Below are 227,620 nucleotides of genomic sequence, written 5' to 3' on the forward strand. Positions count from 1 at the left end.
CTCGGGCAGCGCGGGCGACCCGTCCCGCTTCTCGGCCGGACCCCTGGCGTCGGGCGACGCCATGACCGTCATCGCCTCCTACCCCGCCTCTGCCTTCGGTGACGTGCACGCCGACGTGCGCAACGGCGGTGCGGGCTCGTCGGTCGGCTCGGAGGCCGCACCGGCCGTCAACGCCGCCGCGTGGATCGGTGGGGTCGGCGCGCCCGTCCTCGCGCTCGCCGTCATGGGCACGCTGGTGTGGACGCGCGGTCGCGACGAGCGCTACGCCGACCTGACCCCCGGCCTCTCCCCGGTCTCCACCGGCGGCGCCCCGGCCGGCGCGGGTGGGACCGGCGGCGCCGGCGGCCCGGCCACCGTGCGCGGCGGCGCACCGACGGTCGCGGTGCAGTTCCAGCCGCCGAAGGGCGTCCAGCCCGGCATGGTCGGCACGATCGTCGACGAGACCGCCAACCCCATCGACGTCTCGGCCACCGTCATCGACCTCGCGGTGCGCGGGTTCCTGCGCATCGAGGAGAACGAGGCCGGCGGCATGTTCAGCCGCACGGACTGGACCCTGACCCTGCTCGACCCGCCGGCGGGCGAGCGGCTCCTGCCCTACGAGCAGAGCCTGCTCGACGGCATCTTCGCGACCCGCGGCGACGTCGTGCAGCTGTCCGAGCTCAAGAACACCTTCGCCTCCACGCTCAAGTCCATCCAGCGCCAGATGTACCAGGAGGTGGTGACGCGCGGCTGGTTCCGCTCGTCCCCGCAGGCGCAGCGCGGCGTGTGGCAGGCGCTCGGCATCGTGATCGCGGTGCTCGGCGGGCTGCTCCTCTTCTACGGGCGCCCGGCGATCAGCGCCATCCTGGGTGGCGGGTTCAGCGGGGGAGTGGCCCTGGGCGTGGGGCTGCTGCTCGCCGGCGGCATCGTGTGGGTCCTCGGCGGCCGGATGGCTGCGAAGACGGCCGAGGGCTCGGCGGTGCTGGCGCAGTCGCTGGGGTTCAAGGAGTACCTCACCACCGCGGAGGCCGGCCAGATCGCCTTCGAGGAGGCGTCCAACATCTTCAGCCGCTACCTGCCGTATGCCGTCGTCTTCGGTGTCGCGGACCGGTGGGCGCGCACGTTCGCGGAGGTCGCCCGGGCAGCCGAGGCGGCGAACCAGCCGCTGCTCATGCCGACGTGGTACGTGTGGAGCGGCAATGCCTTCCCGGACTTCACGAGCATCGCCTCCGGCGTCGAGTCCTTCTCGACGACGTCGACGGGAACCTTCACCTCCACCCCGGGCTCGTCGGGCTCGTCGGGCTTCGGGGGTGGCGGCTTCTCCGGCGGCGGTGGCGGCGGGTCGTCCTCGGGTTCCTGGTAGGCCCGGCCTGCACCGGAGCCAGTGGGTAAGCACTGGTCATGGCCAAGGCCTCTGCTGCCGACCTGCTCGAGCCGTACCGGCGCAAGCGCGACTTCACGCGCACGGCCGAGCCGGCCGGGGTCGTGGCCCCGGTCGCCCCCGACGGTCGCCGCCGGTTCGTCGTCCAGCGCCACCGAGCGCGTCGCCTGCACTACGACTTCCGGCTCGAGATCGACGGCGTGCTCGTCAGCTGGGCGGTGCCCCGGGGGCCGACCCTCGACCCGGGGGTGCGGCGCCTGGCCGTCCACGTCGAGGACCATCCACTCGAGTACGAGACCTTCGAAGGCGTCATCCCCGCAGGTGAGTACGGCGGCGGCGACGTCATCGTCTGGGACCGCGGGCTCTGGGAGCCGCACGGGACGGACGACCCCGGCCAAGCGGTCCGCGACGGCGAGCTGCACCTCGATCTCGCGGGTGAGCGGCTGCTCGGCCGCTTCGTCCTCGTCCGCAGCGACCGGGACGGCGACCGGGCCGGACCGGGCAAGGAGCAGTGGCTCATGCTGCACAAGCACGACCGGTGGGCCGAGGACGGCTGGGACGCGGAGGACCACCCGACCTCGGTGCTGAGTGGCCGGACCAACGACGAGGTCAAGGCCCAGCCGCAGCTCCTCTGGCGCTCGGACCTGCCGGCCGACCGCGCCGCCGTCCCCGTCGACGGCCAGGCGGTTGCCGGCCCGTCCGACCTGGAGCTGGCATCGCTGGAGGAGCTGACGCAGCTCGGCGGCGAGGGCCGGTGGACCGTCCACGGCCGCACCCTTCGCGTCACCAACCTCGACAAGGTGCTCTTCCCGGGTCGCGACGGCCAGCCGCCGATCACGAAGCGTGAGCTGCTGGCGTATGCCGCCCGCATCGCTCCCGTGCTCCTGCCCTACCTGCGTGGGCGGGCACTCAACCTGCACCGCTACCCCGACGGCGCGCAGGAGAAGGGCTTCTGGCACAAGGAGGTGCCGCCGCGAGCGCCGGCCTGGCTGCCCCGGTGGGACAACCCCGACGCCGACCCCGGCGAGACCAGGACCTACCTCGTCGTCGACGAGCCCGCCGCCCTGGTGTGGGCCGCGGGGTTCGGTGGGCTCGAGTGGCACCCGTGGACGTCGTCGACCGCCTCCCCGGACCGCCCGGACTACGCACTCTTCGACATCGATCCCGGCGAGTCGACCTCCTGGGAGCAGGTGGTGGAGCTCGCGCGGCTGCACCGCACGGCGTTCGAGCACCTGCAGGTCCGGGCCTACCCCAAGGTCACCGGGCGCCGCGGCATCCAGGTCTGGGTGCCGATCGCGGCAGGCCCCGGGTTCGACGAGACACGCGAGTGGGTCGAGCGCGTCTCGCGGACGGTGGGGGCGGTGCTCCCGGACCTCGTGAGCTGGAAGTGGCAGAAGCGGGAGCGCTCGGGCCTGGCGCGCCTGGACTACACGCAGAACGCCGTGAACAAGACCCTCGTCGCGCCCTACAGTCCCCGGCCGGCACCCGGCGCTCCGGTGTCGGCGCCGATCGCGTGGGACGAGCTCGAGGACCCCGAGCTGCGGCCCGACCGGTGGACGATCCGGACGGTGCTCGACCGGATCAGCGAGCGCGGCGACCTCTTCGCCGGCGTGCTGGACCACTCCCAGACCCTGCCGACGATCACGTGACCTCGCCGACCGCGGGCGCGTGCGCCGACGGGGCGCCGGCCGCCGCGGGCGCCGGCACCCGGCCGGCGGCGATGGCCAGCACGGCTCCCATCCCGGCCACGACGCCACAGAGCGGCCACAGCGAGCCGGGTGCTGCGGCATACACGATGCCGCCGAGCGGCGCGGACAGCATCGTGCCGCTCGTCGCGGCCCCGGTGTAGAGACCCTGGTACTGCCCGACGAGGTGCGGCGGCGCCGCGTCGAGCACGTGGGCGGTGGCCGTGGTCTTGTAGAGGATCTCGCCGGCGGTGAGCACGACCATGCCCGCCACCGCGGCCACGCCGACTCCCGCCCAGGTGATGCCGAAGACCGCGAACCCGACGGCCACGAGGGCGTAGCCGGTGGCGACGACCGGGAGGGCCGGGCGTCGCCGCAGCCAGAGGGCCACCGGGATCTCGAGCACGAGGATGAGCCCCGACCCCAGCGCGATCAGGAGCGTGTAGAGCGCGAGCGGTTGCCCGTGGTCGCGCAGGTAGAGCGGCAGGGTCGAGTAGAGCTGCCGGTAGACGAGGTCGACGAGCACGACGCCCGGCAGGAGCAGTAGGAGGGGGCGGTCGGCGCGCAGCGCCCGCCACAGCCCGGCCGGGGCGCCGTCCGGCCGTCGGACCGGGCCGCCCGGAGGGAGCAGGCGTGACGTGGCATGCCGTAGGACGAGCGCCAGCACGCCGTCGACGACGAAGAGCAGGTCGTAGCCGCGGGTGGCCAGCAGGGCGCCGACGGGAGGGCCGATGACGAAACCCGCGTTGGACGCCGCCCGGCTGACCGCCACGGACGAGCGCCTGGACCCCGGCGGGACCGCGAGGGCCGCGAGCGCGCCCTGGCACAGCGACGCGAGCGCCCCGAGGTAGCCGGTGACCGGCATCGTCACCGCCAGCAGCCACGTCGGCTGCCACGGGATGAGCGCGGTGAGGACGCCGACGACCGTGGCCGCCACGAGCAGGACCCGGCGATGCCCGTGCCGGTCGCCGAAGCGTCCGCCGGTGACGTTGCCGAGGAGGGCTCCGACGCCGTTGGACCCGGCGATGACGCCGGCCGGGACGACGCCGAGTCCGCGCGGTCCGGTCAGGTAGAGCACGAGGAAGAGCATGAGGAACGAGCTGGCCGAGCTGACGAGCCGGCCGGCGGCCAGGACCCAGACGACGCGGGGGAGGTCACGGAGGTCTCCCGCACATCAGACCACACTGAGTTTCCAAAGGAAACCCACTTAGGATGGAGCCGTGACCAGGCGCCGGCCCCCGACCGACGACCCGTGCGGCATCGCCCAGGCGGTCGGTGTCCTCGGCGACCCCTGGACCCTGCTCGTCCTGCGCGACGTGGCCGGCGGCCACACCCGCTTCGAGCAGCTCGTCGACGAGACCCGGATCTCGCGCAAGGTGCTGGCCCAGCGGCTGGAGGCCCTCGTCGCCGACGGCGTGCTCGAGCGCCGCGCCTACACGCAGCGGCCACCCCGGCACGAGTACGTCCTGACGGCCCTCGGGCGGGGGGTGCTGCCGGTCCTCGCAGCCCTGCAGGAGTTCGGTGACACCTGGCTGCTCGGTGACGGTCGGCCGGACGCCGGTGCAGCAGTCGACTCCACCGAGGCGACGCGGGTGGCCTCCCTCGTCGGGACCGCCATCCCGCGCCTGCACACGCTCGACCCGGTGACCGACCAGTCCCTGACCGTCGTCTACTGCTACCCGGGAAACGCCTTCCCGGGCGCCGAGGAGGTGCCGGGTGGTGTCGGCTGCACCCTCGAGTCCTGCACGTACCGCGACCGGCTCGGCGAGTTCACGCAGCTCGGCGCAGCCGTCGTCGGGGTCTCGACCCAGCGCCCGAGCGAGCAGGCCGCCTTCGCCGCGGCGAACGGCATACGCTTCCCGCTGCTCTCGGACGCCGACCTCGAGCTGACGACGGCGCTGCGCCTACCCACCTTCCGGGCGGGTGGGACGACGAGGCTGCGCCGGCAGACGCTGATCGTGGACCGGGAGCGGATCGTGCGCGCGACGTTGTTCCCCATCCCCGACGTCACCGGGTCGGTGGAGGAGGCGTTGCGGCTCGTGCGCGGGATCGCCGCCTGAGCGCCGAGGCTGCGGAGGCCGCCGAGGCTGCCGGGAGGCTCAGCAGATGACGACGAGGACGTCGCCGCCCTCGACCTGCCCCTGGTCGGGACCGACCCGCGAGACCGTCCCGGTGCGCGGTGCCGTGAGACCTGCCTCGAGCTTCATGGCCTCGATCGTGGCGACCACGGTCCCCGCGGCCACGGTGTCACCGGGCGCCACCGCGAGGGTGACGACACCGGCGAAGGGTGCGGTCACCTCGGACCACTCGACGGGCCCCTCGACGGGCCCCTCGACGGGCTCGGTGAGCGTCGCGTCGGGGCCGGGGGCCTTGCGGGACATCGGACCTCCAGGGTGCGCCGGTGGCCGCACCGGCCACGAGCGGCAGCCTAGTGCGGCGCGCGGGGCGTGTGGGCCGCACCGGCTCGCCGGCTGTCGCGGGAATGGCGTGGACCCCTCGCGCGTTCCTCCTGCATACTGTTCACTCCACCGCACGCCGGTGGGCAGCAGGGCAGCTTGACAAGTAAACAGCGTGACGTGGACACCCCCATGGGGGTGATCGGTTTCGACGGTGGTCGACGCATCAGGGGAAGCGGGTCGAGGATGCAGGGTTATCTCGTTAACGCTCCTTGCAAAACAATAGGTGCCAATTCCAAGCGCACCGACTTCGCCCTCGCCGCCTGAGCGAGTCTCGAAGTCTGTCAGCCTGAGCTAGTTTCCGACTCAGTGCCTGGCATCAGCTAGGAAACTTGCTGCGCAGTCATGTTGGGGGGCTGCGCGGGACTCTTACTCAACTGGGCCTGTCAGGGGACGTGTGCGTGCGAGCCCTGGGGCCGAGAAAAGCCATAGCGCACTGCACCCGGAGAAGCCCTGGTTTCTCGTCATCGGACGCGGGTTCAATTCCCGCCACCTCCACCACTCGTGGTGGTCACGTCACGCTGTTGCTCGTCGAGCACGACGAAGGGCGTCCCGTTCGCGGGGCGCCCTTCGTGCGTATGCCGCGTCGGACGCCCCGCCCCGCCCCAACCATCCGCAAGGACGACGCATCCGGGGAACGAGAAACGCGGTGGATCGCCGGCATGAGGTGCCGGGAATCCACCGCGTTCGCAGCGGGGCGTGGCCGGAGGGGCTCCGGCCGGTGCTCAGGCCTGCTCGGTCGGCGCCACGGCGGCCGAGCCGTCGGCCTCCGCTGCGATCTGCGCCTTGATCGGGGCCATGTCGAGGTTCTTGACCTGCTCGATGACGTCCTGCAGGGCGGTCTGGGGCAGGGCGCCAGGCTGGGCGAAGACGAGCACGCCCTCCTTGAACGCCATGAGCGTGGGGATCGAGGTGATGTTGGCCGCTGAGGCGAGGGCCTGCTCGGCCTCGGTGTCGACCTTGCCGAAGACGATGCCCTCGTTGTCGCCGCTCTGGGACGCGGCGTCGTAGACGGGGGCGAACTGGCGACACGGGCCGCACCAGGACGCCCAGAAGTCGACCAGGACGATGTCGTTGTCGAGGACGGTCTTCTCGAAGGACTGCGCGGTCAGGTCAGTGGTAGCCATACCTTCGCCAACGGATCGTGCCGGGCGGCTATTCCACCCTCAGCGCAGCTCCCACGTCACCGTGACGGACGCAGCGAGGTCGAGGTCGCCTCCCTCGACCGGCATCCCGGCGGAGTCCATGGCGGCCGCCATCAGCTTCCCCTGGCGCATCCCGAGCGGGACGGCCCCGGCCTCGGCCACCCCCAGAACCCTGCCGAGCTCTGCATCGCAGAGGGCCGCATACTGCTCCGCCTTGTCACGGGCGTCCGCGAAGGCGGCGTCCCGGGCGCGGCGCAGTCCGTCGCGGCGATCCGACACGTCGAGGCGCACCTGGTCGACGAGGAGGGCGTTGCCGATGGAGGCCGCGGCCGCCGCGAGGATCTCGCCCACGGACTCGAGCCGGCGGACGGTCACACTCAGCCGCTGCTGGGCGGTGAAGCCGACCGGCGTGCCGGTGCTGTCCCAGCGCTGGCCCACCGTCGCGTCGAGCGTGCGGATGTCGGCGTCCGTGACGCCGTGTTCGCGCACGATGGAGGCCAGCCTCGTCATCCCCTCGGAGGCCCCGACCAGGGCTGCGGCCACGTCCTCGGCGTCGTGGCCCACCCGCAGCTCGAGGCGTACGACGTCGGGGGAGACGGCCGCCTGCCCCGCGCCGCTGACGGTCACCGTTCGTCTGGCCATGACGCTCCTCGTGCTCTTTCCGGGTCGGGCTGGGGCTCGTTCCGAACCTACTTAGACTCCCGTGGCATGACGGCACTTTCGCGACGACATGGTCAGCTCGGGCCGGTGGGCACCGCCCTGGCCGTCGCGGCGGTCGTGGCGCAGCTGCTCGCCCTCTACTGGCCCGTCGTGACCGTGGAGGGCCCGGTGAGCTGGACCGACAAGGTCGTGCACCTCATGATCTTCGCCGTGCCGACGTATGCCGTGGGGCGGGCTCTCGGGTCGGTGCGCGCGGCCGTGCTCGTCTTCGCGCTCCACGCACCGGTGAGCGAGCTCGTGCAGCACTTCCTGCTGCCGGGGCGCACCGGCGACGTGTGGGACGCGGCGGTGGACCTGCTGGGCGTGGCGCTGGGAGCGGCGGCCCTCGTGGTCGGGCGGGCCGCGCGCCGCTGGTAGACTTGGGGCAATCCGACTCCGAGGTCCCCTCGGATCACGACGGAAGAGATGGCGCCGGTGATGCCCGGCGGGCAGGCTCATCCGACGAGGTGACACCCCACCGGAAGATCGCGCCAGACGGCGCGGCCCGACACCGACGCGGAGCGGATCCGAACACCGGACGGCACAGATGCCGGGCACCGGTACGCGTGGGCGCAGAACGTTGCTGCGCCTGAGGCTCGTCTGCATGGTCGTGGTGTGACTCACGGCTCGAGACGAAGTCTGCTCGAGTCAAAGAGAGTTGAATACGCAATGCCCAAGCACACCTCCTCCGGCGCGCCCAAGAAGGCCCGCTGGTCCACCGAGAAGAAGGCCGCCGCAGCCAAGAAGCCCCACCGCGGGCAGGGCCCGGCCGGCTCGTTCTCCGGTCCCAAGAGCTCACGCCCGGCCTCGGCCGGTTCCTCGCACGTCGGTGGCCGTTCGTACGACCGCCGGGACGACCGCGGTGACCGTGGCTTCCAGCGTCGCGACGACCGCCCGCCGTTCGAGCGTCGGGATGACCGTGGAGACCGTGGTTTCCAGCGTCGGGACGACCGCGGCGACCGGGGTTTCCAGCGTCGCGATGACCGTCCGTCGTTCGACCGCCGTGACGATCGTGGAGACCGGGGTTTCCAGCGTCGGGACGACCGCGGTGACCGGGGTTTCCAGCGTCGCGACGACCGTCCGTCGTTCGACCGCCGTGACGACCGCGGTGACCGGGGTTTCCAGCGTCGCGACGACCGTCCGTCGTTCGACCGCCGTGACGACCGCGGTGACCGCGGCTACCAGCGTCGCGACGACCGTCCCTCGTTCGAGCGTCGGGACGACCGCGGCGACCGGGGTTTCCAGCGTCGGGACGACCGCGGCGACCGGGGTTTCCAGCGTCGGGACGACCGCGGCGACCGTGGCTTCCAGCGTCGGGACGACCGTCCGTCCTTCGAACGTCGTGACGACCGCGGGGACCGTGGCTTCCAGCGCCGCGATGACCGTCCGTCGTTCGACCGCCGGGACCGCGGTGACCGCTTCGCCGAGCCGGCTCCCGTGAGCTTCGAGGACGCCGAGGCCGAGCGCATGGACGCCGACACGTGGACCAAGGCGACGCGCAAGCCCGTGTCCGACGGTCCCGTCGAGGTCGCCGCCGACAACGGCTTCGCCGCCCTTGGCCTGCCGGAGCGGCTAGTCGAGCGCTTGGCCCGCGACGGCATCACGACGCCGTTCCCGATCCAGGCTGCGACGATCCCCGACGCGCTCGCCGGCCGCGACGTCCTCGGCCGGGGCCAGACCGGCTCCGGCAAGACGCTCGCCTTCGGCCTGCCGCTCATCGCGCGCCTGCTCGAGGCAGACCTCAAGCGTCGCCCGCGCAAGCCGCACGCCCTGATCCTGACCCCGACGCGTGAGCTCGCGATGCAGATCTCCGACGCGCTCGAGCCGCTCGTGCACGTCGCCGGCCTGCGCCACAAGCTCGTAGCCGGTGGCCTCAGCTACACGACGCAGATCACCGCCCTCAACAAGGGCATCGACATCCTCATCGCGACCCCGGGTCGCCTCAACGACCTGCTCGAGCGGGGCGCGGTCGAGATGGACGACATCGCGATCACCGTGCTCGACGAGGCCGACCACATGGCCGAGATGGGCTTCATGGCCGAGATCACGACGAGCCTCGACACGATCCCCGCCGACGGCCAGCGACTGCTGTTCTCGGCGACGCTCGACCGCGGCATCGACGACCTCGTGGCGAAGTACCTGACAGACCCGGTCGTGCACTCCACCGACGACGCGACCGCGTCGGTCGAGACGATGGAGCACCACGTCCTGCTCATCGACCCGCAGCACAAGAAGGTCATCACGGCCGAGGTCGCCAACCGCGAGGGGCGCACCGTCGTCTTCTGCCGCACCAAGCTCGGCGCCGACCGCATCGCGCTGCAGCTGCGCGAGCAGGGCGTGATGGCAGCGGCGCTGCACGGTGGCCTGAACCAGGGCCAGCGCAACCGCGTGCTCGGCGCCTTCCGTGACGGCACCCTCCCCGTGCTCGTCGCGACCGACGTCGCCGCCCGCGGCATCCACGTCGACGACGTCTCGGTCGTCCTGCAGGTCGACCCGCCGGCCGACCACAAGGACTACCTGCACCGCTCCGGCCGCACCGCCCGCGCGGGTGACAAGGGCACGGTCGTGACCCTCGCCCTGCCGCACCAGCGCCGCACCATGGAGCGCCAGCTCAAGGACGCCGGCCTCGACATCTCGCCGGTCCGGGCCACGCCCGGCGACGCGATCATCGCGGCCACCGGCGCGACGACGCCCAGTGGCGTCGCCATCGCCGAGGAGGACTTCCAGCGCCTCATCGCCGGCCCGAAGCAGCACCGACGCGGTCCGGCCGGGCCCCGCGGTCCGCGCCAGGGCCAGCGTGGCGGCTTCCGCCCGCACCACGGCGGGCCGCGCGACGAGCGCCGCGGCCGCCGCGGCGAGCGTGGTGACGGCCTCGTCAGCCGCTGGGGCGACGACGAGCGTGGCGGTCGCCGCGGCGCACGCTTCTGAGACGTTCCGGTGTGGAAGGCTTGGGCCCGTGAGCCCGACCTTCCACACCGGCCGTCTGCTGGTCGCCACGCCCTCGGTCGGGGGTGACGTCTTCCACCGGTCGGTCATCCTCGTGCTGCACCACGACGACGGGGGAGCGCAGGGCGTCGTGCTCAACAAGCCGCTGTCGGCCGAGGTGGACTCGGTGCTCCCGGGCTGGCAGCGTGTCGTCACCGCGCCGCACGTCATCTTCCAGGGCGGGCCGGTCTCCACGTCCTCGGCGCTCGGCCTCGTGACCGTGCCGGGCGAGGAGCCCGAGCCGCTGGGGGTCAAGCGTCTCTTCGGCTCGATCGGCCTGGTCGACCTCGACGCACCGACGCCCGTCGTCGCTGCCGAGCTCGCCGGCCTGCGGATCTTCGCCGGCTACTCCGGGTGGGAGTCTGGGCAGCTCGAGGGCGAGATCCTCCGCGGGGACTGGTACGTCGTCGACGCCGAGGTGCGCGACGCCTTCACGCCCCACCCCGACGGCCTCTGGCGCGAGGTGCTGCGTCGCCAGCGCGACAGCCTCGCCTACGTCGCGAACTTTCCCGACGACCCGTCGATGAACTGAGCATGAGCACCTTGGACAGCGCCGGCCGCGTGGCCGAGGAGAACCCCGACGTCTTCCGTTCGACGAGGCGAGTTGCCTTCGTCGACAGCGGGCTCGGGCTCCTCGGGTATGCCGACGCCCTGCACACGATGCGTCCCGACCTCGGTCTCGTGCTGGCGTTCGACCCGGACAACATGCCGTACGGCCCCCGCACCCCGGTCGAGGTGCAGCGCCTCATCCTGGCCTCCGCCCGGGCGACCCTCCCGTTCGCCCCGGACGCCATCGTCGTGGCCTGCAACACGGCCTCGGTGCACGGCCTCGAGGCGCTGCGCGCAGAGCTCGAGCCGGCCGTTCCGGTCATCGGCACCGTGCCGGCCATCCGCCCGGCCGCCGTCGCCGGCGGGCCGGTCGCGGTGTGGGCGACGGCCGCGACGACCTCCAGCGACTACCTGCGGGGGCTCGTCGACGCCTTCGCCTCCGACGTCGAGACGCACGCGGTGGCGGCGCTCGGTCTCGCGGAGGCCATCGAGGCGGGCGACGAGGGCGCGATCGCGGCGTGCATCGAGTATGCCGCCGGGCAGACCCCCGCCGGCGTGCGCTCTCTCGTGCTCGGCTGCACCCACTACGGGCTCGTGGCCGAGCGCATCGTGGCTGCGCTCGGCGAGGACGTGACCGTCTTCGACTCGCCGGTCGCCGTCGCGCGGCAGACCCTGCGCCGCATCGGGCTGTCCGCCGATCCCACCGCTCCCGAGGCGGGAGTCGACGGGGTGCTGCTCAGTGGCCGACCGGGCGCCCTGCCGGCCTCCTGGGGCGCCTTCCCTGCGGGCCGGCGGCTCCTTCGGCGGGCGGCAGGGCGGCATACACTCTCGTCATGAGCACGATGCCTCCCGACCCCTTCGAGCCCGACCCGTTCGAGCCCCAGCCGCTGCGCGGCACGAGCACGGCGACGATCGAGCGCGAGGAGGTCCGCGAGGAGCTTCAGGAGCCGGGCGACCACGAGCGCTTCTCGCACTACGTCCGCAAGGAGAAGATCCTCGAGAGCGCCCTGTCGGGCGAGCCGGTCGTGGCCCTGTGCGGCAAGATCTGGGTCCCCGGGCGTGACCCGCAGAAGTTCCCGGTCTGCCCGGTGTGCAAGGAGATCTACGACGGACTGCGCGACCCGCAGGACGGCGGCGACGGGGACGGCGACGCCTGACCGGTTCGTCCACCGAAGGGTGGGATGTCCGGCGTTCCTGACAGTTTCTTTAACCGGCCAGGGCTGCGCCCCTGACTGAGGTATACCTACAGTCGCTGGGATCGACGTTCGTGCCGGGGCGTCGAGCCGCACCAGGAAGGCCCTTCATGAAGCTCCGCTCGCTGACGCTCGTCGCTCCGCTCGCGCTCGCCGCGGCCGCGCTCGGCGCTCCCGCCCATGCCTCGCCGGCAGTCGACGGACACGCCGCTCCCTCGTGCCTCGACCCGGCCTCGGTCGGCGCCGTGGGGGCGCGTGGCACCCACGCCGCCTCCAAGGACCCGCACCAGCTCTCCGACGCGCAGGTGCGCGCGAACGAGGCGGCCCTGACCCGCACCCTGGCAGCGAAGGGGCTGGGCCGCGACCGCTCCGGGCGGCTCGTCAAGGTCGCTCCGAGCACCCAGAGCTCGTGGCGGCTCGTGCAGCGCAGCCGTTCGGCCGCGTTCGTCCCCGCGACGGTCAAGGTCTACTTCCACACCATCACCGACGGGACGCGTGGCGCGGTGAGTGCCGGCGCCATCGACAGCCAGCTCACCGTGCTCAACAAGGCCTACTCCGGCACCGGCCTCAGTTTCACGCTGGCCGGCGTCGACTCGACCGACAACCCGTCGTGGTACACCGTCACGCCCGGGTCGGCGGCCGAGAAGAGCATGAAGAAGGCTCTGCGCAAGGGCACCATGGCCGACCTCAACCTCTACTCGGCCAACATCGGGCAGGGCCTGCTGGGCTGGGCGACCTTCCCGAAGAGCAGCTACGACGTGATGGACGGCGTGGTGGTCCTCACCGGCTCGCTGCCCGGTGGCAGCGCGACGCACTACAACGAGGGCGACACCGCCACCCACGAGGTGGGGCACTGGGTCGGGCTGTACCACACCTTCCAGGGCGGCTGCCGGGGCAACGGCGACTACGTCGACGACACCCCCGCTGAGGCGAGCGCCGCGTACCAGTGCCCGACCGGCCGCGACACGTGCGCGAGCCCCGGCCTCGACCCGATCCACAACTACATGGACTACACCTACGACTCCTGCATGAACAGCTTCACGAGCGGCCAGGTGGCGCGCATGCAGGCCCAGTGGGCGGCCTACCGGGCCGGGCGCTGAGCCACCGCCCACGATGCCGTGGTCGCACCCGCGACCGGGCGGCATACCACCTCCTCGAGGGCCCCGTCGAAAGGCGGGGCCCTCGGCATGTCGGTCGGGAGGAACCGTTACCGTGGTCGCTCTATGAGTGCCGGCGCCGCGTTCCACCTCCCACCCGCCTTCCCGGAGCGGGCGGCCTGGGGTACCGCCAGCAAGCTGCGTGCGTGGCAGCAGGAAGCCCTCGACCTCTACCTCGCCAAGGGGCCACGCGACTTCCTCGCCGTCGCCACCCCGGGGGCGGGCAAGACGACGTACGCGCTGCGCGTCGCCACCGAGCTGCTGAGCGCCGGCATCGTGCACCGCGTCACCGTCGTGGCGCCGACGGAGCACCTCAAGACCCAGTGGGCCGACGCCGCAGCCCGCGTCGGCATCAGCCTCGACCCGAAGTTCAGCAACAGCGTCGGCCGGCACAGCGACGACTACCACGGTGTCGCCGTGACCTACGCCCAGGTGGCCTCCCGTCCGTCGCTGCACAGGGAGCTGACGACGTCGCGGCCGACGCTCGTCATCCTCGACGAGATCCACCACGGCGGCGACAGCAAGAGCTGGGGTGACGGCATCCGCGAGGCGTTCGAGCCGGCCACCCGCCGCCTGTCGCTGACCGGTACGCCGTTCCGCTCCGACACCTCGCCGATCCCGTTCGTCACCTACGAGCTCGACGCCGAGGGCACCCTCGTCAGCTCGAGCGACTACACGTACGGCTACGCCGAGGCGCTGCGCGACGGCGTCGTGCGCCCGGTCCTCTTCATGGCCTACGGCGGCAGCATGCGCTGGCGCACCAAGGCCGGCGACGAGCTCGAGGCGCGCCTCGGTGAGCCGATGACCAAGGACTTCGTCGCCCACGCGTGGCGCACCGCCCTCGACCCCAAGGGGGAGTGGATCCCCGCCGTCCTGGCCGCCGCCGACCGGCGCCTCACCGAGGTGCGCCGGCACGTCGAGGACGCCGGGGGGCTCGTCATCGCGTCCAACCAGACGCAGGCGAGGGCGTATGCCGCCATCCTCCGACAGCTGACCGGCGAGGCCCCCACGGTCGTGCTCTCCGACGACCTCGGCGCAAGCAAGCGCATCGAGGACTTCGGGGCCAGCGACGAGCGCTGGATGGTCGCCGTGCGCATGGTGTCCGAGGGCGTCGACGTGCCGCGCCTGGCGGTGGGCGTCTACGCGACGTCCACCTCGACGCCGCTCTTCTTCGCCCAGGCCGTGGGGCGCTTCGTGCGCGCGCGTCGGCGCGGAGAGACGGCCTCGGTTTTCCTGCCCTCGGTGCCAGTCGTGCTCGACCACGCATCGCGCCTCGAGGAGCAGCGCGACCACGCCCTCGACCGCAAGCCCAACCCCGAGGACATCGGGCAGATGTGGGCCGAGGAGCAGGCGCTCATCGACGACGCCAACCGCGCCGACAAGGCGAGCGGCGCCCTCGACGAGGGCCGGTTCGAGGCCCTCGAGTCCGACGCGCACTTCGACCACGTGCTCTTCGACAAGCAGCAGTGGGGCATGCACGCCCAGGTCGGCTCCGAGGACGAGGAGGAGTACCTCGGCCTGCCCGGGCTGCTCGAGCCCGACCAGGTCTCCGCGCTGCTGCGCGAACGCCAGAGCCGACAGGTCAAGAAGGCCCCGAAGGGTGCCGAGGCACCGATGCCGGTCGCCGCGCACCGGGCCCTCGCGGCCCAGCGCAAGGAGCTCAACAAGCTCGTCTCGACCTACGCCCGGCAGAAGGGCCTCCCGCACGCCAACGTCCACATGGACCTGCGGCGCGTGTGTGGCGGGCCCGACCTCGCTGCCGCCTCGTCCGAGCAGGTCACCCAGCGCATCGACAAGATCCGGCTCTGGCTCGTCGGCCGCCGCTGAGCGTTCCCCGGGGTTTGCGAAAGCGACCCGTTCTGTCCCCATTCGTGTCGGTTCGGGCCGCTAGGGTCATGCGCCATGACGAACGACTCCACCCCTGAGTTCCTCTCCTCGGCGACCACCCGTCGCCAGCTGCTCGCCATGGCCGCCGTGGGCGGCGCCGGCATCGCGACCGTGGCGGCGGCCTCTCCCTCCGCAGCGGCCGGTTCGGGCGCCGGCGGCGGCACCAACGGCGAGGTCGTGACCCTCACCGTTCTGGGCACCACCGACCTGCACGGCAACGTCTTCAACTGGGACTACTTCAACAACGTCGAGTACGACGACAAGGCGCACAACGACATCGGTCTGGCCAAGGCGTCCTCGATCATCAAGATGCGCCGCGCCGAGCTCGGCGCCGCCTCGACGCTGACCCTCGACGCCGGCGACACCATCCAGGGCACGCCGCTCGCGTACTACTACGCCAAGATCGACCCGATCACCGGCGGGGCCACCCACCCGATGGCGGCCGCGATGAACCAGGTGGGCTACGACGCCGCGGCGTTGGGCAACCACGAGTTCAACTACGGCATCGACACACTGCGGGCCTTCGAGAAGCAGCTGAACTTCCCGCTGCTCTCGGCCAACACCGTCGACTGGAGCACCGGCGCCCCGGCCTTCAAGCCGTGGATCATCAAGACGGTCAAGCTCTCGGGCAGCAAGCCCGTCAAGGTCGGCATCCTCGGCCTCGTCACGCCCGGTGTGGCGATCTGGGACAAGGCCAACGTCGAGGGCAAGCTGAAGTTCCCGGGCATCGTCGAGCAGGCCAAGGTCTTCGTACCGCGCCTGAAGGCCGCCGGCGCCGACGTCGTCATCGTCTCGTGCCACTCCGGCACCAACGGCAAGTCCTCGTGGGGCGACGCGCTGCCCTACGTCGAGAACGCCAGCAAGCTCATGGCCGAGCAGGTCCCCGGCATCGACGCCGTCCTCGTCGGCCACTCGCACGTCGAGGTCATCGACAAGGCCACCAACGCCGAGACCGGCAAGCAGGTCCTGCTCGTCGAGCCCTACTACTGGGGCATGCGCGTCGCCGAGATGACCCTGGGCCTGCAGAAGGTCCGCGGGCAGTGGCAGGTCGTGGAGTCGGCCGGACGGCTCTGGAACGCCAACGCCGTGCCCGAGGACCCCGCCGTGGCCGGTGCGGTCCGGTCCGCGCACCAGAAGGTCCTCGCCTACGTCAACGGCGTCGTCGGCACCTGCACCCAGGCCATGTCGGCCGCCACCTCGCGCTACGAGGACACGCCGGCCATCGACTTCATCAACTACGTCCAGGCCGACGCGGTCAAGAAGGCGCTCGCCGGCACTCCGGAGGGCTCCCTCCCGGTGCTCTCCATCGCGGCGCCCTTCAACAAGCTGGCCGCGATCCCGAAGGGCGAGGTCACCATCCGCGACGTCGCCGGGCTCTACATCTACGACAACACGCTGCTCGGTATCGTCCTGACCGGCGCCGAGGTCAAGGCCTACCTCGAGAAGAGCGCGTCCTACTTCCAGAGCTACTCCGGCACCGGGCCGGTGGCAGCCGACTCGATCACCAACGCCGGCGGCACCCCCGACTACAACTACGACATCATGGGCGGCCTCGACGCCGCTCTGACCTACGACATCGACATCGCCAAGCCGGTGGGCTCACGCATCGTGGGCCTGGCCTACGGCGGTGCACCCGTCGCCGCCGACGCGAGGTTCGTCGTGGCGATCAACAACTACCGCCAGTCGGGCGGCGGTGGTTTCCCGGGCGTCACGACGGCCCCGGTCGTCTACAACCGGCAGATCGAGATCCGCCAGCTGCTCATCGACTGGGCGAGCGCCAACAAGGTCATCGACCCGCCGTCGTTCTCCAGCATCGACTGGCGCCTGGTCAGCAACGGCAGCGCCATCACCGTCACTGCCTGACCCTCAGTCGTCGCGAAGAGCCCACTCGACGTGAGGACGTCGGGTGGGCGCTTTCGCACGGCGGGTGGGCACGCGCGTACGTCGGGTGGGCGCTTTCGCACGGCGGGTGGGCACGCGCGTACGTCGGGTGGGCACGTGGCCGTGTGCGTGGAGGGCGTCCCGTCGTCTGGGACACGACGGGACGCCCGAGCTCTCGTGCCGACCAGGCGGTGGGACGTCGGCGCACGAAAGGCGTACCCGCCGGGACAGGGGAGCACCGACGGGTACGCACCTCCCATCCTGTCGGACCGAGCCACCGCGTGTGAACGCTTTGGGCCGGATCCCTGCGAGGAAATCCTGCTCCGGCACAAAGTGCGGGCCAGAGCGCTGATCGGGCCCTGGCTCAGGTCCCCACGAGCACCTGGTGGCCCCACGCGGGCAGGGTGTACTCCTGCCCCTGCTCGAGCTCGACGGTCTCACCGGTGAAGGCGTCCCGCCACGTGCCGGCCTGGGGCCCGTCGCCGAGCTCGACCGTCTGCTCCTCGGCGCTGAAGTTGAAGGCGCCGAACACCCGGTCGCCGTCGACGGCGCGCACGAAGCTCAGCACCGCCGACTCCGCCGAGTTCGGCACCCGCACCATCCGGCCGCCCGCGGCACCGTTCCACAGCGCCGGGTGCGCCTTCTTCAGGGCGAAGAGCCTTCGATAGAGCTCGCCCTGCTCGTCCTCGCGCCACTCGATCTGGTCCTTGTCGAAGAAGGTGAGCCGCCGGTCGCTGCCGGCCTCCTGGCCGTTGTAGACCAATGGCATTCCCTCGCTGATCACCGACAGCACGATGGACGGCACGAGCGCGTCACCGAACTGCTCGTACTCGGTGCCCTCCCACGCGTTCTTGTCGTGGTTGCTGACGAAGAGCATCCGGTAGGCGTCGCGCTGGTAGAAGCGGTCGTTCCACGCGTAGTAGACCTTCAGCGCCTCGACGTCGGCCTTGCCGTGCGCGATCTTGTGCAGCGTCTCGTTCCAGCTCCAGCCGTACGTCATGTCGAAGGCGCGCACGTGCAGGTCGCGCGACTCCCACTCGGCGAGCAGGAAGACCGGCTTGATCTCGTCGAGCTCCCGCCGGGCGTTGTCCCAGAAGTCCACCGGCACGAAGCCGGCGACGTCGCAGCGGTAGCCGTCGACGCCCACCTCCCGCACCCAGTACGCCATCGCCTCGGTCATCCAGCGGCGCAGGCCGGGGTTGTCGTAGTCGAGGTCGATGATGTCGTCCCAGTCCCACCACGGCGTCGGCCGGAAGTCGCCCTTCCAGTCGCGGGCGTACCACTCGGGGTGCTCGTCGACGAGCACGTTGTCCCAGGCGGTGTGGTTGGCCACCCAGTCGAGGATGACGTGCAGGCCCAGCCCGTGCGCCGTGTCGACGAAGTGGCGAAGGTCCTCGAGCGTGCCGAACTCCGGGTTGACGGCGAGGTAGTCCTTCACGGCATAGGGGCTGCCGAGCACCCCCTTGCGGTTGCGCTCGCCGATCGGGTGCACCGGCATGAGCCACACGATGTCGATGCCGAGGTCGCGGATGCGCGGCAGGTGCGCCTCCGCAGCGCGGAACGTCCCCTCGGGCGTGAAGTGGCGCTGGTTGATCTGGTAGATCGTCGCGCTGCGGCTCCACTCGGGGTGGGTCAGCTCGACGGCAGGCCTGGGCGTGTACGGGTCGGCGGTCACGGCAGGCTCTTACCCGGTGACGTCGACGCCTCGAGCAGGTGCTCGACGAGCGGGACGGTGCGGTGGTCCAGGCGGGTGGCGAGGGAGATGACCGTCGAGGCGCGCGTCACGTGCTCGTCGTCGACGACCTGGTCGATGACCCGCTGCAGGTCCGCGTTGTCGCGCCCGACGATGCGGATCAGCACGTCCCCCGAGCCGGTGATGGTGTGCGCCTCGAGGACTTCCGGGATGGCGGCCAGGTGCTCGACGACGGCGGAGTGGCCGCCGCGACCCTGGCGGATCTCCAGGGTGCAGAAGGCCGTCACCGGGTAGCCGAGGGCCGCCGGGTCGACATCCGGGGCCAGCGAGCGCAGGACCCCGTTGCGCTGGAGCCGGTCGAGCCGGGCCTGCACGGTGCCCCGGGCCACCCCCAGCCGTCGGGAGGCGCCGAGCACGCCGACGCCCGGCTCGGTCAGGAGCAGGAGCAGGATCCGGCAGTCGAGTGCGTCGACCGGTGTGCGGGAGGAGGCGGGCGCAGGGGAAGTCATGGACAGAGTGTCCGGCACAACCCGGCATACGACCAACAGTTTGTGCACTGTGCCCAGCGATGCATGGTGCTCTTGCACACCCGACGGGTGTCCGTCACCCTCGCTCCATGACCGACACCATGCCCTCTGCGGCCACCGACCTCACCGACCAGGAGCGCGAGGCGAACCTCGACCTCGAGCAGCTCAAGCAGCTCGTCGGTCTCGTCGAGTACGACGAGAACACCGACGTCTTCCCCGTCACCGGCTGGGACGCCATCGTCTTCGTCGCGGGCAACGCCACCCAGAGCGCGCACTACTACCAGAGCGCCTGGGGCATGGAGCTCGTCGCCTACTCGGGTCCCGAGAACGGCAACCGCGACCACAAGGCCTTCGTCCTCAAGAGCGGCTCGATCCGCTTCGTCATCAAGGGCGCCGTCGACCCCGACAGCCCCCTCGCCGACCACCACCGCCGGCACGGTGACGGCGTCGTCGACATCGCCCTCGAGGTGCCCGACGTCGACCGGTGCATCGCCCAGGCGAAGAAGGCCGGCGCCACGGTCCTCGAGGAGCCGACCAACCACACCGACGAGCACGGCACCGTCAGTACCGCCGCCATCGCCACCTACGGCGAGACGCGCCACACGCTCGTGCAGCGCCACGTCGACGGGACGACGTATGCCGGCCCGTACCTCCCCGGCTACGTGCCCACCTCCTCCACCTACCAGCGCCGCGAGGGCCAGCCGAAGCGCCTCTTCCAGGCCCTCGACCACATCGTCGGCAACGTCGAGCTCGGCCACATGGACGAGTGGGTCGCCTTCTACAACCGCGTCATGGGCTTCGTGAACATGGCCGAGTTCATCGGCGACGACATCGCCACCGACTACTCCGCCCTGATGAGCAAGGTCGTGGCCAACGGCAACCACCGCGTGAAGTTCCCGCTCAACGAGCCGGCCATCGCGAAGAAGAAGAGCCAGATCGACGAGTACCTCGAGTTCTACCGCGGTGCCGGCGCCCAGCACCTGGCCGTCGCGACGAACGACATCCTCGCGACCGTCGACGCCCTGCGCGCCAACGGCGTGGAGTTCCTCGACACCCCGGACAGCTACTACGAGGACGCCGAGCTGCGCGAGCGCATCGGCAACGTCCGGGTGCCGATCGAGGAGCTGCAGAAGCGCAAGATCCTCGTCGACCGCGACGAGGACGGCTACCTGCTGCAGATCTTCACCAAGCCTCTCGGTGACCGCCCGACGGTCTTCTTCGAGCTCATCGAGCGGCACGGCTCGCTCGGCTTCGGCAAGGGCAACTTCAAGGCGCTCTTCGAGGCCATCGAGCGCGAGCAGGACAAGCGCGGCAACCTGTGAGACGGGGGTGCCCCGCGGTGCGCGCCGACCCCTCGGCGCCACGCGGGGCACCGACGCCCCACACCGCATACGGCGTGGGAGAGTTGGGCCATGAGCCAGCATCCCTCCGGGTGGTACGACGACCCGAGCAACCCTGACCTGCTCCGCTACTGGGACGGCGTGTCCTGGACCAACCACACCGCGCCGAAGAAGTCCCCGACCGCGTCGCAGAGCACGATCGGCCTGCCGCAGCAGGGTCAGCAGGGGCAGGTTCCGACCGATCGCACCGGGGCCGGCGCGTCCGTGCCGCAGGGGAGCGGCTGGCAGACCCAGTCACAGGTGCCGCAGCAGGGGCAGCAGGGCTACTACCAGGCACCCACCCAGGCGCAGTGGATGCACAACATCCGCACGACCGCCGACGGGGTGCCGCTCGCGTCCTGGGGCAAGCGCTTCGGGGCCTGGCTCGTCGACGGCATCATCCTCGCCATCGGGTCCTACGTGCTCCTGCGGCTCTTCGTGCCCGACTACTTCACCATGTTCCAACGGCTGATCGACGCGGCCTCCACCAACAACCAGGCCGCCATCAACTCCATGGTGAGCGACCTCGCCGGCGAGGCGGTCAAGGCCGGCCTCGTTTCGTGGGTGTTCATCAGCCTCTACTGCATCGCCTTCTGGACCACGACGGCCCAGACCCCGGGCAAGATGGCGCTCGGCATCAGCGTCCGACGGGTCGACGCCCCGGGTCCGCTCGACCTGGTGACGGCGGTGCGCCGGCGCCTGCTCTCGGCCCTGCAGCTGGTGCCCTTCGTCAGTGGTGCCTACGCCATCGTGTTCCTGCTCGACGGGCTGTGGCCGTTGTGGGACGACAAGCGGCAGGCCCTGCACGACAAGGTCGCCCGCACCCAGGTCGTCGAGGGCAAGCAGCCGCGCCAGCACTCCTGACCGGGCGCGCCCGGGGCTCGGGCGCGTCGGGGGCAGCGGGCCCTGCGGCTCTGGCCACGGCATAACTCACTTGCCCGGGTGTCGGTGGTCCGCGCGACAATCGATGGTGCTCGGACCGTTCGCGGTCCGTCCACCGTCGCCGTCCGCACTCTGAAGCCAACCGGAGCCCCTCGTGTCAGCACCAGCCGTTCCCGCACCGCCCGACTATCCCGACAAGATCGACGCCGCAGTCCTCAAGATCGCCGGGGTGGTGGTGCTGGGCGCGATCATGTCGATCCTCGACATCACGGTCGTCAACATCGCCCTGACGAAGTTCCAGACGCAGTTCGCGCCCCCCGGTGGCCAGCCCCTTGCCTACTCCACCGTCGCGTGGACGGTGACGGCCTACACGTTGGCGCTCGCGACCGTCATCCCGCTCACGGGCTGGGCCGCGGACCGGTTCGGCACCAAGCGCCTCTACATCCTGGCGGTGGTGCTCTTCACGGCCGGCTCGGCGCTGTGCGCCACGGCGGGGTCGATCGAGGTGCTGATCGCCTACCGCGTCCTCCAGGGCCTCGGCGGCGGCATGCTGATGCCGCTCGGCATGACGATCATGACGCGGGCTGCCGGCCCGGCGCGGATGGGACGCCTGATGGCCGTCCTCGGCATCCCGATGCTGCTCGGCCCGATCTTCGGCCCGATCCTCGGGGGCTGGCTCATCGACAACTACTCGTGGCACTGGATCTTCCTGATCAACGTGCCGATCGGCGTCGTCGCCGTGCTGTATGCGTTGTGGGCCCTCCCGGGTGACCGTCCGCAGCCGTCCGAGTCCTTCGACTTCGTCGGCATGCTGCTCATGTCGCCCGGTCTCGCACTCTTCCTCTACGGCGTCAGCTCCATCCCGGGCCAGGGCACCGTGGCCTCGGCCAAGGTGCTCGTGCCGGGGCTGATCGGCCTGGCCATGATGGCCGCCTTCGTCGTCTACAGCTTCCGACCGAAGCACCCGCTGCTCGACCTGCGCCTCTTCCGCAACCGGCGCCTCACGGTCGCGACGATCACGATGTTCCTCTTCGGTGCGGCCTTCTTCGGCGGCCTGCTCCTGGTGCCTCAGTACCTCCAGCAGGTGCGCGGCCAGACGCCGCTCGAGGCGGCCTATCTCATGGTCCCGCAGGGTATCGGCGCGATGCTGACGATGCCGCTGGCCGGGGCGCTCGCCGACCGGGTGCCGGTCGGGCGCATCGTGCCCTTCGGACTCGTCGCCATCACGGCGGGGATGTTCCTGCTGACCCAGGTGGGTCCCGACACCCCCTACTGGGGCTTCCTCATCCCGGTCCTGTTCCTCATGGGGCTCGGCATGGGCGGCACGATGATGCCGATCATGACGTCGGCGCTCAAGACGCTGACCCATCACCAGGTGGCCCGCGGGTCGACGCTGCTCAACATCACCCAGCAGATCGCCAGCTCGATCGGCGTCGCCGTGATCTCGGTCGTCTTCACGACCTACCTCAACGCCTCGCCGGGGGCCGGGGCGGTGCTGCAGGCGCAGTTCGACCCGGCGCTCGCGGCCAAGCTCGGTCCGCGGGGCATGGAGGCTGCCGTCGCCGCCCTCGCCGACGTCTACGGCCAGACCTTCCTCGTGGCCGCGATCCTCTGTGTCGCGACCTTGGTGTCGGCGGCGTTCCTGCCTCGCCGGCACGAGGAGTCGCACCTGCTCGACGAGGATGCCGCGACTGCCACTCCGGTCGTCCTGCACTGAGACGTAGCTGTTCCTGTCGCGTGCGCATGGGCAGGGTGAAGCGGGGTCCCCTCCGGACGGAGGGGACCCCGCTTCGTCGTTCCACCCGCAGTCGTCAGGCGGCGAGTCAGCCCGCGACTCAGCCGGCGATCGAGCCGGAGAGTCAGGCGGAGGGCGGACGACTCACGCCGGTCACCGGGCCGGGCTGATGGTGCCGGTCGCCTCGCCGAGCCCGATGCGGGTGCCGCCGGGGCCCGGCGCCCAGGCCGTCATCGTCACGGTGTCGCCGTCCTCGAGGAACCCTCGGGTCGAGCCGTCCGCCAGCGTGAGGGGCTCGGTGCCGTTCCAGGTCAGCTCGAGGAGGCTGCCCCGCGTCTCGCGCTGCGGCCCGCTCACGGTGCCGGACCCGAAGAGGTCGCCGTCGCGCACGGACGCGCCGTTGACGGTGAGGTGGGCGAGCATCTGCGCGGGCGACCAGTACATCCCTGCGTGCTCCGGTCGTGAGACGACGGTGCCGTTGAGGGCGACCTCGAGGTGCACGTCCAGACCGAAGGCGTCTCCGCGCAGGTAGGGCAGCACCTCCGGGTCGGACTGCCCCGGCAGCGGCACGCGGGCCGCGTCGAGGGCTTCGAGCGGCGTCACCCACGCCGAGATCGTCGTCGCGAAGGACTTGCCGAGGAAGGGGCCGAGCGGGACGTACTCCCAGGCCTGGATGTCGCGGGCGCTCCAGTCGTTGAGGATGACGACGCCGAAGAGGTGGTCGGAGGCGTCGTCGACGGAGATCCGGGTGCCGAGCTGCGTCGACCCGCCGACGACGTAGCCGAGCTCCGCCTCGATGTCGAGACGGATGCTCGGCCCGTACACCGGCGCGGGGTCGGCCGGACCCTTGCGCTGGCCGGTGGGGCGCACGACGTCGGTGCCCGAGACGACGACGGTGCCCGAGCGGCCGTGGTAGCCGATGGGTAGGTGCTTCCAGTTCGGCGGGAGGGCCGCGTTGTCGGGACGGAAGATCTTGCCGACGTTGCTCGCATGGTCCTCACTGGCGTAGAAGTCGACGTAGTCGGCGACCTCGATCGGCAGGTGCATGCGCACGTCCTCGAGCGGGTGCAGGTGCGGTGAGACGCCGTCGCGGTGCACCTCGTCCGTGAGGACCTCGCGCAGCCAGGCCCGGGCGGCCGTCCAGGCCGGCCGGCCGAGGGCCAGGAACGCGTTGAGGCTGGGGGTCTGCCAGGCCGTCGCGAGGTCCGGGCCGTCCCCGACCTGGCCGGCGTCGCGACCGATGGCGGCGACGGCTCCGGCGTCGAGCACGAGGTCGCCGATGCGCACCCCCACGCGGGGCGTCGGGTCGGCTGTCGTGCTGACGACGCCGTAGGGCAGGTTGTCGATGCCGAAGAGGTGGTCGGCCGGGACGTCGAGCCAGGTCTTCGTCGGGCCCGGGGTGGTCGTCACGAGTGGGACTCCTTCGCGCTGATGAGGCCGAGGGCCTCGAGCTCGTGCAACGGGTCGAGGACGCCGCAGCAGCCGAAGGCCGTGAGGCTGCGGCGCACCCGTGCAGCGTTTACGGCCGAGATGCCGGAGACCGCGGTGACGAGCACCTCGGTGTCCTCCCGCGCCAGCTCGCCGGCGAGCTCGCGCGCCTCCGCGCCGTGCAGCGCCTCGTGCGTGGCGAGCAGGACGTTGAGCAGACCGTGCATCGGCTCGCCACCGTGGGTCCCGCGGACGGCGTGGTGCAGGCCACCGGTCAGCTTGAAGGGCAGGCCGTGGAGGACGACCGCATCGAGGAAGCCGCCGAGGACCTGCTCGTCCGGCCAGGGCCAGGTCGGGGTCTGCCCGGTGCGGAACTTCGCGGTCACGTCGTGGTCGTCGTCGACCGCCGCGGCGATGTCGTCCAGGGCGCGCTTCTGCTCCTCACCCAGACCGACCTCCACGACGACCGGGACGTCCGCACGGAGCAGCTCGCGCCACTGCGGCGACCATCCGAGCTCGGCCGCGGTCACCGCGACGCGCTCGTCGTCCCGCAGCGCGTCGAGGGCCTCGACGAGCGGCTGCAGAGCCGTGCCCGGGCGGACCACGAGGCCGACGGCCAGCGGCTCGTCGGACGTCCGGGGGTCGGCCGCAGCGAGGCTCGAGAGTGCCTCGGCGGACGTGGCGAGGACGAGCAGCGGCCCCAGCGAGGCGGCATACGGCCCGGTGCGGCGGTCGAGGTGCTCACGCACGGCGTCGGCGAGGGGAGCCAGCCCGGGCGGGAAGACCGCGGCGTCGTCGACGAGTCGGTCGAAGAGGGGCGCGAACGGCGTCCTTGACATGACCGGGAGCGTACTCCACTGTGGCGATAGTGATACACCAGCGTCCGTTCAGCGGACGCATTCGAGGAGAGGCTGGCACCCATGGCGCACTACCAGGCCGTCGGGAGCATCCCGCCCAAGCGGCACACCCAGCACCGTCGACCCGGCGAGGGTGACGCGCCGGGCGAGCTCTACTACGAGGAGCTGATGGGCGAGGAGGGGTTCAGCTCCGACAGCTCCCTGCTCTACCACCGCAACATCCCGTCGACGACCGTCGGCGCCGCCGTCTGGGACCTGCCTGACCAGTCGACGACCCCGAACCACCCGCTGACCCCGCGGCACCTCAAGCTCCACGACCTCTTCGACGCCGAGGCGATCGCGAGCGCCGACGTCGTGACGGGCCGTCGGCTCGTCCTCGGCAACGGCGACGTGCGGATCTCGTATGCCGTTGCCGCACAACCGAGCCCGTGGTACCGCAATGGCATCGGCGACGAGTGCGTCTACGTCGAGCGGGGGGCGGCGCGCGTCGAGACGGTGTTCGGCGCCTTCGAGGTGGGGGAGGGCGACTACGTCATCATCCCGCGCGCCACGACCCATCGGTGGCTGCCGGTCGCCGACGCCGAGCAGCCGCTGCGGGCCTACTGCATCGAGGCCAACAGCCACATCGCGCCGCCGAAGCGCTACCTCAGCAAGTACGGCCAGCTGCTCGAGCACGCCCCCTACTGTGAGCGCGACCTGCGCCAGCCGCAGGGCCCGCTGCTCGCCGAGGACATCGGCGAGAGCCCCGACGCGCAGACCGACGTCTACATCAAGCACCGCGGCAACGGCCCGGGCGGCGTCGTCGGCACGATCCACACGCTGCCGTTCCACCCGCTCGACGTCGTCGGCTGGGACGGCTGCCTCTACCCCTACGTCTTCAACGTGCGCGACTTCGAGCCGATCACCGGCCGCATCCACCAGCCGCCGCCCGTGCACCAGGTCTTCGAGGGCTGGAACTTCGTCATCTGCAACTTCGTGCCGCGCAAGGTCGACTACCACCCGCTCGCCATCCCGGTGCCCTACTACCACTCGAACGTCGACAGCGACGAGATCATGTTCTACGTCGACGGCGACTACGAGGCGCGCAAGGGCTCCGGCATCGGCAAGGGCTCCATCTCGGTGCACCCCGGTGGCCATGCCCACGGACCGCAGCTGGGGGCGACGGAGGGCTCCATCGGTGCGGAGCGCTTCGACGAGCTGGCCGTCATGGTCGACACCTTCCGCCCGCTCGAGCTGGGGGAGGGCGGCCTGGCCGTGGACGACGGTGCCTACGCCATGTCGTGGTCCAGGGGGATCTCAAGGTCCGCCGCGGGGCCTGCTGCCTCCGGCGGCGCGCACTCCGAGGGGTGAGGCGGGTGGCCGCGGCCGAGGCCGCGACGCGCGCCGAGTCCTCCCAGACGCTCGACCGCGGCATCCGGGTCCTCGAGGCGCTGGCCGACGGCGAGGCGACGGGCCTGACGATCACGGAGCTGGCCGGTCGACTCGGCGTCGGACGGCCCGTGGTCTATCGCCTGGTCGGGACGCTCGAGGAGCACCGGCTCGTCTCCCGCTCCACGGACGGGCGGGTGCGACTCGCGCTGGGGCTGAGCCGGCTGGCAGCGGCGGTGACGCCGATCGTGCGAAGCGAGGCACGGCCGGTGCTGCGGCAGCTGGCCGACGAGGTCGGTGCGACCGCCCACCTCACCATCGCGGAGGGTGACGAGGCGCTGGCGCTCGTCGTCGTCGAGCCGTCCTGGACCGACTTCCACGTCGCCTACCGGTCGGGCGCCCGCCACCGCCTCGACCAGGGCGCGGCGGGACGGGCGATCCTCGCCGGTCGCGCCGGTCAGGCCGGCGTCGTCGGCACCGACGGGGAGCTGCAGGCAGGGGCGCACGGCCTGGCGGTCCCGCTGTGGCTCGGTGCGGGCCCTGGGTCGGTGGCGGTCGAGGCGTCGGTCGGCGTCGTCTCGCTCGAACCCCTCGACGCGGCGGCCGTCGGCCCACACCTCGAGCACGCGGCCGAGGCGCTGCGCGCCGTCCTGCGCTGACCCGACCGCACTCGAGAGCGCGCTCAACCACAGTCGAGAGCGCGACTTTCCCCTGCTGTTACGCGTCTGCTGTGACGGAGTGCGCTTTCGAGTGGGACGGGGCGCGCTTTCGAGTGGGACGGAGTGCGCTCTCGAGTGGGACGGGGCGCGCTTTCGAGTGGGACGGGGCGCGCTCTCGAAAGGGGGATGGCGGCGTACGGAACGCCGTGCCGTATGCCGTCAGCCAGCCACCCGGGGCGCGCCGAGCAGGCGCACGCCCGACTCGCGCAGCTGCGTGAGCGCCGCCTCGGTGGTCACGGGGGCCACCCCCGCAGTGAGGTCGAGCAGGACGGTGGTGCGGAAGCCCTCGCGTTGCGCGTCCGTCGCGGTGGCGCGCACGCAGTGGTCGGTGGCGATCCCGACGACCTCGACCTCGGTCACGCCCCGCTCCGCGAGCCAGTCGGCGAGCGACGTGCGCCCGTCGACGTCCGCCCGGCCCTCGAACCCGCTGTAGGCAGCGGCGTGCTCGCCCTTGCGAAAGACGGCCTCCACGTGCCCGAGCGCCCCGGCCAGCCGCGGGTGGAACGCGGCGCCCTCGCTGCCCGCCACGCAGTGGACGGGCCACGAGTCGACGAAGTCGGGCGTCTGGGAGAAGTGGGCTCCCGGGTCGATGTGCCAGTCGGCCGTCGCGACGACGTGGTCGTAGTCCGCGGCGTTCCGGCTGACGTGCTCGCTGATGTCGCGGGCGACGTCGGCGCCGCCGGCCACTGCGAGCGAGCCGCCTTCGCAGAAGTCGTTCTGGACGTCGACGATCACGAGGGCACGGGCGCCTTCACGTGAAGCGGATTCGACCATGGCTCAGTCCTCCTCGTAGACGGTGGGGATCACCGGCTCGCCGCGCGAAAGCTGGCCCGCGGCGCGCGGCAGCTCGGCGCGCGAGGCCGCGTGACGGGCTCGCGCCTCGTGGATGTCCTGGTGGCCCACGATGTCACCGCCCCTGACCAGCTGGACCATGAGCCGCCGGTCGTTGCCGTCGTCGCGCGGCTGCTCGCCGATGCCGATGACCTCGGCCTGCGCGGTCCCCGAGTCCCCGAGCCGGCGCATCGCCCACTTGCGGCCGCCGACGGAGGCCTTGTCCTTGCTCTTCTTGGCCACCCGCTGCAGCTGCCCGGACGCGTCCTCGCGGGCGACGAGCTTGTAGACCATCGAGGCGGTCGGGTGGCCGGAGCCGGTGACCAGGGCGGTCCCGACGCCGTAGCCGCTGACCGGGCCCGCCGCGAGCGCGGCGATCGCGTACTCGTCGAGGTCGGAGGTGACGATGATCTTGGTGTCGGTGTTGCCGGCGGCGTCGAGCTGCGCGCGCACCTCGGTGGCCTGGATCAGCAGGTCGCCGGAGTCGAGCCGCACGGACCCGAGCTGCGGGCCGGCGATCTCCATGGCCAGCGCGACGGCGGTGCGCACGTCGTAGGTGTCGACGAGCAGCGTCGTGCCCTTGCCGAGCGACTCCACCTGCGCGGTGAAGGCCTCCTTCTCCGAGTCGTAGAGCAGGGTGAAGGCGTGGGCGGCCGTGCCGGTCGTGGGCACCCCGTAGCGACGCCCTGCCTCGAGGTTGCTCGTCGCTTCGAAACCGGCGATGTACGCGGCTCGCGCGGCCGCGACGGCCGCTTCCTCGTGCGTGCGCCGGGATCCCATCTCGATGCAGGGGCGCCCGCCCGCGGCCGTCGTCATGCGGGAGGCCGCCGACGCGATGGCGGTGTCGTGGTTGAGGATCGAGAGCAGGAGGGTCTCGAGGATGACGCCCTCGGCGAAGGTCGACTCCACGACGAGCACGGGCGACTGGGGGAAGTAGCACTCGCCCTCGGCGTAGCCGCTGATGTCTCCGGTAAAGCGGTAGCCGGCCAGCCAGTCGACCGTCTGGCGGTCGACGACGTTCTGGTCCCGCAGGAAGCGCAGCTCCTCGTCGCCGAAGCGGAACTGCTCCAGGGCCTCGAGGAGGCGGCCGGTGCCTCCCACGACGCCGTAACGGCGCCCGTCGGGCAACCGGCGGGCGAACGCCTCGAACACGCAGCGGCGGTGTGCCTCGCCGGACGCCAGGGCGGCCTGCAGCATGGTCAGCTCGTAGTGGTCGGTCAGCAGCGCCGTGCTCGCGGCGCGGGGGCTCGTCGGGCTCACCCGCCCACCCTAGGCGGAGCGGAGCCGGCAAGCCCGCGAGCGGCTCGTCAGAAGGTCACGAAGCGGTAGCCGTGGGCGGTGTACCAGTCGATGATGGCCGGCAGGGCAGCCACGGTGTTGCTGCGGTTGGGCGAGACGACACCGGTCGGCTCCGGTGACGACTTGCCGGCGTGCATCAGGACGATCGGGTGCTGTTGGCCGTGCACCGCCGTGGCACGCTCGATGATGGTCCTCGTCGAGGCGGGGCTCGTCTGCCGTGGCTGGCGCCAGTCGAGGGTGTCGACCGACCACAGCACGACCGACATTCCCAACCCGTATGCCGTCCGCCTGACGTTGGTCATGAAGCCGCCGGGTGGCCGGAAGTAGCAGGGGCGTTGGCCGGTGAGGCGCTGCTGGAGGTCCGCGGTCCGGGTGATCTGCTGACGCACGAACGGCAGCGTCCACCCACCGGGGACCATCGTGGGGTAGCGGTGGTCCCACGAGTGGTCCTCGACGTGGAAGCCCATCGCGGCGACCTGTTTCACGACTGACGGGCGCGCCTCGTCCTCGCGGCCGACGTCGAAGAACGTCGCGCCCACACCCTTGGCCTTGAGGACGGCGGCGATGGCCAGCGTGGTCGGGGAGGCGCCGTCGTCGAAAGTCAGCGCCACCGTCCGGCCCGGGCCGGGCGCGGAGCTGATCGTCGAGGGCCGAGCGGGGCACCTCGGCCCGGCAGGTGCGGCGCCCTGCGTCGGTCGCGAGGCGGCGGCGGAGAGGCTGCCGCCGGATGATGACGGTGGGGGTGAGGACGAGCAGGCTCCGCTGAGCGCACCGGTCAGCAGCGCGACCAGGACCACGGCGCCCGCCCGTCCGGACCGGGGAAAGATCACGACCGGAACGGTATGGACGGATCTGGAGAGCAGGCTGAGCCTGCCGGCAGAGCTTCCTCCGAGCCGCGGGCCGGCCCGGGGACGTGCCGGCCCGGAGCCGTTGCGTCGGGGCGCCCGGTTCGGTGCACCTAGGGTGGGCGTGTGACCACAGCCACGCTCTCTGTCGCCCCCGTCGAGCAGGAGGTGACCTCCGCCGACGAGCTCGTGGCGCCGGACGTGCCGTGGGTGACGATCGTGTGGAACGACCCGGTCAACCTCATGACCTACGTGACGTGGGTGTTCGAGACCTACTTCGGCTACCCGCGCCCCAAGGCCGAGAAGCTGATGATGGACGTCCACGTCAAGGGCCGGGCCGTCGTCTCCAACGGCCCGCGTGAGTCGATGGAACGGGACGCCGAGGCGTTGCAGGGCTACGGCCTCTGGGCCACGTTCGAGAAGGACGAGTGATGGCACGGGCCTTCCTGCGCGAGAAGGGCCGTTACGTCGGCCTGCTCGACCCGACCGAGCGCACCATCCTCCACGGCCTGATGGAGCAGACCCGGATCCTCCTCTCGCCCGAGGTGGAGGCGACCGGTGACGCCTTCGACGACCTCGTCGCGTCCATGGGTCTGTCGCTCGGCAGCCCCGAGGGCGAGGTGGATCCCGCTGCGGCACAGCGCCGCTCCTCCGCCGCGCCCAACCGCGACCCCGCCCTGGACCGGCTGCTGCCGACGGCGCACCGCGGGGACGACCAGGTGGCCGCCGAGTTCCGCAGGCTGACGGAGGAGGGGCTGCGCCAGCGCAAGAGCCGCAACCTCGACGTGGCCCTCGGGTGCCTCGAGGCCAGCTCGGATGACCGGGTGGAGCTCGACGGGGCCCAGGCGCCGGCGTTCCTCATGGCGCTGACCGACGTGCGCCTGCTGCTGGGTGAGCGGATGGGTATGCGGACCGAGGACGACGCGCAGGCGCTGTACGCCGCGCTGGAGGACCTCGACGACGACGACCCGCTCGGCTACGCGGTCGCGTGGTACGACTTCCTCACCTGGCTGCAGGAGACCCTGACCCACGCCGTGATGGGCACCGACCTCGGGGACGCCCTGTCCGCGTACGAGGACGACGATGACGGGCAGGACGACGGGGAAGGGCCCGGCGGCGGCAGCTCCGGCCCACTGTGACGCAGCCGACGCCCGCGTGCCGGGACCGCGTCGGTGGTCCCACCTAGGCTCGTGCCGTGAACGTCACGATCGTCGGGTGCTCGGGGTCCTTCGCAGGCCCGCGCTCGCCCGCGTCGTCCTACCTCGTGCAGGCGGAGCACGAGGGACGCACGTGGAGCATCGTGCTCGACCTCGGCAGCGGGGCCCTCGGGGCGCTCCAGCGCCACGTCGAGCCGTATGCCGTCGACGCGGTCCTGCTCAGCCACCTGCACGTCGACCACTGCATCGACATGTGCGGCCTCTACGTGATGATGCGCTACGTGCCCGGCGGTCCCGGGCGCCCGGCCATGCCGGTCTGGGGACCGCCCGGGGCAGGCGTGCACCTCGCGCGGGCCTACGGCGGGCGTGAGAGCGAGGACGTGCTGGGTGTCTTCGACTTCCACGACCTGCGCCACCGAGAGCCGGTGACCGTCGGGCCCTTCACGGTGACGCCGGTGCGCGTCAACCACCCGGTCGAGGCCTACGGCTTCCGGGTCGAGGCCGGCGGCCGGGTGCTCGCCTACACCGGCGACACCGACACCTGCGACGAGCTGAGCGAGCTGATGACCGGCGCCGACCTCGTGCTGGCCGACTCCGCCTTCGTCGACGGCCGCGACACGGTCACCGGCATCCACCTGTCCGGCAGCCGGGCGGCCGAGGCGGCCGTGCGCGCCGGCGGGGTCCGCCGTCTGGTCCTGACCCACATCCCCGCCTGGAACGATCCCGAGATCTGCCGCAAGCAGGCCGCCGAGGTGTGGCCGGGTGACGTCGAGCTCGCCGAGCCCGACGAGACCTACTGCCTCTGACGCCGGTCGACTCGGCGCGCGAGCCGGGTATGGACGGTGGCGGCGCGGTCGGCGCCGGCACCCGCCGGCGTGAACGTCGGCCCGCCGCAACAGCCATCCAAGGAGGCAGCGTGCAGCAGCGAATCATCGGGTCGAGGAAGGTCAGCGCGATCGGTCTCGGCGGCATGCCCATGTCGATCGAGGGCCGGCCCGACCAGGACCGCTCGGTCCGGACCATCCACGCAGCGCTCGACGCCGGGGTCACCCTCATCGACACGGCCGACGCCTACCACCGCGACGCCGGGGAGGTCGGCCACAACGAGAGCCTCATCGCGCAGGCGCTCTCGTCGTGGAGCGGGGACCGGTCCGAGGTCCTCGTCGCGACGAAGGGCGGCCACCTGCGTCCCGGCGACGGGTCGTGGACCGTCAACGGCCGCCCCGAGTACCTCAAGGAGGCGGCCAAGGCCTCGCTCCAGCGCCTCGGCGGCGACGCCATCGGCCTCTACCAGTTCCACCGGCCCGACCCCGACGTGCCGTACGCCGAGTCGGTGGGCGCCCTCGCCGACCTCCTCGACGAGGGCGTCATCGAAATGGCCGGCATCTCGAACGCGAACCCGGACCAGATCCGCGAGGCGCAGCAGGTGCTCGGCGGCCGGCTCGTGTCGGTGCAGAACCAGTTCTCGCCGGCGTTCCGCAACAGCCGGCCCGAGCTCGACCTGTGCGCCGAGCTCGGCATCGCCTTCCTGCCGTGGAGCCCCCTCGGCGGCATCAGCAAGGCGGGTGACCTCGGCAGCCGGCACGACGCCTTCGCCCAGGTCGCCCAGGCCCACGACCTCAGCCCCCAGCGCGTCGCGCTCGCCTGGGAGCTCGCCCTGGCCCCCATCGTGGTGCCGATCCCCGGTGCGTCACGCCCGGAGAGCATCCAGGACTCCGTCCGCGCGGAGGAGCTCGAGCTGACCGCGGACGAGCTCGAGCGGCTCTCCGCCGAGGCGCTCGACTGAGGCGTCACCCGCAACGGACTGCCGGGCGCCCGCCGACCGTCGGCGGGCGCCCCTGCGCTGCCCACGCTCCTGCCCGCGCATCAGCCCGCGCATCAGCCCGAGCATCAGCCCGCGCCCCTGGCCCCGTCCGGCCCCGTGCGGGCGCGGTTGGGGCCGGAGGCGCAGTCATGACTAGCCTCGTGGCATGACTGACCGACATGACGGCCGTGCCCCCGACCAGACGCGCGAGGTGCGGATCACGCGCAACTGGCTCGACCACGCTGAGGGGAGCGTGCTCGTCGAGTTCGGGCGCACCCGGGTGCTGTGCGCAGCATCCTTCACCGAGGGCGTCCCGCGCTGGCTCAAGGGCAAGGGGACCGGCTGGGTCACCGCCGAGTACGCCATGCTGCCTCGCGCCACCAACACTCGCTCCGACCGCGAGAGCGTCAAGGGCCGCATCGGCGGCCGCACCCACGAGATCAGCCGCCTCATCGGCCGCAGCCTGCGGGCCGTCATCGACACCAAGGCCCTCGGCGAGAACACGATCGTGCTCGACTGCGACGTGCTCCAGGCCGACGGTGGGACCCGCACCGCCGCCATCACCGGCGCCTACGTGGCGCTCGTCGACGCCATCGAGAACGCTCGCGGCAAGGGCCTCGTCGGCAAGAAGGCACAGCCCCTGACGGGCTCGGTCGCCGCGGTCTCGGTAGGCATCGTCGACGGCCGTGCCGTGCTGGACCTCGACTACCCGGAGGACTCGACCGCCGAGACCGACATGAACGTCGTCATGACCGGTGACGGGCGCTTCATCGAGGTCCAGGGCACCGCCGAGGGGGCGCCGTTCGACCGCGACCTGCTCGGCCAGCTGCTCGACCTGGCGACGAAGGGATGCGCAGATCTCACCGAGCGTCAGAACGCCGCGCTCGCCGGCACGTCCACGGACGCCGCCGCGACGGGTGGGGTGGTCGCGTGACGAAGGTGGTGCTCGCCACCCGCAACGCGCACAAGGTCGAGGAGCTGCGCGAGATCCTCGCCGACATCAGTGCCGAGCTCGGCCTCGAGATCGTCGGGCTCGAGGGCTTCCCCGAGGCGCCGGAGGTCGTCGAGGACGGCGTGACCTTCGAGCAGAACGCCATTCTCAAGGCAGCGTCGGCAGCTCACGTCACGGGCCTGCCCGCCCTCGCCGACGACTCGGGTCTCGCCGTGGACGTGCTCGGCGGTGCACCGGGGATCTTCAGCGCGCGCTGGTCGGGCGGCGGCGGGGACCACGCCAACGTGCGGCTGCTGCTCGTGCAGCTCGCCGAGGTGCGCGACGAGCACCGCGCGGCGGCCTTCGTGTGCGCGGCCGCCCTCGTCCTGCCCGACGGGCGTTCCGCCGCCGAGCTCGGCCGCTTCCCAGGGACCGTCGCCAGGGAGCCGAGGGGCACCGGAGGTTTCGGTTACGACCCGATCTTCGTCCCATCCGACCAGCCGGTCGGCAACGAACGCACACTGGCGGAGTACGAGGCCGACGAGAAGAACCAGGTGTCGCACCGCGCACTCGCCTTCCGTGCACTCGTGCCGCACCTGAAGGAGCACCTGAGGCCATGACCACGACCAGCCCGGTCACCCGTCCCGAGACCTCTCCCGAGCAGCCGGCGCGTCCGCTGTGGTGGGGAGCCCTCGACGGGGTGGTGGCCGGGCTGCTCACCGTCGGCCTCGCCACGCTCGTCGCCGCGGTGCTGACCGCACTAGGCCAGTCGTCCGGGCAGCCGGCGCCGATCGCGGCGGTCGGTGGGGCCTTCATCGACCGGACCCCGCCGTGGCTCAAGGACTTCGCCGTGGCCACCTTCGGCACCAACGACAAGCGGGCGCTCCTCGTCGGCACGGTCGTGGTCCTGACCCTCGTGTGCGCCGCGATCGGCATGCTCGCCGTCCGACGCCTCCGCGTGGCGCTCGTGGCGTTCGCCGTCGTCGGGGCCATCGGCGTCGCCGCGGTGCTCAGCCGCCCGGGCGCCGGGGCCACGGACGCCCTGCCCACGATCCTCGGCACCGTCGCCGGGCTGTGGTTCCTCAGCCGGGCGGCCCGCCCGGCGCGCCCGGCCACGGCGGGCGCAGTGAACCCGGGGCGACGATGGCTGCTCGGGGGAGCGGTGGGCGCCCTCGCGGCATACGCAGGCTCCCTACTCGGCAACGGGTCCGCGGCCGCCTCCGTGTCGCGCGAGGCGCTGACCCGCGCCCCGGTCAGGACCACCGGGGTCACCGTCCCGCCGGGCGCCGACCTGAAGATCCCGGGGCTGACGCCCTACATCGTCCCCAACGCCGACTTCTACCGCATCGACACGGCCATCGTCGTGCCGCGCCTCGACGCGAACGAGTGGAGCCTCAAGGTGACCGGGATGGTCGACCGCGAGGTCGAGATCGACTGGAAGACCCTGCAGTCCAAGCAGATGCAGGACGCCCTCATCACCTTGACCTGCGTCTCCAACGAGGTCGGGGGAGACCTCATCGGCAACGCCGTCTGGACCGGGTGGCCCGTGCGCGAGCTCCTCGCCATGGCCGGCCCGCAGGCGGGCGCCGACATGGTGCTGCAGACCAGCGCCGACGGCTTCACCGCCTCCACGCCGCTGTCCGCGCTCACCGACGACCGCAACGCGCTCCTCGCGATCCGGATGAACGGCGAGCCGCTGCCCTTCGAGCACGGCTTCCCCGTGCGGGTGGTCGTGCCCGGGCTGTACGGCTACGTCTCGGCCACGAAGTGGGTGACCGAGCTCAAGGTGACGACGTATGCCGCTGACGTGGCCTACTGGACGCCGCGCGGCTGGTCGCCGAAGGGCCCGATCAAGACGGCGTCGCGCATCGACGTGCCCAAGGCGGGCGACGTCGTCAAGGCGGGCAAGGTGGCGGTCGCGGGCGTCGCCTGGGACCAGCACACCGGCATCTCGAAGGTGGAGGTCCAGGTCGACCAGCAGCCGTGGCAGCCGGCGCGGCTCGCGGTCGACGCGAGCATAGACACCTGGCGCCAGTGGGTGTACGAGTGGGACGCGACGCCCGGCAGCCACGACGTGCGGGTGCGCGCCTATGACGCCAAGGGGCAGGTGCAGTCTCCCCTCGAGGCGCCCCCGGCGCCCGACGGCGCAACCGGCATCCACGTGGTCACCGTCCGGGTCCAGTGAGACCGGCCTGCACCGCGTCGTTAGAGTGGGCGCGCGCACCCCGCGAGCGGACGTGGTGGAACTGGTAGACACGCAGGATTTAGGTTCCTGTGCCCTAGGTGTGCGGGTTCGAGTCCCGCCGTCCGCACCCCCTGCACGAGCCCCGCGCCCCGCCATGCCGACCAGCGGCAAGGCGCCGCGCGCCTGCTGAGCGGCCGAGGTGGGTACGAGCCCTACCGATACGATGCGCGAGACGCATTCGTCCCGCGCGACACGGACGAGCCGAGGCACCCGCCACCCGCACGACCGGCCCGCGCCGACCACGAAGGAGCACCCGTGACCTCGAGACTCGAGCCCGGCGAGCAGGCCCCGGAGTTCAGTCTTCCCGACGACGCCGGATCGACGGTGAGCCTCTCGGACTTCGCCGGCCGCAAGGTCATCGTCTACTTCTACCCAGCCGCCATGACCCCCGGCTGCACGAAGCAGGCGTGCGACTTCAGCGAGTCGCTCGAGTCGCTGCGCAAGGACGGCTACGAGGTCGTCGGCATCTCCAAGGACAAGCCGGCCAAGCTCGCGAAGTTCCGCGAGCACGACCACCTCACCATCCCGCTGCTGAGCGACGAGGACCTCACGGTCCACACCGCATACGGCGCCTGGGGTGAGAAGAAGCTCTACGGCAAGACCGTCGAGGGCGTCATTCGCTCCACCTTCGTCGTCGACGAGGAGGGCAAGGTCTCGCACGCGTTCTACAACGTCAAGGCGACCGGCCACGTGGCCAAGCTCCGACGCGACCTCGGCATCGCCGACTGATCGCACCTCCCCGAAAGGAAGCAGATGAGCGACACCGCACGCATCGAGCGCGACATCGAGGCCGCGCGCGCCCGGCTCGAGGGCACAGTCAACGAGCTGGCCTACCGCGCCCAGCCCCAGGTCATCGCGCAGCGCCAGCTGCAGGGCCTGCGGCTGCGGTTCGACGCCGCCACGCACACCGAGGACGGTGAGCTGCGCGTCGAGCGCATCGGGGCCGTGGTCGCGGCGGCGGTCGTCGTCGTGGTGGCCGTCGGGCTGCTGCGCCGCCGGCGCCGCTGAGCGGCGCGCTGCGCACCCAGGACGCGCAGCGCAGCATCACCAGCAGCAGGACCAGCAGGACCAGCAGGACCCAGCAGGCAGGGACGCACACGGCGTCCCTGCCTGCTGGCGTCTCCGGCCGCGGCCGGTGGCCCGTGAGGTGGGCACGGCGAAGGCCCCCGCCCGGATCGCTCCGGACGGGGGCCTCAGAAGTGCGCCGTCAGGGACTCGAACCCCGAACCCAGTGATTAAGAGTCACTTGCTCTGCCAATTGAGCTAACGGCGCAACGAGGAGAAACGTTATCAGCCGTTCCCGGCTCGGACAAAATCGAGGCCCGGGCCACCGTGAGAGCCGGCGGGCGAGGGCTTCTGGAAACGCGGGCGTCCATGGGGGACGGGCCGATTCGCCCCCTCGGGACTGCGCCGCGAGGGCCGCCCTGGCGGGCTGGCCACCGCCCCCTAGGGCCAGCCGGCCGAGGAGACGAGCGACAGCGCGAGGCTGACGACCATGACGCCGAGGATGACGGCGACGGTGATCCGTTGGTTCCGCTTCTTGCCCATGAGCATGCGCCCATTGTGGGGCACCGGCCTGGGGCGCCGGGCGACGGTCCAGCAGGTCCCCAGCCGGCTGACCTACGGTCGTTGGCGTGCTGTCCACCAGGAAGACCGTTGTGCCCACCACGATTCTCGTGACAGCGGCGGCCGTCCTGACAGGGTGCGGCACCGCCCACTTGTCCTCGCCGACCGCGGCCCCACCGCCGTCGATGGAGCAGATCGGGACTCCGGTCGACCAGGCACTGCCGTCGGCGATCCTGGAGCTGCCACTGACCGACGCGTCCGGCAAGACGGTGCGCCTCGCCGACTTTGCCGGCCGCACCGTGATGCTGTCGGACAACATGACGTTGTGCCAGGAGACGTGCCCGATGGACACGGCGACCCTCGTGCAGACAGCCCGTGACGAGGACGCCACCGCCGACCGGGACAGGGTCGTCTACCTGTCGGTCACCGTGGACCCCGTCCGGGACACCCCGGTGCAGCTGGCCGCTTACAAGAAGCTGTTCACGCCCCCACCGGCGAACTGGAAGACGCTCACCGGCTCCCCGGCAGTGGTCGACCGGCTGTGGACCTTCCTCGGCGTCTGGAGACAGAGGAACCCCATAGGGCCCGGCGCCTCACCGAAGAACTGGCGCACGGGGCAGCCCCTGACCTACGACATCGCGCATTCCGACGAGGTCTTCTTCATCGACGCGCACGGCCACGAGCGGTTCCTGCTCGAAGGCCCCCCAGCCGCCCCGAAGGGGTCGATCCCACCTGCGATCTACCGGTTCATGAGCGACACCGGCCACAAGAACGCCACCTCGCCCCCGACGAGCGCCTGGACCGAGGCGCAGGCTCGGAAGGTCCTGGGCTCCCTGGTCGGGTGAGCTCGCCCCGGATAGCACTGTGGCCCGGGCCCCCTCGAAGGGGCCCGGGCCACAGGGCCGCCCCGCACAAGCGGGGAACCATGGGGTGAGTGACGGGACTTGAACCCGCGGCCACCTGGACCACAACCAGGTGCTCTACCAGCTGAGCTACACCCACCATGCACAACACGAGCCGGGCCCGAGGGCTCGGCGCCGTGTCACGGCGTCGACAATGCTACAGGCTCTCGTGCGGTGCTCGTGACCACCCCGGCCGGACGGCATACGCCCTCTTTGCCGTATGCCGTCGCGGACCGTTCGCGAGCTGCGCGGGGTCAGTGCTCGATGACGTGGGGCGTCGCGAGGGCCTTGGCCGTGGCGCTGTCGGGCCCGGGCTGGGGCACGAAGACCGCCTCGCGGTAGTAGCGCAGCTCGGCGATCGACTCGCGGATGTCGGCCAGCGCCCGGTGACCACCCGACTTCTTCGGGGCGTTGAAGTAGACCCGGGGGTACCAGCGGCGGGAGAGCTCCTTGATCGAGCTGACGTCGATGATCCGGTAGTGCAGGTACGACTCGAGCACCGGCATGTCGCGCGCGAGGAAGCCGCGGTCGGTGGCGACGGTGTTGCCGCCGAGGGGCGCCTTGCGCGGCTCGGGCACGAAGGTGCGCACGTAGTCGAGGACGATGTGCTCGGCCTCCTGCAGCGTCACGCCGGCGTCGAGCTGCTCGATCAGCCCGGAGGTGGTGTGCATGTCGCGGACGAAGTCGTCCATCTGCTCGAGCGCCTCGGCCGGCGGCTTGATGACGACGTCGATGCCCTCGCCGAGCTGGTTCAGCTCGAAGTCCGTGACGAGGGCCGCGACCTCGACGAGGGCGTCGGACTTCAGGGACAGACCCGTCATCTCGCAGTCGATCCAGATGATCCGGTCGGCGATGGCTCGGTGGTTGGTGTCGCTCACCGCTCCACCATAGAGGCTGGACGCGCTGCACTAGCCTGCCAGCATGACCTCAGGGGACGTGACGACGCAAGGCTCGGGCGGCAGCCCGGGCGCCCATGTGCACCAGTGGAGCACGCGGCCCAACCCGACGCGCCGGCCCATGCTGCGCCGGGCGCTCACCGTCGGCGTGGTCGCGTCCGGCTTCCTCATCTGCCTGCTCGTGCTCCTCGGCATCCTGGGGGAGCAGCTGACGACCCAGACCCTCGTCACGGCGGCCCTCGCCGCGGTGGTCCCGCTGCTCGTCATCGTCCCGACCTTCCTGTGGCTCGACCGCTACGAGGCCGAGCCGGCCGGCTACATCGTCTTCGCGTTCCTGTGGGGCGCCCTCGTGGCCGTGGTCGGGGCCTTCTTCCTCAACTCCTACGGGCTCAAGCTTCTCGTCGAGGCGCGGTGGACCGACCCGATGGAGACGGGGGCCGTCTACCTCGCGCCGGTCGTCGAGGAGACGCTCAAGGGCCTCGGCATCCTGCTCATCTACCTGCTGCGTCGCCGCGAGTTCGACGGCATCATCGACGGGATCGTCTACGCCGGACTCATCGGTGCCGGCTTCGCCTTCAGCGAGAACATCCTCTACCTCGGCCAAGCCCTCAACGAGTACGGCAGCGAGGGCCTCACCTCCACGTTCGTCGTGCGTGGCCTGATGGGCCCGTTCGGGCACCCGCTCTTCACGTCGATGACCGGCATCGGCATCGGGATCGCCGTGTCCGTCCGCAAGCCTGCCGCCCGCGTCGTGGCGATCGTCGTCGGCTGGGGCTGCGCGATGCTCCTGCACCACCTCTGGAACCTCTCCGCCATCGCCGGGCTCGAGGGCTTCTTCCAGGCCTACGTCACCTACCAGGTGCCGATCTTCCTGGCCTTCATCGGCTTCCTGCTCTGGCTGCGTCGCCGGGAAGGTCGCCTCATCGGCCGCTACCTCTCGCCCTACGCCGACGCGGGATGGCTGACGCACGCCGAGGTCGTGATGCTCTCGCACCTGCGGCTGCGACGCGTGGCGCGGGAATGGGCCCGGCGCAACGGTGGTCGCCCCGCGAAGCGTTCGATGCACGCCTTCCAGGACAGCGCGAGCGAGCTTGCCCTGCTGCGTTCCCGGCTCGTGCACGGCACGGCGGAGGAGGGGGCCGCCGACCGGGAGATGGTGCTGCTGCAGTCGATCACGGCCCACCGTCGCGGCTTCGTCGGCTCGCCCGTCACCTGAGCGGCCGGGGCCGTGCCGCGTGCCTATCATTGGACGGCGCCCGAGACGGGCGTTCTGCCCCTGTAGCTCAGCGGATAGAGCAAGAGCCTTCTAATCTCTTGGTCGCAGGTTCGAGTCCTGCCGGGGGCGCTCTGACCTGCATAAACGGCAACGGACCACCCTGTCAGGGGTGGCCCGTTACCGATATTCTTACCGACAATCGCTCCGCAGTCGGCTCTGGCGCTGGCCTCCTGGCCCCTAGTAGGTGGCGCCCATGACGTTGCACCGAGCACCCTGTGAGGCAGGCACTCGTGCCGGCGAACGGCCCTCGCGGCCAGACGAGCTCGCTGGGTGGGGCAGTGCCGGAGGGGGTCAACCTCCCGTGAAGTGCTGGGGCCTGCAGACTTGACCCGGGGGATGCTTAACTCCGCCCTCCTATACCTAGCGACTGTCTAGCAACAATTTTCCTCCCGGCGCTACCGGCTAGCGTCGGCATCGTCACCTACCTTCGGTGCATGAGCAATTTGGAGCCATATATCTGGGGCGATGCCGCTGTCACCTACCCCGACTGGAAAGGGACTGCCCAGCTCGACCAACGCATGACCGGCAAGCAGCTGGAGGAGATCATCGGGCTCGACGACGGCTGGCTAGTGGTCGGTTTGGATATGGGAGGTGGTGAAACTCGCCATGACCTTCGCGTGTTGGCCGTTCGTCCAGATCAGGTGCCGGAGGGCGGGGGAGTGCTCCCCGTCATCGCAGCGCAGAATGGCGGGGAGATTCCGGTTACGGAATTTTTGGTGCACAACGTCGATCCCTACGCAGTTCTGCGCGCAATAACGCACATGTTCGAATTGCGTCTGCGCATCAGCAGCACGGAAAGGCTGCCCATCCGTATAGTCGAGCAGGGGGATCTAGGGCTCTAGTGTCCCTTATCCGGCCAGTCGCTTAACGATGTACTGATTCAGGCTCATGCCATCTCTAGCTGCCTGAAGGGCCAGCGTCCTATGCAGGCTCTCTCCTACTCGGACGTTGAACCGTCCCGAGTAGGAGCGTTCGGATAGTGGCTGCGGGATCTCTTCACCGCTCTCCCGCATGTCCTCTAGGACGTCCTCGATCAAAGCTTCCAGCCCCTTAAGTGCTTCAACTTGAGTGCTGGCTAGCCACGAAAGGGAGGGGAACTCGAGGCACGTAGCGACGTACTCCTGATCGTCAACAGACCAGGAGACGAGGTAGGCGTAATGCGCGGCCTCCACCTGCGGGCGCTCCAACGTGTCCATCATTCCTCCTTCTTTTCGATTGCCTTAAGTACCTGTTTGACCTGATACATCTTGGCCTTGCCGTGATCGTCCTGAATATTCACTCGAGGGTCGCCTGGCCAGGGCGTTCGGAACACGGCGTGCGAGGTGCCATTCCGGCGGGGTTCGCCGAAGTAGTGCTTGCACACCTTCATGAGGTCGTTGAAGGCAACGTTTTGCGGGGCGTCGTACATCGCCTGCACGATCTTCTCGACGCCAGCCACCGTCCCATGGTACTGCATGTAGTACCACTATGTACCACGGAGACCTCGCATGCCCACGACTGGGCCATGGCTAGCTCGTCACCAGCCACCAGATGACGTAGGCGCCACCGCCAATCCACGTTCCCCAGAGCAGCAGGTTGCCGATGAAGGTCCCTACACGCTCGGCTGTGGTGAAGGACCCCCAGGCGTCCTGCCTCTCCCGCCCCATCATGTTGGAACGGTAGGCCACGGCAGGTCGCCGCGCGTCGGATTAGCGGGACCGATCGCCGACAGGTGTCAGTCGGTCGGCAGGTAGCCACTGGTCCACGACGGCGTCCGCTTCCACGACTAGATACGTGACCCTGGCCCACCACTGGCCATCGCGCTGCTGCCACTCTGTGACGAGCGCTGGATGGGGTCCGCCGTGCTCCGCCGTGCGCTTGACCCAGCAGTGCTGGCGGGCGGCTGGGACAGGTGGGATGGCGTGCTCGTGACCCTTCCCAGACCCGCCTGCCATAGGCGCCAGTATGACGGCTAGTCGAACGCACGTTCTAGGAGCCCCTGCTGTCGGCACGGAGTCGTGAGGCGGTCGAAGACCTCCTCAGAGAGCTCTTCGCCAGTCACGGAGTCGGCAGTGCCGATCAAGTCTTGCGCCACGAGCGCCCAGAGGGCGTCCCGTGTCGCATCGCAGCGGAGGCCGTACCAGGTCCCCACGTTGGCGACGCCTCTCAGGGAGTCGTGCGCCAGCATCGAGCTCGGGTCTCGCTTGGCGTCCCGGGCCACTGCCTGAACGATGTGCCTGTCTCGGCTGCTGGCGACCAAGACGGCGTCGAGCTCTTCGCACTGGTCCTCGGTGATGACTTCGCCAACCCTCTCGACAAACTGTCGGACGTGCGCCCCCTGAGGGCCTAGGAGGACCGTGAACGGGTCCAACTCCCGGACGATGCGCCAAGCCAAGGCTCCGTACTCGTCGGGGCCTCCGTCCGTGGAGTTGAGGTAGACGCCGGCGGGATCGAGCGGCTCGAGCTGCAGCAGTCGCTGCCCGAACCAACTCCAGGTCCGTGGATTGTCCGAGGCAGAGAGGTAGTGCCTAGCGTGCGGAGCCATTTGCCTGCTCGACGGGTGCCGAATGACGGCCCCGCGGCGGGCGACAGCGCCCTGCGGTGCCCACCGAAGGGTTCCGCTGTGGACGTCCGTGCCGTCCCAGCGAACGTATTTGTAGAAGGCCTTGCTTCCCATGTCGCTCCAGGGTGTCGACGGGGTTAGGTTTCATAGACAGCCCGAAACTGAAGGCGCGGCCCATCAGCCGCGCTGCGTTGGTTCATTGGGAGGGGGCCGTTAGAGCCCCCTCCCGAGGGGTCGCCTTTGTGGGCTCCCCCTTTTCTCAACCAGTCGCCCCGCGCCGCCGAGGCGCGGTCCGACTTGACCAAGTGGGGATAGGTACGGAGGAACGGAGTACCTATAGGGGTCCGGTGTTCCGGTGTTCCGGTCGGCTCAGACGCTCGCCAGAGCCCACGAGCCGTCTTGGTGGACGAGCTGCTGGCCCAGCGGCTGGCTGGGCTGCAATCGCTTCGCGTGTGTCCCTGAGGAACCTCCGAAGGTGCGTGCCAGCGCCGCTGCAGCATCCGCCTTGCTCAAGCCCTGGCACTGCTCGACCACAAACCGCGCCATGTCGGCTCGCTGGTCGAGCGTCTTGGTCTGCCGTCGTGCTGCGCTCTCGCTCAGCGGCTCGGAAGACGTGACGTGCAGGTCTCCCGCGCCGGCACTTCCACGAGTCAGGCACAGCCGCTCAGGTTCCCGGATCTGGTTGCCCTTGGTCTCCACCGTCAGCGCGCCACCGCTGCCAGCGGCCACCCTGAGCTCGAGGCGGAACGCTCCACTGATCGACGTGAGCCCCATCGGCCCTTTCGCCTTGCGGCCGTTGAAGCCCGGTTTAGCGCTGGAGTGGGCCACGACCACGACAGGCGCCCTCCGTGCCGTCACGCACACGTCTACGACGGCTGCGAGGAATGGCCGCACCTCCTGGGCATTGTTGGTGTCCACCACGCCTGAGAGGTTGTCGACGACGACGAGCGTGCCCGAGCCGATACGGGCCTTCTGAGCGAAGCCCTCCCAGCCATCTGGGGAACGCGGCGCACGTTCGGCATAGATCACTGAGCCGAAGTCGCTGCCCGGGCCTGCCAGCTCCTCCAACCGTCGGGCGTACTCGTCCGCCAACCCTGCATCCGTGCAGACGAGCACGGCCCGCTCTGGCCGTCGGGTGAACCTCCGGCCCAGAAAGTCACCAGTAGTCAGGGCTCCATTCACGAGGTTCACGACGAGGCTTGACTTGCCGGCGTAGGGCTCCCCGATTACCCCGGTCAGATCGGCCGACACCAGACCGGGCACGAGGAAAGGGGCGCTGCCGGCGCCTCGGCTCAGCACCTCCGCGTGCGACATGAGCTTGGGCTGCTGCTGGTCTTCATTCAACGGCGCCGCCCCCTCCGTCCGCGACGGCCGCCCCTGTGGGAGCGCATGAGTGGGCGCCGTTGCCGCTCGTGCTGGACCTCTAGAAGCGACGGACGGAAGCCCCCTGCCTCACAGAAGGCGATCAGCGCAGGGCCATCCCACAGGACGGTGACGGGAACCTCACGCAGCCTGAGGCTCGCGTGGGAAGGTTCGTCCACGGGGGTGGTCATCTCCTCTGCGAGGCGCATTAGCTCCTCTTCCGTCATTGCGTCTGTCTCGTCGATCTCGGGAGTCGCGCTCACTGCCCCCTCCGCTTCCCTGAGTGGGGGTGCCACGCCGGCGAGCATGTCTTGCCCTTGGTGCAGAACCAGCCCATCCAGCGCCACCCCTTCTGCGACACCCCTTCCCGGTAGGCCATGTCCTGGCCGTGGCACTGCGGTGGCGGGAAGTCGCCCGCCGCCCACCGAGCCCAATAAGCGGCCTCGTCCCCACCGTCCATGAGCCGCTGCACAGGCGCGGTGGTCACTACGTCGTCACTGCTCAAAGCCTTGCCCTCCTCCAAGTTCGGCGGGGCCATGCCGGAGCCTCACGAGGAGACTCCGGCTGGACTCCCTCATGGTCAGCCGCTGTAGGTGCTCTGCACGTCGAACCCCTGGGCTCGCAGGGCCTCCACGGCGTCACTGACAGTCGAATTCCGCCCGAGCGACGAAGCCGCCGCAGCGGCTCGCCCCTCGATGTCGTTGGAGTACGGCGGTGCGTTCCGCACGCCCCCGAACGCGCCTTGCATGCGCTGCATGGCCTCTACGTCCTCCGGGGACAGGACGCTCTGGGGCGCCTCCCCGGAAGTGGCCCCTGCCTGGGACAGGAGCTGCTGGAGGTGTTCGTTGGCAGCTCTGGCTGCCTCCACCGCCTGAGCGATGGCGTCCTGGGTCTGTCCCTGCTCGTCGGTGTCGTCGTCGTAGTAAGACAAAGTGGTTCTCCTCTGTTCTGTGGGTGTCGGCCCGGTCAGGCAGACCGGGTGGGGGCGGGCGCGGGGATTGCGCCCAGTGCCTGCGAAGCGGTTTCGACCTCTGCCCGCAGGTCGCTCAGGAAGCGGTCGACCGCCTCAGGTGATGCCTCGACGCGGTTCTGGAGCGCCAGACGGCGCAACTCGACGGGGACACGCTTGACGCTGAGGACTTCGCCGAGGCGGAGCGTGTAGTTCTCCTCCTCGAGCTCTGCGATGCGGCCTCGTGCGGCCTTGAGGTCGGCCAGCGCTCGCGTGAGCTGTGCTCGCAGTCCACTGCCTGTCTGCGGTGGCTTCTCGTCGGTCATTGGCGGGGCCTTTCTGGCTGGCTGGGTCATGTGCGAGTAGTCGCGGTGGTGGAGCGGGCGGTACCGGGAAGCCCACCCGGCAGACATTGGCGAACCTCGGGCTTCCGACCTCCCTGCCTGACTGGCTCGCTCATGGGCTGGGGCTTGACCACGAGGGCTTAGGCCGCAGAACCGCGGGCGTGCGCCCTCACTGGCGCCACGACGCGCTCGGCCTCGTATGCCTCGATGTCGCTCAGTCGGTAGGCGACGTGCTGCCCGAGCTTCAGGTAGGCCGGCCCGGTCCCCAGGGACCTGTGGTTGGCAAGCGTCTGGGCGCTCATGCCCCAGCGGTCGGCCAGCATCTTCGGCGTGAGGTGCTTGTCATGCAATGCGTGTTCTCCTCTCTCAGGACTCGAAAGGGCGAGCCGTGAGGGAGGGGTTGCTCCCCGGTCTCGCCGGTAAACAGGAGAGCACCTACTGACGTCGGTCAAGGTGCATCGCTTGGCCTGCCCGCGCGAGAGACTGAGGGTGTTGCGTTCCGACGAATTAGCCTGAAGTCCAATGGAATTCGGCCAGTGAGCGCGCTAGTGCGCATGCCATCACGGGCGTATGAAGGCGCCTACGTGGGCTATATCCGCTCTCTTGACCTGACCTGCGCCGACGGCCGGCGCCAAATGACTAGGTAACGATTCGGTCACGGGCGCAAGTGGCTGCCATCTGATGCCAGAAGGGGCACTACGGGGCCTGTTTTGGGACAGCACAAAGCCCCGCGGACGAGGTGTCTGGCGGGGCCTTGGGTGAGTGCCTGCGGGCACGCTCAGAGTAGAGCCGCTAGGTCACTCTTGTCTCCCTCGAAGTCCCGACCGAGGTAGACGCTTGCGGTCATCGCGGGGTCACTATGTCCGAGCTGGTCTGCGATACGGGCGATGGGCGCCCCCTGCTCCGAGAGGAGCGTTGCCACGGTGCGGCGGAAGGTGTGCGGCGTGGCCCAGGGAAAGCCAGCGCCGGCGAGTACGTCTGCCAGCGCTGCGGCGCAGTTGCTCTGGTCCCACTGCTGCTCAGGGTTGCCCGCCGAGGGGGAGGAGAACACATAGCCCTTGGTCCCGTTGGCTTCGGCCATGTGGCGCATGCGCTCTGCCAGCCAGTGGGGGAGCGTCAGGAGGCGACGGCTGCCCTTGGACTTGGTGCCGTGTACCTGCACCCTGCCGTGCGTCAGGTCAACGTGCTCCCATCGGATGCCGCGGGCCTCGGCGATGCGCACTCCCGTGCCTGCCATGAATGCGGTCAGGTCTGCCACGGCGCGGCGCTTGCGTGATACCCGCTCGATGGCCGGCTGACCGGCCAGTTCGTCCGCGTAGGCGATCACAGAATCGCGCTCTGAGCGCGTGAGAGCACGGGTCGTGTCTCGTGGTGCCTGCCGCCTTCCTGAGCCGCTTAGAGCGCCTTCTGTGGCGTCCTGCTGGGCCTTTGGCTGCGCCTTGACCGGGCGCACCTGACGAGCTCCGTTCGCTTGCAGCACACCATCGTCCACGGACTGCTGGAGGATGCCCGAGAGCACCGAGCGTGCCATCTTCGCGGCCCCTGTTCCGCTCCCGTCAGCGATGCCCTGCAGCCAAGCGCGGATGCGGGCAGGCTCGTTCGCCTGCCCGAGGGACAGCCCGCGCAGGCTGCTGCCAGGACAGTCGAGGTGTCGGTTGTAGGAAGCCGTGTAGTCGGCCACCGTGCGGGGCGATAGGCCAGAGTCCGACCGGGCAATGAGTGCCAGCCATGCCTGCCCCGCCTCGAGAAGGGGTCTTGTGGGCGATGCGGCACTGGACCCTGAGCCAAGGCGCATGCGCTCCTCCACGGCCCGCAGAGCGGCGTCCAGAGCCTCAGGCTTGCGAGGAGAGACGCGGGTGACCTCACCCAGCATGCCGTCGTGGCCGCGGTAGTAGACCCGGGCGCGCCAGCGCTCAACGCCCTTGCCCTTGCCGGTGGGGTGCCGCTTCCACTTGCCCTCGGCGTCCCGAAACTGCGGCGTGACCTCGGGCTCTCCGTGGTGGCCCAGGGGCAGGGGTTTGCGGCTCATGACTGCTCGCCTTTCGATGCGTCGGAGGGGGACAGGAAGAAGGCACGGAGGCACACGCCTTCGGCGTGCTCGGGCAACGGTGCAGGGGAGTCCCACTGCACCACCAGCCCTCGGGACGTGACCCACGTTGTGGCGGCATCCTGCTCCGCCTCCCACTCGGTCAGCACTACCGCGACGGGTAGTGAGCGTGCCTCAGCCTCCATGCGGATGGCTTGCTGGGCCGCGACTGAGTAGAGCTCGGTGGCGGTCAGGATGCCGAACGGTGAGCCGTTCGACCCCTCGATGCCCTCCGGCCATACGTGGACGGACGTGCTGTGCCGTCCGAACCGCTCCTCAACTGGTGCCTGTACCCCTGTCTCATTCATGTTACCCATTATGGGTAACAGGTAGTGAGGTGTCAATAGTTCGAGTGCTCCCTATTTGACCCCCTAGTTCCGGAGACATGACCCCCTAACAGAGCCCCCTAGGCCCCCTAGGTGGGCGGCGCCATCCTGGCGACGTTTGCGCAGGTCAGCGGCTGAATGCGGGGAGCTGGCATGGGGATGGGGGAGAGTAGACCGTCTCATCTCACCATTTGAGACACTATGTGTGCATTCGTGCCCCAGCCGGCCCCTGTGGGGCCTCGGAGCATGGACGACGGGCACCGTGCGGCGCCCGTTACCCATAGCGTTACCGACTTTGACCGCGATTCATCGGTAATCGCGGGTATCCAACGGCTCATCGCCTGAGTGTCCGGAGGCTGAATCGCCCTGTGGCTGAGTACGACCCGTGATCTAAGCCCAGACCTAGGTAGTGGTACCGTTCAGAATCTCTTGGTCGCAGGTTCGAGTCCTGCCGGGGGCGCCCCTGCACACCCGACGACCGCGGCCCGAATCCCTCCGCGGACCAACGACTTTCGTCCCTGCCGTATGCCGTGTCGCCCCTCGCGCGCCGGTCGCTCTCTTCCGTCGGGCGGGCTCTTCCGCCGACTCGGGGGTACGAGGTCACGGCACGCCGCCCTTTGGGTTTGGTTGTGCCGGTTCGACACGAAAGGATACGGGTGTGGCAGGTGATACAGGGGCGGGCAGTGCCCGGCTCCTCGAGAGCGTCAAGGCGCTTCGCTCTGCCGTCTCCGAGCTCACCTTGCCCCTGGACCTGCCGGAAGCCCCGGCGGCGCGGTCGGCTCGCGCCCGCCTGCTCGACCAGCTCGACGACTACGTCGTCCCACGGCTGACCGCGCTCGACGCACCCCTGCTCGCCGTCGTGGGCGGATCCACCGGCGCCGGCAAGTCGACGCTCGTCAACTCGGTCGTCGGGCGGGAGGTCTCGCTGCCCGGCGTCCTGCGCCCGACGACGCGCTCCCCGGTGCTCATCCACCATCCCTCCGACGCAGCCTGGTTCTCCGGGCCGCGCGTGCTGCCCGGTCTTGCCCGCATCACGGGACGGCACTCCGCCTCGGACGGTCCGGGCGCCGTGCGGCTCGTCTCGACCGAGGACGTCGAGGCCGGCCTCGCCCTGCTCGACGCCCCTGACATCGACAGCGTCGTCGAGGCGAACCGCGACCTCGCGACCCAGCTGCTGGCTGCTGCCGACCTCTGGATCTTCGTCACCACGGCAGCCCGCTACGCCGACGCCGTCCCGTGGGAGCTGCTGCGGGAGGCCTCCGAGCGCGGCACGGCAGTGGCGGTCGTCCTCGACCGGGTGCCCCCGACGTCGGTCGACGAGATCCGCACGCACCTGGCGTCGATGCTGCGCGACCAGGGCCTGGACCGGTCGCCCATCTTCACGGTGGTCGAGTCCGAGCTCGTCGACGGACTGCTCCCGCGCAGCCAGATCGAGCGGTTGACCGGGTGGCTCGCGGCGCTCGCCGGCGACGCCGCAGCCCGGGCCGACGTGGTGCGCCAGACCCTCGAGGGTGCGCTGGCCTCGATGGAGTCCCGCACTCAGGAGCTCGTCGCCTGGTCCACGGAGCAGACCGCGGCCGGCGACTCCCTCGTCGAGGTGGCCGCCTCCGCCTACGAGGAGGCCTCGCAGCAGGTCCACGAGGGGATCGCCGACGGCACGCTGCTGCGCGGCGAGGTGCTGGCTCGCTGGCAGGAGTTCGTCGGCACGGGGGAGTTCTTCCGCCAGGTCGAGTCGACCGTGTCGCGGGTGCGCGACCGCTTCACCTCGTTCCTGCGCGGTGAGCCGGCCCGCGCCGACCACCTCGGCGAGGCCCTCCAGTCCGGCGTCGAGTCACTGGTGGTCAACCGCGCCGAGCTGGCGGCGAGCGCGATCGGCCGCGCCTGGCGCGCCCTCCCCGGCGGCCAGCAGCTCCTTGACGCCGACCCGGACCTCGCTCGCTCGGGCAAGGACGTCGACCGGCGGATCCAGCGCCTGGTGCGCGACTGGCAGGGCGACATCCTGCAGATGGTGCGCGACGAGGGCCGTGACCGGCGCACGACCGCACGGATCATGGCGTACGGCGTCAACGGGCTCGGCGTCGTGCTCATGCTCGTCACCTTCGCCAGCACCGCCGGCCTCACCGGGGCCGAGCTCGGCATCGCCGGCGGCACCGCCGTGGTCGGCCAGAAGCTGCTTGAGGCGGTGTTCGGCGACCAGGCCGTCAGGGAGCTGGCCCGCAAGGCGCGTGAGCAGCTGTGCGCCCGGGTCGACGAGCTGTATGCCGCCGAGCGAGCCCGCTACGAAGGAGCTGTCACGACGTTGCACGTCGACCCCGCCCAGACCGAGCGGCTGACCGCCGCCGTGGCCGAGCTGCGGGCCGCGCGATGAGCCCGATCCGGCCGGGCAGGGCGACGGTCACGGCCACGTCGGCTGCAGAGCTCGGCGCGCGCACCACCGAGCTGTCGCTGGCCCTGGTCGCCGGGGCCGACGAGCTCGACCCCGCCGCGGTCGCGCTCGCCCGGCGCGTCGTCGACAAGACGGCCGAGCGGTCGGGACTCGGTGGCGACCACACCATCGTGGCGCTGGCCGGTGCCACGGGCAGCGGCAAGTCATCCCTGTTCAACACCCTCGTCGGCGCCGACGTCGCCACGATCGGCGCTCGACGTCCCACGACGTCGCGGCCGACCGCGGCGGTGTGGGGCGACGGCGACGCCTCGCAGCTGCTCGACTGGCTCGGGGTGAGTGCCCGGCACATCGTCGAGGCGTGCCCTGGCGGCGAGCCGGACGCGAAGGCGCGCCGGGGCCGTGACGTGCAGCTCGGGTCCCTCGACGGGCTCGTGCTACTCGACCTGCCCGACTTCGACTCGCGGGTCGTGGACCACCGCCGCGAGGCCGAGCGGGTCCTCGAGCTCGTCGACGTCTTCGTCTGGGTCACCGACCCGCAGAAGTACGCCGACGCCCGCCTGCACGACGAGTTCGTCAGGCTCCTGTCGCAGCACGATGCCGTCACCCTCGCGGTCCTCAACCAGGCCGACCGGCTCACGCCCGACGGCGTGCGCACGATCGCCGAGGACCTCGGCGCACTGCTCGTCGCCGACGGCGTCCGTGGCGCCAAGGTCCTCGCGACCTCCACGGTGACGGGCCAAGGCATCCCGGCGCTGCGGCAGCGCATCGCCAATTCCGTTGCGGGCCATGCAGCTTCACGCCAGCGTCTCAAGGCCGACGTGGTGGGTGCGGCCCTGCGGCTGCGTCCCGGTGTGGCCGACACCGAGCCGGACGTCGGGCGGGTGCCGCGGGACGAGCTCGACCTCTCGCTCGGGCGAGCGGCCGGAGTGCCCATCGTGCTCGACGCGGTGGCGCGGGACTACCGGCGGGAGGCCTTCGCCCACACCGGCTGGCTCTTCGCCCGGTGGACCAAGGGCTTCGCCGCCGACCCGCTGCGCCGCCTGCGTCTCGACCGCACCGGCGGCCGGCCGCCGATCCACGTCGACATCGATGGCGCCGACGTCCGGGCCGTCCTCGGCCGCTCGTCGATCCCGGCCCCCAGCGTGTCCACCGCCTCCGCGGTCGAGCTCGCCACCCGGAGCTTCGTGCGCCAGGCGTCCGAGGGGCTCCCCGCACGCTGGACGCAAGCGGTCGAGGACGCCGTCGACGAGGGTGACGGTGCCCTCGGCGACTCGCTGGACCGTGCCGTCATCGGCACTTCGTTGCGGGCGCGCCGCCCGGCATGGTGGTTCGTGGTCAACCTCCTCCAGTGGGTGCTGGGCCTCGTCGCCGTCGCAGGGCTCGTCTGGTACGCCGTGCTCTGGGCCTTCGGCCTGCTGCAGCTGCCCCGGCCCGAGACCCCGACCGTCGGGATCCTGCCGCTTCCGCTCGTGCTGCTCGTCCTGGGGCTCCTGCTCGGCATCACCCTCGGCGTGCTCTCCCGGTGGTGGGCCCGCGTCGGGGCCCGGCACCGGCGCGGCGTCATCGCCAAGCGCCTGGCCGAGTCAGTCGCGACCGTGGCCGACCAGCACGTGCTCGCGCCGGTGGACGAGGTGCTCGCGCGCCACCGTGAGACCCGAGTGCACCTCGAGGCTGCGGCTCGCTGAGCCCGGGCGTGGGGGCTCGTCCACACCTCCCAGCCCCGGGAGCCGCTGTCCACAGGGGTCCGACTGGCGGCTGCGGAAGCGGACCGCCCGCGCCGAAGGTGGGGTGCAGGCGGCGCAGGGCCGCCGTGGACCAGCCACAGGAGCACTCCATGAACGAGACCCGCATCACCGTGCACGGCAACGTCGTGTCCGAGCCCGTCGAGCGGCGAGCCCGCAACGGCAGCCCTTACACGACCTTCCGCATCGCGACCACGCCCTACCGGCGCACGGCCGACGGCCGCTTCGTCGACGGCGAGACGAGCTTCTACGACGTCATCGCCTTCAACGCCCTGGCGGCGAACGCGGCCACGGCCCTGTGCAAGGGCCACCCAGTCATCGTCGAGGGCACGCTGTCCGTCAAGCAGTGGGTCAGCAGCGAGGGCCAGCCGCGGACGTCCCCGCAGATCGACGCCGGCCACATCGGCCACGACCTCTCCTGGGGGCGGGCGAGCTTCGAGCGGGTGAGCCGGGCCGCGGCCCTCGGTCACGACCGCACGGCCGACCCCGACGTGCAGGCGGCCGTCCGGGCCCTCGCCGAGGCGGACGCGGACGGCCGACGTCCGCCCCACGTCGACGCCGACGGCGTCGTCGACGACGACTACGACCTGCAGGACGACGGCCTGCACGGCGAGGCCTCCGACGGCGCGGACGGGGTCGCCGCGACGGGCGACCCCGAGACCGACGACTACGAGGTCGTCGACCAGCTCAGCGCCTGACCCGCCGGCCGCTGCGCGCCGGGCCCGCCGGCCGCTGAGCGCCTGACCGGCCAGCACGTCCGCGAGCGCCGGCACCGACGGACACGGATTCGGTGCCGCGCTCGCCGACAGATAGCCTTCTGCGCATGGCCGAGTTCATCTACACCATGACCCGTGCGCGCAAGGCGCACAACGAGAAGGTCATCCTCGACGACGTGTCGATGTCGTTCTATCCGGGCGCGAAGATCGGCATGGTCGGCCCGAACGGCGCCGGCAAGTCGACCATCCTCAAGATCATGGCGGGACTCGACCAGCCGAGCAACGGCGAGGCGCGTCTCGCCCCCGGCGCCAGCGTCGGCATCCTGCTGCAGGAGCCGCCCCTCAACGAGGAGAAGACCGTCCTCGGCAACGTCGAGGAGGGCGCCGGCGAGATCAAGGCGAAGCTCGACCGCTACAACGAGATCTCCGCCGAGATGGCCGACCCCGACGCCGACTACGACGCGCTGCTCGCCGAGATGGGCAAGCTCCAGGAGGACATCGACCACGCCGATGCGTGGGACCTCGACAGCCAGCTCGAGCAGGCGATGGACGCGCTCCGCTGCCCGCCGCCGGACTCGCCGGTGACCACACTCTCCGGTGGAGAGCGTCGCCGCGTCGCCCTGTGCAAGCTCCTCCTGCAGAAGCCCGACCTGCTGCTGCTCGACGAGCCCACCAACCACCTCGACGCCGAGTCGGTGCAGTGGCTCGAGCAGCACCTCGAGTCCTACCCGGGCGCCGTCATCGCCGTGACGCACGACCGCTACTTCCTCGACAACGTCGCCCAGTGGATCGCCGAGGTCGACCGCGGCCGCCTCTACCCCTATGAGGGCAACTACTCGACCTACCTCGAGAAGAAGGCCGAGCGCCTCCAGGTCCAGGGCAAGAAGGACCAGAAGCTGCAGAAGCGCCTCAAGCAGGAGCTCGAGTGGGTCCGTAGCAACGCCAAGGGTCGTCAGGCCAAGAGCAAGGCGCGCCTCGCGCGCTACGAGGAGATGGCGGCCGAGGCCGAGCGCACCCGCAAGCTCGACTTCGAGGAGATCCAGATCCCGCCGGGCCCGCGCCTGGGTTCGACGGTGATCGAGGTCAAGAACCTCCGCAAGGGCTTCGGCGACCGCGTCCTCATCGACAACCTCTCCTTCTCGCTGCCGCGCAACGGCATCGTCGGCGTCATCGGCCCGAACGGTGTCGGCAAGTCGACCCTCTTCAAGACGATCGTCGGCTTCGAGCAGCCCGACGCCGGCGAGGTCAAGATCGGCGAGACGGTGAAGATCTCCTACGTCGACCAGGGCCGCGAGGGCCTGGACCCGAAGAAGAACCTCTGGGAGATCGTCTCCGACGGCCTCGACTACATCAAGGTCGGCCAGGTCGAGATCCCTTCTCGCGCCTACGTCTCCCAGTTCGGCTTCAAGGGACCCGACCAGCAGAAGCTCTCGGGCGTGCTGTCGGGTGGCGAGCGCAACCGCCTCAACCTGGCGCTCACCCTCAAGCAGGGCGGCAACCTGCTGCTCCTCGACGAGCCGACCAACGACCTCGACGTCGAGACCCTCGGCTCCCTCGAGAACGCCCTGCTCGACTTCCCGGGCTGCGCCGTCGTGATCTCGCACGACCGGTGGTTCCTCGACCGGGTCGCGACCCACATCCTCGCCTACGAGGGCACCGAGGAGAACCCGTCGAGCTGGTACTGGTTCGAGGGCAACTACGAGTCCTACGAGGCCAACAAGGTCGAGCGGCTCGGCCCCGAGGCGGCGCGCCCGCACCGGGTCACCTACCGCAAGCTGACGCGCGACTGACGGAAGCGACGGGGACGACCGGTCCGACCGGTTCCGCCGGCTCCACCGGAGCAGGAAGGGCCGGGGTGCACGCGCACCCCGGCCCTTCGCCGTGCCAGGCCGGTATCACGCGATGAGTGGAGTCACCTCGCGGGTGCCCGGACGCTCGCGGAGTGCCAGCTGCCAGGCCACCGCAAGGCGCCGGCCCACCTCGTCCGCCTCGTCGGGCGCGACGCAGAACGGCAGCCTCAGCCAGCGGCCGAGGCCGCCCTCGACGCCGAACTGGCCGCCGCGTGCGAGACGCAGCCCGGCGCGCTCGGCCACCCGGGCCAGCTGGTCGCCGCGCGCCTCGGGCAGCTCGCACCACAGGTTCAGACCTCCGGCCGGCACCTCGAACCGCCACTCCGGCACGTGCCTGCGCAGGGCCGTGACGAGCGCGTCGCGCCGCGCGCGGGCCTCTCGGCGCCGCTCGACGAGGAGCGTTTCGCCCTGACGGAGCAGGTCGGCCACCACGAGCTGCTCGAGGATCGCCGTGCCGAGGTCGAGGCTGTGCCGCGCCTCGATGACGGCCTCGACGCCGGTGACGGGGGTGCGCACCCACCCGACCCGCAGGCCGCCCCACCACGTCTTGCCCGCGCTGCCGAGGGTGTGGCACTCGCGCGCCGAGGCCGCGAACGGCGCCGGGCGTGCGGTGCCGGAGGCCTCGTCGAGGCCCAGCTCGACGAACGTCTCGTCGACGACCGGCACGACGCCGTGCCGCGAGAGGACCGCGCCGAGCGCTGCGCGCGTCGCCTCGGCCATGGTCAGGCCCGTCGGGTTCTGGTGGTCGGGGATGAGGTAGGCCGCCCGCGCGCCGCTCTGTCGCACGGCGAGCTCGATCGCGTCGAGGTCCCACCCGGTCGGGGTCAGCTGCGCGGCCACCGGACGGTAGGCCGAGCGGCGCACTCCGACGATGGCGTTGGGGTAGGTCGGGCTCTCGACGACGACGCGGTCGCCGACCTCCAGCCGGGCCCGCAGCACGGCCGAGAGGCCACCGTGGGCGCCCGAGGTGACCGCGACCTGGTCCGGCGTCGTCGGCAGCCCACGGGACGCGTACCAGTCGGCCACGGCCCGCCGGGTCTCCGGCAGCCCGCGCGGGTCGTAGCCGGCGGTCGCGAGGAAGCGAGGCAGCTCGAGCAGGGCCCGCTCGAAGGCGGCGGTGACGCCGGCAGCGGCCGGGAGGGCGGCATACGTCAGGTCGATGACGTCGGGCGGCACCTCGGTGGGGATGAGGCCGGCCTGCGAGAGCGCGAGGCCCGACGGGCCGGCGGGCAAGCACACGACGCTCCCGGAGCCGCGACGGGTGGCGACGAAACCCTCGTCACGCAGCGCGTCGAGAGCCGCGCCGACCGTCGTCCGGCTGAGGCCCAGCTCGGTGGTCAGCGTGCGCTCGCTCGGCAGCCGGGTGCCGACGAGCAGCCGCCCGTCGCAGACGAGCCGGCGGATGCCGTCAGCCAGTGCCCGGTAGGCGGGACGCGGGAGCGGGTCGCGGCCGAGGAGCAGGGCCAGGGACCGGGCCGAGATGGTGCGCATGGGGTCCACCGTCGCACAACTGGCCCTCAAATCCAGGTCCAGTCCCGGTCACACTGGACCGCATGAGACGTCACGTCCCCCTGGCCAACCTGAGCCCCCGGCAGCAGCTGCGTGCCGGTCGCCTGCCGCGCCGCGTCGCCCAGCTGCTCGTCGGTCTCGTCCTCTACGGCGTCTCCATGTCGATGATGATCCGCTCGACGCTGGGCCTCGACCCGTGGGACGTCTTCCACGCGGGGATCGCGACCCACGTGCCGCTCACCTTCGGGCAGGTCACGATCATCGTCGGCGCGCTGGTGCTGCTCCTGTGGGTGCCGCTGCGGCAGTGGCCGGGGCTCGGCACCGTGGCCAACGTCGTCGTCATCGGCCTCGCCGCCGACGCGGGCCTGGCCCTGATCGAGCCGCCAGAGGCCCTCTGGGTCCGCGCGCTGCTCCTCGTCGCCGGCATCGTCCTCAACGGTGTGGCCGGTGGCCTCTACATCGGCAGTCAGCTCGGGCCCGGCCCGCGCGACGGGCTGATGACGGGCCTGGCCCGCCGCACGAGACTCTCGATCCGCCTGGTGCGCACGTCGATCGAGGTCGTGGTCCTGTCCGTCGGTTGGCTCCTCGGCGGCCCTGTCGGACTCGGCACGATCGCGTATGCCGTGTCGATCGGTCCGCTGGTCCAGTTCTTCCTCCCGCGGCTGACCGTGGACCTGGGACCAGGTCAGCGATCATCCGTCGCAACCGACGCGGCTCCGGTGACGCCGACCGGCGCCCTCGGCTCGACGACGAGCTGAGACTCAGGCGCCGAGTCGCCAGGAGTGCAGCACCCGGCAGGCGCCGGGCTCGTACCACGCGAGGTCGAGCTGGTCGGCGCTGCAGCGCGCCGGGAGGACGGCGCCCAGCGAGGCTCGCGTCGAGTCCTGGGTGACGTCGCCGGAGAGGGCGTCGAGCGTCAGGTGCGGGAAGACGTCGCCGAAGGCCCCGGCATACGGCGGACAGTGGCGGAAGGCCCGCCAGAGCGTCGCGGTGAGCGCGGCGAACGGCCGCGAGGGCTCGGGCAGCAGGTGGACGATGCCGTTGGGAAACGTGCCCACCTGCTCCAACGTGTACTCGAACGGCGCTGTCGAGGCGGCGATCGCCCCGACGACGCCGAGTGCCTCGTCGGTCAGGGCGGCCGCGTCGAGGAAGGGGCCGAGCGCCGTGATGTGCGCGTGCACGAAGCGGGGGTCGGCCGAGACGTAGTCGGTGTCGTAGTGACGGGTCCGGGCCAGGACGAAGGGCTCGAGCTCGGGCACCGGCACCTGGAGCACCGAGTGGCCCGCGGCGGACGGCGGCACCGGTCAGTGGGCGGCGCCGACGAGGCGCAGGGCGAGAGCGGCGTTCGTGGCCCCGATCTCGGCAGGGGTGCGCCGGATCGTGGGGGAGTACCAGCGGGCGACGTCGACGACGATGGACAGCAGGGCGAGGGCGGTCGCGCTGCTGCCGGCGCCTTCCTCGACGGAGAAGGTGCCGTCGGCGACGCCGCGGTCGAGGACGGCGCGCACGAGGGCGTCCATCTCCTTGCGCAGCGCGAGGACCTCGGCGTGGTGCTCGGGCGTCAGGTGGTGGTGCTCGTACTGCACGACCCGGGCGACCTGGTACTGCTCGACGTGCCACTCGGAGAAGCGCGCCATGACGTTGGCGAGCTGGTCGGTCGGCGTGGACCCCTCCGAAATCGCCGCACGCAGCAGCCGGAGCGCGGACTCGTGGCCACTTCGGCTCAGGGCGAAGAGCAGCTCCTCCTTGGACCCGAAGTGCACGTAGACACCAGCGGGGGACAGGCCCGCCCCCGAGGCGATGTCTCGCGTCGTCGTGGCGTGGAAACCCTTGTCGGCGAAGGCCTGTGCGGCTGCCTGGAGGAGCCGCTCGACGGTCGACGCGTCGGGGTCCGAGGTCTGGCCGGCGGGCCGGGTCGGGCGCGCGGTCGGCGGCGTCGAGGTGGGCTGTCGCACGTTGACAGCATGCCGCAGCGGAGGGAGACTAAGCAAGCGCTTAGTTACCGACGGGTACTCGGCGCGCCGCACCCGTCAGCACGCCCGATGGAGGACCGATGCCCCGCAACATCTACGACGAGGACCACGAGGCGATGCGCGCCTCCGCGCGCGAGTTCGTCGCCCGCACCCTCGCCCCGCGCGCCGAGGAGATGATCTCCGGCAAGTCGATCCCGCGCGAGATCTGGCTCGAGGCCGGCAAGCAGGGCTTCTTCGGCCTCGACATCCCCGAGGAGTACGGCGGCGCCGGCGTCGACGACTACCGCTTCAACGCCGTCGTGGCCGAGGAGATGTCGCGCTTCAACGCGGCGACGAGCTCGTGCTTCGGCATCCATTCCGACGTGTGCCCGCCCTACATCGTCGACCTCGGCACCGAGGAGCAGAAGCAGCGCTGGCTGCCCGGCATGGCCAGCGGCGAGCTCATCTGCGCCATCGCCATGACCGAGCCGTCCGGTGGCTCCGACCTCGCCGCCCTCAAGACCACCGCGGTCCGGGACGGCGACAGCTGGATCCTCAACGGCTCCAAGACCTTCATCACCAACGGCTACCAGGCCGACCTCGTCATCGTCGCCGCCCGCACCGACCCGTCCAAGGGCGCCAAGGGCATCACCCTGCTGATGGTCGAGCGCGGCATGGAGGGCTTCGTCAACGGCCGCAAGCTCGACAAGGTCGGCATGGAGGAGTCCGACACCGCCGAGCTGTTCTTCGAGAACGTCCGCGTGCCCGACGAGAACCGCCTCGGTCCCGAGGGCATGGGCTTCATCTCGATGATGCAGCGCCTGCCGCAGGAGCGCGTCGGCGCCGCCGTCTCCAACGTCGCCCACGCCAAGGCGATCCTCGAGGAGACGATCCAGTACGCCAAGGACCGCAAGGCCTTCGGCCAGCCGATCGGCGCCTTCCAGCACAACAAGTTCCTCCTGGCCGAGCTCGTGACGAAGATCGAGGTGGCCGAGGCCTACGTCGACGACTGCATCGCGGCCCACGCCGAGGGCAAGCTCTCCGCCGTCGACGCCGCCAAGGCCAAGTGGTGGAGCTCCGAGGTCCAGAACGACGTGCTCGACCACTGCGTCCAGCTGCACGGCGGCTACGGATTCATGAACGAGTACCGCGTGGCCCGCGCCTGGCGCGACGCTCGCGTCACGAAGATCTGGGCCGGCTCCAACGAGATCATGAAGGAGCTCATCGGCCGGGACCTCGGCTTCTGATGGGGGCCAACGGCAGCGGCGGACGCCACGAGGGCGCCGTCGCCATCGTCACCGGTGCCAGCCGGGGCATCGGCCTCGGGATCGCCCAGCGGCTCGTCGACGAGGGCGCCCGGGTCGTCATCACGGCCCGCAGGTCCGAGGCGCTCGCCGAGGCCGTCGACCAGCTCGGCGGCCCCGAGCACGCCATGGGCATCGCCGGCAACGCCGCGGACGAGGCGCACCAGGACGAGGTGATCGAGGCCGCGCGAGAGGCGTTCGGCGGGCTGCACCTGCTCGTCAACAACACCGGCATCAACCCGGTCTACGGGCCCATGCTCGACTCGGGCCTCGACGTTGCGCGCAAGGTCCTCGACGTGAACGTCGTCGCAGCCTTCTCGTGGATCAAGAAGGCCGTCGCAGCCGGGCTCGGGGACGCCGAGCACCCCGGTGCCGTCGTCAACCTCGCCTCCGTGGCCGGTCAGGGAGCCAGCGGCGTCATCGGCTGGTACGGCGTCTCCAAGGCCGCGCTCATCCACCTGACCACGGAGCTCGGCTACGAGCTGGGACCCGACGTGCGCGTCAACGCCGTCGCACCCGCCGTCGTCAAGACGAAGTTCGCGGAGGCTCTCTACGAGGGCCGCGAGGAGAAGGTCGTGCGCGCCTACCCGATGAAGCGGCTCGGGCTGCCGGAGGACGTGGCAGGCGCCGTCAGCTTCCTCCTCAGCGACGACGCCTCGTGGGTCACCGGCCAGACGCTGACGATCGACGGCGGCGTGACTCTCGGCGGCGCCCTCTAGCAACGAGACGCCTCGGCGTCCCTGTCTCCCGGTGGACCCCATCGGGTACTGGAGACACGGACGCCGAGGCTCGCTCGCGTCTTCCCCGGCCACGTGCGGCCGGCACCCCGCCCCGCGGGTGGCCGACCTGCATACGGCTCGTCCTTGCGCCCCACCGGCCGGGACAGGGAAGAATGCGCTGTGCGGCCAGAGTCGTCCGCTTGTCGCCACACGCCGTGGCGCCGCGGCCCCGAGCCGCGACCGAACGACGAAAAGAAGGTCCATGGAGATCTGGCCCGGCAACCCCTACCCCCTCGGAGCGACGTACGACGGCTCCGGGGTGAACTTCGCGGTCTTCTCCGAGGTCGCCGAACGCGTCCAGCTGTGCCTGCTCGACGACGACCTGGAAGAGACCTGCCTCGACCTGCCGGAGGTGGACGGTTTCGTCTGGCACGGCTACGTGCCCTACATCCAGCCGGGGCAGCGCTACGGCTTCCGGGTCCACGGTCCCTACGACCCCGAGAACGGCCACCGCTGCAACCCGAGCAAGCTGCTGCTCGACCCGTACGCCAAGGCCATCGAGGGGCAGGCCGAGAACGACCAGTCGCTCTACTCGTACACCTTCGGTGACGAAGACGCGGCGACGACGACCGACATCAACACCGAGGACAGCAAGCAGCACACGATGCACTCGGTCGTCACCAACCCGTTCTTCGACTGGGGCGACGACCGTCCGCCCAGGCACCAGTACCACGAGAGCGTCATCTACGAGGCCCACGTCAAGGGCCTGACGATGCGCCACCCCGAGATCCCGGAGGAGATCCGGGGGACGTATGCGGCCATCGCGCACCCGGCGATGATCAACCACCTGCGCGACCTCGGCATCACGGCGATCGAGCTCATGCCCGTGCACCAGTTCGTCCAGGACGCGCCGCTGGTCGACCGTGGCCTGCGGAACTACTGGGGCTACAACACCATCGGGTTCCTCGCCCCGCACAACGAGTACTCGGCCAACGGCCAGCGCGGGCAGCAGGTCCTCGAGTTCAAGGCCATGGTCAAGGCGCTGCACGAGGCGGACATCGAGGTCATCCTCGACGTCGTCTACAACCACACCGCCGAGGGCAACCACATGGGCCCGACGCTGTCGTTCCGCGGCATCGACAACGCCAACTACTACCGGCTCGTCGACGGCGACTTGGCCCACTACTACGACACGACGGGCACCGGCAACAGCCTGCTGATGCGCAGCCCGCACGTGCTGCAGCTGATCATGGACTCGCTGCGTTACTGGGTCACCGAGATGCACGTCGACGGCTTCCGCTTCGACCTCGCGGCGACCCTGGCCCGCCAGTTCCACGAGGTCGACAAGCTGTCGGCCTTCTTCGACCTCGTGCAGCAGGACCCGGTGGTCAGCCAGGTCAAGCTCATCGCAGAGCCGTGGGACGTCGGCGAGGGCGGCTACCAGGTCGGCGGCTTCCCGCCCCTGTGGACCGAGTGGAACGGCCAGTACCGCGACACCGTGCGCGACTTCTGGCGCGGCGAGGGAGGCGCCCTGGCCGAGTTCGCCTCACGCTTCACCGGTTCCAGCGACCTGTACGAGCACTCGGGGCGCAAGCCGATCGCCTCGATCAACTTCGTCACGGCCCACGACGGGTTCACCCTGCGCGACCTCGTGTCGTACAACGAGAAGCACAACGAGGCCAACGGCGAGAACAACAACGACGGCGAGAGCCACAACCGCTCGTGGAACTGCGGCGTCGAGGGCCCGACTGACGACGCCTCGATCCGCGACCTGCGCCTGCGCCAGCAGCGCAACTTCCTGACCACCCTGCTCTTCTCGCAGGGCGTGCCGATGCTGCTGCACGGCGACGAGCTGGGGCGCACCCAGGGCGGCAACAACAACGGCTACTGCCAGGACAACGACATCTCGTGGATCCAGTGGATGCTCGACGAGGACGACCAGAAGCTGCTCGCCTTCACGCAGTCGCTCGTGCGACTGCGTCGTGAGCACCCGGTGTTCCGGCGCCGTCGCTTCTTCGCCGGCAGCGCCGACCACGGCGGCGAGAGCGAGCTCGGTGACATCGCCTGGCTCACCCCCGAGGCACAGCACATGGACGACGAGGCCTGGAGCGACGGCATGGCCAAGTCGCTCATGGTCTTCCTCAACGGCTCGGCCATCCCCGAGCCGGACCCGCGCGGGCAGCAGATCCTCGACGACTCGTTCCTCGTCATGTTCAACGCCCACCACGAGGCCCTGACGTTCACGCTGCCCGAGGAGGAGTACGGCGCGCACTGGGTGCCGGTCATCGACACCGCCCTCCACGAGGTCGAGGACACCACCCTCGAGCCGACGTGGCAGATCCAGGTGCAGCCACGCAGCATCGTCGTGCTCAGGTGCCCCCGAGACAACGGCTCGTCCATCGTCCCCGGACTCAGCGAGGAGCTGACCGCGTGAGGTACGCCAGCGCGCCCGTCTCGACCCACCGGCTCCAGCTGGAACCGGACTTCACCCTCGAGGACGCGGTGGCGCAGGTCGACCACCTCGCCGACCTCGGGGTCACCCACCTCTACCTCTCGCCGGTGCTGCAGGCCGCGTCGGGCTCCAAGCACGGCTACGACGTCGTCGACCACTCCCGGGTGGCCGAGGGGCTCGGCGGTGACGCGGCGTTCGCCAAGCTCGTGGAGGCGGCGCACGCCGCCGGGCTCGGCGTCGTCGTCGACGTCGTGCCCAACCACATGACCACGCCCACGCCGCTCTCGCTCAACCGCCCGCTCTGGTCGGTGCTGCGCGAGGGCCGGCAGTCGGCGTACGCCTCGTGGTTCGACGTCGACTGGGACGCCCAGGACGGGCGCATCCTGCTGCCGGTGCTCGGCTCCTCGCTCGAGGAGGTGCTCGCCGCCGGCGAGATCTCGGTCGGCGAGCACGAGGGCGAGCCCGTCGTGACCTACTACGACCACGTCTTCCCGCTCGCGCCCGGCACCGACCCGGGCACGCCGTTGGGCGAGCTCCTCGACGCCCAGCACTACCGCCTCGCGTCCTGGACGGTCGGCGACTCCGAGCTGAACTATCGGCGCTTCTTCGACGTCACCTCGCTCATCGCCGTGCGCGTCGAGGACCCCGAGGTCTTCGACGCCACCCACCGGCTGCTCGTCGACGGCATCCGGTCCGGGGCCATCGACGGCCTCCGGATCGACCACCCGGACGGCCTGGCCGACCCCGAGGGCTACCTCGACCGTCTCGCGACCGCCACCGGCGAGAGCTGGGTCGTCGTCGAGAAGATCCTCGAGGGCGAGGAGCAGCTGCCGCAGACCTGGCACACGGCGGGCACGACGGGCTACGATGCCCTGCTGCGCGTCGGCGGGCTCTTCGTCGACCCGTCCGGCGCCCAGCCGCTGGACGAGCTGTCCGCCGAGGTGCTCGGCACGAGCCAGGACCTCGACGCCATCGTGACCGAGTCCAAGCGCTGGGTCGTGCAGGTGATGCTCGCGACCGAGGTGAGCCGCCTGCTGCGCCTCGTCGCGCGGGCCCGTCCCGACCTGGACCTGCACGCCGCCCGCCCGGTCATCGAGGCGATGCTCGTGGGGATGGACCGCTACCGGGTCTACCTGCGGCCCGGCACGCCTGCCGGCGTGGACGACGCCGAGGAGCTACGGGCCGCTGCGCAGCGCGGCGAGAAGGGCGCGGCCGCGCCGCTCGACACCGCCGTGGCCGAGGCCGTCCTCGACCTGGCCCTCGGGCAGGGCGAGCCGGTCGACCGGGCCGCCGCCGACGAGTTCGTCGTCCGCTTCCAGCAGACGTGCGGTCCGGCCATGGCCAAGGCGATCGAGGACACCGCGTACTACCGCTACGTGCGGCTCGTCGCGCTCAACGAGGTCGGCGGCGACCCCGCCACCATGGGCGTGTCGGTGGCCGACTTCCACGAGTTCGCCGGCCGGCTGCACGAGACGTGGCCGCAGAGCATGACGACGCTCTCGACCCACGACACCAAGCGCTCGGAGGACGTGCGGGCGCGGCTGTTCGTCCTCGCCGAGCGCCCTGACGCCTGGGCGACGTGGGTTCGTCGGGCGCGCGAGCTCGCGGCGCCGTTCCGCTCGGACGAGCTCGACCCGCTGACCGAGTACTTCCTCTGGCAGACGGTCGTCGGCGCGTGGCCGATCGACGAGGAGCGGCTGCAGGCGTACGCCCTCAAGGCGATCCGCGAGTCGAAGCTGTACACCCGCTGGACCGAGCCGAACGAGGCGTACGAGACGGCCGTCGAGCGGTTCGTCACCGGGGTCGTGACGACTCCGGAGGTCGTGCGTCACGTCGAGAGCTGGATGGCTCAGACCGCCGCGGAGACGCGGGCGAACGTGCTGGGGCAGAAGCTCGTCCAGCTCACGATGCCCGGTGTGCCGGACGTCTACCAGGGGACCGACGTCGTCGACCTGTCGCTGGTCGACCCGGACAACCGCCGGCTCGTCGACTACAGCCTGCGTCGTGACCGCCTGGCGCGCCTCGACGGTGGAGCCGCCCCGGTGGACCTCGACGACGAGAAGCTGCTCGTCACCGCGTCGGCGCTGCGCGCCCGCCGGAAGCACTCGGAGAGCTTCACCGGCGCATCCTCGACGTACGTCCCCCTCGAGTCCACCTCACCGCACGCCGTGGCGTTCGGCCGGGGGACGGGCGAGGACGTCGAGCTCGTCACCGTGGTGACCCGCCTCGCCGGCCGGCTCCACGACGCCGGCGGGTTCGGCGATGCCACCGTCGACCTGCCCGAGGGCCGGTGGACCGACGCACTCTCCGGCACCGCGGTGGACGGCGGGTCGCAACGGCTCGACGCCCTCCTGGGTCACGGGCTGCCCGTGGCCCTGCTCGTGCGGGTACGGCCCGAGCATGACTGACACGCTGAGCGTCTGGGCGCCGAGCGCCTCCCACGTCGACGTCCTCGTGACGCGCGTCGACCCCGCGGGCACCGAGCCGACGACAGCGCCCGACCGGCACGCGATGACCCGGGGCGACGGCGGGTGGTGGACGTGGCCCCGACCCGACGACGCGACGCTGGACTACTCCTTCAGCATCGATGGCGGGGACCCGCGGCCCGACCCACGCAGTGCGTGGCTGCCGCACGGGGTCCACGGCGCCAGCCGCACGTTCGACGCGAGCGCGTACGACTGGGGCGACGGCGAGTGGCGCGGCACGCGCGAGGGGCGCGGCGTCCTCGGCGGTGTCGTCTACGAGCTGCACATCGGGACCTTCACGCCCGAGGGCACCTTCGATGCCGCCATCGCCCACCTCGCGCACCTCGTCGACCTCGGTGTCGACGTCGTCGAGGTCATGCCGGTCGCCGCGTTCGGCGGCAGCCACGGCTGGGGGTACGACGGCGTGGCACCGTATGCCGTGCAGCAGGCGTACGGCGGTCCCGCGGCCTTCCAGCGGTTCGTCGACGCGTGCCACGCGCAGGGCCTCGGCGTCTGCCTCGACGTCGTCTACAACCACCTCGGACCCACCGGCAACTACCTCGCGGAGTTCGGGCCCTACTTCACCGACACGCACACCACCCCGTGGGGGCCGGCCGTCAACCTCGACGCCGACGGCAGCCACGAGGTGCGGCGCTGGGTCGTCGACAACGCGCTGCGGTGGTTCCGGGACTTCCACGTCGACGCGCTGCGGCTCGACGCGGTCCACGAGCTGCGCGACGAGTCGCAGCCGCACATCCTCGCGCAGCTCTCCGACGAGACCGCTGCCCTGGCCGCGGAGCTGGGCCGCCCCCTGGACCTCATCGCCGAGAGCGACCTCAACGACGCCGTCATGGTGACCCCGACGAGCGAGGGGGGACGCGGCATGACGGCCCAGTGGGACGACGACATCCACCACGCGCTGCACGTGGCCCTCACCGGCGAGCGGCAGGGCTACTACGCGGACTTCGCCGGGGGCACCGAGGCGTGGCCCGACGGCGGGCCGCTGTCCGTGCTGGCCAAGACGCTGACCGACGCGTTCCTCCACGACGGCCGGATGTCGACCTTCCGCGGCGAGGTCTGGGGTGCGCCCGTGGACCCGAAGGCCCGCTCGGGTCACCAGTTCCTGGCCTACCTGCAGACCCACGACCAGGTCGGCAACCGCGCCACCGGTGACCGCATCAGCGACCAGATCTCGCCCGGGCAGCAGGCAGTCGGCGCCGCCCTCTACCTCCTCTCGCCGTTCACGGCCATGGTCTTCATGGGGGAGGAGTGGAGGGCCAGCACGCCCTTCGCCTTCTTCACCTCCTTCGAGGAGGAGTGGCTCGCCGAGGCGGTGCGCTCAGGCCGCCGTGCCGAGTTCGCCGCCCACGGGTGGGATGAGGCCGACGTGCCCGACCCGCAGGACCCGGCGACCCGGGCCCACAGCGTGCTCGACTGGCAGGAGCCCTACGCGCCCGGCCACAACGAGATGCTGCACTTCTACCGACAGCTGATCCGGGTGCGGCGCACCCAACCGGACGTGGCCTCCGGCGACCTGCAGGCGACATCGGTGCGGTTCGACGAGGACGCCCGGTGGATCGTGCTGTCGCGCGGCTCGGTGCACGTCGTCGCCAACCTCGCCGGACGCTCGCAGATGGTGCCGTTCGAGGGAGAGGTCGAGCACGTGCTCGCCTCGTGGGGGCGCGCCCCGATCGTCGATGCGAGCGGCGTGCTGCTCGACGGCCACGACGTCGCCGTGCTGCGCACCGTCTGAGCGTCAGGACTGCTTGACGCGCACCATGCCCTCCTGGGCGGTGGTCGCGACGAGGGTGCCGTCCTGGCGGTAGATCTGGCCGACGGAGAGGCCGCGCCCGCTCTCGGCGGACGGCGACTGCTGTGCGTAGAGCAGCCAGTCGTCCGCCCGGGCGTCCCGGTGGAACCACATCGAGTGGTCGAGACTGGCCACGCGCAGGCGGGGGTCGGTCCAGACCAGGCCGTGGCGGCGCAGCACCGGCTCGAGCAGCGAGTAGTCGCTGGAGTAGGCGAGCACGGCGGCGTGCAGCAGCGGGTCGTCGGGCAGCCGGTCCACGGCGCGCATCCAGACGTGGTTCGTGGCCACCTGCTCGGGTCCGGCGTCGAGGAACATGTTGCTCTCGACCGGACGCAGCTCGATGGGCCGGGACTCGGCGATGTGCCGGGCGCCCGGGTGGTCCATGCCGCGGAAGGCGTCTGCCAAGGAGGCCAGCCCCTCGGGGCCTGGCACCCGGGGCATCGTCTCCTGGTGGTCCAGGCCGCCGGCGCGCTGCTGGAACGAGCAGACCATCGACATGATCGGCGCGCCCTTCTGCACGGCGTGGACCCGGCGGGTCGAGAAGGAGTTGCCGTCGCGCATCTCCTCGACGGCGAAGCGGATCGGCAGCGTGTCATCGCCCGGTCGCATGAAGTAGCCGTGCAGCGAGTGGATCGGCCGGGCGGCCCCCGTCTCGCTGACGTCCTGCACGGTGATGCCCGCGGCCATGACGCACTGGGCGAGGACCTGTCCGCCGAAGACGCGTCCGTGCGGCATCTTCTGGCTACGGCCCTCGAAGACCCTCGCCGACGCCGCGCCGATCGACTCGGCCGCGTCGTTGCCCTGCACGTCGGTGACGGAGATGTGGGCGGTGCCGACGTCGCGGAGCGTGAGCACCTCGAGGAGGTCCTCGAGCGGGGGCAGCGGGCTCGCCTGAGCGGGGGCGTCAGCAGTCACGAGTCGACCCTAGTGGGCCTGTGGCGTGGCGGCACCCACCCTCTCGCGTCCCCTCCTGCCCTCCCTTCGGCCGGACTCACGCCGCAGCGGCACGTGGGGCGCGTCGGGCCAGTCGCGCCGACTGACGGGGCGCCGGCGCCCCGCTGCTCCGAGGCCAGATCGTCGCCGCGTGGTGCCGCCTCAGCCCTCCATGGCCAGGGCCATCGGCAGGACGGCGGGGGCACCGGCCTCCCGCAGCAGCCCGGCGCAGACGGTGAGGGTCCAGCGGGAGTCGCTGAGGTCGTCGACGAGGAGCACCGGGCCGGGGAGGCCCTCGAGCGCGACGGCCAGCTCGGGGCCGACCTGGAGGCGCCCCCACACGTTGGCCAGCCGGAAGGCGCTGTTGCCGCCCGGTTCGCCGACCGGCCCGCCCTCGACGAGGTCCAGCGCCCCGAGGTAGGGCAGCCGGCCGAGCTGCCCGAGGCCGGCGGCGAGCGAGCCGACGAGGGCGGGATGCCGCCGAGAGGGCACCGAGACGATGGCAGCCGGGCGCTGCGCCCAGCCCCATCCCGCCAGCACCTCGACGCAGGCCCGCAGCACCTCTGAGGGGATCTCGCGGTCGGGGCCACGCAGCAGCTCGCGGAGCCGTTGGCCCCACCCGAGGTCGCTCAGGCGCGCCACGGCCCGGCCCTCGTCCATGGACACGGACGCAGCGATGCGCCCCTTGAGCGGGACGCCGAGGCGATCCATGCCCGACGGCCACTGTGCTCGGGGCTCGAGGGCCACCCCGGGACGCTCCAGCCGCGAGCGGGCCGTGTTGACGGCCGCCTCGGGGATCGTCGCGTCGAACCACGCCCCGGCGCAGCGGTCACAGCGACCGCACGGCTGTGCCGAGTCGTCGTCGAGCGTCTCCTGGAGGAAAGCCATGCGGCAGCGGTCGGTGCGTTCGTAGTCGACCATCAGCTGCTGCTCGCGCTCGCGCGCCTCGGTGACGCGGCCATAGCGCTCGGCGTCGTAGGTCCACGGCTCACCCGTGGCGGTCCAGCCGCCAGGGACCCGGCGCACCGCGCCGTCGACGTCGAGCACCTTGAGGAGCAGCTCCAGCCGGGTGCGGCGCACGTCGACGATGGTCTCGAGGGCGACCGTGGACAGAGGCTTGGGCGACTCGGACAGGGCACGGACGACGGCGTCCGCCTGGTCCTGGCGGGGCATCGACGCGGACGCGAAATAGCGCCAGATGTCCTTGTCCTCCGGGCCGGGCATGAGCAGCACGTCGGCGCGCTCGGTCGCACGTCCGGCGCGACCCACCTGCTGGTAGTAGGCGACGGGGGACGACGGTGCCCCGAGGTGCAGCACGAACCCGAGGTCGGGCTTGTCGAACCCCATGCCCAGGGCCGACGTGGCGACCAGCGCCTTGACCTGGTTGTCGCGCAGCGCCTCCTCGAGGCGAATCCGCTCGCTCGGCTCGGTGCGCCCGGTGTAGGCGGCCACCTGGTGGCCGGCCTCGCGCAGGGCCACCGCGACGTCCTCAGCGGCGGCGACGGTGAGCGCGTAGACGATGCCCGACCCCGGCAGCTCGTCGAGGTGGGCGATCAACCAGGCCAGCCGCTGCTCGGGAGCCGCGAGCGGCAGCACCCCGAGGCGCAGGGACGCCCGGGCCAGCGGGCCGCGCAGCGTCAGCACCTCGCGGCCGCCGGACCCGAGCTGCTCCACCACGTCGGTGACCACACGGGCGTTGGCGGTGGCGGTGGTGGCGAGCACGGGCGTGCGCTCGGGCAGCGTCGTGAGCAGGTCGCGGATGCGGCGGTAGTCGGGGCGGAAGTCGTGGCCCCAGTCGCTGATGCAGTGGGCCTCGTCGACCACGAGCAGCCCGCACGTCTCGGCGAGGGTCGGCAGCTGCTCGTCGCGGAACCGCGGGTTGTTGAGCCGCTCGGGGCTCACGAGCAGCACGTCGACCTCGCCGCGCGCCAGCGCGCCGGACACCGCGCCCCACTCGTCGGCGTTGGTGGAGTTGAGGGTGACGGCCTTGATGCCGGCGCGCTCGGCTGCAGCGATCTGGTCGCGCATCAGCGCCAGCAGCGGACTGACGATGACGGTGGGGCCCGCGCCCTCGGCGCGGCGCAGCGCCGTCGCGACGAAGTACACAGCCGACTTGCCCCACCCGGTGCGCTGCACGACCAGCACGCGGCGGCGTCCCGCGACGAGCTCGTTGATCGCCTCGAGCTGGCCGTCGCGGAAGTCGATGTCGTCGCGTCCCACGAGTCGGCGGAGCGCGGTCGTCGCGCGCTCGTGCAGCCCGGGGTCGACGTCGCCTACGGGGGCGACGGGGGCGACGGCAGGTGAGGTGGGGGTGGAGGGCATGGGACCCAACGTACGCGGCCCCACCGACCGCACCGACCGGCATACGTCCTCTGTGGACGACCCCGGCGGCCGGGGAGGGGGTGTGGACGACCACGGGCGGGCCGGGCTGCGAGGATGGCGCCATGAGTGAGACCTCGGACGCCACCGGAAGCCCGCAGGAGGACGGCAGCGCGCGGGTCGGCCCCTATGCCGCGCACGTGGCGCTGCGGTGGTCGGACATGGACGCCTACGCCCACATCAACAACGTGCAGTTCCTGAGGCTGCTGGAGGACGCCCGTGTCATCGCCTTCCGCGACTGGTTCGACGGCGGGGGAGCGGGCGACAAGTCGCTGCTCGACGAGGGCGTGCTGGTCTCGCGGCACGAGATCGAGTACCGCCGGCCCCTGGGCTTCCGGCACGCGCCCGTCGAGGTCCAGATGTGGGTCTCCCGCGTGGGCGGGGCAGGGTTCGACGTCGCCTACATCGTCACCGACCCGGACGGGATGGGCGATGTCGGCGGTGACAGCGAGCGACCCGTCTATGCCGTCGCGGAGACCGAGCTCGCCCTCTACGACTTCTCGAGTGCCTCGCCGCGGCGCATGCGTCCCGAGGAGCGCGACGCGCTGCGGACACACGTCGGAGAGCCGGCCCCCTTCCGCAGGCGGCGCCGGTGACCGGCACGGCGCACATCGACTTCGGTGACCCACGCGGGCTGGCGGACCTCGGCACCTTCCTCGCGCGTGCCGGCAGGGCCAACGCGGGCGGCGCTGTGCGCCTGCAGGTGGTCGGCGGGCTGCTCGTCGCGACGGTGGCGGTGATCGAGGGCAGCGGCCTGCTCGGCGAGGGCACGGTCCTCGGCATGCGCGTCGTCCGGGTGACGCAGGCCCAGCCCCTGGACACGACGGTCTCGTTCGCCTCCGTCAACGACCGGCTGGCCCATGAGGCCGAGGGTGCCGTGCTCAACGTGCCGCCGACGACCGTCCGCGCGCCGTGGAGCGGGCTGACACCGCCGCGCGACGGTTGGGAGCCCGTCGGTCAGCTCGACGGCGCGGAGGTGAACTCCATTGCGCGCGAAGGCATCTCGCAGGTCGCCGAAGGGACACCCGAAGGAGCCGGCAGCCAGGCGGTCGAGACGCTGCGCCGGCGGGTGTGGGCGCGGATGAGCGAGACCGTGCCTCCCGTGCCGGCCGGGCTCGCGTTCGGAGCCCATGTGCTGGGCTTCGCCGTGGCCGGCGAGCCGGCTTCGGTCGCAGCGCACGGGCGCTGGACCCGTCTGAGCACGTCACGAGGACACGTGCTGGCCCGCTGAACCCATTGCGTATGCCGTCCGCCGGCGTGCGATGGATATGTGACCCCGGACGTCGGTCGAGTAGTGCGAGAAGAACGGGGAGTCAGCCTCGACCGGTCCAGGAACCCCGCGAGACGAGCACGTCCTTGAGGACGTCGATCCGGTCGCTCACCAGGCCGTCGACGCCGAGGTCGAGCAGCCGGTGCATCTCGGCGGCGTCGTCGATCGTCCAGACGTGCACCTGCTTGCCGTAGCGGTGGGCTGCCGCCAGCAGGCGCGCGGTGACCACCGGCACGGTGCGGCCACGGACCACGATCGACACCGGCACCTGGAACACGTCGGCGGGGGTGCGCAGCAGAGCGGTGAGCGCCCGTGGTGCGAAGCGGGCCAGTGCGGTGCCGACCTGTGCCGCTGCCGTCGTGACACGTCCTCGTGACAGCCGGCGGAACTCGGAGATGCTGCGCTGCGAGAAGGAGCCCACGCAGACCTGGTCGTGCAGCCCGCGCTCCTCGACCAGGCGCCACAGCGGCTCGGCCGTCCCCGGCGCCTTGAGGTCGATGTTGAGCCGCACGTCCGGCCACGCCTCGAGCACGTCGGTGAGAAGCGGCACGCGCTCACCGGTGCCGATCCGCGCCCGGGACACCTCGGCCCACGGGAGGTCGCGGATGTGTCCGCGCCGGTCGGTGACGCGGTCGAGGACGGTGTCGTGGAACGCGACAAGCCGCCCGTCGCGGGTGACGTGGACGTCGGTCTCGAGATGCGTGTAGCCCATCGCGATGGCGTTCCCGAAGGCTGTCATCGTGTTCTCGAGGCCGATGTTGGGCGGGTAGAGCGAGCCGCCACGGTGCGCCAGCGCCACCGGGGTCCGGTCGAGATAGGGCCGCGTCGTCACCACATGCGCGAGCGTATCCGGCTCGTCAGCCCAGGTCCGGGAGGCGGTCCAGCGCCTCTGCCGCCACACGCCGCCCGAGCTCCGTGAGGTCGAACCAGACGAACTCGAATCGTGGGTCCACATCGCTGTCCGACCACAGTGCGGTCACCCGCGCCAGCTGGTCATCCACTGAGCCCGACCACGGTCGGTGCTCCTCGTCGACGATGTCGCCGGCGACAGCGTGGCCCTCCAGCAGCAGGCGACGAGCCAGGGCGACGGCCTCGGACCGGTACTGCTCCTCCGTCATGGGACCGTAGTAGCGGGCCAGGTCGAAGAAGTCGGCCGGCTGCAGCCAGTCGTCCAGGCCTCGACTCACCAGCAGGTCGTACACGGTGTCCGCATCGAGCCGAAGCTCAATGCTGCGCTGGTTCAGCCATGGGGGCTTCGAACGATCGCCAACGGCTTCTGCGTCCTGGGCTTCTGCCACGATTTGCCTTCTCCTTCGCGAGCCAGGACCTGAGCCACGACGCGGACTCCCTCGTCGGTGGGGGCGAGGGCTGCTACTTGAAAAGGCCAAAGCTCGGGATCCGAAGCGGCCTGCCACTCCTTGTCGATCCGAGCAATCGCCTCTTCACGCGTGCAGTCCCATGCACGGAATTGCCCCTCGGTCACGTCCCCGGCTGCGACGAGGCCGTCACCAATGAGCCTGGCCACGACCGTCATCGAGGCTGCGTGGAGGTCTGGAGAACCGACGTGGTTCAGCTCCCGAACCGTGGATCGAAGGTATCCCAGATCGATCCAGTCGTAGATCGTCGAGACGAGCAGCTCTTCTTCGACGGAACGCTGCGGCTCTTGCGGAGTCACTGGATGTGGACCTTTCTGATCTGGTCGTCGGGATAGTGCACGTCGATCGTTGCACCACCACTGAGGGAGCGGGATCGCATGCCAACTCGAACGCCGTCAGCACGCTCGAACCAAACCCCGTCGTAGTGGGGCAGATCGCGAGCCATTGCTCCGTCGGTGAGCCGGTCGAACAGGGCATGCAGAGAACGCTGGTCGGGAACGGTGCGCACTCCTCGTGACTTGCCCTTGGGCAGCTCTTCGAGCTCCGGCAGGCGAACGCGTCGACCGTCTGTCACCGCGTGCCGATCCGGTGTTTCGCTGCGGTCCTTCAGGCGGTCCATCGCCGAGCTGCCAAGAGACTGCATTGTCTCGTCGCGGAAGGCCACCAATGCCGCTTCCCGCTCAGCTCGGCGCGCCTGGCGCAGCTGCTCGGCGGTGGGGAGGGTGGGCGCGCGTCGCGCGCCGGCAGCCAGGTTGGTGCCCACATCGGTGCGACCGCTGGTCAGGGCTGCGATGCGTGCCGCGAGCTCGGCGCGCCGGGAGTCGTTGCGCTCGGTCTGCGCCAGCTCCACGTCCGAGCGGACGAGCGAGATCACCAGGTCGTCGGCGGCCGTTCGTGTCGTGCCGCCGTCGAGATAAATCTGCACCGTCGAGACCAGCCCCGCGACGTCGCCGCTGCGGATCGTCGCGATGACGTGCCCGGCCTCGGCGAGCCCCTGGAGTGCTGATCGGTTGAGGTCGTCCTGTCGATGTGCCAGCGCGACCAGCTCGGCCGACGCGGCCTGGTCGAAGAAGCCGATCCGGGTGACGTCACGCCGCCCGTCCCCGCCCGCCGCCACCGAGGCCCGGGTTGCCTGCAGCTCGTTGTCGACGAGGCGCTCGTAGGCAGCGCCGGGGTCCTTGGCGTGCAGGCCCATGCCGGTGTCCGCGGCCAACGCGCCGACGATCCCCGTCAGCTCCGCGCTTTCGAGCCAGGGCTGCCTCCCGTCGGACGTCGCGGCGTAGTAGCGGACAGCTCCAGCGTCAGCCGAGTCAGGTTGGGACAGAGCGGCATCGACGTTCTCTCGCATCGCCGACAGCCAGTCGGCGACCTCACCTTCCAGGGGAGCAGTGGCGTGCGTGTAGATCCGCGTGGTCGAGGCGTCTCGCATGGCATGGGCGCTCGTGCGCGACAGCTCGAGCATCACCCTGGTCCGTGTCTGCGCGGCGCCGGCGGACGCGTCGCTCGCGACGCTCGGCAGGAGACGGACGAGGTCGGCATCGGTGGCCAGGTGCAGGTCCGGATGGCTGGCGGTGCCGGTCGCCTCGACCGTGACCCACCGACGCACGAGGTGCTCACCGACCGTCAGGCGGTCGCCGCGCGAGTTCGCGAGCGCCCCTGCCGCGACCACCGAGTCGGGCAGCGGCTCTGCCAGCAGCGCCGCCTGCTCGTCCGGGTCGTCACCCACGTGGTCCAGCAGGACGTGGAGGGCGTCGCCGGTGCGCGACGCGTCGTCGAACCACGACGCGAAGACGTCGTTCCCATCGGCGCGGAGCGTCGTGCCGTGCTGCTGCCGCCCGTCCGGGTCTCGGGTCTCGGCGATCTCGGCCGTGGCCGCGCCCGCGGCGGCTCGCCGCGCCAGCCGAGCCGGCAGCCGACGGTCGTCGCCGCCGGCGCGCGCCCCGGACAACAGCTGCCCCAGGAGCCAGGCGCCCGACGCCCGGCCGCCGTCACCGTCTCCGTGCACCTGTGCGACACCGGCAACGACGTCGTCCGACAGGAGCGCGGCGCCCGATGCGAGCTGGGCTCGGGTGCGCGGATCGGTGCCCACCGGAGCGGACGTGCTCGTCGCCGTCACCAGGAGTGAGCCGAACCCGCCGAGCAGCCGGCGGACGGCGTCGACGTGGGCACCGGATCCGTTCCGGGTCACGCCCGCTGCCACCAGCACCCGAGCCAGTCCGTCGGCTCCCAGCTCGGAGAGGAGGGCCTGTGCGTAGACCGGGTCGTGGGCTCGTGCCGCGACCCGCGCGGCGAGCTGGGCCACCTCCTCGTCGTCGACCGCCCCGCCAGTGGCCGCACTCGCCGCGACGGCCTGCCGTAGCAGTGTGCTGTCCGTCAGGGCAGCCTCGTGCGACGCGCGCACCGCGACGGCGCCGTCGGCGAACCAGAGGCCGCCCGTGACGGCTGAGCGCACCGCGGCACCGGTAGGCGTGACGCCGGACGGGTAGGTCTCGGCGGTCACGCCGACGACGAGCCCGGCGCAGCGTCGCCCGGACGCGCGCAACTCGTCGAGCACCTCCTCGTGGCTCCGGCTGAGCCGGGCGCGGCCGTACTCTTGCTCCGCTCGCGCTCGTTCGAGCCCCAACGCGCGCACGGAGCCGGTGGGGTCGGGCAGCGCGGCCAGCCGCAGGCTCGCGCGCGCCAGCTCCGCGTCAAGCTCGTCCCACTGGCGCTGCAGCGAGCGGACGCGCGCGGTCGCGAGCTCGAGCACGGCTGCATACGTCCTCAGTGAGCGGGCGGTCGTCAAGAGCCCGTCCACCACCAGTCGGGAACGACGCCCCAGTTCGCTGCCTCGCAGCGTGCTGCAGTGGCCGCCGCCCCCGTCCACACGGCGCCGAGCCGGGCGGCGAGTGTGCCCTGCACCGTCGCGGTGGCCCCCGCCCGTGCTGCGGCGCGGTCCAGGGATCCCGCGGCCCTCCGCAGCGACTGCGCGTCACCCGAGGGCCGGGGGAGCGCGACCTCCCCCGGAATGACGGCTGCCGGGTTCCCGGCCTCCGGCGACCGGCTCATCGGGCGTCCGACGGCGCTGACAGGTTCGATCCCGACGGGCCGGCGGTGGCGACCTGGGCAAGGGCGCTGGTCACGAACAGATCGACCGACCGGGCCTCCAGCGTCGACCGGTCGAGTCGGTCGCCCAACGCGTTCGCCGCGTCGGCGACCGCGTCGAGGGCATACGCGTGAACGGCGCGGAAGCGCTCCAGCGCGAACCGGATGCCGTCGCCCTCGCGACCGGCGGCCGCCATCGCGGCCGCTGCCGCCGCCGCGACCGCCGACGCGCACTCACGCAGTTGGACCGGGTCCTCGGCGAGCGCGAGGCGCTCCCGGGACACCCCGTCGGTGTCGATGGAGTAGCGCGTCATGCCCCGACGCTAGGAGAGCCGGCGCCCAAGCATCGTCCGTCATCCACAGGCGTATCCCGTGCGCGTATGCGTGAAGCCCCCGTCCGGGTGGACGGGGGCTTCACGCGGGTGAGCAGTCCCAGACCGCTCGAATCCAGACCGCTCGAAAGGTCAGGACCAGCGGGCCCAGACCGTCGTGTCCGTGGGCACGAGGCCGTCCTCGAGCGGGCCGGAGGACACGATGACCTCAGCCCCCTCGGGAAGGGCCACGGACTCCGTGCCGAGGTTGGTCACGACCAGCACCCGGTCCCGTGAGGAGGCGCCGTTGGCCAGCGCGACGACGTCACCGGCATACCCCTCGACCCAGGTGAGCGAGCCCGTCCCGAGGGAGAGCTCACGACGGGCGGCGAGCAGGGAGCGGTAGAGCTCGAGGGTCGAGCCCGGCACGCCCTCCTGGCGGTCGACCGCGTACTCCGCGTAGACCGACGGCTGCGGGAGCCACGTGTTCGCGCTCGGGCCGAAGCCGAGCGAGGGCCCCTCGGCGGACCACGGGATCGGGACCCGGCAGCCGTCCCGGCCGGTCTCGACGCCGTCGGTGCGCGCGAACGTCGGGTCCTGGCGGAACTGCGCCGGCATGTCGGTCGAGTCCGGAAGGCCGAGCTCCTCGCCCTGGTAGATGTACGCACCGCCGGGCAGCGCGAGCATGAGCGCCGTGGCGGCGCGGGCGCGACGCAGGCCGAGCGCGCGGTCGGGCTGCGGGTCCGTCGCCGAGATGCCGTTCATCCGCGGCGTCCCGGGCGCGTAGCCCAGCCGCGAGGCGTGACGCACGACGTCGTGGTTCGACAGCACCCACGTGGACGGCGCGCCGACCGAGTCCGCGGCGCGCAGCGACGAGGTGATGACCGCGCGCAGGTCCTCGGCCACCCACGAGGTGGTCAGGAAGTCGAAGTTGAACGCCTGGTGCATCTCGTCGGAGCGGACGTACTTGACGGCGCGCTCCTGCGGCTCGACCCAGGCCTCCGCGCAGAGGATGCGGTCGGGCGTGCCGTAGGACTCGAGGATCTTGCGCCAGGCGCGGTAGATCTCGTGGACGCCGTCCTGGTCCCACATCGGGCTGCGCTTCGTGTGGTCGATGCGCGGCGCCTCCTCCTGGCGGACCGTGGCGGTCGCGTCGTCGTCGGACTCGGCGTGCCCGAGCATGACGGTGCGCTCCTCCTCGGTGTCGGGCAGGCCCTGCTCCTTGATCAGGCCGTGGGCCACGTCGACGCGGAAGCCGTCGACGCCGCGGTCCAGCCAGAAACGGAGGATCGACTCGAACTCGGCGCGCACCTCCGGGTGCTCCCAGTTGAAGTCGGGCTGCTTGGGGTCGAAGAGGTGCAGGTACCACTGCCCCGGTGCGCCGTCGACCTCGGTGACCCGGGTCCAGGCGGCGCCGCCGAAGACGGACTGCCAGTTGTTGGGCGGCAGCTCGCCGTGCTCGCCGCGGCCCTCGCGGAACATGTAGCGGTCGCGCTCGGCGCTGCCGGGCCCGGCGGCGAGGGCGGCCTGGAACCAGGCGTGCTCGTCGGAGGAGTGGTTGGGCACCATGTCGACGATGACCTTGAGGCCGAGCTCGTGCGCGCGGGCGATCATCGCGTCGGCGTCGGCGAGCGAGCCGAAGATCGGGTCGATGTCGCGGTAGTCGGCGACGTCGTAGCCCGCGTCGGCCTGCGGCGAGGTGTAGAACGGCGAGAGCCAGAGCGCGTCGACGCCGAGCGCCCGCAGGTGCGGCAGCCTCGCGGTGATGCCGGGCAGGTCGCCGATGCCGTCGCCGTCGCCGTCGGCCCAGGAGCGGGGGTAGATCTGGTAGATCACGGCCTGGCGCCACCAGGCGGCGTCGGGGCTGTCGGCGGCGTGCACGGCGGTCGCTTCCTCGCGGATCTGCGCGGCCTGCGCCGGGTCGTTCAAGGTCTGAGTTGCTGAGAGCGTCACGGGCCACCATCGTTCCTCATCGCGGCGAAAACTCAAAGCAAGTTCTGCAACTTCTTGCAGTGCGTTGCGACAGTGCCCGTGCCGGACCTGGTCAGGAGGCCGCCGCTACCGTCGGGGCGTGACCACCTTCGTGACCGCCGCCTACTGCCTGCTGCGTGACGGGCAGCTGCTGACCGTCCGCAAGGCGGGCTCGCATCGCTTCATGCTGCCCGGCGGCAAGATCGACCCCGGGGAGACGGCTGCGGAGGCAGCCGTGCGGGAGGTGAGGGAGGAGGTCGGGCTCGACGTGGCGGGCACGGGGCGGCTGCTCGGACGGTTCCACGACCTGGCCGCCAACGAGGCCGACGCCTGGGTCGACCTCACCGTCTTCGTCGCCGAGCTCGAGCACGGCGTCTCGCCGGAACCGCTCGCGGAGATCGCCGAGCAGCGCTGGCTGGGTCTCGAGGGCGAGCTGCCCGACGACCTGGCACCGGTCCTGGTCAACCACGTGGTGCCCCGGCTGCGTGCCCACCTCGAGAGGCGCTGAGGCGCAGGGCCGCCGCTCAGAAGGTGCCGTCGGGCGCCGGGGCGTTGACGAGGGAGTATGCCGCCCGCGTGAGGTAGTCGCGGAGCCGGTCGTCGTTCTCGGGGGAGAGCTCGAGCGTGTCGACGGCGTTCATCATGTGCAGCATCCAGCGGTCGCGCATGTCGGGGGTCACCTGGAACGGCACGTGGCGCATGCGCAGGCGCGGGTGCCCCCGCTGCTCGGAGTAGGTGGTGGGACCGCCCCAGTACTGCTCGAGGAACATCCGCAGCCGCTCCTGCGCGGGGCCGAGGTCCTCCTCGGGGTAGAGCGCCCGCAGCGGCTCGTCCTCGGCGACGCCGCGGTAGAACTCCGCCACCAGCTTGCGGAAGGTCTCGTGGCCGCCGAAGTCGTCGTAGTAGGTCACCGGCACAGTCTCCCAGAGCGAGGGACCGGCTCCCGGCCAGGGCGGCACCCGGGCCCCATCAGGCCGTACCGGGCGACGTGGTGGGCGGCCCCCGTCACTGCGGTGTGCCGCCGCCGTAGGGCGGCATCACCGGGAGCGGGCTGCGCACGCCGGCCCGGTCCAGCGCCACCTTGATGCGCTCGCGCATGTCGCGCTGGACGCCGAACTGCCCGTTGGCCACCGTCTTGGCGGTGACCCGGATCGTGACGGCGCCGTTGGCGATCGACTCGACGCCCGCGACCGTCGGCTCCTCGAGGAGGATGTCCTTGTACGCCTCGTCGTCGTCCATGGCACCGACGACCTCGCGGATCGTCGCGATGGCCTTCTCGACGTCCTGGTCGTAGGCGATCGGGATGTCGACCATGGCCGTGGACCATCCCTGCGTCTTGTTGCCGATGCGCACGATCTCCCCGTTGCGCACGTACCACGTCATGCCGGTGCCGTCGCGCAGCTGCGTGACCCGCAGCGAGACGTTCTCGACGGTCCCCACGACCTCGCCCGTGTCGATGACGTCACCGACGCCGTACTGGTCCTCGACGATCATGAAGACGCCCGAGAGGAAGTCCTTGACCAGGCTCTGGGCCCCGAAGGCGAGCGCGACGCCGCCGACGCCCGCCGAGGTGAGGATCGGGGTCAGTGGGATGCCGACGAGGGACATGACGGTCAACGCGGTGATGCCGAAGACGACGAAGGTCGTGATGCTCTTGAGCAGCGCGCCCATGGTGTGGGTGCGCTGCACGTGCCGGGCGGTGGCCGCACCCACCGAGCTGGGGGTGCGCCGGTTGGTCGAGAGGATGCCGGCGAGGCGCTCGGCCCGCTTGGAGGCTGCGGTGGCGACGACCCGGTTGATGACCCGGTGCAGCGCCCAGACGGCGACGAAGCCGATGACGATCGTGACGATCACGAGCAGGGGTGTGCCCACGAGCCAGTCGGCGACCCCGCTCCAGGAGAGCTCGCGCAGCTGGGACATCGACAGGTTCACGGGCAGCTCCGGCGAGGGGGAGGGGCTCGGTGGGGGCGTCGGGCCGGCTGTCGTCGGTGGCATAAGGGCGTTCAGGGACGTCAGGACGTGCTTCACAGGCTCTCGAAAGTTCTCGGACGTGGCGTCGGGAAGGGATACCCCGCGGGGCTCGGCGGGGCCGGGTGCCGGGGGCCGGCGGTGGTGCGCCGGCCCCCGGGCGGGCATCAGCCGCGGCGGTCGCGCTCCTGGGCGACGAGCGCCCGCGCGATGGTGTCGCGGTTCTCGGCCACCGTGCGCACCAGGCCCGGGGCCGCGTCGGCGTGCGCGGCGAGCCACGCGTCCGAGGCGTCCTTGAGCTGCTGGTTCGCCAGCGCGAACGGGTAGAAGCCACCGACGACGCGCTCGCCGATGGCGACGCTCCGGGCGGCCCACGCGTCGACGAGCATCGCGTGGTACTCCTCGACGTACGGCTCGAGCAGCGACAGGTCGGTGCTGCGGCGGAAGCCGGCACTGATCGCCTCGACCATCTGGTTCGACAGGTCGTTGCGCTCGACGGCCTTGGCCCACGCGTCGGCCTTCGCCTCGGCCGTGGGACGGGCCGCGAGCGCCTCGGCGGCGCGCTCCTTGCCGGTGGAGGTCGGGTCGCGGTCGAGCTCGCCCGCGATCTCGAGCTCGTCGGCCGCACCGAGCGCCGCGAGTGCCTTGGTGAAGGTCCACCGCAGCTCGGTGTCGACCGTGAGGCCGGTGAGCGACTCGTCACCGGCGAGCAGCGCCCGCAGGCGTGCCTCGTCGGCCGGGTCGGCCGTCGTGCCGGCCCACGCCTCGACGAGCTGGAACTGCGCGTCGCTGCCTGCCTCGGCCGACTCGGCGAGCGACCGCAGCGACGACGAGAGCAGTGCCGAGACCTCGGCGCGGTGCTCGGGGGCGGTGTAGAGCCGGGCTGCCGTGGAGACCTGGCCCAGCAGCACCCGCAGGAGCGTGGAGTCGGTCTCACCGGGCAGCGACTCGAGCACGAAGCGCACGAAGTCGCGGGCCGGCATCTCGCCGTCGCGGGTCATGTCCCACGTGGCGCCGAGGACGAGCGAGCGCGGCAGCGAGTCCTGGAACCCGCGCGGCAGCTTGAGCGCCGTGGCGAGGGAGCGCTCGTCGAGGCGGATCTTGCCGTAGGCGAGGTCGTCGTCGTTGAGGAGCAGCAGGTCGGGCTGCTCCTGGCCGACGAGCTCGGCGATGTCGGTGCGCTCGCCGGCGATGTCGACCTCGTCGTAGCCGATGCGCTCGAGCACGTCGCCCTCACCTGCGGCACCCGACCGGACGGCATACCGCCCGATGCCGATGCGGTGCGGACGCAGCGTCGGGTGCTCCGACGTCGCGGACTGGGTGATGGCGAAGGAGCTGTAGCGGCCCTCGCCGTCGACCTCGAAGACGGGGCGCAGCGTGTTGACGCCGGCCGTCTCGAGCCACAGCTTGCTCCACTCGGTCAGCTCGCGGCCGGAGGACTTCTCGAGCTCGCCGAGCAGGTCGGCGAGGGTCGTGTTGCCCCAGGCGTGCTTCTTGAAGTACTCACGGAGCGCGGCCACGAAGGGCTCACGGCCGACGTACGCGACGAGCTGCTTGAGCACGGACGCGCCCTTGGCGTACGTGATGCCGTCGAAGTTGACCTCGACGTCCTCGAGGTGGCGCATGTCGGCGGCGATGGGGTGCGTCGAGGAGAGCTGGTCCTGGGTGTAGGCCCACGCCTTCTCGGCCGTGCCGAACGTCGTCCACGCGCTCGTCCACTCGGTGGCCTCGGCCTGGCACGTCGTCGAGGCCCACTCGGCGAAGGACTCGTTGAGCCAGAGGTCGTCCCACCACTTCATCGTCACGAGGTTGCCGAACCACATGTGGGCCAGCTCGTGCAGGATCGTGAGGGCCCGGCGCTCGATCTTGGCTTCGGAGACCTTGGAGCGGAAGACGTAGACCTCGACGAAGGTCACTGCGCCGGCATTCTCCATCGCGCCCATGTTGTACTCGGGCGTGAAGATCTGGTCGTACTTCTCGAAGGGGTAGGGCTGGTCGAACTCGTTCTCGAAGAACGCGAAGCCCTTCTTCGTGCAGTCGAAGATGTTGTCGGCGTCGAGGTACTGCGTCAGCGACTTGCGGCAGAAGACGCCCAGCGGCACGACGCCGTTGCGGGTCTCGACCTCGTCGCGGACCTCGTCGTACGGTCCGGCGATGAGCGCCGTGATGTACGAGGAGATGCGCTTGGTGGGCTCGAAAGACCAGGTGGCGCGCTCGACGCCGTCGGCGACACCGGCCGGCTGTGGCTCGGGCGTGGGGGAGTTGCTGATGACCTTCCAGTGCGCGGGCGCGGTCACTGTGAAGCGGAAGGACGCCTTGAGGTCGGGCTGCTCGAACACGCTGTACATGCGCCGGGAGTCGGGCACCTCGAACTGCGTGTAGAGGTAGACCTCGTTGTCCACCGGGTCGACGAAGCGGTGCAGGCCCTCGCCGGTGTTGGTGTAGCGGCCGGTGGCGTCGACCGTCAGCTCGTTCTCGGCCGCCAGGCCGGGCAGGGCGATGCGCGAGTCCGCGAACACCTCGGCCGGGTCGAGGTCGGTGCCGTTGAGGGTGACCCGCTCGACGGAGTCGGCGATCAGGTCGATGAAGGAGTCGGCGCCCTCCTCGGAGCAGCTGAACCGCACGGTGGTCACCGTGTGGAAGTTCTCCGGACCCGTCGTGAGGTCGAGGCGGACGTCGTAGGAGTCGACGCGCAGGATGCTGGCGCGGGCCGCCGCCTCGTCGCGGGTCAGGTTCTTGCCGGGCACGTAGGGACCTCCTGGGAAGGGTGCTGTGGGCGCGACGCAGCATCGGTCGGACGGCGTCGTCGCGGGCCATCCTCGCACGGAAGACCGTGCGGCCCACCAACGGATTTGCCCCGTCTTCGACAGTCGGGGGTCAGTGCCATGATGGGCGGCATGGCCGATGCGAACGACACCCAGAAGACCAGCCGTGACGCCGTCGAGATGTGGTTCGACCCCATGTGCCCCTGGGCGTGGATGACCTCGCGCTGGCTCATGGAGGTCGAGAAGCTGCGCGAGATCGAGGTGACCTGGTCGGTGATGAGCCTCGCGGTGCTCAACGAGCACCGCCACGACCTCGATGCCGCCTACCGGGCCCGCATGGACGAGGCGTGGGGACCGGTGCGGGTCATCATCGCCGCCGCCGAGGCGCACGGCCCGTCCGTCATCAAGCCGCTCTACGACGCCATGGGCACGCGCATCCACCTGCGCCGGATGAACGACTTCGACCAGGTGGTGGCCGAGTCGCTCGAGGAGGTCGGGCTCCCGGCGGCGCTGGCCAAAGAGGCCCACCACAAGAAGTTCGACGCCGCCCTGCACCGCAGCCACAAGCGCGGCATCAGCCTCGTCGGCACCGACGTGGGCACCCCGATCATCGCCGTCAACGGCGTGGCGTTCTTCGGTCCGGTGGTGACACCGGCTCCGAAGGGAGAAGATGCAGCACGCCTGTGGGATGGCTGTGTTCTCGTCGCCGGGACCCCCGGCTTCTTCGAGCTCAAGCGCAGCCGCACCGAGGGCCCCATCTTCGACTGACCCACTCGCTGACCCACCCACCACCCGGGCAAGGCACCCGAAGCAAGGACGGACATGCGCATCCACATCGGCGGCGACCACGCGGCATACGACCTCCACCAGACCCTCGTCACGCACCTGCGCGAGGCCGGGCACGAGGTCGTCGACCACGGCCCCTTCTCCTACGACGCCCAGGACGACTACCCGGTCTACGTCCTGCGCGCAGCCGAGGCCGTCGCTGCCGACGACGGCTCGCTCGGTGTCGTCCTCGGCGGCTCCGGCAACGGCGAGCAGATCGCCGCCAACAAGGTGAGCGGCATCCGGGCCGCGCTCGCCTACAGCGCCGAGCTCGCCAGCCTGGCCAGGGAGCACAACAACGCCCAGATCGTCTCGATCGGCGCCCGGTTCACGACCGACGAGGTCGCGAGGCAGATCGTCGACACCTTCGTGGCGACGAGCTTCACCGAGGAGGCGCGGCACTCCCGGCGTCTCGGTATGGTCTCCGCATACGAGAGCACAGGGGAGCTTCCGGCCTTGCCCGACACGGACGGCGCGCGCTGACCCGTCGTCACCTTGTCAGTCCGCTTCAATCGCCGCGAGGGAGGCCAGTGGCCCTGAACGAGAGCGTCGTCTCTCGCCGTTCGCGCTACGCTCCCGGGCCGGTTCGACGTCTTCGACGGCTGGGGACCTGGCTCGTCCGTGCCCCCTGGGCCATGGTGAGCGGCTTCCTCGTGCTCGCCCTGATCGCGACGGCGGCCATCCTCCGGTGGCCCGCCGACGTGCCGTGGGGCGTCTACGGACTGATCGTGGTTGCCTCCGGGCTCTTCCTCGAACCGCGACACCTCCTCGTGGTCTACATCGGACTCTTCCTCGCCCTGGCGAGCACCGGAGCCATGCTCGCCGAGGGCAAGGTCGCCACCACCGGCGCCCAGGTCGTCACCGTCGCCATGATGCTGCTGATGCTCTGGCTCTCGCACGCCCGGGCGCAGGTCGGCGTCGTGGGAGTCAGCGGCGAGTCCATGCTCGTCGACATGCGCGACCGGCTGCGCGCCCAGGGGGAGCTGCCGCCGCTGCCGCCGTCCTGGCAGGCCGAGGTCGCCCTCGAGTCCGCCTACGGTGACGGCTTCGCCGGTGACTTCGTCGTCGCCAGCCGCTCCACCGACGGGCGCACGCTCGAGATCGCGCTCGTCGACGTCTCCGGCAAAGGACGCGATGCCGGCACACGCTCGCTGCTCCTCTCCGGCGCGCTGGGAGGCCTGCTGGGCGAGATGAGCGAGGACAGCTTCCTCCAGTCCGCCAACAACCACCTCCTGCGCCTGCGGTGGCACGAGGGCTTCGCCACGGCGGTGCACGTCGCGCTCGACCTCGAGACCGGCGACTTCACGATCGGCTACGCCGGACACCCAGCGGCGGCACAGTTCGCCGCCGGGTCCGGCCGCTGGCGCATGCTCGCCGGCGGCCGGGGGCCGTTGCTCGGCGTCATCGACCACGCCGTCTACCCCCGCGAGCTCGGCACCCTGCGCCGCGGCGACGCCCTCGTCCTCTACAGCGACGGGGTCATCGAGTCGCCCGACAAGACACTCGGCGACGGCATCGACCGCATGCTCGGGCGCGCAGAGTCGTTCGTGCGCACGGGCTTCGAGGGCCTCGCCCAGCGCCTCTGCGACCAAGCGGCTGCCGGGCTGGGCGACGACCGCGCAGTCGTCACCATCTGGCGCACCTGAGCCGTCCGCTCCCACGCCGTCGGGTCGGCGTGGTGCGGGAGGCTCACTACGATGCCGGGGTGAGTGACCAGCCCAACCACCCCGCCTCCACGACCGCGACCGCGCCGTTCGACCCCGCTGACCGCAAGCCGCACGTCGTGCCCGAGCTGCCCCCGGGCGTCACGCCGGCCCGGGTGCGGTCCTTCGTGCGCCGGGGCCGGCTCTCGTCCCTCACCAAGGACCGCGTCGAGCGGCTCGCGCCCACGCGTGCCCTGCCCGAGGGGAGGTTCGACGCCGCCGCCGTCTTCGGCCGGCGCGCCCCCGTCGTCCTCGAGATCGGCTGCGGCCACGGCCACGCCGCCATCGCGTATGCCGCAGCCTTCCCCGGGCACGACATCGTGGCCATGGACGTGCACACCCCGGGTGTCGCCCGGATGCTCGCGAACGCCGACGAGGCGGGGGTGCCCAACCTGCGCATCGAGATCGGCGACGCCGTGCTCTTCCTCGAGGAGCGCGTCGACGACGCCACCTTCGACGCGGTGCACCTCTTCTTCCCCGACCCGTGGCGCAAGAAGAAGCACACCAAGCGACGCTTCGTCAGCCCCAGCAACCTCGACCTGCTCGCGCGCGTCCTGAAGCCGGGTGGCCACGTGCTCGTCGCCACCGACCAGGACTTCTACGCAGAGCACGTCCTCAAGGAGGTGGCGGCCCATCCGCGTTTCGAGGCGCAGCGGACCGAGAGGCCGCAGTGGCGGCCGCGGAACGGCTTCGAGGCCAAGGGGATCGCGGCCGGCCGCACCATCAACGAGCTGCGCCTCGACCTACTCTAGCCGGGAACCTGAATGGTCCGACTCGTTCGGCTCTGTGCCTCGGGGGTGACAGGACGCCGGCCTCGCTGACCCGGCTCGTTCCTCGCCGTGCCTGCTCGGCCTCCCGGCATCCTGTGCGCCCCGACGCAGCGAAGCGGGAAGGAGCGCCGACTCCGTCGGCTTCCTTCCCCGCTTCGCGAAGTCGGGGTGACAGGATTTGAACCTGCGGCCCTTGCGTCCCAAACGCAATGCGCTACCAAGCTGCGCCACACCCCGTGGCGTCGGAATCGTAGCCCACCCCCGGGCAGCCCGAGGCTGCCGCGCCCCGTACGGGGAGGCGATTCGGCGGAGCGGACGCGAACCAGTAGGCTTGCGCCTCGGATCGCCGGCCCTGCCGGCACCCTGCGGGCGTAGCTCAATGGTAGAGCCTCAGTCTTCCAAACTGATTACGCGAGTTCGATTCTCGTCGCCCGCTCCACAAACTCGCTGGACCCGGGGCCGCGGCCTTCCTACCGTGAGCCGCATGTTCCGCCCCGACCTCCAGGACGCGCTGCGCGACCGCGACGCCGTGCTCCGCTCGTTCCTCGCCCCCGACGGCACGCTCACCGCGATTCCCACGAAGATCCGCAAGCGGCTCGTCGTCCTCGACCTGCTGGCCCAGCAGTTCGAGCCGGGGGAGCGCTACGACGAGACGCAGGTCAACAACCGGCTCCGGGCCTTCCACCCCGACGTCGCGGCACTGCGCCGCTACCTCGTCGAGGAGGGCTTCCTCGACCGCGCCGACGGGCAGTACTGGCGCGCGGGCGGCACGATCGACTGACCGCGCCACCCGGCACACGGCATACGACCGAGGGCGGCCGTATGCCGTGCGGCCGGGTCAGCGGAAGCCGAGCGACTCGCTCAGCCAGCTCTCGGCGCCGTCGGCCTCGAGGCCCGCCTCGACGGCGGCGGCCGTGCGCGGGGACGGCCACCCGTGCACCCAGAACAGGGCCAGCCCGCCGGGGAGTGCGATGAGCAGCGGCAGCCACGAGTGCGGCTCGAACACGAACGAGCACGCGAACGCCACGAGCACCGGCGCCTCCGCGAGCGCGGTGCGCAGCGTCGTCGTCGAGGTGAAGTAGCGCAGGCTGGTCGCCTCCGCGTTCTCGCGGGGGAGGCCGTGCGGGAGGGACGGCACGGCATACCCCACCCACCGGATGAGCGCCGCGGAGCCCACGAGCGTCGCCAGCACCAGCGCGACCGCCCACACCGACGGCACGGCCACCGACGGGTCCACGAGGATCCGCACGGCGCTGAGCATCAGCGCTCCCACCCCGACCGCGACGGACACGAGCTGGATCGGCCGGAGGGTGGCGCGCTCCGGTGTGGCGAAGGGGCCGGGCAGGCTGCTCATGGGCCCCGAGCATAGGCCGCGGGCAGACACCGGCCGTCCGCGCATTTCAGCCATCAGGCGCGGGCCTATAGCATGGTGCGCTGGCCCGTCCGTTCACCGTCGACGACCACGTCGGCACCACCCAATGGAGTAACCCGTAGTGAAGAGTGCGCTCGAGACCCTCAGCCCGACCCGGGTCAAGATGACCGTCGAGGTCCCGTTCGAGGAGCTCAAGCCGAGCCTCGACGCGGCCATCAAGCACATCGGTGAGCACATCCAGGTGCCCGGCTTCCGCAAGGGCAAGGTGCCTGCTCGCATCATCGAGCAGCGCGTCGGCCGCGCCGCCGTGCTCGAGGAGGCCGTCAACAACGCCCTCCCGACCTTCTACGGCCAGGCCCTCGAGGAGAACGCCGTCCGCCCGCTCGGCCAGCCCGAGATCACCGACCTGCAGGTGCCGGCCAGCGACGGCCAGGACTTCGTCTTCACCGCCGAGGTCGACAAGCGCCCCGAGATCGAGCTGCCCGACTTCGGCGACATCGAGCTGACCGTCGACGAGGCCACCGTCTCCGACGAGGACGTCACCAAGCGCCTCGACGACCTGCGCGCCCGCTTCGGCACCCTCAAGGGCGTCGACCGCGCCGTGCAGGACGGCGACTTCGTCTCCATCGACCTGTCCGCCGAGATCGACGGCGAGCAGATCGACGAGGTCACCGGCGTCTCCTACGAGGTCGGCAGCAAGAACATGCTCGACGGCCTCGACGAGGCCCTCGTCGGCATGACCGCCGACGAGACCAAGCAGTTCACCGCGCCGCTGGCCGGCGGCGAGCAGCAGGGCCAGGACGCCAACTGCACCGTCACCGTGACCGCCGTCAAGGAGCGCGAGCTGCCCGAGCTCGACGACGAGTTCGCCCAGCTGGCGTCGGAGTTCGACACGCTCGACGAGCTCAAGGCCGACCTCACGGCCAAGGCCGAGATCGACGCCAAGTTCGCCCAGGGCGTCGCGGCCCGCGACAAGCTCCTCGAGGCCATCCTCGAGAAGGTCGAGGTGCCGATCCCCGAGAGCATCGTCGAGGCAGAGGTGCACAGCCACCTCGAGGGCGAGGGTCGCCTCGAGGACGACGAGCACCGCGCCGAGGTCGACGAGAGCACCCGCAAGGGCCTCAAGACCCAGCTCGTCCTCGACGCCATCGCCGAGAAGGAAGAGGTCCAGGTCGAGCAGCAGGAGCTCATCGAGTTCCTCGTCATGAGCTCGCAGCAGTACGGCATGGACCCCAACCAGTTCGCGCAGTCGCTCGACCAGGAGGGCCAGATCCCCGCCATGGTCGCCGAGGTCGCGCGCCGCAAGGCGCTCGCCACGGTCCTCGAGAAGGTGGCCGTCAAGGACACCGCCGGCAACGTCGTCGACCTCAACGAGGCCGTCCCCGGCACCGAGGGCGACGAGGACGAGTCTGCTGAGGACGTCGCCGACGAGGCCGCCGCCGAGGCCGCCGCCGAGGTCGCCGACGAGAAGGCCGACGCCTGACCGTCCGCCACTCCGAAATGCCATGAGGCCGGCTCCCGCTCGGGAGCCGGCCTCGTTGCGTACGCGGTGTGGCGGGTTGCCGCTCGTGCCCGCCGGGTAGGGGACCTGACGTCGCCGCAACGACGACTCACGCACGACGAGCAAGGAGCCACGGATGAGCAACACCGACGAGTCGGGCCCCGGCATGGCGGACTCCGACATCAACAGCACCCACCCCGACGGCTCGGGCAGCGTCGACACCCAGAGCGCCGTCGAGCAGGCTTCCGGCGACGACGCCGGTCGCGGCAACCTCGACGGCAGCACGCCCACGGCCGAGCCGCGGGACCGCTCCCTGGACCAGGCCGGCAGCGAGACGGGCACCGAGACCGGTGGCAACGGCTCGTTCGACCAGGCCGGCTCGGGCTCGAACGGTGCCGAGTCGGACGCCGTGGACGCGGGGCAGGACAACGGCCTGAACGAGTGACCGCGCCCGACCACGGACCCCGCCTGACGGCATACGCAGGCGGGGTCCCGCGCGCGGACGGGTGACTGAGTCGCGTCGACTCAGGTTTGTGCGCTCACGGCGAACACGGCGCGGTTCGGGAAATCAGCCCGAGGGGTCGGGCGTTAGGGTCAGTGACGAGCCAGCCGGCGCCTCCCACAGGGGCAGAGGCTGGATTACTTCGACGATGGAGACATGGTGATTTCGGAGACCTCCGCCAACGGCAACGGCATGCCGGGTGGTCTGGACGACCACATCTACAACCGCCTGCTCAAGGAGCGGATCATCTTCCTCGGGTCCGACGTCCGCGACGACAACGCGAACGCCATCGCCGCGCAGCTGCTGCTGCTCTCGGCCGAGGACCCCGAGAAGGACATCTGGCTCTACATCAACAGCCCCGGCGGGTCGATCTCGGCCGGCATGGCCATCTTCGACACGATGAACTGGATCCCCAACGACGTCGCGACCGTCGCCATGGGCATGGCCGCCTCGATGGGCCAGTTCCTCCTCTCGGCCGGCACCAAGGGCAAGCGCTACGCCACGCCCCACGCCCGCGTCATGATGCACCAGCCCTCGGGCGGCATCGGCGGCACGGCCACCGACATCAAGATCCAGGCCGAGCAGATGCTCTACGTCAAGAAGCAGATGGCGCAGCTCATCGCCGAGCACACCGGTCAGACCGTCGACCAGATCGAGAAGGACTCCGACCGCGACCGCTGGTTCAGCGCGGAGGAGGCCAAGGAGTACGGCTTCGTCGACCACGTCTTCAGCCGGTCCGACCAGGCGGTCGAGGGCAAGGGCGTCGGTTCCGCCGACGCCAAGAGCGACAACTGAACGCCGGCCTGAACAGGACTTGGAGAGCACACGCATGAACATCGAACCCACCAACCGCCTCGCGGTGCCCGCTCCGTCGAGCCGCTACATCCTGCCGCAGTTCGAGGAGCGCACCTCCTACGGCATGAAGCGGTCCGACCCCTACAACAAGCTCTTCGAGGACCGCATCATCTTCCTCGGCGTGCAGGTCGACGACGCCTCGGCCGACGACATCATCGCCCAGCTGCTCGTGCTGGAGTCGCTCGACCCCGACCGCGACATCCTGATGTACATCAACAGCCCCGGCGGCTCGTTCACCGCGATGACGGCGATCTACGACACGATGCAGTTCGTCCGGCCCGACATCCAGACGTTCGTCATCGGCCAGGCCGCCTCGGCCGCTGCGGTGCTCCTCGGCGCCGGCGCGCCCGGCAAGCGCTTCGCCCTGCCGAACTCGCGCATCCTCATCCACCAGCCGGCGCTCTCGGGCGGCGACTACGGCCAGGCCTCCGACATCGAGATCCAGGCCAACGAGGTGCTGCGCATGCGCACCTGGCTCGAGGACACGCTGGCGCACCACACGGGCCGCACCTCCGAGCAGGTCCGCAACGACATCGAGCGCGACAAGATACTCTCCGCCGAGGACGCCAAGGACTACGGCCTCATCGACCAGGTCCTCGCCTCGCGCAAGGCCTCGCTGGAGGTCTGACCTCCCGCTCGTCTGCCGAGCACGTATGCCGCTGGGCCGGGTTCCGCTGGGACCCGGCCCTCGGCGTACCTGCTTGGATGGGGTGGACCCGACACCGAACGTGGAGGCACCGTCATGGCACGGGCGCAGTTCGAGCAGGCCGCGGAGGCCGTCAAGCAGCTGACGACCGACCCGGGCAACGAGGCGAAGCTGCGCCTCTACGGGCTCTACAAACAGGCGACCGAGGGCGACGTGTCCGGCTCGCGTCCGGGGTTCACCAACCCGGTGGGTCGCCAGAAGTTCGACGCGTGGGCCGCGTTCAAGGGGACCTCGTCCGAGGCGGCCCAGGAGCAGTACGTCGCCCTCGTCAACGACCTCACCGCCCGCTGACCCAGGCAGGCCCCACCGGCCCTTCCGCGTCTCGACCAGGAGCGACCCGCTGACCGGACGGCAGGAGGTGCAGCTTCCCGACGGAGTGACGGCCTGGGACCTGCGCTCGGGTCGATACCGTCGGCTGCTGCACGGCGTCTACGGCAGCGGCCTGAAGTCACACCGGCCGAAGCCCGGCCAGCGCGGTACGCACGTGCGCGGCCTCCCGGTGACGACACCGGCTCGACCTTCGTGGACCTGAGCGACGAGCTCGGGCTCGTCGACCTCGTGGTGCTGGGCGACTCATTCGTCCCGGCTGAGCTGGTGACCCCAGGGCAGCTTGTCGCGGCGGCCGAGGCCTACCGGGGCAAGGCTCGCCGGCTGGCGCGACGGGCGGCGGCACTCGTCCGGGCTGAGGTGGACTCTCCGATGGAGACCCGCCTCCGTATGCTCATGGTGCTGGCGGGGCTGCCGGAGCCTGTGGACAACCACAAGGTCTGCTGGCCCGACGGGCGGGTGCGGTGGCGTTTCGACCTGTCCGTCCCCGCAAGCGGGCTCGTCATCGAGTACGACGGGCGCCAGCACGCGGAGTCGGACGAGCAGTGGGATCACGACATCGACAGACGCGAGTGGATGGACGGCCACGACATCCGGCTCGTCGTGGTCCGGTCGAAGGACATCTACCGGACCCCAGCCGGGACGCTGGGTCGGATCGTCACGGCCATGCGAGCCAGGGACATGCGCGTTCCGCGTCTCTCGGAGGAGTGGCGCCAGCACTTCCCCAGCCTTCCCGAGGACCTGGCGGTGCCAGCGTGATGGGCGTCGATGCGGCGCCACGTGGCGGAGTGTTGCGGCGGAGAAGACGCCCGCACCTCAGCAGGGCGCCATCTGGCGGCTTTTGTGGTCGCACCGGGGGTGGTGCCCACGACAGCGCCGAGTCGGCTGGAACGGCGTTCAAGTGACACGCCGGTCGTTTGTCAGCCATCAGCGGACAAACGGCGTTGCGCGAGCGGGGGCCCCTCCCTCCGTCGTCTAATAGGAGTCGGCCCCAGTCGGGGTCGGCCGGGTGCATCTCGCGTTCGGCGCCGACGAACCAGGAGCGAATCGGTGGCACGCATCGGAGAAGGCGGAGACCTCCTCAAGTGCTCTTTCTGCGGAAAGAGCCAGAAGCAGGTCAAGAAGCTCATCGCCGGCCCGGGCGTGTACATCTGCGACGAGTGCATCGACCTCTGCAACGAGATCATCGAGGAGGAGCTCGCCGAGAGCAGCGAGCTGGGCCTCGACCACCTGCCGAAGCCGCGCGAGATCTTCGCCTTCCTCGAGAACTACGTCATCGGCCAGGACGTCGCCAAGAAGTCCCTCGCCGTCGCCGTCTACAACCACTACAAGCGCATCCAGGCCGGTGAGGGCGTCAAGCGCGACGACGACCACGTCGACATCGCGAAGTCAAACATCCTGCTCATCGGCCCCACGGGCTCCGGCAAGACCTACCTCGCCCAGACGCTGGCCAAGATGCTCAACGTCCCGTTCGCCATCGCCGACGCGACGGCGCTGACCGAGGCCGGCTACGTCGGCGAGGACGTCGAGAACATCCTGCTCAAGCTCATCCAGGCCGCCGACTACGACGTCAAGAAGGCCGAGACGGGCATCATCTACATCGACGAGGTCGACAAGATCGCCCGCAAGAGCGAGAACCCGTCGATCACGCGCGACGTCTCCGGTGAGGGCGTGCAGCAGGCGCTGCTGAAGATCCTCGAGGGCACCACCGCGTCGGTGCCCCCGCAGGGTGGCCGCAAGCACCCGCACCAGGAGTTCATCCAGATCGACACGACCAACGTGCTCTTCATCGTCGGCGGCGCCTTCGCCGGCCTCGAGAAGATCATCGAGTCGCGCTCGGGCCGCAAGGGCCTCGGCTTCGGCCAGCCCCTGCACAACCCCAAGGACCAGGGCGACAGCTTCTCCGACGTCATGCCCGAGGACCTGCTCAAGTTCGGTCTCATCCCGGAGTTCATCGGCCGACTCCCGGTCCTGACGACGCTCGCGCCGCTCGACCAGCAGGCCCTCGTCAACATCCTCACGGTGCCGCGCAACGCGCTCGTCAAGCAGTACCAGAAGATGTTCGAGATCGACGGCGTCGACCTCGAGTTCACCGACGACGCCGTCGCGGCCGTCGCGGACCAGGCTCTGCTGCGCGGCACCGGTGCCCGCGGTTTGCGCGCCATCATGGAGGAGGTCCTCCTCCCCGTGATGTTCGACGTGCCCAGCGACGACGAGATCGCGCGGGTCGTCGTGACCCGCGAGGTCGTCCTCGACAACGTCAACCCGACGATCGTGCGCCGCGAGGCCGAGCCCCGCGCCCGTCGCCCTCGCAAGGAGTCCGCCTGAGCGCGTGGGGCGCACGCCCCACGCATGCTGACGCCCGCACCGTGAGCGCCGCCTGACCGTGGCCGAGCCCTTCCGGCTCGTGGCCGGTGACCGCGCCCCCGTGCAGCAGACCGACACCACCTGTGGGTCGGCGTCGCTCACCGTGGCGCGCATGCTGGCCGACCCCGCCTTCGCGCGGTGGGTGCGGGACGGCATACCGACTGACGGCACACCGGGGGACGCCCGCGACGCGACGAGCCGCGATCCCGCCACGGCCCCCCAGCGGTTCGCCGCGTACGAGCAGGTGGTCATGGCTCGCACCAACGGCCTCGTCGACGCCGGCCGACACCTGCAGCTGCCGTGGCCCAAGGCACTCGGCACGCCGCCGTGGGGCGCCCGCCACGAGCTCGAGCACGGGGCCGCCGAGCCCGGCGGCGACTACCGCGTTGCGTGGCTCCGACACCTCGGCCGGCCCGGCCTGGAGCGTGCGTATGCCGCCCTCCGCAGCCGGGTGCGCCCCGGCCGCCCGTCGCTGCTCTACGTCGGGAACGCCTGGCTGCCGCGGCACGTCGTGCTCGTGATGCCGCCGACCGGACCGCACGCGCTCGACGTCTACGAGCCCTCGGCCGGGCAGGTGGTGGACCTGCAGCCGCGGCCCTTCGCGGAGCGACGCCTGGGCGTAACCGGTTGGGAGCACCCGTGGGCCGTGGTCTGGGACGTCTCCGGTCCCTGAGGCGCGAGCCTCACTCCCGGTCGACCGGCGGGCTCGTGCGCACCAGCCAGAGCCCGAGCGCGACCCCCACGAGCCCGAGGACGGACGCCAGGGGCGCCGGGCCCAGCGCACGGCCTGCCAGTGTCCCGGCCAGGACCGCCACCGGCACGGCTGCCAGCAGGGCCACCGCGGCGTGGCGCACCCATCGCGTGACCGTGCGGGCCGTGAACGACCCGGCCGGCGGGGAGGAGGCGGCCGCCGCAGTCGCGGCGTGACCGATGACGCAACCGGCGGCTGCCGGCAGAGACCACCAGGAGAAGCTGCCGGCCGGGGTGAGCGTGAACCACCCGTAGAGCATGAGCCCCCAGTAGACCAGGGGCGCCGCGGACCCGGCCCAGCCGATCGTGACGAGCGGCAGCAGGGCGAGCGCCCACCAGGGGGCGGAGAAGCCCCCCGCGGCGAGGTAGAGCGCCGCCAGGAAGAGCAGCACCGCGCCCATGGCCGCCGCGGCGGCCCCCAGCTGGCCCAGCGACCACTCGGGTCCCGCCCCGAAGTGCAACGTTCGACGGACCGGCGGCTCGCCGCCCGCGGCGGTCGCAGGGCCGTGCCCCGTCGTCTCCGCCCCCGCCGCCCCCGCCGACCGCGGCGACCCCGCGGGGCCCACCGGTTCCACAGGTCCCACCGAGCTCACCGTCTCGTCACCCGGGGAGCAGAGGCGCGGCGGGCGATGTCGCGCAGCACGAGGTCGAGCGAACCGGGTCCCCGCCACGGCACCACGGGCACGCCGCGCAGGCGCAGGCTGTGCACCTCGGCGTCACGCGAGAGCAGCCGGATGCGCCAGGCGAGCGACTGGTAGACGTTGGTCCGGTCGGTGACGAGGTGCTCGGGGAAGGTGTCGACCACCACGACCGTCATGCCGCGAGCAGCCAACCGGTGCGCCAGACCCACCATGGTCGGCTCGATGAGCGGGGACAGGACGAGGCACAGCGCCATCGGGTCCATACCGCGCAGCGCGAACTCACCGGTGTCCCGCCGGTCGGTGGCAGGGGAGATCGCTGCGAGGGTGTCGAGCACCCGCCTCAGGTGGTTGGTCCCGGAGCCGACGCCGAGGGTCGGCACTTCGGCGGCCCCGACCGTGCGCAGGGTGAGGCGGTCGTTGCTGCGCAGGAAGTGCTCGCTGATGGCGCCGGCGGCGCGCACGGTGACGTCGAGGCTCGTGGGCCGCCCGTCGATGCCCTCCCGAGGTCCCACGTCGCTGAAGCAGTCGACGAGCAGGACGACGTGGGCGTCCTCGTCGGTGAAGGTCGAGGTGACGTGCAGGGCGCCGGTGCGCGTGGACACGGGCCAGTGGATCCGCCGCAGCCGGTCACCCGGGTGGAAGGGCCGGATGGAGCTGAACTCCGAGCCCGACCCCGGCCTGCTGGACCGGTTCAGCCCGACGATGCCGCGCGGGTGCGGCGTGGGAGCCTTGGCATCGAACGCGGCCGGCAGCGGGAGGGTGGCGGTCTCGAGGTCGGGCAGGTCGACCGGGCCGGCGCGGAAGGCCCCCCACGTGCTGGCGAGCGCGATGCTGACGGTGCCGACCCGTCGCCGCCCCCACCGGGTGCTGCGCAGCCCCAGCGAGGCGCCGCCGTCCTCGAGCGGGACGATGCCGCTCGAGGGCTTGCGATCGACCCACGGGGCCTGGGCGACCGTCACGACCCCGTGGACGTCGTCGAGTGCCGGCTCGATGGTGACGTGCAGTCCGGACACTGCACCCTCGCGCAGGGTCGTGTCACCGAGTCGGGCCGTGCCCGTGACCTCACGGCGCGGGCGTGCCAGCTGGCCCCAGGCCGCAGCGACCGCGAGCGGCGTGATGATCACGAGCAGGTCCGCGCGCCGACCGAGGACGGCGGCGATCGCGCCGGCCGCGGCCAGGATGATGGCTCGCTGGTGCGCCGCCGTCGGCTCCCATCCGCCGAGAGCGCGGCTGACGGACTGTCGCGGACGCCAGGACGGCACGACCGCTCAGCCTCCCGCCGGGCCGGAGCCGTGGCCTGGGCCCGCAGCCGGGCGCGCAGCCGGGCGCGCCGTCGAGCCCGATGTCGCAACCGCCGCCGAGGTCGCTGCCGCATCGGCGCCCAGGTGCTCGCGCGCGGACGGTGTCGCCACCGTGCGCAGCAGGCTCTCAGCGACGCTGCGACCCGAGGCGTTGCTCATCCAGAGCTCCGGCTTGACGGTGATCCGGTGCGCCAGGACGGGGACGGCGACGGCCTTGACGTCTTCGGGGGTCACGTAGTCGCGACCGTCGACGACGGCATACGCCCGCGCGCACAGCAGCAGCCCGAGCGCGCCGCGCGGGGAGGCGCCCATGAGCACGTCGCCGTGGGCACGGCTGGCGGCCGCCAGCGCGACGCAGTAGCGCCCGACCGACTCGTCGACGGCGGTCGCCTCGACCGCGGCCTGCATGGCCAGGAGCTGGTCGGCGTCGACGATGCGCTCGAGCTGCTGCTCCTCGCGCTGCCGTGCCATGCGGCTGGAGAGGATCTCCCACTCCTCGTCGAGCGTCGGGTAGCCGAAGGAGATGCGCATGAGGAAGCGGTCGAGCTGGGCCTCGGGCAGCGGGTAGGTGCCTTCGTATTCGACGGGGTTCGCCGTGGCGAGCACGTGGAAGGGGCGCGGCAGCGGGAAGGTGCGTCCCTCGACCGTCACCTGCTTCTCCTGCATCGCCTCGAGCAGCGCCGCCTGCGTCTTCGGCGGCGTGCGGTTGATCTCGTCGGCGAGCAGCAGGCCGGTGAAGAGCGGGCCGGCGCGGAACTCGAACTCACCCACCCGCTGGTCGTAGACGAACGAGCCGGTGATGTCGCCCGGCAGCAGGTCGGGCGTGAACTGCGCCCGCTTGAAGTCCAGCCCGAGCGTCTGCGCGAAGCTGCGGGCGGCCAGCGTCTTGCCGAGGCCGGGGTAGTCCTCGAGGAGGACGTGGCCACCGGCGAGGATGCCGGCGAGCACGAGCCGAAGGGGCTCCCGCTTGCCCACGACGGCGCGGTCGACCTCGTCGAGGACGGCGCTGCTCAGCTCGCTCACCTGGCGAAGGCTCATCTGCGTCGGGTGCGTCATGCGTTACCACTGCTCGATTCGTCGGAGGATGGGGTCGAGGACGTCGGGTCGGTAGAGGTCGGGCGGAGGCAGGCCGACGAGCAGGTCCCACAGCTCCGGCGGGGTCGCCGACTGCGCCCAGACCGGCTCCTCCTCGGCGACGATCCCGTGCCGGGCGAAGAGCCGTTCGCGGATGAGGACCTGCAGCTGCACGTGCAGGTCGTGCACGACGCTCTCGCGTCCCTCGCGCCGCGTGTCGGCGGCCTCGAGGCGGCCGGCGAGGTTGGCGACGCGGAAGTCGTTCCCGCGCCGCTGGCCACCGAAGTCGCCGTCGACGAGCGGCCACACGGTCAGGTGGTGCGGTGCGGTGTGGTCCAGCAGGTGCCACACCAGCGCGGCCGCGGCGAGCAGGATCGCGAGGAGCACGGGCACGTCGGGCGCCAGGCCCAGCACGGCCGTGAGCAGCGACAGCCCGACCCAGGTCAGCACGAGCCCGACGAGGCGGCGCCGCCACGGGCGGAGCGCTTCGACGATCGCGGCCAGGCGCGTGGGCTCGCCTCGCAGGACCCCGGGAGGGAGCGGCCGAGGGCGTATGCCGCCCGGCTGGCCGCTCATGCGCCCTCCCCACCGTCGTGGCGGGCCTTCGAGCCGGCCTCGACCGGCGTGTTCGCGGCCTGCTCGGCGGCGAGCTGCGCGCGTTCGGCGGCCTGCCGAGCCGCGACGCGCTCGAGGTCGGCGATGAGGACGCCGAGGTCGTCGAGGGCGCGCCGGCGGTGGCTCTCGCCGAGCTCGTGCACCGAGAAGCGCGCCTCGCGGAAGAGCGCGGCGAGGTCCTCGAGCCGTTCGGAGTCGACGGGCCACACCCGGATGACGCGGTGCGTGTACTCGCTGGAGGTCTCCGCCGGCAGGCGGGGCAGTCCCGTGGCGGCGGCCGAGCTCTCGAGGCCCAGCCAGGCGGCGACGATGGCGTTGCGCGGCTCACCCGTCTCGAGGTCGCGCAACCGGTCGCGGGCGGCCTCCAGCAGCTCGGACGGCACGAGCGGGATGGCGAAGTCCGGCTCCTCCCGCCGTTCGAGCCGCGGTCGGCGCCGCAGCAGCGAGCGCACCAGCAGGGCCAGCCCGAGGAGCAGGATCAGCACCGTCACGACGAGGATCACCTGCACGAGCACGACGAGCAGGGGCGACGGGTCGAAGACCGTCGGCTCCCCGGACGCCGTGGCAGTCGGTGTGCTGCTGGAGGGCGGCAGCGAGGTGAAGGTCGGCAGCGGCAGTCGCGTGTCGGGGGGGACGGGCCGGGTCATCAGGGGGACGGGCTGGGTGGAGGCGGCCACGACGAGGGCGGCCATGACGATGGCGCCCGCGGCGATGGTCGCGCCAAGCCCCCGTCTCGACATGCGAGGACCCTATGCCAGCGAGGTCGCCGACAGCGGGATTGCCGGGCGATCGTTGCCGTCCCGCGATGTCGGGACGGCAACGATCGGCAACGGGTCGGCTGCGACCGGTCCCTCGGCCCTCGGGCGGACCGGGGGACGGGTACATCAAGCCTGGGCGGGGGCCTTCTCGACGGGGACGAGCTCGGCGTCACGCACCTCGACGGCCTCGCCCTCGGCATACGCCAGCTCGCTGATGCGGCCCGTCGCGCGCAGGTCCGCCTCGGCCGCCTGCACGTGCGCGACCGAGGAGGCGGGGGCCACGAGGGTCATGGTGCGCACCTCGGCGCGCATGCCCACCTTGGCCTCGGACTTGACCTTGCGCACCCCGGCCAGGGCCGCGCCGACGGACGCGAGCAGCCCAGCGTCGCCGCCGGAGGGCAGCTCGTCGCGGGTGGGCCACGACTGGCGGTGCACCGAGCCCTGCCCGAACCACGACCAGACCTCCTCGGTGGCGTAGGGCAGGAACGGCGCGAGCAGGCGCAGCAGCGTCTCGAGCGCGAGGCGCAGCGCGGCGCGGGCACTCGCGGCACCCTCGGCGCCCTGGCCGCCGTAGGCCCGGTCCTTGACGAGCTCGAGGTAGTCGTCGCAGAACGTCCAGAAGAAGGTCTCGGTGGCCTCCAGCGAGCGGGTGTAGTCCCACGCCTCGAAGCCGGCGGTCGCCTTGTCGACGACGTCGCCGAGGGCGGCGAGCATAGCCAGGTCGAGCGGGTTGGTCACGGCAGCCGACAGCTCGCCGTCGACGTCGCCGAAGGAGAGGGCGAACTTGCTCGCGTTGAGCACCTTGATGGCGAGCCGACGGCCGACCTTCATCTGCCCGGTGTCGTAGGCGGCGTCGGTGCCCAGGCGGCCGGAGGCGGCCCAGTAGCGCACGGCGTCGGCACCGTTGGCCTTGACGACGTCCTCGGGCGTCTCGGCGTTGCCCTTGGACTTGCTCATCTTCTTGCGGTCGGGGTCGAGGATCCAGCCGCTGATGGCGGCATTGGTCCACGGAACCGAGCCGTGCTCGTAGTGCGCGCGCACGACCGTGGCGAAGAGCCAGGTGCGGATGATGTCGTGGGCCTGCGGGCGCAGGTCCATCGGGAAGACCGCCTCGAACAGCTCGGGGTCGTTGCGCAGGCTCTCGCCCTCGCCGACGGGCCAGCCGGCGGCGATCTGCGGCGACAGCGACGAGGTGGCCCACGTGTCCATGACGTCGGGGTCGGCGACGAAGCCGCCGGGGACGCCGCGCTGCTCCTCCGTGTAGCCCTCGGGCACGTCGGCCTGCGGGTCGACCGGGAGCGCCGACACCGGGGGAGTGATGGGGTGGTCGTAGTCGGCCTCGCCGTCCGCGTCGAGCGGGTACCAGACCGGGAAGGGCACGCCGAAGAAGCGCTGGCGCGAGATGAGCCAGTCGCCGTTGAGCCCGTCGACCCAGTTCGTGTAGCGCGAGCGCATGAAGGACGGGTGGAAGTCGATCTCGCCGCCGCGGGCCACGAGGGAAGCGCGCAGCTCGGCGTCGCGGCCGCCGTTGCGGATGTACCACTGGCGCGAGGTCACGATCTCGAGGGGCTTGTCGCCCTTCTCGTAGAAGTTGGCCTTGCGCTGGGTCTTCTGCGGCTCGCCATCGAGGTCGCCGGACTCGCGCAGCGCCGCGACGACGGCCTCGCGGGCGCTGAACGTCGTCTTGGTGGCGAGCTGCTCGGCGTAGAGGGCCTCGCCCGGGCCGCCCACGAGCCACTCGGGCGTCTCCGCCTGCAGGCGCCCGTTGCGGGTGATGAGCGAGCGGATCGGCAGCTGCAGCTCACGCCACCAGATGACGTCGGTGAGGTCACCGAAGGTGCAGCACATGGCGATGCCGGCGCCCTTGTCCATCTCGGCGGCGCGGTGGGCCAGCACCGGCACCTCGACCCCGAAGAGCGGCGAGGTGACCGTCGTGCCGAAGAGCGGCTGGTAGCGCTCGTCGTCGGGGTGCGCGATGAGCGCGACGACCGACGGGATGAGCTCCGGACGGGTCGTCTCGATGTGGACCGGCTCGCCGCCGTCCCGGTGGAAGGCGACCCGGTGGTACGCGCCGGGGTAGTCGCGTGCCTCGAGCTCGGCCTGCGCGACGGCCGTCTGGAACGTGACGTCCCACAGGCCCGGCGCCTCGCTCTGGTAGGCCTCGCCGCGCTCGAGGTTGTGCAGGAACGCCTGCTGCGCCACGGCGCGCGAGCGCGCGTCGATGGTCCGGTAGGAGATGTTCCAGTCGAGGCTGAAGCCCAGTCGGCGGAAGAGCGACTCGAAGGTCACCTCGTCCTTGACCGTGAGCACGTCGCACAGCTCGATGAAGTTCCTGCGGCTGATCGGGCGCTGGTCGGCGGCCTTGATCGCCTTGCCCTTGGCGTCCACGCCCTCCTCGAACGGCGGCGTGAAGCCCGCTTCGTAGGGCAGGCTCGCGTCGCCGCGCACGCCGTAGTAGTTCTGCACGCGGCGCTCGGTGGGCAGGCCGTTGTCGTCCCAGCCGATGGGGTAGAAGACCTCGAGACCCTGCATCCGCTTGTAGCGGGCCATGCAGTCGGTGTGCGTGTAGCTGAAGACGTGCCCGACGTGAAGGCTCCCGCTCGCGGTCGGCGGCGGCGTGTCGATGGCGAAGATCTGCTCACGGGGGAGCGTCAGGGCCCGCTCGCGGTCGAAGGCGTAGGTGCCCTGGTCGGCCCATACCTGCATCCACTTCTCCTCGAGGCCGTCGAGCGTGGGCCGCTCGGGGATCCGCGAGGTCGTGGTGTCAGGTGCGTCAGTCATGCGCCAATCCTTCCATGCGTCGCTGGGTGCCCTCGACCGGCTTTCACCGGCGCACGCGACGTGCCGAAAGGGGGCGTATGCCGTGTCGCCGGCTGCCGGGGAGCGGCGACGTGACGGGGCGGGGCGGCATACGGCAGGGCGGTTGCCGCATCGATGTGCCGAAGCCCGGCGACGCACGGCAGAGTGTCCCCATGGAGCCCGTCTACTCGTCCGTCATCGGATTCGCCCGCGCGGTGTTCGCGATGCAGGGCCTGAAGTTCACCATCGCCGGGGACGAGAACGTGCCGCGCGCCGGAGGAGCGGTGATGACGGTCAACCACACCGGCTACATGGACTTCGCGTATGCGGGGCTGGCGGCCCAGCGCTCGGGCCGGCTCGTCCGGTTCATGGCCAAGGACGGCGTCTTCTCCCACCCCGTCAGCGGCCCGCTCATGCGCGGCATGCACCACATCCCGGTCGACCGCACCGCGGGCGCCGCGTCGTATGCCGCCGCCGTCGACGCACTGCGTGCAGGGCAGATCGTCGGGGTCTTCCCCGAGGCGACGATCTCGCGCTCCTTCGAGCTCAAGGAGTTCAAGACCGGCGCGGCGCGCATGGCGGTCGAGGCGGGCGTGCCGATCCTGCCCGTCGTCATCTGGGGCTCCCAGCGGGTGTGGACCAAGGGGCATCCGCGCCACCTCGGCCGGACGAACGTGCCGATCATCATCCACGTGGGCGAGCCCATTCCCGTGGCTGCCGACGCGGACCCGGTCGCGGTGACGGAGCAGTACAAGGCGGTCATGGCCGACCTGCTCGACGTCGCTCGGGCGGCATACGAGCCGTTGACCGGACCCGACCTGAAGTACCTGCCGGCCAGCCTGGGCGGCACGGCGCCGACGCTGGCGGAAGCCACTCGCCTCGACGAGGCGGAGGCGGCCGAGCGGCAGCGGCGCGCCGACGAGGAGCGTGGCCGAGGAGTACGGCCCGGCGGCCCGGTGCCGCCCGGTCCCCGGTAGGGCCCCCGCGAGCCAGCGGCTACCCTTCCGGCATGGCTCGTCAGGCACGTCAGCGCGTCCCGGAGGGGCCCGCCCCGGATCCCGCCGTCCAGAAGCTCCGCATCCGCTACACGAAGCGGGGACGGCTGCGGTTCACCTCGAGCCGCGACTTCCAGCGGGCTCTCGAGCGGGCCCTGCGCCGTGCGGACGTCCCGATGGCCTTCTCGGCCGGCTTCCACCCGCACCCCAAGATCAGCTACGCCAACGCGGCGGCGACGGGGACGGCCAGTGAGGCGGAGTACTTCGAGATCTCGGTGACGCAGCGCGTCGAGCCGGAGTCGGTCCGGGCGGCCCTGGACGAGGCGCTGCCGGAGGGCATCGACATCCTCCAGGTCGTGGAGGCGGCGCCCGGTGCCCTCGCGGACCGGCTCGAGGCGAGCGACTGGGTCCTCGAGTTCGCGGGCATGTCCCGGGAGGTCGTGGCCTCGGCAGTCGGGCGTCTCCTGGAGCGCGACACGGCCGAGGTGACACGCCTGACCAAGAGCGGCCCGCGCACCTTCGACGTGCGTGGCTGCATCGTGTCGGCCCGCGTGCTGGAGCCCGGCGAGGCCGTCCCGGGCGTGGACGCGTCCGCCGGAGTGGCGCCGGACTGTGCGATACTGCGCATGGTCGTACGGCACACCACACCTGCTGTACGCCCCGACGACATTCTGACCGCGCTGCGTGAGATCGCCGACCTGCAGCCTCCGCGCCCCCCACTGGTGACGCGACTGGCGCAGGGACCGCTCGACACCGCAACCGCGAGGGTGACCGACCCGCTGGAATGGCCTGCCAGGTCATGACGACGAACCGGTTGCCGACCAGGGTGCCGACGGCATCCGAGGACGGGGCCGCGCCCAGCGCGAACCGGCTTCGGGTGTAGCGAGACGACTTCCGTCCCGTCGCACACGCGGCGCGACGACTCCAACCGCACTCGTGCGGTGTCGACGGCCCCGGCCGCGTGTGGGTCGCACCGCACCTGACGGGAGGTTGCCTGATGGCATCCAACGACACCACCTCCGGCGACGAAGCCACACTGTTCTCCGGCGAGCAGGGCACCCAGGCACCCGATGACGGCGCCGCGCCGGCACCGCGCCGGCGAGCGAGCCGGCGGGTGACGAAGAAGGCGTCTGCGCCGGCGCCGGCGAACGACGCCCCGTCGGAGGCCTCCGACGCCGCGCCCGAGGCGCCGGGCACCGACAGCGTGATGGGGCACGCCACCGACCAGTCCGGCGAGCAGAGCGCCGAGGCTGCGCCCGAACCCAAGCGGCCGGCACGCAAGCGCGCCGCCCGCAAGAAGGCCGAGCCGGTCGAGACGGCGCCCGAGGGTGCCGCCGCGAGCGATGCAGAGGGCGCGACTGAGGGCGCGACGGAGGGCGCGACGAGCTCGCGCCGGGCCACCAAGCGCGGCTCACGCGCGAAGGCCGACCGGGCTACCGCCGCCGTCGAGGAGCTCGTGGCCGATGTCCGTTCCGGCGAGAGCCCGACCGGTGACGAGGGCGCCGCAGCCCCTGACGGGACAGCCGCAGCCCAGCCCTCCGCCGTCGTGGACCCCGATGCACTGCCGGAGCCCGAGGCCGACGAGACCGACGAGACGGCCGAGGCCGCCGACGAGCCGCGTGCCGTCGTGCCGAGCTTCAGCGTCCTCTTCCAGGCTCCCGACGCCTCCAAGGCCGTCCCGTCCCGCCGCCGTCGCGGCGCCCCGGCGCCCGCCGAGAACCCCGCCGACAACCTTGCTGACGAGCCGGCCGAGCAGGCCGCGGCGCCGGTCGAGGAGCGCCCGCGCCTCGACGAGGAGCCGAGCGAGGGCGACAACCGCTCCGACCAGGGCAACGACGACTTCGACGAGGAGAGCGGCCCGCGCCGCTCACGCCGGCGTCGCGGCGGCAAGGGCCGGCGCGGACGCGGCAACGACGACGAGGAGCTGCAGGAGCAGGGCTCCGACTCCGGCGAGGCCCGTGAGACCAGGCAGTCCGACACCCGCCGTTCCGGCGGTGCCGAGCGTGACGCCGACCATGACGCCGAGCGTGACGCGGAGGTCGACACCGACGCGGACTCCGACACCGAGTCCGACGACGGCAGCGGCTCGAGCCGCCGCCGCCGTCGCCGCCGTCGTGCAGGCTCGGCGACGGAGACCGCCGACGAGTCGCCGAACGTGTCGGTCCGGGTGCGCCAGCCGCGCGCCCAGAACGACGAGCCGGTCGCCGTGAAGGGCTCGACCCGCCTCGAGGCCAAGAAGCAGCGCCGCCGCGAGGGCCGTGAGGCCGGGCGCCGTCGCACCATCATCACCGAGGCGGAGTTCCTCGCCCGGCGCGAGGCCGTCGACCGCGTCATGGTCGTGCGCAACAAGGACGGCCGCACCCAGATGGGCGTGCTCGAGGACGGTGTCCTCGTCGAGCACTACATCGACCAGGCCACCACCGTCTCGATGGCCGGCAACATCTACCTCGGCCGGGTCCAGAACGTCCTGCCCTCCATGGAGGCGGCGTTCGTCGACATCGGCAAGGGCCGCAACGCCGTGCTGTACGCCGGCGAGGTCAACTGGGACGCGGCGGGCCTCGAGGCCAACCAGCCCAAGCGCATCGAGCACGCGCTCAGCTCGGGCCAGACGGTGCTCGTGCAGGTGACGAAGGACCCCATCGGCCACAAGGGTGCCCGCCTGACCTCGCAGATCTCGCTGCCGGGCCGCTACCTCGTGTACGTGCCCAACAGCTCGATGACCGGGATCAGCCGCAAGCTGCCCGACACAGAGCGCGCCCGCCTCAAGAAGATCCTGCGCGAGGTCGTGCCGGACAGCGCCGGCGTCATCGTGCGCACGGCGGCGGAGGGGGCCAGCGAGGAGGAGCTGCGCGCCGACGTCGAGCGCCTCACGCGTACGTGGGAGGACATCCAGGCCAAGGCCGAGGCGGCCTCGTCGCCTCGTGCCGGCAAGAGCAAGGGCAAGAAGAAGAACGGCGGCTCGGGCTCGGCGAGCGGCGGCCAGGCGCCGATGCTGCTGCACGGCGAGCCGGACCTGACGGTCCGGGTCATCCGCGACGTCTTCAACGAGGACTTCAAGCAGCTCGTCGTGGCCGGCGAGCAGGCGTGGAACGAGATCCACCCCTACATCTCGTCCGTGGCCCCCGACCTCGCCGACCGCGTCACCAAGTGGACCTCCGACGAGGACCTCTTCACGCACCACCGCGTCGACGAGCAGCTGTCCAAGGCGATGGACCGGAAGGTCTGGCTGCCCAGCGGTGGCTCGCTCGTCATCGACCGCACCGAGGCGATGACGGTCGTCGACGTCAACACCGGCAAGTTCGTCGGCTCGGGCGGCAACCTCGAGGAGACGGTCACCAAGAACAACATCGAGGCGGCCGAGGAGATCGTGCGCCAGCTGCGGCTGCGCGACATCGGCGGCATCATCGTGATCGACTTCATCGACATGGTGCTCGAGAGCAACCGCGAGCTCGTCGTGCGCCGCCTGCTCGAGTGCCTCGGCCGCGACCGCACCAAGCACCAGGTCGCCGAGGTGACCTCGCTCGGTCTCGTGCAGATGACGCGCAAGCGCGTCGGGTCGGGCCTCATCGAGGTCTTCTCCGAGACGTGCGAGCACTGCAACGGGCGCGGCTTCATCATCCACACCGACCCCGTCGACAAGGGCGCCCACCCGCAGGAGGCCGGCCAGCCGGAGAGCGGTGGCAGCCGCCGTCGGGGGCGCGGCCAGGGCGGGAACGGCAACGGCAACAACGCCGGCGGTGGTGGCCAGGCAGCTCAGGCAGCTCAGGCGAGCGAACCCAAGGGCGGTCCCACCGCGGCCCAGATCGCGGCAGCGGCCCACGCCGCGGCCCTGAAGAGCGCCTCCGGCCAGCCGGCCGGGGAGGCTGCAGCCGAGGCGGTCGCCGAGGTGCAGGCCAAGGCCGCGGGCGATGGCTCCTCCGAGGAGCAGGCGAGCGGGAGCTCCCCGCGCTCCTTCCCCGAGGACACCGGCCCGTGGTCGGGCGACGACGCCCACGCCACCGACCCCGGTGACGGGCAGGCCACCCAGGGTGGCGCGCACGTCGAGCTCGAGTCGGACGACGCGGCGCCGGCCACGCCCGAGCGCACCGAGGTGACCGTCGAGAGCACCGGCGGCGCCCCGGTCGAGGCGCAACTGGAGGTCCAGTCCGCGCCCCGCGGCCGTCGTCGTCGAGGACGCGTCGTGGCCCCCGCCGGACCGCCGCGTGCCCACACCGACTCCGGTGCCGACGGGACCAGCCCGCAGGACGTGTGACTCGGTTTGGAGCTGGCAGCTCCGAGCCGGTAATCTTGCTCCTTGGTGCGCCCACCGGGCCCGTGTTGACGGGCCGGTGCCGAAAGCGGCGCGACCAACCCTGATGAAAGTGAGTTTCACTGTGTACGCGATTGTTCGCGCTGGCGGTCGCCAGGAGAAGGTGTCGGTGGGCGATGTCCTGCTCGTCGACAAGGTGACGGGTCAGCCCGGCGATGCCATCGAGCTCACGCCGCTGCTCCTCGTGGACGGGACCACGGTCACGTCCGACGCCGACAAGCTGTCCAAGGTGTCGGTGAAGGCCGAGGTCGTCAAGGCCGCCAAGGGCCCCAAGATCACGATCATGAAGTACAAGAACAAGACCGGCTACCGCAAGCGTCAGGGCCACCGTCAGCCGCTGACCCAGGTCAAGATCACTGACATCACCGCGTGATCGACGCCTGACGGCTCGGCACAGAACGTCCTCAAGGAGTAACTGACATGGCACACAAGAAGGGTGCGTCCTCGACCCGCAACGGTCGCGACTCGAACGCACAGTTCCTCGGCGTCAAGCGTTTCGGTGGCCAGAAGGTCAACGCGGGCGAGATCCTCGTCCGTCAGCGCGGCACGCACTTCCACCCGGGTGAGGGCGTGGGTCGCGGTGGCGACGACACGCTGTTCGCCCTCGTCGCCGGCGCCGTGAAGTTCGGCACCAAGCGCGGCCGCAAGACGGTCAACATCGAGCAGCCGGAGACGGCCGCCGCTGAGTGATCCTCGGATCACGCACTGAGCATTCTCTGGAAGGGCGGGCCCGAGCGGCCCGCCCTTCCGCCTTTCCCCGGCCACGCCGCATTCCGGAATTATGTGGCAGTCCCTCGCAAGCTCGCGAGTGCCACCTCCCCGGCTCCAGCCTCCGTATGCCGCCCGCCCCCCTGATCTGGAAGAGTGACCCCCCATGGCAGTGACCTTCGTCGACCGCGTGGTGCTGCACCTCAGCGCAGGAGCGGGGGGCCACGGCGTGGCCTCCGTCAAGCGTGAGAAGTTCAAGCCACTCGGCGGCCCCGACGGTGGCAACGGCGGCCGGGGCGGCTCGGTCATCCTGCGCGTCGACCCGTCGGCGACCACGCTGCTCGACTACCACCGCCACCCGCACCGCAAGGCCGGCAACGGCGCGCCGGGCGCCGGTGACGAGCGCAACGGTGCCGACGGCGACGACCTCGTGCTCCCCGTGCCGCAGGGGACGGTCGTCAAGGACCGCTCCGGGCAGATCATCGTCGACCTCGTCGCGATGGGCACCGAGCACGTGATCGCGGCCGGCGGCCGCGGAGGGCTGGGCAACAAGGCCCTCTCGAGCGCGCGGCGCAAGGCTCCCGGCTTCGCCCTGCTCGGCGAGCCCGGTGAGGACGTCGAGGTCGTGCTCGAGCTCAAGTCGCTCGCCGACGTCGCCCTGATCGGCTTCCCGAGCGCCGGCAAGTCCTCGCTCGTGTCGGTGCTCTCGGCCGCGAAGCCGAAGATCGCCGACTACCCCTTCACCACCCTGGTGCCCAACCTCGGCGTCGTGACGGCCGGAACGAGCCGCTTCACGATCGCAGACGTGCCCGGCCTCATCCCGGGTGCCCACGAGGGACGCGGCCTGGGCCTGGAGTTCCTGCGCCACGTCGAGCGCTGCTCGGTGCTCGTCCACGTCATCGACTGCGCGACGCTCGAGCCCGGCCGCGACCCGATGACCGACCTCGACGTCATCGAGAACGAGCTGTCCCTCTACGTCCCCGACGCCGACCTCGGTGGCCGGCCGCTCGCCGAGCGCACCCGCATCGTCGTGCTCAACAAGGCGGACGTCCCCGAGGCGCGCGAGCTCGCCGAGATGGTCAAGCCCGACCTCGAGGCGCGCGGCCTGGAGGTCTTCATCGTCTCGGCCGTCGCCCACCAGGGCCTGCGCGAGCTGACCTTCGCGATGGCGCGGCACGTGGAGGAGGCGCGCAAGGAGATCGAGGCCGAGGCCGCGATGCCCAAGCGCGTGGTGCTCCGGCCGCGTTCGGTCGACGACAAGGGGTTCACGGTCACGCGTGAGGAGGGCCCGGACGGCGTCTTCTACCGCGTCACCGGTGACCGGCCCGTCCGCTGGGTGCGCCAGACCGACTTCAGCAACGACGAGGCCGTCGGCTACCTCGCCGACCGCCTGGGCCGCCTCGGCGTCGAGGAGGAGCTGTTCAAGGTGGGCGCCGTCGCGGGCGACACCGTCGTCATCGGAGCCACCGAGGACGCCGTGGTCTTCGACTGGGAGCCGACTCTGCAGGCCGGGGCCGAGCTGCTCGGCTCCCGCGGCACCGACCTGCGACTGTCCGAGTCGTCCCGACCGACCCGCGACGAGAAGCGCGAGGCCCAGCGCGACCGGTATGCCGCGCGGGCCGCCACGCAGGACGAGCTCGAGGCAGAGCGCCGGTCGGGGCTGTGGCACGTCGCCGCCGACGAGGACGACGCCTGACGGACCGATCGACCCACTCGACGTGTCGGGAGGGTGCGGCTCGCGCGGGGGCAACCTTTCTCGTGTCGCCCCACACGTGGGAGTGCGCAGGTGCCCGCGCGGGCCGCTACCTGTCCGGCGGGCTCTGAGCTGCTCGACCGGCCTGCCCGGGCCGGCGGCTCAGAGCAGGACGAGGTCGTCGCGGTGGATGACCTCGCGCTCGTACTCCGGGCCGAGGTCGCGGGCGAGCTCCCGGGTGGAGCGCCCGAGCAGCGCCGGCAGCTCGGACGCGCTGTAGTTGACGAGACCCCGGGCGACGGGGGTGCCGTCGGGACCGCACACGTCGACGGGGTCACCGTCGTGGAAGCTGCCCTCGACGGCCGTGATGCCGGCCGGGAGCAGCGACTTCTGCCGGTGCACGAGGGCGGACACGGCGCCCTCGTCGACGATGAGCCGCCCGCGCGCGGTGGTGGCGTGCTCGAGCCAGAGACGCCGCGAGCGGCCACGGACGCCGACGGGCAGGAACGTGGTCCCGACGTCCTCGCCGGCGAGCACCTGGATGACGCGGTCGGCGGCCGTCACGACGGTCACCACGCCGGCGGCGGTGGCGATGCGGGCGGCTTCCACCTTCGTGGCCATGCCACCGGTGCCGACCTTCGAGCCGCTGCCGCCCACCTCCACGTCGACCAGGTCCTTCGGGCCGCGCACGATGGGTATGCGGCGTGCCCCGGGCCGGTTCGGCGGCGCGTCGTAGAGCGCGTCGACGTCCGAGAGCAGCACGAGCGCGTCCGCGTCGACGAGGTGGGCGACGAGGGCGGCCAAGCGGTCGTTGTCGCCGAAGCGGATCTCGCTCGTCGCCACGGTGTCGTTCTCGTTGACGATGGGCAGGACGCCGAGGTCGAGGAGCCGTTCGAGGGTGCGGCGAGCGTTGGCGTAGTGGGTGCGGCGGGTCACGTCGTCGGCCGTCAGCAGCACCTGGCCGACCGTGATCTTGTGCAGCCCGAACGCGTGGGTGTAGGCCGCGAGCAGCGCCCCCTGCCCGACCGAGGCAGCGGCCTGCTGAGTGGCGAGGTCGCGAGGTCGTGACGGCAGCTCGAGTGGGTGCAGCCCGGCCGCGATCGCCCCCGAGCTGACGAGCACGATCTCGGTGCCGTCGAGGTGCTTGCGCGCCAGCGCGTTGGCCAACGCCATGAGACGGGCGAGGTCGATGCCCCCGTCGACCCCGGTGAGCGAGCTGGAGCCCACCTTGACGACGAGGCGCCGGGCGCTGCGGATCACCGATTCGGACGACACACCCGAGACTGTAGTGAGGCCGGATGGTGGCCGCAGACGCGTCCACGCCGCTCGATCGGGAGCACCGGCCGGCGCCGGCGGCGGGGGCGCACGGTTGACAGTCATGGGCTCGCGATGTGCAATATATTGCATGCCGATTCCGCGCGAGGCGTTCCCGCCACGCCCCCTGCTGCGGGACGACGTCCACCGGCGGTTGCGGGACGCCATCGTCGACGGCACCCTGACGCCGGGGGAGCGGCTGAGGGACCAGGACCTCGCCGCGTGGCTCGGCGTGAGCCGCACTCCCGTGCGCGAGGCGCTGCTGCGACTGGCGCAGGCGGGCCTGGTGCACGCAGCTCCCGGTCGCTCGACCACCGTCTCGAGCCTCGACGCCCGAGCGATCCGTGACGCGCAGGCCGTCGTCGCGTCGATGCACCGCTTGGCGGTCGAGCAGGCGGTACCGCAGCTCGGGCCCGCCGACCTCGACGCCATGCGGGCGGCCAACGAGCGGTTCGCCGACGCGATGCGCCGGGGTGACTCCGAGGGGGCGGTCGCGGCCGACGACGCGTTCCACGCCGTCGCCGTCCGGGCGGCCGCCAACGCCGCGATCGAGAGCGTCCTCGACCAGTTCACGCCGGTGCTGCGCCGACTCGAGCGACTCCGGTTCGCCTCCTTGTCGGGCCGCGCGTCCGTATCCCTGCACGAGCGGATCATCACGCTCTGCGCGGCCGGCGACACCGCCGCAGCCGCAGCGGCCGCCCACGAGACGTGGGAGACCCTCCGGCCCCTCATCGAGACCCTCGAGTCCGAGACCTCCTGACCTCTGTTCCTCTCGACCCGCCCCACCCCGAGCCGCCACCACCGCAAGGAGAGCCATCCCCATGTCGATCCACGACTTCGAGCGCTACCCCCTGACCTTCGGACCGAGCCCCGTGCACCGCCTGGACCGGCTCACCGAGCACCTCGGAGGTGCAGCAGTGTGGGCCAAGCGCGAGGACGTCAACAGCGGGCTGGCCTTCGGCGGCAACAAGACCCGCAAGCTCGAGTACATCGTCCCGGACGTGCTCGCCAGCGGCGCTGACACGCTCGTCTCGATCGGCGGCTACCAGAGCAACCACACGCGTCAGGTGGCCGCCGTCGCAGCCAGGCTGGGCCTGAAGTGCCGGCTCGTCCAGGAGCGCTGGGTCGACTGGGACGACCCGGTCAACGACCGGGTGGGCAACATCCTGCTGTCGCGGATCATGGGTGCCGACGTGCGCCTCGACCCCCACGGCTTCGACATCGGCATCCGGCCGTCGTGGGAGGAGGCGATCGCCGAGGTGGAGGCCTCCGGCGCGCGCCCGTACGCCATCCCGGCGGGCGCGTCGGAGCACCGTCTCGGGGGACTCGGCTTCGCCAACTGGGCCTACGAGGTCGCCGAGCAGGAGGAGGCGCTCGGCGTCTTCTTCGACACCATCGTCGTGTGCACCGTGACCGGGTCGACGCACGCCGGCATGATCGCCGGCTTCGCCGCCCTCGAGGACGCCGGCGGCCGTCCGCGCCGGGTGATCGGCATCGACGCCTCCGCGACGATCGAGAAGACCCGGAACCAAGTGGCACGAATCGCAGGGAACACGGCTTCCCTCATCGGCCTCGGACGCGACCTCCGCGACGACGAGGTGACGGTCCTCGAGGGGTGGGCCGGTGACCTCTACGGGGTGCCGGTCGAGTCGACGGTCGACGCCATCCGGCTCTCGGGCAGCCTCGAGGGCATGATCATCGACCCCGTCTACGAGGGGAAGTCCATGGCCGGGCTGGTCGAGCTCGTCTCCACGGGGGAGATCCCGGCGGACTCCACCGTCCTCTACGCCCACCTCGGCGGGCAGCCGGCGCTCAACGCGTACAGCAGCGTCTTCTCCTGACGGCACGGCGCCACGGGTCCCACGGGGCGGAAGGCGCGACGCCGACGTCGCCGCACGGACCTACGCTGGGAGCATGGAACGCACGATCGACCCTGCCGTCGTCGAGCAGGTGACGGGACTGGCCCGGCAGGCCCGGGTCGCGGCCCGACGGCTCGCCCTGATGACCCGTGCCGAGAAGGACGCGGCCCTGCTCCAGCTCGCCGACGCCGTCGAGGCGGCCGCGGCGTCGGTGGTCCGGGCCAACGCGGAGGACCTCGAGCGGGGGCGCGCCGCGGGGATGAACGAGAGCCTGCAGGACCGGCTGCGCCTCGACGAGGCTCGGGTGGCCGCCGTGGCCCAGGCGCTGCGTGATGTCGCGGCGCTGCCCGACCCGGTCGGTGAGGTGGTGCGCGGCTCGACGCTCCCGAACGGGCTGCAGATCCGGCAGGTGCGGGTGCCGATGGGCGTCATCGGGATGATCTACGAGGCGCGCCCCAACGTGACGGTCGACGCTGCGGGACTGGCCTTGAAGTCGGGCAACGCGGTGCTGCTGCGGGGCGGCTCTGCCGCCGCCAGCAGCAACCACGCCCTCGTCACCGCCCTGCGCGACTCGCTGGCGGCCCAGGGGCTGCCCGTCGACGCGATCACGCTGCTCGAGGAGGGTGGCCGCGATGCCGCCCGGGCCCTGATGACGGCGCGCGGCCTCGTCGACCTCGTCATCCCGCGCGGCGGCGCCGACCTCATCCAGACGGTCGTGCGCGAGTCCACGGTGCCGGTCATCGAGACCGGCGTGGGCGTGTGCCACGTCTACGTCGACAGGGCCGCCGACCTCTCCAAGGCGCAGGCGATCACCCTCAACGCCAAGACCCAGCGGCCCAGCGTGTGCAACGCCGCCGAGTCGCTCCTCGTCCACCGCGACGTCGCCCCCGACTTCCTGCCGAAGGTGCTGACCGACCTGGCCGGCGCCGGCGTGCGGCTGCACGTGGCACCCGAGGTCACCGAGTACGCCGAGGCGGCCGGGGCGGCATACGACCTCGCGAACGAGGACGACTTCGGCACCGAGTGGCACGGGCTGGAGATGAGCGTGGCCGTCGTGGACGACCTCGACGAGGCCATGGACCGCATCCGGCGCTACGGCACCGGGCACACCGAGGCCATCGTCACGGAGGACCGCGCAGCCGCTCGGCGCTTCACCGCCGAGGTCGATGCGGCCGCCGTCATGGTGAACGCGAGCACCCGCTTCACCGACGGCGGCGAGTTCGGCTTCGGCGCCGAGATCGGCATCTCGACCCAGAAGCTGCACGCCCGCGGACCGATGGCGCTGCCCGAGCTGACGACGACCAAGTGGGTCGTGGAGGGCGACGGACACACCCGCTGAGACCCGGCACGGCCCGGCGTCGGACGGGTGGCAAGATGACGCAGCATGGAAGGCACCGAGGTCCGCAAGCTCGCAGAGCTGGAGGACGACCACTGGTGGTATCGCGAGCGGCGTCACCTGCTGGCCAAGGCCATCACGGGACTGACGCCGGGTCTCGCCCTCGACATCGGTGCGGCCGGAGGCGGCAACACCCGCGTCCTGCGTGAGCACGGCTGGGACGCCGTCGCCCTCGAGTACGGCGCCGAGGGTGCAGAGGTCGCGCGCACACGGGGACTGGCCACGGTGCGCGCCGACGCGACGCGCCTGCCGCTCGCGGACGCCTCGCTCGACCTCGTCGTCGCCTTCGACCTGCTCGAGCACCTGCGCGATGACGACGCCGCGGTGGCGGAGGTGCACCGCGTCCTCAAGCCGACCGGCACCTACCTCGTGGCCGTCCCGGCCGACCCGCGCCTGTGGTCCGGCCACGACGAGGCGGTCGACCACGTGCGGCGCTACACGCGCGACGGCCTGCTCGAGCTGCTGCAGCGAGGCGGTTTCGCGGTCACCGACGTGCGGTCGTGGAACGTCCTGCTGCGCCCGCTCGTGGCCCTGCGCCGACGCAGCACGTCGGGGTCCGACCTCGACGGCCTGCACCCCCTGGTCAACCTGGGCCTGCGGACGATCATCACCGCCGAGCGCTACCTGCCGCTCGGAGACCTGCCGGGCGTCAGCCTGCTGGTGCGGGCTCAGCCGCGCAGCTGACTCGACTCCGGCTCGCCCAGGTGCGCGGTCTGCGGCTGCACGGTCGCGCCGTCGATCCCCCCGAGCTCGTCGAACCCGCCGAGCGCGTCGGTGCGGAGCGACTCGGTGTGCGGGTGGGCCGGCAGCGGCGTGTCGGTGGGACCGCGGTCGCCCGCGTCGGCCGTCATCGAGTCGTAGGCGATGAAGTAGGCGGGACGGCCCTGCATCTGTCCGTACATCCGGCCGATGTACTCGCCGAGGATGCCGACGCAGACCAGCTGCACCGCGCCCACCCCGGCCACGATGGCCACCGTCGAGGTCCAGCCGGCGACGGTGTGGCCAGCCGACCGCGCGATCAGCGTGTAGAGCACGAGCAGGACCGCGACCACCGCGCCGCCGAAGCCCGCGAAGGTCGCGAGGCGCAGGGGAGCGGTGGAGAAGCCGGTCAGCGAGTCGAGCGAGAGCTTGACCATCTTCATCAGCGGGTACTTCGAGTCACCGGCCGCGCGCTGCTCCCGCTTGTACTCGACCGTGTCCGACGGGAAGTTGAGCGCCGGGACGATGAAGCGCAGCACCCGGTTGTGCTCGGGGAGGCTGTTGACCGCATCGACCGTCGCGCGTGACATCAGGCGGTAGTCGCCGGCGTCGGCGTGCGCCGACGTCTGGGACATCAGGCCGATGAGGCGGTAGAACGCCTGCGCCGACACGCGCTTGAACCACGTGTCGGTGGAGCGGTCGTTGCGCACCCCGTAGACGACATCGACGCCGTCGGTGCGGGCTGCCGCGAGCATCTGCGGGATGATCTCCGGCGGGTCCTGCAGGTCGGCGTCGAGTGTCACGACGTAGTCGCCCAGGGCGCTGGCCAGGCCCGCGGAGATCGCGGCCTGGTGCCCGGCGTTGGCGCGCAGGCGCACGACGCGCAGCTGCGCCCACTCGCGGTGGTAGCGCTGCAGGAGCGCCGCCGTCAGGTCCTTGCTGCCGTCGTCGACCGCGACGACCTCGTAGGTGGTGCCCATGCCGTCGAGGAGCGGACGCAGACGCTGGACGAGCAGCGGCAGCACCTCCTCCTCGTTGTACATCGGGATCACCACGGACAGCTCAGGCACCATGCGTCCTAGCCTACGGCCGCCCATGGGCCGCGGCTGTCGCGTCGCTGGGGCGTGGCTGTGCCCGGGTCGGTAGGGTGCGCGGGTGGGGGAGCCGAGCCCGGAGCAGTGGACGCCGGCACGCGCTGGGCCGAGGCGCGGGACCGCACCTGACGGCATACGGCATACGACCTCGAGGCGCGCTGGTCAGCCCGACGGCATGCGGCACGGCAGCCTGCGGGCACGCGCTGCGTGTGTCGGCCCCCGTGCGCGCTAGGCTGACCGCATGTCTGATCGCGCCGTCTCGCTCATCACCCAGGGGGAGGAAGCCGCTCGCGAGCTTCCCATGCCGGTGATCGCCTACTTCTTCATCACCTTCGCGCTCTTCCTCGTGGCGCTCGCCGTCACGTGGAGCTTCCGCAACACCGCGTACAAGGTGCAGGCGCCGCGCCCGTCCCGGCCCGCCGCGGGCTCGCAGGAGGTCACGCACGAGGGCACGAGCGGGACCGGCGGGGCGCACCGCTGACCATGCGCCTCGGCGTCATGGGTGGGACGTTCGACCCGATCCACCACGGCCACCTCGTGGCCGCCAGCGAGGTGCAGGCACGCTTCGGGCTCGACGAGGTCGTCTTCGTCCCCACGGGACAGCCGTGGCAGAAGGCGGACCGCCACGTCTCCGCCGCCGAGGACCGCTACCTCATGACCGTCATCGCGACGGCCTCCAACCCGCGCTTCACCGTCAGCCGGGTCGACATCGAGCGGCCCGGGCCGACGTTCACCATCGACACGCTGCGCGACATCAGGGCCGAACGGCCCGACGACGAGCTCTTCTTCATCACCGGCGCCGACGCGCTCGCGGAGATCCTGTCCTGGAAGGACGTCGAGCACCTCTTCCAGCTCGCTCACTTCGTCGGCGTCACCCGCCCCGGCCACGAGCTGTCCGACAAGGGCCTGCCGGAGGACCGCGTCACGCTGCAGGAGGTGCCCGCCATGGCGATCAGCTCCACCGACTGCCGCGCCCGCGTCGCCGGCGGCGAGCCGGTCTGGTACCTCGTGCCCGACGGCGTCGTGCAGTACATCAACAAGTACCACCTCTACTCGGGACCGCAGGGTGGTCCCGTCCGTGTGCAGTCGTCGGGAGAGGTGCGCGGCGCAGACGCCCGCACCCTCTCGTCCTAAGGAGATTCGTGACCGCAGCAGACCATTCGATCCAGCTCGCCAAGGTGGCCGCCGTCGCGGCGGAGGAGAAGCTCGCCGAGAAGGTGCTCGCCATCGACGTGAGCGACCAGATGCCGCTCACCGACGTCTTCGTCATCGCCTCGGCCCCCTCCGAGCGGCAGGTCGGCGCCATCGTCGACGAGGTCGAGGACCGGCTGCGCGAGCAGGGCAGCAAGCCCGTGCGCCGCGAGGGTGAGCGCGAGGGCCGCTGGGTGCTCATCGACTTCGGCGACATCATCGTGCACGTGCAGCACGAGGAGGAGCGCGAGTACTACGCGCTCGAGCGGCTCTGGAAGGACTGCCCGGAGATCGACCTGACGGCGGTCGCGGCTCCCGCACGCCCGGACGTCGACGGCGCCGAGGTCCGCGAGGCGTGACCTCCCCGGGGACGGCAGGCGCCGAGGGGCCACGTCGCATCGTCCTCGTCCGGCACGCGCAGACGGTCGACAACGCCGCCCGGGTGTGGCAGGGACACAAGGACACCGAGCTGTCGGCGCGCGGGCACGAGCAGGTGGCCGCCGCAGCCCCACACCTGGCTGCGTACGCACCGGCGCTCATCGTCTCGAGCGACCTGCAGCGTGCGTCGACGACTGCCGAGGCGATCTCCCGGCTGACCGGTGTCGACGTCAGGCTCGACGAGCGGCTCCGCGAGGTGCACGTGGGCGAGTGGCAGGGGCTGCACGCAGACGACGTGCGCGAGCGCTACCCCGACCTCGTCGCCGCCCTCGACCGTGGTGAGGACGTGCCGCGCGGGGTGACCGGCGAGAGCCGGGCCCAGGTGGCCGAGCGCGCGGGCGCGGCGCTGCGCGACATCGCGGGGCAGCTGGAGCCCGGCCGGACGGCCGTCGTCGTGGCCCACGGCGTCTCGGCGCGGGTGGCCGCGGCCGACCTCGTCGGGCTCGACCAGGACGTGTCCGACGCCGTGTTCCGGGGCCTGGACAACTGCCACTGGATCGAGCTCGTCGAGAGCGGCAAGAGCTACTCGGAGCGGGTGCGGTGGCGGATCAGCGGCTGGAACCTGGGGCCGTGGAACGTCTGACGTGACAGTGCCGCCCCGATTTGGGCTCTCGGCGAGAGACCGGCTATGGTTACGCAGTCGCTTCGACGAGGTGACACCCGCAAGGGGCTGTGGCGCAGCTGGTAGCGCACCTGCATGGCATGCAGGGGGTCAGGGGTTCGAGTCCCCTCAGCTCCACCAGAATCAGAAGGGCCGGACGTCTCGTCCGGCCCTTCTGCCGTTCTCGGCGGTGGGGCGGCCGTGGTCGGGCGGCCGTACACGGGGGTGCCGTGTTCAGCCCTGGGCACGCGCTTGCGGCAGCTGACCGCCCGGGCGGCGCCCGTGCTCGAGCACCCGGCGGTAGACGCGCTCGTAGGAGGCCGCCATCGCATCGAGGCTGAAGCGCTCGCTGACGCGTCGGCGGCAGTCCGAGGGCTCGATCTGCTCGCAGTCGCCGATGGCCCGGGCCAGCTGCTCCGGACGGTCGACGACGAAGCCGGTGCGACCGTGGGCGACCACCTCGGGCGCGGAGCCGTTGGACAGGGCCACCACCGGGGTGCCGCAGGCCATGGCCTCGACCATGACCAGCCCGAAGGGCTCCTCCCAGCGGATCGGGAAGACGAGGCAGCGCGCGCCGGCGAGCAGCCGCCGCTTCAGCACGGCGTCCGCGATGCCGATGTCCACCGCGTCACGCCCGAGCAGCGGCGCGACCCGGGTGCGGTAGTACTCGTTCTCGATCGGCTCGGTCCGCTTGCCCGCGAGGATGATGCGCACCCCCGCTCGGCGCGCGGCCTCGATGGCGAGGTGCGGCGCCTTCTGCGGGTGGAACCGGCCGAGGAAGAGGACGTAGTCGTCCTTGCGGTCGCGGTAGGGAAAGCTCTGGACGTCGATGCCGTTGGGGACGGTCGCGACCCAGTTGAGGCCCGGCTCGCTGGCGCGCTGGGCGTGCGAGATCGCCACGAGGCCGACGGCGGTGCCGAGGGGGCGGTAGACGTCTGCGAGCTCGGCCGTCGCGCCGTGGACGGTCACGAGCGTGGGTAGCAACCGACCCGGCGCCGTGAGCGGTCCGGCGATGGTGTGGTCGTGGACGAGGTCGACCTGGCGGGAGCGGAGCATGCCGAAGACCCGCGCGGCGTTGACGACCTCCGGGATCGCCTCGCCGAGCCGGGCGGTCTGGGTGTGCTCGCTCGTGCGCACGAACTCCTGCGCGGACGTGCCACGCGCGCCCGCGGCGAAGAGCGTCACGTGGTGCCCGCGCGAGACCAGACGGTCGACGAGCCCGGCGACGATCGCCTCGGTGCCCCCGTAGGCGTGCGGTGGCACCGTGTAGTACGGCGGAGCCACCATGGCGATGCGTAGCGAGCGAGGCTGCACCAGATGCTGTGTGCCCCCGGACAGGGCTTTCGTCGTCAGTGTGCTCACCCCCAGGCCGCATCCGCCACGTCGTCCTCGGTGCGCCCCTCCCTTCCAGTATCGCCGCGGCCGGTGCGCGTCGGGGTCGAACCCGGGTCTAACGCGGTTCGGACCGGCGAGACGTCGGTCACCCAAGGCCGGGCGAGGGCCTCAGAACCTCGCCGTCCGCGCCGCCTCGGGCGCCCCGGCGGGCACCGGCTCGCGGTGGCGTTCCGTCGGTGGGTGCTCGCTCCTGGCGGGCCGCAGCTGCAACGCCCCGGAGAGCCCGCTTGCGCGCCAGGCCTCGCGCTCCAGCTGGACTTCGAGCAGCTCGCCGCCGACGTGCAGCTGCTCGACCGAGAGCGGCAGGAGCGCCTCGGGCACCTGCGGGTCGAGGCCCACCGTGCCGGACGGCGCGTCCACCTCGAGCCCCAGCATCGAGCGCAAGAGCAGCATGGGCGTCGCTGCCGCCCAGGCCTGTGGAGAGCACGAGGTGGGGTAGGGGACCGGGACCTCGAACTCGTCCCTGCCGAAGCCGCAGAACAGCTCGGGCAGGTGGCCGTCGAAGCCGTCCGCCGCATCCAGCAGCGCCAGGGCGATGCGGTTGGCCTCCGAGACGAATCCGTAGCGCCGCAGCCCCGCGGCGACGATCGCGTTGTCGTGGGGCCACACGGAGCCGTTGTGGTAGCTCATCGGGTTGTAGGCGCCGGCTGCCGAGGAGAGCGTCCGCACGCCGAAGCCGCTGAACATCTCGGGTGACATCAGGGCCGCGGCGGTGTCGCGGGCGTGCTCCTTCGCGACGATGCCGGTCCAGAGGCAGTGGCCCATGTTGGAGCCCAGGGCGTCGACGGGTCGCTTGTCGGCGTCGAGCGCGAGCGCGTAGTGGCCGCGCTTCGGCAGCCAGAACTGCTCGTTGAACCGTTGGCGCAGGGTCGCAGCGCGCTCGCGGAGGTGGCGGGCCCGCTCGTCGTCACGGGCGGCCTCGGCGAAGCGCGCTCCGGCCAGGTAGGCGGCATACGCGTACCCCTGCACCTCGGCGAGCGCGAGCGGTGCACCCGCGAGCGCGCCGGAGTCGTAGGTGATGCCGTCGAAGGAGTCCTTCCAGCCCTGGTTGACCAGGCCGCGCTCGGAGGCCCGCGCGTACTCGACGAACCCGTCCCCGTCTGCGTCGCCGTAGTCCTCGATCCAGCTGAGCGCGCGGTCGACGTGGCGCCGCAGAGCCGCCAGCTCGGCCCCGGACGTGCCCCAGCGGTGCAGCTCGCCGGCGAGCATGACGAACAGGGGTGTCGCGTCGGCCGTCCCGTAGTAGACGGTGTCCTCGTCGGCGCCCGGCTCCTCGGTGAGCCCCGAGCGCACCTCGTGCAGGATGCGGCCGGGCTCCTCCTCCGTGCGGGGGTCCACGACGCGGCCCTGGTGCTCGGCGAGCGCCTCGAGCGTGCCCCTGGCGACGCGCGGGTCGAGCGGGAGCAGCATCCAGGCCGTCAGGAGCGAGTCCCGGCCGAAGAGCGTCATGAACCACGGGGCGCCGGCCGCGAGGAGCACCCGCCGCGGGTGGTTGGGGTCGTCGATCCTCAACCCGGCGAGGTCGTGGATGCTGTTGCCCACGAGGGCGTCGAGGCGCGCCCCGGCAGAGCGGACGACGGGGCTGCGCTCGCGCCAGCGTCGGTGCTCCCTCGCCGGCGCGCTCTCGAGCCGCGCGACGCCGGGGTGGTAGGGCGTGGGCAACGGCACGTCGCGGAACCACGGCACCACTCGGACGGTGACGGTGGCCGTGTCCCGGCCTGCGAGGCCCAGCCGCCACACGAGACCATGGCGGAACACGGTGTGGCCCCCCGAGCCGGTGATCTCCACCCCGCGGGGGTCGGCGCCCTGGAGCGTGAGGCGCAGGGACGTGGCGTCGATGCTCGAGACAATGTCCTCGACGCGCTGCCGGTCGAGGTGTCCCTCCTTGACGTCGAAGAGCCCGGCGAAGTCCGTGTCCGCGGTGAGGGTCAGGGCCACCGTGACGCCGTCGCTGCTGAGGTTCTCGACCGTGATGTCCTCGACCATGCCGCTGCCGACGTAGCGGCGCCGGACGACGAGCAGCGTGCTGTCGGCCAGGCCGTGCCGCGGCCGGCGCCGGGTCACGAACGTCGCCGCGTGCGGGCCGAGCGGCTGGACCGTCAGCGGCTCGAGCGACTCGCCGTCGATGCGCAGCTCGAAGTGGTCGAGGAAGCGGGTGTCCTTGACGACGAGCCCGTGGCTCGAGCCGGCCCCGATGTCGCCCGAGGAGTCCGACACGCAGAAGGATCGGCCCTGCACGAGCGACACCTGCGACACGTTGCCCGAACTCGGTGGCCCGCCGGTGAACGCCCAGCCCTCGGTCATGTCTCCAGACGAACGCTCCCGCGGCGGCACTGTCAAGGGGCGTCACAGCACCGTGCCCTTCCGGTGACCCGGGGCCGGGGTACGCTCGGGGTGGGCTCCTCCGACGGGCGCCCGCGGACGAGGGAGCCGTACCCGCCTCGCGACAAGACGGCCAGATCGGAACTGCCGTGCACTGGCTCGTCCTCGTCCTGTCCGGAGCCATGGAGGCCCTCTGGGCCACCGCGCTGGCCGCCTCGGACCGCTTCCGCCGCCCGCGCCCCACTGCTCTCTTCGCGGTCACGTTGACCCTCAGCATGCTCGGCCTCGCGTGGGCCATGACGGCCCTACCGGCAGGCACGGCGTATGCGGTGTGGGTCGGGATCGGCGCCGTGGGCACCGTCCTGCTCGCCGTCGCACGCGGGGAGGAGCGCCTCGGCGCCCCTCGCGCGGCCCTGCTCGTCGTGCTCGTGGGGTGTGTCGCCGGCCTCAAGGCGGTGGCGTGATGCCCTGGGTCGTGCTGCTCGGCAGCGCGGTCCTCGAGGCCGTGTGGGCCTCGGCGCTGTCCGCCTCCGAGGGCCTGTCCCAGCCGGTCCCCGCAGTCATCTTCCTGGTGGCCGGGGCGCTCAGCATGGTCGGGCTCGCGCACGCTGTGCGCACCATCCCGATCGGGACGGCGTATGCCGTGTGGACCGGTCTGGGGGCGGCGCTGACGGTGACGTGGGCGATGGCCACCGGGGGAGAGGCCTTCTCGGTCGTCAAGGTGCTGCTGCTCGCCGGGATCGTGGCCTCGGTCATCGGCCTGAAGGCCGTCGGTCACGAGGCGGGGGCTGCGACGCCTGACGACCGATCTGGGTGATTCCTCCGTTCGAGGTGCCGATGTCACACCCGCCGGTCATGATAGGCCCGCCCGGGACACCCGTCCCGGGCACGGACCACCAAGGAGCTCTCACGTGCCCATGACCAAGACCCGGTCCCTCGCCCTCGCCACCGCACTGACGCTGACCCTCGGCGTCGGCATCGGCGCGGGAACCGGAGCCGCCAGCGCGGCGACGAGCGTCGCCACCCCCGCAGCCACGTCGGCCACCTCCACCTCGTTCGTGGCGCCCAACGGCTACACCTACGACTTCGCCAACGCCACGACCAACGACCCGAAGGCTGCGGCCGCCCTGGCCAAGGTCCGCGCCGCGCTGCCCTCCGACTGGCGCAGCCGGCAGGCTGCGGTGGCCAAGCGACTGAAGGTCGAGCCGTCCTCCGCCCGGGAGGCGCTCGAGCGAGCCATCGACCCGACGCAGTACCAGTGCTCGCCGACGGCACTGGACGCCTACGTCGACCAGATCCTCTCCGGCATCGACTACTCCAACCTGTTCTTCCTCGCCACGACCGGCGCGCTCGACGTGCCCACCTACGACTCGCTCCTCTTCGGTTCGCCGACCGACCCGCGCTACGCCCTGCCAGCCGCCTACCGCAACGAGCTGACGAGCGCCTTCCGCAAGGCCCAGGGCTTCTGGGACATCGACGGCAGCAACATCCAGCTCATGGCGATGCACGGCGACGTCCTGCGCGACCAGGCGCGCCTCACCCGCACCCTCGCCGTGATGTACGAGGTTCCCGAGTCGCAGGTCGCCGGGCTCGCCCAGGCCATCGGCGAGGTCGTGGCGTCCGACCCCGGCCTGCAGAAGGGCGCCAACCCGATCTTCACCCTCAACGCGTTCGCGTTCAGCGCCGAGGGCGACCCCGACCCCGTGGTCGCAGGGGTGCCCGACAAGCTGATCTTCGGTGACGGCATCCTGGCCGCCCTCGAGGCGATCGGTGTCGGCGACGTCGGCCCTCGCGCGGTGCTCGGCCACGAGTACGGCCACCACGTGCAGTACGACAAGGACCTGTTCAACTCGCCGCTCACCGGTCCCGAGGCCACTCGCCGGACCGAGCTGATGGCTGACGCGTTCGGCACGTACTTCGTCACCCACAAGCGGGGGCTGGCCCTCAACAGCGCCCGGGTCCTGCAGGCCGAGCGGTCGTTCTACGCGGTCGGTGACTGCAGCTTCACCAGCGCCGGCCACCACGGCACGCCGAACCAGCGCCTGAAGGCCTCGACCTGGGGCTTCTCCGTCGCCGACAGCGCACAGAAGCAGGGGCACATCCTGCCGTCGCTGACCCTGGACGCACAGTTCGAGGCGAAGCTGCCCGAGTTCGTCGCACCGGACGCCTGACCCGGACCACCCATGGGCGCTATGGTCGCGCCCATGGGTGGCTGGTGGCTCGAGGCGATCGGCTGGGCCGGCTCCGCCGTGCTCGTGTGGTCGCTGCTGCAGACCCAGCTGCGCCGCCTGCGGGTGCTCAACCTCGTGGGCTGCCTCGTCCTCATCGCCTACAACACCGCCGTCCACGTCTGGCCCATGGTGGGCCTCAACGTCGTCCTGGCCGGGATCAACGTCTTCCACCTGGTGCGAATGGCTCGCGAGAAGCACGACGCCGACGCCTATGAGGTCCTCGAGGTCTCCGGGGAGGACACCTACCTCAGGCACGTGCTGCGCGTGCACGAGGCCGACATCCGGCGCTTCAACCCGCAGTTCGTGCACGACCCGTTCGCCGGCTCGCTGTCCTACCTGGTCCTGCGCGGCGACGAGACCGTCGGCGTGGTCCTCATGCGTGACCTCGGCGCAGGCACGGCCCAGCTGCTGCTCGACTGGGTGACGCCCAGGCACCGGGACCTGACGCCGGGGGAGTTCATCTTCGGGCCGGCGGGGCCGTTCCGGATGCGCGGCTTCCGGCGCGTCCTGACGCCGCCGGACATGATCGAGCCCTACTACGAGAAGCTCGGATTCCGTCGCGCGGGCGACGCCTACGTGCTGTGACCCGGGGACGGGGCCGGACGGCATACGTGCTCGGGCCGAGTCGGGTGATCCCTCGCACGCTCGCCCGCCCCGCTCCCGCGCCACACCTACGCTGGAGGTAGGGAGCCGTGTGGGCCCGCCGCACGGCGGCCCGTGAAGGAGCGGTGAGCACCATGACCGCGAACCAGAGTCCGGTCGAACCCCGACACGACGTGCCCGACCCGACGGTCGACCGCACGCTGCCCGAAGAGGACGTGCTGCGCGGCAGAGCGGTGGGCCGGCTCAAGAAGAAGGCCGACTTCCGCATGCACCTGCTGATCTACGTGCTGGTCAACGCCGCGCTGGTGGTGATCTGGGCGATCACGGGCTCGGGCTTCTTCTGGCCCGCGTTCTTCATCGTCGGATGGGGCATCGGCGTGGTGGCGAACGCCGCCGACGCCTACCTGGTGACCACGCCGACCGAGCAGCAGATCACCGAGGAGATGGAGCGGCTGAGAGGCCGGTGAGCCCGACTACTGCCGCTCGTGCACGTCGGGACGGGTCGAGGCCGGCGGCCCCTCGTCGCCGCCGGCTGGGGCTGGTCCGGTCGGTTCCGCCCGCCCGGCCAGCGCGATGCAGCCACCCAGGGTGACGACGAACGACGCGACGGCCAGTGGCGCCCGGCCGGCCAGGACGCGGTCACCGAGGACGAGCAGGCCCACGAGGGCCGGCACCACCGTCTCGGTGGCGAACGTCAGGGCGGCCACCGTGGTCACCCGGCCGCGGCTCAGGGCCAGGCCGTAGGCGACGGTGGCGAGTGCGGCGTGTGCCAGCAGGCCCCACGCCAAGGCGCTCGTCACCAGGTGCCACGGTGGTGACGGCACCACGAGCAGGCGCGCTGCGACGCCGACGCCGCCGAAGCCGAGGCCCGCAGCGACACTGAGCAGGACGGCGCCGCGCCGGTGGTCCCGGTCCCGGTAGCCGATGCCCACCAGGGCCGCGACGAGGCCGGCGGTGACGAGCAGCCACGACGACGCGGACGTCGGGGTCTGCGCGGCAGGCCCCTCCGCAGCGGCGAACGCCAGTCCGGTCAGACCCGCGGCGACGGCGACCAGCGCGATGACCTCACCGGCCCCGAGGCGCACGTGGAGCACGAGCACCGACAGCAGGGCCGTCACCGCCACGGACGACGCGACGGCGGACTCGACGAGGAACAGGGGCAACGTCCGCAGGGCGGCCACCGACGCGAGGAAGCCGATGCCGTCGAGAGCCAGCCCGACGCCATACGGCCACCCGGCACTGATGCGCGCGGTCAGGGAGGTTCCTGCGGGTACCGCCGCGATGCGGCGCACGCCGATGGCCTGCAGCACCGTCGCGGCGCCGTAGGCGACAGCGGCGAGGAGGGCGCCGAGAAGCCCGAGGCTCACTCGTGGGGCCCGCGGCGAGTCAGCCGGCTCGCTGGCACTTGCTCATGAAGCGGTCGGGGTCGACGACGGCGCGGTGGACCTCGCCCCTGGCGATCTCCTCGCCGTCCGTGTCCCGGACGGTGACGTGGCAGACCAGGCGCCGACCGTCGTTGATGGGCTCGGCGCACAGCACTGTGACAGCCGCGCCGACGGGGCTGCCCTTGATGTGCTCCATCCTCACCATGGTGCCGACTGTCGTGTGGTCGGCGTCGATGGTCTGCTTGCAGACCTGGAAGGCGGCGTTCTCGCACCAGGTGATGAGGCGCGGAGTGGCGAGGACGTCGAGATCGCCGGTTCCGACGTGAGCGGCGGTGTCGTCGGCGGAGACCGTGTGCTGGAACGTGCGCATGGGCATCTGACGAGTCTGTCAGACAACGGCGAGAGCGCCGACTCGTCTCACGACGCGCGTGACCCCCGTCACTCGAGAGCGCGCCCCGTCCCACACGAGAGCGCGCCCCGTCGCACACGAGAGCGCGCCCCGCCCCACACGAGAGCGCGTCCCGTCCCACACGAGAGCGCGTCCCGTCCCACACGAGAGCGCGTCCCGTCCCACACGAGAGCGCGCCCCGTCCCACACGAGAGCGCGCCCCGTCCCACACGGGAGCGCGCTTGTCCACATCCTCGAGCGCAGAAGGGGCCTTCTCCACATGTTCGTCGACCTGGGCTGACTTCGTCGCCGCCATCGCCGACTTTCGGGGTGTGAGAACTCTCGACTATCCGGTCCCTGTCGCCGACGAGGCGCTCTTGACTCGTTGCCGCGCCGCACGAGACACGATGCCGTCACACCTAGCCTTCTCCCACGTCACTGCGGCAAGGCTCCTGGGCCTGCCGCTGCCGTACGCCGTTGACGACGACAACCGCCTCCACGTCACTCGACCCATGGGGGAGCCTCAGACCAGGATCGAAGGAGTGGTCGGTCACCGCTTCGTTCACCCCCGGGCGCTCGATGAGGTCCACGGGCTCAGGGTCACCGCTCTCGCGGACACTTGGGTCGATCTGGGAGAGCTTGTCGGGAGAGGCAAACCGATGGGCCTCGATGACCTGATCATCCTGGGTGACGCGTGCGCTACCAAGCTTCGAGCGGTCGGCCCGCTTCGGGTGGCGCTGAGCCGCCGCATTCGGCCGCGGGGAAAGCGGACTCTCGTCGAGGCGTTGCGCGTGGTCCGGGTGGGCTCGATCTCGCCCATGGAGACCCTGGTTCGCATCATCTTCGTCCGAGCCGGCCTCCCCGAGCCTCTGCCGAACGAGCCGGTCTTCGCTTCGGACGGCTCGGGTCGTCTGCTCGGATTCGGCGATCTCGTCTGGCTCGTCGAGCGGCGTGGCAAGCCGCCCATCAAGGTCATCGGTGAGTATCAGGGGGAGCAGTTCCACTCGTCGCAGGAGCAACGTGACCACGACGGCGAGCGACGTGAGCAGTTCGAGGATGATGACGGATGGACGGTCCAGGAGATCTGGCGTTCTGACATGACGGGCAACCGGGCGCGCCGTGAGTTGGTCGAGAAGCTGGCCTGGTACCTGCAGGTTCCCTCCGAACTTCTGCACCTGGGCGACGTGGAGCCCAGGTTCTTCTCGGAGTATGCGGTGGAGCTCGCTATCCAGCGGGGCATGCGTCGTTGACCGCGTGACGCGGGGTGCGCTTTCGAGTGGGGCGGGGTTCGCTTTCGAGTGGGGGGCGCTGCGCTAACCTTGGGCCCATGGCTGGACTGCTGCTCCTTCCGCAGCCGCGTTGACGAAGGTCGGGACTCCCGACATCAACGCGGCTTCCCCTCCTGTGCGAGGGGTTTTCTTTTGCCCAGACGAGCAGCGACGAAAGAGAAGACGATGAGCGAGCAGACGAACGAGACCCCGTTCCGCTACACCGCCGCGATGGCGCAGCAGATCGAGACCGCCTGGCAGGACCGCTGGGAGGAGGAGGGCACGTTCAACGCCCCCAACCCGGCCGGGCCGTGGGCCGAGCCCGAGAAGGTCGCCGCTCGCGGTGAGAAGCTCGTCGTCCTCGACATGTTCCCCTACCCCTCCGGCGTCGGCCTGCACGTCGGCCACCCGCTCGGCTACATCGCCACCGACGTCTACAGCCGCTTCCACCGGATGCTCGGCAAGAACGTCCTGCACGCCCTCGGCTACGACGCCTTCGGCCTACCGGCAGAGCAGTACGCCGTCCAGACCGGCCAGCACCCTCGGAAGACCACCGAGGAGAACATGACGAACATGAAGCGCCAGCTGCGCCGTCTGGGGCTGGGCTTCGACAACCGCCGCACCTTCGCGACGATCGACGACGACTACTACCGCTGGACGCAGTGGATCTTCCTGCAGATCTGGGACTCCTGGTACGACAAGGACGCCGTGCGCGAGGACGGCGGCCGCGGGAAGGCGCGCCCGATCCGCGAGCTCGTCGAGGAGTTCGAGTCGGGCCGTCGCGCCGTCGTCGACGCCGAGGGCCGCGGCTGGGCCGACCTGTCCGCGACCGAGCGCGCGAAGGTGCTCGAGGGACACCGCCTCGCCTACACCGACGAGGCGCCGGTCAACTGGTGCCCCGGCCTGGGCACGGTGCTCTCCAACGAGGAGGTCACCAACGAGGGCCGCTCCGAGCGCGGCAACTTCCCTGTCTTCCGCCGCAACCTGAGCCAGTGGAAGATGCGCATCACCGCGTATGCCGACCGCCTGGCCGACGACCTCGACGGGGTCGACTGGCCGGAGAAGGTCAAGCTCATGCAGCGCAACTGGATCGGCCGGTCCAAGGGCGCCCGCATCACCTTCCCCGTCGTCACCGGCACGGGCGAGCGGGACGGCATCGACGTCTTCACGACGCGTCCCGACACGATCTTCGGCGCCACGTTCATGGTCATCGCGCCCGAGCACCCGCTTGTCGACGCGCTGGTCCCGGCCGGCGATTGGCCCGAGGGCACGCGGGACGCCTGGAAGGGTGCCGACGCCGACGCGAGCGCGACCCCGAAGGAGGCCGTGGCGGCATACCAGCTCGCGGCCTCGCGCAAGGGCGACGTCGAGCGCCAGACCGAGGGCAAGGACAAGACCGGTGTCTTCACCGGCTCCTGGGCCACGAATCCCGTTTCGGGAGAGCGGATCCCGGTCTTCGTCGCCGACTACGTCCTGATGGGCTACGGCACCGGCGCGATTATGGCCGTCCCCGGCCAGGACACCCGCGACTGGGAGTTCGCGGAGAAGTTCGACATCCCGATCGTCCGGACGGTGCAGCCGACTCAGGGCCACCCCGAGGACGAGCCGTTCCTCGGCGACGGCGTCGCGGTCAACAGCTCCAACGAGCGCATCACGCTCGACGGCCTGAACGTCGCCGGCGCCAAGGCGAAGATCATCGACTTCCTCGAGGCCGAGGGCATCGGCGCGGGCACGATCAGCTACCGCATCCGCGACTGGCTCTTCAGCCGGCAGCGCTACTGGGGCGAGCCGTTCCCGATCATGTTCGACGAGGACGGGGTGGCGTATGCCGTCCCCGACGACGAGCTGCCCCTGACCCTTCCCGACGTGCCCGACTACAGCCCGAAGACGTTTGACCCGGACGACGCGCAGAGCAGCCCCGAGCCGCCGCTGTCCCGCGTCCCCGAGTGGGTCGAGGTCGAGAAGGACCTCGGCGACGGCCGCGGCCTGCGCAAGTTCCGCCGCGAGACGAACACGATGCCCAACTGGGCCGGCTCGTGCTGGTACTACCTGCGCTACCTCGACCCGGTGAACCACGAGGCGTTCGTCGACCCGGCCAACGAGGCGTACTGGCTGGCGCGGCACGACACCCCGGTCGAGGGCGCCCCGGCCGGCACCCGCGACCCAGGCGGCGTCGACCTCTACGTCGGCGGCGTCGAGCACGCGGTGCTGCACCTGCTCTACGCCCGCTTCTGGCACAAGGTGCTCTTCGACCTGGGCCACGTGCGCAGCGAGGAGCCGTTCCGGAAGTACTTCTCGCAGGGCTACATCCAGGCCTACGCCTACACCGACAGCCGCGGACAGTACGTCCCGGCCGCCGAGGTCGAGGAGCACCCGGGCAGCTCCGGCTCCGAGCCGACGTTCACCTGGCAGGGCCAACCCGTGAACCGCGAGTACGGCAAGATCGGCAAGTCGCTGAAGAACTCCGTCAGCCCCGACGAGATGTACGACGCGTACGGCGCCGACACCTTCCGCGTCTACGAGATGTCGATGGGCCCGCTCGAGCTGTCGAAGCCGTGGGAGATCCGCGCGGTGGTCGGCAGCCAGCGGTTCCTGCAGCGCCTGTGGCGCAACGTCGTCGACGAGGCGACCGGCGAGGTGCGGGTCGTCGACGCCCCGCTCGACCAGGCCCTGACGACGCAGCTGCACCAGACCATCGCCGGTGTCCGCGAGGACTTCGAGGGCCTGCGCTTCAACACCGCCATCGCCAAGCTCATCGAGCTCAACAACGCGGTGACGAAGCTCGACGCGCCGCCGCGCGAGGTCGTCGAGGCCATGGTGCTGATGCTCGCGCCGGTCGCCCCGCACATCGCCGAGGAGATGTGGCAGCGGCTCGGGCACGAGGGCGGGGTGGCGTATGCCGCCTTCCCCGTCAGCGACCCCGCCAAGATCGTGCAGGAGCAGGTCACCTGTGTCATCCAGATCAAGGGCAAGGTGCGCGACCGGGTCGAGGTGAGTCCCAACATCTCCGAGGACGAGCTGCGCGAGCTGGCGCTCGGACGCGAGAAGGTCAAGGCGGCGATCGACGGCGGCGTGCGCACCGTCATCGTGCGCGCGCCCAAGCTCGTCAACGTCGTCCCGCTCTGACGGCAGGCCACGGGCGCGGCCCGGCTCCCCGAGGGGCCGGGCCCGCGCCGGTAGGTTGGGCCACGAGCGTTGGCGACGGCGGAAGGAGCGCGACGTGACGGTCCGGATCGTCACCGACTCGACGGCATACCTCCCGGGTGACCTCGCGCGAACCCACGCCGTCGAGGTGGTCCCGCTCCACGTCGTCGTCGGTGGCAGCGACCATGTCGAGGGTCAGGACATCACCGCGGCGCAGGTCGCGGCCGCGCTGCGCGACTACACCATCGTCACGACCTCGCGGCCCACCCCGACGGTCTTCGCCGAGACCTACCGGCGCCTCGCCGATGAGGGTGCGACGGCCATCGTCTCGATCCACCTGTCGTCGCAGATGTCCGGCACGGTCGAGGCGGCACGACTGGCCGCGTCAGAGGCTCCCGTGCCCGTCGAGGTGGTCGACAGCGAGACGATCGGCATGGCCATGGGCTTCGCCGTCGTTGCCGCAGCCGAGGCGGCGAGCGGCGGCGCGGACGTGCCGGCCGTCCTCGGGGCGGTGCACGCCCGGCTCGGGCCCTCGGGCGTGCTCTTCTACGTCGACACCCTCGAGCACCTGCGCCGAGGTGGCCGCATCGGGGCGGCGTCGGCGCTGCTGGGCTCGGCCCTGTCGATCAAGCCGATCCTCGCGGTGCGGGGTGGACGCATCGTGCCGGTCGAGAAGGTGCGCACCTCGTCAAGGGCCGTGGCCCGGATCGAGGCCATGGTCGTCGACCAGGTGGGCAAGGGCGGACACGCTGTCGACATCGCGGTGCACCACCTCGACGCCGCCGCCCGGGCCGAGCAGATCGCGGCCCAGTTGCGCACCATCGTCCCGGGACGGCCGAGCGTGCTGGTGGTCGAGCTGGGAGCCGTCGTCGGGGCCCACGTCGGACCGGGGACGGTCGCGATCGCGGTGTCGCCGCGCCCGGGAGAGCCGTTGCCGGCCCCGGTGTCGGAGCCGTCGCCGAGCGAGGTCGCCGGGCCGTGACCCTCCAGACGGTGCTGGTGTGGACGGCTGGGGTCGGCGTCGCCTTCCTCATCGGCTCGATCAACCCCGCCACGATGATCGCGCGACTGCTCGGCAAGGACCTCGCCACGGCAGGCTCCGGCAACCCGGGCGCCACGAACGCCGGACGGGTCCTCGGCCGCAAGTGGGGCGTCGTCGTCGGGGTGCTCGACGTGCTCAAGGGCCTCGTGCCCACGTTCGTCGCGGGGCACCTCTTCGGGGCGCACGCCGCCTACGCCGTCGGTATCGCGGCCGTGCTCGGCCACATCTGGTCGCCCTTCCTCAAGGGACGCGGCGGCAAGGGCGTCGCGACCACGCTCGGGGCGATCCTCGGGGTGCACCCGTGGGTGGCGCTCGTCGTGGTCGTCGTCTTCGCCGTGGCCGTGGCGGCGACGCGCTGGGTCGCTGCCGGCTCGATCCTCGGGGCGGTCTCGATGCTGGTGCTGGCCGTGCTGATCTGGACCGGCCACGCCCCCGGCGACGTGTGGACCGGCTTGTGGCTCATGGCGATCGGCCTGCTCGTCCTGGCCCGGCACAAGAACAACGTCATCGGCTGGTGGCGCCAGCGCCACGTCGCCTGACCCGTCGTCTCACCCGCCCTGCCGGGTCCCTGCCGCACCGTTCCCGGCGCCACCGTTTCCCGCGCCGCCGCCCCCTCCTCCTCGGCCGGCGAAGCCGCCGCCTCCGAAGCCGCCGCCTCCGAAGCCGCGCAGACCCACGGTCTGGTTCGTGGGCAGCGCTGCCGTGACGTCGGCGAGCACGACGCGGTCACCCGGCGACAGTCCGCGCAGGACCTGGGCGTAGCCGCCACCCACAGCGCCCACGGTGACCGACTGCGTTGACGTGCCCGTGCTCCCGAGCACCTGCACCTGAGCCGTGCTCGCCTGCACCCCGGAGAGGGCTGAGACGGGCAACCGCACCGCGTCCGGAGCCTGGCTGACCGTGATCGCCACGGAGACGAGCGAGCCACTCGCCATCGACCGGCTCGGGCTCGGCACGACCACGGTGGCCGGATAGGACGGCGTGGTCGCGGTCGAGGAGGCGGGCAGCAGCGACACGCTGGAGACGGTGCCGTCGGTGCCCGTCACGTCGCCGGCCGGTGTGACGGTTGCCGCGAGGCCAGCGCGGACGAGGTCCATGTCGGCCAGCGGGACGGCGACGGTCACCTGCGCGGCGCCGGACCCCACGATGACGATGCCGGCCGACGTCGTCGACGCCTGTCCGACGGTGAGGTCGACCTGGCCGACGGTGCCTGCGATGGGCGCGTTCAACGTCGCGCCGGCGAGGTCGGCCTGCGCCTGGGTCACCGCGGCCTGGTCCTGGAGGATGGCGACCTGGTCGGCGGCGACGCGGGCAGCCGGGCTGCTGCTCGTGCCACCGGACCCGGCGCCCGCACCGGAACCGGAGCCGGTGCGTGCGGCGGCGCCTGCCGTGGCTTGACCGGTCGTGCCCGTCGAGGTGCCGTTCCGTGACGAGCTGGAGGTGGCCGTATGCGTCGTGCCCCCGTTCGCGCTTCCGGTCCCGCTGCCGCTGGCGAGGCTCCCTCGGCCGGAGCCCTTGGGGATGCTGCCGGAGCCGCTGGCCGTGCCGACGGAACCCCCGGAGGCGCCGGTGCCAGCCGCCGTCGGGCCGGAGCCCGAGCCGTGACCCGAGGACGAAGTGCCGGAGCCTGAGCCGTGACCCGAGGGCGCGGTGCCTGAGCCCTGGCCCGTGGTGGCCTGCACGATGCTGCTGATCGCCTGGGTGATACGTGCGGCGAGGGCCGTCATGGACTTCTCTGCCGCCTGCTGCGCCGTCGACACCGACGCCATCGAGTCCGCACACGTGCGCAGCTGTGCCGCAGTGGGAGCGGACCCGGTGCCGTTGGGCGAGGAACTGGTCGGGGAGCTCGTCGGGGTCCCGGTTGCTGTCTCTGTTCCCGTCGGGGTGCCGGTCCCCGGAGCGGAGGAGGGTGACGAGGTCGGAACCGGGGTCCCGGTGGGCGCAGCGGTCCCGGAGGGCAGAGCAGTGCCGGTCGGGACGGGGGTCGCGCTGGTCGTCGTGGTCGTCGGGGGCCGGGTGAACGCGGCAGGGTTGGCGCGGAGACCCGCGGCGCCGGCTCCCGAGTGTGACGCAGGCCCGGTCGGGCGCCCGTGACCCGACCCGACGCTGCCGGTGGGTCCGCCGGGGTGGCTGGAGCCGCCGACCGGTGAGGGGTCGAGCACGGGCGCGCAGGCCCGCTCCTCGGCGACAAGAGCCTGCTGGGCTTGCACGATGGCCGCCTGCATCGCCTTGGTGCTCAGCTGCGTTCCGGTGCCGCCACCGGGGGAGTGGCCGTGGGGGTTCGAGCCGGAGCTCCCGGTGCCGCCGGTGCCTCCCGTCGAACCGGAGCCGCCGGTGCTGGAGCCGCCCGAGTGCATCCCGGACGACGTGCCGCCGGCGGTCGACCCGGCACGGCTGCTGGTGAAGCCGGTCGAGGTGCCCCCGGTTGCCGACGTCGACCTGCCGGCGGAGCCACCACCAGCGCCCGCGCCGCCACCAGCGCCCGCTCCACCACCGGTGCCTGCGCCACCGGTCGATCCGCTCGACGCGCCCCCAGCCGCGCTCGTCGGCGAGGTGGTGGCGGCGTTCTGGTCGGAGATGAGCGAGGCCTGGTCCTGGGCGAGGGCAGCCTGGGCCGCCAGCAGGCTGGCCTTGAGGGCCGACGGGTCGATGGTGGCCAGTGCCTGCCCCGCCGAGACATGGTCGCCGACCGCGACGCGGATGCCGGTCACGGTGCCGCTCGCGGGGAACGCCGCGGTGACCTGGTCCACGCGCTGCGCGGTGCCGGTGAGGGTCAGCACCTGGTTGACGGCTCCGCGGCCCACCAGGGCCGTGCGGTAGTCGGCCGACGATCTCGAGCCCGCACTGGCCGAGGCGGTGTAGACGCCACCGGCGGCGAGCAGCACCGCGAGGAGCGAGCCGCCCGCGATGACCGGTCCGCGCCCGGCGCGGCGACCGTCAGGCATTGCCGGCTCCAGTCGGGGTAACCGAACCGCCGGGCCCCCGACCCCCGAAGCCGCGTCCGCCGAAGCCGCCCTGGCAGGTACCCCCGACCGGCGAGCTGACGGCGATGGACGTGGCCGTGAGCGCGCCGGTGTCATCCGTGCGGCCCTGGGCGCTCACGCATACGCCCACCTTGACGGCGGAGGCGTCGGCGCTCGCCAGGCGGGTGAAGACGGTCGAGGGGGAGTAGGTGACCGTGTAGGGAGCCATCGCCATGGCGCCGGGGCGTGCCACCGGCGCGACAGTGAACTGCCCCGAGCCGACGGTCGTGACCTTGCCGACCGGGCCGAAGGCACGGCGTCCCTGGCCTGCTGCGCCTGCGCCGCCTCCCGGCGTCGGTGTCGCAGTGGGCGCGCCGGAAGGCCGCCCGCCGGCACGACCGCCGAAGCCGCCGAACGCGCACGACCCGTTGACCGACGGCACGATCTCGACCGTGGCTGCGGCGATCGAGCCCGTCGAGCCCGTCGAGCCCGTCGAGCCCGTCGAGCCGCTCTGGGTGCCGCCCTGGGTGCCGCCCGACGAGCCCGCCGTCCCGCGCACCGGACGCGCCATGACGCACTCGCCCACCGTCACGGCGGACGCACCTGCACGTACCTGGCGCGTGAACCGGGTGGTGCTCGTCCACGTGACGGCCGTCTGCTGGGTGGCGCCTTGGACCTGTGCCGTCGTGCCGGTGACGGCGGCCACCAGTCCGGAGGCCCCGGGGAAGCGCCCGGGGCTGCCCGCGCCCGGCCCTCCGGACGACCCGGCCGGAGCCTGTGCCGTCGCAGGCGTCTGGTCCGAGCCGGACACCGACGCGGACTGGGCGGCGCTGCTGCACCCGGCAAGCCCGAGGGCGGCGACGGCGGCGACTGCGGCGATGGGGACGAGACTGGTGCGCTTCATGGACCTACTCACTTCTCAGGGCGTCGATGGGGGCGAGGCGGGCGGCGCGGTTGGCGGGGTAGACGCCGGCCGCGATGCCGATGACGAGGGAGACGAGCAGCGCACCGAGCGCTGCGGTGGCGGACAGGGCGACCGGTTGGCCGAGGACCTGCGGGAGGGACAGGGCCCCGACGACGCCGAGCCCGACACCGAGGACGCCCCCGACGAGTCCGAGCAGGCTTGCCTCCGTGAGGAACTGGCGCAGGATGACGCGTGGGGTGGCGCCGAGCGCCTTGCGCAGGCCGATCTCGCGGATCCGCTCCGTGACGGACACGAGCATGATGTTCATGACCCCGATGCCCCCGACGAGCAGCGAGATCGCCGCGATGCCGGCGAGGAGCACGGTCAGCGTGCGAGCGGTGCTCGTCGCCGTCTGCACCAGGGAAGCCTGGCTGCTGACCTGGAAGTCGGCGTTCGCGGCGGTGTCCCCGTGCGAGGTCAGCATCGCGTTGGTCGTCTCCTGGTAGGCGGCGGACAGGTCCTGCTGTCCGGCGGCCTCGAGGTAGATCGATGAGACGGAGGTCCCGCCCGAGGAGAAGTCGTCGGCGAAGGTCGTCGCCGGGATCACCACCTGGTCGTCCTGGTCGCCACCGACCGTCGAGCCGGCCGTGTTGAGCTCGCCGATGACCGTCAGCTGCACGCCGCCGACCGAGAGGGTCTCGCCGACGGGGGAGCGCATGCCGAAGAGCTGCTGGGCGGTCGTCGAGCCCACGACGGCAACCGGGGCCGCCGCGGACAGCTCCGCCTGGGTGAAGAACCGTCCGGAGTCCGTCGACCGGGCCCGCACGACCGGCCACTGGGGGGTGGTCCCGACGATGCTCGTCGTCCAGTTCTGGCCGTTGGCGACGACGCTCTGGGACGACGTCGAGACCGGGGCCACCGCGGCCACGTCGGGCACGACCTGCCGGTCGGAGAGCACCGCGGCGTCGGCGGTCGTGAGCGTCGTGGCCGAGCCGCGCCCGCCGCGCAGGCCGCCCACCTGGGTGGAGCTGCCCGGGGTGACGATGAGCAGGTTCGAGCCGAGCGCGTTGATCTGGCTCGCGACCTGGGCCTGCGCCCCCTGGCCGAGCCCCACGGTGAGCATCACGGCCGCTATGCCGATGAGGATGCCGAGCACCGTGAGCGCCGAACGCATCCGTCGCGTGCGGATCGCGTCGTATGCCGTCAGCAGCGTCTCGCTCCACGTCATGGCGCCGTCCCTACCGTCCCCGCCGTCCGCGTCGGCACGGGCCCGTCGTCGACCACGCGCCCGTCGTCGACCACGCGCCCGTCGAGGATGTGGATGGTGCGCCCCGCCTGCTCTGCGACGTCGGGCTCGTGCGTGATGAGCACGACCGTGCGGCCCTGCTCGTGCAGCTCCTGGAAGAGGGCCAGCACATCCGCGGTGGAGACCGAGTCGAGGTTGCCCGTCGGCTCGTCGGCGAGGATCAGGCTGGGGTCGGTCACGAGGGCGCGCGCGACCGACACGCGCTGCTGCTGGCCACCGCTCAGCTCGCCGGGCCGGTGGTCGACCCGCTCCGCGAGCCCGACGCGGCCCAGGGCCTCGATGGCGCGGGCGCGCCGCTCGGCACGGGGCACCCCGGCATACACGAGCGGGAGCTCCACGTTGCGCCACGCCGGCATGGCCGGCAGCAGGTTGAACTGCTGGAAGACGAACCCGATACGGCGGTTGCGCACGTCGGCGAGCTGGCGTTCCTCCATGCCGCTGACATCCTCACCGGCGAGGGCGTAGCGCCCGGTCGTCGGGACGTCCAGGCACCCGAGGATGTGCATGAGCGTGGACTTGCCCGAGCCGGACGGGCCCATCACCGCGACGTACTCACCCTCCTCGACGACGAGGTCGACACCTCGCAGCGCCTCGACGGCGAGGGATCCGCTGCGGTAGGTCTTGCCCACGCCGACGAGCTCGAGGATCGGTGCAGGACGGGCGCCCGAGCGAGCGTCGTCCTCGCGGTCGTTGTCGTCCGCCTCGTAGCCCGTGTAGAGGGGAAGCTGTGCCACGGCTCAGCCACCGTTCCTGGCGCCGCCGCCGAAACCGCCGCCCCCGCCACCGAAGCCGCCGCCCCCGCCACCGAAGCCGCCGCCTCCACCGCCGAAGCCGCCTCCACCACGCAGACCACCGCCACCGAAACCGCCTGTGTCCGAGCCCGTTCCGCCGCCGCCCCCGGAGCCGCGCGCTCCGGCGAACACCCCGGGCATGACCACCTGTGCCCCGTCCGACAGTCCGCTGGTCACCTCGGTGCGCGCACCGAAGATGCGCCCGACCGTGACGGGCGTGCTCACTTGCTGGCCGCCCTGCAGCACGGTGACGGTGGTGCGCCCACCGGAGCTGCTCAGGGCAGCCGTCGGCACGGTCAGCACGTCGTCGAGCTGCTTGACGATGATGGAGACGGTCGCGGCCGTGCCGGCATACAGCCCCTTCGGCGTGCCCGTGACGGCGATCGTCACGGGGAACTCGGACGTCCCGCTCGAGCTGGACGACGCGACGATGCCGATCGAGTCCACCGTCCCGAAGATCGTGGTCCGGGAGCCGTTGGGCAGGATCTGGGCCTGCAGCCCCTTCTTGAGGTTCGCCAGGTCGGCGCTCGCCACCTGGGTCTGCACGACCCAGGCGTCGGTGGAGATGACCGAGACGGCCGCTCCGCTCGAGGCCGTGGATGACGCCGACTGGCCACCGGACCCGGAGCTGCCTGGACCCGCTCCGCCGCCCGTGCCGCCGGAGGAGCCGCGGCCCGCCCCGCCCGAGGAGCCCGAGCCGCCAGAACTACCCGAGGCGCCAGATCCACCGGAGCCGGAGCCGGACCCCGCCACGGTGGCGCCGACCTTGACGCTGACCGCTGCGACGACTCCGTCGATCGGCGAGGTGAGCCGGGCCTGGGAGAGCGCCTGCTGCGCGGCCACGAGCTTGGCCTGCGCGGACGCCAGCTGCGCGTTGGCCGCAGCGATCTGGCTCGCTGAGCCGCTGGAGGCGGCGGCCGTGACCTGGGCCTGGGCCTGGGTGACGACAGCCTGGGCCAGCGTCACCTGGCTCTGGAGCGAGGTCGTGTCGATCGAGGCCAGGACCTCCCCCTTGCTCACGTGCTGGCCGACCTCGACGCCGACGCTGTCGACGGTGCCGGCGGACTGGAACGAGAGGTCGTCCTCGGTCGCCGGCTCGATCGTGCCACTCGCCGACACAGTCTGCTGGACCGTGCCGTGCGAGACCGTGAGCGTGCGCGGCTGCGCCTGCGCGCTGGGGCTCCGGTGACCCACGGCGTACGCCACGCCACCACCGGCCAGGACCACTGCGGCCACCACGACGGCGACCACCCTGCGGCTGCGCCAGCCCCTGCCCTGTCGTGCTCTGGCCATCTGCCCCGTACCGCCGTCCTCGCGCATCGCCTCACTGTCAGGCGCGAACGTAGGTCTCGAGGCTGGAAGAAGTGCCCGGCGTTGCTATCAGGACGCTATGTGTTCGCCACGAGACCCGCCGACGGGGCCACGCGGCATACGAGCGCGTGCCAGAAGGTGTCAGAAGACGATGGTGCGGCGTCCCGACAGGAAGACGCGGGACTCGGCGTGGTCGCGTACGGCGCGGGAGAGCACGCGACGTTCGACGTCACGGCCGATGGCCACGAGCCGCTCCGGCGACTCGGCGTGGGTGACCCGCACGACGTCCTGCTCGATGATGGGCCCCTCGTCGAGGTCGGCGGTGACGTAGTGCGCGGAGGCCCCGATGAGCTTGACGCCCCGGTCGTGGGCCTGGTGGTAGGGCTTGGCGCCCTTGAAGCCCGGCAGGAACGAGTGGTGGATGTTGATGGCCCGGCCCTCGAGCGCCGTGCACAGGTGGTCGCTGAGGATCTGCATGTAGCGGGCCAGCACGACGAGGCCGACCTGGTCGGCCTCGACCATCCGCAGCAGCTCGGCCTCAGCGTCGGCCTTGGTCTCGGCGGTGACCGGGATGACGGTGAACGGCAGCCCGAAGTACTCGACGAGCCCGCGGCAGTCCTCGTGGTTGCTGACGACGCCCACGATGTCGATCGGCAGGTCGCCGGACTTCCACCGGTGGAGCAGGTCGAGCAGGCAGTGGTCGAACTTGCTGACGAGGATGATGGTGCGGCAGTGCTCGTCCTCGGGACGGGCCGCCAGGTGGTGGTGCGCGATCGCCGGGCTGCGCCGGACCGCGTCCAGCACCTGCTCGACCTCGTGCGGCTCCGCATCGAACACGGTGCGCATGAAGAACAGGTCGGTGTCCTCGTCGGAGAACTGCTGGTTCTCGACGATGTTGGCCGACACGGCCAGCAGCGCTGCGGACACCGCGGCGACGATGCCGGGTCGGTCGTCGCAGGTGAGGGTCATGATGTGCCGGGCCATTGGGGCAGTCTGGCCCAGGGGTGGGCGCGGGGCTGAATCGACGCGCGGGACGTCTCGCACTCTGGCCGTCCACATCCCCTGGACGGCCGCCACGCTTGTCCCCAGCCCGGGGGTGCGGCCGCTCCGTGGGTGCCACTCCCTTCCTAACGTCGCCGTATGCCGTTTCGACGCTCCCCGCGACCACCCGACCTCGAGCGTGCGGCACGGGTTCTCGGGGGCGGGAACGTGTCTGCGTCGACGGGCGCCTCGCCGGCCGCGCGTGAGCGCTCGAAGCGGTCGGGAGGCTGGGTGCCGTCCCCACCCGGAGCGTCGTCCGGCGTGGCCGACGTGCTGGAGGTCCTCGACGGCTCCGACCCGTCCGATTCGCTCGAGCCCTCCGACCCTGACGACTGGTCCGACGAGTCTGCAGGCGAGAGCCGCGTGCAGCAGGGTGTCGGGCAGCTTCGGTCGGTCGTGCGCCGAGTGGCGCAGTCCGCGCCCGACGACGAGGTCTCCCTGCTCGACGCGGACCTGCGACGGGCCCGCCGGCCTGCACTGCTCACGGTGCCCGACGAGATCCGTTCCGGTCGACGTGGGGTCAGCAGTGCCGCCCTGGTGTCGCTGCTCGCCCTCGTGGTCGCCGTGGGGTGCGCCTTCCTGGTGCGCGTGCTGTGGGCCGAACGGTCGGCCGCCGCGGCGCAGACCGCGACGGGCGCTGCACCAACCGTCCAGGTCGTCGGCGGCACGGCGGCTGCGGCGAGAGTGCCAACTGCTGCGGCGGGCGCGGCGGGGGCGACCGCGTCCCAGTCCGCGGCCTCTGCCGGCGATCCGCGGGGTGTGGCCGGCGCACCGGGCGCCCCTGTCGGATCGGGTGCCACGGTCGTCGGGGGTGGGGAGGGTCCTGTCGTGGTCCATGTCGTGGGGCAGGTGAACCGACCGGGCGTGGTCCAGCTGCGGCAGGGTGCGCGTGTGGCCGATGCCATCACGGCGGCTGGTGGCACCCTGCGCGGAGCGGACCTCTCAGCTCTCAATCTCGCCCGGCTGGTCCAGGACGGCGAGCAGATCCGGGTGCCGAGACCCGGAGAAGCGCCCGTGGCGGCCGCCGGCGTGCCCGCCGGCGGCGGCACCGGGTCGGGCGGTGCATCAGGACCCGGCGGAACCGCAGGAGCCCCGGGGTCATCCGCCCTGGTCAGCCTCAACTCTGCCGATGTCGCAGCCCTCGACACGCTCCCGGGGGTCGGCCCTGTCCTGGCGCAGCGGATCGTCGACTGGCGCACCGAGCACGGCCGGTTCACCTCGATCGACGAGCTCGGTGAGGTGAGCGGGATCGGCGACAAGATGCTGGCGCAGCTCAGGCCGAAGGTGACGCTGTGACCCATCGGTCGGGCGAGGCGCCGGAACGAGAGCAGGCACCGCGAGGTCCCTCTCTCATCGTCCTGACCGGTCGGGAGACTCTCCGGAGGGTCCGGCCGCGGACGCCGCGGCGGCTGGACCTGCGGCTGCTGATTCCGGTCGTGCTCGCCTGGCCCGTCCTGGCCTTCGTCGGGCTGGTGGCTCCCATCGGCATGGTGGCGGGTGGCGCCTCCGTGGCGCTCGCGGCCGCAGTGCTCGCCGCGCGCCCTGACCGCCGCGCCGGGCTCGCCGGTGCGGACCGTCTGCGCGCGGTCGCGACGGCGTGCGCCGTGCTGGCCCTGTTGCTCGGGGCTGCCGCGGGGCACCGCGCCGTCCGTGGAGCCGGGCCGGTGGCCGACCTGGGAACGCAGCGGGCCGTGGTCACGGTGCAGGCTGTCGTCGCCGCCGAGCCGCGACTGGTGCAAGGCGGTGGTCATGGCAGCGAGGACGACCCGAGCCCAGGGCGACGGGTGTCGGTCGTGCGGCTCGACGTGTCCCAGGTGGTCGCTCGTGGCCGCACCACCGCGGTGACGAGCCCCGTGCTGGTCATCGGACAGGGCCCGCAGTGGGCGGGCCTGCACTGGCGCGACGAGATCGAGGCGGTGGTGCGTCTGGCGCCTGCAGAACCGGGCGACGACGTCGTCGCCACCGCAACGCCCAAAGGGGATGTGCGCATCGTCGCTGCACCCGGTGCGGTGTTCGAAGCGGCCGATGCCGTCCGCTCCCGGCTCCGCGCCGCCACTGCCGGCCTGTGGCCCGACGCGAGCGGGCTGGTGCCGGCGCTGGTCGTCGGCGACACGTCGAGCACCCCTGCTGATCTCACGGCGGCGATGCTCCAGACGGGACTGAGCCACCTGAGCGCCGTCTCGGGCAGCAACGTGACCTTCGTCCTCGCTGCCGTGATGTGGTTGTGCAGCCTCCTGGGGCTCTCCCGACGGTGGAGACCGGCCGTGGCGGCCGTGGCCCTGCTCGCCTTCGTGGTGCTGGCCCGCCCGGAGCCGAGCGTCGTCCGGGCTGCCGTGATGGGCCTCGTGGGCCTGCTCGCGCTGTCCACCTCGCGACGGCGAGCCGGCGTCCCGGCGCTCGCCGCCGCCATCGTGGTGCTGCTCGTGTGGGATCCCTGGCTCTCCAGGTCCTACGGCTTCGCGCTCTCGAGCGTCGCGACCCTGGGCCTGCTCGTCCTCGCGGCTCCCTGGGGGAGGGCCATCGCCCGCCGGCTTCCCCGACCGCTCAAGCCCTTCGGGCCGGTGCTGGCCATCCCGATCGCGGCGCAGGTGGTGTGTGCCCCGGTCGTCGTCCCCCTCCAGGGCAGCGTCTCGATCGTGGCGGTGCTCGCCAACCTCCTCGCCGCCCCGTTCGTGGCGCCCACGACCATCGTGGGCGTCGCCGTCGGGCTCGTGTCGGTGGTCTGGGTCACCGGGGCCAGCTGGCTCGCCTGGGGTGCGGCGCTCCCGGCCCAGGCCATCGCGGTCGTGGCGCGGTGGTGCGCCGCGCTCCCGCTGGGGAGCATCGACTGGGGTGACTCGGCGGCAGCCGCAGTCCTCCTCGCCGTGCTGACGGCCGCAGCTGTCCTCACCGCCCCGTGGGTCTGGCACCGGACCCGGCAACGGCCCACAGTGGCTGTCGCGGTCGTCGTGCTCGCCTCGGGTCTGGGCGCCCCGACGGCGGTGGTCGCTTGGCCCCCGCCCGGCTGGGCGCTCATCGCCTGTGACGTCGGGCAGGGCGACGGACTGGTCGCCGACAACGGCGCCGGGCACGTCGTCGTGGTCGACACCGGGCCGGACCCGGAGCCGATGCGGGCCTGCCTCGACCGGATCGGGGTCACGGCCGTGGACCTCCTCGTGCTCACGCACTACCACGCAGACCACGTCGGAGGGCTATCCGCGGTCCTTGAGCGCCCGGTCGCCGAGATCCGCGCCTCCCCGGTGCTCGAGCCGCCGGCCGAGGCCGCTCACGTGTCGAAGCTCGCGGCGGCTGCACACGTCCCCCTCGGCGAGCTGAGGGCCGGCGAAGGGCTCACCGTAGGCGGCATCAGCGCGGACGTGTGGTGGCCGGCTCGCCGCATCGAGGCCGGCTCGGTGCCCAACAACGGGTCTGTCGTCATGACCATGCACATCCGGGGCCTGACCGTGCTGCTCGCCGGAGACATCGAGCGGGAGGCCGCCGGACAGGTGCTCCACGAGACGCAGCTGGACCCGGGACGCTGGGGGAGCGTCGACGTGCTCAAGGTTGCCCACCACGGGTCGAGCAACCGCGACGACCGCCTGCTCGACCGCGTCGACGGGCGCCTTGCCCTCATCAGCGTCGGTCAGGACAACGACTACGGGCACCCCGCGCCGGCGACGATGAAGGCCTTGCACGACAGGGGATTCGAGGTGCACCGGACCGACCTCGAGGGCGACGTCGCCGTCGTGGCCGACAATGGCGACGTCCGGGCGGTCTCCAGGTGAGCGGCGAGCGTGTCGCTGGACGGTTGCCCGGCTCGCGCCTTGGGAGATGGCCCTGCCGTCAGGCGGGGTTGGCCGGTTCGGACGGGTCCACCGGAGCGTCCTCGGGCCCGGCCGGCGCGCGCCGTACCACGTCGTCGTCCCCGCCCTGTGGGCCGTCGCCATCAGGCACCTCGTCCTCGTGGCCGCTGCCGTCAGCGGCGAGCTGGAAGTCGGAGAAGTCGAAGCCGGGCGAGACGAGACAGCTGACCAGGGCGTCGGTGGCGACGGGCACGGTCCGCTGCCACACGCGCGCCGGCACGACGGCCTGGGCCACCTCGCCGCCCGACAGGTCGGGCCCGAGCCTCACCTGTGTCGTCTCGCCGGGGGCCGGACCGTCGCCGCCGAGCTCGAGCGTGACGGAGCCGTGGTGGGCGAGCCACACCTCGTCGGAGGACACCCGGTGCCACGCGGACGACTCACCGGCCGGCAGGAGGAAGAGGACGAGGGTGGCCGTCGCACGCTGCCGCCCGTCCGGGAGCGTGACCGTCTCGGGTGCCACCCACGTCTGGCGATACCACCCGCCCTCGGGATGGGGCTGCAGGTCCAGCAGGTCGGCGAGAGCGGGGCGCATGCGCCCATCATCGCCGACGTGCTCGAAGCCTTTTCAGCCGCGCACGTGGCGGTCGGCCGGCTTCGGCGGCCACGGGAAGAACCCGCTCGTGCGCCGCACGTAGTCGGCGTAGGCGGGGCGGCGGTCGCCGATGTCCTTCTCGAGCAGCTTCTTGCCGGTGCCCGCATAGAGGTTCCACACCATGGCCGCGGGGGAGAGCACCGTCAGCACACCCGGCCAGGCGCTGGCGGCGACGAGGAAGAGACCGGTCCAGACGCACGCGTCGCCGAAGTAGTTCGGGTGCCGCGTGTACCTCCACAGCCCGGTGTCGAGCACTTGGCCCCGGTTGGATTCGTCACTCCGAAATCGCGCGAGCTGCAGGTCGCCGACCGCCTCGAAGAAGAGCCCGACGGCCCATACCGCGACACCGACCCACAGCACCCACGCCAGGCCGCCGTCGACGAACATCGCGACCTGCACAGGCAGCGACACGAACCACATGATCAGACCCTGCGGCAGGTAGATGTGCAGCAGCGCGTACCGGTCCGGGCCGCCGTCGGCGCGGGCGAGCATCGCCTCGTATCGCGGATCCTCGCCCTTGCCGCGGGACCGGCTCCAGATGTGCGTGGCCAGCCGCAGCCCCCACAGCGCCGTCAGCACGAGCGCGAGCCACCGGCGCAGCCCGTCGCCGTGTCCCGCGCTCGTGACGACCGCGACGACGGCAATCGCGACGAAGCCCAGTCCCCACGTCACGTCGATGACGGCATGCCGACCGGCGCGGAGCGCCACGACGAAGGTAACGGCGAGGACGACCACCACGGTGACGGCGGTCAGCCCCAGCGTGCGGCCGAAGCCGCCACCGTCGAACCCCGCTCCGGTCTGCGCGGTCTCGACCGCGGCAGCCGCGGCGAGGTGCGCGGGAAGGGACACGGAGGTCACGCAGTCACCAGGCCCGTAAGGCCGGCATACCGCTGCGGCCGTCGGCCGTCGGCTTGACGGCGAGGATCTGGTCGACGCCCATACGGCCCTCCTCGAACGCGAGGGCGCCCCCGACGAGGTAGAGCCGCCAGACCCGGCCCACCTCCTCGCCGACCATGGCGACGACCTTGTCCCAGTTGGCCTCGAAGGTGTCGTACCAGGCGCCGACCGTCCACACGTAGTGCTCGCGCATCGCGTGGACGTCGCGCACCTCGAGGCCTGCCTGCTCGATGAGGTCCACGGTCTCGCCGACGGGGCGCATATGCATGTCGGGCGCGATGAACGCCTCGATGAACGGGCCGCCGCCCGGCCGGGTCGTGCGCGACATCTGCTGGATCAGAGCCCGGCCGCCGGGCCGCAGGAGGCGGTGGATCTGGCCGGTGAACGTCGGGTAGTTCCGCTTGCCGACGTGCTCGCCCATCTCGATCGAGGAGATGGTGTCGAAGGGCCCGTCCGGCACCTCGCGGTAGTCCTGCAGGCGGATCTCGACCCGCCCCTCGAGGCCGCGTTCGCGGATCCGCTCGTCGATGAACGCCTTCTGCTCGCTGGAGATCGTGACGCCGACGACCTGGGCACCGTAGTGCTCGGCCGCGTGCAGCGACAGCGACCCCCAGCCGCAGCCGATGTCGAGGTGCCGGCCGCCGGGCTCGATGCCGAGCTTGCGGCAGACGAGGTCGAGCTTGTCGCGCTGCGCGTCCTCGACGGTGTAACCGGCCTCGCGGCTCGTCCAGTAGCCGCAGGAGTAGGCCATGTGCGGGTCGAGGATCAGCGAGTAGAAGTCGTTGGAGAGGTTGTAGTGGTGCTCGATGGCGCTGCGGTCGCGGCGCTTGGAGTGCAGCCGCCCGCGCAGCCGCGCCTGGGAGGCCGGCGGCTCGGGCGGGAGCCCGACGACCCCGAGGTCGAGGGCCGTCCGTATGCCGTCCGCAGCAGCCCCTGCGAGCGTTCGCGCCGAGGGGCGTCCTCCGCTCAGGCCACGGGCGCTGGCCCACACGCGGCGGAACCCGTCGAGCAGGTCGCCCTCGACGTCGAGCTCGCTGGTGACGTAGGCCTGGGCCAGGCCGAGCTCGCCGGGGTGCCGAACGAGACGGCGCAGGGCGTCCGGGTCCCGCAGCACCACGGTCGGCGCCTCCGCCGGCCCGGCGACGGACCCGTCCCAGGCCTTGAGCCGCACCGGCAGCCGGCCACCGAACAGGGGCTCCACAACCGCCGCGAGCCGGGGGGCGATGCCGGAGGGTGAGGACGTGATGGTGGGGGCGGCGGCGGGTGCCTCGGGGCGCTCGTCGGTCAGGGTCATCTCGGTGGCCTCTCGTTCGGGGTCGACTCGGGATGGTTCGGTGCCCGACTCGTTTCGGATGGGTGCACCGCGAGAGTGCCCTTCAGGGAGATACCCCGACAGCTGCCTCCCTCCGTCGGTCGCCGGCCGCGACCAGCCCGTCGTGTCCCAGCACGGCCGCCCCCACGCCGCCGAAGTACATGTGCGGACCCGGATAGGCATGGGAGGCAAGGCCGCTCGCCTCGACGGCCGCGGCGATCTCCTCCGACGGCTCGTGCTCGATCCGCGGGGTGCCGTCGTCGAGGAAGTGCACGTGCAGGCGGGGTGCGTCGATGGAGTGCTGCAGGTCCTCGCCGCGCAGCAGGCCCCTGCCGAGCACCTGCATCAGCGCCGTCGTGATCCGGTCGGCCCCGGGAGACCCGACCGCGAGAGCCCCGCCGGTCGCGCTGCGGCCGGTCGTCGGCGCCATGTTGGAGGCCAGCCGGGTGCCGGGTGGCACCGCGTGCAGCCCGAGCCGGTTGAGCTCCGGCTCGCCGAGGGCATTGTTGAGCAGGATGCCCGTCCCGGGGATCACCATGCCGGCGCCGTAGCCGGCGGACATCGTGATGGCACAGGCGTTCCCGTGCTCGTCGACGGCCGACACGTGCGCGGTCGAAGCCGAGGTGGGAAGCCCCGCCAGGCCGTGGCGCTCGACCGCCTCGAGCAGGGCGTGGCCGTCGGCGTCGAGGTCCGTGGAGCGGTCGTGGACCGAGAGGCGGTAGGCGAGCACCGTCCGCTGGATGTCGATGACCTCGGCCCAGGTCCAGTGCTCGTGGCGGGCCAGCTGCCCGAGCATCGCCGCGAGCATGGGGCCGCCGACCGACGGAGGCGGGTTGAGGGCCACCTGGAAGGAGCCCAGCGTCCGCAGGACTGGCGTGCGCACCACCGCTTCGTATGCCGTGAGGTCGGCTTGGGTGACGAGGCCGCCGTGCGCGGCCATGCACTCCGCGAGGACCCGGCCCACCGCCCCGGTGGTGAACAGTGAGGCGCCTTGTGCGGCAAGCAGATCGAGGATGTCGGCGAGGTCCGGGTTGAGGGCCGTCTCGCCGGGTTCGAGCGGGCCGCCGTCGGCGCCGGTGACGAGCGCGTGGGCCTCGGGATCCTCGCCGAAGAGGGAGTCGCGCACGAGCCCGAGGTAGAGGGCGGCGGAGGCGCCCGTGCGGTAGCCCTCTCTGCAGGCACGGGCGGCGGGCTCCACGAGCCGGCCCCAGGGAAGGCTGCCGAAGCGGTCCCTGGCGAGCGAGAGTGCCTGCACCGCACCGGAGTTGGCGACGGAGCCGTGGCCGGCGCCGATGGTGATGCCGCCGCCGTAGTCGGTGCTGACCTGGCGCACGCCCCGGCCGAACGCGGCCGGGTCGAGACCGCGTCCGGGCATCTCGACGTTGCCGTCGACGACGACCGGGTCGCCACCGGCGGGCCAGATGCTGACGAAGGCGCCGCCCATGAGGCTGACGATCCCCGGCTCGGTGCTCATCGCGGTGACCGCGGCGGCCACCGCGGCGTCCACGGCGTTGCCGCCCTCGGCAGCGGCTTCGAGCCCGGCGGCCAGGGCGCTGGGCCCGGGGGCAGCGACGGCGACGCGAGTCACGAGTCGGCTCTGCCGCTCGCGTGGTACTCGGCGTTGGGCACGAAGCCGAGGGCCGTCGAGACCCGGTTGGTGAGGTTGAACATGCCGACCACCTGGACGAGCTCGAGCACCTGGTGGTCGTCGAGCCCGACGGCGCGCAGCGGTTGAAGGTCGGCCTCGGTGACCTCGGCCGGGTGCAGCGTGAGCTTCTCGGCGTAGGAGGCCATCGCATACTCCCGCTCGGGCAGTCCCGCCTGGCGCCAGTTGGAGGCGACGAGGTCTGCCGTGACAGCCTCGCCGGTGTACTCACGGAGCGCGGCGCCGTGGCTGACCTCGCAGTACGTGCAGCGGTTGACGCTGCTGACCACGACGGCGAGCAGTTCGCGATCGGCGTTGCTCAGGTGTCCCTCCTTGTTGACGAGGAGGTTGAAGTAGCCCCACCAGGCGAGGAACTGCTCGCCGTTGAGGGCCTGTGCCCGGAAGACGTTGGGCACGAAGCCGAAGGCCTCCTGCGCCTTGTCCCACAGGCGGCTCACGCCCTCGGGGACGTCGTCGCGCCCGGGCACGGGCAGGTAGGAGATGCGGTCGCGGTCACCCATGGGCCCACCGTATGCCGGGTGGTGCCGGCGCGCTCGCGCGTGACGCGGCGGGTCGACCCCGCGACGTGGTCGAGCCGTCCGGCCCGGTGTCAGGCCGTGGCGCCGGCGAGCTCGGCGGGGGAAACCGTGGGGTCGGCGCCAGCCGCCTCGCAGAGGGCGTCGAGCGCTGCCGCCACAGCGGGCACGCGCTGGAGGTCGGGAGTGGTCACCGCGAGGATCTGGCGGCGCGAGGCGGGCGAGAGCGGCAGCATCGCCACCTGGTCGTGCTTGGCGGCGTTGAGGATCAGGTCGGGGACGAGGGCCACCCCCAGCCCGGCGGTGACGAGGCCGAGCTGCGCGACGTAGTCCTCCGTCTCGAAGGCGACGTTGGGGCGGAAGCCCGCCGTGTCGGCGAGGGACAGCAGGTGGCCGCGACAGCGGGGACAGCCGGCGATCCACTCCTCGCTCGCGAAGTCACCGAGGGTCGCGGCCTCGTCGTGGGCGTGCGGGTGGCCGCCGGGGACGACGAGGCGCACCTCGTCGTCCATGAGGCGCCGCGTGACCAGGAGCGACAGGTCCTCCTCGAGCTCGCCGAGCTCGGCGCCCTCGTAGGCGAAGGCGACGGCCACGTCGCAGTCGCCGTTGCGCAGCGCGGCCAGCGACTCGGGCGGCTCGGCCTCGGTGAAGGTGACGGTGATGTCGGGGTGGCGTGCCTTGAGGATTGCCAAGGTGCGCGGCACGAGCGTCGCCGACGAGCTCGGGAAGGCCTGAAGTCGGACCCGTCCGGCACGCAGCCCGGCGATAGCGGTGATCTCCTCCTCGGCGGCGTCGAGGGCCGCGAGCACGCCCACGGCGTGCCGGGCCAGCACCTGGCCGGCCTCGGTGAGGCGGACCTGGCGCCCGTAGCGCTCGACGAGGACGGTGCCGGTGCGCTGCTCGAGGCGGCGGACCATCTGCGAGATGGCCGGCTGGGTGAAGCCCAGGGCGTTGGCGGCGCTGGTGAAGCTTCCCTCGTCGGCAATGGCCTTCATGACCCGCAGGCCGGCAGCATCGATCATGCACAAAGCATAACGGACGATTATGGAAGTAGGGCGGTGCCGCGCTTTTCGACCCGGCCGGGGGCAGACGTAGGCTGACGACGTGCAGCAGCCGAACGGCATACCCCCGCAGTCGACCGCCGCGACGGGCACGACCCGGCTGTCCACGACCCGGACCCTCCCGCTCGAGACCCACGACCTCGGCACCTTCGAGGACCTCGTCGACCTCGTCAGTGGCGGCGGGGTCGTCGTGCTGTCGGGGGCCGGTCTCTCGACGGAGTCGGGCATCCCCGACTATCGCGGCCCGGACGGGACCCGGCGGGTCGAGCCCATGACGTACGGCGAGTTCGCTGGCTCCAGCGAGGCGCGGCGGCGGTACTGGGCGCGCAGCTACATCGGCTGGCAGCGGTTCAATGCGGCCGAACCCAACGAGGGCCACCGCGTCGTCACCGACCTGCAGCAGGGCGGCTACGTGGGACCGGTCATCACGCAGAACGTCGACGGCCTGCACCAGGCGGCCGGTGCCACCGACGTCGTCGAGCTGCACGGCTCGCTCGATCGCGCCGTGTGCCTCACCTGCGGGGAGTACACCTCGCGCATCGGGCTGCACGAGCGAATGACACAGGCGAACCCCGGGTTCATGGAGCGCTTCGCCGAGGCGGCCACGGCCGTGGGCTCGCAGTGGGGAGAGCAGGTGCGCCCCGACGGTGACATCGTCCTGGCCGACGCCCTCGTGGAGTCCTTCCACGCGCCCCGCTGCCTCGTGTGCGGCCGCGACACCGTCAAGCCGGACGTCGTCTTCTTCGGTGAGTCGGTGCCCAAGGCGCTCGTCGAGCGGTGCTTCAGCCTCGTCGAGGCCGCCGGTGCCGTGCTCGTGCTGGGATCGTCGCTCTCGGTGATGAGCGGCTACCGGTTCGTGCGCCGGGCGCACCAGAGGGACGTGCCCGTCGCGATCGTGACCCGCTCGGCGACCCGCGGCGACGGCGAGGCGACCCTGCGCCTGCACGCCCCGCTCGGCCCCACCCTCACCCGACTGCGCAACGGGCTGGGGCACTGAGGCGTGCGCCGGCCGATCCTCGCCCGGGTCACTCGGCGGTCGGGCCCGCGGCGCGCGCCTCGGGCCCGTGCGCATCGCGCAGGTCCCACAGCTCCTTGGTCTGCACGCCCCAGTACGTGCCGAACAAGGCGATGATGATCACCTCCGAGACGAGGACGAGGTGGTCGAGGCCGGCCACGCTCACGGCGGTGAGCACGGCGGTGCCCAGGGCCACGGCGAGGGCCACGGCGAGGGTGATGTAGATCCGCTTGTAGACGGAGCCGCGACCGTCGGCCCGGCCCTGGTGACGCTCGTCGACGCGCAGGGCACTGAGTACCATGACGGCGATCACGCCGGCGACCATGGTGGCGGCCGCGATCCCGTGGCTGAGGGCGATGAAGCGGTCGCGCAGGGCGAGGAAGAGGACCAGCTCACCGAGCACGACCGCACCGCAGGCGATGCTCACCACGACCGAGCGCACGGTGCGTCGGGCGCGCGCGGCCGCCCGGCCGGGACGCTGGAGCCAGGCGACGACACCAGCCGCGAGGACGGCGACGACGAGCAGCGACCAGATGTTGTTGCGCACGGCGGCGGCGATCTCGGGTGCCGTCTGGGTGTATGCGTTGGGCCCGCACCGCCCGTCGGGCTCGGTCGGGACCAGGGCCACGACGAAGGCCATCAGGCCCGAGAAGTTGAGCAGCACGTCCTCCTCCGCCGAGTGCCCCTTGTAGGCGATGAGGTTGGCGCCGAGGGCGCAGAGGGCCCCGACGAAGATGCCGCGGGCAGGGGTGTAGTAGTACGCGCTGATGGAACCCAGCCAGCAGGAGTGCCCGGTCTCCCACCACCACTGGTAGCCGACCGACAGCAGCAGCATGAGGAGCAGCCCGATCATCGCCCCCCGCAGGTAGCGGTAGGTGAGGACGACGTCGCGCGTGCGCTCGTGGGCCATCGGGCGGCCTGGTCCGCGTCGCAGCCGCTCAGATGCGGCGCAGCACCGCGGTGACCTTGCCGAGGATCGTGGCGTGGTCGCCGTCGATGGGGGAGAAGTCGGGGTTGTGCGGCATGAGCCACACGTGGCCGTCCTTGCGCTTGAACGTCTTGACGGTCGCCTCGTTGTCGAGCATCGCAGCGACGACGTCACCGTTGTCGGCGTGCTGCTGCTGGCGCACGACGACCCAGTCACCGTCGCAGATCGCGGCCTCGACCATGGAGTCGCCGGTGACCTTGAGGAGGAAGAGCTCGCCCTCGCCGACGAGCTGGCGCGGCAGCGGGAAGACGTCCTCGACGACCTGCTCCGCGGTGATGGGCACCCCGGCGGCGATCTGCCCGAGCACCGGCACGTACGAGGCCTGCGGTCGGGCATCGCCCGAGTCGGTCTCGGTGTCGTACTGGTCGCCGCCTGGGCGGGCCGGCTCGCCGGACCCCGCGCGGTAGCCGAGGTCCTCGGCCTTTGCGTCGGGGGAGACGACCTCGAGGGCGCGCGGACGGTTCGGGTCGCGGCGCAGGTAGCCCTTGGCCACGAGGGCGTTGAGCTGGTGGGAGACGCTCGAGGGACTGGCCAGGCCCACGGCGTCGCCGATCTCTCGCATGCTCGGCGGGTAGCCACGCCGGTCGACGGAGTTGCGGATGACCTCGAGCACGCGCCGCTGGCGGACGGTCAGGCCGTCCCCGTTCTCGCGGTCGGGGAGCTCGGTCACGCCCATGGTGTTCCCTTCGTCGGCTCTCGTTCAGACCGCGGCTGACTCCCCGGATGTCGCTGTGTCGGGACCAGTGTCAGTGGTGGCTGCTGAGGTGTCTGATGTGAGCACAGACTACGAGTTTCGAACACAGTTGCCAAACATGTGTTCGATGCGTGTCTCGACTTCGTCGCCGAGGCGTGCTAGAAATCGTACAGACGTTCTATCGAACACATGTTCGCCGGATCACGAGCAAGGGGAGGTCACCATGAGCGCCGTCGTCGTCGAGGACGTTCGTCAGGCCGGTGTCGAGCGGAAGGCCCGGCGTCACGTCGAGCAGGGTGTCGGGCGGGGTGTCGAGCGGCACCTCGTGCTCGTTCCAACCGGCCGGGATGCAGTCCTCGCCCGCCGTGCCGGTGGCCGTGCGGCCGACGCGGAGCGCGTCTGCGGCGCCGCACCCACGATGCGGCTGACGCGTTTCGGCCGCCTCGTGCGCACTGTGCTCGTCGCCGGCGTCATCGCCGTTCTCGGCGTCGGTCTCGCGGGCCAGCTCGCCTCGGCCAGTGGGGATGCCCGCACGATCACCGTGCACGCGGGCCAGACCCTGTCCGGCATCGCAGTTCGCGAGCTTCCCGAGCTGTCCGTCACCGACGGCGTCGTCGAGCTGCAGGTCGCCAACGGCCTGAGCACGTCACAGATCCACGCGGGGCAGCAGCTCGTCATCCCCGCCCACTGACGGGCGCACGCCCGTCCCCCAGATCGGCCGCGTTGGCTCCACCTCTGCGGCTGGCGACTGCGGCGCTTCGACCCCGCCGTGGCCGCCCCCGGACGCCGCATCCCCTGCAGGGGGTGCGGCGTTCCTGGATCAGGCCTCGTCGATGTCGTGACCGCTGGCGTGATTGCTCTTGGGAGGGTTGTCGTGGTCGGTGTCGTTGCTGGTGTACCTGTTGGGGTCGCCGTCGTGGTCCTCGCCGGGCAGCTCGAACCACACGTTCGTGCCCTGCCCCTCGACGCCGCTGATCCCGATCAGGCCGCCGTGGGCCTCGATGATCCGCCTGACGGTTGCGAGCCCGATGCCGCTGCCCTCGACGGAGCTCTTCGCGTCCGGTGCCCGGTGGAAGAGCCCGAACACCGTCTCGCGGTCCTGTTCGGCGATCCCGATGCCGTTGTCGCGGACCTGGATGCGCCAGGACCCGCCCCGGCGTTCGGCGCTCACGTCGACGACCGGCGCGGCGTCCGGGCGGGCGTACTTGACGGCGTTCGAGACGAGGTTGAGCAGGACCGAGTACAGCTGTTGCCGGTCCACGGACACGGTCGGCAACCGGCCCGCACTCACGGTCGCCCCTGCGCTGCCCAGCGTCGGCGCGAGGTCCTCGAGCACCGAGGCGAGCACGTCGCCGAGATCCGTCGGGCTGCGCTGCAGCTGAGCGCCCACCAGTGCATACGCGAGCATCTGGTCGATCATCCCGGCCATCCGGGTGGCGGCACGGTGCGCCGTCGTCACCAGGCGCTGGGCCCACTTGTCGTCCTTGACCGAGTCCTCCTGCCCGAGCAGCTCGGTGCTGGCCATGATGGCGGTCAGGGGCGTCCGCAGGTCGTGGCTCACCTGGCCGGTGAAGACGGACAGCGCCTCGTTCGACCGGTGCAGCTCCTGCTGGGTGCGGGTCAGCGCCTCGAGCGAGCTCTCCAGGCGCCTGGTGCGCAGCCGCAGCTCAAGCACGTCCACGACCCGCTCGGCCACCGTGCCCAGCGCCTGCTCCTGCTCTGCATCGAGCTGGCGCGGATGCGAGTCGAAGACGCAGAGGCGTCCGATCGCCACTCCGTCCGGGGTCACGAGCGGCGCCGAGGCGTAGAAGCGGACGTCCCCGAGCCGTCCGGTGACGAAGGGGTTGTGGCGGAAGCGCTCGTCCAGTCGTGCATCGGGCACGACGACCCGGGCGGTGTGCTCGAGCACGGCCGCGCACATCGAGTCCTCACGGGTGCAGATCGAGGCGTCGAACCCCAGTGTGGCCACCTGGTGCTGGTGGGTCGCGCTGATGAGGTTGATCGCGGCTCGGGGCGCTCGACACACCTGTGCGGCGATCTCCACGAGCGCCTGCAGCTCCTTCTGGGGCGCGTTGCCGAGCACGTCGTAGTCCCGCAGCGCTGCCTCTCGACGCTGCCAGGAGCCGGCCGGCGGGTGCTTTGTCCGGGTCGTCACGGAAGGAAGCCTCGGACATCAGCGCTGCAGGGGCAAGCACCGGGCAGGTGCGAGCGTGCGGCGCGAGACGGCATACGTCCTCGGCTGCTCCGCAGCGATGCCCGGAGGCCGCACATGGGGGAGTGGTGGGCGCCCGGGGCCCCCAGATGTAGGGGTGGCGCGCGCCCGACACGCCGTCCGGAAAGAGAGCTCCACGGCGTTTGTGCAGGTCAGCGGCGCGACACGCGGGCACTTCGGCGATCTGCTTGCGGTGCAGGTCACAGCGCGCCTACAGTTACCCCAACATCTAGTAGTTACACAGATGTAAGACGTCCACATGTAGTCCCCAACTCGATGGGGGTTACGCACAGGTCATCCCCAACGTCGTCCCCAGGTCGTCCCCAGGCGTCACCGGTTCCACGAACTCCGGTGCAGCCCATGGACACCTGTGGGGAATCGTGCCGGATGGGTGGGCGTTCCGCGAACGTCCGAGCTGGGGAGAGGGAGGTGGCCAGGCGTGCACTGCCCGTTCTGCCGCCACACCGACTCGCGGGTCATCGACTCGCGAACGACCGACGACGGGGCCTGCATCCGTCGCCGTCGTCAGTGTCCCCAGTGCAGCCGCCGCTTCACCACGCTCGAGACCTCGAGTCTCAACGTGATCAAGCGGTCGGGTGCCTCCGAGCCGTTCAGTCGGTCCAAGGTGCTCTCCGGCGTGCGCAAGGCATGCCAGGGACGGCCCGTCAGCGAGGACGACCTGGCCCTTCTCGCCCAGAAGGTCGAGGAGGCGATCCGGTCGCAGGGCAACGCCGAGATCGAGGCGCACGAGGTCGGCATGGCCGTCCTGGAGCCGCTCCGAGAGCTCGACGAGGTCGCCTACCTCAGGTTCGCCAGCGTCTACCAGGCGTGGGAGAGCCTCGAGGACTTCGAGGGAGCCATCGCGCTCCTGCGAGCCGAGCGTGCCGCCCTGGGGGAGGAGCCCGCAGCTCCCTCGCAGGTCGACGGGCTCGGCGCCCAGCGGTAACACCCTCCACCCAGCCTCAAACCCTCGGCGCCATCGGCGCTCCAACGCCCACCGGGGCGCCCGAGCACTGTCGGTGCTCCACGCAAGACTCATTCCCAGCAGCAGATTCGGTCAGGGAGGCCGCACGACATGACGGAGATCGGTAACCGCAGCTCACGCTCGAAGGCTGGCGCCAAGGGCGTCAAGATCGAGCGCATCTACACCACGCCCGGCGTCCACCCGTACGACGAGGTGACGTGGGAGAAGCGCGACGTCGTCCAGCAGAACTGGAAGACGGGGGAGACGATCTTCGAGCAGCGCGGCGTCGAGTTCCCCGACTTCTGGTCGGTCAACGCCAGCACGATCGTGACCACGAAGTACTTCCGTGGCGCCGTGGGCACGGCCGCCCGCGAGACCTCGCTCAAGCAGCTCATCGACCGCGTCGTGCTGACCTACGTCGCCGCCGGCAAGAGCAACGGCTACTTCGCCTCGCCCGAGGACGCCGAGATCTTCGAGCACGAGCTCACCCACGCCCTGCTGCACCAGGTCTTCTCGTTCAACTCGCCCGTGTGGTTCAACGTCGGGACCAAGAGCCCGCAGCAGGTCTCCGCCTGCTTCATCCTCTCCGTCGACGACTCGATGGACTCGATCCTCAACTGGTACAAGGAGGAGGGAAAGATCTTCCAGGGCGGCTCCGGCGCCGGCCTCAACCTCTCCCGCATCCGCTCCTCCAAGGAGCTGCTCTCCTCCGGCGGCACGGCCTCGGGTCCCGTCTCCTTCATGCGCGGCGCCGACGCGTCGGCCGGCACGATCAAGTCCGGTGGTGCCACCCGTCGCGCCGCCAAGATGGTCGTGCTCGACGTCGACCACCCCGACATCGAGGAGTTCGTCGAGACCAAGGCGCGCGAGGAGGACAAGATCCGTGCGCTGCGCGACGCCGGCTTCGACATGGACCTCGGCGGCAAGGACATCGTCTCCGTCCAGTACCAGAACGCCAACAACTCGGTCCGCGTCAACGACGAGTTCATGAAGGCGGTCGAGGACGGCACGAAGTTCGGCCTGCGCTCGCGGCTCGACGGCTCCGTCATCGAGGAGGTCGACGCCCGCGACCTCTTCAGCAAGATCGCCAAGGCCGCCTGGGAGTGCGCCGACCCCGGCATCCAGTACGACGACACGATCAACGCCTGGCACACCAACCCGGAGACGGGCCGCATCACGGCCTCCAACCCGTGCTCCGAGTACATGTCGCTCGACAACTCCTCGTGCAACCTCGCCTCGCTCAACCTGCTGAAGTTCCTGCGCGACGACGACACGTTCGACGCCGTCACCTTCCAGAAGGTCGTCGAGCTCGTCATCACGGCGATGGACATCTCCATCTGCTTCGCGGACTTCCCGACGGAGCCGATCGGCGAGACCACGCGCAACTACCGCCAGCTCGGCATCGGCTACGCCAACCTCGGCGCGCTGCTCATGGCCACCGGCCACGGCTACGACTCCGAGGGTGGCCGCTCGCTCGCTGCCGCCATCACCTCGCTGCTGACGGGCGCCGCCTACAAGCGCTCCGCCGAGATGGCCGGTGTCGTCGGCGCCTACGCCGGCTACGCCCGCAACGCCGAGGCACACAAGCGCGTCATGCGCAAGCACCAGGCGGCCAACGACAACATCAAGACCCTCGACGCGATGGACTCCGACGTCCACAAGCTCGCGACGAAGGCGTGGGACGACGTCGTCAAGCTCGGTGAGAAGCACGGCTACCGCAACGCCCAGGCGTCGGTGCTGGCCCCCACCGGCACCATCGGCTTCATGATGGACTGCGACACGACCGGCATCGAGCCTGACTTCTCGCTCGTGAAGTTCAAGAAGCTCGTCGGCGGCGGCTCGATGCAGATCGTCAACCTCACGATCCCGCGGGCCCTGAAGAAGCTCGGCTACCAGCAGGAGTCGATCGAGGCCATCGTCGAGTACATCGCCGACAAGGGCCACGTCGTCGACGCGCCCGGCCTCAAGCCCGAGCACTACGAGGTCTTCGACACCGCGATGGGCCAGCGCGCCATCTCCCCGATGGGCCACGTGCGCATGATGGCCGCGACCCAGCCGTTCCTCTCCGGCGCCATCTCCAAGACGGTCAACCTGCCCGAGACGGCCACGGTCGAGGAGATCGAGGACGTCTACATGCAGGGCTGGAAGCTCGGCATCAAGGCCCTGGCGGTCTACCGCGACAACTGCAAGGTGGGCCAGCCCCTGTCCGACGGTGGCTCGACTGCCAAGGACAACAAGGCCGCCGCGGACGCTGCTGCCGCAGAGGTCAAGGTCGAGAAGGTCATCGAGTACCGCCCGGTGCGTCGCCGCCTGCCCAAGCGCCGCTCGTCCCAGACGACGTCGTTCGCCGTCGGTGGCGCCGAGGGCTACCTCACGGCCGGCACCTACGACGACCAGCAGCTCGGCGAGATCTTCCTCAAGTTCGGCAAGCAGGGCTCGACGCTCGCCGGCGTGATGGACGCCTTCTCGATCGCCGTGTCCATCGGCCTGCAGTACGGCGTGCCGCTCGAGACGTTCGTGGAGAAGTTCACGAACCTGCGCTTCGAGCCCGCCGGCCTGACCGACGACCCCGACGTCCGCATGGCGCAGTCGATCATGGACTACGTCTTCCGGCGCCTGGCTCTGGACTACCTCGACTTCGACACCCGTTCGTTCATGGGCATCCACACGGCTGCCGAGCGGGCCCGCCAGGTCGAGACCGGCTCCTACGAGGCCGTCGAGTCCGACGAGTCGGACGAGGACCTCGAGGAGGAGCTCGAGTCGCTGCAGCAGTCGGCCCCCGTGTCGAAGAAGGCTGAGCCCAAGGCCGACGAGACGTCCAAGACCGAGGTCCAGGGCGCTGCGGCCGAGGTCAAGTCGGGCGCCGGTGCCGCCTCGGTCCGTGAGGCCTCGGGTGACGTGCACAGCTCGGCCGAGCTGCTCGAGAAGTTCGGCGGCATCACGGCCGACGCGCCGATCTGCATGACCTGCGGCACCAAGATGCGTCCCGCCGGCTCCTGCTACGTCTGCGAGGGTTGCGGCAGTACCAGCGGCTGCAGCTGATCGCATCGGTGGCGGATGGCACGAGCGAGGCAGCGAGTGACATCCAACCGGCCAGCAGTCTTCCGGGCGACGCACTCGGGATGACCTGGCGCCGGTGATGAGGGCCCGACCCCACGAGGGGGTCGGGCCCTCGTCGTGTGCCCCGCTGCGATGGACCTAAGATGTTCTGTCAGAGAACAACCCTGCATCCCCGGTCTTTGGAAAGGCGTCATGCTGCTGGAACCGTCACGGCCCCGGGCCGTGCGTGAGCACCGGATGGCCGGCTGGTTCGCCGTCGGCACGGTGTGCTTCGGCGCCTTCATGGGCCAGCTCGACGCGAGCATCGTCACCTTGACCTTCCCGGCGCTGCAGACCGAGTTCCACGCACCGCTGGCCGCGGTCGAGTGGGTGTCCCTGTCGTACTTGCTGGCCCTGGTGGGTCTCGTGGCAGCGGCCGGGCGAGTGGCCGACGCCGCAGGCCGCAAGCTCGTCTACCTCGGAGGATTCGCCGTCTTCACGGCGGCTTCGGCCGCCTGCGCCCTGTCCCCGAGCCTCGGGTGGCTCATCGGCTTTCGCGTCGTGCAGGCTGTCGGTGCCGCGATGCTCCAGGCCAACAGCGTCGCCCTGGTGGTGACGAGCGTCCCTCGCGCCAAGATGCGCGCAGCGCTCGGCGTCCAGGCTGCGGCGCAGGCACTCGGCCTGGCGCTGGGCCCCGCCCTCGGCGGGCTCCTCGTCGCCTCGGTGGGCTGGCGGTGGGTCTTCTGGGTCAACGTGCCCGTCGGCATCGTCGCCATGGTCGCCGGCCGATACATGCTGCCGCGCACTCGGCAGCGCACAGGGCTCGGACGCTTCGACTGGCCGGGTCTCCTCCTGCTCGCGGGCGCAACCACGGTGTTCCTGGTGGGGCTGTCCGGCTTCTCGGGACTTCCGCTGCCAGCCTGGGCAGCTGCGGCGCTGGTCCTCGTCTCGGTCGCGTTACTTCTCGTTTTCGTGCTGCGCGAGCGTCGCGCCGCCAACCCGCTCGTGGACCTCGAGGCGCTACGGCCCCGAGCCGTCTCGGTCGGTCTGCTCGGGGCGCTGTGCGCCTACCTGGTGCTCTTCGGGCCTCTCGCCCTCTTCCCCCAGGTCCTCGGCGCCCACGGGTCGGGCGGCTTGGTCCTCACGGCCCTGCCTGCCGGGTTCGCCGTCGCGGCCGTCCTGGCGGAGCCCGTGCTCCCGCCACGCTGGAGCGCGCGTCGGCGCGGACTCATCGGGGGCGGGCTCTGCCTCGTGGCGCTGTCGGCGCTCGTCGCCCTCCCCACCCGGCCAGGATGGGCGGCGGGGTGGCTCCTCGCGCTCGGCCTGGGGTTGGGCCTGTTCATCCCGGCCAACAACTCGGCCATCATGGCCGCCTTTTCGCCCAGCACTGCCGGAAGCGGAGGCGGCCTCGTCAACATGGCCCGCAGCCTCGGCACGGCACTCGGTGTCGCGGTGGTGACCCTGTCGCTGCACCTGGCCGACACGAACGGCCTTGGCTCCGGATCCCAGTCGGGGGCACGGCCCGCCCTTCTCGCTCTTCTCGCCTTCGCCGCTGCGACGACGGCCACGGCAGGAGCCGCTCGCCGTTTCACGGAGCCACGGTGACCGGGGCCGCGGCCACCGGAGAAAGCGCCGAGCTTCACGAGCCGCCACGGACGGAGCTGGTGGTGGCCGACCTCGTCGCGCGTCTGCGCCGGGCGATGCGCCGGGCGGCGCGGGCGAGCGCCCCCGCCAACGCGCTGTCGGTGGCCCAGCTCGAGCTCCTGTCGTGTGTCGCCGAGAATCCCGGCATCCGCCCGAGCCGGCTGGCACGGGTGCTGCAGCTGGCCCCCAACTCCGTCACCACTCTCGTCAACGGGCTCGAGCGCGGGCACCTGCTCACGCGCGCGGGCGGCGGAGCGGACCGGCGCGCGGTGGCCCTCTCGTTGACGACGGCCGGGGAGGAAGCCGTACGCCGGTGGCAGGCGACGAATGCGGCGATCCTCGGTGACGCGCTGGGGCACCTGGACCCGGGACACCGAGACCTCCTGCAAGCGGCGATGCCCGCGCTGGACGCGCTCGTGCGAGCCATCGACGCCCGTGCCGACGTGTCGTCTCCGGGCCGCTCGCCGCGTTGATCCGGGGACGATCGGCGGGGATCGCTGGCGCGCTGATCAGCGAGACAGGCCGGGTGCACATCGCGAACGCGTGGGTATGAAGAGCGTGGTCGGTTCGCGCTCCACGGCATCGAGAGAACCGGGAGCACCGCACCGGCCGCACGCCCACTATCGACGGAGACTCACCGTGATCGTCCTCGCACTCGCCACCCCTCTGCTCGGCTTCGCGCTGCTCCTGTCCATGCAGCGCCTGGAGGAGCGCCTCATGTCGGCTCCGGCGCGCGTCTCCGGAGACTCCACCGACTGAATCCCCCCGTCAGGCCACCACGCTCGCAATGGCGAAGTAGTCCGCCGGCATGGGCGTGTGCAGCCGCCAGGTGATCCGTTCCCTGCCGGCGGATGTCGAGCACGCGGCGCAGGTCCTCTCAGACGGCGTGCTAGCGGCCTAGCGCTGTCAGTCCCACTCGAACGAGCCGAATCCGCCTCCGTCCGGCAAGACCAAGAAGGCCGGCAGCTTGCCGGGTCGGCAGCCGCGGGCACGGATGCCGAGCCGGCCGTGCGCATCCCGGGTGCAGACTGGTCGGGACGGGCACTGCCGCTCCGAGAGAGGACGGGCCATGGCGACCCCGAGTCCTGGTTACTCCATCACCGTCCGCGTCGAGGTGCCTGCGTCGGCCAACGCCACCGCCGCGCTCACCACCGCCGTCGCCTCGGCGGGCGGCGCCCTGACGGCACTGGACGTCGCTGAGAGCCGGACGGACCGGCTCGTCGTCGACGTCACCTGCGACACTAGGGACGAGGCGCACGGAGAGGCCATCACGGCTGCGATCTCCGGGGTGCCCGGCGCGGTCGTCCGCAAGGTCAGCGACCGGACGTTCCTGCTCCATCTCGGCGGCAAGATCGAGGTCAAGCCGAAGGTGCCGCTCAAGCACCGTGACGACCTCTCGCGGGCCTACACGCCGGGGGTGGCCCGGGTGTGCCGTGCCATCGCCGAGCACCCCGAGGACGCGCGGCGCCTGACGATCAAGCGCAACACGGTCGCCGTCGTCACCGACGGGTCGGCGGTGCTGGGGCTGGGCAACATCGGGCCCCTCGCAGCCCTGCCGGTCATGGAGGGCAAGGCAGCGCTGTTCAAGCAGTTCGGGGGAGTGGATGCCTGGCCCGTCTGCCTCGACACCCAGGACGCGGACGCGATCGTCGAGATCGTGCGTGCCGTCGCCCCCGTCTACGGCGGCATCAACCTCGAGGACATCTCCGCGCCGAGGTGCTTCGAGATCGAGGCGCGCCTGCGCGAGCTGCTCGACATCCCGGTCTTCCACGACGACCAGCACGGCACGGCCATCGTCGTCCTGGCCGCGCTGACCAACGCGCTTCGTGTCGTGGACAAGTCCATCGATGACGTCCGGATCGTCGTGTCGGGCGTCGGGGCGGCCGGCCACGCCATCATCCGCCTGCTGCTGACCCAGGGTGCCCGCGACATCGTCGCCTGCGGCCGGAGCGGGGCGGTGCACAGCGGCGAGGTGGCGATGGAGCCGTTCCGCCAGTGGATCGCGGACCACACCAACTCCCGGCACGAGACCGGGTCGCTGCGCGAGGTCCTCGTCGGCGCGGACGTCTTCATCGGGGTCTCAGCGCCGGACCTGTTGTCGGGCGGCGACATCGCGACCATGGCGCCGGACGCGGTCGTCTTCGCCCTTGCGAACCCGGTCCCCGAGGTGGACCCGCTGGCGGCGAGCGAGCACGCGGCCGTCGTTGCCACCGGGCGCTCGGACCATCCCAACCAGATCAACAACGTGCTCGTGTTCCCCGGCTTCTTCCGTGGCCTGCTCGACGCGCACGTCAGCGGCATCACCGATGCCATGATGGTCGCCGCCGCGCAGGCCCTCGCCGGGACCGTGGCGCCGAGCGAGCTCAACCCGAGCTTCATCATCCCCAGCGTGTTCGACACGAGCGTCGCGCCGGCCGTCGCCGAGGCGGTCCGCCGCGCCGCGGAACTATGACGTCGCGTACGTGTGCCGTCCCGGCGGGCAGCGGTGATGAGCCCGGTCAGGCGGCGTGACGCCCGCGGACTCCCGTGCGGACCACAGAGCCTGGGGGCACGGACTCGTCAGTGTCCACGCGTGCTCCGTCCCAGACGTGCGCCTCGGGACCGACCTTCGCGCGCGGACCGATCCGTGCGTCCCGCCCGACGACAGCTCCGGCGGCGACGTGCGCCCTGGTGCCGACGTTGGCGTTCGCGTGGATGACTGCCTCTCGGTCGATCCAGGCCCCGCCCGCGATGTGCGCACCCTCGCCCACGACCGCGCCCCGGTCGACGTAGGCGTGCTCGCCGACGTATGCCGTCGGGTCGACGTGGGCGTGCGACTCGACGAAACCACCACCGTTGACGTGGCGGGCGTAGCGCAGCATGGTGCCGTTGTCCTCTTCGAACTCCTCGTACTTCCTGCGCCTCATCGTGCACCCCCTCCGGGTTGGAGCGGGGGCACGTTGCCCACGCTCGTGACATGGCATCCAACGATCACGTGAACGTGAAGATTCCGGCCGACGGCCAACGTTGGACACCCTCTTTGGAGCAACGTTCGTACCCGCCCAGGTGGTTCCTGATTCACGCGTCTCACGACAAACCGGGCGCCTCTGGCGCATCGGGCGTGGCGGCATACGGTGGAAGGATGAACTTTCGATACCTCGGCAACAGCGGACTGAAGATCTCCGAGATCACCTATGGCAACTGGCTGACCCACGGCTCCCAGGTCGAGAACGACGTCGCGACCCAGTGCGTGCGGGCGGCGCTCGACGCCGGCATCAGCACCTTCGACACGGCCGACACGTATGCCAACACCAAGGCCGAGTCGGTGCTCGGCGAGGCCCTCAAGGGCGAGCGGCGTGAGAGCCTCGAGATCTTCACGAAGGTCTACTGGCCCACCGGGCCGGGCGGCAAGAACGACACCGGGCTCTCGCGCAAGCACATCATGGAGTCGATCAACGGCTCGCTGCAGCGGCTGCAGACCGACTACGTCGACCTCTACCAGGCGCACCGCTACGACACCGAGACGCCGCTCGAGGAGACGATGCAGGCCTTCGCCGACGTCGTGCGTCAGGGCAAGGCGCTCTACATCGGCGTCAGCGAGTGGACGGCCGACCAGATCCGTGAAGGCGTCTCTCTCGCAAAGGAGCTCGGCTTCCAATTGATCTCGAGCCAGCCGCAGTACTCCATGCTCTGGCGCGTCATCGAGGGCGAGGTCGTCCCGACGTGCGAGGAGCTGGGAGTCAGCCAGATCGTCTGGAGCCCGATCGCGCAGGGCGTGCTGACGGGCAAGTACCAGCCCGGCCAGCAGCCGCCGGAGGGCTCGCGCGCCGCCGACGAGAAGGGCGGCGCGGACATGATCAAGCGCTTCATGAACGACGACGTGCTGACGCGCGTGCAGAACCTCAAGCCCATTGCCGATGAGGCGGGCCTGTCGATGGCGCAGCTCGCCGTCGCCTGGGTGCTGCAGAACCCGAACGTCGCCGCTGCGCTCGTCGGTGCCTCGCGTCCGGAGCAGGTGGCCGAGAACGTCAAGGCGGCCGGTGTGAAGCTCGAGCCGGAGCTCATGAAGAAGATCGACGACGTCCTCGGCGACATCGTGGAGCGGGACCCGGGCAAGACGAGGGAGACCGCGCCCCAGCAGCGCGTCGCCTGACCACCTGCCGTATGCCGTCGGGCTACAAGCGTCGTCTCGTAGCCCGACGCGTCGGCCCCCGTCCGGTCGGGAGCGTGCTGCCACTCGTGGCGCCCAGGCGCGGCAGCACTCTCGTCGGGCACGGACGTCCGCGGCGGACCACTCCCGACGCGCCTACATCGCGGAAACGTCAGAACGGGGGGAGTGGTTCGGCTTCGCCGGACACCACCCGGCTCGAAGGTGCCGGCCGTGCGCGGTCGACCGGAAGTGCCGATGCTTCGTCGCGCAAGGGTTCGAGCCAGTCCCTGGGATAGGTGTCATAGACCCGACCGGCCTTGGTGCGCCATCGAACTCGGTCGCCTTCGCGCTGGACCGACCAGTGCCCGTGCGTGTGGACGTTGTGGTGGGCTCGGTGCTTGCTCGTCAGGTTGTCGACGGCGGTGGGTCCGTGTGGCCAGGGGATGTCGTGGTCGAGGTCGCACCTGGCCGCTGGCACCGTGCAACCCGGTGCCCGGCAGGTCCCGTCGACCGCCTCGACGTGCGCGCGCATGGCGGGCGTGGGTCGGTAGCCGCCTGTCTCGAGCTGCAGGGCGGCTCCGGTGACTGCGTCGACGGCCAGCCTTCGCCAGGTCGAGTCGTCGTGCAGCATGATCTGGCGGGCCTGGTCAGCCGCGATCCAGCCGTAGCCCGGCACCTCGCACGGCGCGTCGGTGAGCCCGAGGGCCGTCGAGAACGGCACGACCAGCGTGACGCAGGCCGCAGGCCTGCGCCCGAGGCGCGTAAACCATGGCACCTGCGACGCCGCCTCATGCCGCCCAGCGCTGTCTCGTCGGCCGCTGTCTCGTCGGCCGCTGTCTAGCGGGCCGCGGTCTAGCGGGCCGCTGTCCCGTGGGCCGCTGTCCCGTGGGCCGCTGTCTCGTCGGCGCGGGTCCCATATACCGCCATCGCCGGCACTCGTGCCATCGGCGAGGCCGTCACTGCCCGGCCTGCCGTGGTCGGAGCGCTCCGGCCTCGCGCCCGGATAGTCCGGCCAGCCGAACATCAGCGTGTCGGTGATGACGTCGGCTCTCAGCGAGTCGAGGTCGCGGGGGTCGCCCGCTGCACGGGCAGCCCGAGCCACCGCATCGGCTCGATCCATGGCGGAGATGATCTTGTCGGCGTCGTTGACGACCGTCATGGTCGCCAGGCCGTCGCCGTCGAGCTGGGCATGCGCTCCGCGGCGTCGTCGCGCCGCCCGTCGGCGCTCAGCTGCCTCGCGGTCGGCAGCGAGGCAGGCTCGCGTCAGCCGTTGGCGAAAGAGGCTGGGAGACGGCGGTGCGCCGTCCTTGGGCTTGAGGACGGACTCCACGACACCTGCTCCGCACTCCGGCGGCAGGGCCGCTATCTCCCGGAAGATGGTGCAGGCCCGATACAGCGAGACCTGTCCCTGCTGCAGCCGGGCGCGCAGCGCGGCCGCGCCTGGCGTGCGCGCCAGCGCCAGCCCCAACCGCACGCCGACCTCCTGCTGTCCGAGCCCTGTCGCGGTCGACACCTCCATGGCTGCCAGCTCGTCAGCCTCTATCCACCCCGGGGCAGCGGGCCGCCCGAGGCCGGCCGTCCGTGCCAGCTCGCTGGCCTCGATGGTGGACCGGAGCCGGGCCAGGGCCTCGAGGCCGGCAGCGTCCAGAACGGACTTGCAGCGCTCCGCGAACTCGACGGTCCTTAGCTCCGCATCCGCCTGGGCCTCCAGCTGCGAGAGGGCGTCCGCGGCTCGCACGGGTGACAGATCGTCGGCGGCAGCCTCGAGCAGCTCGGTCAGCAGCGCGGGGACGACGTCGGCCAGCAGCGTCTCGGCCACCTGTTTGCGCAGCGCTCGCTCGAGCACGGGGAGGTCACGTTGCCGGACGGCCGTGCGGCAGCCTGCTCGCGTTCGGAATAGCCTCGCCAGGCGGTCGACGTCGACGACGACGTCAGTGACACCAACGCGCCGATCGGTGCCCACCCCTGTTACGTCGTCCATGATCTATTCGAACAGATGTTCGAAGGGAAGTCAAGAGAACGCACGTCCTTGCCTGACTCTGGATGGGTTGGCGGTTGTGCGCAGGCGAGGGCCGGAGGAGGGTGCCGACATGGACGTCGATCTGCAGCAGCTGTTCACGCGCGCGGCATCCGAGAGTGCCCGCCATCGCCGCACCGTCGGCGATCGGCCGGTCCATCCGGCCACCGACCGGTCTGCCATGGACGCTGCCTTCGGAGGTCCGCTGCCCGCGCGCGGCTCCGACCCGCAGCGTGTCGTCGACGACCTGGTCGCGGCGGCGGGGCCCGGCCTCGTCGGGTCGGTCGGCCCGCGGTTCTTCGGCTTCGTCATCGGCGGCGCATCTCCCGCCGCGACGGCCGCCGACATGCTCACGGCGGGATGGGACCAGTGCGCCTACAACGACGTGCTCTCTCCGGCGGCCGCAGCGGCTGAGCGCGCGGCTGCGTCGTGGACGAAGCACCTGCTCGGCATCCCTGAGACCGCCTCGGTCGGCTTTGTCACCGGCGCCCAGGCGGCCAACACGGTGGGCCTGGCTGTCGGTCGACAGCGTGTGCTCGCCGACGTGGGCTGGGACGTGGCGCGGGACGGGCTGTTCGGGGCGCCCCGGGTCGCGGTCGTCGCCAGCGAGGAGCGACACGCCACCATCGACCGCGCCGCCCGACTCCTGGGCTTCGGCACGAGCAGCATCGAGCCGGTGGCTGCCGACGACCAGGGAGCCATCGACGTCGAGAGCCTCCGCGCGACCCTGGCAAGGCTTCGGGACCGACCGGTCATCGTGTGCCTCCAGGCAGGCAACGTCAACACCGGCGCCTGCGACGACCTCCGCACCGCGACCGAGCTCGCGCACGAGCACGGCGCGTGGGTCCACGTCGACGGCGCCTTCGGTCTCTGGGCCGCCGCCAGCCCTCGAACCGCGCACCTGCTCGACGGTGTCGAGCTCGCGGACTCGTGGGGCACCGACGCGCACAAGTGGCTCAACGTCCCGTACGACAGCGGGCTCGCGTTCTGCGCCGATGCGTCGCTGCACGCCGCCACGATGTCGTATGCCGCCGCGTACCTCACCGGGTCGGGCGCCGTCTCGGATCCCGTCCTCGGGGACCTCACGCCCGAGTCGTCCCGGCGGGCAAGGGGTTTCGCGGTGTGGGCGGCGCTGCGGGAGCTGGGGACGGACGGGGTTGTGGGCCTCGTGGACCGGTGCTGCGCGCTGGCCCGGCAGATGGCGGCTCGTCTCGAAGCCGGTGGAGCCCGCATCCACAACGACGTCGTGCTGAACCAGGTTCTCGTGAACATCGGCGACCCCGGGCTCACGGACTCGGTGGTGCAGGCCATCCAGGCGGATGGGACGTGCTGGGTCGGCGCAACCACCTGGCACGGCCAGCGGCTGATCCGCGTCTCCGTGTCCAACGCGACGACCACCGAGCGCGACATCGACGTCTCCGCCGAGGCCATGCTCGCCGCCGCTGCATCCGTGTCGTCGTCCCTGTCGTCCCGTCACTGAGCCCGCTGCGGCGAAGGGGAGCGCACCAGGGCCGCCATCTCCTCCTCCAGGAGCTCGACGAGGCGCTCACCATCGGGCACCACGTCGGGATCGCGCACGACCGTGATCGCGAGCGTGCCGGCATACGAGAGCACGTCGAAGATGACCCCCGTGTTGCCCGGCGTGACGGCGACGGGGACGACCCGGTTGACGACCTGCCCGCAGAAGGTCCACGGCCGGCTCGGGCCACGCATGTTGCTGACGTAGGTGTTGACGAGGCGCTGGTGATCGACGAACCACCGGAAGACGCCGAGCCGAGCCAGCGCACGGAAGGCCAGGTTGAGCGGCGCGGCCGAGGCAGCTCGCGGGCGGGTGCGCTGCGCCCGCGACACCGCGGCGACCGCGCGGACCGTGGCTTCGGTGGTGGTCTTGACGGGGATCCGGAAGGGCACCACGCCGGTCTCGTTGCCGAGACGGCCGGCGCTTGCCGAGGTGCGGCCTGAGTAGGGCACCGACACGACGACCGAGTCGACTCGCCCGCGCTCGGCGACGCTCTCTGCGAGGGCGTGCGCGACGGCGGAGAGCAGGAGGTCGTTGAGGGTGACGCCGAGCCGGTGGGCCGCGGCGAGGACGTCGGCGAGAGGCGTTTGCACGCACGAGATCCGGCGCGTGGGCCCGGTGGGTCGGTTGAACGGCGTACGGGGGCACAGTCGCGGTCGAGGAGCCCCGGAGCCGACGCCCAGGTCACGTGCCCCCGATCGGGCCAGGCGCGCTCGATCGCCGAGCGCCTGCAGGGTCCTGAGGTGCTCACACCACGCGTCCGCAGCGAGCTCGCGACGGGTCGGCTTCGATACCTTGCTCGCTGTCGGCGGCGCAGCCGGCGGCGCGTCGGTCAGGGCGCCGAGCACGGCGAGGCCTCCGAGCCCGTCGGCCAGGACGTGGTGGGCCACGACGACGAGCGCGGCGCGGTCACCGCCCAGACCGGTGACCCAGCACGCCTGCCACAGTGGCCGGTCACGCGGCAGTGGCCGGCACGCCTCCTCTGCCGCAGCAGCCCACAGGGCGTCCTCGCCCTCGACCTCGCGGAAGCGGAGGTGGCGCGCCACGTCGAACCCTTCGTCGTCGCACCAGTAGGGGCGCCCGCAGCCGAGCGGTGCGGACCGCAGCCGACGATGGAGACGCGGGACGGCTGGAGCGCCGCGCTCCAGGGCCTGCAGCACGTCCTCCCTGGCGAGGTCGCCACCGCCCTCTACGACGAGAACCGCGGCGATGTTCATGGGTGCCGCTCCGCGGTCCGTGACGAGCGTCGTCAGGTCGTTCGGCGTGATCCGGTCGACCGTGCCGACGTCCGGCTGGTCCCCACGGGAGCTCCGCGCACCCATGACACGACCGTATGCCGCCTCGTGTCCGCCCGTGCGTGGGTGTCGCAGGCCGACCTGTTTCTCCGCTCACATCCAGCCCTGCACCACCGCACTCAGATCCCGTCCAGCGAAATCCCAGATGTTCTTGACCATGTCTTGACCGAGGTCGACGTAGCGTCCCCGCTGCTGCGGTCGTTGGTCACACGAGCGAGGGCGCCCGTCGTCGCTCCACGGTCTCGACCGGATGCCTCGGGGGTGTCCTCCTTCCCTGGATCTCAGGAGCTGCACATGCTGCACACGTCGTTCAGAAGAGCTCGATCCCGCGCCTTGCCACTCGTCGCCTCCGTCGCCCTGGTGGCCGCGGTCGGCGTCGCGGCACCTGCCCTCGCTGCCACGCCTGCGTCCGGCTCGCTGTCGGACACGAGCACCAGCGTGCAGTGGTCCGCGGGCCCCTTCGCCGTGCCCAACGTCACCGGCACTGTCGGCGACGTCACCTGCGGCCCCGGACTGTGCGACGACTACGCGCTGCACGTCTCGACCCCCAGCGGGTACGGCGACAGCCACCAGCTCACCATCAAGGTCGGCTGGGCCAACTCGGCCGCCGACTTCGACATCTACCTGCTGGACGCTCAGGGCGCCGTCATCGCCTCGTCCGCCTCCAACTCCGACCCCGAGGTGATCGTGGCGCCGCCGACGAGCGGGGACTACACGGTCCGCGTCGTGCCCTACGCGCCGCTGGCCGAGACGGTCACCGGCACGGCGACCCTGACGTCGATCCCGGCCAACCCCGCCCCCAGCACGGCCACGCCGCCGACGTTCAGCCAGTACGGCGCACCCGAGTCGTTCCCGCAGGCGCACAACGCGGGGGAGCCGTCGATCGGTAGCAGCCACACCACGGGCGCGTCGTTCTACCAGGCGCTCTACGACACCTACCGGGCCACGTGGGACGACAGCGTCTCCCCGTCGAAGGTGACGTGGTCGAACGTGTCGGCCACCCCCGCCAACGGCTGCCTCACGGGCGGCTCCACCTCCCTCGACCCGATCGGTTTCACGGATCCCGCCACCGGCCGCGTGTTCGAGAGCCAGCTCGCCGGCAAGACCTCGCTGATGTGCTACTCCGACGACGAGGGCAAGACGTGGTCGCCCAGCCAGGGCGGCGGCCTCAACTCCGGCGTCGACCACCAGACCGTCGGCGGGGGTCCCTACTCGCCGGGCGGCATCGGAGCCCTGCCGACCTCCACGTACAAGAACGCCGTCTACTACTGCAGCCAGGACATCGCCGACGCGAACTGCGCCGCGAGCCACGACGGCGGCGTGACCTTCGGGCCCGCGATCCCGATGTACTCCCTCCTCGACTGCGGCGGCCTGCACGGGCACGTCAAGGTGGCTCCGAACGACGGCACCGTCTACGTCCCGAACAAGTCGTGCGGCGGCAACCAGGCCGTCGCCGTCTCGGAGGACGGCGGCACCACGTGGTCGGTGCGCAAGAACCCGGCCAGCACGGCCGGTGACTCCGACCCGAGCGTCGGCATCGGCGCCAAGGGCACCGTCTACCTGGGCTACCAGGCCGCCGACGGAACGCCCCGCGTCGCGGTGAGCCGCGACAAGGGCAAGACGTGGACCGACGACCAGAACGTCGGAGCGAGCCTCGGCATCCACAACGTCGTCTTCCCGGCGGTGGTCGCGGGCGACGACGACCGTGCGTCGTTCGCCTTCATCGGCACGACGACGGCGGGCAACTACCAGGACGCCGCCAACTTCAAGGGCGAGTGGCACCTCTACGTGTCGACCACCTACGACGGCGGCAAGAGCTGGGTCACGGTCGACACGACGCCGAACGACCCCGTGCAGCGCGGCTCGATCTGCACCGGCGGGACGACCTGCGGCAACGACCGCAACCTGCTCGACTTCATGGACGCGACGGTCGACAGGACGGGGCGGGTAGAGGTCGGCTACGCCGACGGCTGCACCGGCGCCTGCGCCCAGCCCGGTGGTGCGCAGAACTTCGACGCCTACGCCACCATCGCGCGCCAGCAGACGGGCAACACGCTGTATGCGGCGTACGACGCCCTGCCCAACCTGACCCCGACGGCGCTGTCCGTGTCGAAGAGCGGCGGCCTCTACGTCGCGAGCACCACCCTCGCCAACACGGGCAAGGCGGCGGCCCAGGGCGTCACGGTGCGGCTGCTGGTCGACGGCGTCGACGCGGGGACCTCCACAGCCACCGCGGTGGCAGCCGGGGCGTCGACGACGGTCACCTTCCCGGGCGTGCGGCTGGCCAAGGGAACGCACACGATCGCCGTGGTCGCCGACCCGGCCAACGCCGTCAAGGAGTCCGACGAGGGCGACAACCAGCGCCAGATGCAGGTGACGAAGTGACCCGACCCACGTGCTCGTCGCCTGTCACGGGCAGGCCTGGGATGAGGCGCCGCGTCCTCGCGCCCACCCTCGTCATCCTCGTGGCAGCGACGGCTCTCGCGGGCTGTGAGTCCGACGAGCTCGACTCCGCCATGGCGGAGCCCGGCACGACCTCGGCACCGGTGGCCGTCTGCGCCAAGGACGCCAAGCCGGTGGCACTTCCCTCGTCCTTCCCGACGGCCGCCGGCGTGCCCGACGGTTTCATCGTCACAGGCGTCGAGGCCCGGAGCGGCAACCGCACGGTGGTGACCGCGGTGTCGCCCAAGCCCTTCCGGGCGACCCTGGCCGACATGCAGAAGGCGTACTCCAGCCGGGGTTGGACCCCCTCGGAGGGGGAGGTCGAGGAGCGGGACGCAGAGTCGAACTTCGCCGGGAACGGACTGCGAGGCCGGTGGGCGATCCGCGAGATGCCCGACTGCACCGGCAACACCTCGGTCAGCCTGCTCCTCGGCAAGTGAGCGGCTGAGCGAGGACGGCGGGCGAGCGTTCCGACGCTCGCCCGCCGGCCTGTCTGGGCTGTCACAAGCCACGGACGGGCCGCCTCGGCCGCGGGAGGATGGGAGTGGCCGGAGCACGCGGCCCCGACCGCAGTGGAAGGGGAGGGCGATGAGCGCTGCAACCAGCCCGGCAAACGAGAGCTCCACCAGCAGCTCGACTGACAGCTCGACCGGCAGGTCGTCCAGCGAGGACGTGAACCACGGCATCGTCGTCGGCTACGACGGGTCCCCGGGCGCTCGTCTGGCGCTCGACTGGGCCGTCCAGACCGCCGAGCGGGACGAGCGTCCGCTCACGCTGCTGCACTGCGCGGGCATGACGATGACCCCCACCTTCCGGGCCTACGACCCGAGCGTGCAGGCCAGTCCCTACGACGTCATGGCCAAGGGGGTGCTGGACGAGGCGAGGGGGATCGCGACGAAGACGCTCGAGCCCGAGGACGTGCGTTCGGTCAGCGTCATCGGGAGCGCGGCCGCGGAGCTCGTCGCCGCTTCCGAGAATGCCGATCTCGTCGTGACCGGCTCCCGTGGGCACGGTGCCGTCTCGGCCGGGCTCCTCGGCTCCACGTCGTATGCCGTCACGGCCCACGCACACTGCCCCGCGGTGGTCGTCCGAGGCGACGCAGTCGTCCATGCTGGGCCGGGTCACCCGGTCGTGGTGGCGTTCGACGACTCCAAGGATGCGCAACGGGCACTCGAGACGGCGATGCAGGTGGCGGCCGCCGCACAGGCCACGCTGCACGTCATCACGGTGGACAACGTCGGTGGCCTGGAGGTGTGGCCCGAGAGCGACACGGTCGTGGGTCGTGAGCAGATGCTCGAGACGATGCACCAGCACGTGGGGCAGGTCCTGCAGGAGGTCGCCGACGAGATCACCCGCGCACACCCGGGTCTCGAGGTCCGCACGAGCGTGCTTGCGGGGTCCCCCGGACAGGCGGTGGCCGCCTATGCGGTGGACGTGCGTGCTGGCCTGGTCGTCATGGGCTCGCGCGGCCACGGCGGCTTCACCGGGATGCTCCTCGGCTCCGTCAGCCATCGCGTGGTCCACGACGCCCCGTGCCCGGTCATGGTGATCCACTGACGACCGGCCACCGGGCCCGTACCGAGCGAAGGAGCACCGATGGCCACGCCGAGACCGGCCGGTGGCCTCGTCGTCGCCGGCTACGACGGCTCTCCCGCGTCACAGCGAGCGCTGGCGTGGGCGGCTGCCGTGACGCACGCGCTCGGTGACGCGCTGAAGATCGTGCACGCCGTGCGGCTCGTTCCCAGCCGTCAGGGCTACGCCGTGCGCCCCCTCAGCCCTTCGCTGGAGACGGTCGCGGAGACGCTCGTCGGCGCGCCGTCGATGTGGGCCGGCAGGCCGTTGGCGCGGTCCCGTGTCCGCGCCGTGCACGCCTTCGGAGGGCCGGCGGAGGAGCTCGTGGACGCCTCGATGACGGCGGACCTCGTCGTCCTCGGGACGCGAGGGCACGGACGGGCGCGCAGCGCGCTGATGGGCTCGGTGTCATCCGCCGTGGCTGCCCACGCGTACTGCCCGGTGGTCGTGCTGCACGAGCGGGAGCGGCACGAGAGCAGCGCCGTGCACGAGGTGCCGGTGCCCGGTCCCGGGCGCGAGGTGGTCTGCGCCCTGACCCCGGGTGACGACGAGGAGCACACCGCTCGGATCGAGCGCATTGTCTCCTCGGCCGCCACCGTCGCGTCCGGCTGCTCGGCCCCACTCCGCCTCGTGACAGTGCGTCCCGCCACCGGAGCCCCCAAGACGCCTGGCACGAAAGGCGTTTCGTATGCCGTCGGCAGCCTCGCCGTGCGCCACCCGGGTCTTCGCGTGACGGTCGAGACCCTCCACGGCGACCCCGTCGTGACGCTGGCCCGCAGCACCCGCGCGGCCGGACTGCTGGTCATCGGCGCGCCGCACGAAGGTGGCGTCGGCGCAGTTCTGGCCGGAAGTCCCGCCCACCGGATCGTCCACGACGCCTCCTGCCCCGTGATGCTCGTCCACTGAGGCCAGTGCAAGCAGGCGGCGATGCGGTGTCAGCCGGCCGGATCGGGCGGCAGCCGGTTCGCCAGCACCGCCGCAAGGTGGGTGAGCGTCGTCTCGGCTGCTGCTTCCACCGCCCTGGCCCGGGCCTGGTCCGCGCCCGGAGGGTAGCGGAAGCGCAGCGACACGAGAAAGGTCGCGTTGGTGCGTAGCTTCACCGGCCAGCCGTCGAGTCGGGTGCCTACGGGCACCCAGGCCGACACCTCTCCGGGCAGCCGGTCCAGCCGTGCTGCGGCGGCTCCTGACGACGTCAGTCGCACGCGAGCAAGGCGGCCGGTCTCCACCGAGATGTCCGCGGGCTCCGTCGTGTAGCGAGGCTTGGCGAGCCACCACCCGCACAGGTCGTCGGACCCGGTCGACTTGTCCACCACGATCTTCGACCCCGTGATCCGCGCGACGTCCTTCGTCGACAGCGCCGCCAGGCACGGCTTGGAGATCGCGACGGACGCAGAGGTGGACCGCGGCGATGCGACGAGCGGCACCGCGCCAGGCGGACTCGTGGACGCCGAGCCGTGGGAAAGGACGAATGAGGCCAGACCCTCCAGGGCGATGAAGGCCCCGAGAGCGAGGAAGGCGGACACGACCGGACGTCGGCGCCGAGTCACGGGTCGCGACTCAGACACCGCCCCACGACGTCCGCCGTCGCGACCTGGGCCGTGCAGCGTTCCGGAGGGTGTCTGTCGAATCGTCCTCGGCCGCCTGCCGCGTCGCGGCGAAGCCAACGGCTCGCGCGCCTCCGAAGGTGTGGAGCCTCCGACGACGTCGGGGACGGTGAGCGGAGTGGCCGATGGCGCGGGAGTGGCGCTCGCGGCGGGGAAGAGATTCTCCACCCGTCGCGCGGCCAGCTGTGTCTCCACCGGGTCCGCGGCACCCGGCTGACGGAGCAGCCAGCCAGTCAGCCCGGTGTGCGGAACCACCTCTACGCCGCGGACCCGCTGCTGTTGGAACGCCGAAGACCCACAGTCAGCAAGGGCGACGACCGGCACGACCGGCTGGCCCAGGGCCTTCTCCATCTCAGCGGCGAACCGGCTGACGGTGTCGAGCTCGCGGCTTTTCGGCGAGCTGCCGGACGCGTGCTGCCAGAGAGTTGCATCGTGCACGCTCATGCCGCCGGCCCAGTTCTTCGTGTCCACGAGGTAGGCGCCGGAGGGCCCCAGCACGATGTGGTCGAGGTTCGTCTGCGTGCGACCGGGGCGCAGCAGGCGGTCGTGCAGCACCTGCCAGCCCGCCGGCAGCTGCGCGAGGAGCGCGGCCACCCGGCGCTCACCGTCCGCGCCGGCAGCCCAGGCGCCGGCCTCCGACTCGAGCGCCTCGGCCCGCGCCCGGGCCTGCGCAGCCTGGGACCTCAGCTCGTCGGCGCGGCTCTGCGCCGACCCGCCTGCCGCCATGGCCACCCCTGACCCCCGTGCCCGTTGCACGTGCTCCTGCGCCGCGTCCCGGCGCGCGGGCCCCTCGACGTCGCAGACTAGGGACGCGAAGTCGGTCTCGGGCCCGAATCCTCGCAATTCGCGAAGGACTCGGGCCTCGAGACCGTGCCCGGCGGCATACGGCCGGGTGGGGCAGCCGCTCGACGGCGGCGGCGAGGGTGGTCGTGGAGCGTTCCGGACACTGCGGCCGGAGCCGCTCCACGACGGAGCGTCAGCCCGACGGGGGACGCTGGAAGCCCGGCCTTCCGGCCGTGGCGGCAGCTCGCTCGACCGAGCGCTCGAAGCGGTCGGCGGCCAGCCCCACGGTGCGCGGCGGCAGCTCGCCCAGCGCAGGTGGCACGACGACGACCGGGCAGTGGGCCGCCCGCACGAGCCGGCTGCCCAGCCAGCGGGCCCCGACCTCGGTCGAGTGGCCGGCGTCGATGACGAGCAGGTCCGCGGTGCGGCTCTCCTCGATGAGGACGGCGCGTCGCTTCCCGGGGATGACCCGGGTGTCGACGACGTGGTCGGGCCCGAGCACCCGCACCACGTCCTCGGCGAGCCGGGCCTGCTCGGCTGCGAGAGTCGTGTCGTCCGAGACGACGGACGGCAGGCGGCCGCCGGTCGCCGTCTCGGGCATGTGGGCACGCCAGGCACGGACGGCGAGCACGTGGCCACCGCGCACGGCCGCCTCCTCGACGGCCCACCTCAGGGCGCCGGGGGAGCCGCTCGTCGGGCTCACCCCGACGACGATGCGGTGCGGCTTGCCGAGGTTCGCGACGTTCATGCCGCCGCCCCCGACTCCTCCGAGACCTTGCTCAGCGGGTCGGCGATGTCCTCGAGCGACTTGCGCTCGGCATCGATGCCGATGACCAGGGCGACGATGCCACCGAAGATCATGATGACCGCGCCGGCGACATAGCCCCACGTGAGCGGCACGCGGTCCTTGCCGTCGCCGATGAGCGCGCCGTAGAGCACGGGGGCGACGGCGCCGGCGCACTGGGCGATGACGAAGAAGTAGCTGATCGCCTGGCCGCGCACCTCGAGCGGGAAGATCTCGCTCACCGTGAGGTAGGCGGCGGAGGCGCCCGCCGAGGCGAAGAAGAACGACACGCACCAGAAGATCGTGTGGGTCGTGGCGTTGAGGATCTCCGCGTGGAAGGCCCAGGCGGAGACCAGCAGCACGATGCCGGCGATCGTGTAGGTGCTGAAGATCATCTTGCGGCGGCCGATGGTGTCGAAGAGGTGCCCGAGCAGCAGCGGCCCGAGCAGGTTGCCGGCCGCGAACGGCAGGAAGTAGAGCGAGGTGTTGGCCTTCGTGATCCCGTAGAAGTTCGTGAGCACGAGCGCGTAGGTGAAGAAGATCGCGTTGTAGAGGAACGACTGCGTCACCATCATCGTGAGGCCGAGCATCGTCCGCTTGCCGTAGCGCCGGACGAAGACGTCCCACAGCACCTTCGGGCCCATGGCGTCCTCGGGCTTGACGTTGATCGCCTTGCTCTCGTCGACCTCGGAGAGCTCGCCGCCCTCGCGGCGCACGCGCTCCTCGATCTCGTCGACGGTGCGCTCGGCCTCCTCGGCGCGGCCGTGGGTCAGCAGCCAGCGCGGGCTCTCGGGGATGTGCCGGCGCAGGTAGATGATCGACAGACCGAGGATCGGGCCGATGAAGAAGGCCAGGCGCCAGCCGACGTTCTCGGCCACGTTGTCGGGGTTGAGCAGGTACAGGTTGGCGAGGGCGCCGAAGAACGCGCCGAACCAGTAGGTGCCGTTGATCGCGATGTCGACGCGGCCGCGGTAGTGCGCGGGGATCAGCTCGTCGATGGCGGAGTTGATGGCGGTGTACTCGCCGCCGATGCCCATGCCGGCGATGAAGCGGCACGCCCACAGGAACCACATGTTCGGCGACAGGCCGGCCAGGCCGGAGCCGACGAGGTAGATGACGAGCGTGATGATGAAGAGCTTTCGGCGCCCGAGCCGGTCGGTCAGGCGCCCGAAGGTCAGCGCCCCGACGACCTGCCCGACGAGGTAGACGGTGCCCGTCAGGCCCACCTGGGCGGCCGACATGCCGAGCGACTTCTGGAAGCCCGACTCCGAGACGATCTGGATCTCCAGGCCGTCGAGGATCCACGAGACCCCGAGCCCGAAGACGACCGTCCAGTGGAACTTGGTCCACGGGAGCCGGTCCATCCGCGCCGGTACCAGGCTCCGGATGGCACCACCCCTGCGTTGTGCGACAGCCTCGCTCATCACATCTCCTTTGATCCGAACAGCTACCAACCGTCGGGCGAGGACATGCGAGGCACGTCGTCACCGGGAAGTGCGTACCCCCTGATCGGGCTGTGCCAACGCAAACCGGTACATGCGGATGCTCAGCGCTCCTCCGGCGGTCCGTCCTCCTCGTCGTCCTCCTCGTCGTCCTCCTCGTCGTCCTCCTCGTCGTCCTCCTCGGTGCGCCGCAACGCGTCCTGGTAGGCGCGAGGGGCGAGCGTGTCGGGGAAGAGCACGTCGGGCGCCTCGTCCGCCGGCACGTCCGGTCGGCCGCCGTCGTGCTCGTTGGGGTCGGGAGTGCTGGGCTGGGAGCGCTTCACCATGTCCATGCCCGGGTGCGTACCCGCCCGGGCGGAGTCCCACGCCGAGGCGCAGGAGGCCCCGCGTTGCCGGATGCCGGATGCCGGATGCCGTATGCCGCCTCCCACGTCCGATGACGTGTCGGCCCGCGAGGTGGGTACGTTCCCCGCGTACGGTCCGACGCACCAGAGGAGGTCGCCATGCCCGCGAAGAAGCGCTCGTCCAGCTCGAAGACCGACCTGCCGTCGACGCTCGAGCGGTCACCGAAGAAGGCCCAGGAGACGTGGCAGAAGACGCACGACTCGGCCGTGGAGGAGTACGGGGAGGGTGAGCGGGCGCATCGCACCGCGTTCGCCTCGCTCAAGCACTCCTACGAGAAGGTGGGCGACCACTGGGAGGAGAAGGACTCCAAGGGTCCGAGCGACGCCCAGGCCGCTCGGGGCGGCGCCGATGCCCGGCGCACGTCCGGCCGCGGGGACACGGCCGGCGGTGTCAACGCCAACGCCTCCAAGAAGCACCTCTACGACATCGCCCAGCGGCTCGAGGTCAGGGGCCGGTCGCAGATGTCCAAGGACGAGCTGGTCGAGGCGATCCAGCGCGCGAACGACCGCTCCACGGCCAAGGCGCGCAAGAGCTCGAGCTGACCCGGCTCCACGGCATACGCCCCCGTCTGTCGCTCCTGTCGCAGTCCTCACAAACCGCCCCCGGCGCGCGCGCAGGACGGGAGGATGGAGGTGGCCGGAGGATCGGCCCCGGCCGGACGCGGAAGGGGTGCACCATGAACGGCGCGGCTCGCGCGAGGTACGGCATCGTCGTCGGCTACGACGACTCAGTGGGGTCGCAGCTCGCCCTCGACTGGGCGGCGGAGACGGCCCGGCAGCAGGGCAAGCACCTGACCATCCTCAACGGCGTCAACATCGCCGGTGCACCTGCGTCCCCCGGCATGGACCTCGCGTCGTTCGAACCGACCATGGAGAAGGCGGCCAAGTCGCTGGTCGACAAGGGCGCGGAGCGGGCCGGGACGACCCTCGACGCCTCGCAGATCGAGGTGCAGTACTGGCTCGGCAGCCCTGCGTCGCAGCTGGTCGAGGCCTCCAAGGACGCCGACCTCGTCGTGGTCGGCAGCCGCGGTCGCGGGCGCTTCCTCGCCGGGCTGCTCGGCTCGACCTCGTACGCCGTCGCCGCCCACGCGCACTGCCCGGTCGTCGTCCTGCGCGGCCCGGAGGGCGAGACACCCGACGACGTCCCGATGCCGCCACGGCCAGGACGCGACCACGACGTGGTCGTCGGCATCGACGACTCCGACGCAGCGGAAAGGGCTGTCGACGCTGCAGCCGAGGTGGCCGAGCGGGAGGGTGCGGTGCTGCACATCGTCAGCGTCGCCCACTCCGTCTCGATGGAGTCCTGGGCCTACGTCGAGTCGGCCAAGGGCGGCACCGAGGAGACCCACGCGATCCGCGACCGCGCCGACCAGCTGTTGACCCACGCGGCGAACCGCGTCAGGGCGCAGCATCCCAAGGTCATCGTGACCACGGAGGTGCTCTACGGCGACCCGGGCCAGTCCCTGGCCGACCTCGGGGCGACCGCCGGTCTCATCGTGGTCGGCTCCCGCGGTCGCGGCGGGTTCACGGGCATGCTGCTCGGCTCCGTGAGCCACCGGGTGGTCCACAACGCGGCCTGCCCGGTCATGATCGTCCGGTGACGATCGCCCGACGCCGAGGCGGGCAGGCGAGCCGGCTCAGGCGTCGAGCGCCTCGGCGAAACGCCCGAGCGCCTCGTCCCAGCGGGACTTGTCGCCGGCGCCGTCGTCGGCGATGCCCTGGCCCTCGTGGTAGAGGTCCACGCGGGTGCCCTCGCCGTCCGGTCTCAGCTGCAGGTCGACGATGCTGAGCGGGCCGTCCTCGTGCGGGTGCCAGCTGACGCGGATCTGCTCGAGCGGGTGGTAGCTGCGCACCACGCCGTGCGGCCCGTCGGCGCTGTGCCAGGACTCGCCCTTGTTGCCCAGCGTGACGCCGGGGCCGAGGAGGGCCTCCGTGCCGCGGGCGCTGATCAGGTGCTGCCACACCTGCTCGACCGGGGCGGTGACCGTCACGCTCGAGTGGACTCCGGCGGGAGACCCCTCGAGATCGCGGTCCTCGTCGGACGCGGCGCCGTCCGGGGCAGCGTGGTCGGGGACGGACTGGGCGGGACTGCTCATGAGCACCTCCGGGTGGCTCGGACCGGCTCCTCGTGGGCCGGACCCACTACCTGACAGTCGACCAAAGACTGGGCTCCGTGACAATGGGGTCGCGCGCTTCGGTTGGCCGCCGGGGCTCGCTGTTCTCGCTCCGCCGCGTGCCGACCCGCCCTAGCCTCGGTGCATGATCGACCACTTCGGGATCAACTGCTCGGACTTCGAGGCCAGCGCCCGCTTCTACGACGCCGTGCTCGGCCTCCTGGGCTACGGGCGCCAGATGGACGTCGGGATGGCCATCGGCTACGGCACCGAGGGCCACCCCGACTTCTGGATCACCCGCTGGCAGGGCGAGGAGCCCAACCGGGAGATGCACTGCGCCTTCCGTGCGGACAGCGTCGAGGCGGTGCAGGCCTTCCACGCGAAAGCACTCGAGCTCGGCGCCGAGTCGCTGCACGAGCCGCGGCTGTGGCCGGAGTACCACCCGGGCTACTACGGCGCGTTCGTGCGCGACCCGGACGGCAACAACGTCGAGGCCGTCTTCCACCGGGCCCGACCCGACGCCTGAGCGCCCGCCGCGACGCGGTGCTGAGGCGTCGGGTCGTGACGACCGCTCAGCCGGTGAAGCCGGCGCGGCGCAGGGCGTCGGCCATCGCGCTGTTGACGGGCGCCTCGTCGCGTCGAGGCCGCCCACCCTGACCACTGGTGCCCTGGCCGCCACGGCCCTTGTTGCCACGGTTCTGGTCGTTGCGGCCCTGGCCACCACGCGCACTCGAGCCGGGCCGTCCGTCGCGACGCTGGCCCGGCTTCCCGCCGCGCTCGTCGGTGCCGCTGGCCGGCATTTCGTCGTCGAGGCGCAGGGTCAGGGAGATGCGCTTGCGGGGCACGTCGACGTCGAGGACCTTCACCATGACGACGTCACCGGGCTTGACCACCTCCCGCGGGTCGCGCACGAAGCTCTTCGACAGGGCCGACACGTGGGCCAGGCCGTCCTGGTGGACGCCGATGTCGATGAAGGCGCCGAAGGCGGCCACGTTGGTCACGACGCCCTCGAGGGTCATGCCGGGCTTGAGGTGCTTGATCTCCTCGACGCCCTCCTTGAAGGTGGCCGTCTTGAAGGTCGGGCGCGGGTCGCGTCCGGGCTTGTCGAGCTCGCTGATGATGTCGGTGACGGTCGGCAGCCCGAAGGTGTCGTCGACGTAGTCGGCGGGACGGAGCGCCTGCAGCGCAGCGGTGTTGCCGATGAGCGAGGTCAGCTTCTGACCGGTCGACTCGAGCATCCGGCGGACCACCGGATACGCCTCGGGGTGCACCGCGGACGCGTCCAGCGGGTCGTCGCCGCCGGAGATCCGCAGGAAGCCGGCCGCCTGCTCGAAGGCCTTGGGTCCGAGCCGCGGCACGTCCTTGAGGGCCTTGCGGGTGCGGAAGGGGCCCGTCGCGTCACGGTGGGCGACGATGCTGTCGGCCAGGCCGGGTGTGATGCCGGAGACCCGGGTCAGCAGGGGAGCGGAGGCGGTGTTGACGTCGACGCCGACCGCGTTGACGCAGTCCTCGACCACCGCGTCGAGTGAGCGGGACAGGGCCGTCTGGCTGATGTCGTGCTGGTACTGCCCGACGCCGATCGACTTGGGGTCGATCTTGACGAGCTCGGCGAGCGGGTCCTGGAGGCGGCGGGCGATCGACACGGCCCCGCGCAGCGACACGTCCATCCCGGGCAGCTCCTGCGACGCGAACGCCGACGCCGAGTAGACCGAGGCCCCGGCCTCGGAGACGACCGCGGAGGTGAGCTTCAGCTCCGGGTGCGTCTTGATGAGGTCGGCCGCGAGGCGGTCCGTCTCGCGGGAGGCGGTGCCGTTGCCGATCGCGATGAGGTCGACCGAGTGCTCCTTGGCCAGGCGCGCGAGCGTCGCGAGGGAGCGGTCCCACTGGTTCTGCGGCACGTGGGGGTAGATCACGTCGGTCGCGACGACGCGGCCCGTCCCGTCGACGACGGCGACCTTGACGCCGGTGCGGAAGCCGGGGTCGAGGCCCATCGTGGCGCGGGCGCCCGCCGGAGCGGCGAGGAGCAGGTCGCGCAGGTTGGCGGCGAACACGCGTACGGCCTCCTCCTCGGCGGCGCGGCGCAGCTGCATCCGTGCGTCGATGCCGAGGTGGACGAGGATCTTCGTGCGCCACGCCCAGCGGACCGTGTCGGCGAGCCACTGGTCGGCCGGGCGACCGGCGTTCTCGATGCCGAAGCGGCGGGCGATGGCGCGTTCGTATGCCGTCGGGCCGGGCTGCTGCTCGGCTGCCGGGTCCTCGGGGCTGATCTCGAGGGAGAGCACGTCCTCCTTCTCGCCGCGGAAGAGCGCGAGGATGCGGTGGGACGGCAGCTTCGAGAGCGGCTCGGAGAAGTCGAAGTAGTCGGAGAACTTGGCGCCCTCCTCCTCCTTGCCGGCGCGGACCTTCGAGCCGAGGTGGCCCTGCTTCCACACCCGCTCGCGCAGGTCGCCGATGAGGTCGGCGTCCTCGGCGAAGCGCTCCACGAGGATGGCGCGCGCGCCGTCGAGGGCGGCCGCCGGGTCGGCCACCTCCCGTGCGGGGTCCACGAACGTCGCGGCTGCAGCGGCCGGGTCGGTGTCGGGAGAGCTGAGCAGCATCTCGGCGAGCGGCTCGAGCCCGGCCTCCCGGGCGATCTGGGCCTTGGTGCGCCGCTTCGGCTTGAAGGGCAGGTAGATGTCCTCGAGCCGGGCCTTGGTCTCGGCGCCCATGACCTGGGCCCGCAGGGTGTCGTCGAGCTTGCCCTGCTCCTCGATCGAGGCCAGCACCGCCGCCCGCCGCTCCTCGAGCTCGCGCAGGTAGCCGAGGCGCTCCTCGAGGGTGCGCAGCTGGGCGTCGTCGAGCCCGCCCGTGACCTCCTTGCGGTAGCGCGCCACGAAGGGCACGGTCGAGCCGCCGTCGAGCAGGCCGACCGCGGCGGCCACCTGGCCGTCACGCACCCCGAGCTCCTCCGCGATGCGACGCTCGATCGAGGGCACCTTCACCTGGGCAGTCGCCTGGTTGTTCACCGGGTTGTTCTCCTTGTCGACGGCGGACGCAGCCACGCATTCTGCCGTGCGGCCGGGATCAGTCGTCGAGCAGGGCCTGCAGGGCGGCGCGCTCCGCCTCGGGCACGTAGCCGGCGTAGTAGTCGTAGATGCTGTGCAGCGACGCACGACCAGCACCGGGCCCGTCGCCGGCCCGGATCGCGGCGAGCACCTGCTCGTGGTGGCCGAGGGAGCGCTTCATCAGGGCCTGCGCGTTGCGGGCGTGCGCGATCTTGTCGGAGATGAGCGAGAGCACGGTGTCGCGCACGACGGCGTTGCACACCTGGATCAGGGTGTTGCCGCTCGCCCGGGCGATCGCCTCGTGGAAGGCGATGTCGGCCTCGCTGAAGGAGCCGTAGCCGCCGTCGACGGCCACGCGCATCTGCTCGATGGCGGCCTCCATCTCGGCGAGCTGCTCCTCGGTGCGGAGCACGGCGGCGAGCCGGTTCGCCGTGGAGTCGAGCATCATCCGGCTGACGATCAGCTGCGACAGGGCCAGTCCGTCCGCGCGAGCGAGTCGTCGCACCTGCTTGGTCAGCCCACCGGTGGTGAAGGGCAGGATCTCGGGGCCGTTCGGGTCGCCGGGGCGCGAGCGCACGACGCCGTTGCTCTCCAGCACCCGCAGGGCCTCGCGCACGGTGGCCCGGCTGGTGCCGAACTGCACGACGAGCTCGCGCTCGCTCGGCAGGCGCTGGCCCGGACGCAGCTCACCGCTCGCGATCGCATCCTCGACCTGCTCGACGATGCGCTCGTAGAGGCGGACCGGCCGCACCGGCTCGAAGCCGCGGGCCGCCGCGTCAGGCACGGCCGCCACGCCCGTCCGTCGCCAGCGGCTCAGCCGGCCCTGCCGTCGCGACCGGCATGCCCTGCTCGACGGCGGGGATGGGCCAGCACGGACTCGCGTCGGCCGGCCGGTGGTGCTCGTACCAGTCGACGGCGCGGAGCACGCCCACGTCGTCGAAGCGCCGGCCCGACACCTGCAGGCCGATGGTGCGCCCGTCGGCTGTGAAGCCGCAGTTGACCGACGCGGCCGGCTGGCCGGACATGTTGTAGGGCGCGGTGAAGCCGATGTGCGCCATGCCGAGGTCGTCCTCGCCCCACGGCATGGGCCGCTCGGCGGCGAACGCCGCCACCGGTGCGACGGGGGACAGGACGAGGTCGAAGGGCTCGGTCGCCGCGACCGTGGCCTGCTGCAGCGCCATGATGCTCGCGTAGTCGCGCAGCGCGGACGTGCCGTCGACGTCCCGCACCGCCAGCACCCAGCGCTGGATGAAGGGCAGGACGCGCTCGCGGGCCTCGGGCGACAGCGCGTCGAAGTCGGCGAGCGAGCGCAGTCGCCAGAACTCGTCGAGGTCGTGCAGCATCCGCGGCGTCATGAAGGGGGCGAGCGGCACCACCTCCGCGCCGCCTGCCTCGAAGACCGACGCGGCCGCCTCGACGGCCCGGCGCACCTCGGCCTCGAGCGGGAGGCCGCAGCCGGCGTCGAGCTGCAGGCCGACCCGCAGGCCCCGCACCTCGCCCGGTTCCGGGGCCAGGACGGTGCCGAGGTCCTCGGGTGGCAGGCTCGTCCAGTCGCGGGGGTCGGGACGGCTGATGACCGACAGGAGCAGGGCGGCATCGCGGGCCGAACGGGTCAACGGGCCGGCCGCGCGGCCGAGGTAGGGGGCGTCGAGGGGCACCCGGCCCGCACTCGGCTTGAGCGTCGTCAGGCCGAGCCACGTGCCGGGCAGCCGGATGGAGCCGCCGATGTCGGTGCCGACGTGCAGCGGCCCGTAACCCCCGGCCGCGGCGGCACCTGCACCGGAGCTCGAGCCGCCGGTCGTCAGGGCCGGGTCCCACGGCGAGCGGGTGATGCCGTGCAGGCTGGACACCCCGGAGCTGAGCATGCCCCAGTCGGGCATGACGGTGGAGCCGAGGATGACCCCGCCGGCCTCCTCGATGCGCTCGACGACCGGGCTGCTGCGGACAGGCACGACCGGCTCGACTCCCGCGTTGCCGGCGGGCATGGGCACCCCGGCACGAGCAAGGTTCTCCTTGACGGTCACCGGGACGCCGTCGACGGGTCCGGCGGGTTCGCCTCTGCCCCAACGGGCCTCGCTCGCCCGCGCTGCCGCCTCGGCGGTGTCCAGGTCAAGGTGCCAGAAGGCGTTGAGCTCGGGCTCGCGCGTCTCGATGACGGCGACCACGTCCCGGAGGACGTCGACCGGCGAGAGGTCGCCGGCGGCATACGCGGTGACGAGCTCGGTGGCGGTGAGGCCGGCCGGTCGGCCAGACGGGTGCGGCATGGGCGTCCTTCCGCGGGGGACGGCCCTCGGGCCGCCGGACTCGCCGGACGAGGTCTTGACATCCGGCCTGTTGAGAGAAACGGTACCTGTCACAGCGCAAAAGTGCACTGGTCTGACCAGTCGGATCTGGACAGGTCGACGACGACCTCCTCAGCAAGGAGAGCCATGGCTGTGAGACTCGCAGCGATCCCCGGCGACGGGGTCGGCCCCGAGGTCGTCGCTGCCACCCTGCCGGTGCTGACGGCAGCGCTGGAGGCCCAGGGCGAGGCTCTCGAGGTCACCGAGCTCGACTGGGGCGCAGACCGGTTCGTGCGCGAGGGAGCCGCGATGCCGGCTGACGCCGCCGAGGTCGTATGCCGTCACGACGCCGTCCTCTTCGGTGCGGTCGGGCGCCCCGACGTCCCCGACCACGAGCTCGTCTGGGGCCTGATCATCGGCCTGCGCCAGCAGCTCGACCTCGCGGTAAACGTGCGGCCGGTGCGCGCCTTCGAGGGCGTGCCGAGCAGGGTCAGAGACGTCGACGGCGTCGACCTGGTGATCGTCCGGGAGAACACCGAGGGGGAGTACGTCGGGGCCGGCGGCCTGGCCCACGCGGGCACCGGCCACGACCTCGGCATCGAGGTCGCCGTGCACTCCCGGCGCGTCATCGAGCGCGCCGCCGAGCACGCGTTCACCCTCGCCGAGCAGCGCCGAGGCCGCCTCTCGCTCGTGACCAAGTCCAACGCCATGCGGCACGGCTACCCCCTCTGGGACGCCGTCGTGCGCGAGGTGGGCGAGCGCCATCCCGACGTCGAGCTCGAGGTCGTGCTCGTCGACGCCATGGCCGCCCGTCTCGTGCAGAGCCCCCACTCGCTCGACGTGTTGCTCGCGGGCAACCTCTTCGGCGACATCCTCAGCGACCTGGCGGCCGTGCTGGCCGGCGGGATGGGGATGGCGCCCAGCGCCAACGTCCTGCCCGGCGGCTCGGTGCCGGGCGTCTACGAGCCGGTCCACGGCTCCGCGCCCGACATCGCGGGAATGGGCATCGCCAACCCCACCGCGTGCCTGCTCTCGGGTGCGATGCTGCTCGAAGACCTCGGGCGGGCCGCGGCTGCGGCATCCGTCCGCACGGCGCTGGCCGCGGCTCTCCGACTGCCCGACCACCACACCCCCGACCTCGGCGGCAGCGCGAGCACCTCGCAGCTGGCCGCAGCGGTCCTGCACGAGATGGAGTCACGATGAAGCACACCCGCATCGGCACGGCCGCGTCGGCGACGCTGCTCCTGGCCCTCACCGCGGCCTGCTCCGCGGGCTCCGGGGCCTCCGGAGGTGGTGGCGCCGGCGGCACCGCCGGAGGCGGCGGGGGCAGTGGCGCGACGGCGCTGACCGTCGGCCTCGTCGCCGAGCCGGCGAGCCTGGACTTCACCAAGCAGGACGGCGCCGCGATCCCGCAGGCCCTGCTCGACAACGTCTACGAGACGCTCGTCAAGGTCGACCAGCAGGGCGACCTCAAGCCGTCGCTGGCCAAGTCGTGGACGGTCTCCCCGGACCGCCGCACCTACACCTTCGAGCTGGTCGACAACGCGAAGTTCACCGACGGGCAGCCCTTCACCGCCAAGGACGCCGTCTACTCGATCGACCAGGTCAAGAAAGCCTGGACGATCTCGCTCAAGGCGGCCATGGACGTCGTCCAGGACGCGAAGGCCCTCAGCGACACCAAGCTGCAGGTGACCCTGGCCAAGCCGAGCAACGACTGGCTCTACCGGATGTCGACCCGGATCGGCGCGATGATGACCGAGAAGGAGGCGTCCACCCTCGCCACCAAGCCCGTCGGCACCGGCCCCTACGTCTTCGACCAGTGGCGGCGCGGCGACTCGATCACCTTCAAGGCCAACCCGTCCTACTGGGGCAGCAAGCCCTACTTCCAGCAGGTGACTCTCAAGTACTTCAAGGACCCGACCGCCCTCAACAACGCCCTGCTGACCAAGACCATCAACGTCATCGGGACGGTGCAGGCACCCGAGTCGCTCGCCCAGTTCCAGGGCAACAACGCATACGAGATCGTCGAGGGCACCACGAACGGCGAGGTGCTCCTGTCGATGAACAACGGCAAGGCGCCCTTCAACAACCTCAAGGTCCGCCAGGCCGTGCGCTACGCCATCGACCACAAGGCCCTGCTCGACACGTGCTGGGCCGGGCACGGCAGCCTCGTCGGCAGCATGGTGCCGCCGACCGACCCGTGGTACGAGGACCTCACCGGCCTCTACCCGCACGACCTCGCGAAGGCCAAGGCGCTCGTGGCCGAGACCGGGGTCGGCGCGACCCCCGTGCGCCTGCGCATCCCGTCGCTGCCGTATGCCGTCTCGTGCGGCCAGGTGGTCAAGAGCCAGCTCGAGCAGGCCGGGTTCAAGGTCACGCTCGACCAGCTCGAGTTCCCGGCCGTGTGGCTGCAGACGGTCTTCACCGACGCCGACTACGACATGTCGATCATCGCGCACGTCGAGCCGCGGGACATGCCGGCGGTGTTCGGCAACCCGAAGTACTACACGCGCTACGACAACAAGCAGTTCCAAGCCGACCTGGCCGCCGCCGACTCCGGCACGCCGGAGCAGCAGGTGACGCTGATGAAGAAGGCGGCTCGCGAGCTGTCGCAGGACGCCGCTGGCGACGTGCTCTTCGTCCTGCCGAACCTCATGGTGGCCGAGAAGGGCATCACGGGGCTGCCGAAGAACGCCATCACCGAGTCGTTCGAGCTCGCCGACCTCGCCCGGTCGTGACGGTCGTGGGCCGGCCGGGCACGCACCGGCCGGTCCACCCCGGCTCGACGGCGGTCGCCTCCCGCGGCCCTCGACCCCGACAGGACACCGATGCTGCTCCAGATCCTCCGACGCACGGCGGCGCTCGTCGTGAGCCTGATCGTCAGCTCCGTGCTCGTCTTCGTCTTCATGGCGCTGCTGCCCGGTGACCCGGCGCGAGTCGCGCTGGGCGTCAACGCCTCCGAGGCGTCGGTCGCCCAGCTGCGGCAGCAGTTCGGGCTCGACCAGCCGCTGGTGACGCAGTACCTCTCGTGGATCGGCGGGTTCCTGCGCTTCGACCTCGGCACGAGCTACGTGTCGCGGGTCGCCATCGCGCCGCAGATCATCGACCGCCTCCAGGTGACGCTGTGGCTGGTCGTCTGCTCGATGGTGCTCGCGCTCGTCATCGCGGTCCCGTTCGGCACCCTGATGGCGCTGCGGCAGCGCCGGCCGAGCGGTTTCGTGCTCTCCGCGGTGTCGCAGGTCGGCGTCGCCGTCCCCGCCTTCCTCGCCGGCATCCTGCTCGTCACGGTGTTCGCCGTGAAGCTGCAGTGGCTGCCCGCCAACGGCTGGACGCCGCCCGACCAGGACCCCATCCAGTTCCTGCGACAGCTCGTCCTGCCCGTGCTCTCGCTCGGCCTCGTCCAGGGCGCGGTCCTGACGCGATACGTGCGCAGCGCCATCCTCGACGTCCAGCGGGAGGACTACATCCGCACAGCGCGGGCCAAGGGCCTGGGTCCCATGCAGGCGCTGCGCCGACACGGGTTCCGCAACGCGGCGATCCCCGTCGTGACGGTCCTGGCCCTGCAGCTGGCCACCCTGTTGATCGGCGCGGTGGTCGTCGAGCGCGTCTTCGTCATCCCGGGCCTGGGCAGCCTCCTGCTCGACCAGGTTGCCAACCGCGACCTCATCTTCGTCCAGGACATCGTGATGCTCCTCGTCCTGGCCGTGCTGCTCGTCAACTTCGTCGTCGACCTGCTCTACCTCGTCATCGACCCGAGACTGAAGGTGGCCACCCGATGAGTGCCGAACCCACGCCGCGGCCAGTGGTGTCGCTCGACGGCCCGACCCCGCCCGACCTGGCGGTGGAGCCGGCGCCGGCACACGCGGGCGGTCGCAGCAGGCCCGGCGCGAGCTTCTTCGTCGGAGCGGCGATCGTCGCGGTCGTCGTGCTCATGGCCCTCGTCAGCTTCGTCTGGACGCCGCACGACCCGACGTTCGTCGACGCCTCGGCCCGGCTGCGCCCGATCGGCGACCCCGACTACCTGCTCGGCACCGACAAGCTCGGCCGGGACGTGCTGAGCCAGGTCCTCGTCGGCGCCCGCACGACGCTCTTCGTCGGCCTCGTCGCGGTGGGGCTCGCCGGCCTCGTAGGCGTGCCGCTCGGCATCATCGCGGCCATGTCGCACCGCTGGGTGGGCGAGCCCCTGATGCGCGGAATGGACCTGCTCCTCGCCTTCCCCGCGCTGCTGCTCGCGATCATGTTCAGTGCCGTCTACGGCGGCAGCACCCTCGTGGCCATGGTCGCGATCGGCATCGCCTCGGTGCCGAGCTTCGTGCGGATCGTGCGTAGCGGCGCGATGCAGGTGCTCGGCACGGAGTACGTCATGGCGGCCCGGGCGGCGGGACGCGGCCCCTGGGCCATCGGCCTGCGTCACGTGCTCCCGAACGTCAGCGGCCTGGTCATCGTGCAGGCCTCGGTCTCCTTCGCGATCGCGGTCCTGGCCGAGGCCGCCCTGTCGTTCCTCGGCTTCGGCACGCCCCCGCCCACGCCGAGCTGGGGCCGGATGCTGCAGGAGAGCCAGGAGCTGCTCTTCTCGGCGCCCCGGCTCGCGATCGTGCCGGGCATCGCCATCGCCGTCGCGGTCCTGGGATTCAACCTCCTCGGGGACGGCCTGCGCGACCACTACGACCCGAGGCTGGAGGACCGACGATGAGCGCCGTTGCCGCACAGACCCACCCGATCGAGGTGCCGACCTCCCCGGTGCTCGACGTCCAGCACCTCGACGTGCGGCTCGGCCGCTTCCACCTGCTGCACGACGTCTCGTTCGGCATCGAGCGGGGCGAGCGCGTCGGCCTGATCGGCGAGTCCGGCTCGGGCAAGTCGTTGACGAGCCTGGCCCTGCTCGGGCTGCTCCCCGACGACGCCGAGGTCAGCGGCTCCATCCGGCTCGCAGGGGTCGGCGCCGACCTCGTCGGTGCCCACGAGCGTGACCTGGCGGCCGTCCGCGGTCGCGACGTCGCGATGGTCTTCCAGGAGCCGATGACGGCCCTCAACCCCACCATGCGGGTCGGCGACCAGGTCGCGGAGGCGATCACGACGCATACCCGTCGGGGCGGACCCGACCGGCGTGCCGCACGCGCGCGGGCGGTCGAGCTGCTCGACCAGGTCGGCCTGCCCGACTCCCGCGACGCGGCGAGGGCATACCCCCACCAGCTGTCGGGAGGGCAGCGCCAGCGCGTCGTCGTCGCGATCGCCCTGGCCAACGACCCGGCCCTGCTCGTGTGCGACGAGCCGACGACCGCCCTCGACGTCACCGTCCAGGCGCGCGTGCTCGACCTCATCGTGCGCGGCGTGACGGCGCGCGACTCCGCGATGCTGTTCATCACGCACGACCTCTCGGTGGTCGCCACGGTGTGCGAGCGAGTGCTGGTGATGTACGGCGGCCGGATCGTCGAGGCCGGCCCGGTCGGCGAGGTCTTCCGGCGGCCGCGCCACCGCTACACCCAGGGGCTGCTCGCGGCCTCCGACCTCGACTCGGCCGTTCCCGGTGGACGGCTGCCGACGATCCGCGGCACCGTGCCCCCGGCCGGCGAGTTCCCCGACGGCTGCGTGTTCCGCAGCCGGTGCGACCACGCCACGGAGGTGTGCGCCACCGACCCCGAGTGGGCGGGTCCGGATCCCGGCGACGGCTACGCCTGCCACCACCCGGCCGACGAGGAGCGTGTGCCGTGACGACGCCAGCCATCCGGGTGCACGAGCTGCGCCGGACCTACCGCCGACCCCGCACGTCGCTGCGGCAGCCCGGGCCCGTCGTCGAGGCGCTCAAGGGCGTGTCGTTCGACGTGGGGCGCGGCGAGCGGTTCGGCATCGTCGGCGAGTCCGGCTGCGGCAAGTCGACGCTGATGCGGCTGCTCGCCGGACTCGACCAGCCGACGAGCGGGGTGGTGGAGGTCGAGGGCCAGACGGTCTCCGGCGTGCCGGAGCGCCGGCTCGGCTTCCTGCGCTCGAGCCTGCAGCTGGTCTTCCAGGACCCGATGGGCTCGCTCGACCCGCGCATGCGGGTGCGCGACATCATCGCCGAGCCGCTCGTGGCCCAGGGCCTGCCGAACCGGGAGGCGCGGGTCACCGAGCTGCTCGAGGCCGTGGGGCTCAGCCCCGCGGCGGCAGACCGTTTCCCGCACCAGTTCTCGGGTGGCCAGCGCCAGCGCATCTCGATCGCCCGGGCACTCGCCCCGTCGCCGTCGATCCTGCTCGCCGACGAGCCGGTGAGCGCCCTCGACGTGTCGGTGCGGGCCCAGGTGCTCAACCTCATCACCGAGCTCGTGGGCGAGCTCGGCCTCACCCTCGTCTTCGTCTCGCACGACCTCTCGGTGGTGCGGCACGTGTGCGACCGCGTCGCCGTCATGAGCGAGGGCGAGATCGTCGAGGCGGGGCCGACGCAGCGGATCTTCGACGACCCCCAGCACCCGTACACCCGGCGTCTGCTGCGCGCCGCCCCGAGCATGCGCCGTGCCCTTGCCGGCGCCGGCACCGCAGACCTCCTTGGAGACGCATCGTGACCACGAAGTACACCCCCGAACACCCGGCTGGGCTGCCGGTCGGCGACGGCTGGGTCGACGTCGACGAGACCGCGACCGTGACCTTCCCCTACACGGGCGAGGTCGTCGCGCCGGCGCCCGTCGGATCGAGCGCGATTGCCGCACAGGCGCTCTCGTATGCCGCCGCCGTCCGGGAGCTGATGGGCTCGCTCCCGTCGCATGCCCGGCGGGCGGCCCTGATGGAGACGCACCGGGTCTTCTCGGAGCGGCGCGCGGAGGTCGAGCAGCTCCTCGTCCTCGAGACCGGCAAGCCGCTCGTCGACTGCCGGGTCGAGGTCGACCGCACCCTGCTCACCCTCGTCACCGCGGCGGAGGAGGTGGCGCGGCTGCACGGTGAGACGGTGCCGCTGGACCTGCTCCCCAGCGGCGAGGGGCTCCTCGGCTTCTGGGTGCGCAAGCCGGTCGGCGTGGTCGTCGGCATCGCAGGGTTCAACTACCCGCTGCTGCTCGCCGTGCACAAGCTGGCGCCGTCCCTGGCCGCGGGCTGCCCGGTCGTCGTGAAGCCGGCTCCGCAGACGCCGCTGGCCACGCTGTGGCTCGTGCACGTGCTGCGGGAGGCGCTGGCGGCCGTCGGGGGCCCGCGCGCCGCCATCCAGCTCGTCACCGGGGGGGCGGAGGTCGGGGTGGCCCTCACCACGGATCCGCGGGTGGCGGCCGTCTCCTTCACCGGGTCGGCCGCCGTCGGGCACCGCATCGCCAAGGACGCGGCCCCCACCAAGGTGCTGCTCGAGCTCGGGTCCAACGCCGCCCTCGTCGTCGCCGCAGACGCGGACGTCCAGGCGGCCGCGGACGCAGTGGTCCGAGGCGGCTACTACGCCTCCGGGCAGGCCTGCATCAGCGTGCAGCGCGTCGTCGTCGTCGAGTCGGCTCGGTCGCGGTTCCTCGAGGCGCTGTCGGCGCGCATGGACCAGGTGGTCGTGGGTGACCCGCGTGACGAGGCGACCCGAGTGTCGGCCCTGATCGACGCGCGGTCCACGGCGCGGGTGGTCGAGTGGGTGCGAGCCGCCTGCGATGCCGGCGGCACCCTGGTGCACGGCGGCGGCATACGGGACGGGGTGGTCGAGCCGACGGTGCTGCTCGACGTGCCGGACGGCGAGCTCGCCTGGGACGAGGAGATCTTCGGGCCCGTCGTGGTGGTCCGGTCGGTTCCGGACCTCGACTCGGCGATCGACGTCGTGAACCGGTCGCGCTACGGGCTGCACGCGAGCGTCTTCACCGAGGGGCTGGGCTCGGCGTTCGCCGCGATCGACCGGATCGAGGCGGGCGGCGTGGTCGTCAACGAGGTGCCCGGGTTCCGGTCCGACGTCATGCCCTACGGCGGGGTCAAGGCCAGCGGGGTCGGCCGCGAGGGTCCGCGCTTCGCGATCGAGGAGCTGACCGTGACGCGGATGGCCATCATCCGTCCGTCGGCCGTGCGCGCTGCGGCGCCCTCGGCCACCGACCCGGCACTGGCGCCGGAGAAGCAGGGGAGCGCGCATGAGTGAGGCTGCGGAGACGGGCACGGGGCGTCCGGACTACTCGCGGCTGTTCCGGCTGGACGGCCGTCGTGCCGTCGTGGTCGGGGCGGGGAGCGGGATCGGCCGGGAGAGCGCCCTGGCGCTCGCGGCGCACGGAGCCGAGGTCGTCTGTGCCGACCGCGACGTCGCGGCCGCCAAGGAGACGGTGGCCCTGGGAGCCGGCACGGAGGCGTACGAGCTCGACGTCACGGACACCGAGGCCGTGGGGCGCGCGGCGACGGAGCTCGGGGACGTGGACGTGCTCGTGTTCACGGCGGCGACGAACGTGCGCAAGCGCCTCCTCGACTACACCGCAGAGGAGTTCGACCGGGTGGTCGGGCTGAACCTCCGGTCCTCGTTCGAACTCGTGCGGGCGTTCGGGGCCGGGATGGCCGAGCGCGGCCGCGGAAGCATCGTCGGGTTCAGCTCGATCCGGGCGGTCACGGTGGAGCCCGGGCAGGGGGTCTACGCGGCGACGAAGGCCGGCCTCGTCCAGATGCTGCGAACCGCAGCGGTCGAGCTCGGCGAGCAGGGTGTGCGGGTCAACGCGATCGCCCCGGGCATCGTCGATACGCCGCTGACGGCCCAGATCCGTGCCGTCCCCGAGTGGCAGCAGGCGTATGCGCGCAAGAGCGCCCTCGGTAGGTGGTCGAGACCGGACGAGCTCGTGGGCGCGGTCGTCTACCTGGCGTCCGACGCGTCCTCCTTCGTCACCGGCAGCCAGCTCTTCGTGGACGGGGGCTGGACGGTCATCGACGGACGCTACACGCCGCCGACGTGAGCGGGGGGTGTGGATGACGCCGGTGCACTGTCACCGGTGGGGGCCATGCTCGGGGGCATGCGTTTCGAGGAGCTGCCCAGGGACTGGGCCCAACGGCCCGTCACCGACCCCGAGGTCTTCGAGGGTGTCGTCGACCTCATCGCCACCGACCGGTCGAGGTCCGAGGGCGCCACGTGGCTGCTGCTGTGCCATCCGAACGGCAGGCTGCTGCAGCCGATCTGCGTGCCGGACGAGCCGCGGCGCGTCGACGTCGGGCGCGTCCTGGAGGGCGTGGGCCGCCTGCTCGGTGAGGTCAGTGGGCAGGACGTCCACGACGTCGTCATGGTGATCGCTCGCCCCGGCAGGCTCACGGCGACCCCCCGCGACCACGACCTCCGGGCGGCGTTCGAGGGGGCGTGCCGGGTCAGCGGGGTCACGTTGCGGGCCGTTGCGATCGCGGCGCCGAGCGGGGTGGCAGTCCTCCCGGCGGAGGGGGACTGGGCGGCCGCTTGACCCGGCCGGCAGGTGGTCGTTGGTGCACCTTCCCGCATGGCGCCGAAGGGCGGGCGAGGTAGCGTCGAGACGTGGTCGTCGCGCACGCGGTGACGCTTCTCGGACACGAGGGGACCTGATGGACGAGCCGGCTGAGGGCACCCTGAGGACGGTGACGCGCTCCTACCGACGCGACCTCGGAGCCACCTGGTGGGCGGCGCTCGTCGTCGTCACGGTGGTGCTCGGGCTGATCGGGCGAGGCTCCAGTGGGTTCTGGAGCGTCTTCCTGTGGAGCATCGTGGGCTTCGTCCTGGGCTCCCTGGTGTCGCTCTACGTTGCCGGTCGGGTGGTGCCGGCACGCTTCGACGACCAGCTGGCTGCGCCGTCGCGGCCTCCGGAGGGAGGCCGGGACCCGGGCACCGATGGTCGGGCGGGAGGCCACTCGTGAAATGGGTCCTGGTGGCTGTCGCGTTCGTGCTGGGCGCCGCCGTCACGTGGTTCCTCACCGTCAAGCGGGTAACGACAGTGGAGCCGGCCGACACCGACGCGGGCGGCACCGACGAGGGAGGTGACCCCATGGGCCTCGGCAGCGCCCAAGAGGGCAGTGGTTCAGCCGGCGACGACGTGGACGTGGCCGGCACGCCCGTCGACGAAACCGACGACCCGAGTCGGTTCGGGGGAGAGCGGACCAGCTCGACCGTCGACCCTCGCGTGGGGTGGGACGAGAACGCAGAGGACATCGACGCCCTGCTGTCGGACGAGGAGAAGTCGGACGACGCAACACGGGACCAGGGGAAGCCGGGTGGGCAGACGCCGGACGACGCGGGAGACGCGCACGGCGGGACGTCCGACTGATGAGGTGTGCGGTCGCCGCGGCTCGCCTCTGACAGAGGTTGAACCGGGCGCCGACGGTCAGTGGTTGACGAGAACGCCCTTCGCCTCGCGCACCGTCACGGTCGTCGAGGGCCCGGGAACCGTCACCGTCGACGGGATCTCCTCCCACGTCGAGCCGTCGAGGCTGAAGTCGGCCCCGAACGTGGTGTCGACGCGGACGGGGTAGCTGCCCTTGGTGCGGTAGGCGTGCGTGATGTCCCCGTCCGGGTAGGTGCCGCCGGTGGAGTTCGTCGGGCCCGTGCTGGACCCATCACCGAAGAGGTAGGTGAAACCGACGAGCTTGGGCCGGATCTGGACCGGTATGCCACGCAGCACCGCGCGGTCGACCTCGCCGGGCTCGAACCCGGTCTTGCTCCAGTTGACCTTGTAGAAGGTCTTCAGGTTGACCAGGGTCGTGTCTCCCTTGGGCTGCGTGGAGATCTGCGGCTTCGACCACGGCGTCCGCAAGAACGCCGCCTTCAGGTCAGCCATCGTCAGCGTCGGCCGAGCCCCCGGCGCCACGTCAGAAGCGCACGTGAGTCCGATGAGGGACCAGGGCTGCACGACCTTGCCATCGACAAGGGTGCGTCGCCAAACGCGTAGTCGAGGACCGACCTCATCCGGTGGACAAGACCGAAGCGCACCCGCGCACGTAACAGCTTCTGTGACGCTCTCCGGAGTCGCGTTATAGCAATCTGTCAGCGAACGGTACTCGTAGATCGGGGAATGTTTGTCCCTGTCTCCGACTACTGTGCCGCCCGAATCTCCCGGGAACTTCGGCAAGTCGCGAACTTTGTTTCGCGGCATGAGTCCGGTGAAGGCCCCATCCTGATTCGTGCCGCACTGCACCCAAGCATCACCGCACGCGTCGCCTCCTGCTGCGAATGCTTGCGGCGTGGGAGTGGCAAGTAGGAGCGCTGTCAGCGTCGTCGCGAGCGCTCTTGGCTTCTTCATGTGGTCTGCAGCTTCGTTGCAACCCAGTGCCCACTTTGAATGCTCATGGTCATCACAAAGGTTCCGGGCCCGGAGGCCGTCTTACGTAGAGTCGCGCCTTGGGTGTTCACGACGGCAACTGCCTTCTGCTGAACGTCGATGAGAACTTGAGAAGAGGAAGCAGAGGTGCCCAAAGAACTCGTGCGAGTCACCACTAGTGACGGGCCCGCATGTCTCTGTCCTTGACTCTCGAGCTTGCGTAGGGAGTCATTCATGGCGGCGCACGTCTTGCAGCTAGGCGCGAAGAGACCTGTCAGCGCCTTCGCGTCAGGCGTGGTTGCTCCACGGTTCAGCGAATCGATGAAGTACCGGGCGAAGGCTTCGGCTCCCTCTTGGGTGTGCGCACGTGCTGCCTTCGGGATCTTCGCGGTCACCGGATCCACGGACGTCGTGGTGCTCGGCGTGCTCGTTGTCGAGGGCGGCGCACTCGTGGTGGGACTGGCGGCCGTGGGTGGAGCGCTCGACGTGCCAGGGGTCTCGGCCGCGCCGCTGCTCGAGCACGCTCCGAGCGCTGCGAGCGCGAGCAGCCCCGCGGCATACGGCGTGAAGCGACGGTGTCGCTGGGTGTTCTCGCGTGCGGTCATCGGCGTCCCCTGTCGATCGTCGATCATCGTGCGGTCAGACCGGGGCGAGCCATGCCGCCCCGCGGTCCTGACCCGCCAACCTACGACGATCCTCGCAGGGGCGCATCCCCAGCCGCTCGCGCCATCCACAGCCTCCCGCGACGACACGCTCGGGTTAGAGGCTCCGGCGACCGACCGGTAGCCTTTCGCGGGTCCTGCGCGCACCTCCACGTGTGCAGTCGTCATGCGCCCGGCATCCGGGCGTGCAAGGGAGTTCCATGTCTCGCACCGACACCGTCGACGTCAAGCGTTGGCGTGCCAAGTACGCCCTCATCGAGCGTGCCGCCGAAGCCGACAAGGACGCGCAGGCTCTCTTCGCAGAGCTCGACTCAGACCGCGGCGCCCGCAACGGTGAGCTGCGCGAGATCCTCGCCGACCTCGTCGCCTCGAGCGACCTCGTCGCCTTCAAGGAGGCGATGAACCAGTGGACCCGCAAGGACGGCCCCTACGTCGGCTTCGGCCCCATCGGCGGCCCGTGGCTCGCGGCGCTGGTCCGCCGGGCCGAGGACGAGTACGCCGAGGTCGTCGGCCTGCTGAAGCTGACCCTTCAGACGCCCGCCTCACCGCAGGACGCCGCCGACAAGCTCCAGTCGATGGAGGCCTTCCTGGCCCGCGGCGGCTCCCGGGGTCACCGCGCCCCGGGACCGGGGCACACGGCATACGTCCTCTCGCTGTTCTGGTCGACCGACGACGGCGGCGAGTGGCCGCACATGTGGGAGAACGCGCCGCACATGCTGCAGCGGCTCGGCTGGCTCGAGCGTGGCCTGAGCCACGCGGAGCGCTACGTCGCCTTCGCCGACCTGTGCACGGCCCTGCGCCCCGAGGATCCGAAGTACGCCGCTCGCATCCTCTGGTACCTCAAGGAGACGGGCGCGTTCGTCGGCATCGCCCCCAAGGTGCTGGACGTGTGCGTCGAGGCGGCCGAGCTCGCCGCCGAGTTCCGGCCCTCGTCCGGCTACGGCGACGCCCGGCGCGAGGAGCGCGCCGCCGACCTCGCGCGTCAGCTGCGCGGCGAGGCCGACCACCTCTCCGACAGCCTCATCGAGCGGCTCTCCGGCGAGACGGGCCTCTACCTCGAGGCGCCCACGCTCGCGCTGCAGCAGCACGCGGGCGAGGACGCGGCCTACCGCTCCGACCTGTATGCCGCGTGGATCCTCGTCGGCGGCGCCGGCGCTCCGGGCTTCCGCCTCTGGGTCACCGAGTCGGGCGTCGCGTTCGGCCTCCACGGCGGCTGGGAGGGCGAGAGCGACCAGCAGCACCGTGAGGTCGGCACCATCGTCCAGGAGCACCTGCCGCGCGGCCTCAGCTTCTTCCACGTCCACGAGGACGGCCGCACCGACCGGCTCGAGCCGGTCGGCCGCGAGTACCCCGGTGGGGAGGCCTTCGTCGGGCGCTGGTGGAAGGGCGAGGAGGCACTGGGACGCGCCGACTTCGCCGACGACATCGTCGCGACCGCCCGCGCCCTGACGCCGCTGCTGCGCTTCATGACCTCGAGCCAGCGCGGACCGCTCGACGACCCCAGCCTCGAGCTCGCCGCCATGGTCGACCTCGACACCGAGGTCGAGATCTTCAGGACCGAGCGGCCCTACCCGAGCGAGCGCGACGCCTGGCACCAGGAGCAGCGCCGCGTCTTCGCCGCCTGCCTCTCGCGCGAGGGCCTCGAGGACTTCGACCTGCCCACGTTCAAGCGCATCGTCTCGACCCGCGGCTACGGCGACATCGGCGCCCAGTCGGTCCTGATCAGCAGCATCAACGCCCTGGACGCCGCGGGCATCGACGAGCTGCGCGTCATGGTGCGCGACCTGCTCTGGGGCGAGGGGCGCGACGAGGAGCGGATCAACCGCGTCCTCGGGTCCGACGACGTCCCGGTGCAGGGCTTCGGGGAGAGCGTCGTGCTCAAGCTCTTCGCCATCGCCCACCCCGAGCACTGGCTGCCGCTCTTCACCCTCGGCGGCGACTCCGGCAAGATCGCGATGCTGACCCGGCTCGGCGGCCCCGCCCGCTGGACCGACGGCAAGTCCCGCGGCCGCACGCACGTCGAGACCAACGCCCTGCTCAAGCAGACGCTCGACCCGTTGCTGCCCGGGGACCCTTGGGGCCAGGCGCAGCTCGCCTACTGGCTCATGCGCCGCTCCGACAAGGCGCTCATGCCCGACCACGACGCGCTCGGCGAGGCCGCCGAGGAGCTGCTCATCGAGGAGGACTTCCTCCGCGAGATCCGCAGCCTGCTCGAGGAGAAGAAGCAGGTCATCTTCTACGGCCCGCCCGGCACCGGCAAGACCTACCTCGCGCAGCGCTTCGCCCAGGCCCTGCAGCCCGACCCCGCCAAGCGCGACATCGTCCAGTTCCACCCCAGCTCGTCCTACGAGGACTTCTTCGAGGGGTTCCGACCGCAGATCGACCACCAGGGCCAGATGGTCTACGAGCTGCGCAAGGGCCCGCTCGCGCTGCTCGCCGAGGCGGCCGAGGCCGACCCGCTGACCCCGCACATCATGATCATCGACGAGATCAACCGCGCGAACCTGCCCCGGGTCTTCGGCGAGCTGCTCTTCCTGCTCGAGTACCGCTCGCACTCGGTGAAGACGAGCTACCGCCCCGACGAGGGCTTCGAGCTGCCGCCGAACCTCTACTTCATCGGCACGATGAACACCGCCGACCGCTCGATCGCGCTCGTCGACGCCGCGCTGCGCCGCCGGTTCGACTTCGTGCCCTTCATGCCGCACGACGGGCCCATGGAGGGGCTGCTGCGCCGCTGGCTCGAGGCCCACGACGGGCCCGTGTGGGTCGCCGACCTCGTCGACCGGGTCAACGAGGACCTGCGCCGGGCGCTGCGCGGCCCGCACCTGCAGATCGGGCACAGCTACTTCATGCGCCCCGGGCTGGGCGACGACGAGGCGACGCTGCGCCGCATCTGGGACTACAACGTCTACCCCTTCATCGAGGACCAGCTCTACGGCCGGGAGCACGAGCTGGCCCAGTTCCGGTGGGAGAACGTCGTGGCCCGCTATGGACGGCTCGAGCTGAGCCGCCCGTGACGCCAGTGCTCTCCGCGTCGGCCTACGCGTGCGGGGCCGCGCCGTGACCCTCGAGCTGGCGCCGATCCCCGAGCACGGCCGCTCGGGACCCGTGCGTCTGTCCCGTGAGACGCGCGCCGCGCTCGTGACGGCCGCGGGGGAGCGCCTCGTCATCCACGCGACGGCCGACCCCGACGTCGTCACCATCGGCGCGACGAGCTGGGTCGGTGCCCTCGCCGTCCCGGGCCTCGTCGTCCGCGTGACGCCGCGCGTCTCGGTCACCAACTTCTTCGCGATGCTCGGGGCCGGCGTCGCGCCGGACGCCTTCGACCACGAGCACGTGACGTGGAGCGACACCGACGAGCTCATCGACGGCGTCGCCTACTTCGCCATCCGCCTCATCGACTCCGCGACCATGCGCGGGCTGGTGCACGGCTACGTCGCCCGCGAGGAGCGGATGCGGATGATCCGCGGGCGCCTGCTCGTCGAGGAGTTCGCCCGCCGGCCCTGGAGCGCCGCCGAGCCGCAGTGCCGCTTCGACGACTTCACCGCCGACATCGCCGAGAACCAGCTGCTGCGCTGCACGCTGCAGGCGATCCTCTCGTGGCCCCAGCTGGCCCCGCACGTGCGCCGGGAGGCCTTGCGCGTCATGGGGCGCTTCGAGGGCGTCTCCGACACGCCGGCCACACGGCATACGGCACCGGTGCCCATCACCCGGCTCAATGAGCACTACGAGGACGCCATGCGCCTGAGCCGCCTTGTGCTGCAGGCGATGTCGCTGAGCCACGAGGCCGGCGACCAGCAGGCGAACAGCCTCATGGTCGACATGGACGACCTCTTCCGCCGCTGGATCGGCCAGGAGCTCGACGTGCGGCTCTCGCCGGAGCTGCGGGTCCAGCGGGACCAGGACGTCTGGCTCGACGAGGCCCGCGCGGTCACGATGGTCCCCGACCTCGTCGTGCGGCGGGGGAGCGAGGTCGTGCTCGTCGGCGATGCGCGGTACTCGATGGGCGCCGACGGCTACCTCGCCTCGCGCGACTACCTCGAGCTCGTCGCGTACACGACCGCCATGGCGCTGCCGACCGGCCTGCTCGTCCACTGCAACAACGACCGTGCGCCCGAGTCCGAGATCGTCATCCGCAACGCGGGCACCCGCATCCTGTGCCGCCCCATCCGCCTCGACGGGTCGTATGCGGCAGTGTGCCGTTCGCTGGACGGGCTCGCCGAGCTGGTGCGCGAGCTCGCAGGCGAGCCGGGTGACCTGCAGGCGGGGGTGTCCGGCAGATCACACGAGGACCGTCGGGATTCCGTGGTGGCCCCAGGCAGTGACTACTACGCTTTGTAGTACCGACAGAGAAGCTGCCGGAACGCACACCGAGTTCTGGAGTTGAGTTCCATGGGCACGATTCCTCGTGACACCAACACGCAAAGCACGACGGTCAGCCACCATGACGTCACCAAGGGCGTCGTCACCTTCCAGGAAGAGGTCGTCCGTTCGTCCCTGGCCCGCAGGTTCCTTGCCGGCCTGCGGATCGTGCTCGGCTTCACCTTCCTCTGGCCGTTCATCGACAAGCTGTTCGGCCTCGGCTACATGACGCCGTCGGCCAAGGCCTGGATCCACGGCGGCGCGCCCGCACAGGGCTTCATGAAGGGCGCCGAAGGCCCCTTCGCGAGCATGTTCAAGAACACCGCCGGCCCGTGGGCCGACTGGCTGTTCATGGCCGCCCTCCTCGGCATCGGCGTGGCACTACTCGCCGGCGCCGGGCTCAAGATCGCCGCGTGGAGCGCCGCGATCCTCCTGGCGCTGATGTACCTCGCCGAGTTCCCCCTCGGCACCACCGGCGTCTACACGAACCCTCTCATCGACAGCCACTGGATCGAGGCGCTCGGCGTCGCGGTTGTCGCCACGACGCTGGCCGGGGACACCTGGGGCCTCGGCAAGTGGTGGGGCCGCCATGTCGGTAACGGCTTCCTGAGGTGAGCGGGTCGGTGACCGTGCCCCCTGACACGGTCACCAGCAAGGGCCCCGGGGCCCGAGCAGGGAAGGCGGTCCTCCCCACGAGGACCGCCTTCCTCGTGCGCGCGGTCCGTCACGGAGGCGCCCGCACCTGAGCTGTCGGCGCCGGACGGCATACTCGGCGCCATGCAGCGCATCGACGGCCACCTCGTCCTCAGCCCCACGGACCTGACCAAGCACGTCGCCTGCGCGCACATCACCACCCTCGACCTGCAGGCGCTCGACGGCGCGGACGCGAGAGTGAGCGGGGCCAGCGGCGTGGACGACTCGCTCAACCTCGTCTTCGCCAAGGGGCTCGAGCACGAGCGCGCCTACCTCGAGCGGCTCCTCGCCGAGGGGCGCACCGTCGAGGACGTCGCGGCGCTCGGCCTCCGAGGAGCCGCGGCCGAGGCGGCCACCCTCGAGGCCATGCGCCGTGGCGTCGACGTCATCTACCAGGCCACCTTCTTCGACGGCCACTGGGTGGGCCTGGCCGACTTCCTCCTGCGCGTCGACGAGCCGAGCGACCTCGGCCCCTGGCGCTACGACATCGCCGACACCAAGCTCGCGCGGCGGCTCAAGGTGCCCGCGCTGCTCCAGATGGCGACGTATGCCGCCCGGCTCGAGGTGCTCCAGGGTGTCCCGCCGCAGTGGCTGACGGTCGTCACCGGTGACACCGAGGCGCACCCGTGGCGGCTCGTCGACGTCGCGCCGTATGCTCGCCGCCGCCGGGCCGAGCTGCTCGACGCCATCGCCGACCCGCGCGAGACCGAGTCGGCCCGGGTCCAGCACTGCGGCCAGTGCCGCTGGAAGGAGCGGTGCGCCCAGGAGTGGCTCGACCGGGACGACCTGATCCAGGTCGCCGGCATGCGCGCCGACCACCGGGCAGCGCTCGTCGACCTCGGCATCCCCACCCTGCGCGCGCTGGCCCAGGCCTCCGAGGAGCAGCTGGCCCCGGCGCTGTCGACCGCGACCCGCCGGCGTCTGCTCCAGCAGGCGCGGCTCCAGCTGGCCGAGCGGCAGACCGGGCAGGCGCAGTACGAGCTGCTCGACCCCGAGCCGGCGCGCGGCCTGCAGATGCTGCCCGAGCCCGACGCCGGCGACGTCTACCTCGACTTCGAGGGCGACCCGTGGGCCGAGGGCGGCGCCGGTCGTGAGTATCTCGCCGGCATCTGGACCCGCGACGGAGAGTTCGTCGACTTCTGGGCCCACCACTTCGCCGAGGAGGGGCGCCTCACCACCGACCTGCTCGACTGGCTGACCGACCGCTGGCGCCGCTACCCGGACATGCACGTCTACCACTACGCCCCCTACGAGACGACGGCGCTCAAGCGGCTCGTCGGCCAGCACGCGACGCGCGAGGCCGAGCTCGACCAGCTGCTGCGGCACGAGGTCTTCGTCGACCTCTACGCCGTTGTACGCCAGGGCGTGCGCATCAGCAAGGGCTCCTACTCGATCAAGAAGCTCGAGGAGTTCTATTGGGGCCACACGCGATCCGCCGACGGCGCGGGCGTCGCGGACGGGCTCTCGTCGGTCGTCGAGTACGAGCGGTGGCTCGCGGGCCGCGACGACGGCGCGCCCGACCAGGCGATCCTCGACGACATCCGTCGCTACAACGAGGAGGACGTCCGCTCCACCCTGGCGCTGCACGAGTGGCTCGAGGAGCGCCGGAGCGAGCTCGAGTCCGCCGGCCACGAGCTGTCACGACCGGTGCCCGCGGAGCTCCGCGAGATCGGCGACGACGAGCGCGCAGAGATCGAGCTGTCCGAGCGGCTCGTCGAGAAGGGGCACGAGCTGCTCGCTGGGCTCGTCGGCTGGCACCGCCGCGAGAAGCGTCCCGAGTGGTGGGACTTCTTCCGCTACAAGGAGCTCGAGACATCCGAGCTGGTCGAGGACGGCACGGCGATCGGCGACCTCGGCGAGCCCGAGGAGATGCGGGTCGTCAAGCTGTCCAAGGTCTGGCGCTACCCGTTCCCGCCGCAGGAGTGCAAGGTGCCCGTCGGCAAGTACGTGCCCGATGTGGACACCCACGCGCCGGTCGGCAAGGTCGTCGCCCTGGACCCGGTCGAGGGATGGGTCGAGCTGTCGATGAAGAAGACGTTGGATCCGCCGCGCCCGCGCGGCCTCGGCGGTCCCGGGCCGGTCATGGACCAGGTCCTGCGCGACAGCATCGCGCGCACCGCCGAGCTCGCGCTCGCCGGGGGCCACAACCTCGCCACCCGGCTGCTCGACCGGCAGGTGCCCCCGGGAGAGACGCTCGCCGCCCGGCCCGGCGAGACGCCCAAGGACGTCGTGGTGCGCGCCGGGCGCGGCCTCGACGGACAGGTGCTGGCCGTCCAGGGACCGCCCGGCACGGGCAAGACGTATGCCGGGTCCGCCCTCATCCGCGAGCTGCTCGACGCCGGCCTGCGCGTCGGCGTCACCGCCCAGTCCCACGCCGTGGTGCTCAACCTGCTCGAGGAGGTCGGCCGTCCGGCCTGGCACAAGGACGGCACCAACGCCGACGAGGACGAGCCGGCCGCGGGGGAGTCACTGGTCCGACACACGAGCGACAACGCCGCGATCGCGGCGGCCCTCGAGACCGGTGAGGCCACCCTCGTCGGCGGCACCGCCTGGCTGTGGTCGCGGGAGGACCTGCAGGACTCAGTGGACGTCCTCGTCATCGACGAGGCCGGGCAGTTCTCGCTGGCCAACGCCGTGGCCGTCGCGCCGGCCGCACGGTCGCTGGTCCTGCTCGGTGACCCGCAGCAGCTGACTCAGCCGACCAAGGCCGTGCACCCCTACGGCTCAGGCGTCTCCGCGCTCGACCACCTGCGTGCCGACGGCACGGGCCTGCTGCACGACGTCATCCCGGCCGACCGCGGCGTCTTCCTCGACAGCACCCACCGGATGCACCCGAGCCTGACCGCGTTCGTCTCCGAGCTGGCGTACGAGGGCAAGCTCCATTCGGCTCCCGGCCGCGACCGGCTGTCCGTCGACGCGCCCGGCGCCCTCTCCGGGGACGGGCTGCGATGGGTCGCCGTCGAGCACGAGCAGCCCTGCGAGCAGTCGAGCCGGCAGGAGGCCCACGTCGTTCGGGCTCTCGTCGACGACCTGCTGCGCGGCAGCTGGACCTCGGCCGACGGCAGCTCCGCGCCCCTCACCCTGTCCGACGTCCTCGTCGTCGCCCCCTACAACTCGCACGTGGCCACGCTCGCGGCAGCGCTCCCCGACGGCGCGAGGGTCGGCACCGTCGACAAGTTCCAGGGTCAGCAGGGCGCCGTCGTGATCTACTCCCTGGCGAGCACCACAGCGGCGCTGGCTCCCCGAGGCGTCTCGTTCCTCTACGACCTGCACCGCCTCAACGTCGCCATCTCGCGGGCGCGGGTCATGGCCGTCCTCGTCGGCAGCCCGATGCTGACCGACGCGGCCGTGCACACGCCCGAGGAGCTGCGTGCCGTCAACGCGCTGTGCCGCTACGTCGACGAGGCCAAGGCCGTGTGACCCGTCGGCCGACCTCGCGGCCGGGGCGGCCGGGGCGGCCGGGCCAACCGGTGCGGGGCCGGTCCCGGTCTCAGGCGCCGTGGGCGGCCACGTCCCAGAGGCGGCCCTCCCCGAGGATGCCCGGCAGCGCCGCCCGGATCGAGCGCTCGGCGAGCTCGGGCGCGACCCCCAGGTCGACGGCATACCGCAGGGCGGCTGCGGGGGTGCGCTCGACGCCCTGACGGCAGTGCACGAGGACCCGCTTGCCCTCGGCGCGGAACTGCCGCAGCGCGGACGACACGTCGTCGAGGACGAAGTCGAGATGCGGGTTCGACTCCTCCTGCTCCTCCTCGTTGACCCAGAACTCGATGTGCTCACGCGCGGTCATCCCGGCCGCGGGGATGTCGTCGAGCCCGAGGGGGCAGAGCGACACGATCGCCTGCACGTCGAGCTCACGCACCCGGCCGAGGTCGGTGATGGTGCCGAGGACGATGTCGGGGTCGATCGGGTGCGGGATCCCGAGGGGCGGGATGCTGGTATCGCCCATCGAGCTGATGGAGGGCCACTCGCCCACCGTGCGGCCGCGGGCGGACGTCGAGACGGCGAGCTCGACGAGGTCGTGCGCCCGCAGGCCCGGCCAGCCGTGGACCATGCGCCGCCACTGCGTCGGCACGGCCGACGCGCCGTAGCGCGCCCCGAGCAGCGACCCGGCGATCGCGGCGACGGTGTCGGTGTCGTGGCCGGCCCGCACCGCCGCCTGCAGGCCCCGCTGCAGGTGCATGGCGGAGCCGTCGCCCCGGTCGGTCGTCGTGATGGCCGCCCAGGCGTCCTGCAGGGCGGTCACGGTGAAGCCGTTGTCGCCGAAGCGTCCCGGCTCGGCGCCTGTGGCGTCCTCGACCCAGCCGGCCCAACGCTCGGCGTTGTCCGGGGTGACGAGGTCGAGCCCTGAGGAGAGGTCGAGTCGTCCTTCCGTGACGGCGATCCGGATCGCCTCGGACCACAGCACCGCCGAGTCGCCGGCCAAGGGGTCGGCGTGGGTCAGCAGCGCGATGGCGCGCGCCGCCCGGGCCGTCGAGTCGCGGTCGTCGAGCGCCGACAGGCCGACGATCGGCGTGCGCATCAGGGCGCCGTTGCCGGCGGTGAGCCCGGTGCGGGCGTGCAGCTCCTCGCTCGCCCGGGTGAGGCGCTCGTGCGGGCGCCCCTCCAGATGCTTGGCCCGGGTCAGCACCTCCCGCGTCTGGACGCCGACGTCGGTGGCCCCGCCGTCGAGCCAGGCGGTGAAGGCCTCTGCGACAGCGTCGAGCCCCTCGGGGGAGGGCAGCTCGATCCCGGCGGCCGAGACGCGGGCGACGCACAACGTCATCTGGGTGTCGTCGCTCCACTCGCCCGGCTCGTAGGGGCCGAGCCCGCCGCCCTTCATGACCGCCTCGCCGACGGGAGGGGCCGCCATCTCGTAGGGCACACCGAGGGCGTCCCCGCAGGCCTCTCCGAGGAGGACACCGGCTGCGCGGTCGACGGCGATGGGGCGGATCGGCACGGCTGCTCCTCGGGGCGACGCGGTGGCGCGGACGGTCATCACGGATGAACGTACCGCCCGCGGGACCCGGCCCTGCGCCCTCACCCTCGACGCCTGCGCGGCGGTGTGCTGCGCACGCCGTAGGCTTCTCGCGTGCTCCAACCGCTGACCATCGTGCTCCTCGCCGGGTGCGCCGCGCTGGGCCTGCTGGCCGCCCACCACCTGCTGCGGCGACGGCTCGTCGACGACCCGCTCATCATCGTCGGCGCAGCGCTCGAGCTGGCCCTGCTCGTCCAGCTCGTCGTCGGCCTGACGAAGTCGGGTGCCATCGGCAACGGCGCGGAGCGCGCCACCTTCATCGCCTACCTGTTCACCGTGCTGCTCGTCGTGCCCGCCAGCACAGTCATCGCCGTCAAGGAGAAGACGCAGTGGTCCATGGCTGTCGTGCTGGGCGGCGCCCTCGTCGTGGCCATCCTCGTCGCCCGCCTGCAGCAGGTCTGGAGCCTCAATGCCTGAGAGCACCCCCACTCCCGAGTCGGCCGCCTCCGCACCGGTTGAGCGGCCGCACACCGGGCACGGCTTCGGCCGGCTCCTCGTCGCGGTCTACGGCCTGCTGGCGCTCGCCGCCACGGGCCGGTCGATCCTGCAGATCACCGAGTACTTCGACCGGGCGCCGGTGCCGTTCCTCCTCTCCGCCGTCGCCGCCCTGATCTACCTCGTCGCCACCTTCGGGCTGGCCCGCGGCGACCGCGCCTCAGTCCGCCTTGCCACGATCGCCCTGACCATCGAGCTGGCCGGTGTCCTGGTCGTGGGCACGTGGAGTGTCGTCGACCCCGCGGCGTTCCCCGAGAAGACCGTCTGGTCGCACTTCGGCGCCGGCTACGGCTACGTCCCACTGCTGCTGCCGATCGTCGGGCTCTGGTGGGTCCGCCGGACGGCGCGGGCGACCGCGGAGGTCGAGCGCACCTCGACGCGGCGCTGACGGCGCTCCCGACCGGCGCCGATAGGGTGGCGCCCATGACCGAGCAGACCACTGCCCCTGAGTCGACGACCCCCGCGGCGACGCCCGTGCGCGGGCCGCTGACCGTCCGGGAGATCAGCGGCGACGAGGCCGTCGCGACCCTCCTCGAGCTCGGCGGCAGCTTCCTGCAGACGCCGGCCTGGGGACGCGCCAAGGCCGGGTGGCGCCGCACGCACCTCGGCTGGTTCGACGCGTCGGGTGCCCGTGTCGGCGCCGGCCTCGTGCTCTCCCGCACCATCCCGCGGCTGTCCCGGTCGTACGCGTACCTGCCCGAGGGCCCGGGACTGCCCTGGGACGTCGTGGCCGCCGACCCGTCGGTCTGGATCGACCCGCTCGTCACGTGGGCCAAGGCCAACAAGGCGTTCGCCCTGCGCCTCGGCTACCCGGTCGTGTCCCGCATCTGGGAGCGCGAGCCGGTCAAGAAGCAGGTGCTCGACAAAGGGCTGCTCAGCTTCACCACGCTGCCTCCGGCCGTCGACAACCCGACAGCCCGTGCTCTCGAGTCGTGGCTCGACCGGAACGGCTGGCTGTCGCTGGGCGCCGACGGTGTCGCGGTCGGCCAGCCGCGCCTGCTCTGCATCGTCGACCTTCGCGGCCGCACCGAGGCCGAGCTGCTCAAGGGCATGAACCAGCAGTGGCGTCGCAACGTCAAGAAGGCCGAGAAGGCGGGCGTGCAGGTGCGCGCCGTCGGTCCCGAGGGACTCGACACCTTTCACGCGCTCTACGTCGAGTCGGCCCACCGCGACAGCTTCATGCCGCGCCCCAAGGCGTACTTCGAGGCCATGGCCCGCTCCTTCGCCACCGACGAGGGGCCGATCTCGGCGCGGTTCTACGAGGCCCACGTGGACGGCGACGTGCTCGCCTCGGCCCTGATGATCCGCTTCGGCCGCACCTTCTCCTACCTCTACGGCGGCTCGACCGAGCGCAACCGGGACGCGCGGGCCTCCAACGCGCTGCAGTGGCAGGCCATGCGCGACGCGGCCGCGGCCGGCTGCGAGGCCTACGACCTCCGGGGGTTCAACACCTCCCTGGGAGCCACCAGCCCGCTCACCGGCCTGCTCCTGTTCAAGCTGGGCGAGGGCGCCGACGTGGTGGAGATGGTGGGGGAGCGCGAGCTCGTGCTCAGCCGGTTCTGGCACTTCGCCTTCGCCAAGGCCATGGCCGCCCGCATCGCGATCAACAAGCGGCGCACCGGCGCGGGCCCCGCCCCCGAGGGCGACATCTGAGGCGTCAGCGCCGCAGGTCGTAGTACGGAGCGAGCTGGCAGGTGGCGGAGCCACGTCCCTGCTGAAACCGCAGGACGACCCCACCGACGAGGACCCGGCAGGCCACCTCGCCTCGGGAGGTCAGGCTCGCGTTGGAGGGCACCTGCACCCGGAGCACGAGGAACTGCTTGGGTGAGAGGGGCGCGGGCAGCGGGAGGTCGAAGGCGACGGGTCCGCGCCGCGCCGGCAGCAGGTAGCCGGGGTGCTGCGAGTCCGACATCGAGACCTCGATCGTGGCACCGGTCTCGCCCCAGGCCTCGAACCGGACCGAACGGGCGTTGGTGGGCACCGGTGTCACCGCCGTGGTGGGGATCGGCAGGAGCTTCGGGGTGACAGCGGGCAGCGGCGTGTTCGGAAGCGGCGGAAGTCCCGGAACACCGGTAAGCGTCGGGACTCCGGGCCGGGTCGAGAGGCCAGGCTGGGTCGGCAGGCCAGTCTGGGTCGGCAGGCCGGGCTGGGTCGGAAGGCCGGGCTGGGTCGGCAGGCCCGTGTTGGCCGGGAACCGGGGGACGAGCGTGACGCTGGGGCGCGTCCCCGGAATCGGCGGCAGCCAGGACAGGCTCGGGGTTGGCGCGCCGGCGGTCGGCAGTGCCTCGGCGCGATCGGCCGGTTCGTGGGCCGTCGCGATCGCCCAGATCCCGGCGAGGGCCAGGGCGAGGACCACGCCGGCCACCACGATCTGCCACCGGCGCACCTGCAGCCCGACGGGCGGACCCTCGGGAGCCGGGGCCGCACCCACGTCCGGTCTCGGCTGCGGTCTGACGGGCTGGGGCACCCAGGCAGCCTGCTCGGGGAGCGCGGCGCCGCTCTCGGAAGAGGGGCCGCGATAGTCGGGCAGGTCGCTGGGCACCGGCGGTGTCTGGTCGGTCACGGCCACGTCGTCCCCCTGACTCGATGACGGGGTCATCAAACCAGAGCCTGACGCGGGCGCGCCGGCGAACCGCAGAAGGTGGTGGCGGTGGGCCGGGGAGGCTCAGCGCGGCGCCGGCGCGGAAACCGGTGCGACCCCACGTCACCGCCCGGCCTATCCTGTCCAGCATGTCCGAGCAGCCCGCGCACGCCCCCGCGGGCTCGCGGTCACCCCGACGCCGGGGGCGCGGGCGGAGCGGCGGGAGCGCGGCGCCGAGAGGAAGCGCGGGGACCAGGGGGAGCGACCGAGCCGCGGAGCGCGGCGAGCGGGGAGCGGCGGACGCGCGGCGCCACGGGCCCACGCCGGAGCAGCGAGAGGCGCGTCGCGTCGCGCGCGCCGCCACCGTCCCACCCATCACCTATCCCGAGCACCTGCCCGTCGTCGACCGGCGGGACGACATCGCCGAGGCGATCCGCGACCACCAGGTCGTCGTCATCGCCGGTGAGACCGGCTCGGGCAAGACCACCCAGATCCCGAAGATCTGCCTCGAGCTGGGCCGAGGCCTCGACGGCCAGATCGGGCACACCCAGCCGCGCCGGATCGCGGCCCGCGCCGTCGCGGAGCGGCTCGCCGAGGAGCTCGGGGTCGAGCTGGGGCAGGCGGTCGGCTACCAGGTGCGCTTCACCGACCAGGCCACGCGGGACACGCTCGTCAAGGTGATGACCGACGGCATCCTGCTCGCCGAGATGCAGCGCGACCGCGACCTGCGCCGCTACGACACGATCATCATCGACGAGGCCCACGAGCGAAGCCTCAACATCGACTTCATCCTCGGCTACCTCAAGCAGCTGCTGCCGCGCCGCCCCGACCTCAAGGTCGTCATCACCTCGGCGACGATCGACCCGCAGCACTTCGCCGAGCACTTCGCCGACCCCGCCACCGGCGAGCCGGCGCCGATCATCGAGGTCTCCGGCCGCACCTTCCCCGTCGAGATCCGCTACCGCCCGCTCGTCGACCCCGACCGCCCCGAGGCGGAGGAGCGCGACATGGTGACCGGCGTGTGCGAGGCGGTCGAGGAGCTGTGGACCGAGCGGCACTCCGGCACGAGCAGCGACATCCTCGTCTTCTTCTCCGGGGAGCGGGAGATCCGCGACGCGGCCGACGCCCTGAACGGCATGAAGCTGCCGCGGACCGAGGTCGTGCCGCTCTACGGGCGTCTGTCCGCAGCCGAGCAGCACCGGGTCTTCTCCTCGCACACCGGACGACGGATCGTGCTGGCCACCAATGTCGCCGAGACCTCACTCACCGTCCCGGGCATCCGCTACGTCATCGACACCGGCACGGCACGCATCAGCCGCTACAGCCAGCGCACCAAGGTCCAGCGCCTCCCCATCGAGCCGATCAGCCAGGCCTCGGCGAACCAGCGCTCGGGTCGCTGCGGCCGCGTCGCCGACGGCATCGCGATCCGCCTCTACTCAGAGGACGACTACGACAGCCGGCCCGAGTTCACCGACCCCGAGATCCTGCGCACCAACCTCGCCTCGGTCATCCTCCAGATGACGAGCCTCGGCCTCGGCGACATCGCGCGCTTCCCCTTCGTCGACCCTCCCGACAGCCGCCAGATCACCGACGGCGTCCGCCTGCTCGAGGAGCTGCAGGCCTTCGCGCCGGAGGACGACACCCCGCCCAGCGGGCGGGGAAGGCGACGTCCGGGACGCCGCCTGACGGCATACGGCCGCACCATCGCGGCGCTGCCGATCGACCCACGGCACGCCCGCATGGTCATCGAGGCCGACAAGCGCGGGGTGCTGCGCGAGGTCCTCGTCATCGTCGCCGCGCTCTCGATCCAGGACCCGCGCGAGCGGCCGCAGGACAAGCAGGAGCTTGCCAACGCCGCCCACAAGCGCTTCGCCGACGAGACGAGCGACTTCGTCACGTGGCTCAACCTCTGGGCCTACCTCAAGGAGCAGCAGAAGGAGCTGAGCAGCAGCGCCTTCCGCCGGATGTGCAAGGCGGAGTTCCTCCACTACCTGCGCATCCGCGAGTGGCAGGACCTGCACAGCCAGGTCAAGCAGGCCGCCAAGCAGGCCGGGCTCGACGTCAGCCGCGGCACCGTCCACGTCGGCGAGGGCGAGATCGACGCCGACGCCGTGCACCAGTCGCTGCTGGCCGGGCTGCTCTCGCACGTCGGTGTCCGCGACGAGCAGAAGCGGGAGTATGCCGGCGCGCGGGGCACGCGCTTCGGCATCAGTCCCGGGTCGGCCCTGTTCCGCAAGCAGCCCCAGTTCGTCATGGCCGAGGAGCTCGTCGAGACCAGCCGTCTGTGGGCCCGGGTCAACGCGCGCATCGACCCGGTGTGGGCCGAGCAGCTCGGCGAGCACCTGGTCAAGCGGCAGTACTCCGAGCCACGGTGGTCGGGCAAGCGGGGGTCCGCCGTCGCCACGGAGCGCGTCACGCTCTACGGCGTGCCGCTCGTCGTCGGCCGCGTCGTCGGGCTTGGTCGGGTCGACCCCGAGCTGGCGCGCGACCTCTTCATCCGGCATGCCCTCGTCGAGGGCGACTGGCACACCCAGCACGCCTTCCTGCGCGAGAACGCGGCACTCGTCGAACGGCTCGGCGAGCTCGAGGCGCGCACCCGCCGCCGTGACATCGTGGTCGACGACTCGACCCTGATCGCCTTCTACGACAAGCGGATCCCTGCCGACGTCGTCTCCGGACGGCACTTCGACTCGTGGTGGAAGAAGGCCCGGCGGCAGACACCGGACCTGCTCACCTTCACCGAGGAGCTGCTGCTGCGCGAGAGCGCCGGCAGCATCGCCGACGAGGACCACCCGACGACGTGGACGCAGGGCGAGAACGTCCTGCCGGTCACGTACCAGTTCGAGCCCGGCTCGGCGCAGGACGGCGTCACCGTGCACATCCCCGTCGACCGGCTCAACCAGGTCAGCCCCGAGGGCTTCGACTGGCAGGTGCCCGGCTTCCGCGAGGAGCTCGTCACCGCGCTGATCCGCAGCCTGCCCAAGGGGATCCGCCGCAACCTGGTCCCAGCTCCCGACCACGCACGCGCGGTGCTGCCCGAGCTCGACCCGACGTCCGGGCCGCTCCTCCCGGCGCTCGCCGGCGTGCTGCGGCGACGGGCCGGAGTCGCCGTCTCGCCGGAGGACTTCGACCTCGAGCGCGTGCCGCCGCACCTGACCATCACCTTCGAGGTCGACGGCCAAGACGGGCGCCCCGTCGCTACCGGCAAGGACCTCGAGGCGGTCCGCGACACTGCGGCACCGCAGCTGCGTCGCCAGGTCAGCCGGGCCGGGTCGAGCATCGAGCGCACCGGGCTCACGCAGTTCCCGGACGAGGGCGTCGCCGATACCTTCGAGAGCTCGAGCGGCATCCAGGGCTACCCGGCACTCGTCGACACCGGCTCGGCCGTCGACCTGCGGGTCCTGCCCACGCGCGCGGAGGCCGACGCCGAGCACCGCCTGGGGGTGCGGCGACTGCTCCTGCTCGGGATCACGCCGCCGTGGAAGCAGGTCCTCGCCCGCCTCACCAACACCCAGAAGCTCGCCCTCGGGCACAACCCGCACGGCAGCGTCCCGGCCCTGCTCGACGACTGCCTCGCCGCCGCCGTCGACGCCATCCGGGACGACGCGGTCACGGACCGTGACGACCACACCGTGCGCACGCGCGAGGAATTCGAGTGGGCGCTGTCGGCCGTGCGCACCCACACCACCGCCAAGGTCGTGCAGGTCGTGGGTCTTGTCGAGCCGATCCTCGCCAAGCACCTCGCACTGACCAACCGGCTCGCCGAGCTCGACCGCTCCAGCAGCCCCGCGATCCGCCCGATGCTCGCCGACGTGCGCGCCCAGCTGCGCGAGCTCGTGCGCCCCGACTTCGTCGCCGACACCGGCATGCGGAGACTGCCCGACCTCGACCGCTACCTGCGCGCCATCGCCCACCGGCTCGACAAGGCTCCCGCCAATCTCCCCAGGGACGCGCAGGCGCTCGACCAGGTCGACCTCGTCGAGGGTCGCTACGCCGACCTGCTGGAGTCCCTGCGACCCGCCCAGCGTGGCGCGGCCGACGTCGTCGAGATCGGCTGGATGATCGAGGAGCTGCGGGTCTCGCTCTTCGCGCAGACCGTCGGGACGGCATACAGCGTCTCGCCGCAGCGCATCCTCAAGGCGATCGCCAAGGTGGCCGCCTGAGCCCACGCCCGCCCTTGGGCGCCACGCGCCCGACAGGGAATCATGGGCCGGACCGGCACGTTGCACCACATGACCGCGTACGACGAAAGGCCAGACCCGTGCAGGACCCCACCGAGCTCTTCCAGTTCGAGAGCGACACGACACCGAGCCAGCTGCAGCAGCTGCAGGCCTCGGTCCTCGTGGTGGCCCTCGGCGGATTCATCGACGCCGGCCACACGCAGAAGCTGATGGCCGACCACATCCTCGCGACCCACGAGTCGCGCGTCCTCGCCTCCTTCGACGTCGACCAGCTCCTCGACTACCGCGGACGCCGGCCCGTCATGGTGTTCGACCGCGACCACTGGAGCAGCTACGACGACCCGAGCCTGCTGCTGCACCGCGTCGTCGACAAGGAGGGCTCACCCTTCCTGCTGCTCGTGGGCCCGGAGCCCGACTACCAGTGGCAGCGCATGGTCGAGGCCGTCACCGCGCTCATCAAGGCGTTCGGCGTCGACCTGACGGTCAGCGTGCACGGCATCCCGATGGCGGTGCCCCACACGCGCCCGCTCGGCGTCACCACCCACGGCACCAACCCCCGCCTCATCACCGGCAACGACCCCGCGTTCGGCTCCGTCCAGGTCCCGGCGAGCTTCGCGTCGCTGCTCGAGCTGCGGCTCGGTGAGGCCGGTCGCGACGCGATGGGCTTCGCCATCCACGTGCCGCACTACCTCGGCCAGAGCGAGTTCGCCGACGCCGCCGTGGTGGGTCTCGAACGCCTTCGCGCTGCGACGGGTCTCGACCTCGACCTGCGAGAGCTGGCGGCGACCGCCGGGCTCAACCGGGCCGAGATCTCCCGCCAGATGGAGGAGTCCGACGAGATCATGGCCGTCGTGCGCGCGCTCGAGCAGCAGTACGACACGTTCCTCGAGGGCCGCAAGCAGCGCAACCTGCTGGCCACCGACCTGTCCGAGCTGCCGACCGCCGACGAGATCGGCGCGGAGTTCGAGGCGTTCCTCAAGGACGTCACCGACGAGGACGAGTAGTCGACTGGCTTGACGAAGGCGGGCCCGACCATCCGGTCGGGCCCGCCTTCTGTTGTTGTCCGGCGATCGCGGGACGCGACAACCCTCGCGGCGTGGGGACGCTCGCGGGACGCGACGGCGCTCGCGGCGTGGAGCGTCGGCGGCCGTCCCAGCGCACCCGTCATTGCGTATGCCGGTTGGCCGCCGCCGATGCCGCTCGCGCCCTCGCATCCCACTCCCTCTCGAACGTCGAGAGGCCACGTGTGGCCCCTTCTCGAACCTCGAGAGGCCACGTTTGGCCCTCTCCCAATCGTCGAAGGGCCACGTCTGGCCCTCTTACAACCGTCGAGAGGCCACGTTTGGTCCGCGGCACTCGCGGAGTGGAGGTGATCGGCGACCGGATCCGGTTGCGGATCACCTCGAACCGGTGTGCGTGGGTGGTGCTCCCGGATCAGGGTTTGGCTTCGCTCCAGCGGCGGATCACCGAGGTGTCCGCGACGAAGCGGACCTCGTCGGTGCCGGCCCAGGTGCGGGCCGCGGTCGTGAGGGACTGTTCGACGGCAGCCGCGGCGGCGCTCGCGTGCTGCTCGGGCACGTGCACCAGGAGCTCGTCGTGCAGGCACAGGACGATCTGGCCGCCCAGCGGGCGCACATAGTGTCGCACCGTCGCGGCCCAGGCCTTGAACAGCTCGGCTGCCGAGCCCTGGATGATCGCGTTGCGCGCGTAGCGGCCCCGAGCGCCCTCGGCGCCGGTCCCGGAGAAGTCGCCGCCGGCTGGTGGCTGCGGTGCCTCGGCGTCGACGGATGCGGGCGCGGCGCTGCCCAGGCGGATGAGCCGACCGCCCCACGTGCGGACCGGCCGGCGGGCGACGCCGTCGGCGTAGGCGCGGTCGAGCAGCCCCATGGCGACCGGGTAGGCCCGCTCGAGGTCCTTGAGGGCCTCGCCGGCGGCTCCCGACCGCTGGCCGTACATCGCGGCGAGGACCGCGACCTTTGCGCGTGCGCGCTCCGCGCCGAGCTTGGCCGCGACCGGCGCGTACAGGTCGTCGGCGCGGGTCGCCTCGGCGAAAGCGCGGTCGGCGCTCACGACGGCGAGCACCCGCGGCTCGATCTGCCCGAGGTCGGCGCGGACGAAGACGTGGCCCGGGGCTGCGCAGATCGCCGGGCGCAGGGGAGCGGGCAGGTTGTGCAGCCCGTTCTGCGCGGTCATGCGGCCGGCGCCACCGTCACAGGGGGTCCAGCTGCCGCGGAGCCGGTCGTCGGGCCCCACGTGGTCGTCGAGCCACCGGTAGCCGTAGGTCGTGGCGATGCGCTCGTCCTTGCGCCACCGCAGCAGGGCGTCGACGAGCGGGTGCGTGTGGCGGTAGGGCTCGAGCACCCAGGCGCGCGTGTTGGGCACGTCGACCCCGACCGACAGGAGCAGGTCGCGCACCTGGGCGGGGTTGCGCAGGTCCGTGCGCTCGCGGCCGGGGGCGTGCCGCAGCACCGCAGCGTCGCGCTCGGCCCGAATGCAGGCGGCGTCCGCCTCGTTGCGCGGCCGGGGCCCCACCGACGCGGCGATGAGGTCCTCGGCAGCGGCTCGATCGACGGGCAGGCCGTCCCGTTCGAGCTCGAGGCAGAGCACGGCCGCCGCCGACTCGGACCACACGGTGCGCTCGAGGCGCCCGCTGTGCCGACCTCCGAGCCTCTCCAGTGCCTGCTGCTGCACCTGCTGGCACTCCAGGGCCAGCTGGGCCAGCTCACGCAGCCGTGACGGCTCGCTCGCCCAGGCGAGCGCGTCGGCCCGGAGGTGGCCGCCGGCGACGAAGAGCGCGGCGTCCTCACCGGCCGCCACGTCGAAGAGGTCGCCGTCGAACCCGCGCAGCCGGGCCGACCGCGGGGCCGGGACCGCGGCCTCGTCCAGTCCGCGGCAGCCGGCGACGACGTGCCCCGGAGTCGCCCACCACCCGCCGTGGAGCAGCCGGTGCGCCTCGGCGAGGTCCCACGTGCGCGCCACGTCCAGGCCTGCACCGATGACACCGTGCAGGGTCGACGCGGCGGACCACACGACCCATCGAGGCGCCGCGCCTTCGGCGAGCTCGGCGAAGCGTCGGGGGACGTCGCCGGGAGCCCAGGCCTCGTCGACACCCGGGCCCACGGCATACGCCCCCTGCGGGCCGACGACGAGCGCGACGAGCGGTGGCCGGGGAGGTTGTTCAGGCAACGGAGGCGGCGATCCTGCCGATGGCCTCGCGGATGATCTCGGGCGAGGTGCCGAAGTTGAGCCGCGCGTGACCATGCCCGCCGAACCCGAACGTGGGGCCCGACGACAGCGCCACCCGCGCACGCTGCACGAGCTCCGCCGCCGGGTCGTCGCCCAGACCCAGCTCGCGCAGGTCGAGCCAGGCGAGGTAGGTCGAGCGCGGCTCGACGAGGCGCACGCCGGGAAGGTGCTCTGCGACCAGCTCGCCGAGGAGTCGCCGGTTGGCGTCGAGCTCGCCGACGAGGCGGTGCACCCAGTCGCGGCCGTCGCGGTAGGCCGCCGTCTGCGCGATGACGCCGAGGTGGCTCGCGCCGAAGGTCACGAAGGGGTGCAGCCGGCGCAGGTCGGCGACCGCCTCCGCACCCGGCACGATGATCGCGGCCTTGAGACCGGCGAGGTTCCACGCCTTCGAGGCCGATGTGACGGTGAGGCCGCGCTCGGTGCCGGGCAGCGACAGGTAGGGCGTGAACGTGCTGCCGGGCAGCACGAGCGGGCCGTGGATCTCGTCGGAGACCACGCGCACCCCGTGCGCGTCGGCCACGCGCGCCAGGGCGACGAGCTCGTCGGGGGAGTGGACGGTGCCGGTGGGGTTGTGCGGGTTGGAGAGCAGGTATGCCGCCCGCTGCCCACCCGCCGTCACCTCGGCGAACACGGCGTCGAGACGGTCGAGATCCAGGCGGAAGTCCGGACCGAGCGGCGCCTCGACGACCTGACGACCACAGGCGGCGATGACGTCGTAGAACGCGTTGTAGACCGGTGGGCTGACCACGACGGGGCCACCGTCGTCGGTGAGCAGACGCAACAGGTGCGTCACGCCGGTCAGCACGTCCGCCACCCGGGTCGTGGTGGCCGGGTCGAACGCCCACCCCCACTCGGCGTCCGCGAACGAGGCCACCTCGGCGGCATACGTTTCGGTCAGGGCGTAGCCCGTGTCGCCCCGGCCGACGGCGGCGCCCACCGCCTCGACGACGGCGGGGCACGGGGAACAGTCCATCTCGGCGATCCACATCGGGATGACGTCCCCGGGGTGGACCCCCCACTTGACCGACGTGCGACAGCGGCGCAGGTCGCTCAAGGGCACCCCGAGGATGGGCGGCATGGACTCGCTCTCGGACATGGCCCGACCCTATGAGACGGGACCGACGGCCGGCGGCCCGGTGGCCCCCGGACGTGGAGTGGGTACGGTTCGACCGGTCGCACCCAGTGGGATCGCGACGTCGAACACGGAAGGTGGAGCCGGTGGGTCTCTTCGGATGGGGCAGGAACGAGGCGGTCGAGGCCTCTGACGCGACGGCCGCGCAGGTGCGCGGCAGCCGAGCCGACGGCGCCCTGAGCAAGGCCGGCCGGTCGGGCGACAGCGGCGGCCTCTCCGGAGCGGCGACCAGGCTCGTCGAGCGTCTGCTCGACGTGGGCATCGACGGGAGGGGACCGTTCGACTCCGCGCACGAGGTGGCCGCCTCGGCGCTCGAGCAGGCCCGCGGTGACGTGGACCAGGCGCTGCGCGTGATCCGGCGTGACCACCGACAGCTCGGCGCCATCGGGGGCTTCGCGACCGGGCTCGGCGGCTTCTTCACGATGGTCGTGTCCCTCCCGGCCAACGTCCTGGAGTTCTACCTGCTCGCGACCCGGATGACCGCGGCGACGGCCAAGCTGCGTGGCTACGACATCGACCAGCCGGAGATCCGCTCGGCAGTGCTGCTGACGCTGGCGGGAGCCGACAGCGACGACCTGCTGAAGAAGGCCGGACTCCGCGTGGCCGGCGGCAAGCTGTCGGCGCTCGCCACCGACCGGCTCCCGGCGCCCGCGCTCATGGTGCTCAACAAGGCGGTCGGCTTCCGCCTCCTCGGCCGCATCGGCCAGGGGAGCCTCGCGCGACTCGGCCGGGCGGTGCCCCTCGTCGGCGGGCTCGTCGGCGCAGCGGTCGACGTGTACATGCTGAACGGCATCGGTCGTCAGGCCGTCCGCGAGTTCCCGCCCGTCGAGACCTACGGCCGCTGACGCCGCCACCATGGGCATCATCGTGAGGAGACTGCACATCACTCACCCGCACCCGCGCCCGTCGGCGGGAATCGCTCGGCCGTGCTGCTCGTTGGGTGGGTCGTGAAGACCGCCTCACGCCTCAAGCTGGCCGCCACGGTGGCCTCCGTCGTCCGTGCCTCGACGCGCCCCGGCGCGCCCAGCCTGCCCGAGCGGGTGCAGGCGGTCCCGCGCCTTGTGCGCTCGACCGTCCAGGGGACGTATGCCGGCACGACCCTCAAGAGACTGGGTCTCGTCGCCGGGGCGGTGGCCTACGTCGCCTCTCCGGTCGACCTGCTGCCCGAGGCGGTGCTGCCGGTGCTCGGCGCGGCGGACGACGCCGTCGTCATCTCCTGGCTCGTCAAGGCGTTCGTCGAGGAGACCGACCGGTTCCTCGCCTGGGAGGCCGGCCAGGGCTTCTCCGGTGCCTGCGGCCGTCGCGGCCGGGGCGCGGAGACCTCCAGCACGTCCGGCGCGTCGCGAACGACGGTTCCTGGTTCGGTGGAGGCGGTTGGGGACGCGCCGGTCGCTTTCGGCGCTCCCATCGTGGCGGCCGCAGGTGACACGCCCCGTGCAGACCGCGACGTCACCGGGGCCGCCGCGGGCCCAGGGGACGCCGGGCACGGCGACCACGTCCGGCTGCCCGAGGGGATGCGCCAGGCCGCCACCGACTTCGTCCTCGAGTCGGTCCGCAAGCGCCTGGAGCGCTGAGCCGGAGCGACCGGTGGGCAGGTGTTGGCACGTGGTGCTCCGGTGCCTCCTCCACACCCCTCCGAGGCCAGAGAGGGTCTTCCACAGGCCGCAACCGGCCCCCTGCCGCTGTGGGTGGGACGGGAGGAGGCTCTCGGCATGCCGAAGATCTCACTGTCCGGGCCGGCCGAGCTGCTGACCGTCATCCCCTTCCACCTCGGGTTCCAGCCGCGCAGCAGCGTCGTCGTGGTCGGCTTCCACGGCAAGCGGCTCGGCCTGCTGGCCCGCCTCGACGTCGTCCCGCCGGAGGTGGCGGCCGAGGCGGCAGCCCAGACGGTGCCGACCCTCCTGCAGGACGATCCCTCGTCCGTCGCCCTGGTGGCGTTCGAGGAGGAGGCCGACGAGGCCATGCCACTGCTCGAGGCGCTGGCCGACGCCATGGAGTGGGACCGCGTCCTGGTGCGCGAGCGCCTCGTGGTGCGTGATGGTCGGTGGCGCTCCGTCGGCTGCGACTGCTGCCCCGACGAAGGTCGGCTGCTGCCGGCGCAGGCAGACGTTGCGGCGGTCGCCGACTACGTCGCGCTGGGCCACGCCGTGCTGCCGGATCGGGAGGGGCTCGCCCGCCTGGTGGCGCCGCTGTCGCCCGGCGACCCGCGCCACCGGGGCATGTCCCGAGCCGTCGACGACTGGCAGCGGAGGTATGCCGCCGCCGGTGGCCGACTCCTGGACCGGCCGGACACGTCCCGTCCCCGTCGGTCTGGGGGCGGGCGCGGGCTGACCCTGCTGCAGGGCGGGGACCCCGGGGACCGCCGGCTGCTCGTCGACGAGTCGCTCACCGCGTGGGCAGCGGTCCTGCACGGAGCGGCCGATGCTGCCGATCTCCACGACCTGCTGCCCGCGCTGGTCGGTCCGCTGCGCGACGTGCAGGTGCGCGACGCTCTCGTCGGCTGGCTCTGCCCGGGGAGTGTGCCGTTGCAGGGCTTCCCCGAGGAGCTGCTCCTGCTGCTTGCCGAGCTCCTCGGGCCGGGGCTGCGCCTCCCCTCGGCAGCGGGTGATGACGATCCCCTTGTGGACGCCTGGCCGGGAGACCTGGGCGATGAGCCCGACGAGGCGTTCGAGGCCAGGGCGCGCCTCGATCGCCTGGATGCCCTGGATGGAGCCGATGACGTGGAGGACCTCGAAGCCGCGGCGGCGCTGGAGGGGTGGGACGAGGCCGTCGCGTCCCGACTCGTCCTCAGCCGGCTCGAGCAGGTCTGCCGCGCGACTCCCGGTGCGCACGCGGCGCCGGTGCTGTCGGTGCTCGCGTCGCTGGCCTGGTGGGTCGGCGACGGGGCCCGAGCGGGCGTGGCCGTGGACCAGGCGCTCGAGCTCGAGCCGGAGCACCGGCTCAGCCTGCTCGTGCGGCAGTCGCTCGACCACGGCATCCGCCCGCGTCGCTGCGCCTGAGCCGGCAAGGCGTCCAGTTCGTGGACGGCCGGATGGGGGCTCGGGGCCGGCTCGCGTAAGGTTGGCCGAGGTCATGAGCACCAGCGACAAGCCCCGGCTCGCTGGTCGGCAACCCTCCTTCGCGGTGGGGTGCCCCGGGTGAGGACCTGGCCGCACCGTCTCCCGGTGTGCGCAAGCGCGAGCACGAGGAGTTCTATCTCGATGACCGTCACGCATCGGCAGCAGGGCACGCGACGTGCCGTCCGCACCGGACCCCATGCGGGCGTGACCTCGCTCCCGACCGCGCGCGCGTCTTCCCTTCCGGGTCAGGCGCGCGGCCTCGACGGCTCGGGCGCCTGGCGCGAGGGCGACCCGGTCGGCAACCGCCGCTTCGCCGACGTCGGTGACCTCGAGCTGGAGCGCGGCGGCGTGCTGCCGGGTGTGCGCATCGCCTACGAGACCTGGGGCACCCTGAACGAGTCCCGTGACAACGTCATCCTCGTCGAGCACGCCCTGACCGGCGACAGCCACGTGGTGGGTGAGGCCGGCGCCGGCCACGCATCACCCGGCTGGTGGAACTCGCTCATCTCACCTGACGGCCCGGTCGATCCCTCCCGGTGGTTCGTCGTCGCCGCCAACGTCCTCGGCGGGTGCCAGGGGAGCACGGGCCCCTCGAGCCTCGCGTCCGACGGCCGGCCGTGGGGGAGCCGGTTCCCCTACGTGACCGTCCGCGACCAGGTGGCGGCCGAGCGCCGGTTGCTCGACCAGCTCGGCATCGACCGCCTGGCAGCCGTCGTCGGTGGCTCGATGGGCGGTATGCGTGCGCTCGAGTGGGCGGTCGGGCGACCGGACGCCGTGGAGCGCTGCATCGTCCTGGCCTCGACGCCCTACGCCACCGCCGACCAGATCGCGTGGTGCCAGTCGCAGCTGCTCGCCATCCGCAACGACCCCGACTTCGCGGGCGGCGACTACTACGGAAGCGGTCGTCAGCCCGACGCCGGCCTGGGCCTCGCTCGCCGCATCGCCCACATCACCTACCGCACCGAGGCCGAGCTCGGGCAGCGCTTCGGGCGCGAGCCGCAGCTCGGCGAGGACCCGCTGCGAGCCGGTGCACGCGGCCGCTTCGCCGTCGAGTCCTACCTCGACCACCACGCCGGCAAGCTGGCGCGTCGCTTCGACGCCAACTCCTACATCGTGCTCACCGAGGCGATGAACTCGCACGACGTGGGTCGAGACCGCGGGGGCCTCCGGGCGGCCCTGGCCCGGGTGACGGCGGACTGCACGGTCGTGTCCGTCGACACCGACCGGCTCTACCCGCCGCGGCTCTCCGACGAGCTGCACGAGGCCCTGCCGGCGTCCAAGCGCGAGCACATCGTCTCGGACTTCGGGCATGACGGGTTTCTCATCGAGGAGGACCAGGTGGGCCGGATCGTCCGCGAGGCTCTCGGCCGCCCGCCGCGCTGACGCTTGTGGGGAGTCGCCGCGCCATCCCGCAGCCCGAGGGAGCCGGGGAGCTGAGCCGCCGGCAGACGCGGCGGAACGCGTGCGCGGCGCCGCGTCCCAGCGGCGCGCTGGGGAAGGCGATTTCGGGTACGGTGCGACCACTGCTCGTTTCCGTCCCAAGGAGGTCCGGGAAGTGGCCATCGTCGTTGGATATGTCGCCACCAAAGAAGGTCGCGCGGCTCTCAAGAGAGCGGCCGAGGAGTGCGTCCTGCGTGGCGCGAAGCTCGTCGTGATCAGCTCCCACCGGGGCGGGAAGGAATTCGACGCGGCGGAGGCGAGCAAGTTCGAGACCGAGCTCTCACGCGTGCAGACCCTGTTGCAGGAGAAGGGGCTCGAGCACGAGGTGCGCCAGCTCGTGCGCGGCAACGACCCGGCCGAGGACCTCATCTCGGTCGCGGAGGAGGAGAACGCCGACTTCATCGTCATCGGCCTGCGCCGCCGCAGCCCTGTCGGCAAGCTGATCCTGGGCTCCAACGCCCAGAAGATCCTCCTCGACGCGAGCTGCCCCGTCCTGGCCGTCAAGGGCGAGTGAGCGGCGTCGCAGCCGACGCCGTGTCGAGCAGCCCGGGCGTGCCTCCAGCACGCCGGATTTCCCCTGCGTTCGCCCCGATGCCGCGCGCCGTTTTATAATGTCCGAGTACCGGATCGCACCAGGCGCACCGAGAGCTCGAACAGGGACCGACTCCGACAGGCCACGCTCCTCCGGGCACCAACCCCCATCCTCGTTCGTTGTGATGGTGCATGCCCGGAAGTGGCGCGCCCACCAGACGAGTCTCGCGACGAAAGGCGACTGCATCCGTGCCCAAGGCAACAACCGCTGGAGCTCCCAAGACCCTGCCGAAGGTGTTCCAGCACGAGGCGATCATGCAGCTCCTGGTCAAGGGCAGCACCAACGGGACGATCACCGGAACTGAGATCGCGCAGGCGCAGGTCGACGCCGGACTCGACCTGAAACAGATGAAGCCCGTCCTCACCACGCTCGAGGCCCACGACATCGAGATCGTCGTCGACGCGCCGCACTCCACCAGCACCAAGAAGACCCGCACCGGGACCAAGGGAGGCACTGTGGCCACCGCACGGAGCAGCACGGCCGCGGCGACGAAGTCCGCCACGCGGACCACCGCCACCAGCAAGACGACCACCAAGAAGGCCGCGACGTCCGCGGCCTCCGACGACGAGCAGGCCCAGGCCGCCAAGCCCGCCGCCAGGACCGCCGCGAAGAAGGCGGCGACGAACGCCGGTGTCGCCAAGGCCGCGGCGAAGCCGGCTGCCAAGAAGGCAGTCGCCAAGAAGACCACCGCGAAGAAGGCCACGGCCGGCTCCGCGCAGGGTGTCGACGGCGCCGCCGCCGAGGATGTCGACGAGGACGCCGACGTCGAGCCCGACGACGCGCCCGAGGGTGAGCTCGAGGACGTCGAGGTCGCCGTCGACGTGGTCGACGAGGGCGACGAGACCGACGAGGCAGCACCGGCCGCGGCAGCCAAGAGCGAGGAGGCCGAGGAGTCCGGCTTCGTTATCCGTGACGACGACGAGGACGACGCGCCGGCTCAGCAGGTCGTGACCGCCGGCGCCACCGCCGACCCGGTCAAGGACTACCTCAAGCAGATCGGCAAGGTCGCGCTGCTCAACGCCGAGCAGGAGGTCGAGCTCGCCAAGCGCATCGAGGCCGGCCTGTTCGCCGAGGAGAAGCTCAACTCCGGCGAGAAGATCGACATGAAGCTCAAGCGTGAGCTGTGGTGGATCGCCCAGGACGGCAAGAAGGCCAAGAACCACCTGCTCGAGGCCAACCTGCGCCTCGTGGTCTCGCTCGCCAAGCGCTACACCGGCCGCGGCATGCTCTTCCTCGACCTCATCCAGGAGGGCAACCTCGGCCTCATCCGTGCGGTCGAGAAGTTCGACTACACCAAGGGCTACAAGTTCTCGACGTACGCGACGTGGTGGATCCGCCAGGCCATCACCCGCGCCATGGCCGACCAGGCGCGCACGATCCGCATCCCGGTCCACATGGTCGAGGTCATCAACAAGCTCGCCCGCGTGCAGCGCCAGATGCTGCAGGACCTCGGTCGCGAGCCCACGCCGGAGGAGCTCGCCAAGGAGCTCGACATGACCCCCGAGAAGGTCGTCGAGGTCCAGAAGTACGGCCGCGAGCCGATCTCGCTGCACACCCCGCTCGGCGAGGACGGCGACAGCGAGTTCGGTGACCTCATCGAGGACTCCGAGGCCGTCGTCCCGGCCGACGCGGTCAGCTTCACGCTCCTGCAGGAGCAGCTGCACTCGGTGCTCGACACGCTCTCCGAGCGTGAGGCCGGCGTGGTCTCGATGCGCTTCGGCCTGACCGACGGGCAGCCGAAGACCCTCGACGAGATCGGCAAGGTCTACGGCGTGACCCGCGAGCGGATCCGCCAGATCGAGTCCAAGACGATGAGCAAGCTGCGTCACCCGAGCCGCAGCCAGGTGCTGCGCGACTACCTCGACTGACTGTGAGGATCGCTTCTGCAGCCTGATCGTGCTGGGCTGTGGCTGACGGCTGTGGGTGTGACCCTTCGACTGACTGGCTTCGTGCCT

General features: G+C 71.6%; 202 protein-coding genes, 7 tRNA genes, 1 other RNA gene, 1 pseudogene and 2 riboswitches (1 of these 213 running past the window's edge). Of the genes and pseudogenes, 126 read left to right on the forward strand and 85 right to left on the reverse strand.

Annotation, left to right across the window (positions count from 1 at the left end):
• Together AB0316_RS16695 and AB0316_RS16700 are read left to right on the forward strand one after the other, a co-directional pair.
• Positions 1 to 1,342, forward strand: the 3' portion of a protein-coding gene (locus AB0316_RS16695) for a DUF2207 domain-containing protein (protein WP_366274171.1). It extends 659 nt beyond the left edge of the window; 1,342 of the gene's 2,001 nt are visible here — the last part of the coding sequence; the start codon falls outside the window, past its left edge; its stop codon occupies positions 1,340 to 1,342.
• Positions 1,343 to 1,380: 38 nt separating this feature from the next.
• Complete coding sequence (locus AB0316_RS16700) at positions 1,381 to 3,009, forward strand: DNA polymerase ligase N-terminal domain-containing protein (RefSeq protein WP_366274172.1); 1,629 nt, start codon at positions 1,381 to 1,383, stop codon at positions 3,007 to 3,009.
• Here the strand turns inward: AB0316_RS16700 and AB0316_RS16705 are convergent.
• Complete coding sequence (locus tag AB0316_RS16705; protein ID WP_366274369.1) at positions 3,002 to 4,177, reverse strand: MFS transporter; 1,176 nt, start codon at positions 4,175 to 4,177, stop codon at positions 3,002 to 3,004. The genes AB0316_RS16700 and AB0316_RS16705 overlap by 8 nt on opposite strands.
• A gap of 88 nt (positions 4,178 to 4,265) precedes the next feature.
• Here AB0316_RS16705 and AB0316_RS16710 point away from each other — a divergent pair, with 88 nt between their 5' ends.
• Complete coding sequence (locus AB0316_RS16710; protein ID WP_366274173.1) at positions 4,266 to 5,105, forward strand: winged helix-turn-helix transcriptional regulator; 840 nt, start codon at positions 4,266 to 4,268, stop codon at positions 5,103 to 5,105.
• Positions 5,106 to 5,144: 39 nt separating this feature from the next.
• Here the strand turns inward: AB0316_RS16710 and AB0316_RS16715 are convergent.
• Positions 5,145 to 5,342: pseudogene (locus AB0316_RS16715) on the reverse strand (biotin/lipoyl-containing protein); the annotation flags it as partial.
• Between the two features lie 293 nt (positions 5,343 to 5,635).
• On the opposite strand from AB0316_RS16715, the gene ssrA reads away from it, so the two are divergent.
• Positions 5,636 to 6,002: a transfer-messenger RNA gene (gene ssrA, locus AB0316_RS16720) on the forward strand.
• A 224-nt stretch (positions 6,003 to 6,226) separates the two neighbouring features.
• Here the strand turns inward: ssrA and trxA are convergent.
• On the reverse strand, positions 6,227 to 6,628 hold the full coding sequence (trxA, locus tag AB0316_RS16725; RefSeq protein WP_366274174.1) for a thioredoxin: 402 nt from the start codon (positions 6,626 to 6,628) through the stop codon (positions 6,227 to 6,229).
• 39 nt (positions 6,629 to 6,667) lie between these two features.
• Positions 6,668 to 7,288: an SIMPL domain-containing protein gene (locus AB0316_RS16730; RefSeq protein WP_366274175.1), complete on the reverse strand. Its 621-nt coding sequence runs from the start codon at positions 7,286 to 7,288 to the stop codon at positions 6,668 to 6,670.
• A gap of 66 nt (positions 7,289 to 7,354) precedes the next feature.
• Between AB0316_RS16730 and AB0316_RS16735 the strand changes: the two genes are divergently transcribed.
• From AB0316_RS16735 to AB0316_RS16770, 8 genes are all read left to right on the forward strand, one after another.
• Positions 7,355 to 7,723 carry a VanZ family protein gene (locus tag AB0316_RS16735; protein WP_366274176.1) on the forward strand — a complete coding sequence of 123 codons (369 nt, stop codon included), beginning with the start codon at positions 7,355 to 7,357 and terminating at the stop codon, positions 7,721 to 7,723.
• A gap of 291 nt (positions 7,724 to 8,014) precedes the next feature.
• Positions 8,015 to 10,273, forward strand: a complete 2,259-nt coding sequence (locus AB0316_RS16740) for a DEAD/DEAH box helicase (RefSeq protein WP_366274177.1) — start codon at positions 8,015 to 8,017, stop codon at positions 10,271 to 10,273.
• A 28-nt stretch (positions 10,274 to 10,301) separates the two neighbouring features.
• Positions 10,302 to 10,862: a YqgE/AlgH family protein gene (locus tag AB0316_RS16745; RefSeq protein ID WP_366274178.1), complete on the forward strand. Its 561-nt coding sequence runs from the start codon at positions 10,302 to 10,304 to the stop codon at positions 10,860 to 10,862.
• A 2-nt stretch (positions 10,863 to 10,864) separates the two neighbouring features.
• The gene (locus AB0316_RS16750) at positions 10,865 to 11,716 is read left to right on the forward strand and encodes an aspartate/glutamate racemase family protein (RefSeq protein WP_366274179.1); all 852 of its coding nucleotides are present in this window, start codon (positions 10,865 to 10,867) and stop codon (positions 11,714 to 11,716) included.
• Entirely contained in the window at positions 11,713 to 12,036 is a 324-nt protein-coding gene (locus tag AB0316_RS16755; RefSeq protein ID WP_366274180.1) for a DUF3039 domain-containing protein, read from the forward strand. Before AB0316_RS16750 ends, AB0316_RS16755 begins: the two co-directional genes overlap by 4 nt.
• Before the next feature lie 146 nt (positions 12,037 to 12,182).
• Positions 12,183 to 13,172 carry a zinc metalloprotease gene (locus AB0316_RS16760; protein ID WP_366274181.1) on the forward strand — a complete coding sequence of 330 codons (990 nt, stop codon included), beginning with the start codon at positions 12,183 to 12,185 and terminating at the stop codon, positions 13,170 to 13,172.
• 123 nt (positions 13,173 to 13,295) lie between these two features.
• On the forward strand, positions 13,296 to 15,056 hold the full coding sequence (locus AB0316_RS16765; protein ID WP_366274182.1) for a DEAD/DEAH box helicase: 1,761 nt from the start codon (positions 13,296 to 13,298) through the stop codon (positions 15,054 to 15,056).
• A gap of 75 nt (positions 15,057 to 15,131) precedes the next feature.
• Positions 15,132 to 16,979 carry a 5'-nucleotidase C-terminal domain-containing protein gene (locus AB0316_RS16770; protein ID WP_366274183.1) on the forward strand — a complete coding sequence of 616 codons (1,848 nt, stop codon included), beginning with the start codon at positions 15,132 to 15,134 and terminating at the stop codon, positions 16,977 to 16,979.
• 382 nt (positions 16,980 to 17,361) lie between these two features.
• Here the strand turns inward: AB0316_RS16770 and AB0316_RS16775 are convergent, their stop codons facing one another.
• Together AB0316_RS16775 and AB0316_RS16780 are read right to left on the reverse strand one after the other, a co-directional pair.
• Positions 17,362 to 18,672: an alpha-amylase family glycosyl hydrolase gene (locus AB0316_RS16775; RefSeq protein WP_366274184.1), complete on the reverse strand. Its 1,311-nt coding sequence runs from the start codon at positions 18,670 to 18,672 to the stop codon at positions 17,362 to 17,364.
• Entirely contained in the window at positions 18,669 to 19,199 is a 531-nt protein-coding gene (locus AB0316_RS16780; RefSeq protein WP_366274185.1) for an Lrp/AsnC family transcriptional regulator, read from the reverse strand. The genes AB0316_RS16775 and AB0316_RS16780 overlap by 4 nt, the downstream gene beginning before the upstream one ends.
• A gap of 107 nt (positions 19,200 to 19,306) precedes the next feature.
• On the opposite strand from AB0316_RS16780, the gene hppD reads away from it, so the two are divergent.
• The 3 genes from hppD to AB0316_RS16795 all read left to right on the forward strand — a co-directional run bounded on the left by hppD (position 19,307) and on the right by AB0316_RS16795 (position 23,195).
• A complete protein-coding gene (gene hppD, locus AB0316_RS16785) occupies positions 19,307 to 20,539 on the forward strand; it encodes a 4-hydroxyphenylpyruvate dioxygenase (RefSeq protein ID WP_366274186.1) in 1,233 nt (410 codons plus the stop codon).
• Between the two features lie 90 nt (positions 20,540 to 20,629).
• Positions 20,630 to 21,460 (forward strand): RDD family protein, encoded by an 831-nt coding sequence (locus tag AB0316_RS16790; protein WP_366274187.1) that lies wholly within the window; start codon positions 20,630 to 20,632, stop codon positions 21,458 to 21,460.
• Between the two features lie 172 nt (positions 21,461 to 21,632).
• Positions 21,633 to 23,195, forward strand: a complete 1,563-nt coding sequence (locus tag AB0316_RS16795; RefSeq protein WP_366274188.1) for a DHA2 family efflux MFS transporter permease subunit — start codon at positions 21,633 to 21,635, stop codon at positions 23,193 to 23,195.
• Between the two features lie 171 nt (positions 23,196 to 23,366).
• On the opposite strand, the gene fahA is transcribed toward AB0316_RS16795, so the two are convergent.
• Positions 23,367 to 24,623, reverse strand: a complete 1,257-nt coding sequence (gene fahA / locus AB0316_RS16800; RefSeq protein ID WP_366274189.1) for a fumarylacetoacetase — start codon at positions 24,621 to 24,623, stop codon at positions 23,367 to 23,369.
• Positions 24,620 to 25,480, reverse strand: coding sequence for a hypothetical protein (locus AB0316_RS16805; protein ID WP_366274190.1), 861 nt, complete (start codon positions 25,478 to 25,480; stop codon positions 24,620 to 24,622). Before AB0316_RS16805 ends, fahA begins: the two co-directional genes overlap by 4 nt.
• A gap of 81 nt (positions 25,481 to 25,561) precedes the next feature.
• Here AB0316_RS16805 and AB0316_RS16810 point away from each other — a divergent pair, with 81 nt between their 5' ends.
• Positions 25,562 to 26,848 (forward strand): homogentisate 1,2-dioxygenase domain-containing protein, encoded by a 1,287-nt coding sequence (locus AB0316_RS16810; protein WP_366274191.1) that lies wholly within the window; start codon positions 25,562 to 25,564, stop codon positions 26,846 to 26,848.
• 5 nt (positions 26,849 to 26,853) lie between these two features.
• Positions 26,854 to 27,525, forward strand: a complete 672-nt coding sequence (locus AB0316_RS16815; RefSeq protein WP_366274192.1) for a helix-turn-helix domain-containing protein — start codon at positions 26,854 to 26,856, stop codon at positions 27,523 to 27,525.
• Between the two features lie 219 nt (positions 27,526 to 27,744).
• Here AB0316_RS16815 and AB0316_RS16820 read toward each other — a convergent pair whose 3' ends face one another.
• Genes AB0316_RS16820 through AB0316_RS16830 form a run of 3 tightly spaced genes read right to left on the reverse strand, consistent with a single transcriptional unit; the run spans position 27,745 to position 30,545 of the window.
• Positions 27,745 to 28,359: an isochorismatase family protein gene (locus AB0316_RS16820; RefSeq protein WP_366274193.1), complete on the reverse strand. Its 615-nt coding sequence runs from the start codon at positions 28,357 to 28,359 to the stop codon at positions 27,745 to 27,747.
• A gap of 3 nt (positions 28,360 to 28,362) precedes the next feature.
• Positions 28,363 to 29,676 carry a nicotinate phosphoribosyltransferase gene (locus AB0316_RS16825; protein WP_366274194.1) on the reverse strand — a complete coding sequence of 438 codons (1,314 nt, stop codon included), beginning with the start codon at positions 29,674 to 29,676 and terminating at the stop codon, positions 28,363 to 28,365.
• Positions 29,677 to 29,723: 47 nt separating this feature from the next.
• Entirely contained in the window at positions 29,724 to 30,545 is an 822-nt protein-coding gene (locus tag AB0316_RS16830) for a polysaccharide deacetylase family protein (protein WP_366274195.1), read from the reverse strand.
• Positions 30,546 to 30,686: 141 nt separating this feature from the next.
• Between AB0316_RS16830 and clpS the strand changes: the two genes are divergently transcribed.
• From clpS to AB0316_RS16880, 10 genes are all read left to right on the forward strand, one after another.
• The gene (gene clpS, locus AB0316_RS16835; RefSeq protein ID WP_366274196.1) at positions 30,687 to 30,992 is read left to right on the forward strand and encodes an ATP-dependent Clp protease adapter ClpS; all 306 of its coding nucleotides are present in this window, start codon (positions 30,687 to 30,689) and stop codon (positions 30,990 to 30,992) included.
• Positions 30,992 to 31,699 carry a DUF2017 domain-containing protein gene (locus AB0316_RS16840; RefSeq protein WP_366274197.1) on the forward strand — a complete coding sequence of 236 codons (708 nt, stop codon included), beginning with the start codon at positions 30,992 to 30,994 and terminating at the stop codon, positions 31,697 to 31,699. The genes clpS and AB0316_RS16840 overlap by 1 nt, the downstream gene beginning before the upstream one ends.
• A 56-nt stretch (positions 31,700 to 31,755) precedes the next feature.
• Positions 31,756 to 32,523, forward strand: coding sequence for an MBL fold metallo-hydrolase (locus AB0316_RS16845; protein ID WP_366274198.1), 768 nt, complete (start codon positions 31,756 to 31,758; stop codon positions 32,521 to 32,523).
• A 110-nt stretch (positions 32,524 to 32,633) separates the two neighbouring features.
• Positions 32,634 to 33,503, forward strand: a complete 870-nt coding sequence (locus AB0316_RS16850; protein WP_366274199.1) for an aldo/keto reductase — start codon at positions 32,634 to 32,636, stop codon at positions 33,501 to 33,503.
• Between the two features lie 184 nt (positions 33,504 to 33,687).
• A complete protein-coding gene (gene rph, locus AB0316_RS16855; RefSeq protein WP_366274200.1) occupies positions 33,688 to 34,455 on the forward strand; it encodes a ribonuclease PH in 768 nt (255 codons plus the stop codon).
• The gene (rdgB, locus tag AB0316_RS16860) at positions 34,452 to 35,072 is read left to right on the forward strand and encodes an RdgB/HAM1 family non-canonical purine NTP pyrophosphatase (RefSeq protein ID WP_366274201.1); all 621 of its coding nucleotides are present in this window, start codon (positions 34,452 to 34,454) and stop codon (positions 35,070 to 35,072) included. The genes rph and rdgB overlap by 4 nt, the downstream gene beginning before the upstream one ends.
• A complete protein-coding gene (locus tag AB0316_RS16865) occupies positions 35,069 to 36,637 on the forward strand; it encodes a molybdopterin-dependent oxidoreductase (protein ID WP_366274202.1) in 1,569 nt (522 codons plus the stop codon). The genes rdgB and AB0316_RS16865 overlap by 4 nt, the downstream gene beginning before the upstream one ends.
• A gap of 46 nt (positions 36,638 to 36,683) precedes the next feature.
• A tRNA-Leu gene (locus tag AB0316_RS16870) sits at positions 36,684 to 36,764 on the forward strand.
• 188 nt (positions 36,765 to 36,952) lie between these two features.
• Positions 36,953 to 37,426, forward strand: coding sequence for a thioredoxin-dependent thiol peroxidase (gene bcp, locus AB0316_RS16875; protein ID WP_366274203.1), 474 nt, complete (start codon positions 36,953 to 36,955; stop codon positions 37,424 to 37,426).
• 24 nt (positions 37,427 to 37,450) lie between these two features.
• Positions 37,451 to 37,705 (forward strand): DUF3618 domain-containing protein, encoded by a 255-nt coding sequence (locus AB0316_RS16880; RefSeq protein ID WP_366274204.1) that lies wholly within the window; start codon positions 37,451 to 37,453, stop codon positions 37,703 to 37,705.
• A gap of 192 nt (positions 37,706 to 37,897) precedes the next feature.
• On the opposite strand, the gene AB0316_RS16885 is transcribed toward AB0316_RS16880, so the two are convergent.
• Positions 37,898 to 37,970, reverse strand: a tRNA-Lys gene (locus AB0316_RS16885).
• Between the two features lie 361 nt (positions 37,971 to 38,331).
• Here AB0316_RS16885 and AB0316_RS16890 point away from each other — a divergent pair.
• Positions 38,332 to 39,108 (forward strand): SCO family protein, encoded by a 777-nt coding sequence (locus tag AB0316_RS16890; protein WP_366274205.1) that lies wholly within the window; start codon positions 38,332 to 38,334, stop codon positions 39,106 to 39,108.
• Between the two features lie 81 nt (positions 39,109 to 39,189).
• Here AB0316_RS16890 and AB0316_RS16895 read toward each other — a convergent pair.
• Positions 39,190 to 39,265, reverse strand: a tRNA-His gene (locus tag AB0316_RS16895).
• Between the two features lie 154 nt (positions 39,266 to 39,419).
• Positions 39,420 to 40,043: an oligoribonuclease gene (gene orn, locus AB0316_RS16900; RefSeq protein ID WP_366274206.1), complete on the reverse strand. Its 624-nt coding sequence runs from the start codon at positions 40,041 to 40,043 to the stop codon at positions 39,420 to 39,422.
• Between the two features lie 43 nt (positions 40,044 to 40,086).
• Between orn and AB0316_RS16905 the strand changes: the two genes are divergently transcribed.
• The 3 genes from AB0316_RS16905 to AB0316_RS16915 all read left to right on the forward strand — a co-directional run bounded on the left by AB0316_RS16905 (position 40,087) and on the right by AB0316_RS16915 (position 42,179).
• On the forward strand, positions 40,087 to 41,277 hold the full coding sequence (locus AB0316_RS16905) for a PrsW family intramembrane metalloprotease (RefSeq protein ID WP_366274207.1): 1,191 nt from the start codon (positions 40,087 to 40,089) through the stop codon (positions 41,275 to 41,277).
• Positions 41,278 to 41,333: 56 nt separating this feature from the next.
• Positions 41,334 to 41,406 (forward strand) — tRNA-Arg (locus tag AB0316_RS16910).
• A 365-nt stretch (positions 41,407 to 41,771) separates the two neighbouring features.
• Positions 41,772 to 42,179, forward strand: a complete 408-nt coding sequence (locus AB0316_RS16915) for a hypothetical protein (RefSeq protein ID WP_366274208.1) — start codon at positions 41,772 to 41,774, stop codon at positions 42,177 to 42,179.
• 6 nt (positions 42,180 to 42,185) lie between these two features.
• Here the strand turns inward: AB0316_RS16915 and AB0316_RS16920 are convergent, their stop codons facing one another.
• From AB0316_RS16920 to AB0316_RS16965, 10 genes are all read right to left on the reverse strand, one after another.
• On the reverse strand, positions 42,186 to 42,533 hold the full coding sequence (locus AB0316_RS16920; protein WP_366274209.1) for a toxin-antitoxin system HicB family antitoxin: 348 nt from the start codon (positions 42,531 to 42,533) through the stop codon (positions 42,186 to 42,188).
• On the reverse strand, positions 42,533 to 42,775 hold the full coding sequence (locus tag AB0316_RS16925) for a toxin HicA (protein ID WP_366274210.1): 243 nt from the start codon (positions 42,773 to 42,775) through the stop codon (positions 42,533 to 42,535). The genes AB0316_RS16920 and AB0316_RS16925 overlap by 1 nt, the downstream gene beginning before the upstream one ends.
• Positions 42,776 to 42,845: 70 nt before the next feature.
• Positions 42,846 to 42,986 (reverse strand): hypothetical protein, encoded by a 141-nt coding sequence (locus AB0316_RS16930; protein WP_366274211.1) that lies wholly within the window; start codon positions 42,984 to 42,986, stop codon positions 42,846 to 42,848.
• Between the two features lie 302 nt (positions 42,987 to 43,288).
• The gene (locus AB0316_RS16935) at positions 43,289 to 43,993 is read right to left on the reverse strand and encodes a hypothetical protein (RefSeq protein ID WP_366274212.1); all 705 of its coding nucleotides are present in this window, start codon (positions 43,991 to 43,993) and stop codon (positions 43,289 to 43,291) included.
• A gap of 255 nt (positions 43,994 to 44,248) precedes the next feature.
• Positions 44,249 to 45,223: an AAA family ATPase gene (locus AB0316_RS16940; RefSeq protein WP_366274213.1), complete on the reverse strand. Its 975-nt coding sequence runs from the start codon at positions 45,221 to 45,223 to the stop codon at positions 44,249 to 44,251.
• 598 nt (positions 45,224 to 45,821) lie between these two features.
• Positions 45,822 to 46,172 (reverse strand): hypothetical protein, encoded by a 351-nt coding sequence (locus AB0316_RS16945; RefSeq protein ID WP_366274214.1) that lies wholly within the window; start codon positions 46,170 to 46,172, stop codon positions 45,822 to 45,824.
• Between the two features lie 35 nt (positions 46,173 to 46,207).
• Positions 46,208 to 46,516, reverse strand: a complete 309-nt coding sequence (locus AB0316_RS16950; RefSeq protein WP_366274215.1) for a hypothetical protein — start codon at positions 46,514 to 46,516, stop codon at positions 46,208 to 46,210.
• 158 nt (positions 46,517 to 46,674) lie between these two features.
• Entirely contained in the window at positions 46,675 to 46,884 is a 210-nt protein-coding gene (locus AB0316_RS16955) for a DNA-binding protein (protein ID WP_366274216.1), read from the reverse strand.
• Between the two features lie 428 nt (positions 46,885 to 47,312).
• On the reverse strand, positions 47,313 to 48,563 hold the full coding sequence (locus tag AB0316_RS16960; protein WP_366274217.1) for a tyrosine-type recombinase/integrase: 1,251 nt from the start codon (positions 48,561 to 48,563) through the stop codon (positions 47,313 to 47,315).
• The gene (locus AB0316_RS16965; protein WP_366274218.1) at positions 48,560 to 48,928 is read right to left on the reverse strand and encodes a hypothetical protein; all 369 of its coding nucleotides are present in this window, start codon (positions 48,926 to 48,928) and stop codon (positions 48,560 to 48,562) included. The genes AB0316_RS16960 and AB0316_RS16965 overlap by 4 nt, the downstream gene beginning before the upstream one ends.
• 676 nt (positions 48,929 to 49,604) lie before the next feature.
• Here AB0316_RS16965 and AB0316_RS16970 point away from each other — a divergent pair.
• From AB0316_RS16970 to ettA, 4 genes are all read left to right on the forward strand, one after another.
• Entirely contained in the window at positions 49,605 to 51,314 is a 1,710-nt protein-coding gene (locus AB0316_RS16970; RefSeq protein ID WP_366274219.1) for a GTPase domain-containing protein, read from the forward strand.
• Positions 51,311 to 53,017, forward strand: coding sequence for a GTPase (locus AB0316_RS16975; RefSeq protein WP_366274220.1), 1,707 nt, complete (start codon positions 51,311 to 51,313; stop codon positions 53,015 to 53,017). The genes AB0316_RS16970 and AB0316_RS16975 overlap by 4 nt, the downstream gene beginning before the upstream one ends.
• Before the next feature lie 149 nt (positions 53,018 to 53,166).
• Positions 53,167 to 53,772, forward strand: coding sequence for a single-stranded DNA-binding protein (locus tag AB0316_RS16980; protein ID WP_366274221.1), 606 nt, complete (start codon positions 53,167 to 53,169; stop codon positions 53,770 to 53,772).
• Positions 53,773 to 53,897: 125 nt separating this feature from the next.
• Positions 53,898 to 55,580, forward strand: a complete 1,683-nt coding sequence (gene ettA, locus AB0316_RS16985; protein WP_366274222.1) for an energy-dependent translational throttle protein EttA — start codon at positions 53,898 to 53,900, stop codon at positions 55,578 to 55,580.
• 105 nt (positions 55,581 to 55,685) lie between these two features.
• Here ettA and AB0316_RS16990 read toward each other — a convergent pair whose 3' ends face one another.
• Positions 55,686 to 57,131: a PLP-dependent aminotransferase family protein gene (locus tag AB0316_RS16990; RefSeq protein ID WP_366274223.1), complete on the reverse strand. Its 1,446-nt coding sequence runs from the start codon at positions 57,129 to 57,131 to the stop codon at positions 55,686 to 55,688.
• Positions 57,132 to 57,193: 62 nt separating this feature from the next.
• Between AB0316_RS16990 and AB0316_RS16995 the strand changes: the two genes are divergently transcribed.
• Entirely contained in the window at positions 57,194 to 57,907 is a 714-nt protein-coding gene (locus tag AB0316_RS16995) for a hypothetical protein (protein ID WP_366274224.1), read from the forward strand.
• 3 nt (positions 57,908 to 57,910) lie between these two features.
• Here the strand turns inward: AB0316_RS16995 and AB0316_RS17000 are convergent, their stop codons facing one another.
• Both AB0316_RS17000 and AB0316_RS17005 read right to left on the reverse strand, forming a co-directional pair.
• On the reverse strand, positions 57,911 to 58,450 hold the full coding sequence (locus AB0316_RS17000; RefSeq protein WP_366274225.1) for a 2'-5' RNA ligase family protein: 540 nt from the start codon (positions 58,448 to 58,450) through the stop codon (positions 57,911 to 57,913).
• 3 nt (positions 58,451 to 58,453) lie between these two features.
• Entirely contained in the window at positions 58,454 to 59,104 is a 651-nt protein-coding gene (locus tag AB0316_RS17005) for a TetR/AcrR family transcriptional regulator (RefSeq protein WP_366274226.1), read from the reverse strand.
• Positions 59,105 to 59,202: 98 nt separating this feature from the next.
• Here AB0316_RS17005 and AB0316_RS17010 point away from each other — a divergent pair, with 98 nt between their 5' ends.
• The 5 genes from AB0316_RS17010 (at position 59,203) to treZ (ending at position 67,794) form a co-directional block, all read left to right on the forward strand.
• Positions 59,203 to 60,348: an acyl-CoA dehydrogenase family protein gene (locus tag AB0316_RS17010; protein ID WP_366274227.1), complete on the forward strand. Its 1,146-nt coding sequence runs from the start codon at positions 59,203 to 59,205 to the stop codon at positions 60,346 to 60,348.
• On the forward strand, positions 60,348 to 61,124 hold the full coding sequence (locus AB0316_RS17015; RefSeq protein WP_366274228.1) for an SDR family oxidoreductase: 777 nt from the start codon (positions 60,348 to 60,350) through the stop codon (positions 61,122 to 61,124). Before AB0316_RS17010 ends, AB0316_RS17015 begins: the two co-directional genes overlap by 1 nt.
• A gap of 262 nt (positions 61,125 to 61,386) precedes the next feature.
• On the forward strand, positions 61,387 to 63,558 hold the full coding sequence (glgX, locus tag AB0316_RS17020) for a glycogen debranching protein GlgX (RefSeq protein WP_366274229.1): 2,172 nt from the start codon (positions 61,387 to 61,389) through the stop codon (positions 63,556 to 63,558).
• Positions 63,555 to 65,984, forward strand: a complete 2,430-nt coding sequence (gene treY, locus AB0316_RS17025) for a malto-oligosyltrehalose synthase (RefSeq protein WP_366274230.1) — start codon at positions 63,555 to 63,557, stop codon at positions 65,982 to 65,984. Before glgX ends, treY begins: the two co-directional genes overlap by 4 nt.
• The gene (treZ, locus tag AB0316_RS17030) at positions 65,977 to 67,794 is read left to right on the forward strand and encodes a malto-oligosyltrehalose trehalohydrolase (RefSeq protein ID WP_366274231.1); all 1,818 of its coding nucleotides are present in this window, start codon (positions 65,977 to 65,979) and stop codon (positions 67,792 to 67,794) included. Before treY ends, treZ begins: the two co-directional genes overlap by 8 nt.
• A 3-nt stretch (positions 67,795 to 67,797) precedes the next feature.
• Here the strand turns inward: treZ and AB0316_RS17035 are convergent, their stop codons facing one another.
• Together AB0316_RS17035 and AB0316_RS17040 are read right to left on the reverse strand one after the other, a co-directional pair.
• On the reverse strand, positions 67,798 to 68,766 hold the full coding sequence (locus AB0316_RS17035; protein WP_366274232.1) for an acyl-CoA thioesterase II: 969 nt from the start codon (positions 68,764 to 68,766) through the stop codon (positions 67,798 to 67,800).
• 180 nt (positions 68,767 to 68,946) lie between these two features.
• Positions 68,947 to 71,106 carry a RecQ family ATP-dependent DNA helicase gene (locus tag AB0316_RS17040; protein ID WP_366274233.1) on the reverse strand — a complete coding sequence of 720 codons (2,160 nt, stop codon included), beginning with the start codon at positions 71,104 to 71,106 and terminating at the stop codon, positions 68,947 to 68,949.
• Positions 71,107 to 71,228: 122 nt separating this feature from the next.
• Here AB0316_RS17040 and AB0316_RS17045 point away from each other — a divergent pair, with 122 nt between their 5' ends.
• Together AB0316_RS17045 and AB0316_RS17050 are read left to right on the forward strand one after the other, a co-directional pair.
• Entirely contained in the window at positions 71,229 to 71,759 is a 531-nt protein-coding gene (locus tag AB0316_RS17045) for a thioesterase family protein (protein ID WP_366274234.1), read from the forward strand.
• Positions 71,756 to 72,394 (forward strand): hypothetical protein, encoded by a 639-nt coding sequence (locus tag AB0316_RS17050; protein WP_366274235.1) that lies wholly within the window; start codon positions 71,756 to 71,758, stop codon positions 72,392 to 72,394. The genes AB0316_RS17045 and AB0316_RS17050 overlap by 4 nt, the downstream gene beginning before the upstream one ends.
• Before the next feature lie 82 nt (positions 72,395 to 72,476).
• Here the strand turns inward: AB0316_RS17050 and AB0316_RS17055 are convergent, their stop codons facing one another.
• The 7 genes from AB0316_RS17055 to AB0316_RS17085 all read right to left on the reverse strand — a co-directional run bounded on the left by AB0316_RS17055 (position 72,477) and on the right by AB0316_RS17085 (position 79,106).
• Positions 72,477 to 73,268, reverse strand: a complete 792-nt coding sequence (locus AB0316_RS17055) for a glycerophosphodiester phosphodiesterase (RefSeq protein ID WP_366274236.1) — start codon at positions 73,266 to 73,268, stop codon at positions 72,477 to 72,479.
• Positions 73,269 to 73,290: 22 nt separating this feature from the next.
• Entirely contained in the window at positions 73,291 to 73,731 is a 441-nt protein-coding gene (locus AB0316_RS17060; protein WP_366274237.1) for a hypothetical protein, read from the reverse strand.
• Positions 73,674 to 74,108, reverse strand: coding sequence for a hypothetical protein (locus AB0316_RS17065; protein ID WP_366274238.1), 435 nt, complete (start codon positions 74,106 to 74,108; stop codon positions 73,674 to 73,676). The genes AB0316_RS17060 and AB0316_RS17065 overlap by 58 nt, the downstream gene beginning before the upstream one ends.
• Positions 74,105 to 76,594 carry a hypothetical protein gene (locus tag AB0316_RS17070; RefSeq protein ID WP_366274239.1) on the reverse strand — a complete coding sequence of 830 codons (2,490 nt, stop codon included), beginning with the start codon at positions 76,592 to 76,594 and terminating at the stop codon, positions 74,105 to 74,107. Before AB0316_RS17070 ends, AB0316_RS17065 begins: the two co-directional genes overlap by 4 nt.
• A complete protein-coding gene (locus AB0316_RS17075; RefSeq protein ID WP_366274240.1) occupies positions 76,591 to 76,857 on the reverse strand; it encodes a hypothetical protein in 267 nt (88 codons plus the stop codon). Before AB0316_RS17075 ends, AB0316_RS17070 begins: the two co-directional genes overlap by 4 nt.
• On the reverse strand, positions 76,854 to 77,207 hold the full coding sequence (locus AB0316_RS17080; protein WP_366274241.1) for a hypothetical protein: 354 nt from the start codon (positions 77,205 to 77,207) through the stop codon (positions 76,854 to 76,856). The genes AB0316_RS17075 and AB0316_RS17080 overlap by 4 nt, the downstream gene beginning before the upstream one ends.
• A 150-nt stretch (positions 77,208 to 77,357) precedes the next feature.
• Positions 77,358 to 79,106 (reverse strand): alpha-amylase family glycosyl hydrolase, encoded by a 1,749-nt coding sequence (locus AB0316_RS17085; RefSeq protein WP_366274370.1) that lies wholly within the window; start codon positions 79,104 to 79,106, stop codon positions 77,358 to 77,360.
• A gap of 169 nt (positions 79,107 to 79,275) precedes the next feature.
• Here AB0316_RS17085 and AB0316_RS17090 point away from each other — a divergent pair, with 169 nt between their 5' ends.
• Positions 79,276 to 79,683, forward strand: coding sequence for an NUDIX domain-containing protein (locus tag AB0316_RS17090; RefSeq protein WP_366274242.1), 408 nt, complete (start codon positions 79,276 to 79,278; stop codon positions 79,681 to 79,683).
• 16 nt (positions 79,684 to 79,699) lie between these two features.
• Here the strand turns inward: AB0316_RS17090 and AB0316_RS17095 are convergent, their stop codons facing one another.
• The 3 genes from AB0316_RS17095 to pepN form a co-directional block, all read right to left on the reverse strand.
• Positions 79,700 to 80,086 carry a globin gene (locus AB0316_RS17095; protein WP_366274243.1) on the reverse strand — a complete coding sequence of 129 codons (387 nt, stop codon included), beginning with the start codon at positions 80,084 to 80,086 and terminating at the stop codon, positions 79,700 to 79,702.
• Positions 80,087 to 80,180: 94 nt separating this feature from the next.
• Positions 80,181 to 81,107: a mechanosensitive ion channel family protein gene (locus tag AB0316_RS17100; RefSeq protein ID WP_366274244.1), complete on the reverse strand. Its 927-nt coding sequence runs from the start codon at positions 81,105 to 81,107 to the stop codon at positions 80,181 to 80,183.
• A gap of 203 nt (positions 81,108 to 81,310) precedes the next feature.
• Positions 81,311 to 83,890, reverse strand: a complete 2,580-nt coding sequence (gene pepN, locus AB0316_RS17105; RefSeq protein ID WP_366274245.1) for an aminopeptidase N — start codon at positions 83,888 to 83,890, stop codon at positions 81,311 to 81,313.
• A 150-nt stretch (positions 83,891 to 84,040) separates the two neighbouring features.
• On the opposite strand from pepN, the gene AB0316_RS17110 reads away from it, so the two are divergent.
• The 4 genes from AB0316_RS17110 (at position 84,041) to trmB (ending at position 87,188) form a co-directional block, all read left to right on the forward strand.
• The gene (locus AB0316_RS17110) at positions 84,041 to 84,676 is read left to right on the forward strand and encodes a disulfide bond formation protein DsbA (RefSeq protein WP_366274246.1); all 636 of its coding nucleotides are present in this window, start codon (positions 84,041 to 84,043) and stop codon (positions 84,674 to 84,676) included.
• Between the two features lie 54 nt (positions 84,677 to 84,730).
• Positions 84,731 to 85,216, forward strand: a complete 486-nt coding sequence (locus tag AB0316_RS17115; protein ID WP_366274247.1) for a ribose-5-phosphate isomerase — start codon at positions 84,731 to 84,733, stop codon at positions 85,214 to 85,216.
• A 152-nt stretch (positions 85,217 to 85,368) separates the two neighbouring features.
• Positions 85,369 to 86,379, forward strand: a complete 1,011-nt coding sequence (locus tag AB0316_RS17120; RefSeq protein ID WP_366274248.1) for a PP2C family protein-serine/threonine phosphatase — start codon at positions 85,369 to 85,371, stop codon at positions 86,377 to 86,379.
• A 59-nt stretch (positions 86,380 to 86,438) separates the two neighbouring features.
• Positions 86,439 to 87,188, forward strand: a complete 750-nt coding sequence (gene trmB / locus AB0316_RS17125) for a tRNA (guanosine(46)-N7)-methyltransferase TrmB (protein WP_366274249.1) — start codon at positions 86,439 to 86,441, stop codon at positions 87,186 to 87,188.
• Positions 87,189 to 87,369: 181 nt separating this feature from the next.
• Here the strand turns inward: trmB and AB0316_RS17130 are convergent.
• A tRNA-Pro gene (locus AB0316_RS17130) sits at positions 87,370 to 87,443 on the reverse strand.
• A 128-nt stretch (positions 87,444 to 87,571) separates the two neighbouring features.
• Between AB0316_RS17130 and AB0316_RS17135 the strand changes: the two genes are divergently transcribed.
• Positions 87,572 to 87,645, forward strand: a tRNA-Gly gene (locus AB0316_RS17135).
• A 45-nt stretch (positions 87,646 to 87,690) separates the two neighbouring features.
• Positions 87,691 to 87,987, forward strand: a complete 297-nt coding sequence (locus tag AB0316_RS17140) for a DUF2087 domain-containing protein (RefSeq protein WP_366274250.1) — start codon at positions 87,691 to 87,693, stop codon at positions 87,985 to 87,987.
• A 57-nt stretch (positions 87,988 to 88,044) separates the two neighbouring features.
• On the opposite strand, the gene AB0316_RS17145 is transcribed toward AB0316_RS17140, so the two are convergent.
• Positions 88,045 to 88,560 carry a hypothetical protein gene (locus AB0316_RS17145; RefSeq protein ID WP_366274251.1) on the reverse strand — a complete coding sequence of 172 codons (516 nt, stop codon included), beginning with the start codon at positions 88,558 to 88,560 and terminating at the stop codon, positions 88,045 to 88,047.
• Positions 88,561 to 88,699: 139 nt separating this feature from the next.
• Here AB0316_RS17145 and tig point away from each other — a divergent pair, with 139 nt between their 5' ends.
• The 8 genes from tig to AB0316_RS17185 all read left to right on the forward strand — a co-directional run bounded on the left by tig (position 88,700) and on the right by AB0316_RS17185 (position 95,509).
• Complete coding sequence (gene tig / locus AB0316_RS17150; RefSeq protein ID WP_366274252.1) at positions 88,700 to 90,061, forward strand: trigger factor; 1,362 nt, start codon at positions 88,700 to 88,702, stop codon at positions 90,059 to 90,061.
• 154 nt (positions 90,062 to 90,215) lie between these two features.
• Complete coding sequence (locus AB0316_RS17155; RefSeq protein WP_366274253.1) at positions 90,216 to 90,524, forward strand: hypothetical protein; 309 nt, start codon at positions 90,216 to 90,218, stop codon at positions 90,522 to 90,524.
• A gap of 213 nt (positions 90,525 to 90,737) precedes the next feature.
• Positions 90,738 to 91,376, forward strand: a complete 639-nt coding sequence (locus AB0316_RS17160) for an ATP-dependent Clp protease proteolytic subunit (protein WP_366274254.1) — start codon at positions 90,738 to 90,740, stop codon at positions 91,374 to 91,376.
• Positions 91,377 to 91,410: 34 nt separating this feature from the next.
• Complete coding sequence (locus AB0316_RS17165; RefSeq protein ID WP_366274255.1) at positions 91,411 to 92,064, forward strand: ATP-dependent Clp protease proteolytic subunit; 654 nt, start codon at positions 91,411 to 91,413, stop codon at positions 92,062 to 92,064.
• Between the two features lie 114 nt (positions 92,065 to 92,178).
• On the forward strand, positions 92,179 to 92,433 hold the full coding sequence (locus tag AB0316_RS17170; RefSeq protein WP_366274256.1) for an acyl-CoA-binding protein: 255 nt from the start codon (positions 92,179 to 92,181) through the stop codon (positions 92,431 to 92,433).
• A 231-nt stretch (positions 92,434 to 92,664) separates the two neighbouring features.
• The gene (locus tag AB0316_RS17175; RefSeq protein ID WP_366274257.1) at positions 92,665 to 93,228 is read left to right on the forward strand and encodes a hypothetical protein; all 564 of its coding nucleotides are present in this window, start codon (positions 92,665 to 92,667) and stop codon (positions 93,226 to 93,228) included.
• A 291-nt stretch (positions 93,229 to 93,519) separates the two neighbouring features.
• Positions 93,520 to 94,797: an ATP-dependent Clp protease ATP-binding subunit ClpX gene (gene clpX, locus AB0316_RS17180; RefSeq protein ID WP_366274258.1), complete on the forward strand. Its 1,278-nt coding sequence runs from the start codon at positions 93,520 to 93,522 to the stop codon at positions 94,795 to 94,797.
• Between the two features lie 58 nt (positions 94,798 to 94,855).
• Positions 94,856 to 95,509 carry a hypothetical protein gene (locus AB0316_RS17185; RefSeq protein ID WP_366274259.1) on the forward strand — a complete coding sequence of 218 codons (654 nt, stop codon included), beginning with the start codon at positions 94,856 to 94,858 and terminating at the stop codon, positions 95,507 to 95,509.
• Between the two features lie 10 nt (positions 95,510 to 95,519).
• Here the strand turns inward: AB0316_RS17185 and AB0316_RS17190 are convergent, their stop codons facing one another.
• From AB0316_RS17190 to valS, 6 genes are all read right to left on the reverse strand, one after another.
• The gene (locus AB0316_RS17190; RefSeq protein ID WP_366274260.1) at positions 95,520 to 96,047 is read right to left on the reverse strand and encodes a hypothetical protein; all 528 of its coding nucleotides are present in this window, start codon (positions 96,045 to 96,047) and stop codon (positions 95,520 to 95,522) included.
• A 128-nt stretch (positions 96,048 to 96,175) separates the two neighbouring features.
• Entirely contained in the window at positions 96,176 to 97,489 is a 1,314-nt protein-coding gene (locus tag AB0316_RS17195) for a DUF58 domain-containing protein (protein WP_366274261.1), read from the reverse strand.
• Between the two features lie 6 nt (positions 97,490 to 97,495).
• On the reverse strand, positions 97,496 to 98,584 hold the full coding sequence (locus tag AB0316_RS17200) for a MoxR family ATPase (protein WP_366274262.1): 1,089 nt from the start codon (positions 98,582 to 98,584) through the stop codon (positions 97,496 to 97,498).
• 3 nt (positions 98,585 to 98,587) lie between these two features.
• Positions 98,588 to 99,178, reverse strand: a complete 591-nt coding sequence (locus AB0316_RS17205; RefSeq protein WP_366274263.1) for a hypothetical protein — start codon at positions 99,176 to 99,178, stop codon at positions 98,588 to 98,590.
• A complete protein-coding gene (locus AB0316_RS17210) occupies positions 99,175 to 99,957 on the reverse strand; it encodes a DUF4129 domain-containing protein (protein ID WP_366274264.1) in 783 nt (260 codons plus the stop codon). Before AB0316_RS17210 ends, AB0316_RS17205 begins: the two co-directional genes overlap by 4 nt.
• Positions 99,958 to 100,101: 144 nt before the next feature.
• Positions 100,102 to 102,756 carry a valine--tRNA ligase gene (valS, locus tag AB0316_RS17215; RefSeq protein ID WP_366274265.1) on the reverse strand — a complete coding sequence of 885 codons (2,655 nt, stop codon included), beginning with the start codon at positions 102,754 to 102,756 and terminating at the stop codon, positions 100,102 to 100,104.
• Between the two features lie 191 nt (positions 102,757 to 102,947).
• Between valS and AB0316_RS17220 the strand changes: the two genes are divergently transcribed.
• The 6 genes from AB0316_RS17220 (at position 102,948) to obgE (ending at position 110,482) form a co-directional block, all read left to right on the forward strand.
• Positions 102,948 to 103,751: a lysophospholipid acyltransferase family protein gene (locus tag AB0316_RS17220; RefSeq protein WP_366274266.1), complete on the forward strand. Its 804-nt coding sequence runs from the start codon at positions 102,948 to 102,950 to the stop codon at positions 103,749 to 103,751.
• Between the two features lie 32 nt (positions 103,752 to 103,783).
• On the forward strand, positions 103,784 to 104,572 hold the full coding sequence (locus tag AB0316_RS17225; protein ID WP_366274267.1) for a TIGR03936 family radical SAM-associated protein: 789 nt from the start codon (positions 103,784 to 103,786) through the stop codon (positions 104,570 to 104,572).
• 194 nt (positions 104,573 to 104,766) lie between these two features.
• Complete coding sequence (locus AB0316_RS17230) at positions 104,767 to 108,021, forward strand: Rne/Rng family ribonuclease (protein ID WP_366274268.1); 3,255 nt, start codon at positions 104,767 to 104,769, stop codon at positions 108,019 to 108,021.
• A 121-nt stretch (positions 108,022 to 108,142) separates the two neighbouring features.
• Positions 108,143 to 108,451 carry a 50S ribosomal protein L21 gene (rplU, locus tag AB0316_RS17235; protein WP_142186173.1) on the forward strand — a complete coding sequence of 103 codons (309 nt, stop codon included), beginning with the start codon at positions 108,143 to 108,145 and terminating at the stop codon, positions 108,449 to 108,451.
• Positions 108,452 to 108,498: 47 nt separating this feature from the next.
• Entirely contained in the window at positions 108,499 to 108,768 is a 270-nt protein-coding gene (gene rpmA, locus AB0316_RS17240; protein WP_030200289.1) for a 50S ribosomal protein L27, read from the forward strand.
• A gap of 184 nt (positions 108,769 to 108,952) precedes the next feature.
• On the forward strand, positions 108,953 to 110,482 hold the full coding sequence (gene obgE, locus AB0316_RS17245) for a GTPase ObgE (protein ID WP_366274269.1): 1,530 nt from the start codon (positions 108,953 to 108,955) through the stop codon (positions 110,480 to 110,482).
• Between the two features lie 159 nt (positions 110,483 to 110,641).
• Here the strand turns inward: obgE and proB are convergent, their stop codons facing one another.
• On the reverse strand, positions 110,642 to 111,754 hold the full coding sequence (proB, locus tag AB0316_RS17250; RefSeq protein ID WP_366274270.1) for a glutamate 5-kinase: 1,113 nt from the start codon (positions 111,752 to 111,754) through the stop codon (positions 110,642 to 110,644).
• 130 nt (positions 111,755 to 111,884) lie between these two features.
• Between proB and AB0316_RS17255 the strand changes: the two genes are divergently transcribed.
• The 4 genes from AB0316_RS17255 (at position 111,885) to AB0316_RS17270 (ending at position 115,732) form a co-directional block, all read left to right on the forward strand.
• Positions 111,885 to 112,553 carry a GntR family transcriptional regulator gene (locus tag AB0316_RS17255; RefSeq protein WP_366274271.1) on the forward strand — a complete coding sequence of 223 codons (669 nt, stop codon included), beginning with the start codon at positions 111,885 to 111,887 and terminating at the stop codon, positions 112,551 to 112,553.
• Positions 112,554 to 112,614: 61 nt separating this feature from the next.
• Positions 112,615 to 113,634 carry a 1-aminocyclopropane-1-carboxylate deaminase gene (locus AB0316_RS17260; RefSeq protein WP_366274272.1) on the forward strand — a complete coding sequence of 340 codons (1,020 nt, stop codon included), beginning with the start codon at positions 112,615 to 112,617 and terminating at the stop codon, positions 113,632 to 113,634.
• Between the two features lie 73 nt (positions 113,635 to 113,707).
• A complete protein-coding gene (locus AB0316_RS17265) occupies positions 113,708 to 114,991 on the forward strand; it encodes a glutamate-5-semialdehyde dehydrogenase (protein ID WP_366274273.1) in 1,284 nt (427 codons plus the stop codon).
• Positions 114,992 to 115,036: 45 nt separating this feature from the next.
• Positions 115,037 to 115,732, forward strand: coding sequence for a class I SAM-dependent methyltransferase (locus AB0316_RS17270; RefSeq protein WP_366274274.1), 696 nt, complete (start codon positions 115,037 to 115,039; stop codon positions 115,730 to 115,732).
• On the opposite strand, the gene AB0316_RS17275 is transcribed toward AB0316_RS17270, so the two are convergent.
• A complete protein-coding gene (locus AB0316_RS17275) occupies positions 115,717 to 116,820 on the reverse strand; it encodes a glycosyltransferase family 2 protein (RefSeq protein ID WP_366274275.1) in 1,104 nt (367 codons plus the stop codon). The two genes, AB0316_RS17270 and AB0316_RS17275, sit on opposite strands and share 16 nt — an antisense overlap.
• Before the next feature lie 262 nt (positions 116,821 to 117,082).
• Here AB0316_RS17275 and AB0316_RS17280 point away from each other — a divergent pair, with 262 nt between their 5' ends.
• From AB0316_RS17280 to AB0316_RS17300, 5 genes are all read left to right on the forward strand, one after another.
• Complete coding sequence (locus AB0316_RS17280) at positions 117,083 to 117,322, forward strand: hypothetical protein (protein WP_366274276.1); 240 nt, start codon at positions 117,083 to 117,085, stop codon at positions 117,320 to 117,322.
• 2 nt (positions 117,323 to 117,324) lie between these two features.
• On the forward strand, positions 117,325 to 117,975 hold the full coding sequence (gene nadD / locus AB0316_RS17285) for a nicotinate-nucleotide adenylyltransferase (RefSeq protein ID WP_366274277.1): 651 nt from the start codon (positions 117,325 to 117,327) through the stop codon (positions 117,973 to 117,975).
• 8 nt (positions 117,976 to 117,983) lie between these two features.
• A complete protein-coding gene (gene rsfS / locus AB0316_RS17290; RefSeq protein ID WP_366274278.1) occupies positions 117,984 to 118,391 on the forward strand; it encodes a ribosome silencing factor in 408 nt (135 codons plus the stop codon).
• A complete protein-coding gene (locus AB0316_RS17295; RefSeq protein ID WP_366274279.1) occupies positions 118,388 to 119,053 on the forward strand; it encodes a histidine phosphatase family protein in 666 nt (221 codons plus the stop codon). The genes rsfS and AB0316_RS17295 overlap by 4 nt, the downstream gene beginning before the upstream one ends.
• A gap of 83 nt (positions 119,054 to 119,136) precedes the next feature.
• Positions 119,137 to 119,212: transfer RNA gene (locus tag AB0316_RS17300), tRNA-Ala, on the forward strand.
• A 93-nt stretch (positions 119,213 to 119,305) separates the two neighbouring features.
• On the opposite strand, the gene AB0316_RS17305 is transcribed toward AB0316_RS17300, so the two are convergent.
• Together AB0316_RS17305 and AB0316_RS17310 are read right to left on the reverse strand one after the other, a co-directional pair.
• A complete protein-coding gene (locus tag AB0316_RS17305) occupies positions 119,306 to 120,385 on the reverse strand; it encodes a glycosyltransferase family 4 protein (protein WP_366274280.1) in 1,080 nt (359 codons plus the stop codon).
• Positions 120,386 to 120,574: 189 nt separating this feature from the next.
• Complete coding sequence (locus AB0316_RS17310) at positions 120,575 to 122,770, reverse strand: glycogen debranching N-terminal domain-containing protein (protein WP_366274281.1); 2,196 nt, start codon at positions 122,768 to 122,770, stop codon at positions 120,575 to 120,577.
• A gap of 89 nt (positions 122,771 to 122,859) precedes the next feature.
• Positions 122,860 to 122,926: riboswitch (guanidine-III (ykkC-III) riboswitch) on the forward strand.
• Between the two features lie 11 nt (positions 122,927 to 122,937).
• On the opposite strand from AB0316_RS17310, the gene AB0316_RS17315 reads away from it, so the two are divergent.
• The 5 genes from AB0316_RS17315 to AB0316_RS17335 all read left to right on the forward strand — a co-directional run bounded on the left by AB0316_RS17315 (position 122,938) and on the right by AB0316_RS17335 (position 126,089).
• The gene (locus AB0316_RS17315) at positions 122,938 to 123,252 is read left to right on the forward strand and encodes a multidrug efflux SMR transporter (RefSeq protein ID WP_366274282.1); all 315 of its coding nucleotides are present in this window, start codon (positions 122,938 to 122,940) and stop codon (positions 123,250 to 123,252) included.
• Entirely contained in the window at positions 123,252 to 123,605 is a 354-nt protein-coding gene (locus AB0316_RS17320; RefSeq protein WP_366274283.1) for a multidrug efflux SMR transporter, read from the forward strand. The genes AB0316_RS17315 and AB0316_RS17320 overlap by 1 nt, the downstream gene beginning before the upstream one ends.
• A 100-nt stretch (positions 123,606 to 123,705) precedes the next feature.
• Positions 123,706 to 124,959 carry a hypothetical protein gene (locus AB0316_RS17325; protein ID WP_366274284.1) on the forward strand — a complete coding sequence of 418 codons (1,254 nt, stop codon included), beginning with the start codon at positions 123,706 to 123,708 and terminating at the stop codon, positions 124,957 to 124,959.
• A gap of 33 nt (positions 124,960 to 124,992) precedes the next feature.
• A complete protein-coding gene (locus AB0316_RS17330) occupies positions 124,993 to 125,604 on the forward strand; it encodes a YgjV family protein (RefSeq protein WP_366274285.1) in 612 nt (203 codons plus the stop codon).
• Between the two features lie 107 nt (positions 125,605 to 125,711).
• Positions 125,712 to 126,089 carry a 2TM domain-containing protein gene (locus AB0316_RS17335; RefSeq protein WP_366274286.1) on the forward strand — a complete coding sequence of 126 codons (378 nt, stop codon included), beginning with the start codon at positions 125,712 to 125,714 and terminating at the stop codon, positions 126,087 to 126,089.
• 6 nt (positions 126,090 to 126,095) lie between these two features.
• Here AB0316_RS17335 and AB0316_RS17340 read toward each other — a convergent pair whose 3' ends face one another.
• Together AB0316_RS17340 and AB0316_RS17345 are read right to left on the reverse strand one after the other, a co-directional pair.
• Positions 126,096 to 126,989, reverse strand: coding sequence for a hypothetical protein (locus AB0316_RS17340; protein ID WP_366274287.1), 894 nt, complete (start codon positions 126,987 to 126,989; stop codon positions 126,096 to 126,098).
• A gap of 19 nt (positions 126,990 to 127,008) precedes the next feature.
• Positions 127,009 to 127,383 (reverse strand): thioesterase, encoded by a 375-nt coding sequence (locus AB0316_RS17345; RefSeq protein WP_366274288.1) that lies wholly within the window; start codon positions 127,381 to 127,383, stop codon positions 127,009 to 127,011.
• 554 nt (positions 127,384 to 127,937) lie between these two features.
• On the opposite strand from AB0316_RS17345, the gene AB0316_RS17350 reads away from it, so the two are divergent.
• The 4 genes from AB0316_RS17350 (at position 127,938) to plsY (ending at position 133,388) form a co-directional block, all read left to right on the forward strand.
• Complete coding sequence (locus AB0316_RS17350) at positions 127,938 to 128,645, forward strand: hypothetical protein (protein ID WP_366274289.1); 708 nt, start codon at positions 127,938 to 127,940, stop codon at positions 128,643 to 128,645.
• Positions 128,646 to 128,849: 204 nt separating this feature from the next.
• Positions 128,850 to 131,789, forward strand: coding sequence for a leucine--tRNA ligase (gene leuS / locus AB0316_RS17355; protein ID WP_366274290.1), 2,940 nt, complete (start codon positions 128,850 to 128,852; stop codon positions 131,787 to 131,789).
• Positions 131,790 to 131,883: 94 nt separating this feature from the next.
• A complete protein-coding gene (locus tag AB0316_RS17360; protein WP_366274291.1) occupies positions 131,884 to 132,789 on the forward strand; it encodes a DegV family protein in 906 nt (301 codons plus the stop codon).
• Positions 132,786 to 133,388: a glycerol-3-phosphate 1-O-acyltransferase PlsY gene (gene plsY, locus AB0316_RS17365; protein WP_366274292.1), complete on the forward strand. Its 603-nt coding sequence runs from the start codon at positions 132,786 to 132,788 to the stop codon at positions 133,386 to 133,388. Before AB0316_RS17360 ends, plsY begins: the two co-directional genes overlap by 4 nt.
• Before the next feature lie 9 nt (positions 133,389 to 133,397).
• Here the strand turns inward: plsY and AB0316_RS17370 are convergent, their stop codons facing one another.
• The 6 genes from AB0316_RS17370 to purU form a co-directional block, all read right to left on the reverse strand.
• Positions 133,398 to 135,794: a biotin/lipoyl-binding protein gene (locus AB0316_RS17370; RefSeq protein WP_366274293.1), complete on the reverse strand. Its 2,397-nt coding sequence runs from the start codon at positions 135,792 to 135,794 to the stop codon at positions 133,398 to 133,400.
• A complete protein-coding gene (locus AB0316_RS17375) occupies positions 135,787 to 136,716 on the reverse strand; it encodes a DUF5666 domain-containing protein (protein ID WP_366274294.1) in 930 nt (309 codons plus the stop codon). The genes AB0316_RS17370 and AB0316_RS17375 overlap by 8 nt, the downstream gene beginning before the upstream one ends.
• Before the next feature lie 4 nt (positions 136,717 to 136,720).
• Positions 136,721 to 137,944 (reverse strand): ABC transporter permease, encoded by a 1,224-nt coding sequence (locus tag AB0316_RS17380; protein ID WP_366274295.1) that lies wholly within the window; start codon positions 137,942 to 137,944, stop codon positions 136,721 to 136,723.
• Complete coding sequence (locus tag AB0316_RS17385) at positions 137,941 to 138,756, reverse strand: ABC transporter ATP-binding protein (RefSeq protein ID WP_366274296.1); 816 nt, start codon at positions 138,754 to 138,756, stop codon at positions 137,941 to 137,943. The genes AB0316_RS17380 and AB0316_RS17385 overlap by 4 nt, the downstream gene beginning before the upstream one ends.
• A 3-nt stretch (positions 138,757 to 138,759) precedes the next feature.
• Positions 138,760 to 140,106 (reverse strand): HlyD family efflux transporter periplasmic adaptor subunit, encoded by a 1,347-nt coding sequence (locus AB0316_RS17390; RefSeq protein ID WP_366274297.1) that lies wholly within the window; start codon positions 140,104 to 140,106, stop codon positions 138,760 to 138,762.
• Positions 140,107 to 140,265: 159 nt separating this feature from the next.
• On the reverse strand, positions 140,266 to 141,108 hold the full coding sequence (purU, locus tag AB0316_RS17395) for a formyltetrahydrofolate deformylase (RefSeq protein ID WP_366274298.1): 843 nt from the start codon (positions 141,106 to 141,108) through the stop codon (positions 140,266 to 140,268).
• 318 nt (positions 141,109 to 141,426) lie between these two features.
• Between purU and AB0316_RS17400 the strand changes: the two genes are divergently transcribed.
• Positions 141,427 to 142,461: a ComEA family DNA-binding protein gene (locus AB0316_RS17400; RefSeq protein ID WP_366274299.1), complete on the forward strand. Its 1,035-nt coding sequence runs from the start codon at positions 141,427 to 141,429 to the stop codon at positions 142,459 to 142,461.
• A gap of 140 nt (positions 142,462 to 142,601) precedes the next feature.
• Positions 142,602 to 144,929, forward strand: a complete 2,328-nt coding sequence (locus AB0316_RS17405) for a ComEC/Rec2 family competence protein (RefSeq protein WP_366274300.1) — start codon at positions 142,602 to 142,604, stop codon at positions 144,927 to 144,929.
• Positions 144,930 to 144,987: 58 nt separating this feature from the next.
• On the opposite strand, the gene AB0316_RS17410 is transcribed toward AB0316_RS17405, so the two are convergent.
• The 6 genes from AB0316_RS17410 to AB0316_RS17435 form a co-directional block, all read right to left on the reverse strand.
• Positions 144,988 to 145,539, reverse strand: a complete 552-nt coding sequence (locus AB0316_RS17410; protein ID WP_366274301.1) for a cupin domain-containing protein — start codon at positions 145,537 to 145,539, stop codon at positions 144,988 to 144,990.
• 33 nt (positions 145,540 to 145,572) lie between these two features.
• Positions 145,573 to 146,457 (reverse strand): DUF1295 domain-containing protein, encoded by an 885-nt coding sequence (locus tag AB0316_RS17415; RefSeq protein WP_366274302.1) that lies wholly within the window; start codon positions 146,455 to 146,457, stop codon positions 145,573 to 145,575.
• Positions 146,458 to 146,461: 4 nt separating this feature from the next.
• On the reverse strand, positions 146,462 to 147,790 hold the full coding sequence (locus AB0316_RS17420; protein ID WP_366274303.1) for a cyclopropane-fatty-acyl-phospholipid synthase family protein: 1,329 nt from the start codon (positions 147,788 to 147,790) through the stop codon (positions 146,462 to 146,464).
• An 82-nt stretch (positions 147,791 to 147,872) separates the two neighbouring features.
• On the reverse strand, positions 147,873 to 149,396 hold the full coding sequence (locus tag AB0316_RS17425) for a gamma-glutamyltransferase (RefSeq protein WP_366274304.1): 1,524 nt from the start codon (positions 149,394 to 149,396) through the stop codon (positions 147,873 to 147,875).
• The gene (locus tag AB0316_RS17430) at positions 149,393 to 149,974 is read right to left on the reverse strand and encodes a peroxidase-related enzyme (protein WP_366274305.1); all 582 of its coding nucleotides are present in this window, start codon (positions 149,972 to 149,974) and stop codon (positions 149,393 to 149,395) included. The genes AB0316_RS17425 and AB0316_RS17430 overlap by 4 nt, the downstream gene beginning before the upstream one ends.
• Positions 149,975 to 150,063: 89 nt before the next feature.
• Positions 150,064 to 151,011, reverse strand: a complete 948-nt coding sequence (locus AB0316_RS17435) for a LysR family transcriptional regulator (RefSeq protein ID WP_366274306.1) — start codon at positions 151,009 to 151,011, stop codon at positions 150,064 to 150,066.
• Positions 151,012 to 151,093: 82 nt separating this feature from the next.
• Between AB0316_RS17435 and AB0316_RS17440 the strand changes: the two genes are divergently transcribed.
• Positions 151,094 to 152,047, forward strand: a complete 954-nt coding sequence (locus AB0316_RS17440; RefSeq protein WP_366274307.1) for a Sir2 family NAD-dependent protein deacetylase — start codon at positions 151,094 to 151,096, stop codon at positions 152,045 to 152,047.
• A 28-nt stretch (positions 152,048 to 152,075) separates the two neighbouring features.
• Here AB0316_RS17440 and AB0316_RS17445 read toward each other — a convergent pair whose 3' ends face one another.
• Positions 152,076 to 152,975: a hypothetical protein gene (locus AB0316_RS17445; protein ID WP_366274308.1), complete on the reverse strand. Its 900-nt coding sequence runs from the start codon at positions 152,973 to 152,975 to the stop codon at positions 152,076 to 152,078.
• A 28-nt stretch (positions 152,976 to 153,003) separates the two neighbouring features.
• Positions 153,004 to 153,729: a transcriptional repressor LexA gene (lexA, locus tag AB0316_RS17450; RefSeq protein WP_366274309.1), complete on the reverse strand. Its 726-nt coding sequence runs from the start codon at positions 153,727 to 153,729 to the stop codon at positions 153,004 to 153,006.
• A 241-nt stretch (positions 153,730 to 153,970) separates the two neighbouring features.
• Between lexA and AB0316_RS17455 the strand changes: the two genes are divergently transcribed.
• Positions 153,971 to 154,438 carry a LysM peptidoglycan-binding domain-containing protein gene (locus AB0316_RS17455; protein ID WP_366274310.1) on the forward strand — a complete coding sequence of 156 codons (468 nt, stop codon included), beginning with the start codon at positions 153,971 to 153,973 and terminating at the stop codon, positions 154,436 to 154,438.
• A 129-nt stretch (positions 154,439 to 154,567) separates the two neighbouring features.
• Here the strand turns inward: AB0316_RS17455 and AB0316_RS17460 are convergent, their stop codons facing one another.
• Positions 154,568 to 155,902 carry a GAF domain-containing sensor histidine kinase gene (locus AB0316_RS17460; protein WP_366274311.1) on the reverse strand — a complete coding sequence of 445 codons (1,335 nt, stop codon included), beginning with the start codon at positions 155,900 to 155,902 and terminating at the stop codon, positions 154,568 to 154,570.
• 496 nt (positions 155,903 to 156,398) lie between these two features.
• Between AB0316_RS17460 and nrdR the strand changes: the two genes are divergently transcribed.
• The 5 genes from nrdR to AB0316_RS17485 all read left to right on the forward strand — a co-directional run bounded on the left by nrdR (position 156,399) and on the right by AB0316_RS17485 (position 164,058).
• Positions 156,399 to 156,905: a transcriptional regulator NrdR gene (gene nrdR / locus AB0316_RS17465; RefSeq protein WP_366274312.1), complete on the forward strand. Its 507-nt coding sequence runs from the start codon at positions 156,399 to 156,401 to the stop codon at positions 156,903 to 156,905.
• Between the two features lie 129 nt (positions 156,906 to 157,034).
• Entirely contained in the window at positions 157,035 to 159,965 is a 2,931-nt protein-coding gene (locus AB0316_RS17470) for a vitamin B12-dependent ribonucleotide reductase (protein ID WP_366274313.1), read from the forward strand.
• A gap of 210 nt (positions 159,966 to 160,175) precedes the next feature.
• Positions 160,176 to 161,567, forward strand: a complete 1,392-nt coding sequence (locus tag AB0316_RS17475) for an MFS transporter (RefSeq protein ID WP_366274314.1) — start codon at positions 160,176 to 160,178, stop codon at positions 161,565 to 161,567.
• Between the two features lie 62 nt (positions 161,568 to 161,629).
• Positions 161,630 to 162,079, forward strand: a complete 450-nt coding sequence (locus AB0316_RS17480; RefSeq protein WP_366274315.1) for a MarR family transcriptional regulator — start codon at positions 161,630 to 161,632, stop codon at positions 162,077 to 162,079.
• Positions 162,080 to 162,675: 596 nt separating this feature from the next.
• Entirely contained in the window at positions 162,676 to 164,058 is a 1,383-nt protein-coding gene (locus AB0316_RS17485) for an NAD-dependent malic enzyme (RefSeq protein ID WP_366274316.1), read from the forward strand.
• A 46-nt stretch (positions 164,059 to 164,104) separates the two neighbouring features.
• Here AB0316_RS17485 and AB0316_RS17490 read toward each other — a convergent pair whose 3' ends face one another.
• A complete protein-coding gene (locus AB0316_RS17490; RefSeq protein ID WP_366274317.1) occupies positions 164,105 to 164,512 on the reverse strand; it encodes a transferase in 408 nt (135 codons plus the stop codon).
• 215 nt (positions 164,513 to 164,727) lie between these two features.
• Here AB0316_RS17490 and AB0316_RS17495 point away from each other — a divergent pair, with 215 nt between their 5' ends.
• Positions 164,728 to 165,738, forward strand: a complete 1,011-nt coding sequence (locus AB0316_RS17495; protein ID WP_366274318.1) for an aldo/keto reductase family protein — start codon at positions 164,728 to 164,730, stop codon at positions 165,736 to 165,738.
• A gap of 169 nt (positions 165,739 to 165,907) precedes the next feature.
• Here AB0316_RS17495 and AB0316_RS17500 read toward each other — a convergent pair whose 3' ends face one another.
• Entirely contained in the window at positions 165,908 to 167,581 is a 1,674-nt protein-coding gene (locus AB0316_RS17500; RefSeq protein ID WP_366274319.1) for a hypothetical protein, read from the reverse strand.
• 244 nt (positions 167,582 to 167,825) lie between these two features.
• On the opposite strand from AB0316_RS17500, the gene AB0316_RS17505 reads away from it, so the two are divergent.
• The gene (locus AB0316_RS17505) at positions 167,826 to 169,232 is read left to right on the forward strand and encodes an aminotransferase class V-fold PLP-dependent enzyme (RefSeq protein ID WP_366274320.1); all 1,407 of its coding nucleotides are present in this window, start codon (positions 167,826 to 167,828) and stop codon (positions 169,230 to 169,232) included.
• Here AB0316_RS17505 and AB0316_RS17510 read toward each other — a convergent pair.
• Entirely contained in the window at positions 169,226 to 170,593 is a 1,368-nt protein-coding gene (locus AB0316_RS17510; RefSeq protein WP_366274321.1) for a wax ester/triacylglycerol synthase domain-containing protein, read from the reverse strand. The two genes, AB0316_RS17505 and AB0316_RS17510, sit on opposite strands and share 7 nt — an antisense overlap.
• A 267-nt stretch (positions 170,594 to 170,860) precedes the next feature.
• Here AB0316_RS17510 and AB0316_RS17515 point away from each other — a divergent pair, with 267 nt between their 5' ends.
• The 4 genes from AB0316_RS17515 (at position 170,861) to AB0316_RS17530 (ending at position 175,486) form a co-directional block, all read left to right on the forward strand.
• Entirely contained in the window at positions 170,861 to 172,951 is a 2,091-nt protein-coding gene (locus AB0316_RS17515; protein WP_366274322.1) for a CARDB domain-containing protein, read from the forward strand.
• A 41-nt stretch (positions 172,952 to 172,992) separates the two neighbouring features.
• Entirely contained in the window at positions 172,993 to 173,448 is a 456-nt protein-coding gene (locus tag AB0316_RS17520) for a hypothetical protein (protein WP_366274323.1), read from the forward strand.
• 148 nt (positions 173,449 to 173,596) lie between these two features.
• A complete protein-coding gene (locus AB0316_RS17525) occupies positions 173,597 to 174,565 on the forward strand; it encodes a universal stress protein (RefSeq protein ID WP_366274324.1) in 969 nt (322 codons plus the stop codon).
• Positions 174,566 to 174,604: 39 nt separating this feature from the next.
• Positions 174,605 to 175,486, forward strand: coding sequence for a universal stress protein (locus AB0316_RS17530; RefSeq protein ID WP_366274325.1), 882 nt, complete (start codon positions 174,605 to 174,607; stop codon positions 175,484 to 175,486).
• 29 nt (positions 175,487 to 175,515) lie between these two features.
• On the opposite strand, the gene AB0316_RS17535 is transcribed toward AB0316_RS17530, so the two are convergent.
• The 4 genes from AB0316_RS17535 to AB0316_RS17550 form a co-directional block, all read right to left on the reverse strand.
• Positions 175,516 to 176,910 carry a nuclease-related domain-containing protein gene (locus tag AB0316_RS17535; protein ID WP_366274326.1) on the reverse strand — a complete coding sequence of 465 codons (1,395 nt, stop codon included), beginning with the start codon at positions 176,908 to 176,910 and terminating at the stop codon, positions 175,516 to 175,518.
• A gap of 250 nt (positions 176,911 to 177,160) precedes the next feature.
• The gene (locus AB0316_RS17540) at positions 177,161 to 177,715 is read right to left on the reverse strand and encodes a universal stress protein (protein ID WP_366274327.1); all 555 of its coding nucleotides are present in this window, start codon (positions 177,713 to 177,715) and stop codon (positions 177,161 to 177,163) included.
• Positions 177,712 to 179,175 (reverse strand): MFS transporter, encoded by a 1,464-nt coding sequence (locus tag AB0316_RS17545; protein ID WP_366274328.1) that lies wholly within the window; start codon positions 179,173 to 179,175, stop codon positions 177,712 to 177,714. The genes AB0316_RS17540 and AB0316_RS17545 overlap by 4 nt, the downstream gene beginning before the upstream one ends.
• A 122-nt stretch (positions 179,176 to 179,297) precedes the next feature.
• Positions 179,298 to 179,525, reverse strand: a complete 228-nt coding sequence (locus AB0316_RS17550; RefSeq protein ID WP_366274329.1) for a hypothetical protein — start codon at positions 179,523 to 179,525, stop codon at positions 179,298 to 179,300.
• Positions 179,526 to 179,696: 171 nt separating this feature from the next.
• On the opposite strand from AB0316_RS17550, the gene AB0316_RS17555 reads away from it, so the two are divergent.
• Together AB0316_RS17555 and AB0316_RS17560 are read left to right on the forward strand one after the other, a co-directional pair.
• Positions 179,697 to 180,140: a ChaB family protein gene (locus tag AB0316_RS17555; protein WP_366274330.1), complete on the forward strand. Its 444-nt coding sequence runs from the start codon at positions 179,697 to 179,699 to the stop codon at positions 180,138 to 180,140.
• 134 nt (positions 180,141 to 180,274) lie between these two features.
• Complete coding sequence (locus AB0316_RS17560; RefSeq protein WP_366274331.1) at positions 180,275 to 181,198, forward strand: universal stress protein; 924 nt, start codon at positions 180,275 to 180,277, stop codon at positions 181,196 to 181,198.
• A 36-nt stretch (positions 181,199 to 181,234) separates the two neighbouring features.
• Here the strand turns inward: AB0316_RS17560 and AB0316_RS17565 are convergent, their stop codons facing one another.
• Entirely contained in the window at positions 181,235 to 181,693 is a 459-nt protein-coding gene (locus tag AB0316_RS17565) for an SRPBCC domain-containing protein (protein WP_366274332.1), read from the reverse strand.
• 163 nt (positions 181,694 to 181,856) lie between these two features.
• Between AB0316_RS17565 and AB0316_RS17570 the strand changes: the two genes are divergently transcribed.
• Positions 181,857 to 182,237: a VOC family protein gene (locus tag AB0316_RS17570; protein WP_366274333.1), complete on the forward strand. Its 381-nt coding sequence runs from the start codon at positions 181,857 to 181,859 to the stop codon at positions 182,235 to 182,237.
• Positions 182,238 to 182,283: 46 nt separating this feature from the next.
• Here the strand turns inward: AB0316_RS17570 and AB0316_RS17575 are convergent, their stop codons facing one another.
• The 3 genes from AB0316_RS17575 to AB0316_RS17585 form a co-directional block, all read right to left on the reverse strand.
• Positions 182,284 to 184,692: a Tex family protein gene (locus AB0316_RS17575; RefSeq protein WP_366274371.1), complete on the reverse strand. Its 2,409-nt coding sequence runs from the start codon at positions 184,690 to 184,692 to the stop codon at positions 182,284 to 182,286.
• An 82-nt stretch (positions 184,693 to 184,774) separates the two neighbouring features.
• The gene (locus AB0316_RS17580) at positions 184,775 to 185,548 is read right to left on the reverse strand and encodes a FadR/GntR family transcriptional regulator (RefSeq protein ID WP_366274334.1); all 774 of its coding nucleotides are present in this window, start codon (positions 185,546 to 185,548) and stop codon (positions 184,775 to 184,777) included.
• Positions 185,532 to 187,019 (reverse strand): amidase, encoded by a 1,488-nt coding sequence (locus AB0316_RS17585; RefSeq protein ID WP_366274335.1) that lies wholly within the window; start codon positions 187,017 to 187,019, stop codon positions 185,532 to 185,534. Before AB0316_RS17585 ends, AB0316_RS17580 begins: the two co-directional genes overlap by 17 nt.
• 165 nt (positions 187,020 to 187,184) lie before the next feature.
• Between AB0316_RS17585 and AB0316_RS17590 the strand changes: the two genes are divergently transcribed.
• The 11 genes from AB0316_RS17590 (at position 187,185) to AB0316_RS17640 (ending at position 197,218) form a co-directional block, all read left to right on the forward strand.
• Entirely contained in the window at positions 187,185 to 188,240 is a 1,056-nt protein-coding gene (locus tag AB0316_RS17590) for an isocitrate/isopropylmalate dehydrogenase family protein (RefSeq protein ID WP_366274336.1), read from the forward strand.
• On the forward strand, positions 188,237 to 189,775 hold the full coding sequence (locus AB0316_RS17595; protein ID WP_366274337.1) for an ABC transporter substrate-binding protein: 1,539 nt from the start codon (positions 188,237 to 188,239) through the stop codon (positions 189,773 to 189,775). The genes AB0316_RS17590 and AB0316_RS17595 overlap by 4 nt, the downstream gene beginning before the upstream one ends.
• A gap of 90 nt (positions 189,776 to 189,865) precedes the next feature.
• Entirely contained in the window at positions 189,866 to 190,816 is a 951-nt protein-coding gene (locus AB0316_RS17600) for an ABC transporter permease (protein ID WP_366274338.1), read from the forward strand.
• 152 nt (positions 190,817 to 190,968) lie between these two features.
• Entirely contained in the window at positions 190,969 to 191,730 is a 762-nt protein-coding gene (locus AB0316_RS17605; protein ID WP_366274372.1) for an ABC transporter permease, read from the forward strand.
• Positions 191,727 to 192,749, forward strand: coding sequence for an ABC transporter ATP-binding protein (locus AB0316_RS17610; protein WP_366274339.1), 1,023 nt, complete (start codon positions 191,727 to 191,729; stop codon positions 192,747 to 192,749). Before AB0316_RS17605 ends, AB0316_RS17610 begins: the two co-directional genes overlap by 4 nt.
• A complete protein-coding gene (locus AB0316_RS17615; RefSeq protein WP_366274340.1) occupies positions 192,746 to 193,576 on the forward strand; it encodes an ATP-binding cassette domain-containing protein in 831 nt (276 codons plus the stop codon). Before AB0316_RS17610 ends, AB0316_RS17615 begins: the two co-directional genes overlap by 4 nt.
• On the forward strand, positions 193,573 to 195,099 hold the full coding sequence (locus tag AB0316_RS17620) for an aldehyde dehydrogenase family protein (protein ID WP_366274341.1): 1,527 nt from the start codon (positions 193,573 to 193,575) through the stop codon (positions 195,097 to 195,099). The genes AB0316_RS17615 and AB0316_RS17620 overlap by 4 nt, the downstream gene beginning before the upstream one ends.
• Entirely contained in the window at positions 195,092 to 195,892 is an 801-nt protein-coding gene (locus tag AB0316_RS17625) for an SDR family oxidoreductase (protein WP_366274342.1), read from the forward strand. Before AB0316_RS17620 ends, AB0316_RS17625 begins: the two co-directional genes overlap by 8 nt.
• A gap of 57 nt (positions 195,893 to 195,949) precedes the next feature.
• Positions 195,950 to 196,384: a hypothetical protein gene (locus AB0316_RS17630; RefSeq protein ID WP_366274343.1), complete on the forward strand. Its 435-nt coding sequence runs from the start codon at positions 195,950 to 195,952 to the stop codon at positions 196,382 to 196,384.
• A 118-nt stretch (positions 196,385 to 196,502) separates the two neighbouring features.
• Complete coding sequence (locus AB0316_RS17635; RefSeq protein WP_366274344.1) at positions 196,503 to 196,811, forward strand: hypothetical protein; 309 nt, start codon at positions 196,503 to 196,505, stop codon at positions 196,809 to 196,811.
• 11 nt (positions 196,812 to 196,822) lie between these two features.
• Complete coding sequence (locus AB0316_RS17640) at positions 196,823 to 197,218, forward strand: hypothetical protein (RefSeq protein WP_366274345.1); 396 nt, start codon at positions 196,823 to 196,825, stop codon at positions 197,216 to 197,218.
• Positions 197,219 to 197,275: 57 nt separating this feature from the next.
• Here the strand turns inward: AB0316_RS17640 and AB0316_RS17645 are convergent, their stop codons facing one another.
• Both AB0316_RS17645 and AB0316_RS17650 read right to left on the reverse strand, forming a co-directional pair.
• Positions 197,276 to 197,728 (reverse strand): hypothetical protein, encoded by a 453-nt coding sequence (locus AB0316_RS17645; protein WP_366274346.1) that lies wholly within the window; start codon positions 197,726 to 197,728, stop codon positions 197,276 to 197,278.
• A gap of 458 nt (positions 197,729 to 198,186) precedes the next feature.
• Positions 198,187 to 198,612, reverse strand: coding sequence for a DUF6318 family protein (locus tag AB0316_RS17650; RefSeq protein WP_366274347.1), 426 nt, complete (start codon positions 198,610 to 198,612; stop codon positions 198,187 to 198,189).
• Between the two features lie 458 nt (positions 198,613 to 199,070).
• Here AB0316_RS17650 and AB0316_RS17655 point away from each other — a divergent pair, with 458 nt between their 5' ends.
• The 4 genes from AB0316_RS17655 to AB0316_RS17670 all read left to right on the forward strand — a co-directional run bounded on the left by AB0316_RS17655 (position 199,071) and on the right by AB0316_RS17670 (position 207,345).
• Entirely contained in the window at positions 199,071 to 201,887 is a 2,817-nt protein-coding gene (locus tag AB0316_RS17655; RefSeq protein WP_366274348.1) for an AAA family ATPase, read from the forward strand.
• 43 nt (positions 201,888 to 201,930) lie between these two features.
• The gene (locus tag AB0316_RS17660; RefSeq protein WP_366274349.1) at positions 201,931 to 203,211 is read left to right on the forward strand and encodes a restriction endonuclease; all 1,281 of its coding nucleotides are present in this window, start codon (positions 201,931 to 201,933) and stop codon (positions 203,209 to 203,211) included.
• A 51-nt stretch (positions 203,212 to 203,262) separates the two neighbouring features.
• Positions 203,263 to 203,847, forward strand: coding sequence for a DoxX family protein (locus AB0316_RS17665; protein WP_366274350.1), 585 nt, complete (start codon positions 203,263 to 203,265; stop codon positions 203,845 to 203,847).
• A 162-nt stretch (positions 203,848 to 204,009) separates the two neighbouring features.
• Entirely contained in the window at positions 204,010 to 207,345 is a 3,336-nt protein-coding gene (locus AB0316_RS17670; RefSeq protein ID WP_366274351.1) for a TM0106 family RecB-like putative nuclease, read from the forward strand.
• Positions 207,346 to 207,415: 70 nt separating this feature from the next.
• On the opposite strand, the gene AB0316_RS17675 is transcribed toward AB0316_RS17670, so the two are convergent.
• Entirely contained in the window at positions 207,416 to 208,861 is a 1,446-nt protein-coding gene (locus tag AB0316_RS17675; RefSeq protein WP_366274352.1) for an ADP-ribosylglycohydrolase family protein, read from the reverse strand.
• Between the two features lie 132 nt (positions 208,862 to 208,993).
• On the opposite strand from AB0316_RS17675, the gene AB0316_RS17680 reads away from it, so the two are divergent.
• From AB0316_RS17680 to AB0316_RS17690, 3 genes are read left to right on the forward strand one after another with little or no spacing between them, the layout of a single operon-like run.
• On the forward strand, positions 208,994 to 209,356 hold the full coding sequence (locus tag AB0316_RS17680) for a hypothetical protein (protein WP_366274353.1): 363 nt from the start codon (positions 208,994 to 208,996) through the stop codon (positions 209,354 to 209,356).
• A complete protein-coding gene (locus AB0316_RS17685) occupies positions 209,349 to 209,822 on the forward strand; it encodes a hypothetical protein (RefSeq protein ID WP_366274354.1) in 474 nt (157 codons plus the stop codon). Before AB0316_RS17680 ends, AB0316_RS17685 begins: the two co-directional genes overlap by 8 nt.
• 35 nt (positions 209,823 to 209,857) lie before the next feature.
• Positions 209,858 to 211,087 carry a peptidoglycan bridge formation glycyltransferase FemA/FemB family protein gene (locus AB0316_RS17690; RefSeq protein ID WP_366274355.1) on the forward strand — a complete coding sequence of 410 codons (1,230 nt, stop codon included), beginning with the start codon at positions 209,858 to 209,860 and terminating at the stop codon, positions 211,085 to 211,087.
• Positions 211,088 to 211,091: 4 nt separating this feature from the next.
• Here the strand turns inward: AB0316_RS17690 and AB0316_RS17695 are convergent, their stop codons facing one another.
• On the reverse strand, positions 211,092 to 211,997 hold the full coding sequence (locus AB0316_RS17695) for a hypothetical protein (RefSeq protein WP_366274356.1): 906 nt from the start codon (positions 211,995 to 211,997) through the stop codon (positions 211,092 to 211,094).
• 167 nt (positions 211,998 to 212,164) lie between these two features.
• Here AB0316_RS17695 and hrpA point away from each other — a divergent pair, with 167 nt between their 5' ends.
• Both hrpA and AB0316_RS17705 read left to right on the forward strand, forming a co-directional pair.
• Entirely contained in the window at positions 212,165 to 216,178 is a 4,014-nt protein-coding gene (gene hrpA, locus AB0316_RS17700; RefSeq protein ID WP_366274357.1) for an ATP-dependent RNA helicase HrpA, read from the forward strand.
• Positions 216,179 to 216,276: 98 nt separating this feature from the next.
• A complete protein-coding gene (locus AB0316_RS17705) occupies positions 216,277 to 217,200 on the forward strand; it encodes a PAC2 family protein (RefSeq protein WP_366274358.1) in 924 nt (307 codons plus the stop codon).
• Positions 217,201 to 217,630: 430 nt separating this feature from the next.
• Here AB0316_RS17705 and AB0316_RS17710 read toward each other — a convergent pair whose 3' ends face one another.
• Positions 217,631 to 219,382: a DNA polymerase gene (locus tag AB0316_RS17710; RefSeq protein WP_366274359.1), complete on the reverse strand. Its 1,752-nt coding sequence runs from the start codon at positions 219,380 to 219,382 to the stop codon at positions 217,631 to 217,633.
• A complete protein-coding gene (locus AB0316_RS17715; protein ID WP_366274360.1) occupies positions 219,375 to 220,538 on the reverse strand; it encodes an aminotransferase class I/II-fold pyridoxal phosphate-dependent enzyme in 1,164 nt (387 codons plus the stop codon). The genes AB0316_RS17710 and AB0316_RS17715 overlap by 8 nt, the downstream gene beginning before the upstream one ends.
• Before the next feature lie 122 nt (positions 220,539 to 220,660).
• Here AB0316_RS17715 and AB0316_RS17720 point away from each other — a divergent pair, with 122 nt between their 5' ends.
• From AB0316_RS17720 to AB0316_RS17745, 6 genes are all read left to right on the forward strand, one after another.
• On the forward strand, positions 220,661 to 221,419 hold the full coding sequence (locus AB0316_RS17720) for an EcsC family protein (RefSeq protein ID WP_366274361.1): 759 nt from the start codon (positions 220,661 to 220,663) through the stop codon (positions 221,417 to 221,419).
• Positions 221,420 to 221,521: 102 nt separating this feature from the next.
• Complete coding sequence (locus AB0316_RS17725) at positions 221,522 to 222,148, forward strand: YkvA family protein (RefSeq protein WP_366274362.1); 627 nt, start codon at positions 221,522 to 221,524, stop codon at positions 222,146 to 222,148.
• A gap of 138 nt (positions 222,149 to 222,286) precedes the next feature.
• Positions 222,287 to 223,573 carry a DUF4192 domain-containing protein gene (locus AB0316_RS17730; RefSeq protein ID WP_366274363.1) on the forward strand — a complete coding sequence of 429 codons (1,287 nt, stop codon included), beginning with the start codon at positions 222,287 to 222,289 and terminating at the stop codon, positions 223,571 to 223,573.
• 69 nt (positions 223,574 to 223,642) lie between these two features.
• A riboswitch (SAM riboswitch) is annotated at positions 223,643 to 223,757 on the forward strand.
• 17 nt (positions 223,758 to 223,774) lie between these two features.
• Positions 223,775 to 225,016, forward strand: coding sequence for a homoserine O-acetyltransferase (locus AB0316_RS17735; RefSeq protein WP_366274364.1), 1,242 nt, complete (start codon positions 223,775 to 223,777; stop codon positions 225,014 to 225,016).
• A 172-nt stretch (positions 225,017 to 225,188) separates the two neighbouring features.
• Positions 225,189 to 225,587 carry a universal stress protein gene (locus AB0316_RS17740; protein ID WP_366274365.1) on the forward strand — a complete coding sequence of 133 codons (399 nt, stop codon included), beginning with the start codon at positions 225,189 to 225,191 and terminating at the stop codon, positions 225,585 to 225,587.
• A gap of 332 nt (positions 225,588 to 225,919) precedes the next feature.
• Positions 225,920 to 227,533, forward strand: a complete 1,614-nt coding sequence (locus tag AB0316_RS17745) for an RNA polymerase sigma factor (protein ID WP_366274373.1) — start codon at positions 225,920 to 225,922, stop codon at positions 227,531 to 227,533.
• Positions 227,534 to 227,620 lie beyond the last annotated feature (87 nt).

It is taken from the genome of Terrabacter sp. NPDC080008 (assembly GCF_040702505.1).
Classification (GTDB): Bacteria; Actinomycetota; Actinomycetes; order Actinomycetales; family Dermatophilaceae; genus Terrabacter.

Bases quoted from the DNA above. Each gene is read 5' to 3' on its own strand.
- obgE (WP_366274269.1), top strand. From the start codon at position 108,953: ATGGCAGTGACCTTCGTCGACCGCGTGGTGCTGCACCTCAGCGCAGGA.
- AB0316_RS16980 (WP_366274221.1), top strand. From the start codon at position 53,167: ATGAACGAGACCCGCATCACCGTGCACGGCAACGTCGTGTCCGAGCCC.
- AB0316_RS17120 (WP_366274248.1), top strand. From the start codon at position 85,369: ATGGTGAGCGGCTTCCTCGTGCTCGCCCTGATCGCGACGGCGGCCATC.
- AB0316_RS16790 (WP_366274187.1), top strand. From the start codon at position 20,630: ATGAGCCAGCATCCCTCCGGGTGGTACGACGACCCGAGCAACCCTGAC.
- AB0316_RS17645 (WP_366274346.1), bottom strand. From the start codon at position 197,728: ATGGCTGACCTGAAGGCGGCGTTCTTGCGGACGCCGTGGTCGAAGCCG.
- AB0316_RS17205 (WP_366274263.1), bottom strand. From the start codon at position 99,178: ATGAGCGGCCAGCCGGGCGGCATACGCCCTCGGCCGCTCCCTCCCGGG.
- AB0316_RS16915 (WP_366274208.1), top strand. From the start codon at position 41,772: ATGAGCAATTTGGAGCCATATATCTGGGGCGATGCCGCTGTCACCTAC.
- treZ (WP_366274231.1), top strand. From the start codon at position 65,977: ATGACTGACACGCTGAGCGTCTGGGCGCCGAGCGCCTCCCACGTCGAC.
- AB0316_RS16905 (WP_366274207.1), top strand. From the start codon at position 40,087: ATGACCTCAGGGGACGTGACGACGCAAGGCTCGGGCGGCAGCCCGGGC.
- AB0316_RS17015 (WP_366274228.1), top strand. From the start codon at position 60,348: ATGGGGGCCAACGGCAGCGGCGGACGCCACGAGGGCGCCGTCGCCATC.
- AB0316_RS17540 (WP_366274327.1), bottom strand. From the start codon at position 177,715: ATGAACGTCGCGAACCTCGGCAAGCCGCACCGCATCGTCGTCGGGGTG.
- AB0316_RS17230 (WP_366274268.1), top strand. From the start codon at position 104,767: ATGGCATCCAACGACACCACCTCCGGCGACGAAGCCACACTGTTCTCC.
- AB0316_RS16780 (WP_366274185.1), bottom strand. From the start codon at position 19,199: ATGACTTCCCCTGCGCCCGCCTCCTCCCGCACACCGGTCGACGCACTC.
- AB0316_RS17345 (WP_366274288.1), bottom strand. From the start codon at position 127,383: ATGCCCATGCGCACGTTCCAGCACACGGTCTCCGCCGACGACACCGCC.
- AB0316_RS17325 (WP_366274284.1), top strand. From the start codon at position 123,706: ATGACCAAGACCCGGTCCCTCGCCCTCGCCACCGCACTGACGCTGACC.
- AB0316_RS17525 (WP_366274324.1), top strand. From the start codon at position 173,597: ATGAGCGCTGCAACCAGCCCGGCAAACGAGAGCTCCACCAGCAGCTCG.
- AB0316_RS17735 (WP_366274364.1), top strand. From the start codon at position 223,775: ATGACCGTCACGCATCGGCAGCAGGGCACGCGACGTGCCGTCCGCACC.
- AB0316_RS17380 (WP_366274295.1), bottom strand. From the start codon at position 137,944: ATGACGTGGAGCGAGACGCTGCTGACGGCATACGACGCGATCCGCACG.
- AB0316_RS17605 (WP_366274372.1), top strand. From the start codon at position 190,969: ATGGCCCTCGTCAGCTTCGTCTGGACGCCGCACGACCCGACGTTCGTC.
- AB0316_RS17490 (WP_366274317.1), bottom strand. From the start codon at position 164,512: ATGAGGCGCAGGAAGTACGAGGAGTTCGAAGAGGACAACGGCACCATG.
- AB0316_RS16700 (WP_366274172.1), top strand. From the start codon at position 1,381: ATGGCCAAGGCCTCTGCTGCCGACCTGCTCGAGCCGTACCGGCGCAAG.
- AB0316_RS17075 (WP_366274240.1), bottom strand. From the start codon at position 76,857: ATGAGCCGGTCGCCGGAGGCCGGGAACCCGGCAGCCGTCATTCCGGGG.
- AB0316_RS16880 (WP_366274204.1), top strand. From the start codon at position 37,451: ATGAGCGACACCGCACGCATCGAGCGCGACATCGAGGCCGCGCGCGCC.
- AB0316_RS17685 (WP_366274354.1), top strand. From the start codon at position 209,349: ATGCCTGAGAGCACCCCCACTCCCGAGTCGGCCGCCTCCGCACCGGTT.
- AB0316_RS16920 (WP_366274209.1), bottom strand. From the start codon at position 42,533: ATGGACACGTTGGAGCGCCCGCAGGTGGAGGCCGCGCATTACGCCTAC.
- AB0316_RS16840 (WP_366274197.1), top strand. From the start codon at position 30,992: ATGGCACGGGCCTTCCTGCGCGAGAAGGGCCGTTACGTCGGCCTGCTC.
- AB0316_RS17690 (WP_366274355.1), top strand. From the start codon at position 209,858: ATGACCGAGCAGACCACTGCCCCTGAGTCGACGACCCCCGCGGCGACG.
- rph (WP_366274200.1), top strand. From the start codon at position 33,688: ATGACTGACCGACATGACGGCCGTGCCCCCGACCAGACGCGCGAGGTG.
- AB0316_RS17045 (WP_366274234.1), top strand. From the start codon at position 71,229: ATGAGTGAGACCTCGGACGCCACCGGAAGCCCGCAGGAGGACGGCAGC.
- AB0316_RS16975 (WP_366274220.1), top strand. From the start codon at position 51,311: ATGAGCCCGATCCGGCCGGGCAGGGCGACGGTCACGGCCACGTCGGCT.
- AB0316_RS17585 (WP_366274335.1), bottom strand. From the start codon at position 187,019: ATGCCGCACCCGTCTGGCCGACCGGCCGGCCTCACCGCCACCGAGCTC.
- AB0316_RS17655 (WP_366274348.1), top strand. From the start codon at position 199,071: ATGTCTCGCACCGACACCGTCGACGTCAAGCGTTGGCGTGCCAAGTAC.
- AB0316_RS16935 (WP_366274212.1), bottom strand. From the start codon at position 43,993: ATGGGAAGCAAGGCCTTCTACAAATACGTTCGCTGGGACGGCACGGAC.
- AB0316_RS17145 (WP_366274251.1), bottom strand. From the start codon at position 88,560: ATGAGCAGCCTGCCCGGCCCCTTCGCCACACCGGAGCGCGCCACCCTC.
- AB0316_RS17165 (WP_366274255.1), top strand. From the start codon at position 91,411: ATGAACATCGAACCCACCAACCGCCTCGCGGTGCCCGCTCCGTCGAGC.
- AB0316_RS17555 (WP_366274330.1), top strand. From the start codon at position 179,697: ATGCCCGCGAAGAAGCGCTCGTCCAGCTCGAAGACCGACCTGCCGTCG.
- AB0316_RS16820 (WP_366274193.1), bottom strand. From the start codon at position 28,359: ATGGTCGAATCCGCTTCACGTGAAGGCGCCCGTGCCCTCGTGATCGTC.
- AB0316_RS17040 (WP_366274233.1), bottom strand. From the start codon at position 71,106: ATGCCCTCCACCCCCACCTCACCTGCCGTCGCCCCCGTCGCCCCCGTA.
- AB0316_RS16965 (WP_366274218.1), bottom strand. From the start codon at position 48,928: ATGAATGAGACAGGGGTACAGGCACCAGTTGAGGAGCGGTTCGGACGG.
- AB0316_RS17600 (WP_366274338.1), top strand. From the start codon at position 189,866: ATGCTGCTCCAGATCCTCCGACGCACGGCGGCGCTCGTCGTGAGCCTG.
- hppD (WP_366274186.1), top strand. From the start codon at position 19,307: ATGACCGACACCATGCCCTCTGCGGCCACCGACCTCACCGACCAGGAG.
- AB0316_RS17625 (WP_366274342.1), top strand. From the start codon at position 195,092: ATGAGTGAGGCTGCGGAGACGGGCACGGGGCGTCCGGACTACTCGCGG.
- ettA (WP_366274222.1), top strand. From the start codon at position 53,898: ATGGCCGAGTTCATCTACACCATGACCCGTGCGCGCAAGGCGCACAAC.
- nadD (WP_366274277.1), top strand. From the start codon at position 117,325: ATGCGCCTCGGCGTCATGGGTGGGACGTTCGACCCGATCCACCACGGC.
- AB0316_RS17270 (WP_366274274.1), top strand. From the start codon at position 115,037: ATGGAAGGCACCGAGGTCCGCAAGCTCGCAGAGCTGGAGGACGACCAC.
- AB0316_RS17200 (WP_366274262.1), bottom strand. From the start codon at position 98,584: ATGACGCACCCGACGCAGATGAGCCTTCGCCAGGTGAGCGAGCTGAGC.
- AB0316_RS17470 (WP_366274313.1), top strand. From the start codon at position 157,035: ATGACGGAGATCGGTAACCGCAGCTCACGCTCGAAGGCTGGCGCCAAG.
- AB0316_RS17545 (WP_366274328.1), bottom strand. From the start codon at position 179,175: ATGAGCGAGGCTGTCGCACAACGCAGGGGTGGTGCCATCCGGAGCCTG.
- AB0316_RS17730 (WP_366274363.1), top strand. From the start codon at position 222,287: ATGCCGAAGATCTCACTGTCCGGGCCGGCCGAGCTGCTGACCGTCATC.
- AB0316_RS16950 (WP_366274215.1), bottom strand. From the start codon at position 46,516: ATGACCGACGAGAAGCCACCGCAGACAGGCAGTGGACTGCGAGCACAG.
- AB0316_RS17260 (WP_366274272.1), top strand. From the start codon at position 112,615: ATGTCGATCCACGACTTCGAGCGCTACCCCCTGACCTTCGGACCGAGC.
- AB0316_RS17520 (WP_366274323.1), top strand. From the start codon at position 172,993: ATGAGGCGCCGCGTCCTCGCGCCCACCCTCGTCATCCTCGTGGCAGCG.
- AB0316_RS16990 (WP_366274223.1), bottom strand. From the start codon at position 57,131: ATGCGCACCATCTCGGCCCGGTCCCTGGCCCTGCTCCTCGGCCGCGAC.
- AB0316_RS17110 (WP_366274246.1), top strand. From the start codon at position 84,041: ATGGCCGATGCGAACGACACCCAGAAGACCAGCCGTGACGCCGTCGAG.
- AB0316_RS16760 (WP_366274181.1), top strand. From the start codon at position 12,183: ATGAAGCTCCGCTCGCTGACGCTCGTCGCTCCGCTCGCGCTCGCCGCG.
- AB0316_RS16865 (WP_366274202.1), top strand. From the start codon at position 35,069: ATGACCACGACCAGCCCGGTCACCCGTCCCGAGACCTCTCCCGAGCAG.
- AB0316_RS17080 (WP_366274241.1), bottom strand. From the start codon at position 77,207: ATGACGCGCTACTCCATCGACACCGACGGGGTGTCCCGGGAGCGCCTC.
- AB0316_RS17330 (WP_366274285.1), top strand. From the start codon at position 124,993: ATGGGTGGCTGGTGGCTCGAGGCGATCGGCTGGGCCGGCTCCGCCGTG.
- AB0316_RS17420 (WP_366274303.1), bottom strand. From the start codon at position 147,790: ATGACCCTGACCGACGAGCGCCCCGAGGCACCCGCCGCCGCCCCCACC.
- AB0316_RS16755 (WP_366274180.1), top strand. From the start codon at position 11,713: ATGAGCACGATGCCTCCCGACCCCTTCGAGCCCGACCCGTTCGAGCCC.
- AB0316_RS16805 (WP_366274190.1), bottom strand. From the start codon at position 25,480: ATGTCAAGGACGCCGTTCGCGCCCCTCTTCGACCGACTCGTCGACGAC.
- AB0316_RS17565 (WP_366274332.1), bottom strand. From the start codon at position 181,693: ATGAGCAGTCCCGCCCAGTCCGTCCCCGACCACGCTGCCCCGGACGGC.
- AB0316_RS17475 (WP_366274314.1), top strand. From the start codon at position 160,176: ATGCTGCTGGAACCGTCACGGCCCCGGGCCGTGCGTGAGCACCGGATG.
- AB0316_RS17570 (WP_366274333.1), top strand. From the start codon at position 181,857: ATGATCGACCACTTCGGGATCAACTGCTCGGACTTCGAGGCCAGCGCC.
- AB0316_RS17010 (WP_366274227.1), top strand. From the start codon at position 59,203: ATGCCCCGCAACATCTACGACGAGGACCACGAGGCGATGCGCGCCTCC.
- hrpA (WP_366274357.1), top strand. From the start codon at position 212,165: ATGTCCGAGCAGCCCGCGCACGCCCCCGCGGGCTCGCGGTCACCCCGA.
- AB0316_RS17140 (WP_366274250.1), top strand. From the start codon at position 87,691: ATGTTCCGCCCCGACCTCCAGGACGCGCTGCGCGACCGCGACGCCGTG.
- AB0316_RS16770 (WP_366274183.1), top strand. From the start codon at position 15,132: ATGACGAACGACTCCACCCCTGAGTTCCTCTCCTCGGCGACCACCCGT.
- AB0316_RS16750 (WP_366274179.1), top strand. From the start codon at position 10,865: ATGAGCACCTTGGACAGCGCCGGCCGCGTGGCCGAGGAGAACCCCGAC.
- AB0316_RS17225 (WP_366274267.1), top strand. From the start codon at position 103,784: ATGGCTCGTCAGGCACGTCAGCGCGTCCCGGAGGGGCCCGCCCCGGAT.
- AB0316_RS17160 (WP_366274254.1), top strand. From the start codon at position 90,738: ATGGTGATTTCGGAGACCTCCGCCAACGGCAACGGCATGCCGGGTGGT.
- AB0316_RS17435 (WP_366274306.1), bottom strand. From the start codon at position 151,011: ATGATCGATGCTGCCGGCCTGCGGGTCATGAAGGCCATTGCCGACGAG.
- AB0316_RS17275 (WP_366274275.1), bottom strand. From the start codon at position 116,820: ATGGTGCCTGAGCTGTCCGTGGTGATCCCGATGTACAACGAGGAGGAG.
- AB0316_RS17670 (WP_366274351.1), top strand. From the start codon at position 204,010: ATGCAGCGCATCGACGGCCACCTCGTCCTCAGCCCCACGGACCTGACC.
- purU (WP_366274298.1), bottom strand. From the start codon at position 141,108: ATGGCCCGGCACATCATGACCCTCACCTGCGACGACCGACCCGGCATC.
- AB0316_RS16740 (WP_366274177.1), top strand. From the start codon at position 8,015: ATGCCCAAGCACACCTCCTCCGGCGCGCCCAAGAAGGCCCGCTGGTCC.
- AB0316_RS17560 (WP_366274331.1), top strand. From the start codon at position 180,275: ATGAACGGCGCGGCTCGCGCGAGGTACGGCATCGTCGTCGGCTACGAC.
- AB0316_RS16730 (WP_366274175.1), bottom strand. From the start codon at position 7,288: ATGGCCAGACGAACGGTGACCGTCAGCGGCGCGGGGCAGGCGGCCGTC.
- valS (WP_366274265.1), bottom strand. From the start codon at position 102,756: ATGACTGACGCACCTGACACCACGACCTCGCGGATCCCCGAGCGGCCC.
- AB0316_RS17530 (WP_366274325.1), top strand. From the start codon at position 174,605: ATGGCCACGCCGAGACCGGCCGGTGGCCTCGTCGTCGCCGGCTACGAC.
- AB0316_RS17495 (WP_366274318.1), top strand. From the start codon at position 164,728: ATGAACTTTCGATACCTCGGCAACAGCGGACTGAAGATCTCCGAGATC.
- AB0316_RS17485 (WP_366274316.1), top strand. From the start codon at position 162,676: ATGGCGACCCCGAGTCCTGGTTACTCCATCACCGTCCGCGTCGAGGTG.
- AB0316_RS17430 (WP_366274305.1), bottom strand. From the start codon at position 149,974: ATGGGTGACCGCGACCGCATCTCCTACCTGCCCGTGCCCGGGCGCGAC.
- AB0316_RS17410 (WP_366274301.1), bottom strand. From the start codon at position 145,539: ATGCGCCCCGCTCTCGCCGACCTGCTGGACCTGCAGCCCCATCCCGAG.
- AB0316_RS17370 (WP_366274293.1), bottom strand. From the start codon at position 135,794: ATGCCTGACGGTCGCCGCGCCGGGCGCGGACCGGTCATCGCGGGCGGC.
- AB0316_RS17445 (WP_366274308.1), bottom strand. From the start codon at position 152,975: ATGGCCCACGAGCGCACGCGCGACGTCGTCCTCACCTACCGCTACCTG.
- AB0316_RS17170 (WP_366274256.1), top strand. From the start codon at position 92,179: ATGGCACGGGCGCAGTTCGAGCAGGCCGCGGAGGCCGTCAAGCAGCTG.
- AB0316_RS17610 (WP_366274339.1), top strand. From the start codon at position 191,727: ATGAGCGCCGTTGCCGCACAGACCCACCCGATCGAGGTGCCGACCTCC.
- AB0316_RS16765 (WP_366274182.1), top strand. From the start codon at position 13,296: ATGAGTGCCGGCGCCGCGTTCCACCTCCCACCCGCCTTCCCGGAGCGG.
- AB0316_RS16810 (WP_366274191.1), top strand. From the start codon at position 25,562: ATGGCGCACTACCAGGCCGTCGGGAGCATCCCGCCCAAGCGGCACACC.
- AB0316_RS17115 (WP_366274247.1), top strand. From the start codon at position 84,731: ATGCGCATCCACATCGGCGGCGACCACGCGGCATACGACCTCCACCAG.
- AB0316_RS17265 (WP_366274273.1), top strand. From the start codon at position 113,708: ATGGAACGCACGATCGACCCTGCCGTCGTCGAGCAGGTGACGGGACTG.
- AB0316_RS17280 (WP_366274276.1), top strand. From the start codon at position 117,083: ATGTCTGATCGCGCCGTCTCGCTCATCACCCAGGGGGAGGAAGCCGCT.
- AB0316_RS17310 (WP_366274281.1), bottom strand. From the start codon at position 122,770: ATGACCGAGGGCTGGGCGTTCACCGGCGGGCCACCGAGTTCGGGCAAC.
- AB0316_RS17630 (WP_366274343.1), top strand. From the start codon at position 195,950: ATGCGTTTCGAGGAGCTGCCCAGGGACTGGGCCCAACGGCCCGTCACC.
- AB0316_RS17745 (WP_366274373.1), top strand. From the start codon at position 225,920: ATGCAGCTCCTGGTCAAGGGCAGCACCAACGGGACGATCACCGGAACT.
- AB0316_RS17510 (WP_366274321.1), bottom strand. From the start codon at position 170,593: ATGGGTGCGCGGAGCTCCCGTGGGGACCAGCCGGACGTCGGCACGGTC.
- AB0316_RS17535 (WP_366274326.1), bottom strand. From the start codon at position 176,910: ATGGCGGCAGGCGGGTCGGCGCAGAGCCGCGCCGACGAGCTGAGGTCC.
- AB0316_RS16995 (WP_366274224.1), top strand. From the start codon at position 57,194: ATGAGACGTCACGTCCCCCTGGCCAACCTGAGCCCCCGGCAGCAGCTG.
- AB0316_RS17320 (WP_366274283.1), top strand. From the start codon at position 123,252: ATGCCCTGGGTCGTGCTGCTCGGCAGCGCGGTCCTCGAGGCCGTGTGG.
- AB0316_RS17715 (WP_366274360.1), bottom strand. From the start codon at position 220,538: ATGTCCGAGAGCGAGTCCATGCCGCCCATCCTCGGGGTGCCCTTGAGC.
- AB0316_RS17505 (WP_366274320.1), top strand. From the start codon at position 167,826: ATGGACGTCGATCTGCAGCAGCTGTTCACGCGCGCGGCATCCGAGAGT.
- AB0316_RS17590 (WP_366274336.1), top strand. From the start codon at position 187,185: ATGGCTGTGAGACTCGCAGCGATCCCCGGCGACGGGGTCGGCCCCGAG.
- AB0316_RS17665 (WP_366274350.1), top strand. From the start codon at position 203,263: ATGGGCACGATTCCTCGTGACACCAACACGCAAAGCACGACGGTCAGC.
- AB0316_RS17155 (WP_366274253.1), top strand. From the start codon at position 90,216: ATGAGCAACACCGACGAGTCGGGCCCCGGCATGGCGGACTCCGACATC.
- AB0316_RS17515 (WP_366274322.1), top strand. From the start codon at position 170,861: ATGCTGCACACGTCGTTCAGAAGAGCTCGATCCCGCGCCTTGCCACTC.
- AB0316_RS17595 (WP_366274337.1), top strand. From the start codon at position 188,237: ATGAAGCACACCCGCATCGGCACGGCCGCGTCGGCGACGCTGCTCCTG.
- AB0316_RS17390 (WP_366274297.1), bottom strand. From the start codon at position 140,106: ATGGCCAGAGCACGACAGGGCAGGGGCTGGCGCAGCCGCAGGGTGGTC.
- AB0316_RS17220 (WP_366274266.1), top strand. From the start codon at position 102,948: ATGGAGCCCGTCTACTCGTCCGTCATCGGATTCGCCCGCGCGGTGTTC.
- AB0316_RS16960 (WP_366274217.1), bottom strand. From the start codon at position 48,563: ATGAGCCGCAAACCCCTGCCCCTGGGCCACCACGGAGAGCCCGAGGTC.
- AB0316_RS17455 (WP_366274310.1), top strand. From the start codon at position 153,971: ATGAGCGCCGTCGTCGTCGAGGACGTTCGTCAGGCCGGTGTCGAGCGG.
- trxA (WP_366274174.1), bottom strand. From the start codon at position 6,628: ATGGCTACCACTGACCTGACCGCGCAGTCCTTCGAGAAGACCGTCCTC.
- AB0316_RS17375 (WP_366274294.1), bottom strand. From the start codon at position 136,716: ATGAAGCGCACCAGTCTCGTCCCCATCGCCGCAGTCGCCGCCGTCGCC.
- AB0316_RS17255 (WP_366274271.1), top strand. From the start codon at position 111,885: ATGCCGATTCCGCGCGAGGCGTTCCCGCCACGCCCCCTGCTGCGGGAC.
- rpmA (WP_030200289.1), top strand. From the start codon at position 108,499: ATGGCACACAAGAAGGGTGCGTCCTCGACCCGCAACGGTCGCGACTCG.
- AB0316_RS16930 (WP_366274211.1), bottom strand. From the start codon at position 42,986: ATGATGGGGCGGGAGAGGCAGGACGCCTGGGGGTCCTTCACCACAGCC.
- leuS (WP_366274290.1), top strand. From the start codon at position 128,850: ATGAGCGAGCAGACGAACGAGACCCCGTTCCGCTACACCGCCGCGATG.
- AB0316_RS17210 (WP_366274264.1), bottom strand. From the start codon at position 99,957: ATGTCGAGACGGGGGCTTGGCGCGACCATCGCCGCGGGCGCCATCGTC.
- glgX (WP_366274229.1), top strand. From the start codon at position 61,387: ATGGAGATCTGGCCCGGCAACCCCTACCCCCTCGGAGCGACGTACGAC.
- AB0316_RS16735 (WP_366274176.1), top strand. From the start codon at position 7,355: ATGACGGCACTTTCGCGACGACATGGTCAGCTCGGGCCGGTGGGCACC.
- lexA (WP_366274309.1), bottom strand. From the start codon at position 153,729: ATGGGCGTGACCGAGCTCCCCGACCGCGAGAACGGGGACGGCCTGACC.
- AB0316_RS17550 (WP_366274329.1), bottom strand. From the start codon at position 179,525: ATGGACATGGTGAAGCGCTCCCAGCCCAGCACTCCCGACCCCAACGAG.
- AB0316_RS17635 (WP_366274344.1), top strand. From the start codon at position 196,503: ATGGACGAGCCGGCTGAGGGCACCCTGAGGACGGTGACGCGCTCCTAC.